General features: G+C 72.6%; 213 protein-coding genes, 3 tRNA genes and 5 pseudogenes (2 of these 221 only partly in view). 86 read left to right on the top strand and 135 right to left on the bottom strand.

Annotated elements, in window-relative coordinates; all coding sequences use genetic code 11:
* On the top strand, positions 1 to 229 hold the 3' portion of the coding sequence (locus ACH4SL_RS20965) for a response regulator (protein ID WP_398447597.1). Its footprint begins 467 nt before the window's first position; only the last 229 of its 696 coding nucleotides appear in the window; its start codon lies beyond the left edge, outside the window; the stop codon is at positions 227 to 229.
* A 205-nt stretch (positions 230 to 434) separates the two neighbouring features.
* Here the strand turns inward: ACH4SL_RS20965 and ACH4SL_RS20960 are convergent, their stop codons facing one another.
* From ACH4SL_RS20960 to ACH4SL_RS20950, 3 genes are all read right to left on the bottom strand, one after another.
* Positions 435 to 878 carry a hypothetical protein gene (locus ACH4SL_RS20960; RefSeq protein WP_398447595.1) on the bottom strand — a complete coding sequence of 148 codons (444 nt, stop codon included), beginning with the start codon at positions 876 to 878 and terminating at the stop codon, positions 435 to 437.
* Positions 869 to 1309, bottom strand: a complete 441-nt coding sequence (locus ACH4SL_RS20955; RefSeq protein WP_398447593.1) for an ATP-binding protein — start codon at positions 1307 to 1309, stop codon at positions 869 to 871. Before ACH4SL_RS20955 ends, ACH4SL_RS20960 begins: the two co-directional genes overlap by 10 nt.
* 120 nt (positions 1310 to 1429) lie before the next feature.
* Positions 1430 to 2644, bottom strand: a complete 1215-nt coding sequence (locus ACH4SL_RS20950) for a helix-turn-helix domain-containing protein (protein WP_398447591.1) — start codon at positions 2642 to 2644, stop codon at positions 1430 to 1432.
* Positions 2645 to 2750: 106 nt separating this feature from the next.
* Between ACH4SL_RS20950 and ACH4SL_RS20945 the strand changes: the two genes are divergently transcribed.
* Complete coding sequence (locus tag ACH4SL_RS20945; protein ID WP_398447589.1) at positions 2751 to 3209, top strand: DUF4279 domain-containing protein; 459 nt, start codon at positions 2751 to 2753, stop codon at positions 3207 to 3209.
* A gap of 7 nt (positions 3210 to 3216) precedes the next feature.
* Here ACH4SL_RS20945 and ACH4SL_RS20940 read toward each other — a convergent pair whose 3' ends face one another.
* Positions 3217 to 4830 carry a B12-binding domain-containing radical SAM protein gene (locus tag ACH4SL_RS20940; RefSeq protein ID WP_398447586.1) on the bottom strand — a complete coding sequence of 538 codons (1614 nt, stop codon included), beginning with the start codon at positions 4828 to 4830 and terminating at the stop codon, positions 3217 to 3219.
* Between the two features lie 600 nt (positions 4831 to 5430).
* Positions 5431 to 5862, bottom strand: a complete 432-nt coding sequence (locus ACH4SL_RS20935) for an ATP-binding protein (RefSeq protein WP_398447584.1) — start codon at positions 5860 to 5862, stop codon at positions 5431 to 5433.
* 299 nt (positions 5863 to 6161) lie between these two features.
* Between ACH4SL_RS20935 and ACH4SL_RS20930 the strand changes: the two genes are divergently transcribed.
* The gene (locus tag ACH4SL_RS20930) at positions 6162 to 7460 is read left to right on the top strand and encodes a helix-turn-helix domain-containing protein (protein ID WP_398447582.1); all 1299 of its coding nucleotides are present in this window, start codon (positions 6162 to 6164) and stop codon (positions 7458 to 7460) included.
* Positions 7461 to 7470: 10 nt separating this feature from the next.
* On the opposite strand, the gene ACH4SL_RS20925 is transcribed toward ACH4SL_RS20930, so the two are convergent.
* Positions 7471 to 8001, bottom strand: a complete 531-nt coding sequence (locus ACH4SL_RS20925) for an NUDIX hydrolase (RefSeq protein ID WP_398447580.1) — start codon at positions 7999 to 8001, stop codon at positions 7471 to 7473.
* Between the two features lie 82 nt (positions 8002 to 8083).
* A complete protein-coding gene (locus ACH4SL_RS20920) occupies positions 8084 to 8956 on the bottom strand; it encodes an aldo/keto reductase (protein ID WP_398447578.1) in 873 nt (290 codons plus the stop codon).
* A 420-nt stretch (positions 8957 to 9376) separates the two neighbouring features.
* Here ACH4SL_RS20920 and ACH4SL_RS20915 point away from each other — a divergent pair, with 420 nt between their 5' ends.
* From ACH4SL_RS20915 to ACH4SL_RS20905, 3 genes are all read left to right on the top strand, one after another.
* A complete protein-coding gene (locus ACH4SL_RS20915) occupies positions 9377 to 10309 on the top strand; it encodes a lysylphosphatidylglycerol synthase domain-containing protein (RefSeq protein WP_398447576.1) in 933 nt (310 codons plus the stop codon).
* A gap of 256 nt (positions 10310 to 10565) precedes the next feature.
* Entirely contained in the window at positions 10566 to 11207 is a 642-nt protein-coding gene (locus ACH4SL_RS20910; protein WP_398447574.1) for a hypothetical protein, read from the top strand.
* Positions 11208 to 11488: 281 nt separating this feature from the next.
* Positions 11489 to 13519 carry an amino acid transporter gene (locus ACH4SL_RS20905; protein WP_398447572.1) on the top strand — a complete coding sequence of 677 codons (2031 nt, stop codon included), beginning with the start codon at positions 11489 to 11491 and terminating at the stop codon, positions 13517 to 13519.
* Positions 13520 to 14353: 834 nt separating this feature from the next.
* Here the strand turns inward: ACH4SL_RS20905 and ACH4SL_RS20900 are convergent.
* From ACH4SL_RS20900 to ACH4SL_RS20875, 6 genes are all read right to left on the bottom strand, one after another.
* Positions 14354 to 14812 (bottom strand): type II toxin-antitoxin system PemK/MazF family toxin, encoded by a 459-nt coding sequence (locus ACH4SL_RS20900; RefSeq protein WP_398447570.1) that lies wholly within the window; start codon positions 14810 to 14812, stop codon positions 14354 to 14356.
* 55 nt (positions 14813 to 14867) lie between these two features.
* The gene (locus ACH4SL_RS20895; RefSeq protein WP_398447568.1) at positions 14868 to 15851 is read right to left on the bottom strand and encodes an aldo/keto reductase; all 984 of its coding nucleotides are present in this window, start codon (positions 15849 to 15851) and stop codon (positions 14868 to 14870) included.
* A gap of 92 nt (positions 15852 to 15943) precedes the next feature.
* Positions 15944 to 16576, bottom strand: a complete 633-nt coding sequence (gene kdpC, locus ACH4SL_RS20890; protein WP_398447566.1) for a potassium-transporting ATPase subunit KdpC — start codon at positions 16574 to 16576, stop codon at positions 15944 to 15946.
* A 33-nt stretch (positions 16577 to 16609) separates the two neighbouring features.
* On the bottom strand, positions 16610 to 18754 hold the full coding sequence (gene kdpB / locus ACH4SL_RS20885) for a potassium-transporting ATPase subunit KdpB (protein ID WP_398447564.1): 2145 nt from the start codon (positions 18752 to 18754) through the stop codon (positions 16610 to 16612).
* Positions 18754 to 20418: a potassium-transporting ATPase subunit KdpA gene (gene kdpA / locus ACH4SL_RS20880; protein WP_398447562.1), complete on the bottom strand. Its 1665-nt coding sequence runs from the start codon at positions 20416 to 20418 to the stop codon at positions 18754 to 18756. The genes kdpB and kdpA overlap by 1 nt, the downstream gene beginning before the upstream one ends.
* Positions 20418 to 20507 carry a potassium-transporting ATPase subunit F gene (locus ACH4SL_RS20875; protein ID WP_398447559.1) on the bottom strand — a complete coding sequence of 30 codons (90 nt, stop codon included), beginning with the start codon at positions 20505 to 20507 and terminating at the stop codon, positions 20418 to 20420. Before ACH4SL_RS20875 ends, kdpA begins: the two co-directional genes overlap by 1 nt.
* 390 nt (positions 20508 to 20897) lie before the next feature.
* Between ACH4SL_RS20875 and ACH4SL_RS20870 the strand changes: the two genes are divergently transcribed.
* On the top strand, positions 20898 to 21341 hold the full coding sequence (locus ACH4SL_RS20870; protein ID WP_398447557.1) for a hypothetical protein: 444 nt from the start codon (positions 20898 to 20900) through the stop codon (positions 21339 to 21341).
* A 16-nt stretch (positions 21342 to 21357) separates the two neighbouring features.
* On the opposite strand, the gene ACH4SL_RS20865 is transcribed toward ACH4SL_RS20870, so the two are convergent.
* Positions 21358 to 22296 carry a GNAT family N-acetyltransferase gene (locus ACH4SL_RS20865; protein ID WP_398447555.1) on the bottom strand — a complete coding sequence of 313 codons (939 nt, stop codon included), beginning with the start codon at positions 22294 to 22296 and terminating at the stop codon, positions 21358 to 21360.
* Between the two features lie 13 nt (positions 22297 to 22309).
* Positions 22310 to 23413 carry a serine hydrolase domain-containing protein gene (locus ACH4SL_RS20860; protein ID WP_398447553.1) on the bottom strand — a complete coding sequence of 368 codons (1104 nt, stop codon included), beginning with the start codon at positions 23411 to 23413 and terminating at the stop codon, positions 22310 to 22312.
* Positions 23414 to 23675: 262 nt separating this feature from the next.
* Between ACH4SL_RS20860 and ACH4SL_RS20855 the strand changes: the two genes are divergently transcribed.
* Entirely contained in the window at positions 23676 to 24017 is a 342-nt protein-coding gene (locus tag ACH4SL_RS20855) for a hypothetical protein (protein ID WP_398447551.1), read from the top strand.
* An 83-nt stretch (positions 24018 to 24100) separates the two neighbouring features.
* Here the strand turns inward: ACH4SL_RS20855 and ACH4SL_RS20850 are convergent, their stop codons facing one another.
* Positions 24101 to 24802, bottom strand: coding sequence for a RibD family protein (locus ACH4SL_RS20850; RefSeq protein WP_398447549.1), 702 nt, complete (start codon positions 24800 to 24802; stop codon positions 24101 to 24103).
* Between the two features lie 29 nt (positions 24803 to 24831).
* Entirely contained in the window at positions 24832 to 26241 is a 1410-nt protein-coding gene (locus tag ACH4SL_RS20845) for a helix-turn-helix transcriptional regulator (protein ID WP_398447547.1), read from the bottom strand.
* Positions 26242 to 26418: 177 nt separating this feature from the next.
* Here ACH4SL_RS20845 and ACH4SL_RS20840 point away from each other — a divergent pair, with 177 nt between their 5' ends.
* From ACH4SL_RS20840 to ACH4SL_RS20820, 5 genes are all read left to right on the top strand, one after another.
* A complete protein-coding gene (locus ACH4SL_RS20840) occupies positions 26419 to 27204 on the top strand; it encodes an ATP-binding protein (protein ID WP_398447545.1) in 786 nt (261 codons plus the stop codon).
* A 30-nt stretch (positions 27205 to 27234) separates the two neighbouring features.
* A complete protein-coding gene (locus ACH4SL_RS20835) occupies positions 27235 to 28116 on the top strand; it encodes a radical SAM/SPASM domain-containing protein (RefSeq protein WP_398447543.1) in 882 nt (293 codons plus the stop codon).
* Positions 28117 to 28121: 5 nt separating this feature from the next.
* Positions 28122 to 28919, top strand: coding sequence for a hypothetical protein (locus tag ACH4SL_RS20830; RefSeq protein WP_398447541.1), 798 nt, complete (start codon positions 28122 to 28124; stop codon positions 28917 to 28919).
* Positions 28920 to 29013: 94 nt separating this feature from the next.
* The gene (locus ACH4SL_RS20825; protein ID WP_398447539.1) at positions 29014 to 29475 is read left to right on the top strand and encodes a deaminase; all 462 of its coding nucleotides are present in this window, start codon (positions 29014 to 29016) and stop codon (positions 29473 to 29475) included.
* A 30-nt stretch (positions 29476 to 29505) separates the two neighbouring features.
* Complete coding sequence (locus tag ACH4SL_RS20820) at positions 29506 to 29907, top strand: cytidine deaminase (RefSeq protein ID WP_398447537.1); 402 nt, start codon at positions 29506 to 29508, stop codon at positions 29905 to 29907.
* 420 nt (positions 29908 to 30327) lie between these two features.
* Here the strand turns inward: ACH4SL_RS20820 and ACH4SL_RS20815 are convergent, their stop codons facing one another.
* Positions 30328 to 31506, bottom strand: a complete 1179-nt coding sequence (locus tag ACH4SL_RS20815; RefSeq protein ID WP_398447535.1) for a helix-turn-helix domain-containing protein — start codon at positions 31504 to 31506, stop codon at positions 30328 to 30330.
* A 212-nt stretch (positions 31507 to 31718) separates the two neighbouring features.
* Here ACH4SL_RS20815 and ACH4SL_RS20810 point away from each other — a divergent pair, with 212 nt between their 5' ends.
* The 9 genes from ACH4SL_RS20810 (at position 31719) to ACH4SL_RS20770 (ending at position 37617) form a co-directional block, all read left to right on the top strand.
* Entirely contained in the window at positions 31719 to 31952 is a 234-nt protein-coding gene (locus ACH4SL_RS20810) for a hypothetical protein (protein ID WP_398447533.1), read from the top strand.
* On the top strand, positions 31933 to 32457 hold the full coding sequence (locus ACH4SL_RS20805) for a DUF6879 family protein (protein ID WP_398447531.1): 525 nt from the start codon (positions 31933 to 31935) through the stop codon (positions 32455 to 32457). Before ACH4SL_RS20810 ends, ACH4SL_RS20805 begins: the two co-directional genes overlap by 20 nt.
* A gap of 21 nt (positions 32458 to 32478) precedes the next feature.
* Positions 32479 to 33327, top strand: coding sequence for a helix-turn-helix domain-containing protein (locus ACH4SL_RS20800; RefSeq protein WP_398447529.1), 849 nt, complete (start codon positions 32479 to 32481; stop codon positions 33325 to 33327).
* A gap of 239 nt (positions 33328 to 33566) precedes the next feature.
* Entirely contained in the window at positions 33567 to 34592 is a 1026-nt protein-coding gene (locus tag ACH4SL_RS20795) for a radical SAM protein (protein ID WP_398447527.1), read from the top strand.
* Positions 34589 to 35224, top strand: coding sequence for a dTMP kinase (locus tag ACH4SL_RS20790; protein WP_398447525.1), 636 nt, complete (start codon positions 34589 to 34591; stop codon positions 35222 to 35224). The genes ACH4SL_RS20795 and ACH4SL_RS20790 overlap by 4 nt, the downstream gene beginning before the upstream one ends.
* Complete coding sequence (locus ACH4SL_RS20785; RefSeq protein WP_398447523.1) at positions 35217 to 35723, top strand: hypothetical protein; 507 nt, start codon at positions 35217 to 35219, stop codon at positions 35721 to 35723. Before ACH4SL_RS20790 ends, ACH4SL_RS20785 begins: the two co-directional genes overlap by 8 nt.
* On the top strand, positions 35720 to 36511 hold the full coding sequence (locus ACH4SL_RS20780; RefSeq protein ID WP_398447521.1) for an STM4013/SEN3800 family hydrolase: 792 nt from the start codon (positions 35720 to 35722) through the stop codon (positions 36509 to 36511). Before ACH4SL_RS20785 ends, ACH4SL_RS20780 begins: the two co-directional genes overlap by 4 nt.
* Positions 36512 to 36532: 21 nt before the next feature.
* The gene (locus ACH4SL_RS20775) at positions 36533 to 36967 is read left to right on the top strand and encodes an NUDIX domain-containing protein (RefSeq protein ID WP_398447519.1); all 435 of its coding nucleotides are present in this window, start codon (positions 36533 to 36535) and stop codon (positions 36965 to 36967) included.
* Positions 36968 to 37107: 140 nt separating this feature from the next.
* Positions 37108 to 37617 carry a protein phosphatase gene (locus ACH4SL_RS20770; protein ID WP_398447517.1) on the top strand — a complete coding sequence of 170 codons (510 nt, stop codon included), beginning with the start codon at positions 37108 to 37110 and terminating at the stop codon, positions 37615 to 37617.
* A gap of 29 nt (positions 37618 to 37646) precedes the next feature.
* Here the strand turns inward: ACH4SL_RS20770 and ACH4SL_RS20765 are convergent, their stop codons facing one another.
* On the bottom strand, positions 37647 to 38123 hold the full coding sequence (locus tag ACH4SL_RS20765) for a hypothetical protein (RefSeq protein ID WP_398447515.1): 477 nt from the start codon (positions 38121 to 38123) through the stop codon (positions 37647 to 37649).
* A gap of 137 nt (positions 38124 to 38260) precedes the next feature.
* On the opposite strand from ACH4SL_RS20765, the gene ACH4SL_RS20760 reads away from it, so the two are divergent.
* Positions 38261 to 39271 (top strand): aldo/keto reductase, encoded by a 1011-nt coding sequence (locus ACH4SL_RS20760; RefSeq protein ID WP_398447513.1) that lies wholly within the window; start codon positions 38261 to 38263, stop codon positions 39269 to 39271.
* Between the two features lie 124 nt (positions 39272 to 39395).
* On the opposite strand, the gene ACH4SL_RS20755 is transcribed toward ACH4SL_RS20760, so the two are convergent.
* The gene (locus ACH4SL_RS20755) at positions 39396 to 39623 is read right to left on the bottom strand and encodes a DUF2277 domain-containing protein (RefSeq protein WP_398174698.1); all 228 of its coding nucleotides are present in this window, start codon (positions 39621 to 39623) and stop codon (positions 39396 to 39398) included.
* Between the two features lie 263 nt (positions 39624 to 39886).
* On the opposite strand from ACH4SL_RS20755, the gene ACH4SL_RS20750 reads away from it, so the two are divergent.
* Together ACH4SL_RS20750 and ACH4SL_RS20745 are read left to right on the top strand one after the other, a co-directional pair.
* Positions 39887 to 40753 carry a chitosanase gene (locus tag ACH4SL_RS20750; protein ID WP_398447511.1) on the top strand — a complete coding sequence of 289 codons (867 nt, stop codon included), beginning with the start codon at positions 39887 to 39889 and terminating at the stop codon, positions 40751 to 40753.
* Between the two features lie 130 nt (positions 40754 to 40883).
* Positions 40884 to 41261: a DUF4259 domain-containing protein gene (locus ACH4SL_RS20745; RefSeq protein ID WP_398447509.1), complete on the top strand. Its 378-nt coding sequence runs from the start codon at positions 40884 to 40886 to the stop codon at positions 41259 to 41261.
* A 27-nt stretch (positions 41262 to 41288) separates the two neighbouring features.
* On the opposite strand, the gene ACH4SL_RS20740 is transcribed toward ACH4SL_RS20745, so the two are convergent.
* Positions 41289 to 41672 (bottom strand): VOC family protein, encoded by a 384-nt coding sequence (locus ACH4SL_RS20740; RefSeq protein ID WP_398447507.1) that lies wholly within the window; start codon positions 41670 to 41672, stop codon positions 41289 to 41291.
* A 156-nt stretch (positions 41673 to 41828) separates the two neighbouring features.
* On the opposite strand from ACH4SL_RS20740, the gene ACH4SL_RS20735 reads away from it, so the two are divergent.
* A complete protein-coding gene (locus tag ACH4SL_RS20735) occupies positions 41829 to 43838 on the top strand; it encodes a TerD family protein (RefSeq protein WP_398447505.1) in 2010 nt (669 codons plus the stop codon).
* 87 nt (positions 43839 to 43925) lie between these two features.
* On the opposite strand, the gene ACH4SL_RS20730 is transcribed toward ACH4SL_RS20735, so the two are convergent.
* The 3 genes from ACH4SL_RS20730 to ACH4SL_RS20720 form a co-directional block, all read right to left on the bottom strand.
* Complete coding sequence (locus ACH4SL_RS20730; protein ID WP_398447503.1) at positions 43926 to 44330, bottom strand: type II toxin-antitoxin system VapC family toxin; 405 nt, start codon at positions 44328 to 44330, stop codon at positions 43926 to 43928.
* Complete coding sequence (locus ACH4SL_RS20725; protein WP_398447501.1) at positions 44323 to 44607, bottom strand: type II toxin-antitoxin system Phd/YefM family antitoxin; 285 nt, start codon at positions 44605 to 44607, stop codon at positions 44323 to 44325. The genes ACH4SL_RS20730 and ACH4SL_RS20725 overlap by 8 nt, the downstream gene beginning before the upstream one ends.
* A gap of 93 nt (positions 44608 to 44700) precedes the next feature.
* Complete coding sequence (locus tag ACH4SL_RS20720; RefSeq protein ID WP_398447499.1) at positions 44701 to 47847, bottom strand: amidohydrolase family protein; 3147 nt, start codon at positions 47845 to 47847, stop codon at positions 44701 to 44703.
* A 244-nt stretch (positions 47848 to 48091) separates the two neighbouring features.
* On the opposite strand from ACH4SL_RS20720, the gene ACH4SL_RS20715 reads away from it, so the two are divergent.
* Positions 48092 to 48514, top strand: a complete 423-nt coding sequence (locus ACH4SL_RS20715; RefSeq protein ID WP_398447497.1) for an RbsD/FucU family protein — start codon at positions 48092 to 48094, stop codon at positions 48512 to 48514.
* Here ACH4SL_RS20715 and ACH4SL_RS20710 read toward each other — a convergent pair.
* The 6 genes from ACH4SL_RS20710 to ACH4SL_RS20685 form a co-directional block, all read right to left on the bottom strand.
* Complete coding sequence (locus ACH4SL_RS20710; RefSeq protein WP_398447495.1) at positions 48489 to 50000, bottom strand: sensor histidine kinase; 1512 nt, start codon at positions 49998 to 50000, stop codon at positions 48489 to 48491. The genes ACH4SL_RS20715 and ACH4SL_RS20710 overlap by 26 nt on opposite strands.
* Before the next feature lies 1 nt (position 50001).
* Complete coding sequence (locus ACH4SL_RS20705) at positions 50002 to 50739, bottom strand: response regulator transcription factor (protein ID WP_398447493.1); 738 nt, start codon at positions 50737 to 50739, stop codon at positions 50002 to 50004.
* Positions 50740 to 50866: 127 nt separating this feature from the next.
* Positions 50867 to 51637, bottom strand: coding sequence for a hypothetical protein (locus ACH4SL_RS20700; protein ID WP_398447491.1), 771 nt, complete (start codon positions 51635 to 51637; stop codon positions 50867 to 50869).
* A 55-nt stretch (positions 51638 to 51692) separates the two neighbouring features.
* Positions 51693 to 52913 (bottom strand): ABC transporter permease, encoded by a 1221-nt coding sequence (locus ACH4SL_RS20695; protein ID WP_398447489.1) that lies wholly within the window; start codon positions 52911 to 52913, stop codon positions 51693 to 51695.
* A complete protein-coding gene (locus ACH4SL_RS20690) occupies positions 52910 to 53818 on the bottom strand; it encodes an ABC transporter ATP-binding protein (protein WP_398447487.1) in 909 nt (302 codons plus the stop codon). Before ACH4SL_RS20690 ends, ACH4SL_RS20695 begins: the two co-directional genes overlap by 4 nt.
* Positions 53818 to 55146: an efflux RND transporter periplasmic adaptor subunit gene (locus ACH4SL_RS20685; RefSeq protein WP_398447485.1), complete on the bottom strand. Its 1329-nt coding sequence runs from the start codon at positions 55144 to 55146 to the stop codon at positions 53818 to 53820. The genes ACH4SL_RS20690 and ACH4SL_RS20685 overlap by 1 nt, the downstream gene beginning before the upstream one ends.
* 285 nt (positions 55147 to 55431) lie before the next feature.
* On the opposite strand from ACH4SL_RS20685, the gene ACH4SL_RS20680 reads away from it, so the two are divergent.
* A complete protein-coding gene (locus ACH4SL_RS20680) occupies positions 55432 to 56049 on the top strand; it encodes a hypothetical protein (protein WP_398447483.1) in 618 nt (205 codons plus the stop codon).
* A gap of 85 nt (positions 56050 to 56134) precedes the next feature.
* On the opposite strand, the gene ACH4SL_RS20675 is transcribed toward ACH4SL_RS20680, so the two are convergent.
* Entirely contained in the window at positions 56135 to 56605 is a 471-nt protein-coding gene (locus tag ACH4SL_RS20675; protein ID WP_398447481.1) for an ATP-binding protein, read from the bottom strand.
* 202 nt (positions 56606 to 56807) lie between these two features.
* Between ACH4SL_RS20675 and ACH4SL_RS20670 the strand changes: the two genes are divergently transcribed.
* The 6 genes and pseudogenes from ACH4SL_RS20670 (at position 56808) to ACH4SL_RS20645 (ending at position 62119) form a co-directional block, all read left to right on the top strand.
* Positions 56808 to 58148, top strand: a complete 1341-nt coding sequence (locus ACH4SL_RS20670) for a hypothetical protein (RefSeq protein WP_398447479.1) — start codon at positions 56808 to 56810, stop codon at positions 58146 to 58148.
* A 170-nt stretch (positions 58149 to 58318) separates the two neighbouring features.
* Positions 58319 to 58571: pseudogene (locus ACH4SL_RS20665) on the top strand (helix-turn-helix domain-containing protein).
* 159 nt (positions 58572 to 58730) lie between these two features.
* Positions 58731 to 59954 (top strand): methyltransferase, FxLD system, encoded by a 1224-nt coding sequence (gene fxlM / locus ACH4SL_RS20660; protein WP_398447477.1) that lies wholly within the window; start codon positions 58731 to 58733, stop codon positions 59952 to 59954.
* 42 nt (positions 59955 to 59996) lie between these two features.
* Positions 59997 to 60284 (top strand): hypothetical protein, encoded by a 288-nt coding sequence (locus tag ACH4SL_RS20655; protein ID WP_398447475.1) that lies wholly within the window; start codon positions 59997 to 59999, stop codon positions 60282 to 60284.
* 107 nt (positions 60285 to 60391) lie between these two features.
* A complete protein-coding gene (locus ACH4SL_RS20650) occupies positions 60392 to 60775 on the top strand; it encodes a hypothetical protein (protein WP_398447473.1) in 384 nt (127 codons plus the stop codon).
* Positions 60776 to 61210: 435 nt separating this feature from the next.
* Positions 61211 to 62119, top strand: coding sequence for a hypothetical protein (locus tag ACH4SL_RS20645; protein ID WP_398447471.1), 909 nt, complete (start codon positions 61211 to 61213; stop codon positions 62117 to 62119).
* A gap of 161 nt (positions 62120 to 62280) precedes the next feature.
* On the opposite strand, the gene ACH4SL_RS20640 is transcribed toward ACH4SL_RS20645, so the two are convergent.
* The 3 genes from ACH4SL_RS20640 to ACH4SL_RS20630 form a co-directional block, all read right to left on the bottom strand.
* Positions 62281 to 63768, bottom strand: a complete 1488-nt coding sequence (locus ACH4SL_RS20640; RefSeq protein WP_398447469.1) for an LCP family protein — start codon at positions 63766 to 63768, stop codon at positions 62281 to 62283.
* A gap of 240 nt (positions 63769 to 64008) precedes the next feature.
* On the bottom strand, positions 64009 to 64371 hold the full coding sequence (locus tag ACH4SL_RS20635) for an anti-sigma factor antagonist (RefSeq protein ID WP_398447467.1): 363 nt from the start codon (positions 64369 to 64371) through the stop codon (positions 64009 to 64011).
* A 192-nt stretch (positions 64372 to 64563) separates the two neighbouring features.
* Complete coding sequence (locus ACH4SL_RS20630; protein ID WP_398447465.1) at positions 64564 to 65430, bottom strand: helix-turn-helix domain-containing protein; 867 nt, start codon at positions 65428 to 65430, stop codon at positions 64564 to 64566.
* Between the two features lie 181 nt (positions 65431 to 65611).
* Here ACH4SL_RS20630 and ACH4SL_RS20625 point away from each other — a divergent pair, with 181 nt between their 5' ends.
* Entirely contained in the window at positions 65612 to 66100 is a 489-nt protein-coding gene (locus ACH4SL_RS20625; protein WP_398447462.1) for an ATP-binding protein, read from the top strand.
* A gap of 11 nt (positions 66101 to 66111) precedes the next feature.
* Here ACH4SL_RS20625 and ACH4SL_RS20620 read toward each other — a convergent pair whose 3' ends face one another.
* The gene (locus ACH4SL_RS20620; protein WP_031522044.1) at positions 66112 to 66354 is read right to left on the bottom strand and encodes a DUF397 domain-containing protein; all 243 of its coding nucleotides are present in this window, start codon (positions 66352 to 66354) and stop codon (positions 66112 to 66114) included.
* A 234-nt stretch (positions 66355 to 66588) separates the two neighbouring features.
* Here ACH4SL_RS20620 and metG point away from each other — a divergent pair, with 234 nt between their 5' ends.
* Entirely contained in the window at positions 66589 to 68313 is a 1725-nt protein-coding gene (gene metG, locus ACH4SL_RS20615; RefSeq protein ID WP_398447460.1) for a methionine--tRNA ligase, read from the top strand.
* 9 nt (positions 68314 to 68322) lie between these two features.
* Here the strand turns inward: metG and ACH4SL_RS20610 are convergent, their stop codons facing one another.
* The 3 genes from ACH4SL_RS20610 to aspS form a co-directional block, all read right to left on the bottom strand.
* On the bottom strand, positions 68323 to 69066 hold the full coding sequence (locus tag ACH4SL_RS20610; RefSeq protein ID WP_398447458.1) for a hypothetical protein: 744 nt from the start codon (positions 69064 to 69066) through the stop codon (positions 68323 to 68325).
* Positions 69063 to 69569, bottom strand: coding sequence for a SigE family RNA polymerase sigma factor (locus tag ACH4SL_RS20605; protein WP_398447456.1), 507 nt, complete (start codon positions 69567 to 69569; stop codon positions 69063 to 69065). Before ACH4SL_RS20605 ends, ACH4SL_RS20610 begins: the two co-directional genes overlap by 4 nt.
* Positions 69570 to 69833: 264 nt before the next feature.
* A complete protein-coding gene (gene aspS / locus ACH4SL_RS20600; protein WP_398447454.1) occupies positions 69834 to 71588 on the bottom strand; it encodes an aspartate--tRNA ligase in 1755 nt (584 codons plus the stop codon).
* Positions 71589 to 71769: 181 nt separating this feature from the next.
* Between aspS and ACH4SL_RS20595 the strand changes: the two genes are divergently transcribed.
* From ACH4SL_RS20595 to ACH4SL_RS20580, 4 genes are all read left to right on the top strand, one after another.
* On the top strand, positions 71770 to 73827 hold the full coding sequence (locus ACH4SL_RS20595) for a SpoIIE family protein phosphatase (protein WP_398447452.1): 2058 nt from the start codon (positions 71770 to 71772) through the stop codon (positions 73825 to 73827).
* 121 nt (positions 73828 to 73948) lie between these two features.
* Positions 73949 to 74206 carry a WXG100 family type VII secretion target gene (locus tag ACH4SL_RS20590; protein WP_398447450.1) on the top strand — a complete coding sequence of 86 codons (258 nt, stop codon included), beginning with the start codon at positions 73949 to 73951 and terminating at the stop codon, positions 74204 to 74206.
* Positions 74207 to 74263: 57 nt separating this feature from the next.
* Positions 74264 to 75115, top strand: a complete 852-nt coding sequence (locus tag ACH4SL_RS20585; protein ID WP_398447448.1) for a hypothetical protein — start codon at positions 74264 to 74266, stop codon at positions 75113 to 75115.
* A gap of 179 nt (positions 75116 to 75294) precedes the next feature.
* The gene (locus ACH4SL_RS20580; protein ID WP_398447446.1) at positions 75295 to 76668 is read left to right on the top strand and encodes a hypothetical protein; all 1374 of its coding nucleotides are present in this window, start codon (positions 75295 to 75297) and stop codon (positions 76666 to 76668) included.
* Between the two features lie 123 nt (positions 76669 to 76791).
* Here the strand turns inward: ACH4SL_RS20580 and ACH4SL_RS20575 are convergent, their stop codons facing one another.
* The 3 genes from ACH4SL_RS20575 to ACH4SL_RS20565 form a co-directional block, all read right to left on the bottom strand.
* Positions 76792 to 77385 carry a hypothetical protein gene (locus tag ACH4SL_RS20575; RefSeq protein WP_398447444.1) on the bottom strand — a complete coding sequence of 198 codons (594 nt, stop codon included), beginning with the start codon at positions 77383 to 77385 and terminating at the stop codon, positions 76792 to 76794.
* 91 nt (positions 77386 to 77476) lie between these two features.
* On the bottom strand, positions 77477 to 78931 hold the full coding sequence (locus ACH4SL_RS20570; RefSeq protein WP_398447442.1) for a PE-PGRS family protein: 1455 nt from the start codon (positions 78929 to 78931) through the stop codon (positions 77477 to 77479).
* Positions 78932 to 79079: 148 nt separating this feature from the next.
* Entirely contained in the window at positions 79080 to 79481 is a 402-nt protein-coding gene (locus tag ACH4SL_RS20565) for an ATP-binding protein (RefSeq protein WP_398447440.1), read from the bottom strand.
* A gap of 255 nt (positions 79482 to 79736) precedes the next feature.
* Here ACH4SL_RS20565 and ACH4SL_RS20560 point away from each other — a divergent pair, with 255 nt between their 5' ends.
* The 3 genes from ACH4SL_RS20560 to ACH4SL_RS20550 are packed head-to-tail and all read left to right on the top strand — an operon-like array spanning position 79737 to position 80993.
* The gene (locus tag ACH4SL_RS20560) at positions 79737 to 80588 is read left to right on the top strand and encodes a helix-turn-helix domain-containing protein (RefSeq protein ID WP_398447438.1); all 852 of its coding nucleotides are present in this window, start codon (positions 79737 to 79739) and stop codon (positions 80586 to 80588) included.
* A 10-nt stretch (positions 80589 to 80598) separates the two neighbouring features.
* Positions 80599 to 80790, top strand: a complete 192-nt coding sequence (locus ACH4SL_RS20555; protein WP_398447436.1) for a hypothetical protein — start codon at positions 80599 to 80601, stop codon at positions 80788 to 80790.
* An 11-nt stretch (positions 80791 to 80801) separates the two neighbouring features.
* Positions 80802 to 80993: a hypothetical protein gene (locus ACH4SL_RS20550; protein WP_398447434.1), complete on the top strand. Its 192-nt coding sequence runs from the start codon at positions 80802 to 80804 to the stop codon at positions 80991 to 80993.
* A gap of 35 nt (positions 80994 to 81028) precedes the next feature.
* Here ACH4SL_RS20550 and ACH4SL_RS20545 read toward each other — a convergent pair whose 3' ends face one another.
* From ACH4SL_RS20545 to ACH4SL_RS20520, 6 genes and pseudogenes are all read right to left on the bottom strand, one after another.
* Positions 81029 to 81283 carry a hypothetical protein gene (locus ACH4SL_RS20545; RefSeq protein ID WP_398447432.1) on the bottom strand — a complete coding sequence of 85 codons (255 nt, stop codon included), beginning with the start codon at positions 81281 to 81283 and terminating at the stop codon, positions 81029 to 81031.
* A 103-nt stretch (positions 81284 to 81386) separates the two neighbouring features.
* Positions 81387 to 81917, bottom strand: a complete 531-nt coding sequence (locus ACH4SL_RS20540) for a DUF6879 family protein (RefSeq protein WP_398447430.1) — start codon at positions 81915 to 81917, stop codon at positions 81387 to 81389.
* 56 nt (positions 81918 to 81973) lie between these two features.
* Positions 81974 to 82573, bottom strand: a pseudogene (locus ACH4SL_RS20535) (DUF5753 domain-containing protein); the annotation flags it as partial.
* Between the two features lie 125 nt (positions 82574 to 82698).
* Entirely contained in the window at positions 82699 to 83550 is an 852-nt protein-coding gene (locus tag ACH4SL_RS20530) for a DUF5753 domain-containing protein (protein WP_398447428.1), read from the bottom strand.
* A gap of 18 nt (positions 83551 to 83568) precedes the next feature.
* Positions 83569 to 84099, bottom strand: coding sequence for a DUF6879 family protein (locus ACH4SL_RS20525; RefSeq protein ID WP_398447426.1), 531 nt, complete (start codon positions 84097 to 84099; stop codon positions 83569 to 83571).
* On the bottom strand, positions 84077 to 84334 hold the full coding sequence (locus ACH4SL_RS20520) for a hypothetical protein (protein WP_398447424.1): 258 nt from the start codon (positions 84332 to 84334) through the stop codon (positions 84077 to 84079). The genes ACH4SL_RS20525 and ACH4SL_RS20520 overlap by 23 nt, the downstream gene beginning before the upstream one ends.
* A 372-nt stretch (positions 84335 to 84706) precedes the next feature.
* Here ACH4SL_RS20520 and ACH4SL_RS20515 point away from each other — a divergent pair, with 372 nt between their 5' ends.
* The 4 genes from ACH4SL_RS20515 (at position 84707) to ACH4SL_RS20500 (ending at position 85837) form a co-directional block, all read left to right on the top strand.
* Positions 84707 to 84832 (top strand): hypothetical protein, encoded by a 126-nt coding sequence (locus tag ACH4SL_RS20515; RefSeq protein WP_398447422.1) that lies wholly within the window; start codon positions 84707 to 84709, stop codon positions 84830 to 84832.
* Positions 84829 to 84984, top strand: a complete 156-nt coding sequence (locus ACH4SL_RS20510; RefSeq protein WP_398447420.1) for a hypothetical protein — start codon at positions 84829 to 84831, stop codon at positions 84982 to 84984. Before ACH4SL_RS20515 ends, ACH4SL_RS20510 begins: the two co-directional genes overlap by 4 nt.
* Positions 84985 to 85225: 241 nt before the next feature.
* A complete protein-coding gene (locus tag ACH4SL_RS20505; RefSeq protein ID WP_398447418.1) occupies positions 85226 to 85591 on the top strand; it encodes a hypothetical protein in 366 nt (121 codons plus the stop codon).
* Between the two features lie 24 nt (positions 85592 to 85615).
* A complete protein-coding gene (locus ACH4SL_RS20500; RefSeq protein ID WP_398447416.1) occupies positions 85616 to 85837 on the top strand; it encodes a hypothetical protein in 222 nt (73 codons plus the stop codon).
* 6 nt (positions 85838 to 85843) lie between these two features.
* Here the strand turns inward: ACH4SL_RS20500 and ACH4SL_RS20495 are convergent, their stop codons facing one another.
* From ACH4SL_RS20495 to ACH4SL_RS20400, 20 genes are all read right to left on the bottom strand, one after another.
* Positions 85844 to 86440, bottom strand: coding sequence for a hypothetical protein (locus ACH4SL_RS20495; protein ID WP_398447414.1), 597 nt, complete (start codon positions 86438 to 86440; stop codon positions 85844 to 85846).
* Between the two features lie 60 nt (positions 86441 to 86500).
* A complete protein-coding gene (locus tag ACH4SL_RS20490; protein WP_398447412.1) occupies positions 86501 to 87097 on the bottom strand; it encodes a hypothetical protein in 597 nt (198 codons plus the stop codon).
* A gap of 134 nt (positions 87098 to 87231) precedes the next feature.
* A complete protein-coding gene (locus tag ACH4SL_RS20485) occupies positions 87232 to 88689 on the bottom strand; it encodes a PE-PGRS family protein (RefSeq protein ID WP_398447410.1) in 1458 nt (485 codons plus the stop codon).
* A gap of 151 nt (positions 88690 to 88840) precedes the next feature.
* Positions 88841 to 90064 (bottom strand): NADase-type glycan-binding domain-containing protein, encoded by a 1224-nt coding sequence (locus tag ACH4SL_RS20480; RefSeq protein WP_398447408.1) that lies wholly within the window; start codon positions 90062 to 90064, stop codon positions 88841 to 88843.
* 584 nt (positions 90065 to 90648) lie between these two features.
* A complete protein-coding gene (locus ACH4SL_RS20475; RefSeq protein ID WP_398447406.1) occupies positions 90649 to 91209 on the bottom strand; it encodes a phage tail protein in 561 nt (186 codons plus the stop codon).
* A gap of 355 nt (positions 91210 to 91564) precedes the next feature.
* Positions 91565 to 93532, bottom strand: a complete 1968-nt coding sequence (locus ACH4SL_RS20470; protein WP_398447404.1) for a putative baseplate assembly protein — start codon at positions 93530 to 93532, stop codon at positions 91565 to 91567.
* Complete coding sequence (locus tag ACH4SL_RS20465; RefSeq protein WP_398447402.1) at positions 93532 to 93990, bottom strand: GPW/gp25 family protein; 459 nt, start codon at positions 93988 to 93990, stop codon at positions 93532 to 93534. Before ACH4SL_RS20465 ends, ACH4SL_RS20470 begins: the two co-directional genes overlap by 1 nt.
* Positions 93990 to 94304, bottom strand: coding sequence for a PAAR domain-containing protein (locus tag ACH4SL_RS20460; RefSeq protein ID WP_398174868.1), 315 nt, complete (start codon positions 94302 to 94304; stop codon positions 93990 to 93992). The genes ACH4SL_RS20465 and ACH4SL_RS20460 overlap by 1 nt, the downstream gene beginning before the upstream one ends.
* A gap of 165 nt (positions 94305 to 94469) precedes the next feature.
* On the bottom strand, positions 94470 to 96284 hold the full coding sequence (locus ACH4SL_RS20455; RefSeq protein WP_398447400.1) for a VgrG-related protein: 1815 nt from the start codon (positions 96282 to 96284) through the stop codon (positions 94470 to 94472).
* Between the two features lie 91 nt (positions 96285 to 96375).
* Complete coding sequence (locus ACH4SL_RS20450) at positions 96376 to 97092, bottom strand: LysM peptidoglycan-binding domain-containing protein (protein ID WP_398447398.1); 717 nt, start codon at positions 97090 to 97092, stop codon at positions 96376 to 96378.
* 83 nt (positions 97093 to 97175) lie between these two features.
* Positions 97176 to 97601: a phage tail protein gene (locus ACH4SL_RS20445; RefSeq protein WP_031522107.1), complete on the bottom strand. Its 426-nt coding sequence runs from the start codon at positions 97599 to 97601 to the stop codon at positions 97176 to 97178.
* A 29-nt stretch (positions 97602 to 97630) separates the two neighbouring features.
* Positions 97631 to 100948 carry a hypothetical protein gene (locus tag ACH4SL_RS20440; protein ID WP_398447396.1) on the bottom strand — a complete coding sequence of 1106 codons (3318 nt, stop codon included), beginning with the start codon at positions 100946 to 100948 and terminating at the stop codon, positions 97631 to 97633.
* Positions 100949 to 101141: 193 nt separating this feature from the next.
* The gene (locus tag ACH4SL_RS20435) at positions 101142 to 101300 is read right to left on the bottom strand and encodes a DUF6760 family protein (protein WP_199923323.1); all 159 of its coding nucleotides are present in this window, start codon (positions 101298 to 101300) and stop codon (positions 101142 to 101144) included.
* Positions 101297 to 101812, bottom strand: coding sequence for a hypothetical protein (locus ACH4SL_RS20430; protein ID WP_398447394.1), 516 nt, complete (start codon positions 101810 to 101812; stop codon positions 101297 to 101299). Before ACH4SL_RS20430 ends, ACH4SL_RS20435 begins: the two co-directional genes overlap by 4 nt.
* Positions 101809 to 102249: a phage tail protein gene (locus ACH4SL_RS20425; protein WP_031512817.1), complete on the bottom strand. Its 441-nt coding sequence runs from the start codon at positions 102247 to 102249 to the stop codon at positions 101809 to 101811. The genes ACH4SL_RS20430 and ACH4SL_RS20425 overlap by 4 nt, the downstream gene beginning before the upstream one ends.
* A gap of 71 nt (positions 102250 to 102320) precedes the next feature.
* The gene (locus tag ACH4SL_RS20420) at positions 102321 to 103865 is read right to left on the bottom strand and encodes a phage tail sheath family protein (RefSeq protein ID WP_398447392.1); all 1545 of its coding nucleotides are present in this window, start codon (positions 103863 to 103865) and stop codon (positions 102321 to 102323) included.
* A gap of 168 nt (positions 103866 to 104033) precedes the next feature.
* Positions 104034 to 106244: an ATP-binding protein gene (locus ACH4SL_RS20415; protein WP_398447815.1), complete on the bottom strand. Its 2211-nt coding sequence runs from the start codon at positions 106242 to 106244 to the stop codon at positions 104034 to 104036.
* Positions 106245 to 106330: 86 nt separating this feature from the next.
* Positions 106331 to 107038 carry a DUF4255 domain-containing protein gene (locus tag ACH4SL_RS20410; protein WP_398447390.1) on the bottom strand — a complete coding sequence of 236 codons (708 nt, stop codon included), beginning with the start codon at positions 107036 to 107038 and terminating at the stop codon, positions 106331 to 106333.
* Positions 107035 to 110271: a hypothetical protein gene (locus ACH4SL_RS20405; RefSeq protein ID WP_398447388.1), complete on the bottom strand. Its 3237-nt coding sequence runs from the start codon at positions 110269 to 110271 to the stop codon at positions 107035 to 107037. The genes ACH4SL_RS20410 and ACH4SL_RS20405 overlap by 4 nt, the downstream gene beginning before the upstream one ends.
* Positions 110272 to 110493: 222 nt before the next feature.
* Positions 110494 to 111192 (bottom strand): response regulator transcription factor, encoded by a 699-nt coding sequence (locus ACH4SL_RS20400; protein WP_398447386.1) that lies wholly within the window; start codon positions 111190 to 111192, stop codon positions 110494 to 110496.
* 296 nt (positions 111193 to 111488) lie between these two features.
* Between ACH4SL_RS20400 and ACH4SL_RS20395 the strand changes: the two genes are divergently transcribed.
* Positions 111489 to 112829: a hydrolytic protein gene (locus ACH4SL_RS20395; protein ID WP_398447384.1), complete on the top strand. Its 1341-nt coding sequence runs from the start codon at positions 111489 to 111491 to the stop codon at positions 112827 to 112829.
* Between the two features lie 132 nt (positions 112830 to 112961).
* Positions 112962 to 113069, top strand: a pseudogene (locus ACH4SL_RS20390) (prevent-host-death family protein); the annotation flags it as partial.
* A gap of 249 nt (positions 113070 to 113318) precedes the next feature.
* Here ACH4SL_RS20390 and ACH4SL_RS20385 read toward each other — a convergent pair.
* A complete protein-coding gene (locus ACH4SL_RS20385; RefSeq protein ID WP_398447813.1) occupies positions 113319 to 113909 on the bottom strand; it encodes a Uma2 family endonuclease in 591 nt (196 codons plus the stop codon).
* A gap of 187 nt (positions 113910 to 114096) precedes the next feature.
* Positions 114097 to 114504 carry an ATP-binding protein gene (locus ACH4SL_RS20380; protein ID WP_398447382.1) on the bottom strand — a complete coding sequence of 136 codons (408 nt, stop codon included), beginning with the start codon at positions 114502 to 114504 and terminating at the stop codon, positions 114097 to 114099.
* Positions 114505 to 114762: 258 nt separating this feature from the next.
* On the opposite strand from ACH4SL_RS20380, the gene ACH4SL_RS20375 reads away from it, so the two are divergent.
* Together ACH4SL_RS20375 and ACH4SL_RS20370 are read left to right on the top strand one after the other, a co-directional pair.
* The gene (locus ACH4SL_RS20375) at positions 114763 to 115611 is read left to right on the top strand and encodes a helix-turn-helix domain-containing protein (RefSeq protein ID WP_398447380.1); all 849 of its coding nucleotides are present in this window, start codon (positions 114763 to 114765) and stop codon (positions 115609 to 115611) included.
* Positions 115612 to 115621: 10 nt separating this feature from the next.
* Positions 115622 to 115813: a hypothetical protein gene (locus ACH4SL_RS20370; RefSeq protein ID WP_398447378.1), complete on the top strand. Its 192-nt coding sequence runs from the start codon at positions 115622 to 115624 to the stop codon at positions 115811 to 115813.
* Between the two features lie 40 nt (positions 115814 to 115853).
* Here ACH4SL_RS20370 and ACH4SL_RS20365 read toward each other — a convergent pair whose 3' ends face one another.
* From ACH4SL_RS20365 to ACH4SL_RS20350, 4 genes are all read right to left on the bottom strand, one after another.
* Positions 115854 to 116387, bottom strand: a complete 534-nt coding sequence (locus ACH4SL_RS20365) for a class IV adenylate cyclase (protein WP_398447376.1) — start codon at positions 116385 to 116387, stop codon at positions 115854 to 115856.
* A gap of 183 nt (positions 116388 to 116570) precedes the next feature.
* On the bottom strand, positions 116571 to 117770 hold the full coding sequence (locus ACH4SL_RS20360) for a tetratricopeptide repeat protein (RefSeq protein ID WP_398447374.1): 1200 nt from the start codon (positions 117768 to 117770) through the stop codon (positions 116571 to 116573).
* 70 nt (positions 117771 to 117840) lie between these two features.
* A complete protein-coding gene (locus ACH4SL_RS20355; RefSeq protein ID WP_398447372.1) occupies positions 117841 to 118767 on the bottom strand; it encodes a hypothetical protein in 927 nt (308 codons plus the stop codon).
* A 122-nt stretch (positions 118768 to 118889) separates the two neighbouring features.
* Positions 118890 to 119054, bottom strand: a complete 165-nt coding sequence (locus ACH4SL_RS20350) for a hypothetical protein (protein ID WP_398447370.1) — start codon at positions 119052 to 119054, stop codon at positions 118890 to 118892.
* A gap of 177 nt (positions 119055 to 119231) precedes the next feature.
* Here ACH4SL_RS20350 and ACH4SL_RS20345 point away from each other — a divergent pair, with 177 nt between their 5' ends.
* Genes ACH4SL_RS20345 through ACH4SL_RS20335 form a run of 3 tightly spaced genes read left to right on the top strand, consistent with a single transcriptional unit; the run spans position 119232 to position 121756 of the window.
* Positions 119232 to 120302 (top strand): helix-turn-helix domain-containing protein, encoded by a 1071-nt coding sequence (locus tag ACH4SL_RS20345; protein WP_398447368.1) that lies wholly within the window; start codon positions 119232 to 119234, stop codon positions 120300 to 120302.
* Positions 120299 to 120964, top strand: a complete 666-nt coding sequence (locus ACH4SL_RS20340) for a YdcF family protein (protein ID WP_398447366.1) — start codon at positions 120299 to 120301, stop codon at positions 120962 to 120964. Before ACH4SL_RS20345 ends, ACH4SL_RS20340 begins: the two co-directional genes overlap by 4 nt.
* A gap of 15 nt (positions 120965 to 120979) precedes the next feature.
* Positions 120980 to 121756, top strand: a complete 777-nt coding sequence (locus ACH4SL_RS20335; protein WP_398447364.1) for a WbqC family protein — start codon at positions 120980 to 120982, stop codon at positions 121754 to 121756.
* 9 nt (positions 121757 to 121765) lie between these two features.
* Here ACH4SL_RS20335 and ACH4SL_RS20330 read toward each other — a convergent pair whose 3' ends face one another.
* Both ACH4SL_RS20330 and ACH4SL_RS20325 read right to left on the bottom strand, forming a co-directional pair.
* Positions 121766 to 122728, bottom strand: a complete 963-nt coding sequence (locus ACH4SL_RS20330; RefSeq protein WP_398447362.1) for a pirin family protein — start codon at positions 122726 to 122728, stop codon at positions 121766 to 121768.
* A 161-nt stretch (positions 122729 to 122889) separates the two neighbouring features.
* Positions 122890 to 123405, bottom strand: a complete 516-nt coding sequence (locus ACH4SL_RS20325; RefSeq protein ID WP_398447360.1) for an SseB family protein — start codon at positions 123403 to 123405, stop codon at positions 122890 to 122892.
* 179 nt (positions 123406 to 123584) lie between these two features.
* Between ACH4SL_RS20325 and ACH4SL_RS20320 the strand changes: the two genes are divergently transcribed.
* The 3 genes from ACH4SL_RS20320 (at position 123585) to ACH4SL_RS20310 (ending at position 127601) form a co-directional block, all read left to right on the top strand.
* Positions 123585 to 125411 (top strand): acyl-CoA dehydrogenase, encoded by a 1827-nt coding sequence (locus tag ACH4SL_RS20320; protein WP_398447358.1) that lies wholly within the window; start codon positions 123585 to 123587, stop codon positions 125409 to 125411.
* Positions 125412 to 125574: 163 nt separating this feature from the next.
* Complete coding sequence (locus tag ACH4SL_RS20315; RefSeq protein ID WP_398447356.1) at positions 125575 to 126237, top strand: Uma2 family endonuclease; 663 nt, start codon at positions 125575 to 125577, stop codon at positions 126235 to 126237.
* A 68-nt stretch (positions 126238 to 126305) separates the two neighbouring features.
* Positions 126306 to 127601 carry a M18 family aminopeptidase gene (locus ACH4SL_RS20310; RefSeq protein ID WP_398447354.1) on the top strand — a complete coding sequence of 432 codons (1296 nt, stop codon included), beginning with the start codon at positions 126306 to 126308 and terminating at the stop codon, positions 127599 to 127601.
* 66 nt (positions 127602 to 127667) lie between these two features.
* On the opposite strand, the gene ACH4SL_RS20305 is transcribed toward ACH4SL_RS20310, so the two are convergent.
* Positions 127668 to 128915 carry a hypothetical protein gene (locus ACH4SL_RS20305; RefSeq protein ID WP_398447352.1) on the bottom strand — a complete coding sequence of 416 codons (1248 nt, stop codon included), beginning with the start codon at positions 128913 to 128915 and terminating at the stop codon, positions 127668 to 127670.
* 100 nt (positions 128916 to 129015) lie between these two features.
* A complete protein-coding gene (locus tag ACH4SL_RS20300) occupies positions 129016 to 130272 on the bottom strand; it encodes a hypothetical protein (RefSeq protein ID WP_398447350.1) in 1257 nt (418 codons plus the stop codon).
* Between the two features lie 207 nt (positions 130273 to 130479).
* Between ACH4SL_RS20300 and ACH4SL_RS20295 the strand changes: the two genes are divergently transcribed.
* Positions 130480 to 130728 (top strand): hypothetical protein, encoded by a 249-nt coding sequence (locus ACH4SL_RS20295; RefSeq protein ID WP_398447348.1) that lies wholly within the window; start codon positions 130480 to 130482, stop codon positions 130726 to 130728.
* Positions 130729 to 130770: 42 nt separating this feature from the next.
* Here ACH4SL_RS20295 and ACH4SL_RS20290 read toward each other — a convergent pair whose 3' ends face one another.
* Positions 130771 to 132603 (bottom strand): NHL domain-containing thioredoxin family protein, encoded by a 1833-nt coding sequence (locus ACH4SL_RS20290; RefSeq protein ID WP_398447346.1) that lies wholly within the window; start codon positions 132601 to 132603, stop codon positions 130771 to 130773.
* 119 nt (positions 132604 to 132722) lie between these two features.
* Positions 132723 to 133523, bottom strand: a complete 801-nt coding sequence (locus ACH4SL_RS20285; RefSeq protein WP_398447344.1) for a carbon-nitrogen family hydrolase — start codon at positions 133521 to 133523, stop codon at positions 132723 to 132725.
* Positions 133524 to 133657: 134 nt separating this feature from the next.
* On the opposite strand from ACH4SL_RS20285, the gene ACH4SL_RS20280 reads away from it, so the two are divergent.
* Positions 133658 to 134482 carry a maleylpyruvate isomerase family mycothiol-dependent enzyme gene (locus ACH4SL_RS20280; protein WP_398447342.1) on the top strand — a complete coding sequence of 275 codons (825 nt, stop codon included), beginning with the start codon at positions 133658 to 133660 and terminating at the stop codon, positions 134480 to 134482.
* A 97-nt stretch (positions 134483 to 134579) separates the two neighbouring features.
* Here ACH4SL_RS20280 and ACH4SL_RS20275 read toward each other — a convergent pair whose 3' ends face one another.
* From ACH4SL_RS20275 to pdhA (ACH4SL_RS20235), 9 genes are all read right to left on the bottom strand, one after another.
* Entirely contained in the window at positions 134580 to 135920 is a 1341-nt protein-coding gene (locus ACH4SL_RS20275) for a nitrate/nitrite transporter (RefSeq protein ID WP_398447340.1), read from the bottom strand.
* Positions 135917 to 136591: a GntR family transcriptional regulator gene (locus ACH4SL_RS20270; protein ID WP_398447338.1), complete on the bottom strand. Its 675-nt coding sequence runs from the start codon at positions 136589 to 136591 to the stop codon at positions 135917 to 135919. Before ACH4SL_RS20270 ends, ACH4SL_RS20275 begins: the two co-directional genes overlap by 4 nt.
* A gap of 81 nt (positions 136592 to 136672) precedes the next feature.
* Positions 136673 to 136819, bottom strand: coding sequence for a hypothetical protein (locus ACH4SL_RS20265; protein ID WP_398447336.1), 147 nt, complete (start codon positions 136817 to 136819; stop codon positions 136673 to 136675).
* 94 nt (positions 136820 to 136913) lie between these two features.
* A complete protein-coding gene (locus tag ACH4SL_RS20260) occupies positions 136914 to 137453 on the bottom strand; it encodes a hypothetical protein (RefSeq protein WP_398447334.1) in 540 nt (179 codons plus the stop codon).
* A gap of 85 nt (positions 137454 to 137538) precedes the next feature.
* Positions 137539 to 138129 (bottom strand): GNAT family N-acetyltransferase, encoded by a 591-nt coding sequence (locus ACH4SL_RS20255; protein ID WP_398447332.1) that lies wholly within the window; start codon positions 138127 to 138129, stop codon positions 137539 to 137541.
* Between the two features lie 40 nt (positions 138130 to 138169).
* Entirely contained in the window at positions 138170 to 138364 is a 195-nt protein-coding gene (locus ACH4SL_RS20250; protein WP_398447331.1) for a hypothetical protein, read from the bottom strand.
* A 112-nt stretch (positions 138365 to 138476) separates the two neighbouring features.
* Positions 138477 to 139898, bottom strand: coding sequence for a dihydrolipoamide acetyltransferase family protein (locus tag ACH4SL_RS20245; RefSeq protein ID WP_398447330.1), 1422 nt, complete (start codon positions 139896 to 139898; stop codon positions 138477 to 138479).
* An 11-nt stretch (positions 139899 to 139909) separates the two neighbouring features.
* Positions 139910 to 140887: an alpha-ketoacid dehydrogenase subunit beta gene (locus tag ACH4SL_RS20240; RefSeq protein WP_398447329.1), complete on the bottom strand. Its 978-nt coding sequence runs from the start codon at positions 140885 to 140887 to the stop codon at positions 139910 to 139912.
* Between the two features lie 2 nt (positions 140888 to 140889).
* Positions 140890 to 142062, bottom strand: coding sequence for a pyruvate dehydrogenase (acetyl-transferring) E1 component subunit alpha (gene pdhA / locus ACH4SL_RS20235; RefSeq protein WP_398447328.1), 1173 nt, complete (start codon positions 142060 to 142062; stop codon positions 140890 to 140892).
* Between the two features lie 393 nt (positions 142063 to 142455).
* On the opposite strand from pdhA (ACH4SL_RS20235), the gene ACH4SL_RS20230 reads away from it, so the two are divergent.
* Both ACH4SL_RS20230 and ACH4SL_RS20225 read left to right on the top strand, forming a co-directional pair.
* Positions 142456 to 143112, top strand: a complete 657-nt coding sequence (locus ACH4SL_RS20230) for a response regulator (protein ID WP_398447326.1) — start codon at positions 142456 to 142458, stop codon at positions 143110 to 143112.
* Positions 143113 to 143199: 87 nt separating this feature from the next.
* Positions 143200 to 144255, top strand: coding sequence for a phosphotransferase (locus ACH4SL_RS20225; protein ID WP_398447811.1), 1056 nt, complete (start codon positions 143200 to 143202; stop codon positions 144253 to 144255).
* A gap of 6 nt (positions 144256 to 144261) precedes the next feature.
* Here ACH4SL_RS20225 and ACH4SL_RS20220 read toward each other — a convergent pair whose 3' ends face one another.
* Positions 144262 to 145809 carry a protein kinase gene (locus tag ACH4SL_RS20220; protein ID WP_398447324.1) on the bottom strand — a complete coding sequence of 516 codons (1548 nt, stop codon included), beginning with the start codon at positions 145807 to 145809 and terminating at the stop codon, positions 144262 to 144264.
* A 336-nt stretch (positions 145810 to 146145) separates the two neighbouring features.
* Between ACH4SL_RS20220 and ACH4SL_RS20215 the strand changes: the two genes are divergently transcribed.
* Positions 146146 to 147858 carry a protein kinase gene (locus ACH4SL_RS20215; RefSeq protein ID WP_398447321.1) on the top strand — a complete coding sequence of 571 codons (1713 nt, stop codon included), beginning with the start codon at positions 146146 to 146148 and terminating at the stop codon, positions 147856 to 147858.
* Positions 147859 to 148007: 149 nt separating this feature from the next.
* On the opposite strand, the gene ACH4SL_RS20210 is transcribed toward ACH4SL_RS20215, so the two are convergent.
* The 13 genes and pseudogenes from ACH4SL_RS20210 to pdhA (ACH4SL_RS20150) all read right to left on the bottom strand — a co-directional run bounded on the left by ACH4SL_RS20210 (position 148008) and on the right by pdhA (ACH4SL_RS20150) (position 162710).
* Positions 148008 to 148568, bottom strand: a complete 561-nt coding sequence (locus ACH4SL_RS20210; protein ID WP_398447319.1) for a bacterial proteasome activator family protein — start codon at positions 148566 to 148568, stop codon at positions 148008 to 148010.
* A 144-nt stretch (positions 148569 to 148712) separates the two neighbouring features.
* A complete protein-coding gene (locus tag ACH4SL_RS20205) occupies positions 148713 to 151592 on the bottom strand; it encodes an FtsX-like permease family protein (protein WP_398447317.1) in 2880 nt (959 codons plus the stop codon).
* Positions 151589 to 152422: an ABC transporter ATP-binding protein gene (locus tag ACH4SL_RS20200; RefSeq protein ID WP_398447314.1), complete on the bottom strand. Its 834-nt coding sequence runs from the start codon at positions 152420 to 152422 to the stop codon at positions 151589 to 151591. Before ACH4SL_RS20200 ends, ACH4SL_RS20205 begins: the two co-directional genes overlap by 4 nt.
* 180 nt (positions 152423 to 152602) lie before the next feature.
* The gene (locus ACH4SL_RS20195; protein WP_398447312.1) at positions 152603 to 153292 is read right to left on the bottom strand and encodes a PadR family transcriptional regulator; all 690 of its coding nucleotides are present in this window, start codon (positions 153290 to 153292) and stop codon (positions 152603 to 152605) included.
* A gap of 289 nt (positions 153293 to 153581) precedes the next feature.
* Positions 153582 to 153782: a hypothetical protein gene (locus tag ACH4SL_RS20190; RefSeq protein WP_398447310.1), complete on the bottom strand. Its 201-nt coding sequence runs from the start codon at positions 153780 to 153782 to the stop codon at positions 153582 to 153584.
* Positions 153783 to 154605: 823 nt separating this feature from the next.
* On the bottom strand, positions 154606 to 155571 hold the full coding sequence (locus tag ACH4SL_RS20185) for an NAD(P)H-quinone oxidoreductase (protein WP_398447308.1): 966 nt from the start codon (positions 155569 to 155571) through the stop codon (positions 154606 to 154608).
* Between the two features lie 66 nt (positions 155572 to 155637).
* On the bottom strand, positions 155638 to 156723 hold the full coding sequence (locus ACH4SL_RS20180) for a potassium channel family protein (RefSeq protein ID WP_398447306.1): 1086 nt from the start codon (positions 156721 to 156723) through the stop codon (positions 155638 to 155640).
* The gene (locus tag ACH4SL_RS20175; RefSeq protein ID WP_398447304.1) at positions 156720 to 158123 is read right to left on the bottom strand and encodes a molybdopterin molybdotransferase MoeA; all 1404 of its coding nucleotides are present in this window, start codon (positions 158121 to 158123) and stop codon (positions 156720 to 156722) included. Before ACH4SL_RS20175 ends, ACH4SL_RS20180 begins: the two co-directional genes overlap by 4 nt.
* Before the next feature lie 5 nt (positions 158124 to 158128).
* Positions 158129 to 158392, bottom strand: a pseudogene (locus tag ACH4SL_RS20170) (DUF6457 domain-containing protein); the annotation flags it as partial.
* Positions 158393 to 158509: 117 nt separating this feature from the next.
* Positions 158510 to 159094 (bottom strand): annotated as a pseudogene (locus tag ACH4SL_RS20165) (molybdenum cofactor guanylyltransferase); the annotation flags it as partial.
* A 57-nt stretch (positions 159095 to 159151) separates the two neighbouring features.
* Positions 159152 to 160534: a dihydrolipoamide acetyltransferase family protein gene (locus tag ACH4SL_RS20160; protein WP_398447302.1), complete on the bottom strand. Its 1383-nt coding sequence runs from the start codon at positions 160532 to 160534 to the stop codon at positions 159152 to 159154.
* Complete coding sequence (locus ACH4SL_RS20155) at positions 160534 to 161565, bottom strand: alpha-ketoacid dehydrogenase subunit beta (RefSeq protein ID WP_398447300.1); 1032 nt, start codon at positions 161563 to 161565, stop codon at positions 160534 to 160536. Before ACH4SL_RS20155 ends, ACH4SL_RS20160 begins: the two co-directional genes overlap by 1 nt.
* The gene (gene pdhA / locus ACH4SL_RS20150; protein ID WP_398447298.1) at positions 161562 to 162710 is read right to left on the bottom strand and encodes a pyruvate dehydrogenase (acetyl-transferring) E1 component subunit alpha; all 1149 of its coding nucleotides are present in this window, start codon (positions 162708 to 162710) and stop codon (positions 161562 to 161564) included. The genes ACH4SL_RS20155 and pdhA (ACH4SL_RS20150) overlap by 4 nt, the downstream gene beginning before the upstream one ends.
* 182 nt (positions 162711 to 162892) lie before the next feature.
* Between pdhA (ACH4SL_RS20150) and ACH4SL_RS20145 the strand changes: the two genes are divergently transcribed.
* Positions 162893 to 163375 (top strand): Lrp/AsnC family transcriptional regulator, encoded by a 483-nt coding sequence (locus ACH4SL_RS20145; RefSeq protein ID WP_398447296.1) that lies wholly within the window; start codon positions 162893 to 162895, stop codon positions 163373 to 163375.
* Between the two features lie 112 nt (positions 163376 to 163487).
* Here ACH4SL_RS20145 and ACH4SL_RS20140 read toward each other — a convergent pair whose 3' ends face one another.
* Together ACH4SL_RS20140 and ACH4SL_RS20135 are read right to left on the bottom strand one after the other, a co-directional pair.
* Complete coding sequence (locus ACH4SL_RS20140; protein WP_398447294.1) at positions 163488 to 164075, bottom strand: TetR/AcrR family transcriptional regulator; 588 nt, start codon at positions 164073 to 164075, stop codon at positions 163488 to 163490.
* Positions 164072 to 165598 carry a 3-hydroxyacyl-CoA dehydrogenase gene (locus ACH4SL_RS20135; RefSeq protein WP_398447292.1) on the bottom strand — a complete coding sequence of 509 codons (1527 nt, stop codon included), beginning with the start codon at positions 165596 to 165598 and terminating at the stop codon, positions 164072 to 164074. The genes ACH4SL_RS20140 and ACH4SL_RS20135 overlap by 4 nt, the downstream gene beginning before the upstream one ends.
* Before the next feature lie 238 nt (positions 165599 to 165836).
* On the opposite strand from ACH4SL_RS20135, the gene paaN reads away from it, so the two are divergent.
* Positions 165837 to 167519, top strand: coding sequence for a phenylacetic acid degradation protein PaaN (gene paaN / locus ACH4SL_RS20130; protein WP_398447290.1), 1683 nt, complete (start codon positions 165837 to 165839; stop codon positions 167517 to 167519).
* Positions 167520 to 167541: 22 nt separating this feature from the next.
* Here the strand turns inward: paaN and ACH4SL_RS20125 are convergent, their stop codons facing one another.
* The 3 genes from ACH4SL_RS20125 to ACH4SL_RS20115 all read right to left on the bottom strand — a co-directional run bounded on the left by ACH4SL_RS20125 (position 167542) and on the right by ACH4SL_RS20115 (position 170479).
* Positions 167542 to 168342, bottom strand: a complete 801-nt coding sequence (locus ACH4SL_RS20125) for a TrmH family RNA methyltransferase (RefSeq protein WP_398447285.1) — start codon at positions 168340 to 168342, stop codon at positions 167542 to 167544.
* An 83-nt stretch (positions 168343 to 168425) separates the two neighbouring features.
* Positions 168426 to 169817 carry an HTTM domain-containing protein gene (locus ACH4SL_RS20120; RefSeq protein ID WP_398447283.1) on the bottom strand — a complete coding sequence of 464 codons (1392 nt, stop codon included), beginning with the start codon at positions 169815 to 169817 and terminating at the stop codon, positions 168426 to 168428.
* Positions 169814 to 170479, bottom strand: coding sequence for a DUF5819 family protein (locus tag ACH4SL_RS20115; RefSeq protein ID WP_398447281.1), 666 nt, complete (start codon positions 170477 to 170479; stop codon positions 169814 to 169816). Before ACH4SL_RS20115 ends, ACH4SL_RS20120 begins: the two co-directional genes overlap by 4 nt.
* 221 nt (positions 170480 to 170700) lie before the next feature.
* On the opposite strand from ACH4SL_RS20115, the gene paaA reads away from it, so the two are divergent.
* Genes paaA through ACH4SL_RS20090 form a run of 5 tightly spaced genes read left to right on the top strand, consistent with a single transcriptional unit; the run spans position 170701 to position 174315 of the window.
* Positions 170701 to 171723: a 1,2-phenylacetyl-CoA epoxidase subunit PaaA gene (gene paaA, locus ACH4SL_RS20110; protein ID WP_398447279.1), complete on the top strand. Its 1023-nt coding sequence runs from the start codon at positions 170701 to 170703 to the stop codon at positions 171721 to 171723.
* Positions 171720 to 172022: a 1,2-phenylacetyl-CoA epoxidase subunit PaaB gene (gene paaB, locus ACH4SL_RS20105; RefSeq protein WP_398175032.1), complete on the top strand. Its 303-nt coding sequence runs from the start codon at positions 171720 to 171722 to the stop codon at positions 172020 to 172022. The genes paaA and paaB overlap by 4 nt, the downstream gene beginning before the upstream one ends.
* Positions 172019 to 172744 (top strand): 1,2-phenylacetyl-CoA epoxidase subunit PaaC, encoded by a 726-nt coding sequence (paaC, locus tag ACH4SL_RS20100; RefSeq protein WP_398447277.1) that lies wholly within the window; start codon positions 172019 to 172021, stop codon positions 172742 to 172744. The genes paaB and paaC overlap by 4 nt, the downstream gene beginning before the upstream one ends.
* Positions 172738 to 173256 (top strand): 1,2-phenylacetyl-CoA epoxidase subunit PaaD, encoded by a 519-nt coding sequence (paaD, locus tag ACH4SL_RS20095; protein WP_398447274.1) that lies wholly within the window; start codon positions 172738 to 172740, stop codon positions 173254 to 173256. The genes paaC and paaD overlap by 7 nt, the downstream gene beginning before the upstream one ends.
* Positions 173257 to 174315 carry a 2Fe-2S iron-sulfur cluster-binding protein gene (locus tag ACH4SL_RS20090; RefSeq protein WP_398447272.1) on the top strand — a complete coding sequence of 353 codons (1059 nt, stop codon included), beginning with the start codon at positions 173257 to 173259 and terminating at the stop codon, positions 174313 to 174315.
* A gap of 55 nt (positions 174316 to 174370) precedes the next feature.
* Here ACH4SL_RS20090 and ACH4SL_RS20085 read toward each other — a convergent pair whose 3' ends face one another.
* From ACH4SL_RS20085 to ACH4SL_RS20075, 3 genes are all read right to left on the bottom strand, one after another.
* The gene (locus tag ACH4SL_RS20085; protein ID WP_398447270.1) at positions 174371 to 174703 is read right to left on the bottom strand and encodes a rhodanese-like domain-containing protein; all 333 of its coding nucleotides are present in this window, start codon (positions 174701 to 174703) and stop codon (positions 174371 to 174373) included.
* 67 nt (positions 174704 to 174770) lie between these two features.
* Complete coding sequence (locus ACH4SL_RS20080; RefSeq protein ID WP_398447268.1) at positions 174771 to 175613, bottom strand: hypothetical protein; 843 nt, start codon at positions 175611 to 175613, stop codon at positions 174771 to 174773.
* Between the two features lie 166 nt (positions 175614 to 175779).
* Positions 175780 to 177183: a DUF2252 domain-containing protein gene (locus ACH4SL_RS20075; RefSeq protein WP_398447266.1), complete on the bottom strand. Its 1404-nt coding sequence runs from the start codon at positions 177181 to 177183 to the stop codon at positions 175780 to 175782.
* 396 nt (positions 177184 to 177579) lie between these two features.
* Between ACH4SL_RS20075 and ACH4SL_RS20070 the strand changes: the two genes are divergently transcribed.
* Both ACH4SL_RS20070 and ACH4SL_RS20065 read left to right on the top strand, forming a co-directional pair.
* Entirely contained in the window at positions 177580 to 180171 is a 2592-nt protein-coding gene (locus tag ACH4SL_RS20070; RefSeq protein ID WP_398447263.1) for a SpoIIE family protein phosphatase, read from the top strand.
* An 89-nt stretch (positions 180172 to 180260) separates the two neighbouring features.
* On the top strand, positions 180261 to 180701 hold the full coding sequence (locus tag ACH4SL_RS20065; protein WP_398447261.1) for a MarR family winged helix-turn-helix transcriptional regulator: 441 nt from the start codon (positions 180261 to 180263) through the stop codon (positions 180699 to 180701).
* A gap of 80 nt (positions 180702 to 180781) precedes the next feature.
* Here the strand turns inward: ACH4SL_RS20065 and ACH4SL_RS20060 are convergent, their stop codons facing one another.
* Both ACH4SL_RS20060 and ACH4SL_RS20055 read right to left on the bottom strand, forming a co-directional pair.
* Positions 180782 to 181357, bottom strand: coding sequence for a TerD family protein (locus ACH4SL_RS20060; RefSeq protein ID WP_398447259.1), 576 nt, complete (start codon positions 181355 to 181357; stop codon positions 180782 to 180784).
* Between the two features lie 231 nt (positions 181358 to 181588).
* Positions 181589 to 181672, bottom strand: a tRNA-Leu gene (locus ACH4SL_RS20055).
* A 437-nt stretch (positions 181673 to 182109) separates the two neighbouring features.
* Here ACH4SL_RS20055 and ACH4SL_RS20050 point away from each other — a divergent pair.
* The 6 genes from ACH4SL_RS20050 (at position 182110) to pknB (ending at position 190316) form a co-directional block, all read left to right on the top strand.
* The gene (locus tag ACH4SL_RS20050; RefSeq protein WP_398447257.1) at positions 182110 to 183054 is read left to right on the top strand and encodes an FhaA domain-containing protein; all 945 of its coding nucleotides are present in this window, start codon (positions 182110 to 182112) and stop codon (positions 183052 to 183054) included.
* Between the two features lie 10 nt (positions 183055 to 183064).
* Entirely contained in the window at positions 183065 to 183586 is a 522-nt protein-coding gene (locus tag ACH4SL_RS20045) for an FHA domain-containing protein (RefSeq protein ID WP_398447255.1), read from the top strand.
* Positions 183587 to 183643: 57 nt separating this feature from the next.
* Positions 183644 to 185302, top strand: a complete 1659-nt coding sequence (locus tag ACH4SL_RS20040; RefSeq protein ID WP_398447809.1) for a Stp1/IreP family PP2C-type Ser/Thr phosphatase — start codon at positions 183644 to 183646, stop codon at positions 185300 to 185302.
* 22 nt (positions 185303 to 185324) lie between these two features.
* Positions 185325 to 186710: an FtsW/RodA/SpoVE family cell cycle protein gene (locus ACH4SL_RS20035; protein ID WP_398447253.1), complete on the top strand. Its 1386-nt coding sequence runs from the start codon at positions 185325 to 185327 to the stop codon at positions 186708 to 186710.
* Complete coding sequence (locus tag ACH4SL_RS20030) at positions 186707 to 188161, top strand: peptidoglycan D,D-transpeptidase FtsI family protein (RefSeq protein WP_398447251.1); 1455 nt, start codon at positions 186707 to 186709, stop codon at positions 188159 to 188161. Before ACH4SL_RS20035 ends, ACH4SL_RS20030 begins: the two co-directional genes overlap by 4 nt.
* Before the next feature lie 175 nt (positions 188162 to 188336).
* Positions 188337 to 190316, top strand: a complete 1980-nt coding sequence (gene pknB / locus ACH4SL_RS20025; RefSeq protein WP_398447249.1) for a Stk1 family PASTA domain-containing Ser/Thr kinase — start codon at positions 188337 to 188339, stop codon at positions 190314 to 190316.
* 60 nt (positions 190317 to 190376) lie between these two features.
* Here the strand turns inward: pknB and ACH4SL_RS20020 are convergent, their stop codons facing one another.
* The 5 genes from ACH4SL_RS20020 to ACH4SL_RS20000 form a co-directional block, all read right to left on the bottom strand.
* Positions 190377 to 191147 (bottom strand): class E sortase, encoded by a 771-nt coding sequence (locus ACH4SL_RS20020; RefSeq protein WP_398447247.1) that lies wholly within the window; start codon positions 191145 to 191147, stop codon positions 190377 to 190379.
* Positions 191148 to 191213: 66 nt separating this feature from the next.
* On the bottom strand, positions 191214 to 192644 hold the full coding sequence (locus ACH4SL_RS20015) for a class E sortase (RefSeq protein ID WP_398447245.1): 1431 nt from the start codon (positions 192642 to 192644) through the stop codon (positions 191214 to 191216).
* Positions 192641 to 193279, bottom strand: a complete 639-nt coding sequence (locus ACH4SL_RS20010; protein WP_398447243.1) for an aminodeoxychorismate/anthranilate synthase component II — start codon at positions 193277 to 193279, stop codon at positions 192641 to 192643. Before ACH4SL_RS20010 ends, ACH4SL_RS20015 begins: the two co-directional genes overlap by 4 nt.
* Complete coding sequence (locus tag ACH4SL_RS20005; RefSeq protein WP_398447241.1) at positions 193276 to 193452, bottom strand: hypothetical protein; 177 nt, start codon at positions 193450 to 193452, stop codon at positions 193276 to 193278. Before ACH4SL_RS20005 ends, ACH4SL_RS20010 begins: the two co-directional genes overlap by 4 nt.
* Before the next feature lie 132 nt (positions 193453 to 193584).
* A complete protein-coding gene (locus ACH4SL_RS20000; protein WP_398447807.1) occupies positions 193585 to 194253 on the bottom strand; it encodes a DUF881 domain-containing protein in 669 nt (222 codons plus the stop codon).
* Between the two features lie 289 nt (positions 194254 to 194542).
* Here ACH4SL_RS20000 and crgA point away from each other — a divergent pair, with 289 nt between their 5' ends.
* Positions 194543 to 194797: a cell division protein CrgA gene (crgA, locus tag ACH4SL_RS19995; protein ID WP_398175097.1), complete on the top strand. Its 255-nt coding sequence runs from the start codon at positions 194543 to 194545 to the stop codon at positions 194795 to 194797.
* 313 nt (positions 194798 to 195110) lie between these two features.
* Here the strand turns inward: crgA and ACH4SL_RS19990 are convergent, their stop codons facing one another.
* Complete coding sequence (locus ACH4SL_RS19990; RefSeq protein ID WP_398447239.1) at positions 195111 to 195962, bottom strand: rhomboid family intramembrane serine protease; 852 nt, start codon at positions 195960 to 195962, stop codon at positions 195111 to 195113.
* A gap of 124 nt (positions 195963 to 196086) precedes the next feature.
* Complete coding sequence (locus ACH4SL_RS19985) at positions 196087 to 196617, bottom strand: peptidylprolyl isomerase (protein WP_398447237.1); 531 nt, start codon at positions 196615 to 196617, stop codon at positions 196087 to 196089.
* A 215-nt stretch (positions 196618 to 196832) separates the two neighbouring features.
* Here ACH4SL_RS19985 and ACH4SL_RS19980 point away from each other — a divergent pair, with 215 nt between their 5' ends.
* The gene (locus tag ACH4SL_RS19980; protein ID WP_398447235.1) at positions 196833 to 197615 is read left to right on the top strand and encodes a DUF5324 family protein; all 783 of its coding nucleotides are present in this window, start codon (positions 196833 to 196835) and stop codon (positions 197613 to 197615) included.
* 116 nt (positions 197616 to 197731) lie between these two features.
* Here the strand turns inward: ACH4SL_RS19980 and ACH4SL_RS19975 are convergent, their stop codons facing one another.
* From ACH4SL_RS19975 to ACH4SL_RS19965, 3 genes are all read right to left on the bottom strand, one after another.
* A complete protein-coding gene (locus ACH4SL_RS19975; RefSeq protein WP_398447233.1) occupies positions 197732 to 199300 on the bottom strand; it encodes an MFS transporter in 1569 nt (522 codons plus the stop codon).
* Positions 199301 to 199399: 99 nt separating this feature from the next.
* Positions 199400 to 202864 (bottom strand): AfsR/SARP family transcriptional regulator, encoded by a 3465-nt coding sequence (locus tag ACH4SL_RS19970; protein ID WP_398447805.1) that lies wholly within the window; start codon positions 202862 to 202864, stop codon positions 199400 to 199402.
* 46 nt (positions 202865 to 202910) lie between these two features.
* Positions 202911 to 203441 (bottom strand): MarR family winged helix-turn-helix transcriptional regulator, encoded by a 531-nt coding sequence (locus tag ACH4SL_RS19965; protein ID WP_398447231.1) that lies wholly within the window; start codon positions 203439 to 203441, stop codon positions 202911 to 202913.
* 85 nt (positions 203442 to 203526) lie between these two features.
* Here ACH4SL_RS19965 and ACH4SL_RS19960 point away from each other — a divergent pair, with 85 nt between their 5' ends.
* Positions 203527 to 204171, top strand: coding sequence for an FMN-dependent NADH-azoreductase (locus ACH4SL_RS19960; protein ID WP_398447229.1), 645 nt, complete (start codon positions 203527 to 203529; stop codon positions 204169 to 204171).
* 168 nt (positions 204172 to 204339) lie between these two features.
* On the opposite strand, the gene ACH4SL_RS19955 is transcribed toward ACH4SL_RS19960, so the two are convergent.
* A tRNA-Ala gene (locus ACH4SL_RS19955) sits at positions 204340 to 204412 on the bottom strand.
* Between the two features lie 100 nt (positions 204413 to 204512).
* Between ACH4SL_RS19955 and ACH4SL_RS19950 the strand changes: the two genes are divergently transcribed.
* Together ACH4SL_RS19950 and ACH4SL_RS19945 are read left to right on the top strand one after the other, a co-directional pair.
* Entirely contained in the window at positions 204513 to 205091 is a 579-nt protein-coding gene (locus ACH4SL_RS19950) for a DNA-binding protein (RefSeq protein ID WP_398447227.1), read from the top strand.
* Between the two features lie 30 nt (positions 205092 to 205121).
* Positions 205122 to 206510: a serine/threonine-protein kinase gene (locus ACH4SL_RS19945; protein ID WP_398447225.1), complete on the top strand. Its 1389-nt coding sequence runs from the start codon at positions 205122 to 205124 to the stop codon at positions 206508 to 206510.
* Between the two features lie 28 nt (positions 206511 to 206538).
* Here ACH4SL_RS19945 and ACH4SL_RS19940 read toward each other — a convergent pair whose 3' ends face one another.
* From ACH4SL_RS19940 to dnaA, 12 genes are all read right to left on the bottom strand, one after another.
* A complete protein-coding gene (locus tag ACH4SL_RS19940; RefSeq protein ID WP_398447223.1) occupies positions 206539 to 207876 on the bottom strand; it encodes a hypothetical protein in 1338 nt (445 codons plus the stop codon).
* A 236-nt stretch (positions 207877 to 208112) separates the two neighbouring features.
* Positions 208113 to 210047, bottom strand: a complete 1935-nt coding sequence (locus ACH4SL_RS19935) for a VWA domain-containing protein (RefSeq protein ID WP_398447221.1) — start codon at positions 210045 to 210047, stop codon at positions 208113 to 208115.
* Positions 210048 to 210230: 183 nt separating this feature from the next.
* The gene (locus ACH4SL_RS19930; RefSeq protein WP_398447219.1) at positions 210231 to 210371 is read right to left on the bottom strand and encodes a DLW-39 family protein; all 141 of its coding nucleotides are present in this window, start codon (positions 210369 to 210371) and stop codon (positions 210231 to 210233) included.
* Positions 210372 to 210546: 175 nt separating this feature from the next.
* Positions 210547 to 210620: transfer RNA gene (locus tag ACH4SL_RS19925), tRNA-Ile, on the bottom strand.
* A gap of 60 nt (positions 210621 to 210680) precedes the next feature.
* Positions 210681 to 211361: a DUF3566 domain-containing protein gene (locus ACH4SL_RS19920; protein ID WP_398447217.1), complete on the bottom strand. Its 681-nt coding sequence runs from the start codon at positions 211359 to 211361 to the stop codon at positions 210681 to 210683.
* A gap of 3 nt (positions 211362 to 211364) precedes the next feature.
* A complete protein-coding gene (gene gyrA, locus ACH4SL_RS19915; RefSeq protein ID WP_398447215.1) occupies positions 211365 to 214064 on the bottom strand; it encodes a DNA gyrase subunit A in 2700 nt (899 codons plus the stop codon).
* Positions 214065 to 214107: 43 nt separating this feature from the next.
* Positions 214108 to 216108, bottom strand: a complete 2001-nt coding sequence (gyrB, locus tag ACH4SL_RS19910) for a DNA topoisomerase (ATP-hydrolyzing) subunit B (protein WP_398447803.1) — start codon at positions 216106 to 216108, stop codon at positions 214108 to 214110.
* 460 nt (positions 216109 to 216568) lie between these two features.
* Complete coding sequence (locus ACH4SL_RS19905) at positions 216569 to 217057, bottom strand: DUF721 domain-containing protein (protein ID WP_398447801.1); 489 nt, start codon at positions 217055 to 217057, stop codon at positions 216569 to 216571.
* Between the two features lie 101 nt (positions 217058 to 217158).
* Positions 217159 to 218316, bottom strand: coding sequence for a DNA replication/repair protein RecF (gene recF, locus ACH4SL_RS19900; RefSeq protein ID WP_398447213.1), 1158 nt, complete (start codon positions 218314 to 218316; stop codon positions 217159 to 217161).
* Positions 218317 to 218395: 79 nt separating this feature from the next.
* Positions 218396 to 219277, bottom strand: a complete 882-nt coding sequence (gene gnd, locus ACH4SL_RS19895; RefSeq protein WP_398447211.1) for a phosphogluconate dehydrogenase (NAD(+)-dependent, decarboxylating) — start codon at positions 219275 to 219277, stop codon at positions 218396 to 218398.
* Between the two features lie 125 nt (positions 219278 to 219402).
* Positions 219403 to 220533: a DNA polymerase III subunit beta gene (gene dnaN / locus ACH4SL_RS19890; protein WP_398447209.1), complete on the bottom strand. Its 1131-nt coding sequence runs from the start codon at positions 220531 to 220533 to the stop codon at positions 219403 to 219405.
* Between the two features lie 746 nt (positions 220534 to 221279).
* A complete protein-coding gene (gene dnaA, locus ACH4SL_RS19885) occupies positions 221280 to 223094 on the bottom strand; it encodes a chromosomal replication initiator protein DnaA (protein ID WP_398447207.1) in 1815 nt (604 codons plus the stop codon).
* 389 nt (positions 223095 to 223483) lie between these two features.
* Here dnaA and rpmH point away from each other — a divergent pair, with 389 nt between their 5' ends.
* The 4 genes in view from rpmH to yidC are tightly spaced (at most 19 nt apart) and all read left to right on the top strand, a layout consistent with a single transcriptional unit that may run on beyond the window.
* Positions 223484 to 223621: a 50S ribosomal protein L34 gene (rpmH, locus tag ACH4SL_RS19880; protein WP_398447205.1), complete on the top strand. Its 138-nt coding sequence runs from the start codon at positions 223484 to 223486 to the stop codon at positions 223619 to 223621.
* A 19-nt stretch (positions 223622 to 223640) separates the two neighbouring features.
* On the top strand, positions 223641 to 224039 hold the full coding sequence (gene rnpA, locus ACH4SL_RS19875; protein WP_398447203.1) for a ribonuclease P protein component: 399 nt from the start codon (positions 223641 to 223643) through the stop codon (positions 224037 to 224039).
* Positions 224036 to 224353 (top strand): membrane protein insertion efficiency factor YidD, encoded by a 318-nt coding sequence (gene yidD, locus ACH4SL_RS19870; protein WP_031512713.1) that lies wholly within the window; start codon positions 224036 to 224038, stop codon positions 224351 to 224353. The genes rnpA and yidD overlap by 4 nt, the downstream gene beginning before the upstream one ends.
* Before the next feature lie 2 nt (positions 224354 to 224355).
* On the top strand, positions 224356 to 224796 hold the start of the coding sequence (gene yidC / locus ACH4SL_RS19865; protein ID WP_398447200.1) for a membrane protein insertase YidC. 795 nt of this gene lie beyond the right edge of the window; 441 of the gene's 1236 nt are visible here — the first part of the coding sequence; the start codon lies at positions 224356 to 224358; its stop codon lies off the right edge, out of view.

Genomic DNA, 224796 nt, shown 5'->3' with positions numbered 1-224796 from the left:
CGACCTCGCCGCGCTGACCCCCCGCGAATCCGAGGTCCTCCGCCACCTCGCAGGCGGCCTCAGCAACGCGGAGCTGGCTGCCGCGCTGGGCGTGAGCGAGGCGACCGTCAAGACGCATGTGACGCGAATCCTCTCAAAGCTCGGCTTGCGCGACCGCGCGCAGGCGGTGGTGGCCGCGTACGAGTCCGGCCTCGTCACGCCGGGCTCCGCGCAAGCCCCACCGGGGTGAGGGTAGTCACCGGCCCGGAGGGGCAGTTGCTGTCGTTTCCGGACCACCGGCCGGTGGGTGGTTGCTCGCTCCGTTCTCCCCCAGAGCTTCGCCTGGGGGTACCCCCACGCAGCCCCCGGTGTACCCGGCGGGGCATCGCGCGCCTGCGCGGTGGGTGGGGTCGGGGGCCACTCCGGGGGTACCTCCTCGGAATGCGCGTTCGCCCTCATGCGTAGCCGTGAAGGGACTGGCAAGCGCATTCCTGCGGGGGCACCCCCGGATCGTCCCCCTCCCGGGTCTCGTCGGCGGCTGTCCCGCCGGTGGGGGTGAAGGGGGCGCGCGGGAACTGCCAGGTGTGGGCGCCGGGGTGTCCGGCGTACTCGCAGCAGGGCTCGTCGGCCGGGCAGTCGGGGAGGACGAGCACGATCGCGGGGGTGTGGCCGCGGGTCCACCTGGTCCACACCGCGCCGGTGCCGGGGCCGGGGAGTTCGAGGACGAAGGCGTGGTGGTCGCCGAGGGTGTGCGCCTCCAGCGTGCAGCGCAGGGCGCGTTCGACGTCCTCGGGGTAGGTGGTGCCCGGGGGTGCGAACCGCTGTGCGGCGTCGGCGAGGTCGGCGGGGAGTGTGGCGCGTTCCCCGCAGACCTGGGGGTGGTGCGGTGTTACGGACATACGGGCGTCTCCGTTCCTGTGGGGAGGGGCAGTTGGGCCCACACTGACTTGCCCGAGGTGGGCGCGGGGTAGGTGTAGCCCCAGTCGCGGCTGAGTCCCGCGACCAGTTGGAGCCCGCGCCCGCCGGGCTCGTCCTCGGCGGGGTGCCGCAGGACGGGCGGGTGGCGGTCGTCGTCGTAGACGCACACCAGCACGTGGTCCGGCAGTCGCCGCAGGCTCAGCAGGCACCCCGCCCTGGCGGGCGAACCGCCGGCGTGCCGCAGGCAGTTGGTGACCAGCTCCGAGATGACGAGCAACGCGTCCTCGGCAGTCTCCTTCGGCACCTCCCACCCCTTGAACACGTCCTGCGCCTGCGCCCGCGCCCACTGCACGGCGGACGCCTCGCAGGGCAGTTCCAGGTGTCGGGTCGTGGTGCTGATCGCTTCGCTCATATCGGGCCTTGCGCTGGGGGGCGGCCGGGTCCCGGGACGAGAAGACGCCGGGACCTTGCTGTTCAGCCTCGCGTAGCGCTCGGGGCACCGACAGTGACGTAGCGTCCTACTTTTGCGACGCTAATCGGCGACGCCGAGGAATTCGGCCAGCGGCCGAAGGCCCGGGGGGTGGTTGGGGAGGGACCAGAGGTCGCGGACGATCGCGACGGCCAGGGTGTGGTGCTGCATCCACGCGGGGGCCACGCGGCGCAGGGACTCCAGGGTTTTGACGGCTCCGGCCGCGTCGCCGACGTCCGCGTGGGCGCGGGAGACGTCGAGGAGGAGCCAGGTGCGCCAGGAGGGTGGGGTGTCCTTCGACAGGCGCATGCCCTTCGCGAGGGCCAGGGCGTCGGCGGGGTGGCCGTACTGGACGGCGAGGCGGACGCGTTCGATGCGGACGGAGGACGGGCTGAAGACGCTGACCATGCGGTTGTCGCCGCCCTCGGGGAGCTTGGTGACGCGGGCAGCCTCCTTCTCGGCGGCCGCCATCATGGCCGCCGCCCGCTCGTAGTCGCCGCTGCGCGCGGCGGACGTGGCCGCGCTCATCGTGAGCCCGCCCCATACCTTGAGGCCGTCCGCCGTAACGGTGAGGTCCGCGGCCTTCATCGCGTCGGCCGCGTACAGGGCGACGGCGAGCGCGTCCTCCAGGCGGCCCTGCCGCTGGTAGGTCCAGGCAATCGAGTTGACGAGCATCGGCAGGAGCAGCGGATCGGCGGACCGCTGCGCCGCTTCCACCGCACGTTCCAGGCCCGCGAGCGCCAGGTCCGTCTTGCCCATGCGGACCGCGACATGCCCGGCGAGCTGGAGCGCCTTGCCCAACGCGGAGCAGCCGGCGGCGCGTTCGTCATCGTCACCCGACGCCGAGGCGGACCGCGACTCGGCGATCAGATCGGGGAGCACCTTCATCACGGCGTCGAATTCCGCGTCGTGGTACTGCGTCCAGGCCTCCGCGATACGGCTCCGCAGGGCGTCCAGCGAGAAGTCCGGCCCCACCGGGGCGGGTTGCGGCCCCCAGAGCGCGGGCATGACCGCCCGCCGCACAGCCACGAACCGCGGCCCGTCGCTCTCCCCCGAAGCGGTGACGCCCGGCGGATCCCCGAGCAGCGTGGTCAACTCCACGCCGAGCCCGTTCGCCAGCGCATGCAGCGTCGGCAACCGCGCCGAATGCTTCCGCCGCTGCTCCAACTGCCGGACGACGTCCACGGACACACCCGACCGCTCCGCCAACTCCTCCTGCGTGAGGTCCGCCAGCCGCCGCAGCCGCCGCAGGGTCCTTCCCAGGTGCTCACTCGCCACGCCGAAACCGTACCTCCGGCGCACGGTCGTACGCGGGCGTCGTACGCACAATGGCGGGGAGACCGTCCAGGCACCCTCGGCGCGGTGCGCGGCTACTCTTCGCGGGATGCCACTTCACCAGTACGCCTACTTCGCGCTGTTCAGCCGGCACATCTCGGCAGACGACATGACGTCGCAGCTGGGGGTTGCTCCCGATGAGGTGTCCGTGCGCGGCAGTCGGCTCACCGAACCGGCGGTCGTCCCGGTCGACCACTCGTGGAGGGTCGTCTGCCGGGACCCGGGCCTGCGTGTCGACGAGCAGATCACCCGCCTTCTCGCCAGGCTCCAGCCCCACGCCGACCGTATCTCCGACCTCGCCGAGCGCCTGGCCGGCACCGGCGGCGGAGCGGTGCTTCAGGTCGTGCGCTACTTCGACGACATCGACGATGCCGAGTCGGGCACTGATGACGCCCCCAACCTCTTCGGTTGGCACCTGGACCGCAAAGTCCTGGACTTCCTCAGCGCCACCGGCGCGGAGCTCGACGTCGACGAGTACGACATGGCCGAAGGCGACGGCGTCAGGTGACTGCGGCTCAGGCGGCTGCGGCCTCCAGGGACTGGAACTGCTCGTCGGTCAGGTGGATGGCCGCCGCCGCGGTGTTCTCCTCGACCGGCAGACCGGGCGACGGGTCCAACAGCAGGTCGGTACGACCCTGGTAGGCGTACGTAGCTTTGAGCTCGTCGAAGGTCATCAAGTGGTCGAAGGTGATGTAAGTGAACCGCGTCGGAACGCCCAGCGCGGACAGTGTGCGGATCGCCAGCGCGTTCTGCTCGCCGCCGGTCTCTTTCGCGAAGCGCCGCAGCACCGTGTCCACCCCCGATTCGACACCGAAGAGGCAGCGTCGTAGTCCCCTGTCCACGAGCGTGTGCCACATCCGGGCGCGCTCGGTGTGCCACGCCAGATCCATGCCCGGATGGGTGACCTGGTCGATGCGGCAACTCGTCTCCCACTGAAACCCTGCGTCGTGCAGGACCTCGGCCATCTCCAAGGCACGTGGTACGGCGTCCGGGCCACGGCCGATGAACTCCTCGTCCACCAGGTACAGCGTTCGCGAGATGTCCGGGTACCGGTCGAAGACCTGGCCCATTGCGCCGAGCATCCAGCCGAAGTCACCCGGGGTGCCACCCGACCACTGGCCCTTGTGCCCACGCGGGCAGAAGGAGCAGAAGTTCGTGCAGCCGCGCGACGCCTCCAGCTGCGCGACGCCATGGTGATCGAAGGTGGCCGGCAGCAGGTCGAGTTCGGGCAGGAAGTCGCTCTGCTCGCGGCTTACCGGTTTGGCGGTACGGCGACGCCCGATGGTGAATGTGCCCTCTCCGCGGGCGGACCCGTTGTAGCCGATGCCGTGGATCTGGCCCAAGGCGAGGTCGCCGTGCCAGTGCGCGAGCAGATCCCGCATCGTCAGCTCACCAGGGCCGCGCGCGATCAGCATCTTCGGGTAGCGGTCGAGCAGCAGGCCCTCGTTGCGAGCGGTCAGGCTGCCACCGGCGATGACCAGTGGCGGGCTGGGCAGCGCGTACGCGGCGTCCAGCAGTTCGATCATGAGGTCGTGCTGACCGAAGGTGGCACTGACGCCGAGGATGTCGGGGGCGTCCTCGGCCACGAGTTCGACCAGTGCGGGCAACGTGACGCCGAGCTGCATGTCCGCCAGGCGCACGGAACCCATGAGAGTGGCGCGGGCGGCGCGAGCGACGTCGGAGATGCCCAGCGGAAACCGCGGTAACGGAAAATGCTCCGGGTGGTACAAGGCAGCGAGCAGAACGACGGGACGGCTCAGGCGACGGACGGCGTGCTCGTCCAGCCGGGCCTCCGACAGCCAGGAGTCGGTGTCCTGCACGTGAACGTGCCCCGCTGTCCAAGCCGGCCAGTCACGGGTGTCGTGCGGCTTGCCGGACAGGTCGGCCAGCGTCCATCGGCCGTCCAGTCGTTCGATACCGACCAGACGGCGGTCGAGAGTGCCGGTGACCCGTATGCGGCCGGTCCGGCCGGCGAGCGCCGACTCCAGGTAGCGATGAAGCCGCTGCGGCTCCAGGAACACCGCGTCATCGACCTCATCGAGGTCCAGACCTGCCGTGTACCGCACGGCTTCGGCAAGCCGTCGTGCCGTGGCGTGCACTCGCGGACGGCTCGTGTCTCGCTGCTGCACAGTGCCTCCTCTATGGGTGACGATCTGAGCGAAGGGGCTTCCCCTGGGCCTGTTCGACACCAATGCCGGGCGCGCACGGCATTGGCGTGGGAATCCCTCGCTGCGCCTCCGGGCCGGGGGCGAAGGGGTCGAGCAGGTGGAAGGTGTGCGCCCCCGGGTGTCCGGCGAACTCGCAGCAGGGCTCGTAGGCCGGCGCAGGACCGGTGGCGTCGCAGTCGGCCAGGGTGAGGACGACGGAGGGCTTGTGGCCTCGGGTCCAGTGGGTCCACACGGCGGTGTCACGGGTGCCCCGGTCCAGGACGAGGGCGTAATGGTCACCGGTGATGTGCTCCTGAAGGGTGCACCGCAGGTGGTGCTGAACGTCGTACGGGCTGGCGGCGCCGAAAGCAGCACGCGCCAGGGCCGCTTCACCGAGGTGATCGGGAAGGTGGACGCGTTCCCCGCAGACGTGAAGACGCGGGGTCGCAGACGGGGCTGAGGCGAAGGCAGTCATCTGTGCGTGTGGTTCCCAGGACGGTGGTGGGGTGGGTTACGGCTGACTCGGGCAGTGGGCGGTACGGGGCGCTGCGCAGGTGGTCGAAACGAGTTCGAGAACGGTCACTACGGCCTCGCGGCAGCGTCCGGCGTCGGCACCGTGAGGGCACACCAGGTCCTCGTGCCGTCGTCGCTGACACCCCAGGCGGCCGCGAGCGCGCTGACGAGGACCAGGCCGCGGCCGCTCACCGCTTCCGGTCCGGCGTCGCGCACCTCCGGCCGACCCGACGAGCCGTCATCGACCTCCATCACCACCACGCCCGTACCGATCACGAGTCGGAACCGGACGTGCGGGGCCGTACCGTGCTTGAAGCCGTTCGTGACGAGTTCGCTGATCAAGAGCCGCGCGTCGTCGGCCAGGGCCGACAGGCCCCACGCGTTCAGCGTCGCCGCTGCGATGTGACGGAGCCGACCCACCCAGAACGCGGTGGCGGCCGGAACCTCGCCACTGGGCGTCAGGTCCGCGCGCTCCAGGGCGAAGGAGAGGTCGTCGAGCACCTTGAGCTCGGCCGTACTCGAGTCTCGGACAAGGACTTCCCACGGAAGCTCGGCCTGGTGGCCGGAGTCGTGCAGTCGGGTCCGTGTCACGGTGCTTTTTCTGGGCGCAGCGGGCATGGTGCTCCCCACTCGGGGCTACCGCCCCCATCGAGGTTTCAGAGGTCACACCGTTGCGACGGCGTGTGCGGGAAGCGTCTCGCCTTGGGTGTCCGCGATTAAGGCCCACGTGATTACCCAACCTGGGTATCCTTGCAAGGAGTTAGGCTTGCATCACGGTCCGTCGCGGACAGGAGCGTCAGATGCCCACAGCTCATGAGCCCTCCGAGCTACCGGCTGCGCTGCTCGCGGATCCCGAGATGATCCGCGCCTGCCGCACACGCGACTTCGCTACGGTCTTCACGCTCGTCCGCCGTCGGGCCGGGGTCTACGGCTCTCGCATCGCCGCCTTATGTGGCATGACGCCCAGCCGCGTCGGCGAGATCATGAGCGGGCAGCGCCGCCTCGCACACATCGACGTCATAGAACGGGTCGCGGACGGGCTGCGTATCCCCGGCGCGATGCTGGGCCTGGCCCACAGGCCGTGGGAGATCCCCGCCCTCGCATCCCCGGCGGAGCCCAAGCCCGATTCCGGGAGCGCGCGCGCCTCCGCCCTCACGACAACCGAACTCGACGGCGTTCTGCACGGAGCAACCGGCGCCAACGTCTCGCACTCCACCGTGGCTGCCTTGCGATCCTCCATCGAGGACTACTGGCGGCGTGACGACCAGCATGGGGGCGCAGCCCTGCGTCCCGCTGTCGTCGGACACCTGCGCTACGCCCAGCAGCTGATCGACAGCGGCGGCGGAGGCCTCCTGCGTCGCAGCCTGACATCGCTGGCCGCCGAACTGGCCCGGCTCGCCGGATGGTCGTACTTCGACGCGCGTCAGTACAGCATCGCCCGTTCATACTTCAGCCAGGCCCTCCACCTCGCCGAAGGAATCGGGGACCGCCAGTTCATCGCCAACGTCCTGTCGTGCATGAGCTTGCAGGCCACATACGAAGGCGATGCCCGCGAAGCGGCCACGCTCGCGGCTGCGGCTCAGGACACCGCCCGCGACACCGAGGCCCCCGACCTGGTCATGGCAATGCTGCACATGCGCGAGGCGTTCGCCCACGCCACACTCCGCGACAGCCACAACTGCAACCGGTCGATTTCCAAGGCCCACCAGCATTTCGGACACGCCGACCCGAACGCGGCTCCCCAGTGGGTGCGGTACTTCGACGAGACGAAACTGATCGTGGACACCGGCATCGCTCTCGCCCAACTCGGTGAGCACCGCAAGGCCGAACCCCTGATCGCCGAGGGCCTACGCCGGGAGAACCACGACCAGGCGCGTGGCCGCGCCTTCCACGCCTTCTGGCTCGCCTCCACCCAACTACGCAACGGGTCCCTGGACCAGTCATGCGCCACTGCAAGCGTGGCGCTCGACTTGGCCACCAACGTCGACTCCCCGCGCGTGGTCGGCCATGCGCGGGAATTCCACGCACGACTGGCCGTGCATGCCCGTGAGGCCCCTGTGCTGGCCCTCGAAGCAAAGATGCGCGAGGCGTTCGGATAGTCCGTGCACGTCAGACGGGCTCGTCGAGCAGCAGGTACAGCAGGCCGATCAGCGATCCGCTGGATACGACCTCGCGGCGGTCGATCATGCCCCGGATCTCCGACAGCGGGATCCATTCGATCCGGTCGGCCTCGTTGACCTCCGCCGGAGGACCCACGTACGTCCCGCCCTCTGCCCGGAAGACGAAATGCTCGGAGTCGGTGATGCCGTTCGCCGGCTGGCCGTATATCAGCGGTTTCACCGCCCCGACCCGCCAGCCGGTCTCCTCCTCCAGCTCCCTCACCGCAGCCTGCTCCGGCGTCTCGCCGTCCTCGATCAGCCCCATGGGCAGTTCCCATGCCCACGTGTCCGTGATGAAACGGTGCCGCCACAGCATCAGCACCCGCTTCTGGTCGTCGACCAGAGCCACGACCGCCAAGTGCCGCAGTTTGACGACATGGTGCTCCCACCGGCGCCCGTCAGGCTGCTGGACGTCGACCAGCCACAGGTTCACCCACGAGTTCTCGTAGACGGGCCGCTCTCCGTGAACCTGCCACCGCATCCCGTGTCGCCCCTCTCCCGCACTGGTTGACCGCTCCCAGCATGACAGCCGCACGCGGGTGCCCGGGCAGGCAAGGGCAGGGTCAGGCGGCCGCGGCCTCCAGGGACTGGAACTGCTCGTCGGTCAGGTGGATGGCCGCCGCCGCGGTGTTCTCCTCCAGGTGGGCCACCGAGGAGGTGCCGGGGATGGGGAGCATGGACGGGGAGCGGCGCAGCAGCCAGGCGAGGGCCAGTTGGGAGGGGGCGGCGTCGTGTTCGATCGCGATGCGGGTCAGGGGGCTGTCCGTGCCTGCCAGGGCGCCCGTCGCCAGGGGGAACCAGGGGATGAAGCCCAGGCCGCGGGCCTCGCAGTAGTCGAGGACGGCCTCGGACGCGCGGTCGGCCAGGTTGAAGCGGTTCTGCACCGACACGATCGTCGCCGTACGGCTCGCCTCCTCGATCTCCGCGACCGTCACCTCGCTCAGGCCGATGTGCCGGATCTTGCCCTCCGACTGGAGCGCCGCCAGCTCCCCCACCTGCTCCGCGACCGGCAACTTCGGGTCGATCCGGTGCAGCTGGAGCAGGTCGATGCGCTCCACGCCCAGATGCCGCAGGCTCAGCTCGACCTGCTGCCGCAGATACTCCGGCCGCCCCACCGGCACCCACACCCCAGGCGCCGGCCGCGTGAAGCCCGCCTTCGTCGCAATGACCAGGTCGTCCGCGTAAGGGTGCAGCGCCTTGCGCAGCAGCAGGTCCGCCGTGAAGGGCCCGTACGCGTCCGCGGTGTCGATGAAGTTGACCCCCAGCTCCGCCGTCCGCCGCAGCACCCGCACCGCCTCGTCCGGATCCGCCGGGTCCCCCCACACCCCGGGGCCGGTCAGCTGCATCGTCCCGTACCCCAGACGCGTAACGGGCAGATCCCCGCCCAGCAGAAAACTCCCGGACGCAAGCGCCACCGGTGTGGTCGGCTCGGACATTGACGTTCTCCCTTCGCTGACCTGACCTTATGCGCCGCCTGTGACGACGGCACGCCCGCCCTCCCTCGCCCCCACCGGCAGGCGGCCGCCACTCCGGCCGGGAGGGGGACGATCCGGGGGTGCCCCCGCAGGAATGCGCTTCCCAGTCCCTTCACGGCTACGAAAGAGGGCGAACGCGCATTCCGAGGAGGTACCCCCGGAGTGGCCCCCGACCCCACCCACCGCGCGGGCGCGCGATGCCACGCCGGGTGACAACAGGGGCGCGAGGAACTGCGCGAGCAACCACCCACCGGCCGGTGGTCCGGAAACGACCGCAACCGCCCCACCGAGCCGGTGAGGCCCCCGCCCCGCAGGGGATCGTCACCTCCGGGCCGCCCCGCCGACGCCCCCGCGTCGCCCGCGCACACGAGGGTGAGCCCCGTGGGAAAGGGTTGGCGGGCTGCCGCCGCACTCGTACCGGGGGCCGCCCTCACCGGCTGGGCCCTCGCGCACCGCGCCCTGCTCGCCGCCGGGTGGCGGGACCTGGTCGCGGCGGACCGTACCTGGCTGTGCGCGGCGCTCGCGGCGACCGCGCTGGGCTGGGTGGCGGTCGCGCTCGCCCGGCAGGGGGCGGTGATGGAGCCGCTGCCCGCAGGGCGCCTGCTCGCGGCGCAGTTCGCCGCGCAGGCCGCGAACCAGCTCACCCCCGCCGGCATCGGCGCAGGAGCGGTGAACCTGCGCTTCCTGCGCGGCTGCGGCCTGCCGCTGGGCCGTACCTCCGCCGCGCTCGCGCTGTACTCGCTCGCGGAGTCCGTCGCCCGGGTGGCGCTGCTCGCGACGCTGCTGCTGGCCTTCCCGCACGCGCTGCGGGTGCACGGGCTGGTGCCGGCGGGCGGCACGGTCGTGGTGGTCGCGGCGGGCACCGCGGCCGCCGCCGTACTCGCGGGGGCCACCGCCGTGGCCGTACGGCCGCTGCGGCGGCTGCTGCGCGGCTTCCTGGCCACCGCGCTGGCCGACGCGCGCTCGCTGCACCTGCGGCCCGCGCGGGCCCTCGCGCTGTGGGGCGGGTCGCTCGCCTTCCCGGCGCTCCAGGCGGCCGCGCTGGTCGCGGTGGCGCACGCCCTCGCGCTGCCGGTGCCGGCCGCGCACGTGGCCATCGCGTACCTGGCCGCGACGTGCCTGGCGGCGGGTGTGCCGACGCCCGGCGGCATGGGCTCGGTGGACGCGGCGCTCGGCGTGGCGCTGGTCGCCGCGGGGGCGCCCGCCGCGACGGCGACCTCGGCGGTGCTGGGCTACCGGATCATCACCGCGTGGCTCCCGGCGCTGCCCGCCGCGGTCGTGCTGGGCGCGCTGGTGCGGCGGAGGGTCGTATAAAAGCGTATGGCGCCCGCGCGCGCGTCCCCTGAAAGCGTGCCCGACTGTTGACAGCACAGGTTTATCGGCAATACTGCCCGCCGTGGAGCAGCGCACAGGTTCGATCACACCGGCGATACACCCCGCAGGGACCGATCCGGCATTCGTGCCAGGTCTCCTGCCCCCGCGTTCCGACGCGGCCGAGGATTCGGCCCCGGAAGCGGCCGACACGGACGCGGCGGAGGGCACCGCGGCGCCGGCGGCGGAGGACGCCTCCGTGAGCGCCGAAGCCGCCGCGCCCGAAGCAGAGGCGGCGGCGCCCGAGGAGGCGGCCGAGGCCGTCGCCGACGGCGAGGAGGAGGACGAGGAGCCGGAGCGCGGGGAGCCGCTGTTCGAGGTCTCGGACCGCCGCGCGACGATCCTCGCCGACAAGGTCGGCATCATCTTCCGCCTCGACGAGGAGGAGGCGGACTTCACCTGGGACGAGATCGGCGCCGTCGAGATCGACACGCCGCGCTTCGGCAAGCGGTTCAAGGTGACCGTCTACACCGGCCCGCGCCGGTGGTTCGAGGCGCACGTCGAGGCGAAGTCCCGGAGCCTGCTCAAGACGTGGACGGCCGAGCTGGACGCCGTCCTCGACGAGCACTTCGAGGACCCGGACGCCAAGCCCGAGGCCCCGGAGGACGAGGCCGAGGAGACGGCGGAGGCCACAGAGGTCGAAGCGGAAGCCACGGACGAGGCCGAGGCCGACGAGACCCCCGCCGCGGACGAAGCCCCCGAGCCCGAACCCGAGCCCGCCTCCGCCCTCACGGCGGACAAGGCCGACAAGCCCCTCAAGCCGGCCAAGCCCGAGGCCAAGGCCCCCGCCAAGGCCGCCCCCGCCAAGTCCCCCAAGCCCCGCGGCAAGCGCAACGCATGAACCACCGCCGTCCGGCAAGCCCGTACGGCGTCAAGACCCCTCCCGTACGCGTTAAGAAGGCGTATGGAAAGCCCGCGCGGCTCCCCACGAGCCGCGCGGGCACCGCACTCTGACCGAGGCTTCCGTACGCGCCGCGGCCCCACGGGTCCGCGGCGCGCGCGGTGGCGCGCACGGTCGACGGCGACCAGACTGCGTAAATGACCAGGTCATCCCAGCGATGACCCGCCTCACCACGCCCTGTCGCCCCACGACGGCGCTGCACCTCTAGGAGCCCGGTCACCATGTCCACCACCGTCGGGGCGAAGGACCAGGACGCGCACCCGCACCGGACGCGCCTGCGCGCCTGGATGCTCGAAGGCCTGTCCGACATGGCCAAGGACGAGCAGCACCCGGCCAGGAGGAACGGCGGCCAGGACCGCGGGCCCGAGCCCGAAAAAGAGCCCGCGGAGAAGCCCGCGGAGAAGCCCGAGGCAGCCCACGGCCAGCGCTGGTGGCGCGTCATGTGCCTCACCGGCGTGGACTACTTCTCCACCCTCGGCTACCAGCCGGGCATCGCCGCCCTCGCGGCCGGGCTGCTCTCGCCCGTCGCGACCGTCGTCCTCGTCATCGTGACGCTCGCGGGCGCGCTGCCCGTCTACCGCCGGGTGGCGGAGGAGAGCCCGCACGGCGCGGGCTCGATCGCGATGCTGGAGCGGCTGCTGTCGTTCTGGAAGGGCAAGCTCTTCGTGCTCGCCCTGCTCGGCTTCGCGGCGACGGACTTCCTGATCACCATCACCCTCTCGGCGGCCGACGCCTCGACGCACCTGGTGGAGAACCCGCACTTCTCCTCTGCGCTGCACAGCCACCAGATGCTCATCACGCTCGTCCTGGTCGCGCTGCTGGGCGCGGTCTTCCTCAAGGGCTTCCTGGAGGCGGTCAGCGTCGCGTTCGTCCTGGTCGGCGTCTACCTGGCGCTGAACGTCGTCGTGGTCGTGAACGGCCTGTGGCGCGTGGTGACGGCCGGGCATCTGGTCACGGACTGGACGAGCGGGCTGACGGCCGAGCGCGGCAACGTCTTCGTCATGATCGGCGTCTCGCTGCTGATCTTCCCCAAGCTCGCGCTCGGCCTGTCCGGCTTCGAGACGGGCGTGGCGGTCATGCCGCACGTGCAGGGCGACCCGGACGACACCGAGGACCGCCCGGCCGGGCGGATCCGGGACACCAAGAAGCTGCTGACGACGGCGGCGCTGATCATGAGCGCGTTCCTGATCACGACGAGCTTCATCACCACCGTCCTGATCCCGAAGGACGACTTCAAGGCGGGCGGCCCGGCGAACGGCCGCGCCCTGGCGTATCTCGCGCACGAGAACCTGGGCTCCGGCTTCGGCACCGTCTACGACTTCTCGACGATCGCGATCCTGTGGTTCGCGGGCGCCTCGGCGATGGCGGGCCTGCTCAACCTCATGCCGCGCTTCCTGCCCCGCTACGGCATGGCGCCGCACTGGGCGCGCGCGGTGCGGCCGATGGTGCTGGTCTTCACGCTGGTCGCCTTCCTGGTCACGTGGATCTTCGACGCGAACGTCGACAAGCAGGGCGGCGCGTACGCGACGGGCGTGCTGGTGCTCATCAGCTCCGCGGCCATCGCGGTGACGATCGCGGCCCGGCGGGCGGGGCAGCGGCGCTGGACGGTGGCCTTCGGGGTCATCGCGGTGGTCTTCCTCTACACGACGGTCGTCAACGTCACCGAGCGGCCGGACGGTGTGAAGATCGGTGCGTGCTTCATCGCCGGGATCATGCTGGTGTCGTTCCTCTCCCGGCTCGCGCGGGCCTTCGAGCTGCGCGTCACCAGCGTGGCGCTGGACCCGCTCGCCGAGCGCTTCGTCCGCGACATCGCGACCCGCAAGGTGCGCTTCGTCGCGAACGAGCCGGGGCTGCGGGACGCCACCGAATACCGCGAGAAGCTGCAGCAGATCCGGCTGGACAACGACATCCCCGCCGAGGACGACCTGGTGCTGGTGGAGGTGACGGTGAAGGACGCGTCGGAGTTCGAGTCGGCGCTGAGCGTGCACGGGCAGGTGCTGCACGGCCGCTACCGGGTGCTGTCGCTGGAGAGCGCGTCGGTGGCGAACGCGCTGGCCGCGCTGCTGCTGCACGTACGGGACCTGACCGGCTGCAAGCCGCACATCTACTTCGAGTGGACGGAGGGCAGCCCGTTCGCGAACTTCCTGCGCTTCTTCCTCTTCGGCCACGGCGAGGTCGCGCCCGTCACCCGCGAGGTGCTGCGCGAGGCGGAGCCGGACCGTTCCCGCCGCCCGCGCGTCCACGTCGGGTAGGCGGCGACGTCCGCGGCGTCCGCGGCCGCCAGCAGGTCCCGTACGGCGCCCGCGTCGGCGGCGGGCAGCAGCCCTGCGGCGTACGAGCGGCACACCCCCGCGTCCAGCGCGTGGCGCAGCAGCGGGCACTCGGCGGGCAGGTAGGCGTCCAGCTCGACGCGCCGCCCGGCGGTGTCCCGCAGCAGCACCCGGCGCGCGGTGTGCCCTTCGACGCGGGCGGCGGCCAGCTCGTCCAGCCGCACCCGGCGCGTCCGCAGCGGGGTGCGTACGGTCAGCACGCCGCCGTCCGCGGTGATCCGCGGCGGGGCCAGTACGGCGAGGAGCGCGGCCGCGGCCACCGCCCACAGCACCGCGGCGGGCGCGGTGAGGCCGCCGGTGACGGCGCCGAGGGCGAGGGCCGCGGCGAGCATGCCGCCGGAGACGGCCGCCGCGAGCCGCAGCCGGGCGGGCCGGTCGCGGTCGAGACCGCGCACCGGTCCCGCGCCGCGCCCGGGGGAGGAGGGGCGGCGGACCGTCGGGGGAAGCTGTCCGCGCTGCACACCTCCGACGCTAGGCACTGCGTGGCGCGCCCGGCTGCCCGTTGACACCCCCCTGACGGCGCCGGGAGCCGTCCTGACGCTTCCCTTACGGCCCCGGGCCCGCCCCCGTCAGGGGCTCGCGTATACCGCGCAGGCCAGCAACCCAGGGGCGCGGGGAACTGCGCGGCCAGCCCCCCGCGGCGGGAAGATCGCGACCCCCACCGCAAGGGGCACCCCGGGGCGCACGCGCCCGCCCTCACGGCGGGAAGATCGCGCCCTCCAGCGCAAGAGGCACCCCGCGGCGCCCCCGCGAGGCTCAGCGCCAGCCGTACAGCTCCTTGAGCCGGTTCACGACCAGGTTGAAGCGGCCGCGGTCCAGTGCGCAGGCCTCGCGGCGCATGCCCTGCTCGTGGAGGCGCAGGACGCGGTCGACGTCGACCCAGGAGTCGCGGCCCTCGCGGTCCCAGGGGCCGGCGCCTATCGCGATCCACTCGCGGTCGCGGTCGTGGCGCTTGCTGGAGAGCCGGACGGCGAGCAGCGTGCCGGCCGCCTCGCGGGCCACGACGAGGACGGGCCGGTCCTTGCCGCGGCCGTCGTTCTCCTCATACGGCACCCAGGTCCAGACGATCTCGCCCGGGTCGGGGTCGCCGTCGTGGACCGGGGCGTATTCGGTACGCACCCGGCCCACGTCCTTCGGGTCCGCCTGCGTGGTGCGGTAGGGGCCGCTCGCCCCGGGGGATTCGGCGTTGCTGTCACTGTGGGTAAAGGTCGTCACCCGGATGACCGTATCCGCCGGGCCCCGGCCCCGTCACCGTCCTGCGGTCAGGCGCTCACCAGCGCCCGTGCACCTGCTCCCGGATGCGCCGGTCGTACAGCTCGCGCACCCCGTCCAGGACGGGCTGCGGGAGCGCGGGCAGCTCGGCGGCGGCGGCGTTCGCGCGGGCCTGCTCGACGTTGCGGGCGCCGGGGATGACGGACGTGACGCCGGGCTGCTGGATGATCCAGCGCAGCGCGGTCTGCGCGGGGGTGGCGCCCTCGGGGGCGAGCGCGGCGAATTCGACGGCGGCCTCCAGGCCCGTCCCGTAGTCGACGCCCGAGAAGGTCTCGCCCTGGTCGAAGGCCTCGCCGTGCCGGTTGTAGGCGCGGTGGTCGTTCGCGGCGAAGACGGTCTCGCGGGTGTACTTGCCGCTGAGCAGGCCGGAGGCGAGCGGGACGCGCGCGATGATGCCGACGCCCGCGGCGGCCGCGGCGGGCAGCACCTTCTCCAGCGGCTTGAGCCGGAAGGGGTTGAAGATGATCTGCACGCTGGCCACGCCCGGCCGGGCGATCGCGGCGAGCGCCTCGTCGCACGTCTCGACGCTGACCGCGTACGCGGCGACGCGCTGCTCCTCGACGAGCGTGTCGAGCGCGTCGTAGAGGGCGTCGGAGGTGTAGACGGCGGTGGGCGGGCAGTGCAGCTGCACGAGGTCGAGGGTGTCGACGCCGAGGTTGGCGCGCGAGCGGTCGTTCCAGGCGCGGAAGTTGGCGAGGCTGTAGTTCTCCGGGAGCTGGTCGGCGCGGCGGCCCATCTTCGTCGCGACGAAGATCCCGGCGTCCGGGCGCTCCTTGAGGTAGCGGCCGATGAGCTGCTCGCTGCGGCCGTCGCCGTAGACGTCGGCGGTGTCGAAGAAGGTCACGCCCGACTCGACGGCGGCGTCCAGCACCGCCAGGGCGTCGGCCTCCTCGACGTCGCCCCAGTCGGAGCCGAGCTGCCACGTCCCGAGGCCGACGACGGAGACGGGTCGGCCGGTCCTGCCCAGTACACGCTGTTCCATGGCAGCGATGCTACGTCGCCGCCCGCGCCGGAGCCCCCGGCCCCGCCCGTACCGGGAGCGGAGCCGGGAGCGGGGTCGGGGACGTCGCCGCCTCAGCGCGGGAGCGAGGCCAGCGCCCTGTTCAGGTCCAGGACGTTGACGCGCGGCTCGCCGAGGAAGCCCAGGTCGCGGCCGTGCACATGGTCGGCGACCAGGTCGTGGACGGCCGCCGGGGCCAGGCCGCGGGCCTTGGCGACCCGGTCGGCCTGCTCGTACGCGTACGCGGGCGAGATGTCCGGGTCGAGGCCGGAGCCGGAGGCGGTCAGGGCGTCGGCGGGGACGTCCTTCGGGTCGACCCCGTCGAAGGCGGCGACGTCCTTGCGGCGCTGCTCGATCGCCTTGACCAGGTCCGGGTCGTTGGGCCCGAGGTTCGACGCGCCGGAGGCCAGCGGGTCGTACGAGCCGGCCGAGGGGCGCGGCTGGAAGAACTTCGGGTCGGGGCGCGGGGCCTCGTCCGGGTCGTCCGGGTTCTTCTTCGGCAGGTCGAAGGTCTGGCCCAGCAGGCTGGAGCCGACCGTCTTCCCCTCCTGCTTCACGACCGAGCCGTTGGCCTGGTGGTGGAAGGCGGCCTGCGCGACGCCGGTGACGGCGAGCGGGTAGAGCACGCCGGTGATCACGGTGAGCACCAGCAGCATCCGCAGCGCCGCGAGGTGCCGGCGGACGGGGGCGGGGAGGTGGGTGGCCATGGGGGTGTCTCCTTTCGGTGCGGGGTCCGCCGGTCAGCGCAGGCCGGGGATGAACTGGACGACCAGGTCGATGACCTTGATGCCGAGGAAGGGCAGGACGAGCCCGCCGAGCCCGTAGATCCGGATGTTGCGGCCCAGCAGCGCCCCCGCCGACGACGGGCGGTAGCGCACACCGCGCAGCGCGAGCGGGATCAGCGCGATGATGATCAGCGCGTTGAAGATGATCGCGGAGGCGATCGCCGACGTCGGGCTGTGCAACCGCATGATGTTGAGCGTGTCCAGGCCCGGGTAGGCGATCGCGAACATCGCGGGGATGATCGCGAAGTATTTGGCCACGTCGTTGGCGATGGAGAAGGTCGTCAGGGCCCCGCGGGTGATGAGGAGCTGCTTGCCGATCTCGACGATCTCGATCAGCTTGGTGGGGTTGGAGTCCAGGTCCACCATGTTCCCGGCCTCCTTGGCGGCCGAGGTGCCGGTGTTCATGGCCACGCCCACGTCGGCCTGCGCGAGCGCGGGCGCGTCGTTCGTACCGTCGCCGGTCATCGCGACGAGCTTGCCGCCCGCCTGCTCGCGCTTGATGAGCGCCATCTTGTCCTCGGGCGTGGCCTCGGCGAGGAAGTCGTCGACGCCCGCCTCCTCGGCGATGGCCTTGGCCGTCAGCGGGTTGTCGCCGGTGATCATCACCGTGCGGATGCCCATCGCCCGCAGCTCGTCGAAGCGCTCGCGCATGCCCGCCTTGACGACGTCCTTGAGGTGGACGACGCCGAGCACGGTGGCGGTGGTCCCGCCGGCGCGGTGCACGACCTCGCCGACGACCAGCGGGGTGCCGCCGCTCGCGGAGATCGCGTCCGTCATCGGGCCGACCTCGTCGACCAGGTGGCCGCCGTTCTCCCGGATCCAGTGCATGACGGCGCCGGCCGCGCCCTTGCGCAGTTCGCGCCGGTCGCCGTCCTCGGTGAGGTCGACGCCGCTCATCCGGCTCTGCGCGGTGAAGGGCACGAACGCGGCCTGGGTGCCCAGCTCGCGGCCGCGCAGCCCGTGCTTGTCCTTGGCCAGCACGACGATGGAGCGGCCCTCGGGCGTCTCGTCCGACAGCGAGGCGAGCTGCGCGGCGTCGGCGAGTTCGTCGGCGGAGACCCCGCCGACCGGTAGGAACTCCGCCGCCTGGCGGTTGCCGAGGGTGATGGTGCCGGTCTTGTCGAGCAGCAGGGTGTTGACGTCGCCGGCCGCCTCGACCGCGCGCCCCGACATCGCGAGGACGTTGCGCTGCACGAGGCGGTCCATCCCCGCGATGCCGATCGCGGACAGCAGCGCGCCGATCGTCGTCGGGATGAGCGCCACGACCAGCGCGACGAGCACGACGAGCGACTGCTCGGCCCCGGCGTAGATCGCCATCGGCTGGAGGGTGACGACGGCGAGCAGGAAGACGACGGTGAGCGAGGCGAGCAGGATGTTCAGCGCGATCTCGTTCGGCGTCTTCTGCCGGGCGGCGCCTTCGACCAGGGCGATCATCCGGTCGATGAACGTCTCGCCGGGCTTGGAGGTGATCTTGACGACGATCCGGTCGGAGAGCACCTTCGTCCCGCCGGTGACAGCGCTGCGGTCGCCGCCGGACTCCCGGATGACGGGCGCGGACTCGCCGGTGATCGCCGACTCGTCGACCGAGGCGATGCCCTCGACGACGTCGCCGTCCCCGGGGACGACCTGCCCGGCCTCGACGACCACGTGGTCGCCCAGCCGCAGGTTCGCCGCCGGGACGCTCTCCTCCTGCGGCGAGGCGGCGCCGTGCCGCCAGCCGGTCAGCCGGCGGGCGACCGTCTCGGTCCTGGTCCTGCGCAGCGTCTCGGCCTGCGCCTTGCCGCGGCCCTCGGCGACGGCCTCGGCAAGGTTGGCGAAGACGACGGTCAGCCACAGCCACACGGTGATCACCCAGGCGAAGACGCCCGGGTCCTTGATCGCCGAGTAGGTGGTCAGCACGGCGCCGACCTCGACGACGAACATGACGGGGTTCTTCACCATGACCCGCGGGTCGAGCTTGCGGGCCGCGTCGGGCAGCGACACCAGCAGCTGCCTGGGGTCCAGCAGCCCGCCCGATATCCGGTGCGGCTCCTGCGCGGCGGACGGCTTCGGCGAGCCGCCGGACGGGACCGGCTGCTGCCGGTCGGTGGACAGGGACATCAGTGCAGACCTTCCGCGAGCGGACCCAGCGCGAGCGCGGGGAAGTAGGTGAGGCCCACGACGATCACGATGACGCCGGTGAGCAGGCCGACGAACTGCGGCCGGTGGGTGGGCAGCGTGCCCGCGGTGACGGGGACGGGCTGCTGCCTGGCCAGCGAGCCGGCCAGCGCCAGGACGAAGACCATCGGCAGGAAGCGGCCGAAGAGCATGGCCAGGCCCAGCGCGGTGTTGTACCAGTGGGTGTTCACGCCCAGGCCCGCGAAGGCCGAGCCGTTGTTGTTGGCGGCGGAGGTGAAGGCGTACAGCACCTCGGAGAAGCCGTGCGGGCCGGTGTTGAGCATCCCGGCGCGCTCGCCCTTGAGCGACATGGCCGCGCCGGTGCCGATGAGCACCACGGCGGGGGTCGCCAGGATGTAGAGGGAGGCGAATTTCATCTCCCGCGCCCCGAGCTTCTTGCCCAGGTACTCCGGGGTCCGGCCGACCATCAGCCCGGCCACGAAGACCGCGACGATCGCCAGGATGAGGATGCCGTAGAGGCCCGAGCCCGTACCGCCGGGCGCGATCTCGCCCAGCATCATGTTGAAGATCGTCATCCCGCCGCCGCCGGGCGAGTACGAGTCGTGGAAGGAGTTCACCGCGCCCGTCGACGTCAGCGTGGTGGAGGCGGCGAAGAGCGCCGAGGCCCAGATCCCGAACCGCTGCTCCTTGCCCTCCAGCATCCCGCCCGCCGTGTGGCCCGCGGTGCTGCTGACGCTGTGCAGCTCGTTGACGGTGATGAGGGTGACGGAGGCGGCCCAGATCAGGCCCATGACGGCGAGGACGGCGTAGCCCTGCCGGTTGTCGCCGACCATCCGGCCGAAGGTGCGCGGCAGCGAGAAGGAGATCACCAGCAGCAGGTAGATCTCGATGAGGTTGCTGGTGCCGTTCGGGTTCTCGAAGGGGTGGGAGGAGTTGGCGTTGTAGAAGCCGCCGCCGTTGGTGCCCAGCTCCTTGATGACCTCCTGCGAGGCCACCGGGCCGCCGGTGAGCGACTGCTTGTCGCCGATCAGCGTGCCGATCTCGTGGATGCCGTGGAAGTTCTGCACCGCGCCCAGCGCGACCAGCACGATCGCGAAGACGAACGCCATCGGCACCAGCAGCCGTACGACGATCCGGGTGAGGTCCACCCAGAAGTTGCCGATCCGGTCGGTGCGCTTGCGCGTGAAGCCGCGGATGAGCGCGGCCACGACGGCGATGCCGACGGCCGCGGACACGAAGTTCTGCACCGCGAGGCCGGCCATCTGGACCAGGTGGCCCATCGTGACCTCACCGCTGTACGACTGCCAGTTGGTGTTGGTGACGAAGGAGGCGGCGGTGTTGAACGCCTGGTCGGCCTTGACCGGCGGGAAGCCCAGCGACAGCAGCAGGTGGTTCTGGAGGCGCTGCATCCCGTAGAGGAGCAGCAGCGAGACAGCCGAGAAGGCCAGCACACTGCGCAGGTACGCACCCCACTGCTGGTCCGCCTCCGGGTCCACGCCGCCGAGGCGGTAGAGGCCCTTCTCGACCGCGAGGTGCTTGCCCGTGGTGAGGATGCGGGCCATGTAGTCGCCCAGCGGGCGGTAGGTCAGGGCGAGGGCCGCGATCAGTGCGGTGATCTGGAGCCAGCCCGCGAGCGTGTCGTTCACTAGAACTTCTCCGGAAGGACCAGGGCCAGCACGAGGTAGCCGAGCACGGCGCAGGCGACGACGAGCCCGACGATGTTGTCTGCGCTCACAGCCGCCCGACCCCCTTGGCGACAAGCGCGAGCACGGCGAAGACCGCGATCGTCACGGCGATGAATACGAGATCGGACATTTTCCGCGGCACCCCAGGTGGTGACAGTCGTGATGACCGCCGAGGACGGCACAGGGGCCCCGGTCGGGGCCCCGCCCATACCGTCACCCCGGCGCAGGGCGGGAGCGCCGCCGTTGACGCTTCCCTTGCGCGCGCGGCGGCGCCATTGACGTGCTCTTGACGCATCACGGCGCTTCGCGGCGCTTCACGGCGCTTTCGCGCGCCCGGTGGGGCTCACGGCGGGGTTTGCGGGTCCTCGGGCCCGGCGTACCCTCGTAGTGCGGTCGAACTATCACCAATCGGGCATATGTGTACGGGCGGAGGTGCGGCGATGAGGCCATTCGGAGGCCGGCGCGGACCGGTGCGGGATCCGCTGGACGCGGGGTACGCGGACCCGGCGGGGGAAGGTGCGGCCGGGGACGCGGGCTCCGGCGGCGCGGGCGCGGGGGCCGCGGATCCGGGGGCCGCGGATCCCGGTACGGACCCGGAGGCCGCGCACCGGCAGGCGCTGGTGCTCAGCGAGGTCTCCGCCGAGGGGGCGGTGGGGCTCTTCCGCGTACTACGCCGGGCCGCCGCCGGTGACGAGGACGCCGCGGCCGTACCCGTCTCGGCGCTGCTGCGGGCGATCCCGGGGATGACGCTGCTCGACGCGCACGACTTCCTGCTGCGCGCCCACATCCCGCCGCCCGCGGTGGCGGGCGCGCTCACGCCGGGCCAGCGGGTGGCCCTGGTCTACGTGGTGGACGGGGCGCACGTGGTGCCGCAGAGCGTGTAGGGCTCCGCCCGGCGACTCAGGCCCAGGTCATGTCGATCTGGCGTTCGAAATTGACGTATCCGGCGCGCTCGAAGGCCTGCGCCATGGGGACGTTGCCGAGGTCGGTGGACGCGCGGATCCGCGGGACGTCCGCCGCGTCCTGCGCGGCCAGGACGCGGGTGCCCTCGGCGAGGATGTCGTCGACGTAGCCCTTGCCGCGGTGGGCGGGCAGCACCGCGATGTACGCGATGATCGGGTTGTACGCGTTGCGGGCCGGGATGACGAACCCGACCGGCTCGCCGCCGTCCGGCAGCGTCGCGACCCGCCACCACTCGCGCGGGGAGGTGTAGCGCGCCAGCTCCTCCTCGTACTGCTGCTCGGCGGCCCGCTCCGCCGGCATCCGGGTGAGGTCGTCGCGGCTGTGCGCGTCCAGCGTCCCGTCGAGCACCTGCGTCATGAGGCCGACGAGATCCGCCCGGTCCCGTACTCCGCGGAATGCGAGGCGGCCGGACGGCTCCGGTACGGCCGTCCCGCGCCGCCACTCCAGCCGCAGCCGCTCGACGAACAGCCGGCCGCCGGTCCGCTCGACCATCCGCATCCGGTCCTCGACGCCCCGCCGGACGTCCGCGTCCTCCCGCCAGCCCGGCGGCACGAAGCGCATGTACTCCGGGGGCCGCTCCCCCCGCGGCAGCACGGCCGCCATCGCGGCCTCCAGCAGCCGCACCCCGGTGTCCGCGCTCTCGCCCTCGGCGACGTCCAGGAAGTCCATGACCAGCGGCCCGTCCCCCGCCGTCCGCGTCCACCAGGCCACCCGCGCGACCAGCTCCTCCCCGCGCAGGGCGACCCACACCCACTCCGGCCGCCGCCGCCCGGCGGCGAGGTCGCCGGCCAGCTCGGCGTTGAGGACGTAGGGGAGCCGGGAGAAGAGGCCGAGTTCGCCGGCCCCGCTGATCGGGCGCAGGGTGAGATCGTTCACCCCCCGTTGACGTTCAGCGGCCCGCGCACAGTTCCCGGTCCACGAGGTTGCCCATGGCCGCCTGGGTGTCCGGACCGCCGTCGCTCGTCACGTACACCACCGCGCTGCGCGTCCCGTCCTGGGTGACGCCGCCCCATGTGTGGTAGCCGAGCAGCTCGCCCGGGTGCCCGTAGTAACTCCCGCCGCACGACAGCGGTATCCGGCCGAGGCCGAGCCCGTAGTCCACCCCGAGGTCGGGCGCGGGCACGGTCGACGTCATCTCCGCGAGCTGCGCGGGCGCGAGCAGACGGCCGCCGAGCAGGGCGGTGTAGAAGCGGGCGAGGTCGTGCGTGCTGCTGATCAGCGCCCCCGAGCCGACGGCCATGCTCGGGTCGAGCACGGTGACGTCGGTGGGCGCGCTGGTGCCGTTGAAGGTGGCGTAGCTGTGCGCGTGCGGCCCGGTGACGAAGGGGAAGGCCCCCGGCGCGCTGGTGTCCTCCAGCCCCAGCGGCCGGATGACCCGGCCGGTGACCTCCTGCGCCCAACTGCGCCCGGTGACACGGGCGATGATCATCGCGGCGAGCGTGTAGTTGGTGTTGGAGTACGTCCACCCGTCGCCGGGCACGCGCGGCTCCGCCATCGCCAGCGCGACCAACTGCGCGGGCGTATACGCCCGGTAGCGCTCGGCGGCGTACCCCTGCGCGGTGTTCAGCGCCGGTATCTCCGGTGCGTCGTCCGGCACATGACTGGTGTGCTGCAGCAACTGCCGTACGGTGATGCCCCGTCCGTCGTTCCCGTTGCCCCGCACGACGCCCGGCAGCCACGCGTCGACGGTGTCGTCGAGGGAGAGCTTCCCCTCCCCGACGAGCTGCAGCACCACGGTGGCGGTGAACGTCTTGCTGGCGCTCCCGATCCTGAACCGCCCGTCCGCGGGCATGCCTTCCCGCGCCCCTGCCCTGGCCGTCCCCGCCCGCGCGGTGACATCCCCCTGCGCGGAGAGCACTTCGGCCCCGACCCCGACAACTCCCGTCCCCCGCAAGGCGTCCACTTCCCGCTGCAGCTCCGTCGGCGTCCGCGCAGCCGCCTCCCCCGGCGCGGCGGCGACCAGCACCATGACGGCGCCCCCCGCCACGGCCATCCCCCGTACCCACTTCCCGCCGACCCGCATGCGCTTCCCCGTCCCGTCGCCCTTTCCCCCATCCGACCAGCCCCCGCCCTCCCGTCCCACCCGGCCTGCCCCCGGCCCCGGGTGGGGGTATCCCCCGGGGCAATTCGCTTGCTGCGGGGGCGCGTTGCGCGCTCATACTCGACGGGCGCCGCTCATCGAGACCGCGCCGACCGTCCTCCCGCCCGAACGCCAGGCCTCGCGCCCCGCGGTGACGACCAGGAGTTTTCCGCACGTGTCCCTGACCGATCTCCGCACCGGCTTTCGCGACGACGAGCAGCGGAGCTGCGTCCAGAGCGTCATCCACGACCGCCTCGCAGACGACCGCGAGCAGCCGGAATGCCGCTACCTGATGCGCTTGTGGTGGCAGCTGCTCATGCCGTACGCAGAGGTGTCGACCGACGAGCTCAGCCGCAATGTCAGCGGCCCGAAGCTGGCGGCGGTCGAGGCGCTGCTACGCGCCGTCCGGTCCTCCCACGCCGAGATCGACGCCTGGATCGTCGCCACCGAGCGGGATTTCCCGGTGGCCGAGGACCGCGGTCACGCGGCCGCCCGCGAACGGGCGGGCGAGCTGTGACAGGGCGGTGGCCGGCCCAGGCGTAGGCCGCGGCTGCCGTCGCCTTGAGCCGGCCGGCGTCGGGTCCGCCGCGTGGGCGCACGTCAGGCGCGGGTCTCCCCGGTCCCCGTGCGCGGCCCGGGCGCGTACCGGAGGAGCACCACGTCCCCGATCGTGCGGGTGCCGAGCAGGGTGAGGCGGTGGGTGGGGCCGCCGGGGAAGTCGGCCGCGCCGAGGAAGCGGGGTGCTGCGGGCCGGCCGACGAGCAGCGGCGCCACGGCCAGGTGGACCTCGTCGGCGAGGCCCTGCGCCAGGAACTGCGTGTGGATCGTGCCGCCGCCCTCCACCATGAGCTGCCGCACACCGCGCTCTGCAAGGTCGTCGAGCAGGGCGCCGAAATCGACGGCGGGGCCGGTGCTCACGACGTCCGCGAGGCCGTCGAGGGTCTCGCGCAGCTTCGGCGCGGCGGTGTCCGTGGTGTAGACGACCTTGCCGCCGCCGTAGTGCCAGAACTTCAGCTCACGGGAGAGGTCGCCGCTGCCGGTGAGCGTCACCTTGAGCGGGTACTCCGGCTTGCCGGCCGCGATCCGGGCGGCGCGCCGCTCGGGGCTCTTCACCAGGAGGCGGGGGTTGTCGCGGCGTAGCGTGGTCCCGCCGATGAGGATGGCGTCCGACTCCGCACGGACCTGGTCGACGCGGTCGAAGTCGTCGGCGTTCGACAGCATGAGCCGGTCGGGGGACGTGTCGTCGATGTAGCCGTCGATGGAAGCTGCGACGCTCAGGACGACGTACGGGCGCTCGGCCATGTGTCCATCCGTTTCGGAGGGGTGGGGTTTCAGATCTCGTGGAGCACGACGCCGTCGAAGGCAGTGCGGAATCCCGTGACGGCGGGCACGGAACCCCATTGGCTCAACTCGACGTCCAGTGCGGCCAATTCCCCGAAGATGCGGGCCGACTGCGTCTCGGTCGCAAGGGGCAGTGCTTGGCTGCCCGTCGTCGCGGCGAGTTCAGGCTCGCCCGAACGGGCCTGCGCCACGGCCGCCCGGGCGAGGTAGACCCCGCGGTCACGGCGGAAAGCGGGCGGCAGCGTGCCGATGGCTGCGGCGAAGCCGTCGGCCGCGGCCCTGTGGTCGCCCAGCGCGGAAAGCGAGTGCGCCCGCTGGGCCTGCACATACGCCGGAGCCAGCCAACTGCCGCGTTTGCGGACGGAGTCGTCGCGAAGGTCGGACACCAGGTCCAGCGCGGTACCGTACGCGCGGTCGCACGCCGTACGGTCGCCGTTCAGCGCGTGCCCGTGGGCACCGTACATAGCACCCATCGCGGCGAGCCTGCTGCGTGGCGGCGCCAGCGAGCGCGCCGCCTCGGCGAGGTCCACGGCCTCGACGGGATCGTGCATGTCGCCCGCGAGTTGGGCCTTGCGTGCCATGACGTACGCGGTCAGCTCCGGGTTGTCGACGGCGTGGGACCAGGTGAGTGCCCGGTCGGTCCAGTACTCGGCCGTACGGTGGTCCCCCGCGTCCTGGAAGAGCCAGCCGCAGAACTCGGCGTATTCCGCCTGGACCTGCAGCAGCGCCAGCCGGTCGGCGCCACTCGTGTTCCCGCGCAGGCGCTGGATCAGGCGGATGTGGTCGAGGACCGTGGACACGACGCCGGTCGGCCCGAGGACGTTGTCGCATTCGACGAGTGACCGCCGCAGCGTCTGCAGGTGCGCCACCGGATGGATGTCCGGCAGGAACGCCGTGCTGCGGCCCGCTGGAACGTCCGGCCGCCCCGCGGCCAGCGAAACGGCTCCGGCGGCGCTGCCCCGCAGCAGAGCGCGTCGCGGCATCGTCACGAAGATGATCCTTCCCTCGGCGGTACGGCACGGCACCCGCAGGCCCTCCGTGGAGGTCGTGCCCTCTGCGGCAAGGATCGCGGGCGGCGCGGCGGGCGCGGGGCCGGAATGCGTGCCCGGCGGCGAGCTGTCCGCATCGGACGGGGAGTTGTCCGCATCGGACGCCGTACGGGGCAGCGCGCGGGTCAGGGCACCGCCGGTGCCCAGCGCCTCCTCCAAGGCCCGCGCCAGCTCCGGCGTACACGTCCGTACCGCCTTCTCGATCTTGCCGATCAGGTCGCCGCTGACGTGCACCTTCGCGCCCAATTGCGGCTGCGACAGCCGCCGCTCCAGCCGCCAGTGGCGCAACTCGGCCCCGAACCAGTGACGGTCGGACTTCTCCGGCTCCAACTGCTTCGGTCGCTGCGGCACATGACCTCCCTCCGCACGTCGATGCGGACGAAGCGGACGATGCGGACGGGCGCCGCTGTCCGCTTGGCGGGCTTCCGGCGGCGCATCGGCGCGGGGCTGAATGGTTGCACGACGTTCCGTACCCAGTACACACCGCAACGACCGGTGACCGGCTGGGTTTCCCGCAGGAGATCTCCGATGCCGACCGAAGACACCGTCCGCCGGGCGCCGCAGGCCCGGACGTGGCGCCGGGACTTCGACCCGTACGAGCGCTGCGTGCCGCTCGCCCGCCGCCAGGTCGAGCAGGTCATGGCCGGGTGGGGCTGCGGCGACGAGGAGGTGGGCGCGGCGGCGCTCGTCACGGCCGAGCTGGCGGCGAACGCGGTGCGGCACGCGCATGTGCCGGGGCGCCCGTTCACCGTCGCGGTGACCTCGGGGGGCGGCGGGTGCGTGGTCGAGGTGACGGACCCGGTGGACGCGCCGCCGCGCGCCGCGGCCCCGGGCCCGGACGACGAGCGGGGCCGCGGGCTGCTGCTCGTCGAGGCACTGAGCGCGGCCTTCGGCCACCGCCCGCGCGCCGGTGGCGGCAAGACCGTGTGGGCCGCGCTTCCCGCGCCGGTCCGCCCGGTGTGCGGCGAGCGTTCGTACCTGCCCGCGCACCTCGTCCCCACCGCGCTCGCCCAGCAGCCCGGATCCGCGGAACTCCCGGACGTGGAGCGCCATTTGCGCTGCTCCCTCGAAGCGCACGCCACCGGCGACCACCACGCCTTCGTCCGCGACCTCGCCGGCCCCGACACCGGCGCTCTCTGGACCCACTGGACCCGCGGCCACCTCCCGGCGGCCCTCGTCGTCCTCCCCGACTGCCCCGCGACCCGCACGTACGACAACTCCCACGAGCCGTGCGCGGAGTTCGCCGACCACCCGGGGGCGCACACCTGGCAGCTCGCGGACGTATGGCGCGCGGTCGGGCTCTGCCCCTCATGACCCGGTGACACCGAACCCGAACGGAGGAACATGACCAGCACGTACCGGCTGCTCTGGCTGGACCTGACCCGGAGCTGCCAACTCCACTGCGACCACTGCTACAACGACTCGGGCTCCGACGGGACCCACGGCGCCATGAGCCGTGAGCAGTGGCTCGGCGTGCTCGACCAGGCCGCCGAACACGGCCTCACACACGTGCAGTTCATCGGCGGCGAGCCGACCATGCACCCCGACTTCCCCGAGTTCGTCGACCACGCCCTCGGCCTCGGGCTCGACGTCGAGGTCTTCAGCAACCTGGTCCACGTCTCCGAACGCTGCTGGGAGCTCTTCCGCCGCGAGCGGCTCAGCCTGGCCACGTCCTACTACTCCCACCGCCCCGACGAGCACGACGCCGTGACCCGCCGCGCCTCGCACCGCAGGACCCGCGCCAACATCGCCCGCGCGGTCAGCCTGGGCGTCCCCCTCCGGGTCGGTGTCATCGGCGCCGACGCGCAACGTGTCGAGGCGGCACGCGAGGACCTGAGGACCCTCGGCGTGACACGCATCGGCACCGACCGCGTACGTCCCTTCGGCCGCGCCGCCGCCGGCCACGCCCCCGACCCCTCGGGCCTGTGCGGGGACTGCGGGAACGGCAAGGCCGCGATCGGGCCGGACGGCACGGTGTCGCCGTGCGTCTTCTCGACGTTCATGGACGTGGGCAACGTCATGGTGAGCCGCCTCGCCGATATCCTCAGCGGGGTGCCGATGGCCGAGGCCCGCGCGGCCGTTCAGGGCGCTGCGGCCCGCGGGCGGGGGTGCTACCCGGACCAGGCGCCCTGCGGCCCCGACAGTGCTCCGCCGCAGCCGTGCGCCCCCGACGACCATGAGTGCACTCCCGGGCACCCGGGCACCGAGTGCAGCCCGAGGAGCTAGCCACCATGACGAACGACAACCTCCCGGGACCGAAATTCCAGTCGCTGGTCCGCCCGTTCACGGGCGACTGGACGGGCGTACGGCCCACGGCGCGAGGCTTCAGCTCCGACGTCACGGTGCTGGTCGACGGCGAGAAGGGCACCTTCTTCGTCAAGGCCATGCGTAACCGCCCCGGCGGCAGGCGGGATTCCCTCGTCCGCGAGGGGCTGGTCAACCCGTTCGTGCGCTCCGTGGCTCCCGCGCTGGTGTGGGAGACCAGGAGCGAGGAGTGGCTCGTGCTCGGCTTCGAAGCGGTCGAGGCGCGGTCCTCGGACTTCCTTCCCGGATCGCCCGATCTCCCGGAGGTCGTCGCAACCGTGGAGCGGATCGGGGAGATCGGCCTGCCCGACGTCGCGCGGGAGTGGGCGGAGACCCGGTGGGACCGGTTTGCCGCCGACAGCCGGGAAGCCGCGCTGTTTCGCGGGGACACGCTCCTCTACACGGACATCAACCCGAGCAACCTGATGATCGGGGACGGCACGACATGGGCCGTCGACTGGGCCTGGCCCACCCGGGGCGCGGCCTTCATCGACCCCGCCTGCCTCGTCCTCCAGCTCGTCGCGGCCGGGCACGACCCCGCCGAGGCCGAGGCGTGGGCGTCCCGCTGCCCGGCCTGGACGCAGGCCGACCCCCGGGCGGTCGACGCCTTCGTGCGAGCGGACGTCCGCATGCACGAGGCCTTCGCGGCCCGCAAGCCCGAGGCCGACTGGCTGAAGGCGATGGCGGCGAGCGCACGCGAATGGGCCGCGCACCGCGGCCTCTGACACGGCAGGCGCCGCGCCTTTCCCGGTGGCGTACCGACCGGCGCCCCGCAGGTCCGACCACTCATGCACGTAACGTCCCCGAGGAGATCCGCTCATGACGCACACCCCCGACACCGACCACCGCTGGATGACCCGCGCCATCGAGCTGTCCCGGTCATGCCCGCCGGTGGCGAACCGCTTCAACGTCGGCGCGGTCGTCGTCGATGCCGAAGGCCACGAGATCAGCACCGGCTACAGCCGCGAGGGCGGCGACCCGCACGTGCACGCCGAGGAGTCCGCCCTCGCCAAGCTCGCACCGGACGACCCCCGCCTGCTGTCCGCGACGATCTACAGCACCCTCGAACCCTGCTCCGAGCGCGCCTCCCACCCCGTCCCGTGCGCGAGCCTGATCGTCAACGCCCGCATCCCGCGCGTCGTCATCGCCTGGCGCGAGCCGTCGCTCCTGGTCGCCGACTGCCAGGGCGTCGAGCAGATGGCGGCCGCCGGGATCGAGGTCGTCGAACTCCCCGACCTGGCGGCGGCGGCCCGCGCGGTCAACGCCCACCTGGACGTCTAGCGTGGTGATCCACGGACGGAGGCGCGGCGCATGGGTGAGGTCGACAGGGAGCTGGTCGAGGCGGCGATGCGCGTCGCGCGGGAGCGGTGCCGGGGTGACAACCACACCGTCGCGGCCGCCGGGCGCGCCCCGGACGGCCGGGTCGTCACCGCCGTGAACGCCTACCACTTCACCGGCGGCCCCTGCGCAGAGCTGGTGCTCATCGGAGCGGCGGCCACGCAGGGGGTGTACGAGCTGGAGACGGTCGTCGCCGTGGGGGACCGCGAGCGCGGGGTCATCCCGCCGTGCGGGCGCTGCCGCCAGGTGATGCTGGACTACTTCCCGGGCGTCCGCGTCATCGTCGGGAGCGGCGAGGCGCTGCGGGCGGTCGCGATCGCCGAGCTGCTGCCGGAGACGTACGTCTGGGCCGATCACCAGCTCGACGCGGAATAGCGTTCCGCCCGCCCGCCGAGGTAGGGCGGGCGGGCGGAACAACGCGTCACCCGGGCAGATCCGCGGAGCCTTCGGGGGCGCACTCGGCCCAGACCACCTTGCCGACTCCCGCGCGGTCACCGACGCCCCACCGCCCACCGGTGAGCGCGTCCACCAGCGCGAGCCCGCGGCCGGAATCGGCGTCGGCGTCGGGTACGCGAGGCTCGGGTTCGGCGGGATCGGCGTCGTGGACCTCGATACGGAGCGAGCCGTCCGGGAGCCACGTGAGCCGGGTCTCGGACCCTGGCGAAGTTGCGCTCGACGACCCGGCGGTAGATGCCCAAGCCGATGCCGTGCCGGGTGTCGCGGCGGGCGATGGCGGGCACGATGTGGCGGGGCACCTATGTCGAGCCGTTCTGCAACCCGACAAGGCACAGTCGGCTATGCCGTGAGTCCGGCCCGTTCCGCCATCGCCACGAGGTCGGGGCGGGCGCGTTGGTGGAGGATGAAGAGGACGCGGAGGACCTCGCGGCTCATCGGGTGGATCTCGGCCATCTGCGGCGACACCTTGAAGGCGGCCTTCAGCGCCTCCTCGGCTCCTGCTGCGTCCTTCAGGGCGAGGCGGGCGCGGGCGACGTCGATGTAGAGGCGGCCGAGGCGGTTGGGCTTGAGACCGGTCGGGGGCTGGTCGATCAGAGGGGTCGACATCGTCACGGCCTTGTCGGGCTGGTCCAGTTCCACGTGCGCGGCCAGCTCGTAGAGGGCGGTGTTTCCCGCGCCGAAGGTGAGGTTGTGGAGCAGTACGTCCCCGTCGAGCTGGGCGCCCAGGTCCTTGGCGTGGCGCAGGTGGGCCTCGGTGGCGTTGCGGTCGCGGTTGCGGGAGGCGAGGACGACTCCGCGCAGGTGGAGCGAGCCGAGGATGACGACGGACTCCGGGCCTTCGGCGCGGGCGCTCTCGTACTGGCTGATCGCGCGCTCGACGATCGCCATGCCGTCGCCGTAGGCGCCTGCGCTCTGGTACGTGCCGGCCTCGTTCCAGGCCGCGGTCGCTTCCGCGGCCGGGTTCCAGGTTCGCTGGGCGGCCCACTGCTGGCGGGCGACGATGATGTCGGCCAGGTCGGGCTGCACGAAGCGGTGCGTGACGCTGTAGGCGCAGCCGTAGAGGTCGGCGAGCTGTCCCCAGGCCGAGGAGTCGCCGCCGGCGTCGAGCGCTGTCGCCGTCGCCTGGCCGAGGAGGGTCGGCAGCTCCCGGAGCAGTTCGAGATACCGCGTCTCGGACCGAAGCCGGGCCGCGAGCTGCAGTCGCTCGGCCAGCACCTCGGGAGGGGGCGTGTCCTCCCTGGGGAGGGTGTGGCGGCGTACGGCGTCCCGTAGGTCGTTGAGCAGGTCGGCCTGCTCGGTGAGGCCGAGGAAGGGCTGACCGTAGATCCGTGCGGTGGAGACGCGTAAGGGCCTGGCGACAGCGGCGACCACGGGAGGCGTGACCGGGCGGTCGCCGGTCTCGATCTTGCTCAGGTAGGAGACGGAGATGCCGGACAGGCGGGCCAGTTTCGCCTGGCCCATCCCGCGGGCCTTGCGCAGTACCGCGATGTTCTCCCCGGCGGCCGGTGTGCTGTCCATGAACCCACTGTTCCAGGCCGGGGCCTCCCACTGCCGGGTTGTGCGCGCCTTGTGCGAACTGATCTTGCGACAGAAGGAGTTCACTGAATGTCAAAGGACTGTGACGCCAGGTGAAGGAGTGTTGCAGAGGTGACGCCCAGGGCCGCCGCACCGGCCGGTCCTCGGTACGTCTTCTGCAACCGACTGCAACTGGCTCGGCATCGGAGGTCAGCATGGCACTACGGTTCGTCGGGAAGGACCCGGAGTCGGGGGACCACGGCTCCCCGGCCGTCTGGGTGGACGAGGACGTCAAGGATCTGCTGTTCCAGGGCGTCAAGGCCGACCCCCAGACGGAGGCGACCTGCAACCGGGATGTCGCGATGCCCTCCTACGAGGGGATCGTGCGAGTACCGAAGCGGATGATCCCGCTTCTCAGGGAGGCGCTCGATGTCGCAGAGCTTGAGTAGCTTCGCGGACCTGCTCCGTGCCGTCGAGCGGTCAGCGGTCCACTTGGAGCTTCGCGACGTCTACGACATGGGGAACGAGGCCGCGGGCTTCGAAGCGTGGAAGCGGGGTCACCGTCTCGACCCCACCGACCGCGCGTCGTGGTGGCGCCCCTGGCTCGACCTCGTGCAGGAGGTGACCTCGAAGGGCGTGCAGGTCCAGCGCGCCCGCGTGGTCACGGAGCCTCCCAGCGAGTACATCCGCTACGAGCACTCGTTCACCTTCACCAACGTGGCCGCGGGCGAGGAGGTGCGCTGGCTGCCCAGGAGCAGCGCGGCGGGAATCGCCCTCCCGGAGCACGACTTCTGGCTCTTCGACGGACGGCTCGTCCAGTTCAACATCTTCGACGAGGCCGGCCGCTGGGTCCGAACCGACCAGACCGAGGAGCCGGCGGTGGTCGCCGGCTGCGTCAAAGCCTTCGACGAGGTGTGGGACCGCGCCATCCCGCACGAGAAGTACGGCGTCTGACCGCGGACGATCAGTCGGCTCATGGGCACATCACCTCTCTCCTCTGCTCGGGCGGCCCGCGCGAAGATCGCCGAGCGCCTGAAGCAGGCGATGCTCGATGCCGGCCTGACGGGCCTGGAGCTGGCTGGTCGCTGCGGTTGGCACAAGTCGAAGTCGTCGCGTATCGCCCGCGGCATCACGCCGCCCTCCGACGACGACATCCGCTCCTGGTGCAGCGCGTGCGGCGTCCCCGAGCTGGCCGCCGACCTCATCGCGGCGTCGAGGACCGCCGATTCGATGTACGTCGAGTGGCGCCAGCTCCACCGGGACGGTCTGCGGCAGGTCCACGCGAAGACCACACCGCTGTACCAACGGACCCGCACCTTCCGCGTCTACGCCTCCAACGTGGTGCCCGGCATGCTCCAGACCGCCGGGTACGCCACGGGGTTGCTGCGCTCCATCACGACCTTCCAGGGCACACCCGATGACGTCGAGCGCGCGGTGGAGGCGCGACGTGCCCGCTCCCGCGTCGTCTTCGAAGGCGATCACGGCTTCGCGCTGCTGCTCGAAGAGGCGGTGCTCTATTACCGGGTCTGCGACGACGAGGCCATGGCCAACCAGCTCCGAGCGCTGCTCTCGCTCATGGCCAGGCCCAACGTCTCCCTCGGCATCATCCCGTTCGAGGCACGGCGGACGGTGTGGCCGCTGGAGGCGTTCTACGCCTTCGACGAGGACCTGGTGGCAGTCGAGACCCTCACGGCCGAGATCAACGTGAGCAGTCCGGGCGAGATCCGGACGTACCTTCGGGCCTTCCACCAGCTTTCCCAGCATGCCCTGCGCGGGGCCGCTGCCCGCAGCCGCATCACGCGCGCCCTCGACACACTCGGCTGAAATCGTGCAACCGCGTGCAACCGCGTGGACCCCCAACTGCTGATTTTCCTAGCGTCGTTGGCGTCCACCGGATCGCTCGCGGCCCAGTTGTCGGTGCGATCCGACTGCCCGGCCCGGAGGGCGGACGAGGCCTGCTGCTCCTTCGCGCACCACCCGGGAGCCACACCTACGACATCACCGATCCGTCGAGCCCGTCCGCCGGCTCTGATTCCCGCGCCCCCCTGAGAGGAAGTCCGCCCATGGCCGCTCCCCCCGTCTCCTTACCGGCGTCCGGTGTCGACTGGACCGCGCTGCACAACTTCGCCACCCTGCGCGGCCAGCTCCGCGTGTCCTTCACCCCGCGCTGCAACATCGCGTGCTGGTTCTGCCACAACGAGGGCGACGTGCCGCCGCCGCTGACCCGACAGGACCGTTCCCGGCAGCCGCGGCTTCGGCAGCTCGACGCCGACGCGTACCTCGCTGTCATCGGCTCCCTCATGAACGCCGGCCTGAAGCGTGTCTACTTCACCGGCGGTGAGCCGCTGACCTCGCCGATCGCCCGGCCGGTACTGGAGGGCCTGGCCGAGCCGGCCCCGGACGCCTCCTACACGTTGATCACGAACGGGACGCTGATCCGTGCGCACCGCTCCTGGCTGGCCAGGACGCACCTGGACAAGGTGAAGGTGTCCCTGCACTACTTCTCGGACGCTTCGCTGCGGACCATCGCCGGAACGCGTATCGGGATCGGCAAAGTGCTGGACGGCATCGAGGTCGCCCGCGAGATCTTCGAGCGGGTCGAGCTGAACACCCTGTTGCAGAAGGAGAACGCCCACGAGGTCCGGCACATCCTCGACTTCGCCCTGGAACGGCGGCTTCCCGTGCAGTTCATCGAGCTGGTCGGCACCGACTTCAACGAGGGTCGCGCCAACTCCGCGGTGCCGGCCGACGAGATCATCGCGCACCTGCGCACCCTCACCAGCGACGAGCACATCGAGGTCGCCGGGGTCGGGCAGGGGCGCAGGGTCTTCCGTATCGACGGCATCGAGATCGACGTCATCCACCGCGACCTCGGCCGCCACCACGTCGGACAGTGCGGCGCCTGCCCCGTGCGGTCGCGGTGCGTCGAGGGCTTCTGGGCGCTGCGGGTCGACCACGGCGGCGGCATACAGCCCTGCCTGCTCCGCGACGACCTTCGCGTGGACGTGAACGACCTGGTCACGGACCCCTCCCGGCTCGCCCGGGCGGTTGCCGGGCACGTGGCCGCCTTCACGGAGGGGACCCTGTGAGCCTGCCCACTCCGTACCGGCCGCTGTATCCCGACGGGCCGCAGCGCCCGTTCATCGTCCTCGAAGGCGTCTCCGGCATAGGAAAGTCCACCCTCGCCCGGGTCTTGTCCGAGCGGCTGGGCGCGACATCGCTGCACACCCTCCCGACGCCCCACACCGACTGGTCGGCGCTCATCAACACGCGGCTGCGTGCGCTGCCGCAGTTCGCCTTCTATCTGTCCGGGCTGCTGCACGCCGCCGACTCGGTCCGGCTCGCGAGGGCGGTCGGCCCTGTCGTCGCCGACCGTTACGCCTCCTCGGTGGTGGCCTGCCACGCCGCCGTTCACGAGGTCGCCGTCGAGGAGGTCGCCCACCTTCTCGAACCCTTCCGCCCCTACCTGGAGACGCCGACCCGCACCTTCTACCTGGGCTGCTCCGAAGCAGCTCTGCGGGAGCGTCTCGCGGTCAAGCGCGACACCAAGCAGGACGACCTCGACCTGTTCGCCGTGCCCGGCCGACTCGCGCGCCTCCTGACCAACTTCCGGACGGTTCAAGCCGCCGACTCCAGAGCCGTCGCTCTCGACACGGACGGCAAGTCCCCGGACGACCTGGCCGACCAGATCATCGCCGAGTTGGGGGCCCAGGGTGCTTAAGCCCATCGACACCGACGCCGTGATCAGGGACGGCGGCGCGGTCGGCCGCTTCCCCGGCGAGATCCACGAGGGCGTCGCATGGTGGCTCGGGGCCGCCTTCGTCGCCCTCACCGCGGCTGCGCAGTTGGCCGTGGGGAGCGATGGCGGTCCGGTCACGGCCGAGTTCTTCCGCCGACTGTGCCGCGGGGCCGTCAATTCCCGGCATCACGCCTGCCGGGTCACCGCCATCGGCGGCATCACTGAGGACGCTTTTCTCGCCTACACCCGCCACCACCGGCCGCTCGCCGGCGCTTACCTGGCAGCAGCCGACAGCCCGGACGGTACACACGTCATCCGGATCCGGCTCTACGACGCCGACGGCCTGCTGCTCCGGGAGGACACCGGACTCGCTGCCATCCGCCGGATGATCTCCGAGGACCGCGTACCGATCCCCGTCAGCGACAGCGCCCGCGGAACCATCGAGCACATCGCCCCCACGGCCGCGGAGGTGGCTGAATGATCGACGCAGCCGAGATCATCCGCACGCAGACCAGCATCCTGTTCGTCACTCTGGACTCCCTGCGCTACGACACCGCCTGCATCGCCTACGACAACGGCCTGACCCCGCACCTCGCCTCCCTGCTCCCCGAGGGAGGCTGGGAACGCCGCCAGACCCCCGGCACCTTCACCCTCCCCGCGCACATCGCCTTCTTCTCCGGTTTCCTGCCCAAGCTGCCCCAGCCCGAGCAGCCGCCGCGGCTGTGGGAGTGCCGACCGCCCGCGTTCAAGACCGTTCCGCCGCAGACCTTCGTCTTCGACGCCCCCAACCTCCTGACCGGCCTCGCCCAGCACGGCTACCGCAGCATCTGCGTCGGCGGCGTCACGTACTTCTCCCGCGAGACGCCACTCGGCTCTGTCCTGCCCGACCTGTTCGACGAGGACCACTGGCGCCCCGAGTTCTGCTCCCCCGAACCCGACTCCACCCGCCACCAGGTCGACCACGCCCTGGAGATCGCCGGCCGCCACGCCGGCCGCCCCGTCTACCTGTTCGTCAACGTCTCGGCCACCCATGTCCCCCACGGCCACTACCTCGGCGACAGCCGCGACAGCGCCGCCTCCCAGCGGGCCGCCCTCGCCTACGCCGACGCCCACCTCGCCCGCCTGATCACCACCCTCACCGCGACGAAGCGCTGGCTGATCATCCTGTGCGCCGACCACGGCGACGCCTACGGCGAGGACGGCTACCACGGCCGCGGCATCGCCCGCCCGGTCGTCGTGAACGTGCCGTTCGCCGCGATGGTGCGCTGACGGCCGCTAGCCTCGGCCGGTATGAGCGATGCCCCAGCCGTCCGAGACGCGGCCGTCGTCGTAGCGCGGGACGACAACGGCCTCGTAGCTCTCCTCAGCGCCCACTTCCCCGCCCACCAGGGCGACTTCCTCTTCCTGCCCGGCGGCCGGAGGGAAGCAGGCGAGACGCCCGAGGAATGCGCGCGCCGCGAGTTGCGCGAGGAGTCCGGGATCACCGCCACGACGTGGCGACCACTCGGCTCGTACGCCCTCACCGTCTCCTCACCCGCCCGGGTCCACCTCTACGAAGCCCGCGACCTCACCTGCGGACCGCAAGAACTCACGCCCACCGAACAGGACTTCACACTCACCTGGTGGCCCATGCCCGACGCCCTGCACGCAGCCGAGCAGGGTCGGTTCCTGCTCCCCGCAGGCCCGCTGGCCCTCTTCCTGGCAGCCAGGGCCGCGCCCAACTGAGCAGGGCGGAGTGTTCAAAGATCGGCGGATCCGCTGGTCATTGAACGCTCCCCCTTCGCGCGGTGTGCCGTGTCCCGTGGGTACTCGCCGGGAACGGACCGGCCGGGGACCGCGTTTCCCCTCCTGGGGGAGGAGGCCGCGTGAAGAGGACGCGACAGCGCGACCGTGACATGCCGGGCCCGCAGGCGCCCTGGGACGAGATCGTGCCGGGGCTGTGGATGGGGGGACACTACTGGACCGATCCGGCCGGTGAGCTCCAGGCGGTGGTCGTCGACGGGGAGTTCGACCTCGTCGTCAGTCTCTTCACTCGCTCCGGACACGGGCCCCGGGCCGGTGTCGAGCACCTTGTCGCGGAGATCCCGGACGGTCCGCTCGCGCCCCACGACATCGCGGCGGTGCAGCGGCTGGCGCACGCTGCCGTGCGGGCCCTCGAAGGGAGCCGCACCGTACTCGTCCGCTGCCACTCCGGCTACAACCGCTCGGGCCTCGTCGTCGCCCAGGCCCTCGTCCACCTCGGGCACGACCCGGCCGCGGCGATCCGCCTCGTCCGGCGGAAGCGCTCCCCGTGGGCCCTGAACAACACGACCTTCACCGACTACCTGGCCACGGGCCTCGACGTCGCCTACCTCCTGACGGGGCTCCAGGAGTGAACCCCCGGCGCGAGAGGGCGCGCTCGGCCCTACTCCACCATGCGTTCGGCGTCGGCCGGGACCCAGGGGAAGGGCACGTCGGGCCAGCGCGCGGCGGCCCACGCGCCGACGTCGACGGCGAGAACGGCATCGACGAAGGCCTGCGGCGGCCGGTAGCCGTGTGCGGTGACGTAGTGCGTGACCAGGAACGGCGCGGCGTAGGCGATGCCGGGCGCTCCGGGGATCCGGATCTCCCCGTTCCCCCGCGGCGCTTCGTCCTCGGGACACAGTTCGCACTCGTGGAAGCCGAGGCACTCGTTCATCCGCTGGACCTCGTGAACCGCCGTCAGCTTCTCCACGAACGCTGCGGTGACCGCTCCTGTCGGGTACGGCCTGCCGGCGCTCAGCCAGCCGATGTTCAGGCGGGTGTACGCCGGGCGGTACCAGAGCGCGTAGAAGCCCGACGCCCAGTCCGTGAACTCGTCCCTGTCGTGGTAGTCGTACGCGCTGAGATCCTCGTAGTACACCCGCGCATCATCGCCGCCTCGCTCCTTCGCCGTCCAGGGCAGCTACGACCCGTCGGACACGACCTGGTCCCGTGAAGGGTTCCGGGGGCGGGGAAGGGCTTGCCCTCAAGTGCGCTCCAAGGTGTTGGCTGAGGTGCATGAGATATACGCAGCTGGGGCGGACGGGGCTACGGGTCGGGCGGCTCGTGCTGGGGACCATGAACTTCGGGGGGCTGACGGACGAGGCGACCTCGCACGCGCTCATGGACACCGCTCTCGACGCGGGGGTGAACTTCTTCGACACCGCGAACATCTACGGGGTCGACGAGCGCAAGGGGCTCACCGAGGAGGTCCTCGGGCGGTGGTTCGCGCAGGGCGGCGCGCGGCGGGACAAGGTCGTGCTGGCCACCAAGCTGTACGGGAACATGACCAACGACGGCACGCCGTGGAACGTGCAGTCGTGGCCCAACCACGACCGGCTCTCCGCGCTGAACATCCGCCGCGCGGTGGACGCGAGCCTCGCGCGGCTCGGCACGGACCACATCGACGTCTACCAGATCCACCACGTCGACCGGGCCACGCCGTGGGAGGAGATCTGGCAGGCCATGGACGTGCTGGTGGCGCAGGGGAAGATCCTCTACGTCGGCTCCAGCAACGTCGCCGGGTGGCACATCGCGCAGGCCAACGAGACCGCGCGGGCCCGGGGGTCGTACGGGCTGGTCAGCGAGCAGTGCTTCTACAACCTCGCGCAGCGCACCGCCGAGATGGACGTCATCCCGGCGGCGCAGGCGTACGGGCTCGGGGTCATCCCGTGGTCGCCGCTCAACCAGGGGCTGCTGGGCGGCGCGCTGCGCAAGGAGCGGGAGGGCGGCGGCTCGCGGACGTCGGGCGGCCGGTCCGCGGCGGGCCTCGCCGATCCGGCCGTACGGGAGCGGGTCCGCCGCTACGAGGAGCTGTGCGCGCGGGACGGGCTGGAGCCCGGCGAGGTCGCCCTCGCGTGGCTGCTCACCCGGCCGGGCGTCACCGGTCCGATCGTCGGCCCGCGCACCGCTGAGCAGCTCGACTCTGCCCTGCGGGCGCTGGACCTCGACCTCGGCGCCGAATTCCTCGCCGAGCTGGACGCGATCTTCCCGGGCCCGGGGCCCGCGCCGGAGGCTTTCGCCTGGTAGGCGCAGCGGTACGGGAGGTGCGGGGCCGCCGGGCGGAAAACCGGCGGCCCCGCGGCGTACGCATGCCGCATGCCGCATGCCGCATGCCGCAGGTTGCCCCGCCGGGCGCCCCCGCCCGGAACCGTCAGCTCGCCGCCTTCGCGGCGGACCCCCGTATCTCCAGCTCGTCCAGCAGCGTCGCCGTGGCCGCCGCCACCGCCTCGACCGCGGCGTCGAACGCCTCGCGGTTGTGCTTCGCGGGCGCGCGGAAGCCGGAGATCTTGCGGACGTACTGGAGCGCGGCGGCCCGGATGTCCTCGTCGTGGACCTCGGGCGTCATCGGGGGACGCAGGGTCTTGATGCTTCGGCACATGTCTCCAGTGTGCCGCGGGGGTACGACAACGGGGCCGCGCGGCGAAGGGAAGGGGCAACCACGCCCCGCCCCGCAAACGGTTTCGCCCGGCCCCTTGGCGCGCACGCGCCCCAGTGCTTCAATGCCATGCAGTGGTTAGGAAGCTTTCCTAACCATCCGCACAGCCGCGCGCCCTCGCGCGCACCCCGCACGCACCACCCCCCGCCCGAGGCCGCCCCCACCGCACCCTCGCGGTGCCACGGCGGCCGGAAACGGAGACACACGTGCACACGTCCCCCCACCGGAGCCGCCCGACCCGCCGGGTCGCCCTGCTCGCCGCGACCGCGCTCCTCGCGGCCGGCGGCACCTCCCTCGCGCTGGCCGGCACCGGTGCCGCGGCGACCCCCGCCGTCACCGCCCCGCACGCGGCCGGCGCCGGGCTCGCCGACCCGCACAAGAAGGAGATGGCGATGGAGCTGGTCTCCTCCGCCGAGAACTCCACCCTGGACTGGAAGTCCCAGTACAAGTACATCGAGGACATCGGCGACGGCCGCGGCTACACCGCCGGCATCATCGGCTTCTGCTCCGGCACCGGCGACATGCTCGAACTCGTCCAGCACTACACGGACCTGGAGCCCAACAACGGCCTGGCCAAGTACCTGCCCGCGCTGGAGGACGTCAACGGCTCGGACTCCCACGCGGGTCTCGGCTCGGCCTTCGTGAGCGCGTGGAAGACCGCCGCCAAGGACACCGTCTTCCAGCAGGCCCAGAACGACGAGCGCGACGACGTCTACTTCAACCCGGCCGTCAGCCAGGGCAAGGCGGACGGCATCGGCACACTCGGCCAGTTCATCTACTACGACGCGATCGTGATGCACGGCCCCGGCAACGACCCCGTCAGCTTCGGCGGCATCCGCAAGACCGCGATGAAGAAGGCCAAGACCCCGGCGCAGGGCGGCGACGAGACCGCCTACCTCAACGCCTTCCTCGACGCCCGCAAGGCGGCGATGAAAACGGAGGACGCGCACGACGACACCAGCCGCGTCGACACCGAGCAGCGCCCCTTCCTCCAGGCCGGCAACCTCAACCTCGACCCGCCGCTGCACTGGAAGACCTACGGCGACTCCTACCAGATCCTGACCCTCCCCTGACCCCGTAAGCCCCCTCGACGCGCGGCCCGGACGCTCCCGCCATCCAGCACCCGGGCCGCGCCACGACTGTCAGTGCCCTCTGCTCTCATGGTGAGCAGCAACAGCGGACGCACCGGGCGGAGGCGGGAACGTGGGGACGTGGGGCGCGGGGAATTTCGACAGTGACACGGCGGCGGACCACCTCGGGGAGCTGGTCGGGCGGCTCGTGGCCGAGGTCGAGGAGGCGATGGGCGGGGATCCGGTGGAGTTGGAGCCGGACGAATACTGGGGGGTTGCCGTGCCCTGCAATCTGGAGCTGCTGCTCCTGCTGAAGCGGCAGGACTGGCTGGTCGTGACGCTGCCGGCCGCGGAGACGATACGGGGCTGGCAGGAGAGGTTCCTGGCGGTGTGGGAGGGGTCGATCGACGGGCTCGGGCCGAAGCCCGCGTACAAGGACGAGCGCCGGGCAGTGCTCAACGCGACGTTCGACCGCCTGGCCGAGGCGTCGGCCGTGGACGCGGCGGAGTAGCGCGGCCCTGGGGGCGTGCGCCGCGCCTCACGAACCCGCCGCCGCCCGGTCCGAGGCGCTGCGCAGTACGCAGAATTCATTGCCCTCCGGGTCCGCCAGGACCGCCCAGCCCGTGCCGTCGGGCTTGCGGCGGTCCGCGACCAGCGTGGCGCCGAGGGCGAGGAGGCGGGTGACCTCGGCCTCGCGAGTGGTCTCGGGGCGCAGGCACAGGTGGAGGCGGTTCTTGACGGTCTTGGGCTCGGGAACCTGGTTGAAGTAGAGCGTCGGGCCGTCGGCCAGCTCCACCCACGTCTCCTCGTCTCCGGGCCGGCATTCCGGGTCCAGCGGGCGGCCCGTCACCTCGCTCCAGAAGCGCGCCAGCGCGTACGCGTCCGCGCAGTCGATCGCCACGTTCTGCACCACGGAAACCATGCGCGTCAGCCTCCCCGAAAGCGGGCCCGTACGCCAGCGCGGCGAGGCCGCAAAAGATGGGTCATACGGGCGCGAAGGGTGTACGGGGAGGGCTAAGGTGCGGTCGCACGGGGTGCAGGAAGTGCGGGGAGAACGTGGGGAAAGTGTGGGGGTCGCATGCGTGAGATGAGCAAGGGCGCCAACGTCGGGCTCGCGGAGCTGAGTGCCGACTGCGGGGCCGTGGTCGTGGGGCTGGGGTGGAGCAGCGCGACCGGGGACGGGGACGCGGACGTGTCCGTGCTGCTGCTGGACGGGGACGGGAAGGTCCGCGGGGACGGGGATTTCTACTTCTACAACCACCCTGCCGCCGACGACGGCAGCGTGCAGCTGCTGGGGAAGACGCCCACCGCGAACGGCAGCGAGGACCGGATCTCGCTCGACCTCACCGCGGTGCCGGACGGCGTGGAGCGGATCGTGGTCGCGGCGAGCCGGTACGGGGGGCAGGGGTTCGGGGATCTGGAGGACCTGCGGCTGACGCTCGCCGACCGCGGCGGCGACGAACTGCTGGGCTTCTCCGCGCACGGGCTCGACGAGATGCGGGCGGTCATCTTCGGGGAGCTGTACCGGCGCGACGGCGGGTGGAAATTCCGCGCCGTCGGGCAGGGGTACGCCACCGGGCTCGCCGGGCTCGCCACCGACTTCGGCATCGACGTGGACGACGACGGGGAGGAGGCGGCGGAGACGGCGGAAGGGACCGCGGAGGCCGCCGACGCCCCGGAGCCGCACACGCCGGAGGCCCCGCAAGCGTCGGAAGCCCAGAAAGACCCGCAAGCCCCGCAAGCAGAAGCCCCCAAGCGGCCCCGCACCGCGCGCAAGAAGGTCACGCTGCCCGCCGTCGCCCGCAAGTCCCTCGCCGAGAACGACTCCTGGCACGCGGCCCGGCTCTTCCCGTGCGGCGCGCTCAAGAGCGACCGGGAGCGGGAGACACGGGCGACGTCCGTGCTGCTCGCGGTCATGGCGCAGGTGCCGGAGTACGGGCGGCGGCTCACCGCGGGGTTCGGCGCGCCCGCGGGGCGGATGGAGACGTACACCGAGGTGACGCTGCCGCACGGCGAGGCCCCGCGGCGGCCGGACGGCGTCATCCGGGTGGAGCGCGCGGGCAAGCTGTGGACGGCGCTGGTCGAGACGAAGACCAACGGCAACGCGCTGCGCGCCGCCCAGGTGCAGGAGTACATGGACATCGCCGCGCGGCGCGGCTACGAGGCGGTCATCACCGTCTCCAACGACGTGGCGCTGGACGGCCGTCCGGCGGTCGAGGTGAAGACGGACGGCCGCCGCAAGCACAAGGTCGCGCTGTGGCACCTGTCGTGGGCGGAGGCGGCGCACCAGGCGCAGATGCTGATCCGGCACGAGGGTGTCGGCAACGCCGCGCACGCGTGGCTGCTCCAGGAGCTGCTGCACTACCTCCAGCACGACAGCTCCGGCTGCCACGGCTTCCAGAACATGGGCCCGGCGTGGGTGCCCGTACGCAGGGGCATCGACGAGGAGACGCTGTGCGAGGGCGACCCGCGCGCGGTCGAGGTCGTGGCGAGCTGGGAGCAGCTCGTCCGGCAGGTGTGCCTGCGGCTCGGCGGTGAGCTGGGCCAGAAGGTGCTGCCCGTGCAGCGGGTGAAGCGGGGGACGGACCCGCAGACCCGGCGGGTCGCGCAGGCCGACACGCTGTGCAGGGAGGGGCGGCTGTTCGCCGAGCTGCGGATCCAGGACGTCCCCGGTGTGCTGGGGCTCACGGCGGATCTGCGCACGGGGCGGCTGCGGACGTCCATCGAGGTGGACGCACCGGAGCAGGGCCAGCCGCTGACGTGGGCGAAGCGGCTGATGCGGCAGCTGGGCGAGGCGCCCGCCGACGTCCACGTGGAGACGCTGACGGACGGCCAGGCCACGGGCCCGCGCGGCACGCTGGAGAAGCTGCGCCCCGAACCGGCCGACCTGCTCCCGCGCGACGGCGCCCGCGTCACCGGTTTCCGTATCTCCCTGCTCAAGGGCATGGGCAGCACCCGGGGCAGCGCCGAATCCAGCTTCATCCGCAGCGTCGACACCGCCGTGGACCGCTTCCACGGCAGCGTCGTGACAGTCCTGGAACGACGGCTCCCCACCCCGCGCAAGTCCCCCGACCCGGCGGCCGGCTGAGGGGTGCCCCGCACGGCCGGGGGCGGGCGGGCCCGGACGCCCCCGGCCGCCACCGGGCGGTTCGCCGGGCGCGGGCGCACCGGAGGGTCAGAGCGCCACGACGTCCAGCGCCTGTTCCAGGCCCTTGAAGTCGTCGGCGTTGCGGGTGAAGAGGGGAAGTCCTCGTACGGAGGCGATGGCAGCGATCATCAGGTCCATCCTGCGGGGCCGGGGGTCGCGGCCGGACGCGAGGGTGAGCGTGACGAGGGTCCCGTAGCGGGCGGCCGCGTCGGCATCGAAGGGCAGCGCGTCGAAATCCGCGACGGCCGCGCCGAGCTTCTCCATACGGGCGGCGCGGGTCGCGGGCTCCTTCGCCATTGCCACGCCCTGGTGGAGCTCTGCCAGCGTGACGGCTGTCAGCTCGGGCGCGCGGGGGAGGTCCGAGGCGTCGAGAAGGCCCAGATCGATGTAGGTGCAGGTGTCCAGGACACCCGACTGATGGCGCTCAGCCACGAGCACGCTCCCAGGGGTCCTGGTCGTCGTCGCCCACGCGGTCGGCACCGCCGAAGAACTCTTCCGCTTCCTGACGCATCTGCGCGTAGTCGACCTGCGGTAGCCCCCGGTGCCGTGCCACCAGGTCCTCGGCACTGGGTCGGCGTCGCCGGGTCAGTGGACGCAACTCGGCGACCTCGGTCCCGTTACGCGTGATGTGGTACGTCTCCCCGGCCTCGACCGCATCCATGACCGCCGCGGAGTTGTTGCGGAACTCGCGCTGACTGATGGTCTTCATCCCCCCACTGTAGCGCCGCGTGTCCCGTGGGGCTACAGGGAAGAAGGGGAGCCCCCGGCCGGTGGCCCGCCGAGGGCTCCGGGTCCGGAGAATTCAGCAGCACCCGTCGTGATGGTGCTCCGGCCGGTGCCACCAGTACGCCTCGCGGGCCGGGGTCTGGGGGACGTCCTCGGCCCGGAGGGGGGAAGTGGCCGCCGGGCGGGGTGGGGTTGCGGTCAGGGTGGCGACGGAGTGGAGGACGCCCGCGGTCATGACGTGGTGGACGGCGGCGGCGGCCTGGATGTCGGTCAGGGGGTTGCCTGCGACGAGGGAGAGGTCGGCAAGTTTGCCGGGGGTGACCGTGCCGAGGTGGGGGGTCATGCCGAGGGTGCGGGCGGCGGTGGTGGTGGCGGCGCGGAGGGCCTGGTAGGGGGTGGCGCCGTAGCGGACCATCGTCTGGAGGTTGAGGTGGTAGTAGATGGCCGCGGGGACGAGGGGGCTGTCGGTGCCGACGCCGACCTGGGCGCCGCGGGCCAGCAGGGCGGCGACGGTGGCGCCGTGGTGGGAGGTGAAGGCGATTTCGTCGACGGGCTCGGTGGCCTGCGCGGCGGCGACGGCGCCGCTGAAGTCGGCGTATTCGAGGGTGTTCATGAGCGAGGTGAGGCGCGGGTCGCCGACGGCCCACTCGGCGTAGCGGAAGAGGCCCGCACGGGTGGTGGCCAGGCCCGCGCCGGACAGGCCCATCGTCGGGGTGAAGGACATGCCGGAGGCGACGAGCGGTTCGGTGACGTCCTCGTGGGTGTGGCCGAGGAAGGTCTCCTTCTGGCGGCGGCCGTAGCGGCTGGTGCCGCCGAGGTGCTCGGCGCCGTCCGCGCCGAAGGTGAGCGGGCCGAAGAGGTAGTGCGAGGTGGCGGGCAGGCCGAGGCGGTGGACGGAGCGGACGGCGGCGCGGTGCAGCGCGTACGGCAGCCGGACGTACGCCTTGAGCAGGTCGTGGCCGAGGGCCTCGGCCTTGGCGACCTCGCGCTCGACCTCCTCCTCGCTGGTGGTGGGGCGGCCGACGCCGTAGTAGAGGCGGTTGCCCTCCAGGGCGTCGCCCGCGGCGAACAGGCGCGGGCCGACGCGGCGGCCGGAGTCGACGGCCTCCTTCGTCTCGACGGAGACGTAGTGCGCGCCGCCGGGGGAGCGCAGCGTCGTGACGCCGAAGGCCAGCCACAGCTTGAGGGTCTCGGCGCGCTGCCAGGGCGCGTGCTCGTGCAGCGCGACGAGGCCGGGCATCGCGGTCAGCTCACGCGCGTCGACCGTACGGTGGCCGGTGACGGCGCCGCGCCGGACGACCTCGGCGATGCGGTTGCCGTCCACGACCACGTCCACGTCGTGCCGCAGCGACTGCGACGTGCCGTCCCACAGCGCCCCGACCTGCACGACCGTGCGGCCCGAGGGGCGGGCCTGCCGCCACGTCAGCTTCGTGGGGACGGTCGTGGCGCGGCCGGTGCGCGCGTCGGCGAGGCGGATCGCGCCGTCGCGGAGGTAGACCAGGGAGCGGGAGTCGGCGCTCCAGCCGGGCGCGTCCGCGGTCTCGCCGTTCAGCTCGCGCGCGGGGCCGGTCGGGCGCCCGGCGGCGTCGAGTGCGCTGACGTGCAGGGTGCCGCCGACGACGTAGGCCGTACGGGTGCCGTCCGGGGAGTGGACGGGGCCGGCGTCGATCCGGTTGGACAGGCACTTGCCCGGCACCGGGTCGTCGTAGACGACCTCGCCGCTCGCGAGGTCGACGGTCAGGACGCGGTTGGCGCCCTCGCGGTAGCGCGCGGTCGCGGGTACGAGCGAGACGACCGACAGCTTGCGGCCGTCCGCCGTGTACGTGGGCTTGCCGAATCCGCTGAGCGGGCCGGTGACGTTGCGGACGGCGCCGGTCGCGATGTCGACCGTCATCAGGATGCTCGACCAGTAGAGGAAGGCGACCGTGGCGCCGTCCGGGCTGAAGACGGGGGCGGACAGATAGCCCTGGAGGTCGGTGAGCTGCCGGTTCTCGCCGGTGGTCAGGTCGTGCAGCCACAGGTCGGCCGCGTTGCCGCCGCGGTCGCTGACGTGGACGAGGAGGGTGCCGTCCGGGTGCCAGGCGGGGTCGGTGTTGACCGCGCCGTCCGAGACGACGGCCCGGGGCGCCGAGCCGATCCGGCCGACCCAGATGTCGCCGAGCGCGGCGAAGGCGATACGGCCGCCGTCCGGCGACAGGCACGGGCCGATGACGCCCTTGACCGGGCGCGCGGCCGTCGAGTCGAAGTCCCGGGGCGAGGGCCGCTCGGGCACGCGCGGCACGGTGAGGTGGGCGGCGAAGGGCACCTCGCGGAAGGCGGCGGCCCCGAGCCTGCGGCGGCGGATCTTGCCGTCCGCGGTGTAGAGGAGGTCCTTCGGACCCGTCCAGCGCGCGGCGAACGGGAAGACCTCCTCCCCCTCGGCGGAGACCGGGGCGCCGTCCACGACGAGCCGGGCGGCGGAGGAGGTGAGGTGGACGTACGCGAGCTTCGTGCCGTCCGGGGAGTAGGACGGGCCCGCGACCTGGCCCTCGGTGACGGTGACGAGCGTCGTACGGGTGCCGGACGCGTCGACCTCGACGACGGACTGCGGGGTGTCGGCGGTGCCCGCGGTGAAGACCAGGGCCTGGCCGTCCGGGCGCCAGGAGGGCTGCGCCTCCTGGACGGTGACGTCGGTGCCGGTGGTCCAGCGGCGCGCCTCGCCGGTGTGCAGGTCGAGGACGTGGACGACGTAGTGGCCGTCCGTCTCGGCGGTGTACGCGACGCGGGTGCCCTCCGGGGAGAAGCGCGGCTCGCGGTGGTCGAGGGCGCCCTCGGTCAGGCGGCGGGCACCGGTGCCGTCGACGCGGGCCAGCCACAGCTGGAAGTTGGCTTCGGCGTAGGACTGGTAGACCAGGTGGCGGCCGTCCGGGGAGACGTCGGGCTCGCTGGCCTCGGTGTCGATGCCGGTCAGGCGGGTGGCCTCGCCGCCGGACGCGGGGAGCGTCCACAGCATGTTGAGCAGGTCGAGGACGACCGTGCGGCCGTCGGGGGTGAGCACCGCGGAGGCGTTGGTGGCGGACGTGACGGTGACCGGGCGCGGGGAGCCCTCGGCTAACGCCGGGGAGTTGTCGGAAGCCGCCGCGTCGGGGGCGAGCCCGGCCAGCGGGCCGCCCAGCCAGACCGCACCGGCCCCGGCCGCGGCCGTGCCGCCCTGCCGGATGAGTGATCTCCGGGAAATCTCCACGGATGTGCCCCCTGTTCGTCGGGTGGTGCGCGCCGGAATGCGGCCCGGCCCGTCGCGACGACACCCGTCAGGGCGCGCGCGCCGGACCGCTGCGCGCCGCTGGAGGGTGGCACACACCTCTTGAGGGGGTCTTGCTGATCGTTTTCCCGCGCGGTTAGGGTCGCCGTGACGACGGGAGAGATCCGATGTCTCCCGCGCGCCAGCGCCCTGAACACGCCCCGCATCTCACCACGAAAGTCCCCGCATGCTGCGCTACCAGCTCACCCACCCGACGATTCTGGCCGCCCTGGCGTCCGCGGGCCACGGCTCCCGGATCCTGGTCAGCGACGGCCACTACCCGCACACCACCGGCGCCCACCCCGCCGCCGAGCGCGTCTACCTCAACCTCGCGCCCGGCCGGATGCTGGTCACCGAGGTGCTGGCCGCCCTCGCCGACGCCGCCCCGATCGAGGCCGCGACCGTCATGACGCCGCCCGAGGGCACCCCCGAGCCCGAGGTCTTCGCCGAATTCCGCGCCGCGCTCCCCCACCTCCCGGCGCTCGGCACGCTCGACCGCTTCGCCTTCTACGACGCCGCCCGCGGCCCCGACACGGCCCTCGTCGTCGCCACCGGCGACCGCCGCACGTACGCCAACCTGCTGCTCACCCTGGGCGTCCGCCAGGACTGACCGGCGCGAGCGGCAGCCGGACGCGGAAGGTCGCGCCGCGGCCCGGCGCGGTGTCCAGCTCGACGTGCCCGGAGTGCGCGGCGACGAGCGCGGCAACGATGGACAGGCCGAGGCCCGCGCCGCCGCCGCCCGCCCGCGTACGGGAGGCGTCCGTGCGGTAGAAGCGCTCGAAGACCCGTGCGGCCTGCGCCTGCGTCAGGCCGGGACCGCTGTCGGCGACCTCCAGCATGCCGTGGCCGCCCTGCGTGCCGACGCCGATCCGGACGGGCGTGCCCGGCGGGGTGTGGGCCACCGCGTTGCCGACGAGGTTGGCGACGACCTGCCGCAGCCGGGCCTCGTCGCCGAGTACGGGCGCGGCGGCGGGCGGGCCCTCGCCGCCCGGTCCGGTCAGCGTGACCTTGCGCGTCGGGTCCAGCGCGGTGGTGTCGTGCAGCGCGTCCACCGCGAGGGTGCGCAGGTCCATCGGGGCGAGCTGCACGGGGCGCAGTTCCTCGGTGCGCACGAGCGTGAGCAGGTCCTCGACGAGCCCGCCGAGGCGTACGGCCTCGCTCTCGATACGGGCCATGGTCCGCCGGACGTCCGCCTCGTCGGGCAGCGCGCCCATCCGGTACAGCTCGGCGAAGCCGCGGATGCCCGCGAGCGGGGTGCGCAGCTCGTGGCTGGCGTCGGCGACGAAGCGGCGCATCTGCTCCTCGGACTCCGCGCGCGCGGCGAAGGCCGACTCGATCTGCGCGAGCATGCCGTTGAGGGCGGAGGCGAGGCGGCCCGCCTCGGTGTGCGGGGAGGCCGCGGGCATCCGGTGCGACAGCGGGCGGCCCGCGGCGATCTCCACCGCGGTCGCCTCGATCCGCCGCAGCGGCCGCAGCCCCGCCCGTACCGCGAACCAGGCCGCCGCCCCCAGCAGCGCGGCGACCACCGCGCCGATGAGCCAGAAGGCGGTGCTCAGCCGGGAGGTCGTGGACGACACGTCGTCCAGCGAGGCCGCGACGACGACACCGGCGGGCGGGGTGCGGCCCGACCCGGCCGCGGTGGCCGTGACCGGCATGACGAGCACCCGCCAGCGCCCGCCGCCGTGGTCGCTGGCGACGTCGAAGGGCTTGCCGAAGCGCGCGGCGAGGGCGTCGGCGTCCAGCTCGGGCCACAGCGGGCGCGGGTCGCCCGCGGCGACGGGCAGCCGGAACTGGTCGGAGATCCGCCCGTCCGCGGACGCGAAGGCCACCACGAACTGGCTCGGCAGCCACGGCCGGTTGCCGGGCCGGATGGTGCGCGGCTCCGGGACGCCCTCGGTGCCGAGCCGCTGCGCGAGCGGCCCGCCGTACCGCTCCAGCTGCTGGTCGACGCGCTGCACCAGCCGGGAGCGGACGGAGCCGAGCACCACGGTGTCGCTCACCGCGAGGCCCAGCAGCCCGAGCACGAGCGAGAGCAGCACCAGCCGGGAGCGCAGCGACAGCGCGGAGGGGCGCCATCTCCTGAGGTGGCCGGCCATGTCAGGCTTGCGGCTGCGGCGGACGGCGCAGCACGTAGCCGACCCCGCGCACGGTGTGGATGAGCTTGGCCGCGCCGTCCGCGCCGGAGTCGACCTTGCGCCGCACGTAGGAGATGTACGACTCGACGATGCTGAGGTCGCCGCCGAAGTCGTACGCCCACACGTGGTCCAGGATCTGGATCTTGGAGACGACCCGGTCGGCGTTCGCCATCAGATACGCCAGCAGCTTGAACTCGGTCGGCGACAGCGACACCGGGCGGCCCGCCCGGGTGACCTGGTGGCCGACGGTGTCGAGCTCCAGGTCGCCCGCGACGAGCCGGCCGTCGTCGGTCGGGCCGCCGGTGCGGCGCAGGATGGCGCGGATGCGGGCGATCAGCTCCTCCAGGCTGAAGGGCTTGGTGACGTAGTCGTCGCCGCCCGCCGTCAGGCCGCTGATCTTGTCCTCGACGCCGTCGCGCGCGGTCAGGAAGAGGACGGGTATGTGGTCGTCGGCGGCCGCCCTGCCGTGCCGCCCGGCTTCCTCGCGCAGCCGCCCGACCACGGCGAAACCGTCCATGTCGGGGAGCATCACGTCGAGGACGACGAGGTCGGGCCGCTGCCGCGCGACGGCCGCGAGCGCCTCCGCGCCGGTCGCCGCGGAGTCGACCTGGAAGCCGACGAAGCGCAGCGACGCGGACAGCAGCTCCCGGATGTTCGGCTCGTCGTCGACGACGAGGAGCCGGGCTTCGGGCGTCTCCATGGTGCTGCCTCCTGGACCTTCGGAGTCGGTGTCCTGCCGGTCCGGTCAAACGAAAAGAGGGTCGTACGGTGCCGCGACCTGCTGTCGGCCGCGCCACCGTACGTCCCCGAGCTGTGAACGCCTCCGGTCAGTTGCCGCCCCCCGTGCCTGCGGTGCCGCCGCCCCCGCCGAAGCCGAAGCCGCCGCCGAAGCCGGTCGGTGCGGCCTCGCCCTGGGTCACGGTGGTCGCGGTGACGTCGCCGGAGGAGCCCTTGGTGCCGTTGACGGTCACCGTCTGGCCCGGCTTGAGGTCGGAGACCTTGCCGTCCTTGGACTCGGTGACCTTCGTCGACTTGCTGGTGGTGACCTTGACGGTGTTGCCCTGTGCGTCGGTGACGTAGATCGTGTCGCCGTCGACGAGCTTGACCGTGCCGACGGTCAGCCCGCCGCCCGCGGCCGTGCCCGCGCCCGTACCCGCACCGTCGAAGCCGCGGCCCGTACCCGTACCCGTACCGCCGAAACCGCGGCCCGTGCCGCCGGTCGCTCCGGCGCCCGCGGTCGCGCCGCCGCGGGCGTTGGCGAGGGCCGCGAAGGGGTTGGCGGCGGCGTTGTTGCCGTGGTGCTTCTCGACGTACACGCCGCCGATGAACGCGCCCGCCGCGACGATGCACGCCGACAGGGTGAGCGTCAGCCACGGCAGCTTGCGGCGCGGCGGGGCGGCCAGCTCCGCCGAGATGTCGCGGGCGTCCGGCGGCTCGGCGAGGATGTCCTCGGGCCGTACGGCGGGCAGGCCGCCGCCCTCGATCACCTCGGCGCCGCGCTGGACCACCACGGCACCGGTGTGCTCCTCCGGGACGAGCGGCAGCAGGTCCGTGCCGGAGTCGTCCGCCTTGACCAGCTCGGAGCGGCGTCGCGCCATGGCGGCCCCTTCCTCTCGTTCCTCGTGTCTGATCGTCATGAGTCGTGTCGCCCGCTCACTCGTGCCGCAGGGCCTCGATGGGCCGCAGGCCCGCGGCCCGGTTGGCGGGGTAGCCGCCGAAGAACAGCCCGATGGCGACGGCGATGGCGAAGGCGCCCCACACCGACTCCGGGATGATCACCGGTTTTATGCCGACGATCGTGAAGTGCGAGCCGATCAGCCCGCCCACGACCCCGAGCCCGCCGCCGATCAGCGACAGCAGCGTGGACTCGGCCAGGAACTGCCCGAGGATCACCCCGCGGGGCGCGCCGATCGCCTTGCGGATGCCGATCTCCCGGGTCCGCTCGGTCACCGTCACCAGCATGATGTTGGTGATGCCGATCCCGCCGACCAGCAGCGAGATCGCGGCCACCGCGCCCAGCAGCACCGTGAAGGTCTTGTTGGTGTCGGACTGGGTGTCCAGCAGCGACTGCTGGCTGCTGACCGAGAAGTCGAGCGAGTTGGGGTCCTTCAGGCCGTGCTGGGACATCAGCACGGTCGTGATCTCGCTCTGCGCCTGCGTGGTGGCGCCCGACGAGGTCGCCTCGACCAGGATCTGGTTGACCGAGCCGAAGCCGGTGAAGGCGTTCTGCACGGTCGGCAGCGGTGCGATCACCGTGTCGTCCGGGTCCTGGAAGCCGGTGCCGCCCTTGGTGGCCAGCACACCGACCACGGTGAAGGGGGTACCGCCGATGACGACCTTCTTGCCCACCGGGTTCGCCGTCCCGAACAGGTCGGTGGCCGTCGTCGAGCCGATGACCGCGACCTTGCGGGTGTTGAGGACGTCGTCGGCGGAGAAGTAGTCACCCTTCTCGACCTTGCTGTTGGACGCCTCGAAGTACGCCGGGTAGGTGCCGACGACCTGGCCGACCGTGTGCGACGTGCCGTCGTACACCGCCGTCTGGGACGTGGTGACCTCCGGCGCGACCGACTTCACGTGCGGTACGGCCGTGGTGTCGGCGATCGCCCGGGCGTCGTCCACGGTCAGCGGCTTGGTGCCGGTCGAGGACGACCCGCCGCGGCCGCCGCCGAAGCCCGTGCCGGAGGTGATGGTCAGCGAGTTGGTGCCGAGCTTCTCGATGCTGTCCTTGACGGACTGCGAGGAGCCATTGCCGACCGCCAGCAGGATGATCACGGCGGCCACGCCGATCAGCACGCCCAGCATCGTCAGCGCCGAGCGCACCTTGTTGGCGGCCAGGCCGCCGACCGCGAAGCGCAGCGTCTCCAGGGGGTTCACCGCGAACCCCCCGCCGGTCCGGCGATCGCCTGCGGAGCCGTGTGGGGTGCCTCCTGGGCGAAGAGCGCCGCGTCGCGCAGCGCGGGCGGCGGGCCCTCGACCGGCGCCTGCCGGACGTCGGCGACGATCTGCCCGTCCACCAGCCGCACGACGCGCTTGGCGTGCCGGGCGACCTCGTCCTCGTGGGTGATCAGGACGACGGTGCGCCCCGACGCGTTGAGCCGGTCCACGATCGAGAGCACTTCCTCCGTGCTGTGGCTGTCCAGGTTGCCGGTCGGCTCGTCGGCCAGCAGCATCGCCGGTGCGGTGACCAGCGCGCGGGCCACGGCCACGCGCTGCTGCTGGCCGCCGGACAGCTCGTTGGGGCGGTGGTCCATCCGGTCGGCGAGGCCGACCAGCTCCAGCGCCGCCATCGCCCGGCGGCGCCGCTCGGAGGTCTTCACCCCGGCGTAGGCCAGCGGGAGTTCGACCTGGGCGAGCGCGGGGGTGCGCGGCACCAGGTTGAACGACTGGAAGACGAAGCCGATCTTGCGGTTGCGGACGAGCGAGAGCTGGTGCTCGTCGAGACCGCCGACGTCGATGCCGTCCAGCAGGTAGCGGCCGGAGGTCGGCACGTCCAGGCAGCCCAGGATGTTCATGAGCGTGGACTTGCCGGAGCCGGAGCTGCCCATGACCGCGACCATGTCGCCCTGCTCGACGACCAGGTCGACACCGGACTCCTCGCCGGTCACCGCGTCGGGCGGGCCGCCCAGCGCGCGGACGATCGCGTCACCGGTGCCGTACGTCTTGCGCAGCGACCGCACCTCGATGACGGGAGGCGGGCCCCACGGGCTCTCCTCCACCGCTTCCTCGGGTGGCGCGGCGCCCCCTTTGCGGTGGGCGCCGCCGCCCAGGCCGAACCTCATCAGCGGCCACCCGCGCCCTGCCGGAAGCCGCCGCCCGCGCCGCCGAACCGGTTGCCGCCGCCGAGGTTGCCGATGCCGCCGGGGAAGGCGCCGCTCGGGAAGCCGTTGCTGCCGGACGCGGCGACGCTCGCGATCTGCACCTGCTGGCCCTCGGTCAGGCCGCTGGTGATCTGGTCGGTCGAGTCGCCCTCGACGCCCACGGTGACGTTGGTGCGGGTGGTGGAGCCGTCCTGGTTGACGACCGTCACCGTGCGGTTGCTGCCCGTACCGGACACCGCGGCGGTCGGCACGGTGAGCGTGTCGGTCGCGGTGGCCGTCGTGACCTGGATGCTGGCGCTCAGGCCGGTCCGCAGGTTGGACGTGTCGCTGGTGATCTGGAGCACCGCCGGGTATTGCACGGCGCTGCCGGAGGAGCCCGCGCCCGAACCCGAGCTGCTGCTCGCCGGGAGCGAGCTGATGGACAGCACCTTGGCGTCCAGGACGGTGCCGGACTCCGCGTTGAGGGTGACGGTGGCGGTCTGGCCCGCCTTGATCTTGAGCGAGTCGGCCTCCGAGAAGTTCGCGGTGACCTGCATGCCGGAGGGGTTCGTCAGCACGATGAAGCCGCTGAGCGAGCCCGAGGAGGAACTGCTGGAGCTGGAACCGGAGTTGGAACCGCCGCCGGAGCCGGAGCCGCTGCCGCTGCCGGACGTGCCGGAGACGGTGTCGCCCTTCTCGCCGTCGACCGAGGCGACCGTGCCGGCCACCGGGGCCTTGAGCGTGGTGCCGTCGACCGCGCGCTGGTCGGCGTCGACCTGGTTCTGCGCCTGCGTGACCTGGGCCTGCGCCTGCGCGAGCTGCGCGGCGTCGACGGTCGGGGTGGGCGAGGGGGTCGGCGAGGCCTGCTCGCCGCCGCGGCTGCTGCCGGAGCTGCCGTTGGAGGAGGAGGCGGGGATCTCGCCGGCCTCGACCTTCGTGAGGTTGGCCTCTGCGGCGTCGAGGGACGCCTGGTCCTGCTGGAGGGTCGCCTTCGCGTCCGTCGCGTCGACCTTGGCCAGTACCTGGCCCTTCTTGACCTTGTCGCCCGGCTTGACCTTCACCTCGGTGAGCGTGCCGCCCGTGGTGAAGTTCAGGCCCGCGTCGCTGGGTGAGACCAGGGAGCCGGAGCCGGACACCGTCGCGGAGACCGTTCCCTTGGAGACGGTCGCCACCCGCGCGGTGCTGCTGCCGGTGGACTTGGCGCCGTCGTCGTGGACGGCCGCGTAGGCGCCGCCGGCGCCCGCGAGGACGACCACGCCGAGCACCGAGTTGATCAGGGCGGCCCTGCGCCGCCGTGGAAGCACCTTCATGACCCGCATCCTGGCGGGACACTCCTTTGATGCCCTGGGAGGAGCCTGGGAGTTCCCTGGGAGGACATAAGCCGCTTGTACGACGACAGGCCGCATTGCGTCCTCGGGGGTGTCCGCCTCGTCCCTTCAGGACGGTTCTGCTCCCCGGGAACTCACAGGTGGCGGTCGGGTAGCGCCTACGTGCGTGGGGTTCAGTCATGGGCTGCCGCCCTGCGCACGCTCCTTTCCCCGCGCGCACGTGCAGGGCGGCAGCATCCGTTCCCGCCCCTTGAGGAGACCCCGGCCATGACCTGGACCCCCACCACCGCACTGCGGGCCGGCGCGTCGGTCGCCGTCCTCGCCTCGGGAGCGCTGCTGCTCGCGGCCTGCTCCTCCGGCGGGGGCTCGGGATCCTCCGACGCGAAGTCCTCGACGTCGGCGTCCGCGTCCTCCTCCGCGTCCGGCGCCGCGGACATGGCCGCGTACCGCGACTGCCTCGCGAAGAACGGCGTCCAGCTCCCCAGCTTCTCCCCGGGCCAGGGCCGCCCCTCGGGCCGCCCGTCCGGCATGCCGAGCGGCCGCCCCACCGACGGCAAGGGCTTCCGCGGCGGCTTCCCCGGCTTCGGCGGCGCGTCCGCCGACCCCAAGACCCAGAAGGCGATGCAGGCCTGCGAATCCCTGCGCCCCCAGTTCAACCGCGGCGCCGGCGGCGGGGGCGGCGCCGACTCCAGCGCCTTCGCGGCCTTCACCAGCTGCCTGAAGGACCACGGCGTGACCCTCCCGACCACCTCCGCCTCCCCCGGCGCGACCGGCCGCCGCGGCGGCATGTTCAACGGCCTCAACACGTCCGACCCCAAGATCGCCAAGGCCTACACCACCTGCAAGCCCCTCCTCCCCTCCCGCCCGACGCCTTCGGCGACCTGACCCCGGGCCCGCGGCCGTAAAACGTCTGCCCCCTCCGCAGGGACGGAGGGGGCAGCCCCTTTTCCGGCTCAACGCCCGCCGCGAATCACCCGGGCCCGAGGCCCAGTTCTTCCGCGGGACCGCCCTCGGAACCGTCATCCGTGCACAGAGCCCACACCATCTTCCCGATGCCTTCCCGGTCGCTCACGCCCCACCTGCCGCCGGTGATCGCGTCCACCAGCGCCAGACCGCGTCCCGACTCCTCGTCGCCGGACGCGTCACGCTGCTCCGGCTTGCCGTCACTCGCGTCGTGCACCTCGATGCGCACCGCGCGCCCCAGCCGCTCGAACCGCGTACGGATCACGTGCCCGCGCGGCTCACGCGCATGACGGACGCTGTTCGTGACCAGCTCCGAGACGACGAGCTCGGCGGCACCCGAGAGGTGCGCGAGTCCCCAGGCGGCAAGGGAGCGGACGAGCAGACGTCGTGCCCTGCCCACCGAACAGGGGCCGTGCGGCCACGACTTCACGACGACGAGGGGTGACTCCGCACCGGATCCGGCCGTTTCCGCGGTCACCGCGCGGCCCCCCGGCACATGTTCGAGCGGTGGTTAAGCTCATGCATGTCGACGCTCCTTGGTAAGCGTTGGCCATGCCCCCGGGCCGGTCGCACGGTCGCGGGGGTCTGTCTCGCTCTAGGCAACCGGTGCGCTACGTACAGCGGTACCGTTGAGGCGCAGGCGCCTTTTAAGAGCGTTAAGCCGCGTGGGGAGCGAGCCCATGAGCGACCGTCAGCCGAACGAAGGTCTGACACGGCTGTACCGCGAGACCGGCTGGACGCTGCGCCAACTGGCCCAGGAAGTGAACAAGGTCGGTACCGAACGGGGAACGCCGACCCGCTACCAGCCGCCATCGGTTCACCAGTGGCTGGACGGGCATCTGCCCAAGGAGAGTGCGCGCCCGCTGGTTCTCGAAGCTTTCGCACGTCGGTTGGGGAGGCCTGTCACCCGGGCCGAGGCTGGATTTCCGCCGTTGACGGGCCGGGAGACCGACACCGAACCTGGCATGGTGGAAGACCTCGTCGACATGGGGAGGGAAGACATGGACCCGTCCCGCCGGAAAGTTCTCGCGGCGAGTCTTTACGCCGCTGCGCTGCCCGTACCCGCCTACGCGGAGTTGGTAGGCCGGACGAAGGCCGGCGCCGCCGGGCGGACCGCCAGGATCGGGGCGGGAGAGGTCGGCACCGTGCGGACGATGACCGAGCGGATCGCGGACATTCTCGACGAGTTGGGGGGCGGGCACGCCAGGCCCATGGCCGCGGCCTTCCTCGTCAACACGGTCGGGCCGTACCTGCGGGCGCAGGCCTCGGACGAAGTGCGGAAGGACCTGCTGTCCGCGGTGTCCGACCTGGTCTACCTCACCGGGTGGATGGCCATGTACGAGCGGGCGCACGGGCTGGGGCAGCGGTATTACCTGCACGCGCTGAAGCTCGCGGCCGCCGGGGAGGACCACGTCACGTACTGCCGGACGCTGCGCGGCATGGCGCTCCAGGCAGCCAACCTGAAGCACGCCGGTAAGGCGCTGTCACTCGCGGACGCCGCCGCCGAAGTCGCGCCCAAGGCCGGGCCGCGCCTGCGGGCGTTCCTCGGCGGGCAGCAGGCGCAGGGCGCCGCGATGGTCGGCGACAAGCAGCTCGCGTTCACTCGCCTCGCCGAGACGGAGGCGGCCCTTTCCAAGGCGGACGACCGCCGGGACGCGATCGGCGGCTACGACCGGGCGGCGTACCTCTTCCACGTCTCCGGCGTCCGCCACGCCCTGGGCGACGTCCACGGCGCGATCACCTCGCTGCGGGAGTCCAACCGCGTCCGCCCGCCGGTCGAGAAGCAGGGCCGCGCCCACGCCAACGGCCTGCTCGCCCAGCGCCAACTGGAGGTCGGCCACCTCGAAGCCGCCTGCGCGACATGGCACGCGTTCCTCGACGACTACGAGCACCTGTCCTCGTCCCGCGCCGACGAGCACTTCGACACCCTGCGCACGTCCCTCCGCCCCTACCTCACCCACACCGGCGCCCGCCAGGTGCACGACCGGGCCCGCCAGGTGGCCCGCCTGAAGACGACCTGACGACCGCCCCGCCGCTTAACGCTCTTAAAAGCCACCTCCGCTTCAGCAGTACCGCAGAGCGTGTTCCTCCGGTTGCCTGGAGTGACACAAACGAGGACAGCCGAGGAGGAGATGTGCGGACTCTCGCCGACACGGAGACAACTGCGCCTACCCCGTGGGGATTGCGCCGCATGGTGCCGCTGCGCAACGGTTCCCCGTCGCCTTGGCAGTACGCGGGGATCGACCCCGCGACACAGACGGGCCGGTACACCAGCGGTGTCTCCATATCCACGATCGCCGAGCAGACCAACCGCTCCCTACGGATTCGTCCACCGGCTCCTGAGCGACTGCGGCGTGCCGCTCCGCAGCCGGGGTGGCGCCGCCAGGGGCCGCAAGGCGGCGGCCGCGGAAAAGCCCGGCCGTGGGCGGGGGGAGCGGCAGTGATGAGCCAGGAAACTGCTTTTCAGCCGATCTCCGATGGCCAGTCCGTTCGGCGGCGCGTAGCCGCATGCAAGGGGAGGTGTCTTGGCTGGCGTCGCAGCTGGCAAACGGGCCGAGGCGTCTTCCGACCGCACGATGAACCACCACGAAGGAATCCCCTCTATGACCGATGTGACCGTGGAACCCGACGAGGCCACGAAGCTCCGCAACAAGGTCGTCGATCAACTCAAGGAGGACGGCACAATCGTGTCGCCCGACGTCGAGACCGCCATGCGCAAAGTGCCCCGGCATCTGGCCGTGCCGCAGGCATCGCTCGGCGACGCCTACAGCACCTACAACGCCGTGATCACCCAGGAGGACGAGCACGGCAATCACATCAGCTCGGTGTCTGCTCCGCAGATCCAGGCGATGCAGCTGGAGCAGGCCGGCATCCGTCCGGGTGACAACGTGCTGGAGATCGGGACCAACGGGCCGAACGCCGCCTACCTCGCGGAGCTGGTGGGACCCGCCGGTCAGGTCACCACCGTCGACATCGACCCTGCGCCCGCCGACCGGTCCAGGCGGTTCCTCACCGAGACCGGCTATACCGACGTCAACGTCGTAGTCGCCGACGCCGAGAACGGCCTTCCCGAGCACGCCCCCTACGACGCGCTCGTGGTGACGGTCGGCGCCTGGGACATCCCGCCCGCCTGGATCGACCAGCTCAAGCCCGGCGGCCGGCTCGTCGTGCCGCTCCGCATCAACGGCCTGACCCGCAGTTACGGGTTCATCCGGCAGGGGGGCCGCCTCGTCGCCACCAGCGCCCACGTCTGTGGCTTCGTAGCGGTACAAGGCGCCGGCAGCCACACGCAGCAGGTTATGCAACTCCCCGGAGAAGAGGGCATCACGCTGCGGTTCGACGAGGCACCGCCCGCGAATCCCTCCCTGCTGGACGGCGTCCTGGACACCGCCCGCGCCGAGCTGTGGACGGGGGTGACCGTCGCCAGTCAGGAACCCCTCGGGACCCTCCAGATGTACCTGTCCACGCAGGTCCCGACGTACTGCTTCATGTCCGGCAAACCCGATCAGGCCACCGGCAAGATCGGCCCCACGGGCAGTAGCTGGTCCATGGTCGCCATCGACGGGCCGCACTTCGCCTACACCGTCGTGCGCCGTGACACCGAGAAGAAGACCGCGGAGTACGGCGTCCACGCCTTCGGGCCCGACGCGACCGCATTCGCTGAGCGAATCGCCGGCATCCTCCGCACCTGGGGCGAAAAGATCCGTGGCTCTGACGGCCCGTGTATCGCCGTCCACCCGGCGGGCACGCCCGATGACCGGATCACCGCCGACCGGATCATCACCAAGAGGCACAGCCGGATCTCGATCTCCTGGCCCGCCGCCTGAACCGCCCGAGCCGAAGACCCGCACTTCGCCTACCAGCAGCTCATGAGCGTGCACCGCGCCGTACACGACGGCGGCACGGTGACCGTCCACGGCGCCCCCATCGACCTGACGGACTTCACCAACGACGCAACGCGCGAACACATCCAGCCCTGGCTGAGCACCGTCATTCTCGAAGACGGCACGCGGCTGCTGGCCTCCGCCGGCCAATGGCCCCGAGCAGCCGAGCACGCGACCGCCTACGACCAAGTCCCCGAGCGGCTGCACGAAAGCAGGCAAGCGACCGTCATGGCAACCTTGCACCAGCCGACACGGACGCAGCCGCCTCCCTGATCGACAAGGCCGCGCTCACCGAGCCGTGGGAGAACGCCGTCGCGCAGATCCTCCGCCACTACGCCGATCACCGTGCGGGTCGCGCCGCGGCTGAAGGATTCAGTCCTGTGGAGCGCGCCGTACGAGATGTCTTGGAGCCGGCCCCGCAGAACCTGCGCATGTTCCGCGTGAGACTGGTCCTGGCTGCCATCGAGCTGGCTCCAGAAGATTCCGACGCGCAAGCACAGTTGCTGAGCGCGATCGTCGGCGACACGGTGCACGCCGGCGACGCCTACGCGGCGCGCGAGATCCTGCGCCACCGCGACCTCGCGGCCGCTGAGAAGTCGCGGCGGAGACTGCAAGTGATCGTCCGCGACGGCCATCTCGGTCAGGGGAGCCTGCCGGAATCGGCACTGTCCACCATGACGCAGGCCATCAGCACCGCGGAAGCGAGCCTCGTTCGCTGCCTCGCCGAGGGAAGGGGCGGCACCGCCCCCAAGGACAACGAGTAGCAGACGAGGGCCGCGGCCGAGCGGCCTTCAGCGTCGGGGAAGCAACGGACGTCCTTCCGGAGCTGGCGGATCAGGCTGCTTCTGCCCAGGCCGTGCCCGACAAGGTCGGGTACTCCCTGTTCACCGACGAGGCGGTCGCCCTGATCGACTACGCCGGCTGGACCGATCTCGTGAGGAAGCACCGTGTTTCAGCCTACGTCCCGACCGACGCGTGCCGCGCCCGCGCGGCGGACGCTTCGTCCGTCGGCGTTTTCCCGGTGTGGGAGGACGTCTGCGTCGGCCGACGGGCAGCGCCTGATGTGCGATCAGTTGCCGTCGCGAGCAGGTCGATTGGTTCTGCTTTGCGTGGTACGTTCGGTCGCAGACCAACTCAATAAGGTGACCCCGGCAGCGCGGGAACGCTCCGGGGCCCGGCACAAGGAGATCAAGCTCCTCATGCAGATCCATCGTAGCCGCCATACGCGCGGCTTCACGGTCCTGCCCAACACGTTGCTCCAGGACCGACGGCTTTCGTACACCGCTCGCGGCGTCCTCGTCGACCTCCTCTCCCGCCCGGACGGCTGGTCCGAGGACGGCCGCCGGATGGCTGCCACCAGTCCGCAGGGCCGCCACGCGGTCGCCAAGGCGCTCCGGGAACTGACCGCCTTCGGCTACTACCGCGTCGACCGGGTCCGCCGCACGGACGGCACCTTCGTCAGCGAGGTCCACGTCTTCGATACGCCGCAGGCCGCTCCGGATGCCACCCGTCCGGGACCCGGTGCGGCGGAGTCCGAAAACCGTGGCGCCAACCCCGTAAAGGACCGCAGGAAAGAACCCACCCTCCCCGACCGGCGGCCGAGCGCCGCCACGGGGGAGAAGGGGCGGGCGAAGCCCCCGGCCACGCAGCCCGCTCCAACCGGCCCGGTGGGCGAGGCGGTGGCGACGCTCTTCCGGGTCATCCGCCCCGAGCCGCGCCTGCGCCTCGGCACGGCGGAGGCACTGGCGCTCGCGCCGCTGGTCAGCGCGTGGCTGGAGCGCGGATACGGTCAGCGTGACCTGTCCGCAGCGCTCCTCGGCGGGCTGCCCGAGCCCGTGCACAGCGCCACGGCGCTCCTCCGCGACCGCCTCACCCGCAAGCTCCCGCCCGCGCGGGAAGCAGCCGCTCCTCCCGCGAGGCCGCGCCCGCACGAGTGCGGGCAGTGCGCCCGCCCGATCCCGCACGAGGGGATCTGCCGCACCTGCGCGGGCCTGGCGCACGAGCCCGACGACTCGGCAGTGCGCGCAAGCGTCACTGCCCGAGGCCGCGCCAGGGTGCGCGCCGCCCTCAACGCGGGCCCCGTCCCGTCCCTCGCCGCCAGAGCCTGACCCCGCTCACCACGGCCGACACGGCCGCCCTCCACGCCAACTGTCTACGAGGCCGTCGTGGTCCCGGGCTACGACGACGGCGGCGTGGCAGGCAACCACCGGGCCCGCCAGGTGGCCCGGCTCAAGGCGGCCTGACCGCCCCCGCGCGGGGACGGGGCCCGTCAGCCGTAGGAGAGCTTGCTGCAGGGGTCCGCGTCCGCGGAGCGGGCTGCCTTGCTGATGCTGGTGGGGAGGGGGGTCGGGGTGGAGGAGGGGGAGGTCTTGGACGCCACCGCGGCGTAGTCGGAGCCGAGGACGACGTTGATGCCGGTCGTGTTGAGGGGGACGAGCTGGGCGCCGGGGAAGAGCTTGGCGACGGTCTTGGCCTGGGGCGCGTCCGCCGTGCCGTATTCGATGCGGGTGACGGCGTGGTCGCGGGATTTGGCGTTGGTCGTGTCGAGGACCGTGAAGCCGTGGGACTTCAGCAGGTCGCCGCCCTTGCCGGCCAGGCCGGTGGTGAGGGTGCCGTTGTAGACGGAGACGTCGATGCCGCTGCCGTCGACCGTGGCGCTGGGGCTCGGGGTCGCGGACGCGCTGGGGGTGGTCTTGCCGGAGGCGTTGACGCCGTCGAGGGTCTGGTCGGCGCGCAGGGCGGCGAAGAGGTCGTCGACGTCCGGGTGAACGAGGTCGATCCGCGCGCCGGCGTACTTCCACGGGGCGGTGATGAACTGGATGTTGTTCAGGTCGATGCTCTTGAGCGACAGCCCGAAGGACACCAGCTTGGCGGCGCTGCCGAGGCCGGGGTCGACGGTGAGGGACTTGGTCGCGGCGTTGGCCAGCGGCAGCAGCGTCGTGGGGTTCATGCCCTGGCCCTTGACCTTCTTGATCAGGGCGGAGAGGAAGGCCTGCTGCCGCAGCATGCGGCCGACGTCGGAGTTGTCACCGACACCGTGCCGGACGCGGACGTAGTCCAGGGCGTCCTGGCCGGAGAGGTTCTGCATGCCGGCCTTGAGGACGACCTTGCCCTTGCTGCCGCGCTTGGGGTTGAGATCCCCCTGGTAGATGTCGTTCGGGACGCACACCTCGACGCCGTGGATGGCGGAGGTCATGGACGCGAAACCGGCGAAGTCGACGACCATGGTGTGGTCGACCCGCATCCCGGACAGCTTCTCGATGGTGTTCTGGGTGCACGCGGGGTTGCCCTTGGCCGTGCCGCCCATGGAGAAGGCGGAGTTGAACATCGCGGACGGCTGGTCCTTGGACCACTTGCCGTTCGGGAGCAGGCAGGGCGGTATCTCGACGAGTGAGTCGCGGGGTATGGATATGCCGACCGCATGTTTGTGGTCGGGGTAGACGTGCAGCAGGATCGTGGTGTCGGAGCGGCCTATGTCGCCGGACGAGGAGCCGCCGAGTTCGCCGTTCTCACCGGAGCGGGTGTCGGAGCCTATGAGCAGGATGTTGACGGCCTTGTCGCCGTTGGCGTCCGCTTTCGTCTCCGCCGGGCGGTCCTTGCTGATGCCCGCGGAGTCGAAGGTGTCGATGTTCGCGTTGAGTTTGAGATAGATCGCACCCGCGCCGCCGACGAGCAGCACCACGAACGACACCACTATCGCGATGATCCAGCGTTTGCGGTTGTGCTTCCGTTCCCGCTTGCGCCCACGAACGCCCATCTGCCTTTACACCTTCGGTCCGGTGGCACCCGCACACATCACGACGAAGCCCCCACTCTTACCAGTCGATCCGGCTCGGCCGTATGACCCGGGTCACACTCGGCCGGGAGGGCGTTTGCCCAGCGAGACACTGTACGGCGTCAACATTTGGGTGACGTGCGAAAAGCGTGGAGTAACGGGGCGGGCTTGCGGCGGGCACTCAGGAAGCGCGGGCGCACGCGCAGGAAACGCCGGCGGGCCTCAGGGCAGCAGCGCCTCGTCGAGGGTGCGGACGGGGTGGAAGACGGCGTCGAGTCCGGTGAGCGCGAGCAGCCGCAGGGTCTGCCGGTGGGCGCAGACCATGGCGGTGCGGCCGCCGCGGTCGAGCACCCGGCGGCGGGCGCGGACGAGCAGCGTGAGCCCGTAGCAGTCGATGAATTCGAGCGGCCCGAGGTCGAAGACGACGAGCGGCGGGCTGCCCGTGAAGGCGGCCGCGTCCAGGTGCGGGTGCACCCCGTAGGCGCTGCCGAGGTCGATCTCCCCGGCCAGCTCCACGACGGTGGCCCGCGCGAGCCGGTACGAGCGCGCGTACGCGGTGGGCGGCGGCAGCCCCTCTTCGTTCACCCGAGTCCCCCGTCCCCCTGGCGTGACTCGCGCCACCGTAACGGCGCGGCGGCACGGCTGGGGAGGGCGCACGGGGCGCGCGCGCCCGTTGTTCACCCGGAAGGATGAACAACGGGCAAAACGACCGAATCCTGACCCGAGGTCACGGCCTGCAGAACGGCCTGCAGAACGACCTGCGCGACGGCCCCGGCGTCACAGCTCCCGCTGGAGTTCGGCGAGCCAGTCCAGCGAGTCCGCGGGGCTGAGCGCGATACGCCCCAGCGTGGTCATCGCCTTGTCGTACTCCACGACCTCGTCGTGCTTGTCGATGTAGAGCGCGCCCGTGAGCTGCTCCAGATACACCAGGTCCGGAAGGTCGGACTCGGGGAAGCTCAGCAGCGTGAAGGCGCCGCCGCCCGCGGCGTGCCCGCCGATGGCGAACGGCAGGACGCGCACCTCGACGTTGGGCGCGTCCGCGGCCTCCAGGATGTGCGCGATCTGGTCGCGCATGCCCTGCCGGGTGCCGAACGGGCGGCGCAGCGCGCCCTCGTCCATCACCGCGACGAAATGCGGGGCCCGCTCGGAGACGAGCAGCTTCTGCCGCTCCAGGCGCAGGCCGACTCGCCTCTCCACCCAGGGGTCGGCTGCGTCAGGGTGACCAAGTCGGATCACCTGCCTTATGTAGTCCTCCGTCTGCAGAAGACCGTGCACGAACTGCACCTCGAAGGTGCGGATCAGCGCGGCGGACTCCTCCAGGCCTACGTACGTCTGGAACCACGTCGGCATCACCTCGCCGTAGCCGTGCCACCAGCCGGCCGCGTTCGCCTCCCTCACGAGTCCCAGCATGGCGAGCCGCTCATCCTCCTCGGTGACGCCGTACAGCGTCAGCAGATCGGCGACATCCCGCTCCTTGAAGCTGACTCTTCCCAGCTCCATGCGGCTGATCTTCGACTCCGAGGCCCTGATCGAGTACCCGGCGTCCTCCCTGGTGATCCCCCGCGACTCACGCAGCCTCCGCAGCTGCGCTCCGAGCAGCATTCGTCGCACGATGGACCCGCCTCCCGGCTGCCCTGCGCTCATAGGTCACGCTCCGCCCTTGGTTCATCAGCAGTCTGCCACTAATGGCTTGCGGGCAGTACCCGTCTCGTCACTCTCCAACGACACGTGCATCAATTCCTTGCAGATGCACGTGCAGACGCCCTTGCATCCTCGGGTGCCGATCCATGAGCATGGTGACCGTGCAGATACCCCGGGGGCAGGTATGAACGCGGAGACCGCACCCGCGCTGTATCCGTTATGGCAAGGCGTGCTCGCGCCCGAGCGGCTTGCCGCGGGTGACGGCGCCACGTGCGAACTTCCCGCCACCCCGGAATCGGTGCGCGAGGCGCGCCGCTTCACCCGTACGACACTTCAGCGCTGGGATCTCGCCGCGCTGCGCGACTCCATGGAACTGGTCGCCTCCGAGCTGGTGACCAACGCGCTGCGCTACGCGGTGCCGCCGGACACCCCGGGCACCCCGGTGCGGCTGAGCCTGGCCCGCTGGACGAGCCGGGTGGTCTGCGCGGTGCGCGATCCCAGCGAGGTGGCGCCGACACCCAAGGAAGCGGATTTCGTGGCCGAGACGGGCCGCGGGCTGCACCTGGTCGACTCGTTCAGCGAGAAATGGGGATGGCACCCGCTGGGCGGTACGGGAAAGGTCGTCTGGGCGCTGTTCCTGGCCGCCCCGGCCGTCCCGATTCTGCGGCCCTGAGAGACGCGCCCTCAGGGTCCCGGCATGAGGTGATCGAACTCACCCGCCTTGACCCCGATGATCATCGACTCGATCTCGGCGCGGGTGTAAATCAGCGCGGGCCCGTCCGGAAAGCGCGAATTGCGAACGGCCACGTCGCCGTCGGGCAGTGCGGCGAACTCCACACACGTGCCATTGGCATTGCTGTGCCTACTCTTCTGCCAGACCACACCCGCGAGGTCATCAGCGGGCATTCCATTGTGCGTCCGGCGCATCAGCCACTCTCCAATAGTGCCGTGTGGTACAGGAGATGATAACTCGGAGCGAGCGCACGTGCATCTGCACGTGCAAGTGCACGTGCAGTCACGCCGCGTGACGTACATACCCGCTCTGACCCGAACCTGCCCGGTATGAGAAACGCAGTGGCGGTCCCCCCGCTACGGTCCGATACGATTGACGGTCCGTAGATGAATTCCTCACTCCACGCTACGAATTGGGAGCAGCCTGCAATGGCTCGTCACCTCATCACCTCAGCCCTGCCCTATATCAACGGGATCAAGCACCTGGGCAACATGGTGGGGTCCATGCTCCCCGCGGACGTCTACGCCCGCTATCTGCGCCAGCGCGGCCACGACGTCCTCTACATCTGCGCCACCGACGAGCACGGCACCCCGGCGGAACTCGCCGCGAAGGAGGCCGGGCTCCCGGTCGACGCCTTCTGCGCGCAGGCCCACGACGCCCAGAAGGCCATCTACGACGGCTTCGCGCTCTCCTTCGACTACTTCGGCCGCAGCTCCTCGTCGCAGAACGTCGAGATCACCCAGCGTTTCGCGCGCCGCCTGCACGAGAACGGCTTCATCGAGGAGCGCGCCATCCGGCAGGTCTACTCGCTGGCCGACGAGCGCTTCCTGCCCGACCGCTACATCGTCGGCACCTGCCCGTACTGCGGCTACGACAAGGCCCGCGGCGACCAGTGCGAGAACTGCACCCGCGTCCTGGACCCCACCGACCTCATCGAGCCGCGCTCGGCGATCAGCGGGAGCACCGCGCTGGAGGTCAGGGAGACCAAGCATCTCTTCCTCCTCCAGTCCGAGCTCGCCGCCGAGGTCGAGTCCTGGCTCGACGCGAACAGCGCCGACTGGCCCACCCTCTCGTCCTCGATCGCCCGCAAGTGGCTCACCGAGGGCCTGCACGACCGCGCCATCACCCGCGACCTCGACTGGGGCGTGCCCGTCCCCGCCGACACCTGGCCGGAGCTCGCCGCCGAGGGCAAAGTCTTCTATGTCTGGTTCGACGCGCCGATCGAGTACATCGGTTCCACCAAGGAATGGTCGGACGCGGCCCCCGAGGGTGAGACGCGTGACTGGCAGTCCTGGTGGTACGAAGCCGCGGATGTCCGCTACACGCAGTTCATGGCCAAGGACAACGTCCCCTTCCACACGGTCATGTTCCCCGCAACCCAGATCGGAACCAGGGAACCCTGGAAGCGGGTGGACTATGTCAAGTCGTTCAACTGGCTGACGTACTACGGCGGAAAGTTCTCCACCTCGCAGCGCCGCGGTGTCTTCACCGATGCCGCACTCGACGTACTCCCGGCGGACTACTGGCGCTACTTCCTGATGGCGAACGCGCCGGAGTCCGACGACTCCTCCTTCACGTGGGAGCTGTTCACCGCGGGCGTCAACAAGGATCTCGCCGACACCCTCGGCAATTTCGTCAACCGTGTGCTCTCCTTCTCCCGCAAGCGCTTCGGCGGCGAGGTCCCGGCGGGCGCCGCCGCGGGCGAGGCCGAGGCGAAGCTCGGCGAGCAGATCGCGGCCCTGCTCGCGGAGTACGAGGGCCACCTCGACACGCTCCAGTTCCGCAAGGCGGCGCAGTCGCTGCGCGCGCTGTGGAGCGCGGGCAACTCCTACCTGGAGGACAAGGCCCCCTGGACGGCGATCAAGACCGACCCCGACGCCGCCGCCCTCACCCTGCGCACCGCGATGAACCTCATCCACCTCTACGCGGTGGTCTCCGAGCCCTTCATCCCCACCTCCGCGGCCGCGATGCGCGCGGCCTTCACCCTCCCCGCGGACGACGCCCGCTGGATCACCCCGGCCGAGGCCCGCACCCTCGACGCGGTTCCGTCCGGCACGCCGTTCACGGTCCCGCCGGTGCTCTTCGCGAAGATCACCGAGGACGACCTCGCGTCGTACGTGACCCGCTTCGGCGGCGACCCCGACGCTGCCTGACGCCCGGCGTCAGCCGAAGACCGCCGAGTCCAGGAGGTAGCGCGCCTCCTGGACCCGGGTCTGGGAGGGATCGGCCAGGCAGGCCACCGCCCAGACGATCGTGCCGTCGGGGCCGACCGCCGTGCGGGTCAGCTGGCGGGTGCCGCCGACCGTGCGGCAGGCCTGGTACGGGGTGTCCTCGGTGAGCGGGACCTCGTAGTCGTGGGCCTTGCCGAGGGGCATCTTGGACGGCTGGCGGCGGAACATCACCAGCGCCCCGTCCTTCTTCAGCGCCAGCGCCAGCGGGGTGCAGAAGCCGTCGAGGGCGTGCGCGCAGCCGCCCTCGGGCAGCACCATGCGCTGCGTGCCGAGGAAGAGGCTCGCCGTCTTGGGGTCGGCGAAGGTCTGCCAGCTCTTGTCCGCGGGCAGCTGGAGCACCAGGCCGCCCATGCCGGCGGGCCGGTAGCCGGACGGCGGCGTGGTCTGCGACGCGCTGGGCCGCGGGGTCGCGCTGCCCACCACCGCGGGGGCCGCGCGGCCCCCGCCGTGCGGCCGTACCAGACCGGGCACCGCCACCAGGCCCGCCGCGAGGGCGAGTACGGCGCCGCCGGTCACCGCGGCCGTACGCCTGCGGCGGCGCCGCCGGATCCCCTCCCGTACCCGCTCCAGCCGCTGTGCGGGCGCGGGCAGTTGCGGCACCGCGCGCTCCAGCAGCGCGCGCAACTCCCGCTCCGCGCGCTCCAGTTCCGGCGTCGGCTCCGTGCCCTCACTCATCCGCGCTCACCGCCGTCCGCCAAGGCCGCCTCGGGCAGCAGCCCGCGCAGCGTCCGCAGCGCCTTGGACGCCTGGCTCTTGACCGTGCCCTCCGAACACCCCAGCGCCTCCGCGGTCTCGGTCACGCTCAGGTCCTCGAAATACCGCAGCACCACGACCGCGCGCTGCCGCAGCGGCAGCGCCCGTACGGCCGCGGCGAGCGCCTGCTCCAGATCCACCCCGGCGTACGCGTCCGGGGCGGGCGCCCGGTCCGGCACATCGCCGTGCGGCACCTCCCCGCGCCAGCGGCGCCGCCACCACGAGGCGTGCGTGTGCACGAGGGCCTGGCGGACGTACGCCTCGGGGTTCTCGTCGGCGATACGTTGCCACTTGGGCCAGACCTTCGCCAGGACGGTCTGCAGCAGGTCCTCTGCGAGGTGCGCGTCCCCGGTGAGCAGCCACGCGACACGCAGCAGTCGTTGGCCGCGTGCCGCGACGAACTGCTCGAACCCGCCTTCGCCCACGCCGCTTCCTCTCCACACCCCCCTAACGCGCGACCCCCGCGCCCGGGTTGCCGCGCGGGGCACGCGTTTTGCGCTGCCGCGCCGGGCGAGCGTTTCCGGACTGCGCCGGGCGAGCGTTTTTGGGGGCGCGGGGAACTGCGCGAGCAACCACCCACCGGCCGGTGGTCCGGTACGGACCGTACTGCCCCTTCGGGCCGGTGACGACCCGCGCCCCGGTGGGGGCTGAGCGCGCAGTTCCCCGCGCCCCTGCGGGGCGCCCCGCGCCTACTTCCGGCGGAGCTGGATGTGGAGTTCGCGGAGGCGGGTCTCCGAGACCTCCGACGGCGCCCCCATCAGAAGATCCTGCGCGTGCTGGTTGAGCGGGAAGGCGATCGTCTCGCGGATGTTCGGCTCGTCCGCGAGCAGCATGACCATGCGGTCGACGCCCGGGGCGATGCCGCCGTGCGGCGGGGCGCCGAAGTGGAAGGCGCGGAGCATGCCGCCGAACTCCGCTTCGACCGTCTCGCGGTCGTACCCGGCGATCTCGAAGGCCTTGTACATGACCGCGGGCTCGTGGTTGCGGATCGCGCCGGAGGACAGCTCGATGCCGTTGCAGACGATGTCGTACTGCCACGCCAGGATGTCGAGCGGGTCCTTGGTCTCCAGGGCCTCCAGGCCGCCCTGCGGCATGGAGAACGGGTTGTGGGAGAACTCGATCGCGCCGGTGTCCTCGTTGCGCTCGAACATCGGGAAGTCGACGATCCAGCAGAAGCGGAAGACGTCCTCCTCGAACTGCCCGGTGCGCTTGGCGGCCTCGACCCGGACCGGGCCCATGATCTTGGAGACCTCGTCGAACTCGCCCGCGCCGAAGAAGACCGCGGTGCCGGGCTTGGCGCCGACCGCGTCGACCAGCGCGGTGACGTCGTCCTCGGTGAGGAACTTCGCGATGGGGCCGGTCAGCGCGTTGCCCTCGCCGACGCGCACCCAGGCCAGGCCCTGCGCGCCGAGCGAGACGGCGTATTCGCCGAGCTGGTCGAAGAACTTGCGGGGCTGGTCGGCGGTGTCGGGCACGGCCAGGGCGCGGACGTGCTTGCCGGCGAAGGCCTTGAAGCCGGAGCCGGCGAAGACGTGGGAGACGTCGACGAGTTCCAGCGCGGTGCGCAGATCCGGCTTGTCGTTGCCGTACTTGAGCATCGACTCGCGGAAGGGGATGCGCGGGAAGGGCGAGGTGACGCGGCGGCCGCCGCCCAGCTCGGTGAAGAGGTCGGTCATGACCTTCTCGATGACGCCGAAGACGTCCTCCTGCTCGACGAAGCTCATCTCGACGTCGAGCTGGTAGAACTCGCCGGGCGAGCGGTCGGCGCGCGAGTCCTCGTCGCGGAAGCAGGGCGCGATCTGGAAGTAGCGGTCGAAGCCGGAGATCATCAGCAGCTGCTTGAACTGCTGCGGCGCCTGCGGCAGGGCGTAGAACTTGCCGGCGTGCACACGCGAGGGCACCAGGAAGTCGCGCGCGCCCTCGGGGGAGGTGGCGGACAGGATCGGGGTGGCCATCTCGTTGAAGCCCAGCGCCGTCATCTCGCGGCGCAGGAAGGAGATGACCTGGGTGCGCAGCATGATGTTGCGGTGCATGCGCTGGCGGCGCAGGTCGAGGAAGCGGTTGGTGAGCCGCATCTCCTCGTTGGCGCTGTCCTCCGGGAAGACCGGGAAGGGCAGCGGGTCGGCGGCGCCGAGCACCTCCAGGGACGCGACCTCGACCTCGACCTCGCCGGTGGGCAGCTCCGGGTTGACGTTCTCCGCCGAGCGGGCGACGACCCGGCCGTCCACCCGCAGCACGGACTCCTTGGACTGGCTGCTCAGCGCCTCGTACGCGGGCGACCCCGGGCGGGCGACCAGCTGCGTGAAGCCGTAGTGGTCGCGCAGGTCGACGAAGAGGATGCCGCCCAGGTCACGGCGATTGTGCAGCCAGCCGGACAGGCGGACGTCGGTGTCGACGTCGGTGGCGCGCAGCTCTCCGCAGGTGTGTGACCGGTACCGGTGCATCGTGGGTTCGTCCAAGTCGTCAGGTCGTCGCGATGGTGGGGGAACGCCCACAGCCTACCGGCGGCGGGCCCCGCTCCTCATCCCCGTATCCCCCCTCCGGGGACCTCCGGGACGCCCTGCGGACCGGGCCCAGAGGGCCACACACTCGCCCATGTCATCCCATTCCTCATAAAATGGCCCAATGCACACCGAGGACGTGCTCGCGGCCGTGGGGTCGGGGGTGTGGCAGTGGGAGGCGGCGACCGAGGAGATCGCGGTGGACGCCCAGGCCGCACACCTGCTCGGGCTGCCGGACGGCGCCGGGACGTACCGTACGGCCGCGGTGCGCGCCTGCCTGCACGCCGCGGACTACGTGTCGGTGTCCGCCGAGGTGGAGCTGGCCGCGGCCGAGGGCACGGTCGCCGAGCAGCTGGTGCGGGTCGTCGGGGCGGACGGGGCGGTGCGGCGCACGCTGCGGGCCCGGGTGGCGCCGCGCCCGGAGGGGCAGATCAGCGGCACGCTGCACGAGGTGCCCGTCGGCGGCAGCGGGTCGGGCCGCCCGCCGCGGGACTGGCGGCGGGCCCGGGAGGCCTTCCTGCTGGACGCCGGGCGGGCGCTCGCCGAGGCGGATTCCACGGAGGAGGTGCTGCGGGTCGCGGCGACGCTGTCCATGCCCGGTTTCTCGCCGGACGGCCTGGCGGTCTTCGGCGCCGACAGCGACCGGCTGTCGGTCATCGGCCACCACGGGCAGGAGGTGATCGACCCGAGCATCCTGGACATGCCCCTGTCCGCGGACTACCCGGCCGCGGTCGTCGCCCGCACCGGCCAGGCGGTCTACCTGCCCACGCCCCGGTCGTACGCCGAGCGCTTCCCCTCCACCTGGCCCCTGGTGCGGCCGTACGGGCGCGTGTCGTGGGCGTACCTGCCGCTGACCGTGGCCGGGACGACGATCGGGGCATGGATGGCGGCCTTCCGCGACCCGGTGGAATTCACCCCCGACGAGCGCGCGGTGCTCACCACAGTCGCCCGGATGCTGGGCCAGGCGCTCGCCCGCGCCGGCCAGCACGAGTCGGAGCGGGCGCTGACCGACGGCCTCCAGCGCACGATGCTGCCCGCCCGCAAGCCCGACGTCACCGGAATGGCGGTGGCCGCCCGCTACGTCCCCACCGGCGGCGGGCTCCAGGTCGGCGGCGACTGGTACGACGTGATCGACCTGCCCTCGGGGCGCACCGCGATCGTCATCGGCGACGTCCAGGGCCACGACGTGCGGGCCGCGGGCATCATGGGCCAGCTGCGGATCGCGCTGCGCGCCTACGCGGCCGAGGGGCACGGACCCGACGCCGTCCTCAGCCGCACCTCGCGCTTCCTCGCCGGGCTCGGCCGCACCTCCGCCGACGCGCGCTTCGCGACCTGCCTGTACGCCGAGGTCGACCCGCTCACGGGCACCCTGGAGATGGTGCGCGCCGGGCACCCGGAGCCCGCGGTACGGCTCGGCGACGGCACCACGATCCTGCGCCGCAGCGAGGGGGGCCTGCCGCTGGGCATCGAGCCCGACGCGGACTACCCGACCACCCGGATGGTCCTGGAGCCCGGCGAGGTGCTGCTGCTGTGCACGGACGGCCTCATCGAGACCGGCGGGCACGACCTCGACACCGGCTGGAACCGGCTGTCCAAGGCCCTCGCGGGCGGCCCGCCGGGCGATCTGGAGGTCCTCGCCGACTCCCTCGTCGACGCCGTCCACGGCCCCGCCTCGCACCAGACGACCGGCCCGCTCATCGACCGCCGCGAGGACGACATCGCGCTCGTGCTGCTGCGCCGCGACCCCGACGGCCCCACCTGCGCGGTCCCGGTGCGCCGCACGGTGCTGGCGATCCCGCAGGACGACCCGGGCCGCATCCGCGCCGCCCGCGCCGACATCCGCGCCCTGCTGCACGACTGGTCCTCCCCCGACCAGGTCGAGTCGGCCGTCCTGCTGGTCTCCGAGGCCGTCACCAACGTCCTCGTCCACACCGACGGCGACGCCGCCCTCCTCGCCCAGGTCACCGGTATGCCGGGCACCCGCCGCCTCCACGTCGACGTCGGCGACCGCTCCGACGAGATGCCCCACCGCCGCTCCCCCGGCGAAATGGCCTCCTCCGGCCGCGGCCTCCTCCTCATGGAGGAACTGGCCGACGCCTGGGGCGTCGACCCGCGAGGCGACGGCAAGGCGACGTGGTTCGAGCTGTACGAGACGCTGCCGCCGGCCGCGGTCGCGGGGTGAGCGGAGTCGGCGGGGCGAGCGGAATCAGCGCGATGAGCGGGTGTATCGCCGGGAAGGGGATGGGCGGGCGGGTTATCGTATGGGCTGAGGGATTCCGGGCGTCAGGGGAGGGGGAGCCGGGATGGGCTCACCGGATGCGCAGGAACTGAACACGCGGGCCGCGCAGTTGCGGGGGCTGGCCGCCGACATCGAGGCGCTGCCCGACAAGGCGCGGACGTTCGCGACGCAGACGATGACGCAGTGGGAAGGGCCGCACGCGGACCGTACCCGCGGCGAGATGGGCACCTGGCGGACCACGTGCCGTACCGTCGCCGAGCATCTGCGCACCGAGGCGAACACCTGCGAGCAGAACGCCAAGGACCTCAACAAGCAGCGCTAGGGCGTACGCGCGCAGCACGGCAGCACACCGACCGACCGCGACAGGGAGCACCCGACCATGCCGTCCTACGACAGTTCCCGTGCCCGGCTCCGGCTGGCGGACCGGCATGTGGCCGTCCTCGGCCACCTCGCGGACGGGGAGACTCCGCCCGCCGAACTCGTCGAGGCACTCGGGGAGTTGCAGCAGATCGGCCTCGTCGGGGAGGAAGGCGAGTTGTCCCCGCTGCTGAAGGACCTGGTCGTCACCTTCGCCGACCCGATGGTCATGGTCCAGGTGGAGGTGACCGGCGAGCACGGGGCAGTCAGCCACGGCATCGTCATCGGGCAGGACGCCGTCGTCGTGCACGACGGGTGGCCCGGCCAGGAGGAGTCGGAGTACGTCTCCGCCGAGCCGAGCATGCTGCTGTGGGAGCTGGCGCGGCTGGTCAACCTGCGCACCGGCGAGACCGTCGAGCCGCCCGTGGAGCGCGTCGAGACCACGATGGGCGTGCTGGACGCCGCCTTCGTCGCGCTCGGCGAGGCGCCGGGCGTCGAGATCGCGGAGGGCGCCGAGCTGGCCCGTAAGGCGGTCGCCGAGGCGGGCGGGCCCGCGGAGCCCGCGCTGTCGCTCTTCGCCGACCTCGTCGCGGCCCTCAACTGCACCTGGCGCGTCACCACCGTGTGGGGCGGCCGGCAGGACGGCGAGCCCGCCACCAGCCTGCGCGCACTGGCCGTCTGGGACTGCGGGCCGCTCGGCTACTGGGTGCGCGAGCAGCCCGAGGAGCCGATCCTGCCGGGCCAGGTCACGCCGGACAGCGCGCTGCACCTGGTGCGCGTGACCGCCGCCGAGGTGTGGGAGCGGCTCACCGACCTGCTCCCCGACAGCGAGGACCTGCTGGACGCGCCGGGCGGATTCACGCCCGCGTCCTAGTCCTCCGAGTCGGCAGTTCAGCGTCACCGGCGAGCAGGTCGCCGGCTCGGAAGGTTGAGGCGGCGGCTCGGCGGTGGCGGGGACGCCGGGTCAGGGCACTGTTTGTCAGTGCCGGTCCCTAGCGTGTGTCGCGTACGTCCTGTGAACACTCTGTGGGAAAACCCAGTGGGGGGAACCGTATGAAACACAGCTCGAAGCGCCGTGCCCTGGCGCTCGTTGCCGCCGTCGGTGCGGCGGCGGGGCTGGCGCTCACCGGCGTCGGCCCGGCGCAGGCCGCCGACCAGCCGGTGATCGCGCTCCAGCCCGTCGGACCGCTCGCGGTGTCGCCGGCGACCCTGGCCGGTGTCTCGAAGAAGGCGACGTCGTACCTGTCGTTCACGACGACGGCGAACAGCCTGAGCACAGGGGCCACGCTGACGATCGACGTGACGCAGCTCGCCCGGATCGCGAACGTGAGCTTCTCGGACAACTGCACGGTGGTCCAGCACGTCGCCAGTTGCTGGGAGTCGTTCTCCTACGACGACCTGAGCGGCGTGGGGTCGATCGGCGCGTTGACGCAGATGAGCGTCACGGCGAAGGCCGACGCGCCCGCCGGGGCGTCCGCGTCCTACACGGTCAGCGGTACGGCGGACAGCGCGACGATCGTCGGCGGCCAGGGGACGGTGGAGATCGGCGGCCCGGCCTACGACGAGACCCAGCCGAAGAACCTGACGGACGTGCCGGTCGGGACGACGCTCAACGAGGCGGTGCGCTTCACCAACCGCGGCGACCGCTCGGCGGACGGCACGCAGGTGCTGCTGTGGGCCTCGCCCGGGATCGGCTTCGCCCGGCACTTCGCCAACTGCCAGTACAGCGGCGGGAACCAGCCCATGGTGGCGGAGATGGCACTGTGCACCATCCCCGGACTGGTGCTGCCGGGAGAGACGGCCGCGCTGTCGCCGGCGGTCCGGCTGAACGTCGAGTCGACGGCCTACTACACCTACATGGACACGATGATCGCACCTGCGGGCGACACGAACATCCAGCAGTCCGCCGCGGGACAGCAGTGGACGCAGGGCACGGGCGGCCAACTGACGCTGAAGGTGATCACGCCGGGAACGGCGAACGACGCGCCGTCCGGCACGGTGTCACTGACGGAGCGCGGCGTGCACGGCAATTACCGGATCGCCTCCCTCCAGGCCGCGAACACCGCGGACTTCTCGGTGAGCGGGGCGAGTGCGACGGCGGCCGAGGGCGACACGGTGACGCTGCACCTCAGCATGACCAACAACGGTCCCGCCACGATCTTCTACCGCAGCGGCGACATCGTGGCTGCCGCCAACATCCAACTGCCGCCGGGCACCTCTCTCGTCAGCTCCGCCAACGGGACCCACTGCTCGGACCGCACCATCGTCTCGCCGGCCGGCGAGGTCACGGACTGCACCGTCACCGTCCACGTCGACCAGGTGATCCCGGGTGCCCAGGGCTCCATCACGATGAGTTGGGGCCAGGCCGGCCACCCGGCGTTCGACACGGACGCGTCGGACGACACGGCCCCCATCACCCTCAACTGACTCCGTCCCCCACCCCCGCAGGGCCGGATCCCGCCAACGGGAGCCGGCCCTGCGGCTGTCCCCCGACCTGGACGAGGGCGTGCGTCCCGCCCGTACGCCAGGCGGTGCCGGCGCCTGCGGGGGCTACTCGCCCCCGCCGTCGCCGGGGTTCATGAGCGCGCGGAAGGGCGCGCTCATCAGGGCCCCGCCGACGGACAGCGACGAGGTGCCGGTCTCCTCCAGCACCAGCGCGACCGCGAGGTCCGTGGCGTCCACGCCGCCGCGCACCTCGCCCTTGCGCCGCCGCCGCGAGCCCGCGCCGCCGACCGCCTTGCCGTCGGTGACGGTCACCCGGTCCTCGCCGCGCCGCAGTTCGAGCCCGCCGGAGCGGCCGGTGCGCGCGTACGTGTACTCGCGGCCGCCGAGCCTGATGCGCAGCGCCCGCGAGGAGCGGCTGACGCCCAGGCAGTTGGCGCCGATCTCGGCGGTGACGCCGCCGACCGTGAGGACGGCCTTCTTGCTCAGGTGCGGCTCGCCGCCCATGCCGGTCGCGGTGACGGACGCGGGCGGCAGGTGCTCGCCGACCAGGTCGGTGCGGAAGACGTCGCCGGACTGCCAGGAGGCGGGCTTGGTGTAGGAGATCCGCACCAGGCCGTAGGCGCCGATGGTGCCGCTCAGGCCGTGCTGGGTGTCGTCCTCGAAGGGTTCGAGTTCGAAGCCGAAGTCGTTGTCGCTCATGCGCTTTCCGTGGTGGGGGTCGTCTCAGGTGGGGCGGGCTCTCTCGGTGCGCGGCGCGGGCTCTCTCGGTCGGCGGCGCGGCCGGAGAGCCCTACCAATGGAATGGGTTGAGTTTCTTCGCGACGTTCTTCGCCCCGTTGGCGACGCTCTTCGCGCCGCTCGCGATCTTGTGCCCGGCGTCGCTCGCCGTCTTCCCCGCCCAGTCGATCGCCTTGCCCGTGCCCTTGGTGATGTCGCCCCAGTGCTGCACGATCTTCGCGCCGCCGTAGACGATGCCGGTGCCGACGACGAGCCCGAAGGTGACGGGGTTGGGCGCGATCATCGCGGCGGTGAGCGAGGCGTTGAAGCCGACCTCGGCGACGTCCGCGACGTACCCGGCGCCGTTGCGCTTGAACGCGTCGACCGGGTTGCCCTGCGAGATGACGTTGGCGGCGCTGAAGACCGTACCGGCGGCGCTGCCCGCGATGCCGAGGCCGCGCAGGGCGCCCGACGTCTTGCTCGCCACGCTGAGGCCCTCGAGCAGCGAGGCGCCGCGGGTGGCCGCGGGGACCGCCTCGCTGCCGGCGCGGGCGGCGGTGAAGGCGTTCTTGCCGACGGTGAACAGGTTGGCGTTGCCGGCCCGGGCGACGGCGAGGCCCGCGTGCGTCGTCCCGCCGTAGAGCTTGGCGAGTTCGTCGGAGCCGACGACGAAGTCGATGACGCCGTTCGCGGTCACCCCGGCCAGCGGGCGGCTCATGAAGCTCAGGCCGCGGAAGGAGTTGTAGGCGCTGCCCGTCCAGTCGCCGATGAAGCCGCTGGTGCCGGGTATTCGCTGCAGGCCCGCGCTGATCTTGCCGGGCAGCCACGAGCCGGGCGCGCTCAGCGAGCGCAGCTTGGGCGACCACGTCTCCAGGGCCCGGCCCCACCCCTGGATCCTGGAGCTGGGGATCTTCTGGATGCCGCGGGCCGCCCAGTTCTTCCAGGTCTTGCCCCAGCCCTGCTTGAACGAATTGCCGAGCAGCACCTTCGTCATGGCGGTGCCCTGCACGACGACGTGCCCGGTCGCGTCCGTCACCGACTTCCAGTCCCCGTACGCCCCGAGCAGGTACTGCACCGCGGGCTCGAACGGCTGGAGCCCCGGAATGCTCGTGAGGGCCGTCGCCTTGAGCCGGTCGAGCCAGTCGTTGAGCGACTCGTCCGGCTTGCGCTGGAAGGTGGACGCCTTCGGATCCTTGCTGTTCGCCACGGAGTTGGCGATGAGGAGGGCCTCGGGGCTCAGGGCGTCGCCCTTGTAGTTCTTCAGCTCGTCCGGGGTGAACCCGGCCCACAGCAGGCCGCCCGACAGATCCCCGTTGTCCATCCGTACGTGCGCGGCGCGCTTGCGCAGGTCGGGCGCGGTCTCGCTGACCCACGCGACCATGGGCCGCAGCCCGGCCAGCTTCGACGTCACCCCGAGCGTGGCCGCCCTGCGGAAGGCGGAGTCCGTGGCGTTCTTCAGGCTCGTCGGCGCCGCTCCGTCGAGCAGGGTGGCCAGTTGCTCCAGGTCTTCCGGTTTCACACTGCGCACGTGACGTTTCCCCGTTTCCCCCGTGTCGGACGCGGACGGCTGCGGACGGCTGCGCACGCCGGCGCACGCGTGCGGCGCACTTGGCGACACCTTGATGGTAGCCAACGACACTTTTGACGCTCAGGGGTGTTGCGGAGGTTCCCGCCGATCAGGGCAGGGCCAGCCCGGCGACCACGGACTTGCCCCGGTACGGCCGCGGCCGCACCCCCCACGCGGCGGCGAGCGCGTCCACGAGCAGCAGCCCGCGCCCGGACTCCCTGTGCACGTCGGGCGGTTGACGCATGACGGGCCGCCCGTCCCCCGGGTCCGACACGGCGAGCCAGTAGTGCCCGTCGGCGGCCCACACCACGAGCTCCACCCGGTCCTCGACCCCGCCCCCGTACCGTACGGCGTTGGTGACCAACTCACTGGTCAGGAGGGTGAGGTCGGCGTGGAGCGCGTCCGGTACGTCCTTCGGCAGCCAGTCGCTGAGCGCGCGCCGAGCGCGCCCGACGGAAGCGGGTCGGGCGGGGAACCGCCAGAGGGCGGGCACGACGGGAATCTCGGGCATAGCGAACTCCGTTGCGAGGGTGAGGGTTTGGTGCGTGCAGTGGATTCACCGGTGGCATGCCGCCCTGGTCGCGAGCGCACCTGTCCCAGGGCGGACGGGCATGCTCGCGCGGTGCGCTTCCGGCGTCACTACGCGTAGCAGCGTGTTCCCCACACTAGGGCGACGGGGCCCAATTTGCCAGACGTACCGTCAGATTGGCCACGGACGAGTGCCTATGCTCGTACCCAGCACCACGGCGACGGCGGAGGGAACGGCATGGTCCAGCGGACGGTCCTCACCGAACGGCAGAAACGCCTGGGCAGCGAGGTGCGTCGCATCCGCACAGCGGCGGGCATGTCCGCCGAGCACGCGGCGGGCCTGCTCGGCGTCGACCGCAGCCGCCTGTCCAACATGGAGTCCGGCACCCGCGCGATCAGCGCGGAGCGGCTGCGCACGCTGGCGTGCAACTGCGACTGCACGGACGAGACATACGTGGACGCGCTGGCGGAGATGGCGGAGCCGAGGGAGGTGGGGTGGTGGGAGCGGTACCGGGGCAGCTTGCCGCAGGGCATGCTCGACGTCTCCGAGATGGAAGCCCATGCGGCCCGCCTTCGCGGATGGAACGTCGTACACGTGCCCGGCATGCTCCAGACCTCGGAGCAGGCCATGGCCATCTTCCGCGCCGCTGTCCCCGCCCTGCCGGAACACGAGGTCGCCCTGCGCCTGGCACACCGCGCGGAGCGCCAACGGGTCATCGACGGCGACGACCCGACCCCCTACGTGGCCCTGATCCACGAGGCGGCCCTGCACATGCAGTTCGGCGGCGAGGCGGTGGCCCGCAGCCAACTCGACCACCTGCTCGACGTCTCCGAACGCGACAACGTCACCCTCCTCGTCCTGCCCTTCTCGCACGGCTCGTTCCCCGGCGCGGGCCAGACCCTCGTCTACCTCGAAGGGCAGGTCCCCCAGCTGGACACCGTCCAGGTGGACAGCTCCCACGGCCCCGACTTCCTCCACGCCGAGGCCCAGCTCGCGAAATACCGCGCCCAGCTCGACCTGTTGGAACAGTCGGCCCTGTCCGCGGAACGATCCCGCGACCTCATCCGCACGATCGCCCACAACCTCTGAGGAGCCACCGATGGCAGACATCACCTGGGAAGCCCCCTTCTGCGCGGAGGGCAGCTCCTGCTTCCGCCTCGGCACCGACGCGGACGGCAACGCCTACATCGCCGTCGCCGGAGCGGAAGATCACTACCTCACCGACACCCACGACGCCCTCCGCGCGCTCATCGCAGAGATCAAGTCCGGCAAGGCCGACCACCTGCTCTAGGAGAGAGCACCATGCCCGACATCACCTGGGAAGCCCCCTTCTGCCAGGACGGGAGCAATTGCTTCCGCCTCGGCACCGACACGGATGGCAACGCCTACATCGCCGTGGCGGGAGCGGAAGACCGCTACCTCACCGACACCCACGACGCGCTCCGCGCGCTCATCGCAGAGATCAAGTCCGGCAAGGCGGACCACCTGCTGTAGGCGCGCGCGTAAGGGGTGGGGGCGTCGACCAGGTCTCAGGGCTCGGCGGGGCCGAACCACGACGACACGAAGGCCATGAGTTCCCCGTCGGTGACCCCGCCCTCGGTCCAGCTCAGGAGTTCGAGCTTCTGCCGGACCAACCAGCCGTGGTGGCTGCCGAAGGCGGCGGCTGCGTTGATCTTCCGCCCGCCACTCTCGCCGTAGGCACGGAGCGCACGGGCGATGTCGACGATCGAGCCTCCGCCCGCGCGGATCCGGTGAGCCTCGGCGGCCCACTCGTCAGGCGACACGCCGCACCCCCTTCGTCGCCCGGCACGGGCCCCGCGCAGAGCAGCCAGGGTCCCACGCCCCCGCGCCGGGCCCGGCAGCAGCGGCGTACCGCTCGGCTCCGCCCTAGATGATCACGTACGCGTCGTGCGGGATCGCCCGCGACCAGACGGCTTCGAAGGCGTCCCCGCACAGTCGGGCGGCGGCGGGGTCCTCGGTCATCTCGCGCGGTGCCGAGCCGCCCTCGCCGGTGAAGTGGTTCCACCGGACCGTCCGGCCGTCGAAGAGCCAGAAGTCGTTACCGGGGAGCGCGATGTCGCTGGCCCGGCGGCGCGGGAGCCATCGCACCTGTTCCCCGGCCTCGACGTTGACGACGGTGAGAGCGTGCTCGTACCGGATGTACGCGCTCACCGGCTCCGACACGATCCGCGCCCGGCGTACGACGACACCACGGGCGACCGTACGCCGGATCAGCTCCACCCATTGGCGCCAGTAGTCCGACTCCGGGTCCACGTTCAGCTCTCCGGCGGCCTGCCAGCGCGCATAGCTCTGTACGTCGGAGCCGACGCCGTACGCGTCGCGCATCTCCAGGTGCACGGCGGAGTGCCTGGTCCCGTCGAGGACTTGCTCGAAGCTGGGCATACTGCTCGATGACATCTGAACCTCCGCTACGTCGTAACTGTTCACGGGCAGCTGCGCGCCCAGCATTTCCCTCACCGCAGGGCGTCGATGGCACGGCCGACCAGGGCCTGCGCCTCCGTCCCGGACACGGCCATCTGGCGCAACTCCTCGAACGCGGCAACGTACAGGCCGACTTCGGACGGCTGGTTGACCTGCACCTGCGCGCTGACCAACTCGACGGACGCGAGCCGGTCGTCGTACACATGGAAGGTCTCGCGCGGCCACTGGATCCGGTCCGGGACCGTCTTGGGGATGATCCCCAGCGATATTGCGGGCAGTTCACCAGCCGTGAGCAGGAAGCGCAGCTGCGCAGCCATGACGTCGGTGGCGCCCATCTGGTGATAAAGCACGCCTTCTTCCATCAGGAGAGCGAAGCGGCGGTCCGGCTCGTAGATGATGCGTGACCGCTCGACCCGCGCACGAGCGGCGGCATCACTGTCGTCCACAGGCAGTTGGCGGAATCGGGCCGCCGAACGAAGGATCGCGGCCGCGTATCCCTCGGTCTGGAGCAAGCCGGGCACCAGGGAGGACGAGTAGACCCGGAAAAAATCCGTGTCGCGGAACAGCTTTGTCGAGCTCGTCTGGAGCTGCCGCAGACCGCCGCGCAGCTTGTGTCGCCATTCGGTGTACAGCAGAGCTTTCGGTGACATCGTCGCCTCCGGTGACGGTCGGCTACCACTGTCGTGCCTGACCACGGCGTGGTTGAGGAAGGGTGGCGCCCATCGCCTTGCCGCGGGCGGCGGCCGCCGAAGCGCCGTCACTGCAAAGCGTCGATGGCGCGGACGATCAGGGCCCGCGCCTCCGCGCCGTACACGGCCATGGTGCGAAGTTGCTCGAACGCGCGGAGATAGAGGCCGATTTCGGTGGGCTGGGTGATGTTGACCTCTGCGGAAAGGAGCTCGACCGCGACGAGGGAGTGGTCGAATACCGAGAAGGTCTCGGCTGCCCAGAGGGGACGCTCGCGGGTGTTCATCGGGATGATGCCGAGAGATACCGCGGGCAACGCGCCCGCGGTCAGGAGGAAGCCGAGTTGGCCGGCCATGGCGTCCGCGTCGCCGAGTTGGTACCGCAACGCCGCCTCTTCGACGATCAGGATGAATCGGCGCCCGGCCTCGTGGATGACCCGGGAGCGGTCGACACGCGCCGCTGCGGCTTCCTCGGCGTCGTCCGGGATGCCGAGGAAGCGCGCGTTCGTGCTCAGCAGCGCCCGGGCGTATCCCTCGGTCTGGAGCAGGCCGGGGACCAAGGTGCTGGTGTAGACCCGAAAGGTCTCGGTGGAGCGGTAGAGGGCGAGGTAGCTGATCTGGAGCTGCCGCAAACCCTCGCGGGCCTTTCGCCGCCACTCGGTGTAGAGCGACTCGGCGTGGAGTGAGGCCGCGATGAGGTCCGCTGCCTGCTCCCCGGCGTCGGTGGCTCTGCACCACAGCCGGATGTCCGTAGGAGACGCGGGTGTACGGGCGTTCTCGATCCTGCTCGTCTTGGAGTGGTGCCACTGGCACCGGGAGGCCAGCTCCGAAACGGTCAGTCCAGCGGCGCGCCGCAGGCTGCGGAGGCGTCGCGCGACGTCTTCGCGGGCATCCTGGGCGGCCGAGGACGGGGAGACAGGCATGGCCTTCCGGTGGTCTGGTCAGCGGATCTCGTACTGGTCGTGCGGGATGCCTCGGTTCCACACGGCATCGAAGGCGTCGACGCACTGCTTCACGACGGCCGGGTCGGTGGTCAGTTCGATGTCCGGGTCCGCCCAATCGCCGACGCCGGTGAAGTGGTTGAAGAGCACGGCCTCACCGTCGAAGACCCAGAGGTCGCAGCCCGGCAGCAGTAGATCCGCGGCCTGCCGACGCGGCAGCCACCGTACCTCTTCACCCGCGAGGACGTTGACGGCGGTCCCGGCGTGCTCGTACCGGATGTACGAAGTGACCGGCTCCGAGATGACGCGTGCCCGGTGCACGGCAACACCGCGGGCGCACACTCCGGCGATGAGGTCCACCCAAGGTGCCCAGTACGCCGACGCCGGGTCCGCGTCGCGCTCACCGGTGCGGAGCCAGTGGTCGTAGTCGGCTGCCTCGTCGCCGACGGCGTACTGGTCGCGCATCTCCAGGTGGAAGGCCGAGGTGCGCGCGGAGGTGAGCAGGGACCTAAAATCCACGCTCGGCGGCATCGCAAGCCTCCCTCAGCAGCGGGATCAGGTGGGCCGGGATACGGATGACCGTCTCACCGGCAGGGATGCCCAGAGCGTGGCCGGGCGCGGGGTTGTCCGCGCACTCCTGGCGCGTTTCCTCATCGGCGATGTAGCTCTGGAAAAGGATGTCGCGGGTGACGGTGTGCACCCAGGCGGTGGGCGATCCGCTGTGCCCGGTCTCGGGGTCGACTCCGATGAACTTTAAGGCGGCCATGGGCTGGTCCCTCCTCGGTTTGGTGCAGGGTTGTGCGTAACCATGGCCGCGCCGGGGCTCTTTGAGCAAGACCATATTCGGCCTTACGCCCTGACGAGTTACCTGGGTGCACATCGCTGCACATCGCTCGCCCACAAGCACACATCGCTCGTAGCGTCGAAGTGCTCGCCTCTCGCGCCTCGTCCGGCGGGGGCGGCGGCACAAGGCCCCGCGGCGACAACGACCGGGGCGCGGTCACGCCGGAAGGGGCGCGAACATGAGGACCCCGACGTCTTGCGAAGACGTGAGCCCTACGCACCCGCGCGGCGGATCCCGGCGCGTCCTGGGGGTCGGGGCGTGATGCGGTATTGCGTGCGGCATCGGGGGTGGGTCATGGGTACGGACGCCGTGGTCATCTCCCGGCCGGAGGGCGGAGGCGCCGTCTATGCCTGCAACCCGTGCGTGCGGCGCGACGGCATCGTGCCGCCGCCCCGCCAGGACAGCGGGGGCACCGCGTGAGCGCCGCGCGGACGTGCGGGTGGTGCGGGCGGGTCACCGCGGAATTCATCGTGCACGACATCGACGCGGACCACGGGCCCACCGAGGTCGTGTGGTGCCGGGACTGGCGGGCCTGCCACACCGCCCGCAGCGCAGCCTCCCGGGAATCCTGAGCCCCTCCCCGGGCCGAGCTTGGCGGCAGACCCGGGGAGGTTGACGGCACCACCACCCCGACAGGCGAGGGGAGGTGACTCCCATGAGCGTAACGGCCGCCGACCCCGGCGACGACGAACCGACCCCGCCCGCCGACGAACCCGACTGCGGCGGGGGCGACGGCTGCGGCAGGCGGTAGCGCATCACCCGTTCGGGGCCGGCCACCGCCTGGTTGTCGGCCCCTCCTGGTAGAGGAAGGACATGACGCCGCACTGGCACGCGTACACCTACACCGGCCCCTCCCGGCCGCGGGACTCCGACGCGCGCAACCCCGCCACCGTGGCCCCGCCCCTGGTCATCGCCGAGTGGCCCGGCAAGCCCCGCAGCATGCTCGCGGGCACCTTCACCACCCCCGAGGCCGCCCTCGACTGGCTGGCCGGCCAGCTCGCCGAGACCCCGCCCCTGCCCACCGCGCTGCCGCCCGCGGCGATCCTGGAGCACGCCCGCGCCCGGCTGGCCGCGCACCCCGCCGACGAGGTGACGCGCTACTACACCGCAGGCTCGTACGTCGCCCGCGACCTCCTACGATGCACGGGCCGCTGCCCGGCGCCGCCGGCGTCAGACTGAGCGGAAACGAGGAGGGCGGACGTCGTGAGCGGGCCGACCGTGGGGCTGTGGCTGCCGCAGGAGCGCAGCGCGTTCGATGCCGTGCCGTGGCTGGAGGGCTTCTGCGCCCTGGTCGACTTCGGCAGCCTCCTCGGCTACCGCCGCACCGCGCGCGACCTCACCCGGGAGGAGGAGGCTGCGCGGCTGGCCGAGTCCCGCGCCCTCGTCGCCCATCTGCCCCACCCGGACTTCCGGCTGATCACGTAGCCCGCCTCAGTACGACGCGCCCTCGCCGTCCTTCTGCGGGGTGAGTATCCGGAAGGGCGCGGTCGCGAGCATCCCGCCCGTGGACAGCCAGGCGACATCGACCCGTTCGAAGACCAGGGCGATTGCCATGTCCATCGCGTCGACCGGCCCGTGCGCGGTCCCGAACCGCCGGTGGCCGCTGGTCTTCCGGACATGCGGCCCGTCCACGAACCCCACCCGGACGTCGTCCCCGCGCAGCAACTCCACGGCATGCCCCTCACCCGTCGAGGCGTACCCGTACTCGCGCCCCGCAAGGCCGATGAACAGCGCACGAGCGGAGCGACGCAGCCCCAACGGGTTGTAGGAGAGGGCTGCAAGAATGCCGCCGACGCTCAAGGTCGCCTTCTTGCTGAGATACGGTGTGCCGCCCATACCGATGCCGGACAGATACGTGTCCGGCAGCCGCTCGCTCACCACTTCCGTGCGAAGAATCTCTCCGGGCCGGGTCCTGCGGCTCAAGGTGTGGAAAACCTTCACATCGCCGAACGCACCCACCGTGCCCGTCACACCCCGCTCGGTCTTGGTGTCGTAGGGCTCCAGGACGAATTCGAAGCTGTCGGTCACGAAACTCTCCCTGCCGAGCTCTTCAGTCGGTGTTCATGATCTGCGGCGAACAGGCGGGGCCTAACGCGCCCTCCCGTCACCGTCGTTCTGCGACGAGATCATCCGGAAGGGCGCGGTCGCGAGCATCCCCCCCGTGGACAGCCAGGCGACGTCGACCCGTTCGAAGACCAGGGCGATTGCCATGTCCATCGCGTCGACCGGGCCGTGCGCGGTCCCGAACCGCCGGTGGCCACTGGTCTTCCGGACATGCGGCCCGTCCACGAACCCCACCCGGACATCACCCCCACGCCGCAACTCCACGGCATGCCCCTCACCCGTCGAGGCGTACCCGTACTCGCGCCCCGCAAGGCCGATGAACAACGCACGGGCAGAGCGACGCAGCCCCAACGGGTTGTAGGCGAGCCCGGCAAGAATGCCGCCGACGCTCAAGGTCGCCTTCTTGCTGAGATACGGCTCACCCGCCATTCCGATGTTGGTCAGGTACGTGTCCGGCAGCCGCTCGCTCACCACCTCCGTCCGCAGGATGTCCCCGGGCCTGATGTGGCGGCCCCGCGTGTGGAAGACCCTCACCTCGCCGAACGCACCCACCGTGCCCGTCACGCCCCGCTCGGTCTTGGTGTCGTAGGGCTCCAGAACGAACTCGAAGCTGTCGGTCACGTGTGCGTCTTCCACTCTGGTGCGGTCGGAAAGGATGGCCTGAAAGGTTCCTCAGTCGCCAGCCCCGCCTCCGGTGTCGTCCGGACATGGGGATGCTGGCGATCGGCTCCCGTGTCCACGGTGTCAGCAAGCCTCTACCACTTCATCGGATTGAGCGCCTTGCCCACCTTCTTCGCCCCGCTCGCCACCTCGTGACCAGCTTTCTTCGCTCCGCTGGCCACTTCGTGGCCCGCCTTCTGTGCCGTGTCCGCCGTCCAGTCGACGGCCTTGCCGGTGCCCTTGGTGATGTCGTCCCAGTGCTCGACGATCTTCGCACCGCCGTAGACGGACCCGAAGACGACGACGGCGCCCAGCGAGAAGGGCGAGGGGGATACCAAGGCTGCTGTCAGTGATGCGTTGAAGCCGAATTCCGCCACGTCCGCGACGTAACCCGCGCCTTGGCGCTTGAAGGCCGTGACCGGGTTGAGGCCGTCCGAGATGACGTTGGCACCGCTGAAGACCGTTGCGGCAGCGCTGGTGCCGATGCCCAGTCCGCGCAGCACGCCCGAGGTCCTGGCCGCGATGCTGATCCCGCGCACCAGGGACGTCACGCGGGGCGCGGCAGCCACGAGTCGGGTCTCGCCGTAGGCGTTGGTGAGGACGCTCAGGAGACGGGCGTTCGCGGCCCGGGTAACGGCCTGCCCGGCGTGGGTCGCCCGCGAATACTGGCTGGCCAGTTTGTCGCTGCCGATGAAGAAGTTGACGGCCTTGTTGACCGACACCCCTCGGAAGGAGTCGGTGAAGAACGGCAGGGCGCGTAGTTGGTCGTAACGGGTGTTGGCGAGGTCTGCGACGCGGTCCCCCACCTGCGGAAGGCGCGTAAGCGGCCCGAGAACTTTGGTGGGCAGCCATGTGCCCGGGGCGGACAGCGACCTCACCCTCGGTGCGAAATCCTCGATCGCCTTGCCCACAGCCTTGACGACCGGGTTGCCACTCGACTGAATGCGAAGACCCAGCCAGGTCGTGAATGATTTGCCCAAGCCGTTCGCGAACGAGTTGTTCACCAGCACTTTGGCCAGCGCGGTCCCCTGCGCGACCACGTGCCCGCCCGACTCCGCGACCGACTTCCAGTCGCCGTACGCGCCGAGCAGGTACTCCACCGCCGGTTCGAAGGGCTGGAGGCCCGGGATGCTGGTCAGGGCCGTGGCGCGGAGGCGGTCGAGGTAGGTTTCGAGGTTTTCGTTGGGTTTGCGGTGGAAGAGGGAGGCGTTGGGGTCGTCGCTGTTGGCCACGGAGTCGGCGATCAGGACGGTTTCGGGGTCGAGGGTGTTGCCCCGGTAGGCCTTGAGGTCGTCGGGGGTGAAGCCGGCCCAGAGGAGGCCGCCGGAGAGGTCGCCGTTGGAGAGGCGGGTGCGGGCGGCGCGGCGGCGGAGGTCGGGGGCGGTTTCGGTGGCCCAGGTCATCATGGGGTGCAGGGTGGCGAGTTTCGAGGTGACGTTGAGGGTGGCTGCTCTGCGGAAGACGGAATCCGTGGCGTTCTTCAGGCTCGTCGGATCCGCGCCGTCCAGCAGCGTGGCTAACTGCTCCAGGTCTTCCGGGTTCACGCTGCGCATGTGACTCCCCCCCGGGGTCAGGTGCATTGGGTGTTGCTCCCGTCGCACAGGGTACGGACGGGGCGGGGGAGCAGCGGGCGTTCTCGGCCAGTGCCGGAGGGCACGGCTCCGCCGCCGGGTCACGGTTGGACCCGGCGGCGGGGCGGGAGGGTCAGCCGCGGCGGAAGAACTCGACTTCGGCCAGGGCTAGATGGTGGCCCTTCGTCAGGCCCGCGGGGGCGCGGAGGGTGAGGCGGGCGGTGGTGACGTCGCTGACGCCGGTGGTGAAGGTCTGGTCGCCGGGGCGGTCGTCGAGGGTCAACTCCTGGTGGTGGGTGGTGCCGTTGCTGGAGGTGGTGTCCAGGTCGATCGTGAGGGCGCGGCCCTCGGCCTGGTATTGCTTGAGGGTCGTGGAGGCGCCGTTGGTGATGATGACGTCGACCAGGCGGATGGGCTTCGCGAAGGTGTAGGTGATCGTCGCGCCCGCCGAAGGGGCGGCCCAGTACCGGTTATTAAGGCCGTCCAGGGTGTTCGCGGCCGGGTGGCCGGGGATTTGCGCGCTCGCGGTGGCGTGGGTCGGGCGGATCGACTTCGCGCCGTCCAGCTTGTCCTTCGTGTCCTCGAACAGGCCGCGCCCGGCGGGCAGCGCGAAGAAGACGCCGACCGCGAGGACGGCCACCACCAGCAGGATCACCAGCAGCCGCTTGAAGCGGCCCGAACCCGCCCGCACCCGGCGGCGGAAGGGCCAGATCGTCCGCCACCAGGGCAGGGCCGCGCGCGCGGGCGCGGGGTTCAGCGGGGCGGCGCAGCGGCGGCAGAAGCGGCGGTCGGGCGGGTTGAGCGTCCCGCAGTTGGGGCAGGGCTCCCCCTCGGCCTCCTCCGGCTCCGGCAGCGGCCGCACCACGGGCCGCGGCGCGACCGGCCGTCCGGGCAGCACGGGGCGTACGGGGGCGGGGTCCGCCTCGGGCGCCTCCTCGGCGGGCGCGCCGGGCCGCCGGGGCGGTACGGACCCCTGCGGGACGGCGGGCGGTACGGGCGCGGGCGCCTGCGCGGCGGGCGGCGTGGTGGGGGAACTCGCCTGCGCCGCAGGGGGGTTGGGCGGCGCCGATACGACCGGCGGGGCGGGCTCCTGGGCGGGAGCGGGTGGCGCGGCGGGAGGCGCCGACTCGGATCCGTGGGAGCCGGACCCCGACAGGCCGTCGCGCACGGCACGCCGCAGGCGCCCGGCCCACGCGTCGGGGCCCTCGGTCACCGCGTCGGCCGCGCGCCGTACGCGTCCCTCCGCCCGGTCGGGGGCGTCCGCCGCACGCCGGACGCGACCTTCCGCGCGCTCGGGAGCGTCCGCCGCGCGCGCCACGTCGCCGCCCGGCGCCACCGCGTCGGAGGCCCCGCGCACCGCCCGCCGCAGGCGCCCGCCACGGGGCTCGGGGGCGGCGGGCTGCTCCTCCGGCCCGGCGGGGGTGGGGCCGGGGTCGGCCGAAGTGCCGGGCGCGGCGGGGGCGTTGGCTGCGCCGGACGCACCGGACGCGCCGGACGCGCCAGCGGGCGAGGCTGCGGGCGCGCCTGCGGGCAGGACAGCTCCGGCTCCGGCTCCGGAGGAAGCCGAACCCTCGGGCGTGGCAGGAGCGTTGGCTCCACCCGGCGAGGCAGAGGTGTTGGGCGCGGCAGACCCGGTCCCACCCCCGGACGGCGCAGGGGCATCGGGCGCGGCAGACCCGGCCCCGGATGAAGCCGAACCGCTCGACGCGCCAGCGGGCGCCCCGGCCCCGCTCCCGGACGGCGCCGAACCGCCGGACGCGGCAGGGGCGTCGGACGCCCCGCCCTCCGCGGGGGCCGAACCGCCGGAGGCGTTCGCGGGCGGTGACCCCGCCGACGACGGCGCCGGGCTCTGCGACCAGCCCAGATACGTACCGCAGGTGCCGCAGAAGTCCTCGGTGGGGCCGTTGGACGCCCCGCACGCGGGACACGCACGCATGAACGTCACCTCCCTTCGCTCGGCGGGCCGGGCAGGATCTCCACCCGGCAGGCGGTGTGCGCCGGGCACATCGCGCGGACGGTCTCCCGGACGCGCTCGGCGTCCACGTGCTGCTCGCGGCCCGGCCACACCCGCACGAGCGGTCCCGCCGGGTCCTGCGGCGGGAGGTCGGAGCCGGGGGTACGGGACCAGGTCGCGCCGCCGTCGCCGCTGACGTCGGCGTGCACGCCGAGCACCAGCCACAGCGCCTCGACCAGGCCCTTGCGGGTGCCGCGCAGCCGGTGCAGCTCCAGGGCGCGGACGACCGCCTCGCGGCGCAGCTCCAGCGGGCACCGCGGGTCGTCCACGACCCCGACCCACGAGCCCAGCCACGCCAGGAAGTCCGGCGGCGCGAGGCGCGGGTCGAGGTACGCGGGCAGGTTGTCGAGTGTCGCGAACACGGGTGCGAGGACGACGTCGAGCCCGGCGGTGAATCTCTGAGCGAGGTCGTCGTCGGCGTACAGCGCGGGAAGCTGCTCCCCAATGGGGTGCCTGCTCCGCAGGCCGGGTACGGCTGCGCGGCTCATCGCATGACCTCCCCGTCCGCGCTCCCGCGCAGGCTCGCGCTGCCGCGCAGGGCGCCCCGCAGGGGCGCGTGGGGGTACCTCCCAGGCGTAGCTCTGGGGGAGAACGGCGCGAGCAACCCACCACCGGCCGGTGGTCCGGAAACGACAGCAACTGCCCCTTCGGGCCGGTGACTACCCGCGCCCCGGTGGGGGCTGAGCGCGCAGTTCCCCGCGCCCCTAAAAACGCTCGCCCCGCGCCGCAGGCGCACCCTCGCCCCACCGCCCCCGGCGGGGAAAACGGTCGCTCCGCGCCGCAGGCGCGCCCGCGCCGCACCGCCCTGCGCAGCAGAAGCGCGCGCCCCGCGCCGGCGGGGGCTCACGCCGGAGTCCCCTCTGCCCGAGCGGCAGCGACCTGGTGCTGGTGGGAGAAGACGAGCGCGTCGGAGGTGACGTCGATGCGGTCGGTCGGGGCGCCGCGGCGGCCGGTGAGGGGGTCGGCGGGGAAGAGGCGGATCTCTTCGACGACCGCGTCGCCCGTCGCGCGCTGGAGGACGCCGAAGATCTCGCCGTACTGGACGGGGCGGCCGAAGGGCCAGCCGGTGCCGTCGGGGCCGCCGGTCAGGGGGTTGAGGTAGTGGTAGAGGGCGTCGAGGGCGGCCTCGCGGACGGCGTCCGGGTCGCCGCCGGGCGCGGTGGTGAGGCGGGCGACGACGGTGACGCCCTGGTAGGCGGGGGGCTCGACGGCGACGCTCGCGCCGATGAGGCGGCGCTCGTCGAGGGCCTCGGTGATCGCGGCGAGCACCTGGTCGGAGGGGATGAGCTGCTCGAAGCGCAGCCGGTCGTCGCCCTCGTCGGCGACCGCGTCGGGCACCACCAGGACGCGTACCGCGCCCGCGGCACCCGCGGGGACGCAGCGGACACGGGCGGCGGAGGGCGCGGCCTGGCGGGCGATGATCTCGTGGTCCTCCGCGGTGACGGCGCGCTCCTGCATGCGCAGCGCGTCCGGCGCGCGCATCTTGGCGTTGTCGACGGTCTCCCCGGCGACCCCGCCGCGCGCGGCCTCGCGGTTGGCGACGCGGGCGACGTACGGGACGGAGCTGCGCAGCACGGAGATCGCCCCGCGGGCGACGTTCCCGGCGGGGCCGCCGCCGGTGCGGTAGCGGGCCACCCGGATCTGCGCGCCCTTCGGCGGCACCGCGCCGTAGTGCCGCAGGGTGCCGTCCGCCTCGCGCACCGCGGGCGGGAAGGCGAATTCGCCCGTGGTCGCGTCCAGCGTGACGTGCGGGTCGTCCGGCGTGGAGCGGCTGAAGCCCTCGACGATCTGCCAGCGCTGCCAGCCTGCCGCGTCGGTGACGGAGGAGACCTCGACGACGGGCGGTTCGCCGTCGAGCAGCACCGGCGGGCGGGCGAGCCGGAAGACCTGCCCGGGGACGCCCTCGGAGGTGCCGAGGGGGACGTCGGTGAGGGTCTGCGCATGCTCGGCGGGCATCGTGCCGCCGACGGTGAAGACGGAGGCCTCGCGCACGGTGGGCGACTCGGAGTAGAAGGGCTGGCCGGGCTCGGGCTCGGTGACGCGGCAGCGCAGCCACCCGGCGCGGGTGCCGCCGCTGGTGGAAGCGGTGTGGCCCGCGGGCACGTACAGCACGATCTCGCCGGGGCGGTTGAGGCCGCCGGTGGAGTCCTCGCCGGTCTCGCAGATCTGCCAGGCCGCGCCGTCCCACGCCTCCCACACCAGCGGGGGCTGCCGCGGGTCGACGCCGATGCCCTCGACGCGGCTGTCGAGGCGGATCGCGACGATGCACCGCGGTACGGCGGTGGGCAGGCCGAACAGCAGCGCGTCGCCGGGCTGCGGCGCGCTCTGGAAGCACGGGACGTCGCGCCCCTCGGTGAGGGTGCGGGTGCGGTCGGTCTGCTCGCCGCCCCGCGGCGCGGCGACGAGCCGCTCCAACGACGAGGGCAGGATGCGCAGTTCACCGGTCGTGGCGAAGACCACCGCCTCCTCGGTCTCGCCGCGCAGGGTCGTGACCTCGGTGCCCGCGGGCAGCACGAGCGTGTCGTCCTGCGGCGCGGAGAGCCAGAAGTCGACGTCGGCGCGGGCGGCGGCGGGAGGGAAGAGCCGGATGCCGAGCAGGTCGAGGAAGGCCAGGTAGTTCTTCTCCGGGACCCGGTTGAGCCGGTAGAGCAGCTGGTCGACGAGGTAGGCGAAGGTCTCGATGAGCGTGACGCCCGGGTCGGAGACGTTGTGGTCGGTCCATTCCGGGGCGCGCTGCTGGACGTAGCGCTTGGCCTCGTCGACGAGCTGCTGGAAGCGGCGGTCGTCCAGGTTGGGTGCGGGCAGGGGCATCAGCCGGCCCTCCGCTCACCGGTCGCGACGACGTCCGGGAGGGCCGCGAAGGGGTCCTCGGCGGAGTCGGACGGGATCGTGTAGAAGGGGAAGACGAGGTTGCGCCGGTCGTTGGTGGAGCGGACGGTGTAGTGGACGTCGATGTAGAGCGTCCCGGCGTCGATCTGGTCGAAGGCGACCACGACGTCGTCCACCTGGATCCGCGGCTCCCACCGCTCCAGCGCCTCGCGCACCTGCTGCGCGATCCGCCCGGCGGTCGCGCCGTCGCCCGGCGCGAAGACGTAGTCGTGGATGCCGCAGCCGAATTCGGGGCGCATCGGGCGCTCGCCGGGCGCGGTGCCGAGCACCAGCCGGATCGCCTCCTCGATCTCCCGCTCGCGCTCGACCATGGCGATGCCGCCGGTCGGCCCGACCCGCAGCGGGAAGGCCCAGCCGCGGCCGATGAAGCGCTCGCTCATCACACCCCTCCGATCTGCACGTTGACCGCCCCGAGGATGATCTGCGCGCCGCACACGGTGCGGTCGCCCATCCGCGCGGCGGGCAGCCCGCCGATGAGGACGGGGCGGGCGAGCGCGGTGGGGCTGGGCAGGATGACGTCGGCCGGGCCGAGCGCGGCGTGCGGCGGCACGACGCACACGTGCAGGCTGCCCACGACGGCGGCGGGCTTGCCGCCGATCAGCACGCGGGCCACCGTCGCGGCGGCGGGCGGCGGCGGGGTGGTGATCGCCCCGCCGTGGTCGGTGGGGTCACCGGTTCGGGCTGCGGCCGGCATACGTCGCTCCTCGCGGAAGTCCTGGAGTGCTGCAAGTCCTGCACGTGCTGCAAGTGCTTTGGCCCGGGGGCCGGTTGGGACGGTGGCGCCGGTGAGGGTCTGCGGGCCGGAGCGGGTCGGCGGCCGGCACCTGTCAGCGTACGAGCAAGTAACCACCGGCGGGCCTCAGTTGATCCGGACGAGCGCGGCCCGGAGGACGCCGAGTGCGCCGCCGTCCACGGTGACGTCCGCCGTGCCCTTGACGCTGACGGACGCGCCGCTCACCCGCGCGCCCGCCGTCCCGTCGACGTTGACCTGCCGCCCGCGCACGTTGACCGTGCCCTGCCGGGCGTCCAGCGTGATGCCGTTCCGGTCCATGACCAGGGAGCTGAGCGCGGCGCCGCCCGCCGACGCGGACACCGTCACCTCGATGCGGTTGTTGCGGTCGTCGAGGAAGACCTCCAGACGGCCGTCGCCGGTCTGGAGGCGCACCCCGTTCAGTCCGGTCGGCGAGTCCAGCAGCTCCACCCGGTGACCCGAACGCGACACCACCGAGCGGCGGTTGAGCTTGCCGCTGGTGGGGTCGACGAGCGGGACGTCGTGCTTGGAGGGCTTGTCCCGGCCGTTGTAGAGGCCGCCGATGACGAACGGGTGGTCCAGCAGGCCCTGTTCGAAGCCGACCAGCACCTCGTCGTTGACCTCGGGGCTCACCACACCGCCGCCGCCCTTGCCGCCCCACTGGACGGTGCGCACCCAGTCGGTGACGTAGGTGTCGTCGAGCCACGGGAAGGTGAGCCGCACCGCGCCGTTCTGCCCGCCCTCCGGCTCGCGCACGTCCGTGACGACACCGGTGGCGAGGCCCGGGACACGCGCGCCGCGCCCGGGGGCGTTGGCGCCGGTGACCAGGCCGGTCAGCGAGCGGTCCGGGCTCGCGCCGACCCACACGGTGGTGCGGTAGCCGCGGTCGGGCTCCAGGACGTGCTGGACCGCGGTCGCGGTGTAGCGGCCGGAGAAGGCCTCGCCGACGTTGCCGAGCGCGACCGGTACGCCCGCGCGCAGCATCGGGTTGCCCTCGGCGACCGCCTCCAGCTCGGCGAAGCCCGCCGCGACCTGGTCGGCGGCCGCCCCGGCGGCGGCGGTGGTCTCGGCGAGCGTGGCGTACGGGGTGTCGGTGACGGTCAGCTTGGCCGTGCCGAAGACGGACGCGGCGCGCGACGGGCTCAGCCCCGGCTGGACGCTGTCGCTCACGATGGACGGCTCCCGCGAGACCAGCGGCTTCTTCGTCCGCACGTCCCAGCCGCGCACCTCGACCTGCGCGGCGCCGTCCGCAGCCGTGAGCGCGGCCCGCAGCGCGAGCAGGTTGCGGCCGTATTCGAGGACGAGCGGGTTGCGCGCGGCGGACGTCGAGGGCGCGGGCGCGCCGGACGCGTTCTTCGGCTTCGTGAACTGCAGCAGGCCCTTGTCGTCCACCCGCACCAGCGCGCCGCTCTCGTGCGCGAGGAACTGCAGGAAGTCCCAGTCCGAGACGTTCGCCTGGGACAGCTGCTTGTACGTGACCGGGGCCGCCTCGACCTTGCCGACCGCGAGGCCCGCGCGCGTCGCGACCTGCCGCACGATCGCCGACGCCGACATGTTGCGGTACGCCGCCACCCGGCGGCCCCGCTGCAGGCGGTGCGCCCGCGAGTAGGCGCGCACGACGGTGAAGCTGCCCGTACGGTCGCGGTCCAGCTCCAGCGCGGTGACCTCGCCGTTGAACAGCAGCTCACGGCCCTGCCCGGAGGCCGTCATGACCGACACCTTCAGCGGGGTGCCGATCGTGATGCCGGTCTTGCCGAGGAATTCGTGGTCGGGGTCGCGGAAGGTCAGCACGGCGGCGTCCGGCAGCCCCACGTTCTCGTCTACGACGCAGCTCACCAGCTGCGCCGCCCAGATCTTGGGGAGTTCGCCGGGCGCCTCCACGATCGGATCCGCGGCGAAGGACCGCCCGCCCTGCTCGCTCATGCCTCTTCCTCCGCTCTTGTGGTCGGTCTTCCTGCTCACTCCCTCCGCGGGCGGCCTCGTCCCTCGGCCGACCACTGCGGGAGCTCGGGCGTCAGCCCTCAAGTCCGGACCCGCGCAGCGCGGGCACCACGAGTTCCGTGCCGGGCGCGAGCGCCATCGGGTCGTCGATGCCGTTGGCCTCCGCGATCTCCCGCCAGGCCGACGCGTCGCCGTACTCCCGCCACGCCAGCATCGCCAGCGTGTCGCCCGCCACCACGGTGTGCGTGCTGCGGGCGGTACGCGCGCCGGACGTCGGGTTCTGGCCCGGCACGTCGACGCTCGCCTCCTCGATCGACAGCGCGCACGTCGCCCGCAGCGGCTTGCCGTCCACGTCGAAGAGCGTGTACGTCGCCGCGACGCTCATGACCACGCCGTAGAACGAGGTCGTGCGGGCCGTGCCCCACTCGAACCGCACCCACGGGCTCGCGGGCTTCTTGCGGCCCAGGCTCGCCGGGGTCGGCACGCACGCCTTGAGCAGCTTCTCCACCGCCTGCTCCACCGAGTTGTCGTGCGTGGCGGTGGCGTCGAGGAAGACCTCCAGGCTCAGGGTGCGCGGCCCGCTGCCCACGAATTCCGGCAGCGCCGACTCCTCCGCCATCCGCGACGGCGTCCGCCGCCACTCGTTGGTCTTCTGCAACTGGAGGGTGTTGGGGTTGAACTGCAGCTTGAGCTGCGCGATCTGCCCGCCCGGCTTCGCGCCCACGGTCGCGGGCGGTTCCATGAGGACGAGCTGGGCCGAGGTCCGGCCGGAGGGGAGCGCAGGGGACATGCGGGGGGTTCCTTTCCGGACGGGTGTCTCTCACGGGCGTTGTGGCGGCGGGCGGTTGGGCTGGTGGTCGGACGTCGCGGGGATCAGCCCGGGCGCAGACCCTCGTGGGCGATCTCCAACGTCTCCACCGCGGCCTGGGAGTTGGACGGGTCGAAGGACGGGCCCTCCCAGCGCACCGGGACGATGCCGAAGACCTGCCAGCTGATGATCGGCGTCAAGTCGGGCCGCAGCGCGACGATTTCGCCGTCCTTGGGCTCCACCCGGCGCAGCGTCTCGTCCAGCCAGCGGGCGATCTTCGCGGTGTCGGCGGTGACGGGGCGGGTGAGCGTGATGTTCGACCACGTCACGCGTCCGGGCAGCTGGTGCGTGAAGCCGTTGTTGCCGCCCTCGGCGTAACTCTCCATCTCCACCTGGGCGCCCATGCCGGAGCACGTGTGGAAGGCGCCCAGGTCGTTGCCGCCGATCGCGAGCCGGAAGAACACGCTCGTGGCGAAGATGCTGTCCGTCATTGGTGACTCCCTCTTCCCTCTCCCCGCCCTCAGCGGCGGCCGTCGTGCGGACGGCCGATACGGTCCCGGCCGCGGCGCAGCTCGGTGCGCAGCAGCCGGGAGACGGGTTCGAGCAACCGCCGGGCCAGATCGTCGAGTTCGGCGGGATCGGTGCCGTGTGCCTGCGGCTGCGGTTGCGGTTGCGGTTGCGGCTGCGGTTGCGCGCCGGATGCGGTGAGGCCCGCGGTACGGCGCTGGACCTGCGGCTGCGGCTGCGGCTGCTGCGGCTTCGGGACGGCCGTGACCGGGACGCCCGGGGGGAGGCCGAAGTCGGGGCCGTTCAGGGCGGAGCGCTGGACGACGGGGACGACGGGGGCGGGCGAGGGGCTGCCGTTTCCGCTTCCGCTTCCGCCGGGTGCGGTGGGGCGGGGCTGGAGCAGGGGCACGACGGGGGGCGCGCTTGCGGAGGCGAGCGCGCCGGGGACTGCGGAGGGTGCGGGGGCGGGCGGCGCCACAGGCCGGACGAGCGGCGGCGCCGAGCCCGTTTCCGCCCGCTGGACCTGCGGTACGCCCGGGGCGCCGGGCCACCGCGGGGCCACCACGGGCGGGGCCGCGGCCGCTGCGGGGGGCGGGGCGGCGGCCTCGGCGGAGCCGGTGCTGAGGGTGAGGCCGCGGGCGGTGAGCAGCGGGAGGGCGCGGCGGGCGGCTCGGGGCTTCGCCGGGAAGAGGGTGAGCGGGTGGGCGCCGCCGCCGTTGCCGCCGCCGCTCGCGAGGGCGCGCGCGATGACGACGGGGGGCGGGCCGGTGGGCGCCGGGCGGCGGACGAGGGGGGCGGCGGGGGCCGCACCGGCTGCCGGGTGCGCCGGGGCGGCGGGGGACGCGGGTGTACGGGGCCGCAGGTCGTTCGGGCCGAGCACGGGGGTGGCCGGGGCCCGCCGGGCGGTTCGGGGCGCGCCGGGGATCTCCGCGCTCGCGGGCATGCCGGGGAGGGGGGCGCCCAGACCGCTGCGGGGGCGCTGCGCGCCGGGCGCCTCGGACGTACCCTCCGCACGCTGGACGACGGGCAGCCCGCTGCCGGGAGCCGCTCCCATCGGCTGTGCAATGTCAGGGAGTTGGGCCGTCGGGGCCCCGAGCGGGCTCCGTTCGCCGAGCGGCGGCACGGCCCGCTGCACGGAGCGGGTGGCGTCACCGCCGGGTGCCTCACCGGCGCGAGAGGCCGCACCCGGCTGCGCCCCCGTACCGCTCCCGGCTGCCGCCTGGCCACGACCGCCGGGCGCGTCACCGCCGCGCGGGCCCGTACCGGACGCGCCGGACGCCGAGGCCGCGCCGTCCGCAGCACCTTCCGCACGCTGGACGACGGGCATGCCGCCGCCGGGCGCTCCGGTGGGGCCCACGGGCTGTGCGCTGTCCGGGAGTTGGGTCATCGGCGCCCCGAGGGCGCTGCGTCCGCCGAGCGGCGGCACGGCCCGCTGCACGGAGCGGGTGGCGTCACCGCCGGGTGCGTCACCGGCGCGAGAGGCCGCACCCGGCTGCGCCCCCGTACCGCTCCCTGCCGCCGCCTGGCCACGACCGGCGGGCACGTCACCGCCGCGCGGGCCCGTACCGGACGCGCCGCCTGCCGGGGCCGCGCCCTCCGCACGCTGCACGACCGGCAGTCCCCCAGCTGTCGCGTCCCCGGGCGCGGGCGCCACCGGCGCCGCCGCGTCGGGCAGTTCGCCCAGCGGGGTCCTGCCGCCGAGCGACGGCACCGACCGCTGCACGGGCCCTGCGTGGACCGCGTCCGCACCCGGCGCCGTACCGGACGCGTCGTCGGCGCCCGCCGTATCGCGGCTCGCGGAACCGGACGGCCGCCCGTCCCGTGCGCCACCGCCGGACGCCGTGCCGGACCCGTCGCCTGCCGGACCACCCCCGCCGGGAGCTGCCTCCGCACGCTGGACGACCGGCAGCCCGCCGCCGGAGCTGGAGGCCACTGGCGCTGCTGTGTCGGGGAGTTGGGCCGTGGGAGGCCCGAGCGGGCTGCGTCCGCCCAGCGGCGGCACGGCCCGCTGCACGGCGCCCCCCGGTGCCCCACCGGTCGTACCCGAGGCGGCACCGGCTGCCCCACCGCCTTGCGAGCCCGCGGCCGAGCCACCCGTCGTCCCGGCCGCCCCCGAGCCCCCGCCCCGCCCGGAGCCGCCACCCGCGGAATGCGCGCCCGCGGCCGAGCCGCCCCGCGCCCCGGCCGCCCCCGAGGCCTCACCGCTCCCGGTGTGCGGCCCGGAGCCGCCCCCCGCGGCGTGCGCGCCCGCGGCCGAGCCGCCCCGCCCGTCGCCGCTCCCGGCACCCCGTGCGGAGCCGCCACCTGCGGAATGCGCGCCCGCGCCGCCGTCCGACGCACCTTCCGCACGCTGCACGACCGGCAGTCCCCCAGCGGTCACGCCCCCGGACGCGGGCGCCACCGGCGCTGCCACATCCGGCACCCCGCCCAGCGGATCGCGCCCTCCGAGCGACGGCACCGACCGCTGTACGGACGCGGCGCCGCCCTGCGCACCGGCGTGCGGCCCGGCACCCGTACCGTCAGTAGCCCCCTCCGCCCGCTGCACCACCGGCATTCCGCCTGCCGCCGGGGACGCGGCACCCGCCCCGGCGCCCGGCGAGGCCGCCGCGTGCGGAGCCGCACCCGCGGGCGCGCCCAGCGGATCCCGGCCGCCCAGCGCCGGTGCGGACGGGGCTCCGGAAGCCTCTTCCGCCCGCTGCACGGGAGCCGCGACCGGCGGAAGCAGCGCGCTCAGCCGCCGTGCCGCCGGACGGGCCGGGCGGCGGGCGACCACCGGCGAGGGCCCCACCGGGCGGGGCCGCACGACCGGGACGGCCCCGGCGGCGAAGTCGCGACCGCCCGCGGCGGGCGGGGCCTCGCCCGTGCCCGGCACGACGGCGACCCGCCGTACGAGCGGTATCGGCACCGCGGCCGCGGAGGAGGCGGAGGTATCTGCGGCCCGCTGCACCACGGGCCCCGAACCGGCAAGCGTCGCAGGGGAGTCGGCGGCATGCGCGAGCGGCCGCGAGGCGGTGGCGCCCGCCGCGCCCTCGCGGGCCGACGCCCCGCCCTGCGTACGGTCCGGCACCGCACTGAGCAGCAGCGGGCCCCCGCGCCCGGCGGAGGAGGAAGAGGCGGGCCGTCCGGCCGACGGGCGCGCGACACCGCGGGCCACGCCCGCGGGCGCGCTCGACGACACGGCGTGGCCGAGGCCGTTGTCGAACATCGGGTTCTGCCACGACGCGAGGCGCCCCCGGAAGACCAGCCCGTCGCTCACGCCCAACGCGGAGCGCTGGACCGTCAGTTCGGGCGGCGACGTCCGCCGCCACCCACCGTCCCACCCGGCGGGCATGGAACGCCCCGCACCGCCCGGCCCCGTACCGCCCCCACCCCCGGCGGAACCGCCCGCACCACCCGGCGCGTCAGCGCCTCCGGCAGCACCCGCACCCCGCGCGGAAGCACCCGACCCACCCTCGGCCCCGGCGGAGCCCTTCGCGGAGCCGTTCGCGGGGCGGCGGTGCAGCCTGTCCCGCCATGCCATGTGCTCAACCGCCTTCGTTCATACGGGTGTTGATACGGGCGATCTCGTTCACCCACTGGCGGCGCTCGTCGTGCGTGAGGTCGAGGATCTCCTCGCGCGCCCAGTGGAAGTGGTAGGCGATGTACGCGATCTCCTCCCGCAGCCGGGGGAGGGCGTACGTCACGATTCCCCCAGGCGCCCGCCCGAGAGGTCGACCTCGAAGCCGCCGTCGCAGTGCGGGCAGGTCACGGCCGCGCGGGTGTGGCCCTCGCTGTTGACCCGCCGGTAGAAGTCCTGGAGGAAGGCGACGTCGGTCGCGTACATCCGCTCCACGATCCCGGCGTGCACATCGGTGATCGTGCCGAGCCGGGTGATCACCTGGCTGAGCAGGACCACGCTCAGATACGCCGGGTTCTCCTTCACCCGCAGGTCGATCTGCGGGCGCAGCTCGTCGCGGGCCGTGGCCAGCCGCATGGCGCCGTGCCGGTGCACGACGCCCTCGTCGTCCACGTAGCCGCGGGGCAGCTCGAAGTCGAACTCGTCGCGCAGCACCTGCTGCCGCCGGGCGGCGGCCGCCGGAGCCGCGGGGGCCGCGGCGCCCGCGGCCTCGCCCGGCTGCTCCGCCGCGCGGGCGAGCGGTGCCGTCGCCTCGAGGATCTCCTCCAGGCTGCCCGCGCTGACCGTACGGCGCCTCATTCGACGACGATCTCCTCGAACACGATGGTCACGGACTCGGTGGCCGCGGACGACTGGCCCGCGTTGAGGGACGGGCCCTCCCACTTGGACGCCCAGCCCTGCATCAGCTGGATGCGGCGGACGGTGCTGCCCTCGGAGTCCTTGATCTCGATCGTGAGGTTCTGCCGAGCGGTGTTGACGGCGCCCTTGTTGAGCGTCTCCTTGATCCACTTGGTGAATTCGCTGCTCTTGTCGATGCCGCGGGTGATGGTGATCTCACCGGCCAGCCGGGCACCGGGCTGCTTGCGGATGATCTGCTTGCCGTCCGAGCTGACCTGCCGGACCTCGACGACCTCCTCCTCGACGGTCAGCCCGCTGATCTCCTGGACCGACTCCACCAGGTAGCCGCCGAGCTGCACACCGAAGATGTGGGTGGAAAGCGCGTCGCCCTCTGCCATGACTGTCCGTCACCTTTCCTTGCTGCGTCGCTGGTTCGCCGTCACGTTCGCCGTCGCGTTCGCGTGCACGGTCACTCGTCGATGAGGCTGGTGCTGTCGGAGAACTGGGCCAGCCGGAAGACCACGAATTCGGCGGGCTTGACCGGGCAGACGCCGATCTCACACACGACCCGGCCCTGGTCGATCGACTCCGGCGGGTTGTTGTCGCGGTCGCACTTGACGTAGAAGGCCTCGTCGGCGGTGCGGCCGAACAGCGCGCCGCGCCGCCACTCCTCGGTGAGGAAGGCCGTGACGTTGCGCCGGATGCTGGACCACAGCCGGTCGTCGTTCGGCTCGAAGACCACCCACTGGGTGCCCAGCAGGATGGACTCCTCCAGGTAGTTGAACAGCCTGCGCACGTTCAGGTAGCGCCAGGCCGGGTCGGAGGAGAGGGTGCGGGCACCCCACACGCGGATGCCGCGGCCGGGGAAGGAGCGCACGCAGTTGACGCCGATGGGGTTGAGCAGGTCCTGCTCGCCCTTGCTGAGCTTGAGCTCCAGGTCCACCGCGCCGCGGATGACCTCGTTCGCGGGCGCCTTGTGCACACCGCGCTCGGTGTCGCTGCGCGCCCACACACCGGCGATGTGGCCGCTCGGCGGGACGGTCGTGTTGTGGCCCAGCGCCGGGTCGAAGACCCGCACCCACGGGTAGTAGAGGGTCGCGTAGCGGGAGTCGTAGCCCGCCTCGTCGTTGCGCCAGGTGCGCACCTGCTGCGCCGACAGCCCGGGAGGGGCGTCCAGCACGGCGACCCGGTCGCCCATCTGCTCGCAGTGCGCGATGACGGCGAGCTGCACGGTGCGGACGCCCTCGGCGTCGATCGCGCCGCGCTGGTAGGCGCTCATCAGGTCGGGGACGGCGACCATGGTGATCTCGTCGATCGTCTCCAGGCCGCCGAAGCCGGTACGGGCCGCGGTGTCGCCGACGTACTCGGACGCGCTGAGCCGCTGCACCTCGCCGGAGCCGCCGCGTCCCGCCGGGGCGGGGCCGTCGGCCAGCGCGGTCACGCCGTTGGCCGGGCGGGTCTGCGCGCCGCCGCGCTTCTCGGCGACCTCGACGTACTCGGAGCCGCGCGCCTGCGTGACGAGGTAGGCGCGGACGTTCTTGCGGGTCGAGGCGTCGAAGGTCTCCACGACCTTGTCGCCCTGCTTGACCAGCAGCTTGAAGCGGTCCTCCGCGGGGCTTTCGCCCTCCGCGTCCGCGACCTCGACCGTCAGACCGGACGCACCGGGCTTGGCCACGACCGTGAAGCCGCCCAGTTCGACGGGCTGCGCCGAACCGACCGCCTTCTGCGAGCTGTCCGCGCCCGTGCCCGCGGCCCCGCCGATGCGCACGATGTACGCGGCGCCGCCGCCGTTGGCGAAGTAGCCGTAGACCGCGTGCGCCAGGTAGGTGCCCTCGGTGAAGCCGCCGAAGGACTGGCTGTACTGGTCCCAGCTGGTCACCAGGGTCGGTGCGTGGAAGGGTCCGGTCTCGGCGAAGCCGACGAAAGCGGCGACCGCGGTGCCGACCCCCTCGATCGGCCGTGCCCCGGACTGCACCTCCTCCATGTACACACCCGGGGTGAGGTACGTCGCCATACTCGCTCCTTCGCGTCCAAACCGGCTGCGGATCCGGCTGCGGATCACCTGTCTCCGCTCCGAGTCTGCGGAGCAGACGCCCGGGGCGGCCAGAGACGGGCGGACCTGCCGGGGGGCAGGCCCGCTGCCCTTTGCGGCTGTCCCTCGCGGCCCCTTGCTACCGGCCGGTCACGTCTCGGTGATCTCCGCGAGCCAGGGGCCGAACTCGCCCGCCAGGACCAGGCGGCCGAGCTTGCGGTACTCCTGCGCGACGGCCGTCACCGCCTGCCGCATGGTCAACGGTCCCTCCGCCTCCGCCGCGAGGTAGGCGGCGGTCACCGCGCAGGCGCGGATGGAGCCGCCGGCCAGCTCGAAGCGCTCGGCGCAGAAGGCGAGGTCCAGGTCGGCGGCGCGCGGCAGCCGGTCGCCGAGGCAGCGCTCCCACAGATCCCGGCGGCGGCCCGCGTCGGGCACGGGGAAGTCGGCGACGACGTCGATCCGGCGGGTGAAGGCCGGGTCGAGGTTGGCCCGCAGGTTGGTGGTCAGGACGGCGATGCCGTCGAAGGACTCCATGCGCTGGAGCAGGTACGCCGACTCGATGTTGGCGTGCCGGTCGCTCGCGTCCTTCACCTCCGAGCGCTTGCCGAAGATCGCGTCGGCCTCGTCGAAGAGCAGCACCGCGTTGACGGCGGAGGCCTCGGTGAAGATGCGCTCCAGGTTCTTCTCGGTCTCCCCCACGTATTTGTCGACGACCGTGGAGAGGTCCACGACGTAGAGGTCCATGCCCAGGTCCGCGGCGACGACCTCGGCGGACATCGTCTTGCCCGTGCCGGACTCGCCGGAGAAGAGCGCGATGACGCCGCGCCCGCGGCCGCCGCCCGGCCGCATCCCCCACTGCCCGAGCACCTGGTCGCGGCGCCGGGCGCGCAGGGCGAGTTCGCGTAGCCTGCGGTGGGTGGGCGGCGGCAGGACCAGGTCGTCCCACCCGACGCCGGGCTCCACCCGGCGGGCCAGCCGCTCCAGCCCCGCGCCGTTCTGCGCGCGTACGGCGGTACGCAGGTCGTCCGCCGCGACCGGGCGGGCGGCGAGCGCGGCGGTGCGTACGGCGACGTCGGCGGCCCGCCGCAACTGCCGGGCGTCCAGCCGGTGCGCCCCGACGGCGGCGGCGAGCGCCGCGGCGTCCTGGGCGGGAGGTACGGCGGGGGGTACGTGTGCGGCGCCGGGTTCGCCTGGAGGTGCGGCGGGGGGCTCCTCGGACGGTACGGCGCCGGACCCTTCCTGTGGTACGGCGGCGGCCTGCGGACCTGCGTCCACCGTGCCGGGAACCTCCGGGCGTACGGCCCGCGCCGCCTCGTCCAGGGCGTGCCGCCAGCGGGCGGTCTGGCGTTCGGGGGAGGGCGCGGCCACGGTCAGGACGACGGGGCTGTCCGCCGCCCACGCCGGATCCCACGCGGAGCCGCCGTGCGTGAAGAGCGGGATGCCGCGCAGGGCCGCGCACAGCTCGCCCAGCACGCGGGCGCGTTCCGCGGGCCGGTCGGGCAGCGCCTCCAGCGGGCCGAGCACCGCCCCGGCGCCGGTCAGCCGGGCCTCGCGGGCGGCCGCGCGGGCGATGTCCGGCACGTCGGCCGCACGCGGGGCGAGCGCCGCCGCGTCCAGGACGAGCGGGCGCAGCCCGGACGCGCGCAGCGCGGCGACGGCGAGGCCTTCGGCGTCGCCGCCCTTGCTGCGCAGGTGGACCAGGCCCGTACCGGTGGCCGCCGCGCCGGCAGCCGCCCGTACGTGCTCGGGGTCGGCCGCCGGGTCCTGGACCGCCTCGCCGAGGACGGCGGTGAGCCGGACATCGGGGCGGGAGCTGCCCAGCAGATGCGCGGTCACCCGGTCGGGCACCGCCAACGTCCGGGAGAGCGGGGGCCGTTCGGGCTCGGTGACCTCCAGCAGGCCGCCCTCGACGAGCGGCGCCCCGGGGGTGAGCCGGAAGCGGGCGGCCGACGTCCCCGTGCGGCCGCACAGTTCGAGCGCGAGCCCGACCGTGGGGCGGCGGCGCGTCAGGTCGTCGTTGAGGTAGCCGTAGAGCGCCTCGAAGCGGGCGTCCAGGTCGGGCGCGAGGGCGACGAGCAGCAGGTCGAGGTCGAGCGGGGTGAGCCCGAAGCGGGCGGCGAGCCCGTCGAGCACGGTCCCCGGCGCGGGGCGCCAGCTCCCGGTGGCGGGCAGGCCGAGCCCGCCGGGCCCGTCGAGGACGCGCTGCGCGGCCTCGGGCGTGAGGTACTGCCCCCGGTACGGGTCGTCCGGGTCCGGGTCCTCCCCCCGCCGCGCCTCGACCGCGGCCCGTACCCGTACCTCGACGTGCGCCAGCCGCTCCCAGAGATCGAAGTCCGGCTCCCCGCCGGACGCCCCGGCCACCGCGCCCGGCTCGGCCGCCTCGCCCGGCTCCCCGGGGGCCGCATCGCCCGGCTGCGCCTCCTCCGCCACGCTCGTGGCAACCGTGCTCACGGCTGGCGCTCCCCGCGGCGGCGGCGGGCGGGCGGGGCGCCGCGGTCGCGCGGGCCCGCGAAGCCGTCCCCGCCCGGGTCGCTGACCTCGCGGTAGCGCAGTCGGCGGCCGGGGTCGGGCTCCTCCGCCCCGTGGACGGGGTCGGTCGTGCGCAGCACCAGGCCCTCCGTGACGGGCGGCGCGGTCTGCCGGGTGACGCCCGCGAGCGGGGCGCGGACCCGTACCGACACCGAGGCCTTGAGCTCGCCGCCGAAGGCGGACCAGACGTCGGCGGCGGCGGGCGCGTCCATCGCGGTGCCTGCGGTGTCCAGGCCGATCTGGAGGCCGAGTTCGGCCAGTGAGCCGCCGAGCAGCCGCGCGGGCAGCGTCTCGGTGGAGGTCAGCGTCGTCAGAACCTGCGAGAGCAGCATGTGCTCGTCCTGCGGACGGGTCGCCCACGCCGTGACGAGGTAGGTCAGCTCGAACCAGCGCGGCGGGGTGCGCCGCCCCACCACGTGCCCGTCCTCGTCGTAGATCTCCCCCGCGCCGTTGCCGCGGCGGCTGACGTCCTCGCGGATGTCGTAGAGGAAGACGCACACCGTGGGGCCGCCGCGCCGCGCGGCCCATTCCTTCGTCGGGGCGTCGAAGACCACTTCGACGCCCGACGCCTCCAGGCCGGATTCGGTGATGAGCCGCCCGAGGGCGTCGTCGACTTCGTGGATCACCGGCGGGTCACCTCGTCGGGCGGCTGGATGCTGCCGCTGACCACCAGGAAGTCGATGGGCTCGCAGGTGAAGCCGGGGCCGGTGGCGGTGATGGTGCGCGGGCCGGTCTGGTCCTTGGTGAGGATGAGCAGCTGCCCGATGAAGGTGCGGTCCTTGCCGGGGAAGGTCGGCGCGGCGGCCGCGGTGATGCCGGGGTTCCACGTGAAACGTACCGGGGCGCCGGGCGGGAAGTCCTTGCCGCGGACGGAGGTGACGAAGCCGGGCTTGCCGATCGGCGGCACCGCGATGATCACCGGCTGGAGGATCCGCAGCTTCTGCCGGGCGGTGTTGTCGCCGAGGTCCGCGTCCGTGCCGGTCGTGGTGAGGCGGCCGGTCACGGTGCCGGTGAGCGCCTTGTCGGGGCTGAGCACGACCGTGACGACGACGCTCTTCCCGGGCCTGAGGTCCGGCAGCGCGCACACCCAGGAGCTGTCGCAGCCGGGCGGCGGACCGGAGTTGGGCAGGCCCGCGGGCAGCCCGATGTGCAGCTGGAGACCGGTCGCGAGGGCGTTGCGCCCGTTGCGCACGGTGTACGTCACGACGACCTTGCCGCCGACGTAGCCCGGGTTGGGCTGCGCGGTGACATGCACCCCGGGCCCGGCCTCGGGCGCGGGCGGGGCGGGCGGCTGCGTGGGCGGGGGCGTGGTCGGCGGGGTGGTCGTGGGCGGCGGGGTGGTCGGCGGCGAGGTGGGCGGGGCCTCCTGCACGGGGACGACGGTGTCGCCGTCGTTGTCGTCGGGCAGCGGGTCGACGACGGAGCCGGTGACGTGCCAGCCGATGGAGCCGTTGCCGGGCACGTCGCCGATCACCGTGACGGTCACCGGCACGCTCTCGCCGGGCGGCACGATGCCCACGTCGCACTGGAGCGACGCGGCCTCGCACGTGTGGCCGGGCCAGGTGATGCCGGTGACCCGGACACCCGTGGGCGGCGCGATCGTCAGGACGGTGCCGGGCGAGGCGGCGGGGCCGTGGTTCACCACGTTCACGGTGACGGTGGCGGGCTTGCCGACGGTGGCCGCGGGCACGGTGCCGGGCGCGTCGACCGCGAGGTCCACGGACTGCTGGACGGACGGCTCCTTCTGCCTCCCGTCGAGCCCGGAAGTGAGCGCCGTGACGGTGCCGGTCGCGGGGTCCAGCAGCCGTAGATGCTCGGGGCTGTTGGGGGCGTCGGTCTCGCGCGAGGTGAAGACGATGCTCTTGCCGTCCGCCGTCCAGGCCGCGTCGCGCGGCTGGAAGGGCCCGGTCTGCGAGGTGTCGGGCAGCTCCGTGGTGCAGGCGTTGCCGCGGGCGGCCTGCGGGAGCAGCACCTTGCAGCCGCTGCCGTCCGCGGCGACCTGGAGCAGGCCGTCGTACTCGCCCTCGCGGCAGTCGCAGTTCTTGCGGTTGAAGACGATGCCGCGGCCGTCCGGGGAGAAGGCCGGGCTGTCGTCGATGACCGCGCAGCCGTCCGGGCAGTTGTCCTTGGTCACGTCGTGCTGGTCGGCGAGGTTCGCGACGGGCGCGGTCCAGATGTGCTTCTGGCCGCCCTCGTTCGTCGTGTCCCGCGTGAAGGCGAGCATCGTGCCGTCCGGCGACCAGGTGGGCTGCGCGTCCCGTCCCTGCGCCGCGTCCGCCGGCGGGGTGATCTTCCCGGTGATCTCGCCGGTCTTGGCGTCGGCGATCAGCACGGTGCTGGGCCCGGCCGCGTCCAGGACGCCGCCGGGGGAGGTGCGGGTGAAGGCGATGTGCGTGCCGTCGGGGGAGAACGTCGGGTCGGTGTCCCAGTCGGTGTCGCTCCGCCCGGCCAGCGGCATGGGCTCGCCGTGCGTGCCGTCCGCGTCCACCTGCCAGATCCGCTCCGTGCGCGCGGTGTCGGCGTTGCCGGGGTCGACGTCCTCGAAGCGGGTCACGACGATCCGGCGGCCGTCCGGCGTGTAGTTCTGCCGCTCGCTCCACGGGTCGTAGCCGGCCGCGGGCACGAACAGCGGGTTCTTCGACGGGTCGGTGTTCGTCCAGGCCGCCGGGTCCTCCTCCAGGATCGTCACCCCGAGGTCGCGCGGGTCGGAGCCGTCCATCCGGACGTCCTGGAGGGTCACGATGCAGGGGTTGGCCGCGGTGTCGCGCTCGACGATCGCGCCGCCGCCGTCGACCGGGCCGACCCAGGTGGGCGAGGTGACCTCGCGGTCCTCGGTGAGCACGAGCGAGGGCTCGCCGTCCGAGTGCAGCGAGGTGCGGAAGACATGGTCGAAGTCGCCCTCGCAACTGCACGTCACCTCGGGGCTGAGGAAGACCACCTCGTCCCCGTCGGGCAGCCACGATGCCCCGTGGGCCCGCCAGGAGGCGTAGTCGCCCGCCATGAACGGCTGGTCGGTCGTGCCGTCCGTCACCCGCAGGCGGGGGCTGCCGTTCGCGACCGCCGCCGCGACGGCCTTGGCCCCAGTCAGGCGCGGGCCGCTGTCGGGCGGGATCGTGGCGGTGTAGGCGACGAGGTCGCGGTGCGCGTCGTCGTCGACCGGATTCCACACCGGCTCGGTGGCCGGGCCGTTGGCCGGGTCGCTGATCCGGGTGAGCGGGCCGCTGTAGAGGTCCCGGACGTAGATCTGCGGGCCGGTGGCCGGGTCGTTGTCGCAGGAGAACGCGATCCGCTTCCCGTCCGGGGAGACGGTGGGGTTCTCCTCGTTGTCCGGCGTGTCGGTGAGCCGGGTGAGCCCCTTGCCGTCGGTGTGCACCAGCCACAGGTCGCGCTGGGTGCCGCCGCCCGCGGCCGGTTCCACGGCGTCGAAGACGACCGAGTCGCCGTCCGGGGTGAGCCGCGGGTGCGCGGCGTCCATGCCCTCCGTGAGCTTGAGCACCGAGCCGTCCGCCGCCCGCAGGTAGATCTGCGGCTTCTGCTCGTCGCGGCGGCTGGCGAAGACCAGCTGGTCGCCGAGCGCGGCCGGCTGCGTGTCGTAGTGCGTGGGGCCGTCGCCGAACAGCGGGGTGCTGTTCTTGGTGTCCGCCGCTGTGACCTCGCCGAGGCTGCGGTGCTTGGTGCCGGCGTACGTGATCCGGTCGTCGGCGCCGGTCGCGGCGGCGGCCGCGCGCGGCGTGGCGGAGCTGCCGCCGCTGTTTCCCGCGGCGGCCGCGGTGGCCCCGAGCAGCGGGACCATCAGCAGCAGCGACACCCCGAGTCTTCCCAGGCGGAAACGCCTGCGGGGGTCGGCAGGTCCGGTCACGGTCCCCTCCCAGGGTGCTGCGGCGTGCGGGTGCGCGTACGTGTGCGCGTACGGATCGGCGTACAGGTACGCGTACGGGTGCGACCGTGCCAGCCTGCCGCGCGGCGCGGCGGAAGGGCAGGGCGCGGGGGCCGTACCCGGGGGAAGCGGCGATGTGCTTTCGGGTAGTCGCGGCTCCCCCCGCGTACGTCCCGCGTACGTCTCGCGTACGTCTTGCTGCGGTCAGATCAGCCCGTTGCGCAGCGCGTAACCGACCGCGTGGGCCCGGTTGCGCAGTTGCAGCCGCGTGGTGACCTCGTGCAGCACGTTCTTGACGGTGCGTTCGGAGTACGCGGTCTTGCGGGCTATCTCCGCGGTGTCCATGCCCTCCGAGACCAGCCGCAGCATGTCCGCCTCCCGCGTGGTCAGGCTGGACAGGGACAGGCCCTGCGGCTCCAGCTCCGAGCGGTGCAGGCTCGCGACATGGGTGAGCAGCTTGCCGAGCATGTCGCCGGGGAGCACGCCCTCGCCGTTGGCGATCGCCTTGACCAGGTGCAGCAGCCGGTCCTGGTCGGCCTCCGCGCGGCGCAGCACGGCCGCCACGCCGGACTCGATGACGCGCTGGAGGGCGCCGGGGCCGAGGCTGCCGGCGATCAGCCCGGTGCGGGTGGCGTTGTTGTGCCGCAGCCGGTGCAGCAGCGCGGCGACCTCGTCGTCCACACCGTCCACGACCACGAGCGTGACCTGGGCCTGATCCGCGTCCGGGCCGTCCACGAGTTCGACCTCGGGGCGCTGGCGGAGCTGCTGGACGATGCCGACGCGCAGGACGAGGTCGGCGGCATGGACGGCCACGGTCACCCGGGCCGGACGGCTGTTCAGTAAAGCCCGGGGCGCGGAGTCCGCCTGGGCAGTGGCGGGTTCTGATGACACGGCTACGGACATGGTTCAGGCTCTCCTCTGCGCATGACACGAGTGTCATGCGTTCCGCAAGTTCTGAGGGCGTTCGGTGACGGGGTTTCGGGGGCATCGGGTGCACGCAGGGGCGGTCAGTGGCGTCGGAGGAGTACGTCGGGCGAGGGTCGCACGGGCCGTTGACCGACTGCGTGTCAGTCGTATTAATGGAACAACTCTGTTCAACAACAACATAGTTGACCTGACTTCCCGGGCATTAGGTCTGCCCCTGTATTGCCCTCGTCACACCTCGTGGCAATCCCGGGTGCGGACATACGCTCGCGTGCGTGACGCCTTCTGCAGCCTCTTCCGGTACCGGTGCGCCCGGTCTCGACATTCCGGAAGTGGCGGTCGCCCCCGGCGGCACCGCCACGACCACACTCACCGTCCGCAACGACAGCGACATCGTCGAGGCGTACGCCCTGGAGGTCGTCGGGGACTGCGCGCCCTGGACGACCGTGGAGCCCGCGCGGGTCTCCCTCTACCCCGGCACCTCCGAGACGGTGACGATCCGCCTGGATCCGCCACGTTCCCCGGAGGTGCGGGCAGGCGCGGTGCCCCTCGCGGTGCGCGTGCTGCCCGCCGAGCACCCCGAAGCCGTACGGGTGCCCGAGACCACGGTGCACATCGGCGAATTCCACGAGCTGCGCACCGAGCTGCTGCCGCGCCGGCGCCGCGGCTGGCTGCGCGGCCGCTACCGGCTCGCGGTGCGCAACCAGGGCAACACCCCGGTGCGGGTGGGCTTCACGCCGGGGCAGGCGGGCGACGAACTGAAGTTCGCGCTCACACCGGCGCGGGTGCCGCTGGAGCCCGGCGAGTCGGCGGAGCTGCGGCTGCTGGTGCGCACGGGCCGGCCGATCTGGTTCGGCAGGGCGGTCACCCGGCCGTTCACCCTGACGGCGACCGAGTACGCCATGGAGCCGGTCACCCCGGAGATCCCGGTCACCGACGAGAGCGCGGCCCTGCGGCCGCCGCTGGACGGCGAGTTCGTCCAGATCCCGATCTTCCCGCGGTGGCTGCTCGCGGTGCTGGCGGCGATCATCGCGCTGCTGCTCGCGTGGTTCGCGCTGGTCCGCCCGACGGTGCGCAGCACCGCGAAGGCGGCGGCCAACAAGGTCGTCCACCCGCAGCCCAGCACCAGCGCCCAGAACGCCCCCGCTCCCGGCGACGCGGGCGCCGCCCCGACCCCGAGCCAGGGCAGCGGCGCCCAGGCGAGCACCGGCGGCGCCGGCGGCTCGGGCGGCTCCGGCGGCACCGGGGTCACGGGCAACCAGCAGGCCTCCCAGACCATCGACGTCAAGGCGTCCGGCGGCCAGACCAAGACCGGCGTCTACCAGGTCCCCGCGGGCCAGGTCTTCCGCGTCACCGACCTCGTCGTCGCCAACTTCCAGGGCGACGAGGGCGTCCTGACCATCACCTTCGGCGACCGCAAGATCACCACGATCGCCCTGGAGACCTTCCGCAACCAGGACTACCACTGGGTCACCCCCATCGAGGTCGCCCAGAACGAGACCGTCTCCGTCGAGGTCACCTGCCAGAAGCCCGGCACCCCGGCCACCGGCAAGCAGTCCGCCGGCTGCCACGAACTCCTGAACGTCAGCGGCCTGGTGGGCACGATCACCAACTGACCCGCGCCGACGAGGAGGGCCCCGACCACGAAGGTGGCCGGGGCTCTCTTTTGCGGTCGGGGCCCTTCCCTCTTGCGCATCTGCTACATCTGCGGCATGAGCGAACCGGCGATCGATCCCACGGCAGCCGCCGAAGAGGCGTGGCTGATCCGGCTGGCCGACGAGGCCGAGGCCGAGGGCACGGAAGGGTGGGTCTCACTCGAAGAGATGACTGCCCTGCTACGCGTCACCCGCGGCTGAGCGGGTCACCCTCCGCGGACGGCCCGCCGAGTGCGAGGCCGTCGCCTCCTCGCCGCGCAGTACCCGGCGCCCTCCTCGGCGAGATCGCAGAGCCGGCCGGCGAACTCGCGGTACGTCTCGGGGTCGCCGTAGCCGCCGCCGGGCGATCCCTCGGCCCATCGCTGCCAGAGACCGTCCGGTACGAGGAACCGGTCCGCGCCACCGGCCGGCGATCCGGCCGCTCCAGCGACTCGGCCGAGGGCCCGAGGCTCAGAAGGCGAGGTCGTCCCAGGTGACGTCCACGCTGAAGGGCTCGGGGAAGACGATCCCCGGGCCCCCGGGCTCCCACTCCCCCACGGGGACGTAGCGGGCCGGACGCAGCGGCTTGACGACGAGGTCGGCGACGGGGGACGTGGTGCGTTCGTACGCGCGCACTGCCGCGATGTCCCACGTGTCGGCGGCGTCGAGTTCCACCTCCCAGTACCAGGGGATCCCGGCCTCGGCGTACCGGTCCGCCTTCCAGGCGCGGCGCTTGGGCGTGTCGGAGCCCGACAGCACCTCGCCCGCGAGGACCACGTCGTCGGCGAAGGTGTCGGCGCCGCGGGGCAGGCAGCGGCGAACGAGGAAGTCGGGGGTGAGGAAGCTGGACTTGTCGGGGGCGAAGAAGACGTTGGTCTCAACCTCGACCTGCCAGCAGCGCCCCTCCGCTCGGCGGGCGGCGGCTTCGAGCGCGTTGCGCATCCGTACGGCGAAGCGCTGGTGCTCCAGCGGTCCGGGCTCGCTCCGGATCACCTTGCGGTCCCACAGTTCAACGTGGGCCGCGACATCCCCCGGCAGCTTCCCAAGCTCGTCCCAGCTCAGCGCTCGGGCGCCCAGCGCTTCGCGGCGTCGGCCCCGTCCGCAGACACGGCACCTCCCACACCCGGACCCCTGAGGCTCACGACAGCCGTCCCTTTCGCATCGCCCCCGGGCCGCGCCCGAAAGCTCTCGGCGGTGGAGCACTGAACGTAATCACCCGCACTCCGAGCGTACAAGTCACCCGTTCGGGTCAGCCCGGGAGCCGGAGTCCGGCGATGACGGAGGTGCCGCGGGTGGGGCGGGGGCGGACGGTCCAGGTGGTGGCGAGGTGGTCGACGAGGAGGAGGCCGCGGCCGGTTTCGGCGTCGGGGACGGGGTGGGTGAGGTGGGGTGTGCCGTTGCCGGGGTCGGAGACGGCGAGCCAGTAGTGGCCGTCGGCGGGCCACAGGACGAGCTCGACCAGCTCGTCCTCCTCGGGCCGGGCGCCGTGGCGGATGGCGTTGGTGAGCAGTTCGCTGGTGAGCACGCCGAGGTCGTCCCCGAGGCGGGGCCGCAGGCGCTGGGGGAGGGTTTCGGCGACGGCTTGCCGGGCGCGGGCGACGGAGGCGGGGTGTGCGGGGAAGCGCCACAGGGAGGGCACGAGGGGGATGTCGGGCATGGCGAACTCCGTGGTGAGGGTGGGGTGTTCGGTCCCGCCGGTGGCATGCCGCCCTGGTCGCGGGCACACCCGTCCCAGGGCGGACGGGCACGCTCGCGCGGCGCGCTTCCGGCGTCGCGGTGTGTAGCGGTGCGCTGTACTGACCGTAGGGCATCACGGGTGCAACTGTCTCCAGTTTGATTGCAACTACCCCCTGACGGGTTTGAACTGAGGCGGGATCAAGGGGCAGACTGGCCCCAGACGAGCCGAGGGGACTGCATGTCGACGCGACGCACGCCAACTGAGCGCCAGAAGCGCCTCGGTGCCGAACTGCGCAAGCTCCGCACCTCCGCGGACATCTCCACGGAATTCGCAGCCGGCCTCCTGGGGATGGACCGCACCCGCATCGCCAACATGGAATCCGGCATCCGCACCATCAACGCCGAGCGCGTGCGCACCCTGGCGACCAACTACGCGTGCGGCGACGATGCCTACATCGAAGCGCTGGTGGCGATGGCCCGGTCGGATGTCGGCTGGTGGGAGCGCTATCGGGGCAGCCTGCCGCCCGGCATGCTCGACATCGCGGAAATGGAAGCCCACTCGGTACGCATGCGCGGCGCGAACACGGCGCACATTCCCGGCGTCCTGCAGACCGCAGACCACGCGACGGCCGTCTTCCGCGTCGTCGTGCCCAAGCTCCCGGACCACGAGGTGGCCCTCCGGCTGGCACACCGCTCCGAGCGGCAACAGGTGATCACCGGCGACAACGCGATCCCCTACGTCGCCATCGTCCACGAGGCGGCCCTGCGAATGCAGTTCGGCGGCCGCGACGTGGCCCGGGCCCAACTGGACCACATCCTGGACCTCTCCGAGCGCGACAACGTGACGATCCTGGCCCTGCCCTTCACACGCGGCGCCTTCCCCGGCGCCGGGCAGAACGCCGTCTACGCCGAGGGTCGTGTGCCCCAACTCGATACGGTGCAGGTGGACAGCCTGCACGGACCGGCCTTCCTCCACACCGAGGCCCAACTCGCGAAATACCGGGCACAGCTGGACTGGTTGGAAGAGTTGGCCCTGTCACCGGACGAGTCCCGCGACTTCATCCGCGACATCGCACACGACCTGTGAGGAGCACCTGATGGCCGACATCACCTGGGAAGCCCCCTTCTGCGGCGAGGGCAACTCCTGCTTCCGCCTCGGCACCGACACCGAAGGCAACGCCTACATAGCCGTCAACGGCCAGGAGGACCACTACCTCACCGACTCCGCCGAAGCGCTGCGCACCCTCATCGCCGACATCAAGGCCGGCAAGGCCGACCACCTGCTCTGAGGAGTGCGGGCGCGGGGGCGCATGCGGGGACCCGCACGGTTCACCCGAGCGTGAGCCGGGGAATCGCCTCGATGTCGATCCCGTACCGGCGGTAGACCTTGGTCGTGTTCTCGCTCGTCAACTCGGCCGACGAGAGGCCTAGCGCGCGCACCGTCGCGTGAACGTGATCGGCGCTGTTCCCCTCGATCTCCACGTACGGGGGGATCAGCGGCCATTCGTCGATCTCGACGGCCGCACCGCCCAGTGACCAGGAGGACCGGCGGTTCTCCTGGTATGCCTTCGGCCGGTAACCGAGCTTGCCGAGCAGGGCGTTCATGACGTCGAAGTCGCCGACCGTCGTCTCCGTCTCGAAGACGCCGTCGATCGCGTCGGAGTGGATCTCCTTGACGCACAGCGTGATCTCGCTGCCGGTGTCGCGCAGCCGGACCCACGTACCTGACCGGCCGGGGATGTCGTAGACGTAGCGCCGCTGGAAGTGGTCGCCCCGGTGCTCGGCCCCGGCCTCGGCCAGCAACGCGCGGACCTTCTCCTGCGCGACGTCGAGGACCTTCGCTTCGAACTCGGTAACGGTCATGGCGCGCTGCCCTTTCGGCCGGGTTCGGGGCACGTAGGAACGAAGTGTCGAGAGGTCCGCCAGCCCGCCGCGCTGTCTACGAACAGCCAAACCACCGCCGAGCCGTGCACCCAGCGTACGGAGGCGACTGCGGGGCGTCCACGCGCCGCCGCAAGGTGGGCCCCGAGGCGTAAGCAGGACTCGTTACGCCGGAGTCGGAGCCGGAGGAAGGTCCGCGAGGACGCGTTTGTCCTGATCCCGCGCACGGAAGCCGAGGCTGATGAGCGTGATGCTCTCTCCGGCACCGAGCGGGGTCCGACCGTGCGGGGTGAGTGCGCCGTCGAAGACGACTCCGCAGCCCACGCCAAGGTCGTACGTGAGGTAGCCGCCGGCGCTGATGAAGACGGTGGTACTGGCCTGGGCTGCCTCCGGACCGCGAGTGTGCCCGAGGCAGATGATCAGGTTCGCATCGCCGAACCCGGCCTCATCCACGTGGAAGTCGAGGAACTGCCCTTCCGTGTAGCCGATGTAGACGCCGGTGTGCGGTTGCTCGACATCCAGGCCGGTGGACCGTGCCATCAGCGCCGCCAGGTCGACCTGGGCGGCGAAGTGGTTCGCTGCCTCGCCGACGGCCGCGTTCCGCTTGCCGTTGTGCCGGTACCCGTCGGAGAGGAGGGCCTTGTCGGCTTCCGACGCCATGGCGGCGACCAACTCGGCGGCAAACGGCTGGTCCTGCAGGTGCCGAGGCTGCACCCGCTGGTGCACGGCGAGGCTCCGCACTGCCTTCTGGATGGACGAGGCCCCCTCGTGCCACCGCGCCGGGTCGGCAACGGTGGTGTGGGCCTGGAACCACGCTGTCCATTGGCGGCTCCACCCACCCGGTGCCACGATGGCCGACCCCGATGCGGCAGCGTTGCCGATCGACGCATCGACCCTGTCGAGCGCAGCTTGCGTGGAATCGACCAGTTCGGTGTTCCCCTTGGCGATCCGGAGCTGGAGCGCCTCCTCCAGGTACACGCGGGCACCGGTGAGGTCGCCGCGCTCCATGAGGTGCTTGCCGAAGTGCTGGAGCGCGAAGTCGAGGAGTTCCGGGCACCTACTCCGCGCGGTGTGCAGGGCGCTGCGGTAGAACCTCTCCGCGGCCCCGGCGTCGTTGGCGTAGCGGTGGGCATCACCGAGGTTGAGTTCCGTGGCGACGACGGCCCGGACGTTCCCGCTGGTGATGGCCAGTCCGAGCGACTGGCGGAGGAACGCGCGTGCCTGGCCGTAATCCCCCAGGCTCATCTGTGCGATGCCGATCCACCGGGTCAGGTCACGGACGCGGTCGGGCGCGGGCCCGGTGGACACCTCCTCGCGGAGCCGGTCCACCGCAGCGGTCAACTCGGCTCGGTCGGTGGGCACCATGCGAAGGTTGGCGTCTTGTGTGATGAGGTGCTGGAGCACGGGACCCTGCCTCTCTCGGTTCGGCGTGGTGCTACAGCTCGTCGATCTGCCGGCGCAGGCCGGTCAGCAGTTCCACTCCGTGCGGGGTGAAGTGCTGGTTCGAGGTTTCGAGTTCACGCATGAGGTAGCGGGCGGCCGGCAGCCCCTCGTCGTAGGCGTTCTGGAAGCTCGCACGCTCGTCGGCGGTCAGGTCGTCGCGGTCCAGCTCGGACCGGCGGAAGTCCAGCAACTGGACGTAGACGCAGGTCGCGTGGAAGGCACGATCGATCTCCCAGAACTGGTTGCGGGCAACCCCCTGACCGGCCCGCCAAGCGATCTCGATCTTCGGGGAAGCCTCGGACGAGTACCCGTCGGCGAAGACCTGGTGCTGGTGGATGTGGAGGGCGACCGACTGGTGCGTTCCCTCGTGCAGCAGGTTCTCCGCGAGGAAACGGGGAGACGGCTTCGCGCTGACCGTGTTCGGAGGGATGTGGTGCCGGGCCTTGTCGGTGAACATGATGACGTACGGGAGCGCTGGGTCGCTGGAGCTGGTCAGCGACGAGGCGTGGGCACCGGGCTTGAGGCCCACCCACAGCATGCCGCGAACAAATTCACGCATGCGGTCGAAGCCCTTCGGGTGGACCACCGACAGACGGTCCAGCGCGGCGGTCAGCTCCGCTCGCCGCTCGCCGGTGTGCTCCACGATCCGGTAGTTCGCCAGGTTCACGTCGGCGGCGATCTCGCGGGGCAGCTCGGCGTCGTACCAGTCGAAGGTCGCCCCGGCTGCCGTCAGACGCTCGCTGCGCAGAGCACGGGCGTGCTCCGCGTAAGGGGTGCCCGAGTGCAGGATGCGGCCCATCAGCGCGAAAGGAAGGGCCCACGCGGCCTCGGATTCGCGGAGCTGAGCCAGTTCCGGGTCACTGCGGGTGAGGTCGAAGAAGGAGCCGGGCGGTACGCGGGTGGCGATCGTGGTCGACACGGTGGACTCTCCTTGGGCGGAACGTGCAGATGGCGGGTCGAGAGGGGATCGGGCCGACTCGGCTGTTCACGCCGAGCCGACCCGCCGTGCCGTCACCAGGCGGCGTCGCTTCAGGGCCGAGATCAGCTCTCGGCTCCCACGGGCGCGAAGTCGCCGTCCGGCACCATGTGGTCCAGGGCCCGGGTGAGGCCGGTGACCGTCGGCGCGAAGTCGCCGTCCGGGACAGAGTGGTCCAGCCGCCGCGTCAGGGCGGTGATCTTCGGGGCCTGCTCGATGTCGGTGCTCATGTGCTTCTCCCATCGGGGCGGCTGCGCCAGGGCGAGTGACGGCCCAGGCGTACGGAGTGAAGCCAGCGTGGCTCACGCCCGGTCAGCCGGGAATGAACGGGCGTTGCACCTTCGTGGCACTTCCGTGGTCCCTCGGTCGCCGTCCGTGATTTCCTGTCGGCAGGAAGGAGGCGCCCCGTGGCAACCGTGAGGCGATGGACCGGCCGCGAGGCGGGCTTACTCCGCCAGGCACTGCGCATGAGCGTGCGGGTCTACGCGGCACACCTCGGTGTCGGGGTCCGGACCGTCTCCAAGTGGGAGCAATTCGGCGCGTCCACCTGCCCCTGGCCGGACACCCAGGCCATCCTCGACGAGGCTCTCGCCCGCTCGGACGCCACCGCCCAGGCGCGCTTCGAAGAACTCCTCACGGAAGGCTCACCGCGGCGCCGACCGACCGGTACGCCCTCCCTCGCCATCGCCGACCACGAGACGTGGACGGAGGATCTGGAGCGGATCGCCATCTGCCTGGATCGTCAGGACTTCGCCTTCGCCGCCACCTTGCTGAAGCGCTGGCTCAGCCACGCCGAGCCCCACGCCCTCGACGATCGGGGTCTGTACCTGTACGGGCGTTCGTTGGTCCTGTCCGGGGACCTGCGCCGCCTCCAGGGCACCTTCCAGGACCTGCTGACCGCCAAGAGGCTCTATTCCCAGGCACATGACGTGTTCACCGAACTCGGCATCCCCCGACGAGCCGCACAGGTCGAACTCTCTCTCACCGTGGTCGCGGAGATGGCCGGACGTCTCAACCTGGCAGCCACTCGCTACCAGCAGCTCACCGCCGACGAGAGGCTCGGCCCGGCCGACCGCGCCCGCGCTCTCCTGTGGATCGGCACCGCCCTGGCCAAGGACGGCCGCAACGAGTTCGCCCTCCATGTCATGGGGCAGGCGGCGCGGCGGTTCGAGGAGTTGGGAGAACCGGAGGACTGGGCGACCGCCCAGCAGAAGCTCGCCTTGGCCCATCGCGGCATCGGCGATCTCACCCGGGCCCTGGCCTGTATCGACACCGCCCGCCGCAACGGCCGCTTCGAGACCCCGCTCCAACGCGTCCAGATCGAAACGGCACACGGCCACATCCTGCTCACCGACCCGGACACGCGTAGCGCGGGGCAGGTCGTACTCGACCGGGCCTCGGGCACCGCCATTCGGTACGGCCTGAAACACCAGCTGCGCAGCATCGAAAAATTCCGTAACGACCTGGAGTACACGTGACCGACCAGGCCTCGATCAGCAACGCGGACCGCGCCGATGCCCGTACCCTCTGGGACTTCCACCAGATGGGTCACGAGCTGCGGTCCTGCTCCGCCGCAATCGCGCTCGGCAGCCTCGATCTCGGCGTCGCCAGCGCCACCGCGGAGCTGTACCACGCGGGCATGTTCCCGGTCGTGGTCTTCACCGGCGACACCAGCGACGCGACCAAGGAGCGGTTCCCACGGGGGGAGGCCGTCCACTACCGCGAGCACGCGCTGTCGCTCGGAGTGCCGAACGGGGCGATTCTGCTGGAGCCCAAGGCCACCAACACCGGGCAGAACATCGCCTACTCGCGCGAGGCGCTGGAGAACGCGGGCGTCCCAATGACCACCGTGCTGCTGATCTCCATGCCTTACATGCAGCGCCGCGCGTACGCGACCTGCCGCAAGCTGTGGCCCGAGGTCGAGCCGGTCTGCGTCTCCCAGGCGTTGTCGTTCGACGAGTACGTCATGACCCACGACGACGAGAAGCAGCTCATCGACATGCTCATGGGCGACATGGAACGGGTGATGAAGTACCCCAAGCACGGCTTCGCCATCGAGCAGCATGTCCCGGGAGAGGTCCGTGACGCCTTCGAACGGCTCCGCACCCGCGGTTACGACACCTGGCTCCTGCCCGCCTGAGCAAGCCGCGCCAGCATGCACACGCAACCGCCGCGCTTATGCGCGATCCATCAGCCCAACCTTCTGCCCCGCCTTTCCACTCTGGCCAAGTTGTACGCGGCTGATATCTGGGTGGTTCTTGACGACGTCCAATTCGCCCGCCGCGACTACCAGCACAGGGCCCGCCTCGCAGCGCTCGACGACCCGCAGCGGCAGCGATGGCTGTCTGTGGAAACCCGTCTCCCCGACGGCCGGTCCACGTTGGTCCGCGATGCTCTACTCGCGGATCCGCGGCGTGCAGCCCGCCGTCTGAGCTATCTGCCTGCCCAGCACTACCGCACCAGTCGCCACTGGCAATTGCTGCATGCCGTGCTCGAACCCGTTGTCGACACCGTCTCGGAAGCCGTCGGCACTGCGGCTGTTGCCGAGGCCACGACCCGCGCCCTGCTGAAGCTTCTTGGCTGGCGTGGCACCATCGTCCGCAGCAGCGATCTCGCCGCTTCTTCGGACCGCTCGCTACGTCTGGCCGACCTCACGACCGCGGTCGGCGCCGATACCTACCTCTGTGGCACGGGCGGCTGGCGCTACCTCGATCGCCGCCCGTTCGTCGAGCGGCAGCTCACCGTGCACGCGTTCCGTCCACCAGCAGTGGTCGGGGATCTGTGGACCGAAGCCACGACGATTTCTGCTCTGTGGGCGTTGGCCGCGTACGGACCTTCCGCCGTTGGGGCCGCCTTCGACGGCCTGCGCACGGCCGTGGGTACATCGCGGGAGGGCCCGCCCCCCGGACGGGGAGCGGGCCCTCCCGCGTGAAGGAGGCGGCTACTTGCCGAGGGGGGAGTCCGCCGGGATCGTGCCGAGGCGGCCCGCCTGGTAGTCGTCGAAGGCCTGGGCCAGCTCCGCGTGGGAGTTCATGACGAAGGGGCCGTACTGCATCATCGGCTCGCGGATGGGGCGGCCGCCGAGGAGGACGAACTCGAAGTTCGCCGAGCGCGAGTCCTGGGTCTCGGACGCGCGGAGGGTGAGGGCGTCGCCGGTGCCGAAGACGACGGCCTGGCCCATCGCGAAGGGGCGGGCCTCGGGGCCCGCGAAGCCGGAGCCGGCCAGGCCGTAGGCGAGGGCGTTGAAGTCCGCGCGCCAGGGGAGGGTCAGTTCGGCGCCGGGGGTGAGGGAGATGTGCGCCATCGTGATCGGGGTGTGGGTGGCGCCGGGGCCGGTGTGGCCGCCGAGGTCGCCGGCGATGAGGCGGATGAGGGCACCGCCGTCGCCGGAGGTGAGCAGCTTCAGGCCGGAGGCGCGCAGGTCCTGGTACTTGGGCGGCATCATCTTGTCGGCCTTCGGCAGGTTCACCCACAGCTGGAGGCCGTGGAAGAGGCCGCCGCTCAGCACGAGCGACTCCGGCGGGGTCTCGATGTGCAGCAGGCCGGAGCCCGCGGTCATCCACTGGGTGTCGCCGTTGGTGATGGTGCCGCCACCGCCGTGCGAGTCCTGGTGGATGAAGGTGCCGTCCATGATGTACGTGACGGTCTCGAAGCCGCGGTGCGGGTGCCAGGGGGTGCCCTTGGGCTCGCCCGCGGCGTAGTCCACCTCACCCATCTGGTCCATCATGATGAACGGGTCGAGGTGCCGGTAGTCGATCCCGGCGAAGGCGCGGCGGACGGGGAATCCCTCGCCCTCCAGGCCGCTCGGGGCGGTGGAGACGGCAAGGGCGGAACGGGAGTGGGCCTCGGCGGGTGCGGTGACCCGCGGCAGGGCCAGCGGGTTCTCGACGGTCACGGCAGGCATGGGGGGACCTCCTCGGGGACGGTGCGCTTCCAATGTAGTTGAACACTGAACATCTCGCAACGCGTGACCATTCCCTCACCCGATCGGGCGCGACAGCCCAAGGGGCGCAAGGGGCGTAACGGACTCAAGAAGCGGCGGACCTCAGCCGTACATCCGGCACATCAGCCGTACATCCGGCGCATCGTGAAATCGACCATCTGTTCGACGGCCTTCGCGTCGAAGACCATCCGGTGCTGCCCGTCGATGTCGAGGACGAAGCCGTAGCCGGTCGGCAGCAGGTCCAGCACCTCGGCGCCGGTGATGACGAAGTACTTCGACTCCTTGCCGGCGTAGCGGCGCAGCTCCTTGAGCGAGCTGAACATCGGGATGACCGGCTGCTGCGTGTCGTGCAGCGCCAGGAAGCCGGGGTTCTCGCCGCGCGGGCAGTAGACCCGGGAGGTGGCGAAGATCGCCTGGAAGTCCTCGGCCGCCATCGAGCCGGTCGTGAAGGCGCGTACGGCGTCGGTGAGCGACGGCGGCGAGGGCTCGGGGTAGCCGCCGCCCATGGGCGGCGCGGCGTTCGGGTCGGCGTAGCCGTTCATCGGCGTACCGCCGGCGTCCGGGTAGCCCGGCATGGGCGCGGGCCCGCCGGGGCCCGGCCCCTGACCCGGATTCGCGCTCTGGTCGTAGCCGTACACGGGCCCTAGCGTAACGGCGCCCCGGCCCGGCCGGGGACGGATCCCGGCGCGGACCCCGGCCCGCACCCCACCCGATCGATCCCGTCACATCCGGGGAGCGGGGCTTGCGCGTTATTACTGACGGGTAGCATCATGGGTGAGACGTTTTGTGACACCAGCAGCGATACGGAGCCGACGTCATGGGCCACTACAAGTCGAACCTCCGCGACATCGAGTTCAACCTCTTCGAGGTGCTCGGCCGCGACCAGCTGTACGGCACGGGTCCGTTCGCCGACATGGATGCCGACACCGCGCGCGACATCCTCGCCGAGCTGGCGCGCCTCGCCGAGAACGAGCTGGCGGAGTCCTTCGCCGACGCCGACCGCAACCCCCCGGTCTTCGACCCCGACACGAACACCGCCCCCGTACCGGACACGTTCAAGAAGAGCTACCAGGCCTTCATGGACGCCGAGTACTGGCGGCTCGGCCTGCCCGAGGAGATCGGCGGCACCACCGCGCCGCGCTCCCTGATCTGGTCCTACGCCGAGCTGGTCCTGGGCTCCAACCCGGCGATCTGGATGTATTCCTCCGGCCCCGCCTTCGCGGGCATCCTCTACGAGGAGGGCACGGAGCAGCAGAAGAAGATCGCCGCGCTCGCGGTGGAGAAGCAGTGGGGCTCCACGATGGTGCTCACCGAGCCGGACGCGGGCTCCGACGTCGGCGCGGGCCGTACCAAGGCGATCCCGCAGGACGACGGCAGCTGGCACATCGAGGGCGTCAAGCGCTTCATCACCTCGGGCGAGCACGACATGGCCGAGAACATCATCCACTACGTGCTGGCCCGCCCCGAGGGCGCGGGACCCGGCACCAAGGGCCTGTCGCTGTTCATGGTGCCGAAGTTCGACTTCGACCCCGAGACGGGCGAGCTGGGCGAGCGCAACGGCGTCTACGCGACCAACGTCGAGCACAAGATGGGCCTGAAGGCGTCCAACACGTGCGAGATGACCTTCGGCGACCGGCACCCCGCCAAGGGCTGGCTGATCGGCGAGAAGCACGACGGCATCCGGCAGATGTTCCGGATCATCGAGTTCGCCCGCATGATGGTCGGCACCAAGGCGATCGCGACGCTGTCCACCGGCTACCTGAACGCGCTGGAGTACGCCAAGGAGCGCGTCCAGGGCCCGGACCTGGCGCAGTTCACCGACAAGGCCGCGCCCAAGGTCACCATCACCCACCACCCCGACGTGCGCCGCTCGCTCATGACGCAGAAGGCCTACGCCGAGGGCATGCGCGCGCTCGTCCTCTACACCGCCTCCGTCCAGGACGCGATCCAGGCCGCCGAGGCGACCGGCGAGGACGCCCGCCGCCTGCACGGGCTGAACGACCTGCTGCTGCCCATCGTCAAGGGCTACGGCTCGGAGAAGTCCTACGAGCAGCTCGCGCAGTCCCTCCAGACCTTCGGCGGCTCCGGCTACCTGCAGGAATACCCGCTGGAGCAGTACATCCGGGACGCCAAGATCGACACCCTCTACGAGGGCACCACCGCGATCCAGGGCCAGGACTACTTCTTCCGCAAGATCGTCCGCGACCAGGGCCAGGCGCTCACCGCCCTCAGCGAGGAGATCAAGAAGTTCCTGGCCGACGCGGCGGGCGGCGAGGAGCTGGCCGACGCGCGCGACCAGCTCGCCAAGGCCGCGGCCGACCTGGAGGGCATCGTCGGCACGATGCTGACCGACCTCGCGGCCACCGAGCAGGACGTCCGCAACATCTACAAGGTCGGCCTCAACACCACCCGGCTGCTGCTCGCCTCCGGCGACGTGGTCGTGGCCTACCTGCTGCTGCGCGGCGCGGGCGTGGCCCTCGACAAGCTCCCGGGCGCCTCGGCGAAGGACGTGCCCTTCTACCAGGGCAAGGTCGCGGCGGCGAAGTTCTTCGCGACGAACGTCCTGCCGCAGGTCGCCGTCCAGCGCGCGATGGCCGACACCGTCACCCTCGACGTGATGGACCTCCCGGAGGAGGCGTTCTGACGCCCGCGAGACGTCCGCCTGACGGAAGGCCCCGGCTGCTCGACGAAAGGCCCCCGGCCTTCTGACCTGCTGAAACTGCTGAAACGTCCCGCCTTCACCTTTTGGGGTGAGGGCGGGACGTTTGCGTGCGGGCGCGGGGGGTGGCACGGCCAGAATCCGGAAGGTGACCAGGAGTACGACCCCCCGCCCCCGGGCCGCCGCCGACGGGCCGACGCAGCCGGACGGTTCGCCGTGGCCGGTGCCCCCGCCGGGCGGCTACCGCCTCGACGACCTCCTCCGGCTGGACCTGCCCGCCCGCGCCGAGCTGATCGACGGCAGCCTCGTGCTGCCCTTCCCGCAGCAGGAATTCCACGCGGTGACCACCGATCTGCTGCTGTACGCGCTGCGCGAGGCGGCTCCCGGCGGTCTGCGGGCGCGCCGGCAGACCGCCGTGGTGCTCAGCGAGCACACCGCACCCGTACCCGATGTGATCGTCGTCAGAACCGACGGCACCGGCGACGACGGCGACACCGACAGCACCGGCGGCACCGACGGGGCGGAGCGGCGCAGCTACCCGGCGGACGGCGTCGCCCTCGCCGTCGAGGTGGTCTCCCCCGACTCCCGGGAGCGCGACCGCGAGACCAAGCCGTTCAAGTACGCCCGCGCCCGCATCCCGCACTACTGGCGGGTCGAGATGTCCGGCCCCGACAACCTGCCGGTGGTCCACACGTACGTGCTCGACGTGCTGACCTTCGGCTACGTCCCCACCGGCGTCCACCGCGACCGGCTCCGGGTCGACGTCCCCTTCCCGGTCACCGTCGACCTCACCGAGATCGAGCGCATGTGACCCTTCCCGGCCGTGCCACCCGTCACCGTCCCGGGTGACTGTCGGCCGGGTTTTCTAGACTGGCCGGTATGAGTTCCGCACCGCGTGTTTTCGACCGCTCGCACACCGACGACCTGGCCGCCTTCGTCAAGGCGGCGCCCACGCCGTACCACGCCGTCGCCGAGGTGGCGCAGCGGCTGGAGGCCGCGGGCTTCCGGCGGGTCGCGGAGACGGACGCGTGGGACGGCGAGCCGGGCGGGAAGTACGTGGCCCGCGGCGGGGCGATCGTCGCGTGGTACGTGCCCGCGGGGGCGCGGCCCGAGACGCCGTACCGGATCGTCGGGGCGCACACCGACTCGCCGAACCTGCGGGTCAAGCCGCGCCCCGACATGGGGGCGGCGGGCTGGCGGCAGGTCTCCGTCGAGCTGTACGGCGGGCCGCTGCTCAACAGCTGGCTGGACCGCGACCTGGGCCTGGCCGGGCGGCTCGCGCTGCGCGACGGCTCGACGGTGCTGGTGGACGCCGGCCGGCCGCTGCTGCGGGTCGCCCAGCTCGCCGTCCACCTCGACCGCGGGGTCAACGACAACGGGCTGACCCTCGACAAGCAGCGCCACCTCCAGCCGGTGTGGGGCCTGGGCGAGGCGCACGACGGCGACCTGATCGCCTTCCTGGCCGCCGAGGCAGGCCTGGACGCCGACGACGTCACCGGCTGGGATCTGATGGCGTACGACACGCAGCCGCCCGCCTACCTCGGCCGGGACCGCGAGCTGCTCGCGTCCGGGCGGCTGGACAACCTGCTGTCCACCCACGCCTGCACCGCCGCGCTGCTGGCCGCCGTCGAGGCGGGCGACCTCACGCACATCCCGGTGCTCGCCGCCTTCGACCACGAGGAGAACGGCAGCCAGGCCGACACCGGCGCCATGGGCCCGCTGCTCGGCAACGTCCTGGAGCGCTCCGTGCACGCGCGCGGCGGCGGCTACGAGGACCGGGCGCGGGCGCTGGCCGGTTCGGTGTGCGTGTCCTCCGACGTCGGCCACGCCGTCCACCCCAACTACCCCGAGCGGCACGACCCGACGCACCACCCGCGGGCCAACGGCGGGCCGATCCTGAAGTCCAACGTCAACCAGCGCTACGCCACCGACGGCGTCGGCCGCGCCCTCTTCGCCGCCGCGTGCGAGAGCGCGGGCGTGCCCTTCCAGCACTTCGTGTCCAACAACGCCATGCCGTGCGGTACGACGATCGGCCCGATCACCGCCGCCCGGCACGGCATCGCCACCGTCGACGTCGGTGTGCCGATGCTCTCCATGCACTCCGCGCGCGAGCTGTGCGGCGCCGACGACCCGGCCTACCTGGCGGGGGCGCTCACGGCCTTCCTCAGGGCGTAAGGGCGTAGGGACGAGAAGCGGGCCCGCACCCGGGGGAGGGTGCGGGCCCGCCGTTCAGGGGGAGGCTCAGCTCCGGCCGAGCACCAGCGGCACCGCGCTCTCGGCGAACGGCCCGTCCGGGCCCTCCTGGTGGCCGACGACCGTCAGGCCCTGCCGCGGGCTGTACGACACGCCGTCCGCGGCGATCAGGCCGTCCGCGGGCGCCGCGGGCAGCGCGACGCGGTGCCAGCCGCGCGCGTCGGACCGCGCGACGTAGGCGTCCCGGCCGCCGACGGTGCTGCCGACGACGGTGACGCCGCCCGGGGTGAAGGCGAGGTCGGTGAGCTGCCCCGCGTCCGCGGGCACCGCGACCTTGCGCCACACACCGCCGGTCTTGCGCAGCAGCAGGGCGTGGCCCGGGTCGTCCTCGGTCAGCAGCGTCCGGCCGACCGCCCACAGCGAGCCGGAGCCGTCCACGCCGAGGCCGTAGACCTCGCCGCCGAAGGCCGGGTCGGGGAGCTTCTCGGTGGTCCACCTGTGGCCGTTCCAGTGCTGGACCACCGGCACGTCGTCGCCGCCCCACCCGGCGGTGTACACGTCGTGCCCGGACACCGCGACCGCGTTCGGCAGGTAGGTCAGCTGGTCGGGGACGGTCACCCGCTTCCAGGCGTGGCCGTCCCAGTGGACGACCAGCGCCTCCATGTGGTCCACGACGGTCCAGCCGCCGGGCTTGCCGGGAGTCGGCGACGCGCTGTCGAAGATCTGGAGCCAGCCGGTCGCCCACACGTCGGAGGGCCCGGCCGCGACCACCTGGGTGAGGCCGCCGCCCTCGGAATTCGCCGGTGTCGGCACCGGTTCGGCCTTCCAGGAGATGCCGTCGAAGTGGTCGGCGACTATCGGCCCGCACACCTCGTAGCCGGGCGGGAAGCCGCAGTTCGTGCTGCTGCGCCCCTCCAGGCCGACCGCCCACGCCTCGCCCGCGGTGCCGGGCACCGCGGTGACCGAGTTGATCTCGTTGTCGCTGACGCCGACCCCCTCGGACGGCAGCGGCACCGCCTGCCAGCCCTTGCCGTTCCGGTCGTCCTTGCGGAGCAGCAGCGGGCTCTGCCGGGTGAACCCGTCGTCGGTGGCCTGCTGGCTGAGGCCGCCCGCGAGGGTGACGTGGGCGCCGACCTGGGTGACGTCGAACAGCCATCCGCTGCCGGGCGGCACGGGCTGGGCGGTGAGCCCACCGGCACCGCCACCGCCACCGGCGGCCGAGGCGGTGCCGGTGAGACTGCCGGTGGCGATGAGGGCGGCGGCGGCCACCAGGGCGGCGGAGGCTGAAGTCCGCATGCGCATACGCGAGTTCTCCGATCCGAGCTGTGACGGAAGGTTCCGTCCGCTCCTCTCACGCCTGGCACCGCCCTGATGTGACACCCCGAAACCCGCCGGTTCAGCGCTGGTCGAGCACCACCGGCAGCACGTCCGCGCCCAACGGGCCGTCCGCGCCCTCCTGGTGGCCGACGACCGTCAGGCCGTGCTGCGGGCTGTACGTCATGCCCTCCGTGGCGAGCAGCCCGCCCTCGGGGGCCGCGGGCAGCGCGATCTGGTGCCAGCCCGTCGCGTCGGACTGCGCGACGTAGCCGCTGCGGCCGTCCGAGGCGTCGGACCCGGCGACGGCCACCCCGCTCGGCGTGAAGGCCAGCTTGGTGAGCAGCCCCGCGTCCGCGGGCACCGCGACCTTGCGCCACACGCCGCCGGTCTTGTGCAGCAGCAGGCCGTGGCCCTGCACGTCGTCCTCCCCCAGCCAGGTGCGGCCGACCGCCCAGGGCGAACCGGCGGCGTCCACGCCGACCTTGTACAGCTCGGCGCCGTCGGCGAAAGCCGGGAGCTTCTCGGTGGTCCACGTGCGGCCGTTCCAGTGCTGGACCTCCGGCGCCGGCCCGTCGCTGATGCCGGCCACGTAGACGTCGCGCCCGGACACCGCGACCGACGTCGGCGTGAGGGTCAGCTCGTCGGGCACCGCCACCCGGGTCCAGGCGTGGCCGTCCCAGTGGACGAGCAGCGCCTCCAGGTGCTCCACGGTGTGCCAGCCGCCGGGCTTCGGCGGGGGGTTGGGCTCCGCGTGGTCGAGGATGTACGCCCAGCCGACCGCCCACACGTCGGAGGGCCCGTTCGCGACCACCTGGCTGAGGCCGGCGCCCGCCGTGTTCTCCGGCACCGGCACCGGCGCGGCCGTCCAGGACGTGCCGTCGAAGCGGTAGGCGAGTATCGGCGGGCACGCCTCGTGGCCGGGCATGGCGCAGTCCGGCGTGTGCGGCTCCAGGCCCACCGCCCACGCCTGGCCCGCGGTGCCGGGGACGGCAGCAACCGAGTTGATCTCGGTGAAGGAGTCGCCGAGGTCCTGCTGCGGCAGCTGCACCGTCTGCCAGCCCTTGCCGTCCCGGTCGTCCTTGCGGAGCAGCAGCGGCGTCCCCGCGAGGTCGCCGTCCGCTTCGACCCCCTGGGCGATGCCGCCCGCGAGGGTGACGTGGGCGCCGACCTGGGTGACGTCGTAGAGCCTCCCGTTGACGTCCGGGAGGGGCTGGGCGGTGAGCGGGCCGCCACCGGCGGCCGCGGGCCGCGGGGCGGCCGAGGCGGTGCCGGTGAGCATTCCGGTGGCGATCAGGGCGGTGGTCGCCACCATCGCGGCTGCGGCAGAAGTCCGCATGCGCATGAGCAAGTTCTCCGATCCGGACGGCCTACGGGTCGTGCCGTCCGTTCCTCTCACGCGCCGGCCCGCCCCGAGGTGACACCCCAACACGCCTTTTCCGTAAGGGAGTTAGCGGGCGGGCATGCAACTGCCCGCACCGGGAAGGCGATCCACCAGGACAGCAGGCAGGAATCCGAACGCAATCCATCTCTGGAGGCGGACACCGTGGGTATCGGAGGCTGCATCATCCTGATCGCCGCGGGCGGCATCCTCACCTTCGCGACGGACTGGCACACCAAGGGCGTCAACCTGGACCTGGTCGGCCTGATCATGATGGCCGTGGGCGTCATCGGGCTCGCCGCGTACGTGAGCATCTTCAAGCGCCGCGCGCTGCCGCCGACGAGCCAGGGCGACGTACCGCCCGTCGTCGAGGAGCGCTACTACTCCGACGAGCGGTACGGCCCGCGCTACTGAGAGGCCCGCGTTACCGAGGGCCCGCGTTAGTGAGGGCCAGCGTTACTGAGGGCCCTCGTCCATTCCGGCGAGCACCAGGGCCAGCCGCGAGTCGCCGGTGTCGGCGAGCCGGACGGGGACGCCCCAGTCCTGCTGGTGGACGTGGCACGCGGGGTATTCGTTGGCCGGGTCGTCGTCGCAGGACGCCGCCATCGCCGAGACGTGCAGCACGCCCTCCGGCACGGAGGGGTCGAGGACCAGGTCGCGGAAGAGGTCGGTGCCCTTACCGGCGCCTTCCGTGAGCAGCTCCGGCGGGGTCGCGCTGACCAGCAGCCGGGTCGAGGGACCGTACCGCTCGTCGAGCTTCTGCCCGGCGGGCGCCGAGAAGACGACGTCCAGCCGGAAGAGCCCGGGCGCCACGTCGGTCGCGGCCCGCTGCGTGCGGTGGGCGACGCCCTCGACGCGTACGGCCTCCTCCGGCAGGCGCAGCCGGGTCAGCCGGTGCCGGGCGGATTCCACGACGACGATGTCCCCGGCGACGACCGCCGCGTCGGACGGCTCCCGCAGGTCGGTCGCGAGCGTGCTGACCTCGCCGGTGACGGGGTCGTAGCGGCGCAACGCGTTGTTGTACGTGTCGCTCACCGCGACCGAGCCGTCCGGCAGCCCGGTCACGCCCAGCGGGTGCTGGAGCAGCGCCTGGCCCGCGGGGCCGTCGCGGTGGCCGAAGTCGAACAGCCCGGTGCCCACCGCCGTACGGATGACGTACCCCGTGTCCTCCGCGGTGCGCTCGGCCCAGCGCAGGGCGGAGGTCTCCGAGTCGGCGATCCACAGCCTCTCCCCGGAGACCGTGAGCCCGGACGGCTGGGCGAACCACGCCTCCCGCGCCGGGCCGTCGACCAGGCCCTCGTTGGTGGTGCCCGCGGCGACCTCGACGCGGCCGGTCGCCGGGTCGTACGTCCACAGCTGGTGCACGCCCGCCATCGCGATCCACACCCGGTCCTCGAACCACGCCACGTCCCACGGCGACGACAGGTCCACCTGGAGCGCCTGCCCCGCGGTGGGTGAGCCCTGCCACCACTGGCGGCCCGTCCCGGCGACCGTCGTCACCACACCGGACTCCAGGTCGAGGCGGCGCAGCGCGTGGTTGACGGTGTCCGCAACGATCACACCGCCGTCCGGCAGCATCGCGAGCCCCTGCGGCTCGCTGAAGCGCGCGGTCGCCGCGTCCCCGTCCGCGAGGCCGCGCACACCGCTGCCGATCCGCCGCACGACGCTCTCGCCGTCCGCCGCCAGCTCCACCAGGGCGTGCCGCGTCGAGTCCGACACCAGGTAGTGGCCCGAGCCCGGCAGCGCCAGCATCTTGCCGGGGAAGCGCAGGTCCGTCGCCACCGGCTCCGGCGGCACGTACGGGCCGTCGCCGCGGCGCAGCGTGCCCTTCGCGGCGTGCTCGGCCTCCAGCTCCGTGACCAGCCGCTCCAGCGCGTGCGCGTGCCCCTCGCCGGCGTGCTGCGCGACGACGTAGCCCTCCGGGTCGATCACCACGAGCGTCGGCCACGCCCGTACGGCGTACTGCTTCCAGGTGGCCAGGGCCGGGTCGTCCAGCACCGGGTGGTGCACCTCGTACCGCTCCACCGCGTCCACGACGGCGTCGTGCTCGGCCTCGTGCACGAACTTCGGCGAGTGCACGCCGACGATCACCACGGTGTCCCGGTGCCGCTCCTCCAGCTCCCGCAGCTCGTCCAGGACGTGCAGGCAGTTCACACAGCAGAAGGTCCAGAAGTCCAGGATCACGATCGACCCGCGGAGGTCGGCGAGGGAGAGGGTGGCCCCGCCGGTGTTCAGCCAGCCGCCCCTGCCGGTCAGCTCGGGCGCCCGGACGCGTGCACGTGCAGTCATGTCCCCATCCAACAACATTTCCGGGTGCGGACATTTCCCCGCGCCCGTCGGGGGCGCGGAAAACCGCGCGGCCGGCCCACCACCGGGGGAAGGTCGCGGCGCCCCCCGCAAGGGGCAGGTCAGAGCGTGCCCGGCGGGGGAAGGGGGAGCACGCGGTCGCGCAGGACGGGGAAGTCGAGGCGGGTGGCCGCCACCCGCGAAGGGTCCAGCTCGCAGGTGAGGAGCTGCTCGGCGGGGCCGGCCTCGGCGAGGACCGTGCCCCAGGGGTCGACGACCATGCTGTGGCCGGCCTGCTCCACGCCGGCGTGCGACCCCGCGGTCCCGCACGCCAGGACGTACGCCTGCGACTCCACCGCCCGCGCCCGCACGAGCACCCGCCAGTGGTCCAGGCGGCGCGCCGGCCATCCCGCGCACAGCACCAAGAGCTCGGCCCCGCCGTCCACGAGCAGCCGGAACTGCTCGGGGAAGCGCAGGTCGTAGCAGGTCGCGAGCCCGACGACACCGAAGGGCAGACGCTCCGTCACCACGGCCCGCCCCGCGTCGAGCACCGCGGCCTCGCCGCTGTCGAAGCCGAAGCGGTGGATCTTGCGGTAGGAGGTGACCAGTTCGCCGTCCGGCGAGAAGAGCAGCGCCGTGTTGTAGAGGGCGCCCTCGGGGGCGCGCTCGACGATCGACCCGGCGTGCAGCCACACCCCGGCGTCCCGCGCGGCGGCGCTCATCGCCGCGGCGGTGGGCCCGCCGTCCACCGGCTCCGCCTCCGCGGCGAAGTCGTCGGAGGCGAACGCTCCGACGGGCCACAATTCGGGCAGGACGACGAGATCCGCACCCGCCTGCGCGCGGACGAGCGCGGCCGCGCGCTCCCGCCGCCGCGCGGGTGTCTCCGCCGGGTCGACATCGATCTGGACTAGCGTTGCGCGCACCTGGACACCGCCCATACGTTGGGTCGTCAAGCCGGGCCTACCATCGTCACTCGAAAGCACTGCGTGGGCGCCCGCGCGCAGCGTAACTTAGGCGCCAACCACCACGACCGCGCACCGATCCGTCGAGGGGTCCCGTGACCGTCCACAGCAAGCTCCAGCCGTACATAGACGCCTGGACCCACTCCATCGAATCCGTCAACGAGCTGGTGTCGCCCCTTGCCGAGGGGGAATGGAACCGCCCCACCGAGTGCCCGTACTGGTCGGTGCGCGACATCGTCTCCCACCTCATCGGCTTCGAGTGCGAACTCCTCGGCGATCCGCGCCCGATCCACACCCTTCCCAGCGACCTGCGGCACATCACCTCCGAGTCGGCCCGTTACACCGAGGTGCCGGTGGACATCCGGCGGCACCACACCGCCCCGGAGATGACGTCGGAGCTGGAGTACACGATCATCCGCAGGTCGCGGCAGCTGCGCAACGAGTCGCGGCAGCCGGACGCGCAGGTGCGGGCGATCGGCGGCGGCGAGACGACGCTGGAGGAGCAGCTGTGGGGCCGCGTCTTCGACGTCTGGGTGCACGAGCAGGATCTGCGGCGGGCGCTCGACAAGCCGGGCAACCTGGCGTCGGCGGGTGCGGTGCTGGCGCGCGACTACGTGCTGCGGGCGCTGCCCAAGCTGGTCGCGCACGACGCGGGCGCCAAGCCGGGCTCGGCGGTGGTCTTCGACGTCCACGGCCCGCTGGAGTTCATGCGCACCGTACGGGTGAACGCCGAGGGCCGCGGCTCGATCGACTCCGCGGTGTCGCTGGGCCCCGCGGTGACCTTCGTCCTGGACTGGGAGACCTTCCTGCGGCTGCTGACCGGCCGGGTCCGCCCGGCCGCGGTGGCCGGCCAGGTGAAGATCGAGGGCGACGCCGATCTCGCCGACGCGATCCTGCGCCACATCTCCGTGACGCGTTGACCGGTGCGGCCGCACCGCCGCGATCAGCCGAACGGGTGCGGGTCCCTCGTGGACCCGCACCCGTTCGGCTTACGCAGGGGGCTGCACGGCTACGGGGCTATTCGCCGCGGACGGCCGCGGGCGTGCGGTGGACGCTCTCGACGCGGCTGACCGCGATCCGCTCGCGCTCCAGCCGCTCGCTGGCCCGGCGCAGCCGCAGGATCTGCGTGAGGCCGACCGCCTCCATCACGAAGACGCTGCACCAGGCGACGCGGTAGTTGTCGCCGGTGGAGTCCAGCAGCACGCCGATCGCGAGCAGCGTGAGCATCGAGGCGGCGAAGCCGCCGATGTTGACGATGCCGGAGGCGGTGCCGAAGCGCTCGGGCGGGTTGGCGGGGCGGGCGAAGTCGAAGCCGATCATCGAGGCGGGCCCGTTCGCGCCCAGCACCACGCACAGCACCACCAGCAGCCACATCGGGTCGTGGCCGCCGGGCCAGGCCAGCACCACGGCCCACGACACCGCGGTCGCCGCGACCACGCCGAGCGTCAGCGGCAGCCGCGCCCCGTGCTGACGGGCGATCACCTGGCCGAAGACCAGGCCGAATCCCATGTTGGCCAGCACCACCAGGGTGAGCAGCCCGCCCGCGGCCCCGCGCGAGAGGTCCTGCGCCTCGACGAGGAAGGGCATGCCCCACAGCAGCAGGAAGACCATGCCGGGGAACTGCGTCGTGAAGTGCGTCCACATGCCGAGCCGGGTGCCGGGCTCGGCCCAGGCCGCGGCGATCTGCCGCTTCACGTACGCGGCCCCGGCGTGCTCGGCGGGCGCGGGCTCGTATCCCTCGGGGTGGTCCTTGAGGAGGAGCGCCATGAGCAGCAGCACGAACGCGCCCGCGACCGCGGAGCCGAGGAAGGTCGGGGTCCAGCCCGCGGAGTGCAGCAGCCGGGCCAGCAGGACGGTCGAGACGAGGTTGCCGGCCACCCCGAAGAGCGCCGCCGTCTGCGCGATGACCGGGCCGCGGCGGGCCGGGAACCAGCGCGAGCCGAGCCGCAGCACGCTCACGAAGGTCATCGCGTCGCCGCAGCCGAGCACCGCGCGGGCGGCGAGCGCCATGCCGTAGGAGTGCGACAGGCCGAAGGCGAGCTGGCCCGCGGTGTAGAGCAGCGCGCCGAGCGTGAGCACCTTCTTCGTACCGAGCCGGTCCACCATCAGGCCGACGGGTATCTGCATCCCCGCGTAGACCAGCACCTGGAGGATCGAGAAGGAGGAGAGGGCGGAGGCGCCGATGTGGAAGCGGTCGGCGGCGTCGATGCCCGCGACGCCGAGGCTCGTGCGGTGCACCACCGCGACGAGGTAGACCAGGGTGCCGACGCTCCACACCAGCACCGCCTGCCGGCCGCCCGGCGGATCGCCGGGCAGCGCCCGTATCCCGCCCCCGGAGCAGTCACCGCCCGCCGTCACGACTCGCCCCGCGCGAGCGTGTTGACGCGGACGAGGTGCCGGGAGACCGCCGCCTTCGCCTCGCGGACGCCCGCGCCGCGCAGCGCGTCCAGGATCTCGGCGTGCTCCTCGATGTTCTTGGCGACCCGGCTCGGCTCGGCGTGCATCGTGGCCACGCCCATCCGCAGCTGCCGGTCGCGGAGCTGGTCGTAGAGCTGGGCGAGGATGCGGTTGCCGGCCGCGCGGACGATCTCGGCGTGGAAGCAGCGGTCGGCGACCGCGAAGGCCGCGAGATCCCCGGCGGCGGCGTGCAGCCGCTGCTCGGCCAGCAGCTCCTCCAGCCGCGCCGCGAGCGGGTCGGGCAGCGCGCCCGCGAGCTTGGCCACCGCGTGCTGCTCCACCAGCAGCCGGGTCTCGACGACGTCGGCGATCTCCTGCGCGGAGACCGGCAGCACGAGCGCGCCCTTCTTCGGGTAGAGCTTGAGCAGCCCCTCCGCCTCCAGCCGCAGCAGCGCCTCGCGCACGGGCGTGCGCGACACCCCGACGGCCTCGGCGAGATCCCCTTCCGTGAGCAGCGTCCCGCCCTCGTAACTGCGGTCCAGCACCCCGGCCTTGACGTGCAGGTAGACCCGCTCGGCGGCGGGCGGCGACTTGACGGCGGTGCTGCCGGGGGGCGCGGTGACGGTATCCATGATGCGCACATCATAGATACAACAGCGGGGCGGACGGTACGGCGGTCCGTCATGCGGACGTACGCCCCCGGGGGGAGGCGGTCACTCGAAGACGGGCACGCTCCCGCTGTAGCGGCGCACCGCCGCGACGACGTCGGTGCGCCGCACCCCGTACAGGCGCGTCGGCACCACCATCACCGAGCCGAAGCGCTTCGCCAGCCGCCTGCGGTGGCGCCGCTCCGTCGCCATCCGTCCCCCCGGACACGGCCCCGCCCCGCAGGCGGGGATCCGGACGCATCGTCCCACCGCGCCCGCCGCCCGGCCAGGGCGGGGTGACGTGACGTCAGTCGCCGTCGAAGACGGGCAGGCCGGGGCTGTAGCGGCGCACGGCGGCGACGAGGTCCTCCACCCGCCGGCCGTAGAGCCGCGGGGAGACGACGAGCTGGGTGCCGAACCGGCGGTCGAGCTGTCTGCGGATCCGCGCGGAGCGGGGCCGGCCGGCTCCGACCGGGGCCAGCGGCAGTTGCCGGTCGGGCTGCCGGGCGTGGAAGGCCACCACCCGGCCGCGGACGACCACCGCCCGGTCCAGGTCGCGCCACGGCACCGTCTGCTCGCCGTGCACGGTGATCCCCGACGGATCGACGCGGATCAGGCAGCCCGCCTTCCGCATCCGGTACAGCGCCCGCTGGACCACCGCAGCCAACACCAGCGACAGACCACCGAGCACCAGCGAGAGCGGCTTCACCCGTGTGTTGTACGGGTAGAGGATGTACGCCGCGACGACGAGCGGCAGGATCAGCGACTGCATCACCCGCAGCACGCCCCAGCGCAGTCTTACCTCGTAGCCTCCGGGCGCGGCCGCCCCCGGTACCAGCGCTTCCATCGCGAATCCCCCCACAGGACGCATCGCCCCCGCAGACCGGGGGCAGCGCATCTTCGCACCCCGGGCGACCCCCGCACCAGAGGGGTCAGGACGCGGGCGGGAGATCGTCGCGGAGGATCGCGTAGAGGACGTTGTCGCGCCAGCGGCCCTCGCGGAAGTGGCTCGCGCGCATGACGCCCTCGCGGGTGAACCCGGCCTTCTCCAGGGCGCGTTGCTCGGCGATGTTCTCGATGTCGGTGTCCGCCTCGACGCGGAAGGCGAGGGTGTTGTCGAAGAGGTAGCGCACCAGGAGGCGCTGGGCCTCGGTGCCGGCGCCGCGGCCGCGCGCGTGCGGCCAGAGCAGGATGCCCATGCTCCAGTGGGAGGAGATGCCGCGGGGGATCTTCCGCCAGGAGACGAAGCCGAGCGATTCGGTGCCGCGGACGACGAGGAGGCGGCCGCCGTCCGGGCCGAGGATGCCGTTCTGCTCCCAGTCGCGCCGCCAGCGGTGGGGGTCGGGGAAGCCGAACCACTGGTAGGGGCCGGAGGCGGCGGGATCGGAGAGGTGGCCGTTGATCACGGGGAGGTCGTCCTCGGTGATCGGGCGCAGGGCGACGGAGTCGCGGGCGGCGTTGCGCTCAGCGTCGTTGCCCTCGGTGTCACTGCCCTCGGCGTCGATGCCCTCGATGTCGGTCATCCGTTCATCGTATGACCGGGTGATCCGAAGTGGCGGCGCCTCAGGGGCGGATGGTGCTGACCAGGTCCGCGGTGGAGGCGACGGTCGACTGGATCGTGGGCGCGATGCTGGAACTCGCCAGGCAGAAGCCCAGCAGGCCGGCCACGATCGCATGGCTGACCTTGAGGCTCTTGTTGTGCATGAGCATCCCCACGATGACGAGGAGCAGCACGATGACGGACACGTGGACGACCATGGGGCGATAGCAGCACAATTCGTCCGTCGGGTGGCGGAAACACGCAGAAGGGGCGGGTCCGGACGTCAGTACGTCCGCACCCGCCCCACTCTTTCGCGGGACGTCCCGGGCCTCAGGCCCAGGTGATGAGCCGCTTGGGCTGCTCCAGGATCGCCGCCACGTCCGCGAGCACCTTCGAGCCCAGCTCGCCGTCGACCAGCCGGTGGTCGAAGGACAGCGCGAGCGTGGTGACGTGCCGCGGCTTGACCTTGCCCTTGTGCACCCACGGCTGGAGCTTCACCGCGCCGAAGGCGAGGATCGCGGACTCGCCGGGGTTGAGGATCGGCGTGCCGGTGTCGACGCCGAAGACGCCGACGTTGGTGATCGTGACCGTGCCGCCCTGCATGTCGGCGGGCGCGGTCTTCCCCTCGCGGGCCGTCGCCACCAGCTCGCCGAGCGCGGCGGCCAGCTCCGGCAGCGTCCTGTCCTGCGCGTCCTTGATGTTGGGGACGATCAGGCCGCGCGGGGTGGCCGCGGCGATGCCGAGGTTGACGTAGGACTTCTGCACGATCTCCTGCGCGCCCTCGTCCCACGTCGCGTTGACCGCGGGGTTGCGCCGGATCGCGACCAGCAGCGCCCGCGCCACCAGCAGCAGCGGGCTGACCTTGAGGCCCGTGAAGGCCCGGTCCTCCTTCAGCTCCTGGACCAGCTTCATGGTGCGGGTGATGTCGAAGGTCACGAACTCGGTGACGTGCGGGGCGGTGAACGCGCTGGCCACCATGGCCTGCGCGGTGGCCTTGCGCACGCCCTTGATCGGCGTACGGGTCTCGCGCGCGCCCGTCGCCGCCGGTGCCGTCAGCGGTGCGGCGGGGAGCGGCGCGGGGGGCGCGGCCGCGGCGCGGATGTCCTCGCGCGTGACGACGCCGTTCGGGCCGGTCGGGACGACGGTGGCCAGGTCGATGCCCAGCTCCTTGGCGAGCTTGCGCACCGGGGGCTTGGCCAGCGGGCGTTCGGCGGGAGCGGCGGGCGCGGCCGGGACCTCTGCCGCGGGAGCTTCCGCGGCGGGGGCCGCCTCGTAGCCGTTGAGCGGCGCGGACTCAGGCGCGGACGCGGGCGCGGCCGGGGGCTGCTGCTTGCGCGGGCGGCGGGTCGTGGCGGACGGCGCGACGCCGTACCCGACCAGTACCGCCTCGCGCTTGGCGGCCGGCTCCGCGGCGGGCGCGGGCTCGGGCTGCGCCGGTACGCTCTCGGGGGCCGGGGCCTGCGCCGTACCCTCGCCGCCGTCGGCACCCCCGGCGTCCACCACGATGATCGGCGTGCCGACGTCCACCGTCGTGCCCTCGTCGAAGCGGATCTCGCTGACCACCCCGTCGTAGGGGATGGGCAGTTCGACGGCCGCCTTCGCCGTCTCCACCTCGCAGATCACCATGCCGTCGTGCACGGTGTCGCCCACCGCCACGTACCACTTGAGGATCTCCGCCTCGGTCAGGCCCTCGCCGACGTCCGGCATCCGGAACTCACGGAAGCGCTGTGCCTGTGCGGTCACGGTAGTCACAACCCTCTCCCTCAGTACGCCAGCGAGCGGTCGACGGCGTCCAGCACACGGTCCAGACCGGGGAGGTACTCGTCCTCCAGGCGGGCCGGCGGGTAGGGCGCGTGGAAGCCGCCGACCCGCAGCACCGGGGCCTCCAGGTGGTAGAAGCAGCGCTCCGTGATCCGCGCGGCGATCTCCGCGCCCGAGCCGTAGAAGACGGGCGCCTCGTGCACCACGACCAGCCGCCGGGTCTTCTCCACCGATGCCTGCACGGTGTCGAAGTCGATCGGGGAGAGCGAGCGGAGATCCACGACCTCCAGGCTACGGCCCTCGTTCGCCGCCGCTGCCGCGGCCTCCAGGCACACCTTCACCATCGGCCCGTACGCGACGAGCGTGACGTCGGCGCCCTGCTGCGCGACGACCGCCGTGTGCAGCCCGGTCGGGACCGCCTCGGTGTTCACCTCGCCCTTGTCCCAGTAGCGCCGCTTGGGCTCGAAGAAGATCACCGGGTCGTCGCACTCGATGGCCTGCTGGAGCATCCAGTACGCGTCCGAGGCGTTCGAGGGCGAGACCACCTTCAGGCCCGCCACGTGCGCGAAGAGCGTCTCCGGCGACTCGCTGTGGTGCTCGACCGCGCCGATGCCGCCGCCGTACGGGATGCGGATGACGACCGGCAGCTTGATCTTGCCGAGCGCGCGGGCGTGCATCTTGGCCAGCTGGGTGACGATCTGGTCGTAGGCGGGGAAGACGAAGCCGTCGAACTGGATCTCCACCACCGGCCGGTAGCCGCGCAGCGCCAGGCCGATCGCGGTGCCGACGATGCCCGACTCGGCGAGCGGGGTGTCGATGATCCGGCCCTCGCCGAAGTCCTTGTACAGGCCGTCGGTGATGCGGAAGACGCCGCCGAGGCGGCCGACGTCCTCGCCCATGACGAGGACCTTCGGGTCGTTGTCCAGCGCCTTGCGCAGGGACTCGTTCAGGGCCTTCGCCACTGCCATCGTCTGCGTCATGATCAGTGCCCCTGTCCTGCGGTCGCGCCGTCTTCCTCGAAGGACGCGAGGTAGTCCGCGAACTGCGCGCGCTCCTCGTCGACGAGCGAGCTGCCGTCCGCGTAGACGTTGTCGAAGATGGCCATCGGGCCCGGGTTCGGCATGGTCCGCACGCCCTCGCGGACGCGCTTGGCCAGTGCGTCGCTCTCCGCGTCGATCCTGGTGTAGAAGTCCTCGTCGGCCAGGCCCTCGTGGTCGAGGTAGGCGCGCAGCCGGGCGATGGGGTCCTTCGACGCCCACTCCTCGTGCTCCTCCTCGCTGCGGTAGCGGGTCGGGTCGTCGGTCGTGGTGTGCGCGCCCATCCGGTAGGTGAACGCCTCCACCAGCATCGGGCCCTGCCCGCTGCGCGCGTGCTCCAGGGCCGCCCGGGTGACGGCGAGCACCGCCAGCACGTCGTTGCCGTCCACCCGCACACCGGGGAAGCCGTAGCCCGCGGCGCGCTGGTAGATCGGCACGCGGGACTGCTTCTCGGTCGGCTCGGAGATCGCCCACTGGTTGTTCTGGCAGAAGAAGACCACGGGCGCGTTGTAGACGGCGGCGAAGGTGAAGGCCTCGGCCACGTCGCCCTGGCTGGAGGCGCCGTCGCCGAAGTAGGCCAGCACCGCGGAGTCGGCGCCGTCCTTGGCCACGCCCATCGCGTAACCGGCGGCGTGCAGGGTCTGCGAGCCGATCACGATCGTGTAGAGGTGGAAGTTGTTCTCGTTGGGATCCCAGCCGCCGTTGTTCACGCCGCGGAACATTCCCAGCAGATTGAGCGGGTCGACGTCACGCGTCCAGGCCACGCCGTGCTCGCGGTAGGTCGGGAAGACGTAGTCGTCGGGGCGGGTCGCCCGGCCGGAGCCGATCTGCGCGGCCTCCTGGCCCAGCAGCGACGCCCACAGGCCCAGCTCGCCCTGCCGCTGCAGGGTGATCGCCTCGCCGTCGAAGCGGCGGGTCATGACCATGTCGCGGTACAGGCCGCGCAGCTCTTCCGGCGTCAGGTCGATCGCGTAGTCGTCGTGCTCGACACGCTCGCCCTGCGGGGTCAGCAGCTGTACGAGCCCGGGCTCGCCGCTGCGGCGCTTCGCGGCGGCTGCACGGGTCGTCCGCCCCCTCTTCGCGGGGGCACCACCGTCGGCAGTGCTCTTCACGCTCACGTTCGCTCCTCCGTCTGTCCGGCCCCCGGGATCTGCCGGGGAGCAGGATGGAGCCGCTTTCCCGCGTCCACGGGAGGCGGCACACCTGGTCCGGCGGGACGCACGGGGTGTGTGCGGCATGACCGAGCCCAGGGCTGACAGCGTCCCGGCGAATGGCCTGCAACTACAGACGTTACCCACAAGTCCAGCATTCGCGCTAAGCCGTCCGACCTGCGGTTTTGCTTGGATTTCCTAGTAACTGCGCGAGCTTCGCGCATTCGGGCCGGGCAATCGTTTATCACCGCAGGCCACCGGGACAATCGCACCGTATCTCGAATGGCGGACAACCGTAAGGGGCGGCAGGGAGCGCACCGGCGGGAGGCGGCGGCCGCCGAGGGGTGCGACGCTGGGGGCGTGAGCGAAAAAGGGCATGACGGTCATATACGCGTTTTCGTGGTGGACGACCACGACGTCGTCCGGCGCGGGGTGAACCGGCTGCTGTCCGGTGACCCGTCGATCGAGATCGTCGGCGAGGCCTCCGACACCGCCGAGGCCGTCGACCGGGTGCCGGACGCCCATCCGGACGTCGCCGTCCTGGACGTACGGCTGCCGGACGGCAGCGGCGTCGAGGCCTGCCGGGAGATCCGCTCGCACGACGAGTCCGTGAAGTGCCTGATGCTCACGTCCTTCGCCGACGACGAGGCCCTCTTCGACGCCGTCATGGGCGGCGCGGCCGGCTACGTCCCCAAGGTCATCACGGGCGACGACCTGATCGGCGCGGTGCGCGAGGTCGCCGCCGGCCACTCCCTCATCGACCCGGCCGCCACCGCGGAGGTGCTGGAGCGCCTGCGCGAGGGCGGCGCGCGCGGCGGCGAACCCGGCGAGCGGCCGGGGCGGCTGTCGACGGACGAGCGGGAATTCCTCGACCTCATCGGCGAGGGCCTCACCAACCGCGAGATCGCCGAGCGCGCCGGCCTCGACGAGCGGACGGTACGGCGGCAGGTCTCGCAGCTCCTGCACAAGCTGGGGATGGCGCGCGACGGAGCGCAGGGCGCGGGGGCGGGGGCGTAAGGCGGCGCAAAAGACGTAAGCCTGCCCTTAGCAGGTCGAGGTGGGGTGGCGCCACCTCGCCGGGAGGGCCGCGCCCGTTGATCTACGCTGACACTCGTGACGGGCACGGCAACGGAGCCGCACACGCGGGCTGCGCTGTCCGCGCTGCTGCACCGGTACGAGGACGCGGGCGAACCGCTGACCTGCGAAGCCGTCCCCCGGGGGCTGCTCAACCGCGGCTGGCGCGTGACCACCACCCGGGGCCGCTACTTCCTCAAGCAGTACATCTCCGCGGACACCGCCGCCCCCGCGACCATCGTGCGCCAGCACCGCGCCACCCGGCGCCTGGCCCGCCTGGGCCTGCCCGCCGCCGCGCCCCTGCGCGCCACCGACGGCCACACCGTCACCCTGCACGGCGGCGTCGGCTACGCCCTCTTCCCGTGGATCGACGGCACCCACCGCGAGGGCACCGAGCTGGACGCCGACCAGTGCCGCCGGCTCGGCATCCTGCTCGGCCTCGTCCACACCGGGCTGGCCCGGGTCCAGCCGCCGCCCGCCGCGGGCCCGCGCCCCAGCGCCGACCCCGACGCCACCTACGCCGACATCGAGCGGCTGCTCGCCCTCGCCCGCGCGCACCGCCCGCACGACACCTTCGACCGGCTCGCCGAGCACCGGCTGGTGGAGCGGCGCGAACTCCTGCGGCGGCACGCCCACCGCCGCCCGCCCGACCCCACGCCCGCCCCCGCGCCCGAGGGCGGCGTCCAGGGCTGGGTGCACGGCGACTTCCACCCGCTCAACCTGCTCTACCGGGGTGACGAGCCCGCCGCGATCGTCGACTGGGACCGGCTCGGCGTCCAGCCGCGCGCCGAGGAGGCCGTCCGGGCCGCCGCGATCTTCTTCGTCCACCCCGTCGACGGCCGTCTCGACCTGCGCAAGGTCCGCGCGTACGCCCGCGCGTACCGGCTCGCCTCCGGCGCGGGCGAGGACGAGGTCGCGGCCGCCGTCCACCGGGTGTGGTGGGAGCGGCTCAACGACTTCTGGATGCTCCAGTGGCGCTACGAGCAGCGCGACCTGCGCTCCGACCCGCTCTTCCCCGCGACCTCGGCGCTGGCCGTGTGGTGGACGGGGAAGTACGAGGCGGTGCTGGACGCTTTCGCGGGGTAGCGGAGGTCAGTTCCCGCCGTTGCTGTCGTCCGTGGGGGAGGGGTCGGTCGGCGTGCCGCTGGGCGTGTCCGACTGCGTGGGCTTGCTCGACGTCGTCGGCGTGTCGTCCGTCGGCTTCGAGCTCGGCGTGTCCTCGGTCGGCGGCGTCTTCGTCGGGGCCGAGGGCGGGGCGCTCGTGGACGGCGTCCAGCTCGGCTTCGTCGGGTCGTCCGTCGGCCCGCCGGTGTCGGTCGGCTCGTCCGTCGGCTGGTCCGTGGGCTGGTCCTCGGTCGGCGGGTCGGCCGGTGCGCTCGTGGACGACGAGGGCTGCTGGTTGTCGGCCGGGTTGTCGCCGTTGCCGTTGCCGCGCGTGGCGAGGACGACGCCGATGACCACGGCCAGCACCGCGGCCACCGTGAAGAGCACGGGCTTGAGCCAGCGGTTGCCGCTGCCGCCGGGGTCGTCGTCGTAGCCGCTCCCGCTGCCGCCGGAGCCCGTACCCGCGCCCGTACCGCCGACGACGCCGGGGACGAGGGGGGCGCTGAGCTCGGCGGTGCTGCCGCTGCGGCCGTCCGGGCGGTAGCCGCCGGGGGCGTGGCCCTGGCCCTCGGGGAGGACGGCGGTGATCGCGCCGGTGTCCCACATGCCGCCGGTCCAGCCGCCCTGCTGGGTGAGGGCCTGGTGGGCGTAGCCGACGACGCCGCGCATCTCCTCGGCGCTCTGGAAGCGCTCCTCCGGCTGCTTGGCCAGCGAGCGCAGCACCAGGCCGTCCAGCTCGGGCGGCACCCGGTCGCTGATCTGCGACGGGAGCCGCGGCTCGTCCTGGACGTGCTGGTAGACCACGGACAGCGGGGTCTCGCCGACGAAGGGCGGGCGCAGCGCGAGCAGCTCGTAGAGCAGGCAGCCGGTGGCGTAGAGGTCGCTGCGGTGGTCGACGGGCTTGCCGAGCGCCTGCTCCGGGGAGAGGTACTGCGGGGTGCCCATGACCATGCCGGTCTGCGTCATGGTGCTCGCGGCGCCGTGCAGGGCGCGGGCGATGCCGAAATCCATGACCTTGACCGCGCCGCCGGTGGTGATGATCACGTTGGCGGGTTTGATGTCCCGGTGCACGATGCCGTGCTGGTGGCTGTACGCGAGGGCGTCCAGCACGCCGGAGACGATCAGCAGCGCCTGGTCGACGGGCGGCGGGGTGGCGCTGGTGAGCAGGTCCTTGATCGTGTGGCCCTCGACCAGCTCCATCACGATGTAGGGGGCCGTACCGCTGGGCGTGCGGTCCTCGCCGGAGTCGTAGACGGCCACGACGGCGTGGTGGTTCAGGCCCGCGACGGCCTGCGCCTCGCGCGTGAAGCGGGCCTTGGAGACCGGGTCCTCGGCGAGGTCGCCGCGCAGCAGCTTGACGGCGACGATCCGGCCAAGCCGTACGTCCTCGGCCGCGAAGACCTCGGCCATGCCGCCGCGGCCGAGCCGCCGGGTGAGCCGGTAGCGGCCCTCGCCGACGACGGAGCCCGTGCCCCACTGCTGGAGGGAGGTCTCCGACGCTCCGGTGCCCGCGGCCGTCTCGTTCGGGTCGACCATCAGTCCTCGCCGTCGTTCGCCTTCGCTGGGTCTGGTGCGCCACCGTACCGCTTTTCCACCGGCGGCCACGGCCCGTGTCCGAGAGACGGGCGCACCCGTGCCCCGGCGCCGCACGGCCGTACGGGCTCGCGCCGCGCCGCCTGCTCCGGCCGTCTACCCCCCGGGGGCCGTCCGACCCCTGTACGCGGGAAAGTTCCGCGTTCTGTATGCGAGCGATGCGTATCAGGTGACGACATGGTCAACGAACTTGACGTGCCCGTGCGATCGGCCAGACTGAGCGGGCAAGCTCGGGGACGTGTGTCATCCCGTCGGACCTTCATGGGGGTAGCGGTACTGATGAGCGGGGACGCCACGCAGGGCGGCGGTTACACGGGGCGCTCGGTGGGCGGTGGGCGCTACGTACTGCGCAACCTGCTCGGCCAGGGTGGCATGGCCTCCGTGCATCTGGCACATGACACCGTGCTCGACCGGCCGGTGGCGGTCAAGACCCTCCACACCAACCTCGGGCACGAGCAGTCCTTCCGCGAGCGCTTCCGCCGCGAGGCGCAGTCCGTCGCGAAGCTCAACCACACCAACATCGTCTCGGTCTTCGACTCCGGCGAGGACACGATCGACGGTCAGGTCGTCCCCTATATCGTCATGGAGTACGTCGAGGGCCGACCGCTCGGCGACGTCCTCGCCGCGGATGTCGCGCAGTACGGTGCGATGCCCGCCGACAAGGCGCTGAAGATCGTCGGCGACGTGCTCGCCGCGCTCGCCGTGAGCCATGAAATGGGCCTGGTCCACCGGGACATCAAGCCCGGCAACGTGATGATCACGCGGCGCGGCGTCGTCAAGGTCATGGACTTCGGCATCGCGCGGGCCATGCAGTCCGGCGTCACCTCGATGACGCAGACCGGCATGGTCGTCGGCACCCCGCAGTACCTCTCGCCGGAGCAGGCCCTCGGGCGCGGCGTCGACGAGCGCTCCGACCTCTACTCGGTCGGCTGCATGCTCTTCGAACTCCTCACCGGGCGGCTCCCGTTCGACGCCGACTCGCCGCTGGCGATGGCGTACCAGCACGTCCAGGAGACACCGCCCGCGCCGTCCGGCTTCAACCGCGCGCTGGGCCCGGCCGTCGACGCGCTCGTGGCCCGCGCGCTGCGCAAGAACCCGGCGGAGCGCTTCCCGACCGCCGACGCCATGCACGACGAGACCGACCGCGTCCTCGCCGCCACCGGGCAGAACGCGATACCGCAGCTCTCCGGCGAGGCCGGGACGGGCAGCCGGGGCGAGGGTGTCGCCAACTCCGTCTTCCCGTCGGCGCAGGGGCCGGTGCAGACCCCGCCGCCGCAGCTCCAGACGCCGTACGCGCCGACGCCGCCCGTCCCGCAGTCCGGCTACGCGCCGCACACCCCGCCGCCCTCCGCCTACGGCTACCCGCAGCAGGCCGCCGCGCAGACCCCGCCGCCGAGCACCGCGTACGGCATGGGCGCGCCGCCCTCCATGCAGGGCATACCCCAGCAGCACATGGGCGGCGGCCCCATGGGCGGCGGCATGGGCCCGGGGGCGGGCGGCCCGGGCGGCGGCCGCAAGCGCAACACCCCGCTGATCGTGGGCGCCGCGGTGGTGGGCGTCGCGATCGTCGTCATCATTGCCGTCGTCCTCGCGACGCAGGGCGGCGGCAAGCCGGACCCCAACCCCACGGCCGCCCCCAACCCCACCGCGACCACCGCGACCGCGGAGCCCACCGCCAGCGGCGACGGCGTCGTCATGGGCGACCAGACCCGCACCATCGAGCTGTCCGAGTGCACCGAGGCGCACAACGAGCTGATCAACCCGGGCAAGCCCCACCTCATGACGATGCCCGACTTCACCTCGATCTACGTCGACTCCGCCGTCGCCTGCATGAAGGCCGCCAACTGGCCTTACGAGATCAAGGACATGGACGAGCAGCAGTGGGGCAAGGGCACGGTCACGCGCCAGAGCCCGCAGGCACTCGACGACTTCGACCCCACCTCGGGCGCCAAGATCACGATCTGGGTCTCCACCGGCAAGGGCTCCAACTAGCCGCCGCCCCTTCCCTTCACCGCACGGGCCCGGCCTCTCGGAAGAGAGGCCGGGCCCGCGGTGGTCTTCCCGCCGGTACGGGCCCGCGGCGCTCTTCCGGCCGGTACGGGCCTGTGGCGCTCGTCCCGCCCGTACGGGCGTGGTGCCGTCTAGAGATACGGGCCCGAGCGCGAGCCCGGGTGCCCCGGGTCCAGCTCCTCCTCGTGGCCGAGCGCCCCCGGCGGCAACGCCCGCCGCATCTGCTCCAGCTGCGCGCGGGCCGCCATCTGCTGGGCGAACAGCGCGGTCTGGATGCCGTGGAAGAGGCCCTCCAGCCAGCCGACCAGCTGCGCCTGGGCGATCCGCAGCTCGGCCTCGCTCGGCACGCTGTCGTCGGTGAAGGGCAGCGACAGCCGCTCCAACTCCTGCACCAGCTCCGGCGCGAGCCCGGCCTCCAGCTCCTTGACCGAACTGGCGTGGATCTCCTTCAGCCGCACCCGGCTCGCCTCGTCCAGCGGAGCCGCCCGCACCTCCTCCAGGAGCTGCTTGATCATGCTGCCGATCCGCATCACCTTGGCAGGCTGCTCGACCATCTCCGTGACCGGGATCTCCCGCCCCTCCTCGCCGTCGGCGCCCCCGGCACCGCCCAGGGCCATGCCGTCCGGCCCGACGACCAGGACCTGCGGATTGTGCGAGCTCTCCGGCGAGCGTTCGTTCATCGGCATCTCCATGTCGCCATTGTCCCGCACCTCCGTCCGCGCGGGCCGTGTGGCCCCCTCCTGCTCCCACACGGCCCGCACATCATCGGGCACCCCCCGGCCCGTCCCCCGCACTCGCCCCGGCCGGTCCCGGCCCGTCCCCTGCTCAGCCCCCGCTCAGCCGTCGGCCCGCCTGCCGAGCTGCGGACGGGACCGGGTGACCAGGGCCGCCAGCAGCCCCGCCCCCAGCGGCACCGCCACCACCAGCAGCGTCAGCGTCCCCCAGGGGATCGCCACCGGCACATGGGGCACGCTGCTCCCATCCGTCCAGCCGTGGAGCAGGTCGCGCCGGAACTGCGCCCACTGGTGGCGCCGCTCGACCCGCCGCAGCGCCACCGCGGGCAGCACCCCGGCGATCGAGCCCAGCACCACACCCATCACGGCGACGACCCCGCACTGGAAACCCGACAGCGATCGCCGGATGCCCCCGCTCGCGCCTATCGCCGCCAGCGTCCTGAGGTCCGGCCCGGCGTCCGCCTGCGCGAGCCCCGTCGTTATCCCGGACGCACCGACCGTGATCAGCCCCGCGAATATCGCCAGCGCCAGCAGCAGCACCCCGTCGTGCCGGGAGTAGCCGTCCTCGACGTACACGTCCGCCTGCGTGCCGATCTTGGCCACGTCCAGGCGGAGCGTCTGCTGCTCCTTCCCGCTCGGCATCCTCGCCGTCGTGTAGTAGGAGCCCAGTGCCACGGTCCGGAAGCCCGCCGCCTCCGCCGCCCGCGGCGGCACGAGCGCCGTCAGCCCGTACGGCACGTCCTCGGCGGCCAGATGCGCGGAAAGCACCTTCACTGTGCCCGCGGGCTCCGAACCCTCCCCCACGTCGGTCTTCGTGATGTCCGCGATCACCTTGACCCGGAGCTTGCCGTGGTCGGCGTAGGCCCGGTCGAACAGCACCGTCTCGCCGCGCTCCAGCGCCTGCTCCGCCGCGGGGTCGCGGATGTCCAGCGCGTGCAGCACATCGGCCCCGCCGACCATGATCCCGCCGTAGCTCGGCATCGCGGTCGGGCTGTTCGGCCTCGTGCAGCGCCAGTCCGCGAGCAGCGCCTCGACCGACGTGGGCTGCACGGCCGGTCCGCCCTCACGCGGCGCCGAGGGGCACCGGTTGGCGTCCGGCATCTCCGCCTGCACCGCTCCGCAGCCCTCCTTCTCGTCCACCGCGCAGGACGGCGCCCCGACGTAGACCCGCGACACGTCCACCCGCCCGGTGACCGGGTAGTCCTTCTCCACCGCGGCCCGCACCCGCGCGAGGTCGCGGGACGCGCTCCCGTATCCCGACACCGCCACCGACCCGTACGGGAGCATCGCGTGGTGGGCCTGCCGGTCCTCCTGCCCCTTGCTCGCCATGTAGGTCGCGACCGCCACCGACCCGGCCACCGCCGCCAGCACCGCGGCCACCGCGGGCGCCGTGCGGCCCCGGTTGCGGACCGTGTCCCGCAGCGCCAGCCGCGGCACCGTCGGCAGCCACCGCCCGAACCGGCCGAACAGCCCGATCAGCGCCGGGGTCGTCATCGCCAGCCCGATCTCCGCGAGGCTCGCGCCGAGCACCGCCGAATAGATGCTGTCGGTGCGTGTCGTCGCGTAGACGGTGGTCGCCACCCCGATGACCATCACGCCCGCCCCCATCAACGGCAGCACACGGCTCGCGTGCCGCACCCCCCGCCGGCCGGTGAGCGAGGCGAGCACGCTCTGCCGCGCCGCCGACACCGCCGGCACCACCGCCGCCAGCACCCCGGTGAGCACCGCCAGCCCACCGATGGCCACCAGCTCCAGCGGCCGCACCGTCAGCCCGCCGAACCGCGCGCCGCCGCGCTCCTCCAGGGGCCCGCGCAGCAGCTGGGTGAGCGCGACCCCCAGGACCGTCCCGACCACGGCCGCCCCCACGCCGATCACCAGGCCGCTGGAGATCACTATGGCCCTGATGTGCCTGCGGTCACCGCCGTTGGCACCCACCAGCCCCAGCTGGCGCCGCGAGCGGCGCGCCCCGACGGCGAAGGCCGGGCCGGCCAGCAGGCAGATCTCCACGACGCTGAGCCCGACGATCGTCACGATCACGGCGACCGCCTCGGCCCGCGTGTCGCTGCTGTCGGACAGCAGCCGCGCGCTCTCGGGCCTCGCCTGGTAGAGCGGCACCTCGGCCGCCGGCGGCTGGTGCTCGCGCACCTGCCGTGAATCGACGACCACGCCCAGCGTGTTGGCGTGCTTGACCATCTCCCAGGTGAAATCCCCCGGGAAGGACACCAGATAGCTGGCACGTCCCGAGGAGAACCTGTCCTTCATCGTGTCCGCGGCCGCCTGGTAGGGCGCGACGAAAGCACCGGGCAGCACGTTGAGCTGCGCGTCGTGCAGATCGCTCGGCAGTTCGTAGACGCCCACGATCGTGTAGGACCGGCTCAGACCGCGCACCTTCACCCGCGACCCGATGTCCAACCCGCTGTCCTTGAGGAACTGGCCGGTGGCGGCCGCCTCGTCCGGCGTCCTCGGATAGCGGCCCCGGCTCAGCCGGGTGATGCCCTTGGTCATCGGGTCACCGGCCTTCAGCTCCCTGACCTCGGTGTCCAGCAGCCCGTACTTGCCCATGACCGGTGCGTAGGCGTGGACGTCGCTCAGCCAGCGCGCCCCGGCCGGCAGCGCGGTCAGCGGGTCGACCACGGGGTCGGCCGCGGGGCCTTCCCCGTCGGCCGGATCCTGGTGCTTCAGGGGCATCCCGACGCTGTCCGCCGGATCCTCGTACACCGGCTGCGGTCCGTACCCCGGGTCGGTCAGCCGCGCGTCGGCGGCTCCCAGCTCCCGCGTCGTCTTCTCCGCGACCGACAGCTGCGAGCTGCGGACGGTGATGTCGGCCGCGCTCACGCCCATGATGGGCACCGCGATCATGGCCAGCACCAGCAGGCTGCGGCCCTTGTACCGCACGGCGTCCCTGCGGGCGATCCGCACCGCCACCCGCCAGGCGTGCAGCCGCCCGGCGCCCGGCACCCCCGCCCACCGCCGCCCGCTCACTGCGCCGCTCCGCCCGTGAGCAGCGACTCCGCGCTGGAGCGCAGCGTCGACTCGACCATCGAACCGTCCCGCAGGAAGACCACCCGGTCCGCCCATGCCGCGAAGCGCGGCTCGTGCGTCACGAGGATGCCGGCCGCCCCCGCGTCGCACCGCGACCGCAGCAGCGCGAGCACTGCGTCACCGGTCTCCGAGTCCAGCGCGCCGGTGGGCTCGTCGGCGAGCACCAGCCGCCGGTCGCCCACCAGCGCGCGGGCGATGGCCACCCGCTGCTGCTGCCCGCCCGACATCTCGTCGGGGAAGCGGTCGGCGAGGTCGGCCAGACCGATCTCGCCGAGCGCCACGAGCGCCTCCCGGCGGGCCTTGCGGCTGCCGAGCCCGTCCAGCTCGCGGGGCAGCGCGACGTTCTCCGCCGCGGTCAGCGCCGGGATCAGGTTGTAGTCCTGGAAGACGTAGCCGATGCTCCGCCGCCGCAGCGCCGCCAGCTCCTTCCGGCTCGCCGTGGTCAGGTCGGTGCCCTCGACCAGGACCCGGCCGGACGTCGGCAGGTCGAGCCCGCCGGCCAGCGTGAGCAGGGTGGACTTCCCCGAGCCCGAAGGCCCCATGACCGCGACCAGCTCCCCCGCGTGGACGTCGAGATCGATCCCGCGCAGCGCGTGCACCTCGGCCGCTCCGGTGCCGTGCACCCGGGTCACCTCCTCGATGCTGAGCACGGGCTCGACCTCGCGCTCCTCCCCTCGCTCGTCCCCGGGGGCGGCGCCGCTCGGGGCAGCCGGGCCATACGTGCCGGACGGCCTCTCCGGCTCGGCCGGTGGTGTGGACTGACTGGACATCGGACTCTTCCCCCTGCTTCCGGTCCGGGCCGTCCAGGCCCGGACTGTCGGTCGTGCTCCTCGCGTACGTCGTCCCGTGATCCCGTGGCACACCGCTCCTGCGGCGCGGCCGGGTGCGCGGCCCGTCTCCCACCCGGGCCCCGGCGGGCGCCCCGGTCAGCGGCCCGGTCAGCGCCCTGGTCAGCGGCGGGGCCGGCGCAGCGCGCCGCGCAGCCCGCCGACGCGCGCCGGGCTCCGCTGCGGTGCGCCGTCCGCCTGCTCGGCGGTGCCGTCCCCGTCCGAAGGCGGGTTGTCCGCTCCTTCCCGCCGGTCGGCCACGGCCTGCGGGGCGAGCCGGACGAGCCGGGTCTCGCAGTGGTCCAGCCAGCGGGCCTCCGCCTCGGCCTGGAAGATCATCTGGTCCAGGACCAGCTGCCAGGCCACGTCGTCCGGGTCGAAGACCCCCGGACGGGCGGCCGCCGCCTCCAGCGCCTGCGCCTTCAGGCGCGTGTAGTCCTGCATCGCCTGGATCGTGTGGGCGCGCTGGGCCTGGATGACGGCGCGGACGTCCACATCGGGCGTCCCCACCGCCATCGCGAGCTTTATCGCGAGCTCGTCGCGCGGCGGGCTCGCGCGGTCCACCGGCGTGGTGAACCAGCGCCTCAGCTCGTCGCGGCCGTCCTCGGTGATGGCGTAGAGGGCGTGCCCCGCCTCGTCCTCGCCCGCGGGCACGACCAGGCCGTCGCGCTCCAGCCGGGCGACGGTCGTGTACACCTGCCCGACGTTGAGCGGCCAGGTGGAACCGGTGCGCGACTCGAACTCGGTGCGTAGCTGGTAGCCGTAGCGCGGCCCTCGTTCGAGGAGGGCCAGCAGGCCGTGACGGATCGACATACTGAGTATGTATACCGAGTAAGGCCGCCCGCGACAAGGCCGATCGGCGCGCCGGACCCTCTCTTCACTCGAACGAATGAACGAAGGGCGTTCGATGTTCGAGAGGCCGCTCCGCAGGCAATCATGATCGGGAACGGTCACCCGCAGTCACGGGAGGCCGGGACGGAAGGTCTCGCGTGCGGGTGCGCGCGTTCGCGCGGGCGCGGGTACGCGGGCGTGCGGGTGCGGGCGGGCGGGTGCGGGCGTGCGGGCGCGGGCGCGGGGAGAAGACGGGGGCGGCGCCGGGCGGTCAGCTCCGGCGCAGACGGAGACCGAGGAAGCCGAGACCGAGCCCGACCAGCACCATCCCCGCACCGAGCGGCAGCACCCGGCGCACCCGGCGCACCCGGGGCTCGCGGGCGGCGACGGAAGCGGAGCCGCCTCGCACCACGGTCGGCGCGGGGAGCGTGGTCGCGGTGGGTGCCGGGCCCGCGGAGCCCGCGTCGGGCACGAGCGAGGGCGCCTGCTCACGGAAGCCGTGGTCGTAGCGGTGCTGCCGGGGCCGGTCCTCGTACGCGCGGTGCCGCGCGTGACCGTCCCGACCGGATCCGCCGGCGGGGAGCCCGGCGGGCGGCCGCAGCGGCGCACCGCCGGAGGCGGAGGGCTCGGGCGGCCGAGCGGAATCGGAGCGGGCGGGCCTTCCGGCAGGACGGGACGGAACGGACGGACCGGCGGAAGCCGGCGGAAAGGGACGAGGAGGTGACGGCATGGCAGGCGTGCCGGAGGTGGCGGGTGGACGCGGCGAGCCGGAATGCGGGCCGCTCGCGGGCAGTTCGGGCGACGCGGGCCGCTCGGTCCGCGCAGGCGGTCCGGGCCGTTCGGACGGCGCGGGACGTGCGGGACGCGCGGGCTTCGACGGCGGTGCGGGCCGGTTGGGGCTGGCGGGTCCGGGCGGCCGGACGTCCGCGGTCCCGCCGGGCTGCGGGCCGCCGGGCCGGGGGTCGCGCCCCGGAAGGGGCGGACGGGCCGCGTCGGGAGCTGCGGCCTGCGGCGATCCACGCTGTGCGGAGACGGAGGCGGGCGCCGCCGGTGCGGCGGCCCGCCCGGTGGCGGCCGGGGCGAGCAGAGCCGCGACGGCCAGAGCGGGCGCCGCCGCCCGGAGGACCGTGGCGACCGGGCGGGCCGAGTGGGCCCAGTGGGCGGCATCGGGCGGTGACCCGCTCCTGCCGGATGCCCACCGCACATCCCTCGCCTCTCCGCCGGACTCTCGGTGGAATCAGCGTCACACGAAGCGACGATCCCGGCATCCCGGGTGCCCGGCGGGGCGTTGGCGGTCAGACGGTGAGCAGGATCTTGCCGACGTGCTCGCTGCTCTCCATCAGCCGGTGCGCGGCTGCGGCATCGGCCAGGGGGAAGGCGCGGTCGACGACCGGGCGGACGGTGCCCGCCTCGACCAGCGGCCAGACGTGCTCGCGGACGGCCGCGACGATCGCCGCCTTCTCCTCCGCGGGCCGGGCCCGCAGGCTCGTCGCGATCACGGCCGCACGCTTGGCGAGCAGCTTCGCAAGGTTCAGTTCCGCCTTCACGCCGCCCTGCATCCCGATGACGACGAGGCGCCCGTTCACGGCCAGGGCGTCGAGGTTGCGGTCCAGGTATTTCGCCCCGACCACGTCCAGGACGACATCGGCGCCCCGGTCGCCCAGCTGCTCGACGAAGTCCTGCTCCCGGTAGTTGACCAGGATGTCGGCGCCCAGCTCCGCGCAGAAGGCCAGCTTCTCCGCGGTGCCCGCGGTGGTCGCGACCGTCGCGCCGACCGCTTTGCCGAGCTGGATCGCCATGGTGCCGATGCCGCTGGAGCCGCCGTGCACGAGCAGCGTCTCGCCCGGTCGCAGGTGCGCGATCTGGAAGACGTTGGACCAGACCGTCGCGGTGACCTCGGGCAGCCCCGCCGCCGTGACGGGGTCGACGCCCTCGGGGAGCGGCAGCAGCTGGCCGGCGGGCACAGCGACCAGCTCGGCGTAGCCGCCGCCGGACAGCAGCGCGCACACCTCGTCCCCGACCGTCCAGCCGGCCACGCCCGCACCGAGCGCCACGATCCGCCCGGAGCATTCGAGGCCGGGGTAGGGGGAGGCACCGGGCGGCGGGTCGTAGAAGCCCTGCCGCTGCAGGACGTCGGCGCGGTTCACGGCCGAGGCCGCGACCTCGACGAGCACTTCGCCCGGCCCCGGCTCGGGATCGGGGACCTCGGCGAGGACAAGCGCGTCGGGCCCGCCGGGCTGGGCAATGGTGATCGCACGCATGCCACGACCATACGGGAAGCGGCCCCGGCGGTCGGCCGCGCCGTGCTGCGGTGCGGGAGCGCGGAGTCAGTCCAGCGGCGCGGTCTCCGAACTTCCGGTCGCCCGGTGGATGGTGATCAGCCGGTCGGTCGGGCGCAGGGGCGACGCGTCCGGGTCGTCGTGGCCGAGCAGGAGCGAGCCGCGCTTGACCGACACCACCAGATCCGTGCATTCGCGCGGCGACTTGCCCGCCTCGGACGCCGCCACCGGCCGCTCGATGAGGTCGAGCCCGCTGCCGTAGGTGATCAGGTCGTCCATCACCCGCCCGACGCTGGGGCTGAGCACCCCGAGCCCCAGCAGCCGCCCCGCGTAGCCGGAGCTGGTGATGACGGAGTCGGCGCCCGACTGCCGCAGCAGCGGCCCGTTCTCGTCCTCGCGGACCGACGCGACGATGTGCGCGGTCGGGTTGAGCTGGCGGGCGGTCAGCGTGACCAGGACGGCGGTGTCGTCGCGCTGCGCGGCGACGACGATCTGCCGCGCCCGCTGCGCCTCGGCCCGCCGCAGGACCTCGCTGTGGGTCGCGTCACCGGCGACCGCGACCAGCCCCTCCTCCGTCGCGCCGTGCACCGCCTTGTGGTTCGGGTCGACGACCACGATCTGCTCCTTCGGCACCCCGCGCCCCAGCAGCGTCCGCGCCGCCGCCCGGCCCTTGGTGCCGTATCCCACGATGACGACGTGATCGCGCACCGTTCGCCTCCAACGGGTGATCCGGAATTGCTCCCTGGTCCGCTCGGTCAGCACCTCGAGCGTCGTGCCGACCAGGATGATCAGGAAGAGCACGCGCAGTGGCGTCACGAGAAACGTGGTCGTCAGGCGCGCACTGGTGCTGTACGGGACGATGTCGCCGTAGCCGGTCGTCGACAGGGTGACCGTCGAGTAGTACAGCGCGTCGAGGAAGCCCACCGAGGTGTCGGCGGCGTCGTGGTAGCCGTGGCGGTCGAAGTAGACGAGGGCCACGGTGACGGCGAGCACCAGCAGCGCGAGCAGCAGGCGCCTGCTCACCTGCAGCAGCGGCCCCGCGGGCTGGTGCGGAAAGGCCACCACGTGGCCGCCCGGCGTGGCGTCGGGCGGCGGCGTCCCGTCGGCGCCGCCCGAGCCCTCCTGCGGGGTCATGTCCCGCTCCCCCACGCGGGTGCGAGCACCCCGGTGTCCAGGACCGCCGTCTCCTCCCCGGCCCTCCCGCCGCCCGGCGGGATCACCGCCATACCGTCCGCGGCGGCCAGCCCGCGCAGCATCGCGGGACCGGTGAAATGCAGCGGCCGCGCGGCCGACTCGTCGTCGAAGACGACGGGCACGAGCCGGGTGTCCGCCGGGTGGCCGGGCACGTCCGAGGTCAGCGGCGCCGCGTACGGGGCCGGCAGCGGCCGTCCGGCGAGCGTGCGCAGCACGGGCGCGACCAGGGTGAGCACGCCGGAGACAGCCGCGAGCGGATTGCCGGGCAGCCCGGCCAGCAGGCCCCCGGCGGGCAGCCGGGCGAGCAGCATGGGGTGCCCCGGCCGTACCGCCACCCCGTCGACCAGCAGTGCGGCGCCGAGCCGGGCCAGTACGGGATGCACATGGTCGACCGGGCCGCCCGCCGTCCCCCCGGTGGTCACCACCAGGTCGGCGGTGCTCGCGGCCAGCGCGGCGTGCAGCACGTCGGCGTCGTCCGCGAGCCGCCGCACCCCGGTCACGTCCGCGCCGAGCCCGCGCAGCCAGGACGGCAGCATCGGGCCGAGCGCGTCGCGCACCCTCCCGGCCCGCGGCGGGCCCTGGTCCAGCAGCTCGTCGCCGAGCACCAGGATCTCGACCCGGGGCCGCATGACGACGACCAGCTCGTCGTATCCGGCGGCCGCGGCCAGTCCGAGCACCGCCGGGGTGACCAGCGCCCCCGTGGGCAGCAGCTCGTCGCCGCTGCGGCATTCCTGGCCCCTGCGCCGTATCTCCTGGCCGGGAGCGGGCGGGGAGTGCGGCGCCAGCACGTGCAGCCACTCGCCGTCGGTCCGCTGCCGCACGCTGCCGTGCTCGCTGCGCAGGACGGCGGTGGCGCCCGGCGGCAGCACCGCGCCGGTGGCGATACGCGCCGCGTGGCCGCCCAGCAGGGGTTCGGAGGGGCGCCGCTGCCCGGCGAGCACCTGCCCCTTGAGCCGCCACGGGCCCGGGCCCGCGACCGCCCAGCCGTCCATCGCGGAGGAGTCGAAGGAGGGCAGGTCCGTCAGCGCGGCGAGCGGCCGCGCCAGCGCCATGCCGAGGATGTCCTCGCCGAGCGGCAGCGCCCGCACGTCGAGCCGGCGCCCGGCCCGGCGGGCGATACGCCGCGCCTCCGGCCAGGAGACGGCGGCCGCCGGGGGCGGGGCGGGGTCCGGGGCGCGCAGCGGCTCGTGGCCGAGCGCGACCGCGAGCGGATCGTTGGCGGGTGTCCGGGCGCCGCGGCCGGCCCTGCCCCGGGGGCCGTTGGCCAGTGCGAGGGCGTCGTCGAGGGCGCGGTCGGCGGCGTCCTCGCCGCTCCGGCCGCGGTCACGGGGGCCGTTCATCCGCCTTATTCCTCCGGTTCCGGCCACTGCACGGCCAGGTCCGCGGCCTTGCGCGCCGCCTCGCGTACGGCCTGCGGCCCGCCGCCGGCCTGCGCGGCCGCGTAGCCCACCAGGAAGGTGGTCAGCGGCGCCGCCGGGCGCGCGACACCGTGCGCGGCGTCACGGGCCAGGTCGAGCAGGACACCGGTGTCCACGTCGAGGTCGATACCCAGTTCGGTCTTGACTGCTGCGATCCATTCGTCCACCACACGCCCATGGTCCCCGATCCGCCCGCGCAAGCCACCCAGGCTCACCCCGTGGACACCCCGCCCGGCCCACCGGCGGGCGGTGGCACCGGGTCTGGTGGGGCGTCAGGCGCCGGGCGGGCCGCCCTGCGGGTCCAGCCGGGAGCGCGCGACGGCGACGTCCTCCCAGGTGTCGCAGTCGAAGCTCGCGCGGCCGGTCGGGTCGGGGATCCGGCGGAGCCGCAGTCCCGCGGTGAGCAGGCGCAGCGGCAGGCCGGACAGGGTGCCGTACTCCGCCCGGAGCAGGGCGGCCTCGCGGCGCAGCGGCTCCGCCGAGTAGGCGGCCGCGAGCGGCTGGTCGCGGCCGTCGGCGTCGGTGAGCAGAGCGCCCTCCCACGCACCGGTGAGGCTCCCGGTGAGCGCCGCGACCGTGTCCACCGTCAGGAAGGGCAGGTCGGCCGCGAGGACGAGCACGACCGGCGGGCGGTCCGGGCCGCCGAGTGCGGCGAGCCCGGCGGCCAGCGCGGGCAGCGGGCCGCCGCCCGCGGGCTCCTCCCGGGTCCAGCACACCGGCCGGGCGGTGGGCCTGCGGGGGCCGACGACGACGGTGCGGTCCGCGTCCGCGCACACCGCGAGGACCCGGTCGAGCAGCGTCCGGCCGCCCACCGCGAGCGCGGGCTTGTCGGTGCCGCCCAGCCGCCGGGCCGCCCCGCCGGCCGGCACCACCGCGTCGTAGCTCGTCGTCATGCCGCCGAGTATCCCCCGGCCGACGCGCGGCGCGGCCGGGGGAGCGGGCGGCGCCGGTCAGACGGCGGCCAGCAGCAGGGCGGGCTGCTCCACGCAGTCGGCCACCATCCGCAGGAAGCCGCCCGCGACGCCGCCGTCGCACACCCGGTGGTCGAAGGTGAAGGAGAGCTGCACCACCTGGCGCACCGCCAGCTCGCCGTCGTGCACCCAGGGCTTGGCGGCGATCCGCCCCACACCGAGCATCCCGGCCTCGGGGTGGTTGATGATCGGCGTGGAGCCGTCGACACCGAAGACGCCGTAGTTGTTCAGCGTGAACGTGCCCCCGGTCAGCTCGGCGGGGGACAGCGTGCCCGCGCGGGCCGAGTCGGTGAGCCGGGCGATCGCGTCCGACAGCTCCGCGGTGGTCATCGTGTGCGCGTCGCGCAGCACGGGCACCACCAGGCCGCGGTCGGTCTGGGCGGCGAAGCCGAGGTGCACGCCGGGCAGCCGCAGGATCTCCGCGCGCTCGGTGTCCACCGTGGCGTTGAGCTCCGGGTAGCGGGCCAGCGCGGCCGTGACCACCCTGGCCAGCAGCGCGAGCACGGAGATCCGGGGCCGGCCGGGGGCGTTCATCGCCGCCCGGGCCGCGAGCAGTTCGGTGGCGTCGGCGTCCACCCAGCAGGTGGCGTCCGGCACTTCGCGGCGGCTGCGGGCCAGCTTCTCGGCCGCCGCTCGCCGTATCCCGCGCAGCGGCACCCGCTCGGCGCCCTCCGGCACGGGCGCGGGGGCAGGGGCGGCGGGCGCGGGGGCAGGGGCCGGAGCTGTGATCGCGCGCTCGACGTCGGAGCGCAGGATCAGCCCCTCGGGTCCGCTTCCGGCCAGGGTCCGCAGATCCAGCCCGTGCTCGCGCGCGATCCGCCGCACCAGCGGTGAGATGACGGCCACCGGCCCACCGTCCACCCCGTCCGGTGCGGGCACCGGCGGAGGAGCGGGAGGCGGCGGGGAAGCCACCGGCGGGACAGCGGCCGGTACGGGCCCTCGTCCGCCCGCCCGCACCCGCGCCCGGCGGCGGCCCGCGGCCGCGCCGGTGCCGTAGCCGACCAGCACATTGCCCGAGCCCTGGCCACCGTCCGCCGACTCCCCGGAGACGCCGTCCCCGTCGCCGGCGTGGCCCGCGCCGCCCGATCCCGGACTCAGCATCCCCGCCGCGTCGGCGGACCCGACCGCGACGGTCACCAGCGGCCGCCCCACGGCCAGCGACTCGCCCTCCTCGCCGAACCGCGCGGTGACCACCCCGCCGTAGGGGCAGGGCACCTCGACCACGGCCTTGGCCGTCTCCATCTCGACCACCGGCTGGTCGACCGCGACGACCTCGCCGACCTGCACCAGCCAGCGGACGATCTCCGCCTCCGTCAGGCCCTCCCCGAGGTCGGGGAGGGTGAACTCGCGCACCACGGCCATCAGTCGTCCTCCCACTGGAGCCGGCCGACCGCGTCGAGGATGCGGTCCACGCCCGGAAGGTGGTGCCGCTCCAGCATCGGCGGCGGGTAGGGGATGTCGAAGCCGGTGACCCGCAGCACGGGCGCCTCCAGGTGGTGGAAGCAGCGCTCGGTGAGGCGCGCGGCGATCTCCGCGCCCGCCCCGGCGAAGCCCGCCGCCTCGTGGACCACGACGGCCCGCCCGGTGGCCCGCACGGCCGCGGCCACGGTCTCCTCGTCGAAGGGCACCAGGCTGCGCAGATCCACCACACCCAGATCCCAGCCCTCTTCCTTCGCCGCCTCCGCGGCCTCCAGGCACACCGGCAGCGACGGCCCGTACGTCACCAGCGTCGCCGTGCGCCCGGCCCGTCGCACCACGGCCCGCCCGGGCGGCGGCACCACGGCCGGCTCCTGCGCCGACCAGTCGGCCTTCGACCAGTACAGCCGCTTCGGCTCCAGGAAGACGACCGGGTCGTCGGAGGCGATCGCCGCCCGCAGCATCCCGTACGCGTCCTCCACCGTGGCCGGGGTGAAGACGTGCAGACCCGGTGTGTGGACGTAGTAGGCCTCCGAGGAGTCGCTGTGGTGCTCCACGCCGCCGATGCCGCCGCCGTACGGGATCCGCACGGTGATGGGCATCGGCAGCGCGCCCCGTGTGCGGTTGCGCATCCGGGCGACGTGGCTGACGAGCTGCTCGAAGGCCGGGTAGGCGAAGGCGTCGAACTGCATCTCCACGACCGGCCGCAGCCCGTACATCGCCATGCCGACGGCCGCGCCGAGGATGCCGGCCTCGGCAAGCGGTGTGTCGGTGCAGCGGTCCTCGCCGAAATCCCTGGTCAGGCCGTCGGTGATGCGGAAGACCCCGCCCAGCGCGCCGACGTCCTCCCCCATGACGTGCACGGCGGGATCCGCCACGAGGGCGTCCCGCAGCGCCTGGTTGAGCGCCTGCGCCATGGTGGTCTGCTTGCGGGCGGGCGGTGCCTCGCGGCCCGCGTCGGTCGTGGCAGTGGTCATGACCGGCGCTCCGCCGCCGGCGCCTGCTCCGAGACGGCCGCCGCTGATTCCGCCGCCTCCGCCGCCATCTCCGCCCGCAGCAGCGCGGCCTGCTCGCGCAGTTGCGGCGTGGGCTCGGCGTAGATGTGCGCGAAGAGCTCCGCCGGGTCGAGCGGGGGCTCGTCGTGCATCCGGGCGCGCAGGTCGGCGGCGAGCGTCTCGGCCTCGTCCGCCACCTGCTGCCGCCCCGCCTCGTCGAGCAGCCCGCGCCCGGTCAGTTCCCTTTCCAGCAGCTCCACCGGGTCGTACGCGCGCCACGCGGCGACCTCGGCCTCCTCGCGGTAGCGGCCCGCGTCGTCGGCGTTGGTGTGCGCGTCGATCCGGTAGGTGACCGCCTCGACCAGGGTGGGTCCGCCGCCGTCCCGCGCACGGTCCAGCGCCTCGGTGAGGACCTGGTGGACGGCCGGTGCGTCGTTGCCGTCCACCAGCCTTCCCGGCATCCCGTAGCCGACGGCCTTGTGCGCGAAGGTGGGCGCCGCGGTCTGCTTGGCCAAGGGCACGGAGATGGCGAAGCCGTTGTTCTGCACGAGGAAGACCACCGGCGCGTGCCAGACGGCCGCGAAGTTGAGCGCCTCGTGGAAGTCGCCCTCGCTCGTGCCGCCGTCGCCGACCATGGCGAGCGCGGCCACCGGGTCGCCGCTGAGCCGCGCGGCGTGCGCGAGGCCCACGGCGTGCGGCAGCTGGGTGGCGAGGGGGGTGCTGAGCGGGGCGACGCGGTGGACGCGCGGGTCGTACCCGGTGTGCCAGTCGCCGCGCAGCAGCGTCAGCGCCTCGACCGGGTCGACCCCGCGGGCCACCACGGCGAGGGTGTCGCGGTAGCTGGGGAAGAGCCAGTCGGCGGGCGCGAGTGCGAGAGCGGCGGCGATCTCGCAGGCCTCCTGACCGGTGCTGGACGGGTAGACGGCGAGCCGGCCCTGCTTGGTCAGGGCGGTCGCCTGCCGGTTGTAGCGGCGGCCGCGGACGAGCTGCGCGTACAGCGCACGCAGCAGCGCGGGGTCCAGACGCGTGGCGGCGGGGGTGCCGAGCAGCCGGTAGGGCTCCGGGTCGGGCAGCAGCGGCGCGGCGTCGGTGCGAGGCCGCCAGGCGGGGGTGTCCAGCACGGTCATCGCGAGCACCTCCTTGTGGTCGGTGACCGTCAGCAGTCGGTAGCGCGAGCGGGTTCCGCTCTCCCTACCGATTGTTCGGTCGCCGGAGGCATTTTGGCTACGGGGTGGTTCCGCCTGTGGACAAACGGTTCTGCACAGCCTGAGATGGAGCCAGTACGTCCATGGTAGGGAGCTTCCGGGGGATGGCGAGAGAACAGATGGCCGACCAGGAGCCGCCGGCGCGGCCGCTGGACCCGATAGACCGCACGATCCTCCGGCTGCTCCAGGAGGACGGCAGGGCCTCGGTACGGTCGGTGGCCGAGCGGGTGCACGTGTCCCGGGCGAACGCGTACGCCCGGATCAACCGGCTCATCGAGGACGGGGTGATACGCGGCTTCACGGCCCGGGTGGACCACGAGCGGGCGGGGCACGCCGCCTCCGCCTACGTCACCCTCAAGATCGTCCAGAATTCCTGGCGGACGGTGCGGGAAAAGCTCGTGACGCTTCCGGGCGTCGTCCACATCGCCCTGGTCAGCGGTGATTTCGACGTCCTGCTGCTGGTGCACACGGTCGACAACCGCAGCCTGCGGGAGCTGGTGCTCACCCGGCTGCAGTCGATCGAGGAGGTGCTCAGCAGCAGGACGCTGCTGGTCTTCGAGGAGACGGACCTGGTGGTCGGGGACTGACCCGGCCCCGGCACGCGACCGGGAGTCCTCGGCCGCCCCCGGTGCCGCGCGGCCCGCCTTGGCCCGTCCGGGTGAAAGGCGCCGATCAAGCCGTGGCCCCGGCGGCGGCCGGCTACGCGCGCAGTCCGTCGAAGGCCAGCCGCACCACGGCGTCGGCGACCTGCTCCCGGTCCAGCGCGCCCTTCGCGGCCGGCCGGTACCACTCGGCTATGGAATTGATCATCCCGAACAGCAGCCTGGTCGCCAGCCGGGCCTCCACGTCCGTCCGCAGGTCCCCCTCCGCCACCGCGGCCTTGAGCAGCTCCGCGACCCGCTGGTCGAACTCCCGGCGGCGCTTCATGGCCCAGCGCTCGGTCGTGGTGTTGCCGCGCACCCGCAGCAGCAGCGTCACATAGGGGAGTTCGTCCATCAGGACCACGGCCGTGCGCCGGATGACGTACTCCAGCTGCCGCACGGCGGAACCCTCCGCCGCCGCGGGCTCCCCCAGGATGCCGAAGAGCGCGTCGAGAGCGCGTCCCACCGCCCGGTGGAGCAGCTCCTCCTTGCCGCGCACATGGTGGTAGATGGACGACTTGGAGATCCCGGCCACGCGGGAGAGGTCCTCCATGGACGTGCCGTCGTAACCGCGCTCGTTGAAGACCTCCACGGCCACGGCGAGCAGCGAGTCCGGCGTATAGGTGTCGCGCTTCGGCATGGTCATGAGGAGATCACATCCTGCTCCGCCCACGCGCGCCGCCTCAGCCCCTGGCTGGGGGCGTAGCGCCCGGTGGGGTACATGTCGTGCATCCCCTCCAGCACATCCACCACGTATTGCGCCGAGATCCGGTCGCACCACTCCAGCGGGCCCAGCGGGTAGTTGACCCCCAGCCGCATCGCGGTGTCGACGTCCTCGGCGGAGGCCACCTGGCGCGCGACCGCGTCGGCCGCGAGGTCGGCCAGCATGGCGACGGTCCGCGCCACGATCAGGCCGGGAGCGGTGTTGACGACGCTGACCTCCTTGCCGAGCGCCTGGAAGAGGCCGACGGCGTGCGCCACCGCGTCCGCGTGCACCCCCGGTTCGGGTGCCAGCGCGATCCGGGTGGCGGCCCGGTAGTCGGCCGAGAGGTCGAAGCAGATCTCCGGTTCGTCGCTCTCCCGGCCCGCGGCCAGGCGGAGCAGCGTCCCGTCGGGCAGCACGAGCGCCCCGTCACCGCCCACGGGGTCCTCGGCGACCTCGACACCGGCCTCCCGCAGCATCGGTACCACCTCCTGCGCCGGCCCCAGGCCGCCGCGCACCAGCACCCTGGTCGGCGCCAGGGCGGGTTCGGCGGTGTGCGGCCGGTGGTCGGGGTCCGCGGTGCCGCCGGGGCGGCCGTCCGCCGGGTACGGATACCAGCCGCGGCCGGACTTCCTGCCGAGCCGGCCCGACTCCACCAGGCGGCGCTGGGCCAGCGACGGGGTGAACTTCGGGTCGTGGAAGAAGGCCTCCCAGACCGTACGGGTCACCGCCTCGTTGACGTCCTGGCCGATCAGGTCCATCAGCTCGAAGGGCCCCATGGCGAAGCCGCCGCATTCGCGCAGGACGGCGTCGATGGTCGCCGGGTCCGCGACCCGCTCCTCGTAGAGCCGCAGGGCCTCGGCGTAGAAGGGGCGCGCGATGCGGTTGACGACGAAGCCGGGGGTGTCCGTGCAGCGCACCGGTGTCTTGCCCCACGCGGTCGCCGTGTCCGCGGCGCGGGAGACGGCCGCCGGGGAGCTCTCCGCACCCGCGACCACCTCGACCAGCGGCAGCAGCGGGGCCGGGTTGAAGAAGTGCATCCCGACCAGCCGGCCCGGCAGCCGCAGCGCGCCGCCGATGGCGGTCACCGGCAGCGAGGAGGTGTTGGTCGCCAGCAGGCAGCCGTCCGCGACGACGTCCTCCAGGCCCGCGAAGAGCGCCTGCTTGGCGGTCAGGTCCTCGACGGCGGCCTCCACCACGAGCGCGGCGTCCGCCAGCTCGGCCGTGCTCTCCACGGGCACGAGCCGCGCCAGCGCCTCCTTGTGCTCGCTCGGGCCGAGCCGTCCCTTGGCGACCAGCCGGTCGAGGCGGCCCGCCACGCCGTCGGCGGCGGCCCGGGCACGGCCCGGAAGGGCGTCGTGCAGCAGCACCCGGTGGCCGGCGAGCAGCGCGACCTGCGCGATGCCCTGGCCCATGGTGCCGGTGCCGACGACGGCCACGGTGCTGGTGCGGTCGATCCCGGTCACGCTGTCCCCTGTTCCCTCTCACGGCGTCCTGCCCGTGCCTGCCCGTCCACGGTCGCCCCTCCCTGTCCGTCCCCGTCCCGGCCCGTCGCGGCGCTCCCGCTGCCCGGCGGCACGGCGGCCGCGACGGGCCCGGAGAGTTTTCCACAGGCCGGGTCGGCCGCCCTTGTCCCGACCGACCATTCGGTTAATCTAGCTGTGTCGCCCTCACTCCGCGCAGCTCGACGAGGAGTTGGTCCCATTGTCCGCCGGTCTCTCCCCCCAGTCCCTGGCAGAACGCCACCGCGCCACCCTCGACACGGCGCTGGACACGATCAGGACGCGCGGCTTCTGGTCGCCCTACCCCGAGCATCCGAAGGCGTACGCGGACGCGGAGGAGGGCAAGGCCGCCTTCGACGCGCTGCTCGGCCGGCGCTTCGCGTTCACCGCCGAGCAGCCGGGCACGGACGAGTGGACGGGCGGCGAGCGCTCGCCGTACGGCGTGGAGCTGGGCGTGCAGTATCCGCACCCCGACCCCGACGTCCTGCTGCCCGCGATGCGCGCGGCGATGCCCGCCTGGCGGGAGGCCGGGCCCGAGACCCGGGCGCTGGTGTGCCTGGAGATCCTGGCGAGGATCAACGCGCGGACGCACGAGATGGCCCACGCGGTCATGCACACCTCGGGCCAGGCGTTCACCATGGCTTTCCAGGCCGGCGGGCCGCACGCCCAGGACCGCGGCCTGGAGGCGGTGGCGTACGCGTACGCCGAGCAGGTGCGCGTGCCCGGCACCGCCGAGTGGGTGAAGCCGCAGGGCAAGCGGGATCCGCTGGAGCTGCGGAAGTCCTTCACGGCGGTGCCGCGCGGCATCGGCCTGGTGATCGGCTGCAACACCTTCCCGACCTGGAACGGCTACCCGGGCCTCTTCGCCTCGCTGGCCACCGGCAACGCGGTGCTGGTCAAGCCCCATCCGCGGGCCGTGCTGCCGCTGGCGCTGACGGTGTCCGCCGCCCGTGACGTACTGGCCGAGGCCGGCTTCTCCCCCGACCTGGTGTGCCTGGCCGTGGAGCGCCCCGGCGAGGGCCTGGCCAAGACGCTGGCGGTACGCCCCGAGGTCCGCATCGTCGACTACACCGGCTCGACCGCCTTCGGCGACTGGCTGGAGGCGAACGCCCGCCAGGCACTGGTCTTCACCGAGAAGGCGGGCGTCAACACGGTGGTCGTCGACTCCACCGACGACTACCGCGGCATGCTCGCCAACCTGGCCTTCTCGCTGTCCCTCTACAGCGGCCAGATGTGCACGACCCCGCAGAATCTGCTGATCCCGAGGCAGGGCATCGGCACCGAGGCGGGCCTGCGGACGTACGACGAGGTCGTCGCCGACCTCGCCGCCGCGGTGGAGAAGCTGCTCGGCGACGACGCGCGGGCCAACGCGCTGCTCGGCGCCCTGGTCAACCCGGAGGTGAAGGCCCGGCTGGAGGCCGCCCCCGGCATGGGCGAGGTGGCACTCGCCTCCCGGGAGGTCGTCCACCCCGACTTCCCCGGCGCGGTGGTCCGCACCCCGGCGCTGATCCGGCTGGACGCGGCGAAGCCGGACAGCGAGGCGCTCTTCACCGCCGAGTGCTTCGGTCCCGTCGCGTTCGCCGTCGCCGTCGACTCCACCGACGAGGCGCTGCGGCTGCTGCGCCGTACCATCCACGACCACGGCGCCATGACGGTCGCCGGCTACACGACCTCGCCCGAGGTCGAACGGCAGCTGGAGGAGGTGTGCTTCGAGGAGTGCGCCCAGCTGTCGCTCAACCTGACCGGCGGGGTGTACGTGAACCAGACGGCCGCCTTCTCCGACCTGCACGGTTCCGGTGGCAATCCCGCGGCCAACGCGGCGCTGTGCGACGCGGCCTTCGTCGCCGGCCGCTTCCGGACGGTGGAGGTGCGCAGGCCCGCCTGAGCCGCCCGCCGCCGGTCCGTGTTCAGGAGCGGCCCGGTACCAGCGGGGAGCGCGAGGTGGCGGCCCAGTGGTAGAGGGCCATGCCGACGCTGGTGGCGAGGTTGTAGCTGGACACCTGCGGGCGCATCGGCAGCGCCACCAGGGCGGTGGCACGCTTCCGCAGGTCGTCGGACACACCGTGGCGCTCCGAGCCGAAGACGATCAGCGCGTCGTCCGGCAGCGCGGTGGCGCGGATGTCCTCGCCTTCCGGGTCGAGGACGTGCAGCGGGCCCGGCGGCAGCCCGTCGGGGCCGGTACGGGCCACCGCGGTCGCGTAGTGCAGCCCGGCCCCGGCGCGTACGGCGTTGGGGTGCCAGGGGTCCAGGTCCCCGGTGGTGACCACGCCGGTCACGCCGAAACCGGCGGCGAGCCGGACGACGGCGCCGACGTTGCCGAGGTTGCGGGGCTGGTCGAGGACGACCACGGGGGCGCGCCGGGGCAGCGCGGTCAGCGCCGCCGTGCGGAGCGCGGGGTCGGGGGCGGCGGCAAGGGCGGCCACCGCGGTGGGATGGACCCTGGCCACCAGGCCGCGCAGCTCGGCGGCCGGGATCTCGGTCACGCACGCCCCGAGGGCGGCCGCCAGATCGGGCGCGAGATCGGCGGCGAGCCGGAGGACGGCCTCCTTGTCGCTGCTGACCGCGACATGGACACCGGCGCCGAAGCGCAGCGCGTGCTTGAGGGCGTGGAAGCCGTCGAGCAGCACCGCGTCCGCGGCGTGCTCGTGCCAGCGGGTCACGGCGGACCGCACCCCGGACAGCCGGAATGCGGCCTGCTCGTCGCTCATGGCGCCAGCCTACGGCCGGATGCGCGGCCGTCCGGCCGTCGCGGGGACCGCGGACCGCGCACCGCACGGCCGGACGGCCCGGGTCAGGCCAGGTCGGTCACCGGCTCGGCGGTCGGAGTGCCGCCCGCGGGGGCGTCGTCGCCGGCCTGCCGGCTGCCCGGGATCTCGGCCGTCTCCCGCGGCCCGGGGGAAAGGTGCAGCAGCCGGGCCACCTGCTGGCCGAGCCAGCGCAGGAAGTTGGTGGGCAGGAAGACGGAGTCGGCGGCGATCATCGCCAGCGAGAAGATGGGCAGCCCGAGCACGATCGCGATCGACGCGTGCTCCAGCATCATCGCCCCCAGCAGCACGTTCTTCACCTTGCGGTTGAAGAGGGTGAAGGGGAAGGCGACCTGCACGATGACCGTGCCGTAGGTGATCAGCATGACCATCAGCGAATTGCCCGCCAGGGCGTGCGAGAGCGAGGGCCACGGGGTGAAGTCGTCCAGGTGGAGCGGGTAGTAGAGCGCGGTGCCGTCCTCCCACCGGCTGCCCTGGATCTTGTACCAGCCGGCCGTGGAGTAGATCAGGCAGACCTCCACGACGATCACCAGCATGGCGCCGTTGTGGATGACGTTGGCCATGATGTCGAGCACCGAGCGCGGCTCACCGGGCGCGTAGCGGCGCACCGCCCACCACAGCGCCTGGAGCAGCAGCCCCGCCCACAGGGCCACCTTCCACTCGGTGGAGAGCTTGCCCATCGACGTGGCGAGGACCAGGCCGGCGGCCAGCAGCACCCACAGGCCGACGCCCAGCGGATCGCTCCCGGTGCGCGCCGGCGCCAGGTCGGCGGAGATCTCCGGATCCGCCGCCGCCCGCGCCCCGGCCTTGGCCGCGGCCCGGTCGGCGAGCCTGCGGTCGACCGACCAGACCTGGCCGCAGCGGGTGAAGACCAGGTAGATGGCCATGAGGTGGACGACGTTGTCGCCGCCGTCGCCCATGAAGACGCTGCGGTTCTGCAGCGACAGCACGCCGATCATGAAGAGCACCGACGCGGTCCTGGTGCGCCAGCCCACCAGCAGCATGGCGCTGCTGACGATGGCCACCGCGTAGACCAGCTCGAACCAGCCGCGGCTGTCGCTCCATATCAGCGCGGTGAAGGCGTGGTTGCCGGTGATCAGCCGCTTGGCGAGGTCGAAGCTCCACGGGCTGTCGGGGCCGTAGAGCTCCGAGCGGTGCGGGAATTCGCGCAGCAGGAAGAGCAGCCAGGTCAGCGCGAAGCCGATCCGGACGATCGCGACCTGGTAGGGGCCGAGGGCGGAACCGGTGACCTTGGCCAGGCCCTGGGCGATAGCGCGGTCGACAGCGGCGCCGAGCCCGGCGAAGGGCGAGGGCACCGGGCCGTCGTCCTTGCCGAGGGCGTCGGCCGCGGCGTGGCTGCCTCCGGTGGCGGGGGCGTCGGCGGCCGCGGGTCCGGCGGGGGTGCGGGGGTCGCTCACGAGGCCTTCTCCTGCCCGGCAGGGGCCGCGGGGAGGACCCACCACGGCAGCTCACGGTAAGTGGTCGTGGTGTCGGGGGCCTGGCCGCTCCAGCCGGGCTTGGCGACCGGGGTCACCGCCCCCCGGGCCTGGATGCGGACGACGGTCCCGCCGTTGAGGTGCGAGCCGAGGCGCTGGGCGATGATGTTGCGCAGGTAGGTGTCGCTCAGGTCGCTGCCGTTGCCCGAGGTCGGCTGGTTCTGGTCGTTGTGGGTGTCGGTGTAGTAGCCCCAGGCGCGGCGCAGCTCGTTCTGGTCGGTGTGGCTGGGGATCGGGTTGTGGCGCATGGCCGCCACGTCCAGCGCCGTCAGGTCCACCCATCCGGTGGTCTGCGTGCTGCCGTCCGGCTTGCGGACCTCCGCCCTGGCCTGCACATGATTGTTCTGCTGGACCGGGTCGGGCGCGAAGAGCTTCCAGTTCTGCTCGAACTCGGGATAGATGTAGTCGCTCACCGCCGCGGCGTGCTGGGTGTTGAGCGTGTTCGACGGCGAGACGTGCAGGAACACCATGCCGAGGTGGAAGAGCGCTCCCACGGCGACGACGCCGACGGTCACCGCCACCGTTATTCGTGCGGGCAGCGACAACGTCGCCACCTGGGGCGTCGACCCCTCCGCTGACTGCATCGTCTCTCCGCTCTCGTGTCGTCGCACCAGGCGCGCTCGTACCGGGCAGCACGCTACCCATCCGGGGGTCCGGCGGTGACCATACCGAGTTATCCACAGGTGACGGAATGCCTTGACACCCCCACGACCGGCCCCCGACCATTGAATAGACCGAACGATCGGTCGGCTCACCGGCAAGGCAGGCAGGACAAGGCAGGGATCCGCGCGAAGGAGGCGTCCGCATGACGACCACGGCGACCACGACGACGGGCAGGGCGGCGGGCGCGGCGGCCGCCGGGCAGGACGTCGGCGCGCTCACGGCGGCCTTCGACGCGGCGGTGGCCGACGAGGTCAGGATCGAGCCGCGGGACTGGATGCCGGACGCCTACCGGGACACCCTGGTCCGCCAGATGGCGCAGCACGCCCACTCGGAAATCATCGGCATGCAGCCCGAGGCCAACTGGATCACCCGCGCGCCCTCGCTGCGCCGCAAGGCGATACTGATGGCCAAGGTCCAGGACGAGGCGGGCCACGGCCTCTACCTCTACAGCGCCACCGAGACCCTGGGCGTCAGCCGCGACGACCTGCTGGACAAGCTGCACGCCGGCCGCCAGCGCTATTCCTCGATCTTCAACTACCCCACCCTCACCTGGGCGGACGTCGGAGCCATCGGCTGGCTGGTGGACGGCGCCGCGATCACCAACCAGGTGCCGCTGTGCCGCTGCTCCTACGGCCCGTACGCGCGGGCGATGGTGCGCGTCTGCAAGGAGGAGTCCTTCCACCAGCGGCAGGGGTACGAGCTGCTGCTCGCCCTCAGCCGGGGCACCCCCGAGCAGCACGCCATGGCGCAGGACGCGGTGGACCGCTGGTGGTGGCCCTCGCTGATGATGTTCGGCCCGCCCGACGACGAGTCGGCGCACTCCGCCCAGTCGATGGCCTGGCGGATCAAGCGCCATTCCAACGACGAGCTGCGGCGCCGCTTCGTGGACATATGCGTCCCGCAGGCGGAGATCCTCGGCCTGACCCTCCCCGACCCGGATCTGCGGTGGAACGAGGAACGCGGCGGTTACGACCACGGGCCGATCGACTGGACGGAGTTCCGCGAGGTGCTGCGGGGCAACGGGCCGTGCAACCGCGAGCGGCTGGAGCGCCGCCGCGCGGCGCACGAGAACGGCGCCTGGGTGAGGGAGGCGGCGGCCGCCTACGCCGCCAAGCACAGCACCCGGCGGGCGGAGCAGCACGAACGGCAGGAGGAGAGCGCATGAGCGGGCAGCAGCAGCCGGGCGGCGAGTGGCCGCTGTGGGAGGTCTTCGTCCGCAGCCGGCGCGGGCTGAGCCACACCCACGCGGGCAGCCTGCACGCCCCGGACGCCGAGATGGCCCTGCGCAACGCGCGGGATCTCTACACGCGCCGCGCGGAGGGGGTGTCGATCTGGGTGGTGCCGTCCGCCGCGGTCACCGCCTCCTCCCCCGACGAGAAGGACGCGTTCTTCGAGCCCGCCGCCGACAAGCCGTACCGCCACCCGACGTTCTACGCGATCCCCGAGGGGGTGAAGCACCTGTGACCCCGCCCGCCACCACCACCGCGGCCGCCGCCCTCGCGCTGGGCGACGACGCCCTCGTGCTGGCCCAGCGGCTGGGGGAGTGGGCCGGGAACGCCCCGGTGCTGGAGGAGGACGTAGCCCTCACCAACATCGCCCTCGACCTCCTCGGCCAGGCCCGCACCCTGCTCTCCCTGGTCGGGGACGAGGACGAGCTGGCCTTCCGCCGCGAGGCCCACCAGTTCCGCAACGTCCAGCTGGTGGAGCGGGCCAACGGCGACTTCGCCGACACGATCGCCCGCCAGCTGTACTTCTCGGTCTACCAGGAGCTGCTGTACGGGGCGCTGGCCGGCGGCGGCAGCGAGCTGGCGCCGCTGGCCGCCAAGGCGGTCAAGGAGGTCGCCTACCACCGCGACCACGCCGAGCAGTGGACACTGCGGCTCGGTGACGGGACGGAGGAGAGCCACCGCAGGATGCAGCGCGCCCTGGACGAGCAGTGGAGTTGCACCGGGGAGCTGTTCGACCCGCTGGACGGCCTCGCGGTGGAGCTGCCCGCGCTGCGCGGGGCGTGGCTGGAGCGGATCGGGGCGGTCCTCGACCGGGCGACCCTCACCCTGCCCCAGGGCAGCAACCGTACGGCGTGGTCGGCGGGCGGCGGCCGGCAGGGCGTCCACACCGAGGCCTTCGGGCGGCTGCTGGCCGAGATGCAGTATCTGCACCGCGCCCACCCGGGGGCGGCATGGTGAGCGACAGCCCGCTGGAGCGGGAGCTGCTGCGGCTGGTCGGCGAGGTCCCGGACCCGGAGCTGCCGGTGGTGTCGCTGGCCGATCTGGGAGTGCTGCGCGGCCTGGAGGTCACCGGACCGGGCCGGGTGGAGGTCGAGCTGACCCCGACATGGACCGGCTGCCCGGCGCTGGACACGATGGCGGCCGACATCACCCGGGTGCTCACCGAGCGCGGCATGTCCGACGTGGAGGTCCGCACGGTGCTGGCGCCGGCCTGGACGACGGACGCGATCAGCGCCGAAGGCCGCCGCAAGCTCGCCGAGCACGGCGTCGCGCCGCCCCGGCCCGGGGCGGGTCCGGTCGCCGCCGCGGCCGGCCGGGGAGCGCCGGTCGCCGTGGACCTGGCGGTGCGCTGCCCGCACTGCGGCTCCACCGAGACCGTGCTGCTGAGCCGCTTCTCGTCCACGGCGTGCAAGGCGCTGCGCCGCTGCGAGTCGTGCGGCGAGCCGTTCGACCACTTCAAGGAGGTGTGAATGTTCCATCCGCTGCGGGTGGCCGAGGTCAGCCCGCTCACCGACGACTCGGTGACCCTCACGTTCGAGGTCCCCGATGAGCTGCGCGCGGCATATCGCTACGCGCCCGGCCAGCACATCGCGATCCGCCGCAGGGTGGGCGGCGCGGAGATCCGCCGCACGTACTCGCTGTGCGACCCGGTGGCCGCGGGCGCCGGTCCCGGACCGCGGCGGCTGCGGGTGGGGGTGCGGCTGGTGGAGACGGGCGAGTTCTCGACGTACGCCCTCAAGGAGCTGGCGCCCGGTGACGTGCTGGACGTCATGACGCCCGCGGGCAGGTTCGTGCTGGAGCCGCGGCCCGGCCGCTTCGCCGCGGTCGTCGGCGGCAGCGGCATCACCCCGGTGCTGTCGCAGGCCGCGACGCTGCTGGCGCGGGAGCCGCGGGCGCGGTTCTGCCTGATCCGCAGCGACCGTACGGCGGCCTCCACGATGTTCCTGGACGAGGTGGCCGAGCTCAAGGACCGCTGGCCCGACCGCTTCCAGCTGGTCTCCGCGCTCTCCCAGGAGGAGCAGCAGACGGGGCTGCCGTCCGGGCGGCTGGACACCGGACGGCTGGAGGCGCTGCTTCCCGCGCTGCTGCCGGTCGCGGCGGTGGACGGCTGGTATCTGTGCGGTCCGCTGGGCCTCGTCGGCGCCGCCGAGCGGGCGCTGCGCAAGCTCGGTGTGCCGCGGTCGCGGGTCCACCAGGAGATCTTCCATGTGGACGAGCCGCCCGCGCCCGGCCCCGCGGCGGCGATACCCGGTGGCGGTACGGTCCGGGCGACGCTCGACGGCCGGGCGGGCAGCTGGCGCGCGCAGGCCGGCGAGACGGTGCTGGAGACGGTGCTGCGCAACCGGCCGGACGCCCCGTTCGCCTGCAAGGGCGGGGTGTGCGGGACGTGCCGGAGTCGACTGGTGTCGGGCGAGGTGCGGATGGACCGCAACTTCGCCTTGGAGCCCGAGGAGACGGACGCCGGCTACGTCCTGGCCTGCCAGTCGCACCCGCTCACACCCGAGGTCGAGGTCGACTTCGACGCCTGACCGTCCGGCGGGATCGGCGGGTCCCGCCGACGGACCGGCGGAGCGAGGGTCGCTGTCAGACCACGAAGCCCGCGGCGCCGTCGCCGGTGACGACCGGGCGGCCCGCGGCCTCCCAGTCGAGCATGCCACCGCTGACGTTCACCGCCTCCCGCCCCTGGGCGATCAGGTACTGGGTGACCTGGGCGGAGCGGCCTCCGACCCGGCAGACCACATGGAGCGGGGCGCCGTCCGGCACCTCGTCGATCCGGGCGACGACCTCGGCCATGGGGATGTGGACGGCACCTGCGGCATGGCCGGCCGCCCATTCGTCGTCCTCGCGGACGTCGAGCAGGACGGCGTCGGCCGGTACGGCGGCGGCGTCCACCGAGGGCAGCTGGGAACGGAACATCGGGCTCGGCCTCCTGGGGCGCGGGAGAGCGCGGTGACGCGTGGGCAAGGACTCTCGCAAAGCTACCTCAGCCGTCGGCCGGGTCCCGGACGAGTTCGGCGAGCCTGGCCTCGCGCTGGGCGACCTGGCCGAGGAGCTGCTCGGCGATCTCGTTGAGCAGCGCGTCCGGGTCGTCGGGGGAGAGCCGCATCATCTGGCCGATGGCGCTCTCGTCCAGCTCGGTGGCCATCGCCGACAGCATCTCCTTGCGCTCGGCCAGCCACTCCAGCCGGGCGTAGAGCACCTCCGCCTCGCCGGGCAGGTCCGCGAGCGGTACGGGCCCGGCCTCCCACTCGGCGGCCAGGGCCTGGAGCGCGTCCTCGTCGGCGTAGGCGTAGGCCTCGTTGACGCGGGCGATGAAGGCGCTGCGCCGCTCCTTCTCCTCCTCGTCGTCCTGCGCGAGGTCGGGGTGGGCCTTGCGGACCAGTTCGCGGTAGAGCCGCTGGGCCTCCTTGCCGGGCCGGACCCGGCGCGGGGGGTTGGGGTCCTCCACCGGGCGCACCCCGTCCGAGCCGAGCAGCCCGCCGAACAGCTCCTCCACGCCGGGCATGGGCATGACGAGGGCGCGGGCCTCCCACGCCCGTTCGATGTCCGCGCGGTCCCCGCTGTGGGCCGCGACCGCCTCCGCGATCAGCGCGTCCAGCTCGTCGAGGCGCGCGTACATCGGGCCGAGCCGCTGGTGGTGCAGCCGCGAGAAGTTCTCCACCTCGACCCGGAAGGTCTCCACGGCGATCTCGAACTCGATCAGTGCCTGCTCGGCCGCGCGCACCGCCTTCGCCAGCCGCTCCTGCCCGGCTGACGCGGGCGCGGCACCGGGCACGGCGGCAGGGCCGGTCGCGGCGGCGGACTCGGTTCCGAAGGTGTTCGTCACCCGGACAGCCTAGGCCCTGTCCCGGTGGCCGCGCCGAACGCGCCGGACGCGCGCGAGGCGACGGCGCACCCGAGGCCCGGTCCCGGGCGGGGGGGCGCTCAGTCCTCCTGCCTCGGCGGCCAGCAGGGCGCGCTCAGCCCCCGTCCCGGCAAACGGCAGTGCCGCCTCAGTCCTCCGTCTCGGCGGCCAGCCGCCCGCTGCGGACCGCCGCCAGGAGGTCGGCGTGGTCGGCCTCGGTCCGGTCGGCGTAGGCCACCGCGAAGGCGGCCACCGCGTCGTCCAGCTCCTCGTTCTTGCCGCAGTAGCCGGCCACCGCGCGCGGGTCCGCGCTGTGCGCGTGCGCCCTGGCCAGCAGCGCGCCGGTCATCCGGGCGTAGTCGTCCAGCAGTCCCGGCGGCAGGGTCGCGGGGTCCACGCTGCCCTTGCGGTTCCGGAACTGCCGCACCTGGTACGGCACACCGGCCACGTCGGTCCAGCCGAGCAGGAGGTCGCTGACGACCTGCATCCGCTTCTGGCCGAGCACGACCCGGCGCCCCTCGTGCGCCACGGGCTCCGGGTCGAAACCGGCCTTCGCGAGGTGGGGCAGCAGCGCCGAGGCGCGGGCCTCCTTGACCTGGAGCACCAGCGGCTCCCCCAGATGGTCCAGCAGCAGCACCACGTACGACCTCGTCCCCACGCTGCCGGTGCCGACCACCCGGAAGGCGACGTCGTGCACGGCGTAGCGCCCGAGCAGCGGCAGCCGGTCCTCACCGACCGTGCGCAGGTAGCCGTCCAGCGCGCCCGCGACGGCCGCGGCCTCCGCGTCCGGTATCCGCCGCAGCACCGGCGGAGCGTCGGTGAAGCGCCGCGCGCCCCCTTCCAGCGCCTCGGTGGAGCGCGCCGCGAATTTCGCGCTGGTGTTGCGCCGGGCCTTGGCGGAGACCTGCTCCAGCGTCCCGGCCAGGTCGTGGGCGCCGGCGTGCGCGACCAGCCGCTCGTCGGCGATGGCGTTCCACGCCTCGTGCACCGGGAGCTTGGCGAGCAGCCGCATCGTCCGCCGGTAGGCGCCCACCGCGTCGTACGCCGCCGCCCGGCAGACGTCCTCGGCGGCGCCCGCCTCCCGCCCGGCCAGCACCAGCGACACCGCCAGCCGCAGCACGTCCCACTCCCAGGGGCCGCGCGCGGTCTCGTCGAAGTCGTTGATGTCCATCACGAGGCCGCCGCGGGCGTCGCCGTAGAGGCCGAAGTTCGCCGCGTGCGCGTCCCCGCATATCTGGGCGGCGAGACCGGTCACCGGGCGGTCGGCGAGGTCGGCGGCCATGAGCCCGGCGGAACCGCGCAGGAAGGCGAACGGGCTCGCGGCCATCCGCCCGACGCGCAGCGGCACCAGCTCGGGTATCCGCCCCGCGTTCGACTCCTCGACGGCGGCGACCGCCGCGCTCCCCGCGCCGCGCTCCCGCCACGTCCACAGCTCCGGCCGCCCGAAGACGGACCGCGGTACGTCCTCGCGCAGCGCCTTGCCCTGCTGCTTCGCCGACCGCTCGTGCGGCCAGCGCGCGAACCCCGCCACATGCGGCACCCGTGCGTGCACCGGACAACTCCCCCCAGCCGTCCGCGTCAGCGGACATCCCGTGATGTAACCCACAGCGGGGGTCAATCCGGCTGTTCGTCCGCCCCCGCCGCCCGATCCGTGCTTGCCTTGAATCCCAGAGGACCCTACTCAGCGGCGAACCGCAGGTGCACGACGTTGGACGACATCAACCGGCATCCCGCAGCCACCGATGCAGATGATCACACGGAACGTCCCACACCCCAAGACCCGCACGACGGTCAGGCACACCCCGCCACCCGCCCGGCCCCGGAGCTCCCGCGGCCTGCCGGTCACCGGTTAACCGGAGCGCCCCCCGCGGCCGCCACCGCGCCGGGACAGGCCGCCGCCGAGCCGTTCGGCAGCGTCCCCGGGCAGGCACCGGGGGCCCTCCCGGGCATGACCGCGCTGCTGCGCCTCGCCGTGCTGTGCGTCGACCCGGACGGCCGGATCTCGTACTGGAACCGCGGCGCGGAGGAGCTGTTCGGCCACCGCTGGGAGCACGTCTTCGGCCATCGCGCCTCGGGCCTGCTCACTCCCACCCGCACCGCCGCCGGCGCGCCGCACACCTCGTCGGGCACCTCCCGCCAGGACACCCTCGACCTCCTCGACGACCTCACCACCTCGGCCTGGTCCGGCGCACTGGCCGCCACCGACCGGGACGGCACCGTCAAGGACGTGCTGTGGTGGACGTACCGCATCACCGAACCCGGCGGGCGCAGCCTGCTCGCCATCGCCACGCACGGCAGGCCGCTGCGGACGGGTGGGCTGCGGATCGCGGTGGGCGGCCGGCTGCTGCCCTACACCGCGGAAGGCCCGCAGCGGCAGGACATCGCTGTCGCCGCCGTCCTGTCCCCCGCGCCCGACCCCGCGCAGGGGCATGCGCTGACCGCCCGGCTCGGGACCGTACTGCCCGGCGTCGGCCCCGGCCGGCTGGACCGCATCGTCCGGCAGATCGCCCCGCTCGGGCACCCCGCGATCGAGATCGAGGGCAGCGTCCGGCTGCCGGTCACCCCGCAGGACTACGCCCAGGTCGCCGCGGCCGCCCGCGCCGACCGCTCGGCCCGCCGCGAGCTGCTGCCCGGCCCCCGCCCGGACCGGGCCACCACTCCCGGCACCACGACTCCCCGACACCATGTGACTACCCACGGTGGCGACCCTTCAAGCGCGTCGGCCCTCACCGCCGTACCGCCACCCGCCTCCGGCTCCCCCACCTTCCCCGTTCCGAAAACTGCGCAAGCCCGGGGAGCCCAGGACGCCCAGGACACCCCGGGAACCCCGCGCCCCACCCGCGCCGCGCGGCGCGGCAATTCGCCCGGCAGCGCGCTCGACGAGCAGCTGTCGCTGCTGCGCGAGACCGGCTCCGTCGTCGGCTCCACGCTGGACCTGCGGCTGACCGCGCGCGAGCTGTGCTCGGTCACCGTCCCCCGCTTCGCGGACCTGGCCAGCGTGCTCGTCGTCGACCAGCTCTTCTCCGACACCGAACCGCTCAAGGACGACCGCGCGGCCGACAGCGTCGTGGTCCGCCGGATCGCCCTCGCCCACCAGCCCGAGCCCGCCGTGGCCTGGCCCACGGCCTGGGAGTCGGCGCTTCCGGAGGGCGAGCTGCTCACGCTGCCCGCGCAGGACGCGATGCCGCGGCTCGGCGACCCGGTCCTCGTACCCGTCGTCGATCCCTCGCTCGCCCCGGACATCGCCGCCGACCTGGGTGTCCCGGCGCTCGGCGGCCTGCTGGCGGGCCATTCGCTGATCCTCGCGCCGCTCACCGCCCGCGGTACGGTCCTGGGCCGGATCTGCTTCGTGCGCGGTCCGGGACGCCGTCCCTTCGACGCGCGGGACGCCGCCACCGCCGCCGAGGTCGCCGCCCGCGGGGCCGTGCACCTCGACAACGCGCGGCTGCACCGGCTGGAGTCGCGCGCGGCCGCGACGCTCCAGCGCTCGATGATGCCGACCAGGCCGCCCCGCATCCCCGGCGTGCGCATCGCGCACCACTACATGCCGGGCGACCGGCAGGCCCAGGTCGGCGGCGACTGGTTCGACGCGATCCAGCTGCCGGGCGGCCGGGTCGCGCTGATCGTCGGGGACGTGATGGGCCACGGCCTGCAGGCGGCGGCCGTGATGGGCCAGTTCCGTACCGCGGTGATCACCATGGCCGCCCTCGACCTGCCGCCCGCCCAGCTGCTGCGGCACCTGGACAACCTGGCCCACCGCCTGGGCACCGACCACCTGGCGACCTGCGTCTACGCCGTCTACGACCCCATCAACCGCACTCTCACGCTCGCCAACGCCGGGCACATCCCGCCGGTCCTGGCCGGTCACGACGGGCGCAGCGAGCTGCTGGCGATCCCCGGCGGCGCGCCGATCGGGGTGGGCGGGGTGCCGTTCGAGACGGTGGAGATCCCGGTGCCGGACGGCAGCTGGCTGGTGCTGTGCACCGACGGCCTGGTGGAGGTGCGCGGCCAGGGTATAGACGCCGGACTCGCCGCGCTGTGCGCGCATGCGATCGAGCCTCAGCAGACCCCCGAGGACGTCTGCGCGCAGATCCTGCAACGGGTGCACTCCGAGGACCGGCGCGACGACGTGGCGCTGCTGGTCGCCAGGTTCGAGGGCATCGCGCCGCGGGACGTCGTGCAGTGGCGGCTGCGGGTGGACGAGTCCGATGTCGCGCGGGCCCGCGACCTGACCCGGCGCCAGCTCGACCGCTGGGGCCTGCAACGGCTGAGCGACACCACCGAACTGCTGGTCAGTGAGCTGGTCACCAACGCGATCCGGGCGGCGTCCTACGAGGTGGAGCTGCGGCTGATGCGGGTCGGCAAGCTGCTGGTCGAGGTCAGCGACGACAACCACAACCTGCCGCAGCTGCAGCGTGCCGAGGCGGACGATGTCCGGGGGCGCGGGCTGGCGCTGGTGTCGCACATGTCGCGGCGCTGGGGGACGAGCCGCAAGGCGGTCGGCAAGGTCGTGTGGTTCGAACTTCCACTACCCAGCTGATATTGTTGCACTCTACAACACTTTGTCCCGGCAGACGGTCACCGGATCCCGGACGGCCGGCGGGAGTGCCGGTGTGAGGAGTCGCAGCCATGAACGCCCGGGAGTCCTCGTCGTCCCTGGACATCGTCCAGCGCGAGCTGACCGCGTTCGCCCGCCGCGCGCGGGCCACCGCGGCGCGCATGCACCCCGAGCTCTCGCTCGTGTCGTACACGATCCTGGCACATCTGGAGGAGCAGCAGGGCTGCCGGGCCACCGACCTGGCCACCCACTACATGCTGGACAAGTCCACGGTCAGCCGGCAGGTCGCCGCGCTGGAGAAGCTGGGCTTCATCGAGCGCCGGGTGGACGAGAAGGACCACCGGGTGCAGGTGCTGCACCTGGCGCCCGGCGGGCGGGAGGTCCTCACCTCCGCGCGCCGCAGCCGCCAGGAGTCCATCCAGGCGCGGCTGGCGGCGTGGGACCCGGAGGACCTGGAGCGCTTCGCCCGCTACCTCGTCCGCTACAACGCGGACGCCGCGGCACACCCGTGAGCCCCGCCCGCCACCCGTGAGGGGCGGCGGACGGGGCTGTCACGCCTGCGACCGGCGTACGCCGGCCGTCCGCGCGTACGTCAGAGGTTGACGCCGAAGTCCTGCGCGATGCCGCGCAGGCCGGAGGCATAGCCCTGGCCGACGGCGCGGAATTTCCACTCCGCCCCGTTGCGGTACAGCTCGCCGAAGACCATCGCGGTCTCGGTCGAGGCGTCCTCGGTCAGGTCGTAGCGCGCGATCTCGGCGCCGCCGGCCTGGTTGAGGACCCGGATGAACGCGTTGCGCACCTGGCCGAAGCTCTGCTGCCGGGTCTCGCCGTCGTAGATCGAGACCGGGAAGACGATCTTGTCGACCTCGGCCGGCACGGCGGCCAGGTTGACGTTGATGGTCTCGTCGTCGCCCTCGCCCTCGCCGGTGAGGTTGTCACCGGTGTGCTCGACCGAGCCGTCAGGGCTCTTGAGGTTGTTGAAGAAGACGAAGTGCTTGTCCGAGACGACCTTGCCCGTGGCGTCGAGCAGCAGCGCGCTCGCGTCGAGGTCGAAGTCCGTACCGGTGGTCGTGCGGACGTCCCAGCCCAGGCCGACGGCGACCGCCGTGAGTCCCGGGGCCTCCTTCGTCAGTGAGACATTGCCGCCCTTGGAAAGGCTGACACCCATGGTGGATCTCCCTGCTCAATCCGGCGCGGGCCGCGCCACTTGACGATCTCTTTGCCCAATGGCTCCAACGGACACCACCCTGCCCCGGTTCCCGGCGGGCTGCCACCGTAAGCACTCGGTCGAGCCGGGCCCGGCCCGGCCGCCCGGCACGAAAAACCCCCGCTCCGGAACGAATCCGGAGCGGGGGTCCTGAGATCCCGGTCACATGCGTGACCGAGCGCTCACATATTGTGCGCGAGGGGGGAGTTGAACCCCCACGCCCTTTCGGGCACTGGAACCTGAATCCAGCGCGTCTGCCTATTCCGCCACCCGCGCATGGGTGCTGCCGTTCGATTCTCACACATCCGGTGGACTGTTCGGTCCGGTGGCGGTGAGCGCCTTCCGACATGCAGAAGATTAGCACGGGGGCAGGTGTGGAATCACATCCGTTTGGCCTGGGCCGGACGGGGGTGGGGGGTGGTGGCGGAAAGGGTGGCGGGAACGGAGCGACAGGTTGCGGGAGTCGGCACGGGGGTACCCGGTCGTGCGGGAGACTGGGGACACTGGGCACGGAGCCGGATCTACCATCGCTGTGGAGACGAGTGAGGGCAGGTGAAGGGGGACACGGGGAACGAGGGGAAGTGCGGGCGTGTGAGGGTTGACACTGCCCTGTCCAGGGTGTTCGGGGAACCGCAGGTTTTTCCCGCGCGTGGATACGATCAGTAAGCAGTATCGGATTCGACTCGGAGGAAGACCGAGGAGGGAGGTGCCCCGTGGGCGTGCTGAAGCGCTTTGAGCAGCGCCTGGAAGGACTGGTGAACGGCACCTTCGCCAAGGTGTTCAAGAGCGAGGTGCAGCCCGTCGAGATCGCGGGCGCGCTCCAGCGCGAGTGCGACAACAACGCCACGATCTGGAACCGCGACCGCACGGTCGTGCCCAACGACTTCATCGTGGAGCTGAGCGGCACCGACTTCGAGCGGCTGAGCCCGTACGCGATCCAGCTGGGCGACGAGCTGGCCGGGATGGTCCGCGACTACGCCAAGCAGCAGCGCTACACGTTCATGGGGTCCATCAAGGTCCACCTGGAGCGGGCCGCCGATCTGGACACCGGGCTCTACCGGGTACGCAGCCGTACCTTGGCGTCCAGCGAATCCCAGCACCCCCAGCAGGCGCCGCACCCCCAGCAGCCCCCGCCGGAGCGGCAGTACCCGCGGCCGGCCGCGTACCAGGCGGCCCCGCAGACACCGCAGGCCCCGCAGGGGTATCCCCCGAAGCACGCCCCCTACCCGCCGACCGGCGGCCCGCCTGCCCTCCCCGCCGCCGGCCCGCGCCCCGCGGCCCCGCCCCCCATGCCCGCCGCCCCGCCTCCCGGTGGCGGCGCCCGGCCCGTCACCCGCCTCCCGGGCACGGGTGTCCCGGCCGGCGCCCCCGGCGCGTCCATGCGGCGCTGGATCGAGATCAACGGGACACGGCACCAGATCACCAGGCAGTCCCTGGTGCTGGGCCGCTCCACGGAGGCCGACGTCCGGGTGGACGACCCGGGCGTATCACGCAAACACTGCGAGATCCGGGTCGGCATGCCCTCACTCGTGCAGGACCTCGGGTCGACAAACGGCATTGTGGTGGACGGGCAGCACACCCAGCGCGCTACGCTCCGCGACGGCTCCCGCATCGTCGTGGGGAGCACGACCATCGTCTACCGGCAAGCCGAAGGGTGAAGCGGGGCCAATGTCAGAGCTGACCCTGACGGTCATGCGGCTGGGTTTCCTCGCCGTGCTGTGGCTGTTCGTGATCGTCGCGGTGCAGGTCATCCGCAGTGACCTCTTCGGGACCCGGGTGACCCAGCGCGCGGGGCGCCGCGACGCCGGGACGCGCCCGCCGCAGCAGCGCCAGCAGGCCGCGCCGCAGGCGCAGCGCGCGCAGGCGCCGCAGCAGAGCCCGCGCCAGCGGCGCGGCGCCCCCACCAAGCTGGTCGTGTCCGAGGGGTCGCTCGCCGGGACGACGGTGGCGCTCCAGGGCCAGACGATCACGCTCGGACGGGCGCACGATTCGACGATCGTCCTCGACGACGACTACGCGTCCAGCCGGCATGCCAGGATCTACCCGGACCGCGACGGCCAGTGGATCGTGGAGGACCTCGGGTCCACGAACGGCACCTATCTCGACCGGAATCGGCTCACCACGCCGACCCCGGTCCCGCTGGGTGCACCGATCCGCATCGGCAAGACCGTCATCGAGCTGCGGAAGTAGTCGCACAATGAGCGAGCGGAGCCACGACGCGCGAGCGAGAGGGTGGGCAGCGTGCGGATGTACCCGGAGCCGACGGGGGAGGTACGCATGTCTCTGAGCCTGCGTTTCGCCGCCGGTTCGCACAAGGGCATGATCCGCGAGGGGAACGAGGACTCCGGCTACGCCGGTCCCCGTCTGCTCGCGATCGCCGACGGCATGGGCGGGCAGGCCGCCGGTGAGGTCGCCTCGTCCGAGGTGATCTCCACCATTGTCTCGCTCGACGACGACATTCCCGGTTCCGACATCCTGACGTCGCTCGGTTCCGCGGTGCAGCGCGCCAACGACCAGCTGCTGCAGATGGTCCAGGAGGACCCGCAGCTGGAGGGCATGGGCACCACGCTCACCGCCCTGCTGTGGACGGGCCAGCGGCTCGGCCTGGTCCACGTCGGCGACTCGCGCGCGTACCTGCTGCGCGACGGCGTCCTGACCCAGATCACCCAGGACCACACCTGGGTGCAGCGGCTGGTGGACGAGGGGCGGATCACCGAGGAGGAGGCCACCACGCATCCGCAGCGCTCGCTGCTGATGCGCGCGCTGGGCAGCGGCGAGCGGGTCGAACCCGACCTGTCCATCCGCGAGGTGCGGGTCGGCGACCGCTATCTGATCTGCTCCGACGGCCTGTCCGGCGTCGTCAGCCACCAGACCCTCGAAGACACCCTGGCCGGCTACCAGGCGCCGCACGAGACGGTGCAGGAGCTGATCCAGCTCGCGCTGCGCGGCGGCGGCCCCGACAACATCACCTGCATCGTCGCCGACGTCCTGGACACCGACGACGGCGACACCGTGGCCGGCCGGCTCAACGACACCCCCGTGGTGGTCGGCGCGGTCGCCGACACCCAGCTGCCGCTCAGCGACGCCCGCCACCTGCAGACCCCGGCCGGCCGCGCCGCGGAGCTGGGCCGCGCCCCGCAGCAGTCGGGCCCGGCCGGCGCGTTCGGCCCCCCCGGCAGCGGCGGGCCCGTCCCGGGCGCCCCGCTCGGCACGTTCGGCGAGCACGAGGACACGGAGCCGGACAAGCCCCGCAAGAAGTCGTGGGTCAAGCGCACGGTGATCGGCACGACCGTACTCGCCGTACTCGCCGGCGGCACCCTCTACGGCTTCTACACCTGGGCGCAGACGCGGTATTACGTCGGCACCAAGGGCGACCACGTCGCCGTCTACCAGGGCATCGACCAGAAGCTGATCTGGGTCAGCATGTCGAAGCTCCACAAGGAGCACCCCGAGATCAAGCTCGCCTACCTGCCGGACTACCTGCGCAGCCAGGTCACCGACACCATCGCGATGAGCAGCCTGAGCCAGGCCGAGAACAAGGCCAAGGAGCTCGGCGACCAGGCGAAGGTCTGCGAGAAGGCCGAGCGGATCAAGGCGCAGAACCCCGCCGGGACGCCGAAGGGCGACACCGGAGCCGCCGGGGGCAGCGCGTCGGAGAAGGACGACCGGGCCGCGAGCCCGCTCGACAAGGCGAAGTCCGCACTGCCGACCAGCACCGGTGCCGCCGGCGCGGCCGGCCCCGAGGTGGGCAAGCCGACGAGCACCTCGACCCCCGGCAAGAACAGCCCGGACGCGTCGGGCCCCGACAAGGCCGACACCGGCAAGGCCACGACCCCGCCCACTGCCGAGGCCCTGACGCCGGAAGAGCAGGCGAAGGCCCGGAACTGCCCGTCGGGGCAGTCGTAAGTCCAGGAGGGCTCGGCTCGTCATGAGCGCCAGCAACACCACCACCATCACGTCGATCGGCGCTCCCAACCGCCGCAACACCGAGCTGGCCCTGCTCCTCTTCGCCGTCCTCATCCCGGTCTTCGCCTACGCGAACGTCGGGCTGGCCATGGACGGTTCGGTCCCGGCGGGCCTGCTCGGCTACGGCGTGGGCCTCGGTCTGCTCGCCGGGGTGGCCCATCTGCTGGTGCGCAAGTTCGCGCCGTACTCCGACCCGCTGATGCTGCCGATCGCGACGCTGCTCAACGGCCTCGGCCTGGTGCTGATCTGGCGGCTCGACCAGGAGCCGAGCCTGGGCGCCCCGATGGCGTCCAAGCAGCTGATGTGGTCGACGTTCGGCGTGGCGCTCTTCATCGCGGTGCTGGTCTTCCTCAAGGACCACCGCATCCTGCAGCGCTACACCTACATCTCGATGGCGCTGGCGCTGTTCCTGCTGGTCCTGCCGGTGTTCTTCCCGCCCGTCTACGGCGCCCGGATCTGGGTGACGCTGCCCGGCATCGGCTCGCTGCAGCCCGGTGAGTTCGCCAAGATCGTCATCACCATCTTCTTCGCCGGCTACCTCATGGTGAAGCGCGACGCGCTGGCGCTGGCCAGCCGCCGGGTGATGGGCCTGTACCTGCCGCGCGGGCGCGACCTCGGCCCGATCCTGGTGATCTGGGCCCTGAGCCTGCTCATCCTGATCTTCGAGACCGACCTCGGCACCTCGCTGCTCTTCTTCGGCCTCTTCGTGATCATGCTGTACGTGGCCACCGAGCGCACCAGCTGGATCGTCTTCGGCCTGCTGCTCAGCTCGGCCGGCGCGGTCGCGGTCGCCTCGACCGAGTCGCACGTGAAGATGCGCGTCCAGGACTGGCTGCACCCGCTCGCGCTGGCCTCCAACGGCGGCGTGACCGAGACCGCGCAGGCCCGCTACGCCTTCGGGGCCGGCGGGCTGTTCGGCTCCGGGCTCGGCCAGGGGTACTCCCGGCTGATCCTCGGCATCGCGCCCAAGAGCGACTACATCCTCGCCACCGTCGGCGAGGAGATGGGCCTCGCCGGTGTGATGGCCGTACTGCTGCTCTACGGGCTGCTGATCGAGCGCGGCATCCGCACCGCGCTGGCCGCCCGCGACCCGTTCGGCAAGCTGCTGGCCATCGGCCTGTCCGGCGCCTTCGCGCTGCAGGTCTTCGTGGTGGCGGGCGGCGTGACCGGGCTCATCCCGCTCACGGGTATGACGATGCCGTTCATGGCGCAGGGAGGTTCCTCGGTGATCGCCAACTGGGCCCTGGTGGCGATCCTGCTGCGGATCAGCGACACCGCGCGCCGGCCCGCCCCGACCCCCGCAGGATCCCCCGACGCCGAAGCGACCCAGGTGGTGAAGAGCCAGTGAACAAGCCACTGCGACGGGTTGCGATCTTCTGCGGTCTGCTCGTCCTCGCCCTGCTGGTGCGGGTGAACTACGTGCAGTTCGTCCAGGCCGACCAGCTCAACAACGACAAGCACAACCGGCGGCTGGCGATCAACCAGTTCGCCCAGCCGCGCGGCGACATCATCGTCGACGGCAAGGCGGTCACCGGCCACACCGAGACCACCGGCAGCGACTTCAAGTACAAGCGCACCTACACCGACGGCAAGATGTGGGCGCCGGTGACCGGCTACGCCTCGCAGGTCTACGGGACGACCATGCTGGAGGGCGTCGAGGACAGCTTCCTCACCGGCGACGACGACCGGCTGTTCTTCAACCGCACCATCGACCTGCTCACCGGCAAGCAGCGCCAGGGCGGCAACGTGGTGACGACGCTCAACGCCAAGGCGCAGAAGGCCGCGTACGACGGGCTCGGCGACAAGAAGGGCGCGGTCGTCGCGCTCGACCCGCGCACCGGCGCGATCCTGGCGATGGCGAGCACCCCGTCGTACGACCCCTCGACGATCGCCGGCAGCAACGACGGCGACGCGTGGGCGGCGCTCGACAAGAAGAACGACCCGGACGACCCCACGCAGAACCGCGCGCTGCGCATCACCTACCCGCCGGGCTCGACGTTCAAGCTGGTCACCGCCGCCGCCGCGCTGGAGAACGGCCAGGTCACCGACATCGACGACCCGACCACGTCGCCCGACCCGTACATCCCCGAGGGCACCACCAAGCCGCTGGTGAACGAGGGCAGCATCAAGTGCAAGAACGCCACCCTGCGCGAAGCGCTGCGGCAGTCCTGCAACACCGTCTTCGGCAAGCTCGGCACCGACGTCGGCCTGAAGGACATGGTGGCCGAGGCCGAGAAGTTCGGCTTCAACAAGGAGCAGTTCGTCCCGGTGCGCGCCAACGCGAGCAACTTCGACACCGAGATGAGCACCGACCACGTCGCCCAGTCGTCCATCGGCCAGTTCGACACGGCCGCGACGCCGCTGCAGATGGCCATGGTCGCCTCCGCGATCGCCAACAACGGTGTGCTGATGCAGCCGTACGAGGTGGACAAGCTGGAGGCGCCCAACACGAGCACCGTCTCGCAGACCACCCCGAAGCAGCTGAGCACCCCGCTCTCGCCGAAGAACGCCCAGGCGCTCCAGTCGATGATGGAGACCGTCGTCACCTCCGGCACGGGCAAGAACGCGAAGATCCCCGGGGTGCGTGTCGGCGGCAAGACCGGTACCGCGCAGCACGGCGTCAACAACGACAAGGCGCCGTACGCGTGGTTCGTCTCCTACGCCATGACCGACCACGGCTCGCCGGTGGCGGTCGCGGTCGTCGTCGAGGACGGCGCCGCCAACCGCGACGACATCAGCGGCGGCGGCCTCGCGGCCCCCATCGCCAAGAGCGTCATGGAAGCGGTGCTGGGCAAGTGAGACCAACGTCACGCACGGTGTCGCCCCTGTTCACATACCGGTCAGGTATCGGCGGAGGGCGAGGGCACGGATCCGCGGGAAATGCCCGGTACCGTAGCTGCGTGCAGCGCAGGGCAGGGATTAACGGATTCGGGTCGTGAACGTCAAGATACGGGTTTGAGGAGAGGGTAGAGCTATGGAAGAGCCGCGTCGCCTCGGCGGCCGGTACGAGCTGGGCTCGGTGCTCGGCCGCGGTGGCATGGCGGAGGTGTACCTCGCGCATGACACCCGTCTCGGCCGTACCGTGGCGGTGAAGACGCTGCGGGCGGACCTCGCCCGCGACCCGTCGTTCCAGGCCCGGTTCCGCCGGGAGGCCCAGTCGGCCGCCTCGCTCAACCACCCCTCGATCGTCGCCGTGTACGACACCGGCGAGGACTACGTCGACGGCGTCTCGATCCCGTACATCGTGATGGAGTACGTCGACGGCTCGACGCTGCGCGAGCTGCTCCACTCCGGGCGCAAGCTGCTGCCGGAGCGGGCGCTGGAGATGACCGTCGGCATCCTCCAGGCGCTGGAGTACAGCCACCGCGCGGGCATCGTCCACCGGGACATCAAGCCGGCCAACGTGATGCTGACCCGTACGGGCCAGGTCAAGGTCATGGACTTCGGCATCGCCCGTGCGATGGGCGACGCGGGCATGACGATGACGCAGACCGCCGCCGTCATCGGCACCGCGCAGTACCTGTCGCCGGAGCAGGCCAAGGGCGAGCAGGTCGACGCCCGCTCGGACCTCTACTCGACCGGCTGCCTGCTCTACGAGCTGCTGACCGTGCGGCCGCCCTTCGTGGGCGACTCCCCCGTGGCGGTGGCCTACCAGCACGTCCGCGAGGACCCGCAGCCGCCGTCGGTCTTCGACCCCGAGGTCAGCCCGGCGATGGACGCGATCGTCCTCAAGGCGCTGACCAAGGACCCCGACTACCGCTACCAGAGCGCCGACGAGATGCGCGCCGACGTCGAGAGCGCGCTCGACGGCCAGCCGGTCGCGGCGGCCGTCGCGATGGGCGCGGCCGGCTACGGCTACCCGCCGTCGTACGGCGACGGGGCCGCCACCACCGCCCTGCCGCAGCAGGCCGACCCGCGCACCTCGATGCTGCCGCCGGCCCGCGACGACGACGGCGGCTACGGCTACGAGGAGCGCCCCGACCGGCGCCGGCAGAAGAAGAGCGGCGGCAACGCGTCCACCGTCCTGCTGGTGCTGGCCGGCGTCCTGGTGCTGGTCGGCGCGATCTTCCTGGGCAAGGCGCTCTTCGGCGGCGGCAGCGCGGGCAGCGACGAGAAGGTGCCCAACTTCGTCGGCAAGTCCATGGACGAGGCGACGACGACGGGCGGCAACATCAACCTGAAGATCGTCGCGGGCACCCCCGCCTTCTGCGACGCGGTCGAGAAGGACCTGATCTGCTCGCAGACCCCGGCGGCCGACGCCGCGATCCCCTCCGACAAGACGGTCACCGTCGTCCTGTCGAAGGGCGTGGCGCCCAAGGAGGTGCCGGATGTCGTCAACGACAAGTTCGAGGACGCGCAGACCCAGCTGACGAGCCAGGGATTCCAGGTCAAGCGGGTGGACCAGGAGTCCACCACGGTTGACGAGGACACCGTCATCAGCCAGGACCCCAAGCCGGGCACCAAGCAGCCCAAGGACACGATCATCACGCTGAAGGTCGCGGTCAAGCCGGCGGAGAAGGAGATCCCGGATGTCGCCGGCTACAACGAGGCCGGTGCGAAGAAGCAGCTCCAGGACATGGGCTTCACCAACATCCACACCCAGAACCAGCCGTCGGACGACCCGCAGTATCCGAACGGCACGGTCATGGGCACCAACCCGCAGGCGGGCTCCTCGGCGAAGCTGGACGACTCGATCACCGTGATCATCTCCTCCGGCCCCGCGCAGCAGACGCAGGACCCGACGCAGGGCGCGGTCATGCCGGACGTCACCGGCCACCGGCTGGGCGAGGTCAAGCAGCAGCTCCAGCAGATGGGCATGAACGTCCAGGTCATCGGCGGCGGCCCGCAGGGCGACAACGCCCGGGTGATCAGCAGCACCACGCCGCAGGGCACACCGCTCCAGCCGGGCCAGACGGTCCAGCTGGTGACGATGGGCGGCGGCGGGGGCGGCTGATCCCGCGGGGCCCGGGGCGGACCCGGGCCCACCGCAGCACCAGGGGCGCCGCCGTCCGGACTAGCGCAGTTCGGGCGGCGGCGTCCTTTGCGCGTCGACCTTCTGGGTGCGCACCAGCTCGCCCCACACGATGTAGCGGTAGCGCGAGGTGTAGACCGGGGTGCAGGTCGTGAGGGTGATGTACCGGCCCGGCTTGGTGCGGCCGGACTCCTTGGGCACCTGGGCGGTCACCCCGACGTTGTACTTCGACGTCTGGTCGAGGATCTTGTAGACCTTGTAGACGTACCAGGTGTCCTTGGTCTCGAAGACGATCGCGTCGCCCTCGTCGATCTTGTTGATGTTGTGGAACTTCGCACCGTGGCCGTCGCGGTGCGCGGCGAGCGTGAAATTGCCGGTCTTCGCCCAGGGCATGGCCGCCGGGGTGGGCTTGGTGTAGTAGCCGGCGACGCCCTCGTTGAGCACCTTGGTCGAGGTGCCCTTCTTGACCAGCACCTCGTAGTTCTTGCCCATCGCGGGGACGTGCAGGAAACCTATGCCGTCGCCGGTGTCCAGACCCCGGGTCCCGGCCCCGGGTGCGCCGGGCGGCGCCTGGGACCACTGTTGGCGGACCTTCTCGGCCTCCTTGGCCTCGTGCCGGTCGGCCAGCACGTTCGTCCACCACAGGGAGTAGACGACGAAGAGGGCCAGGACCAGCCCGGCCGTGATGAGCAGCTCGCCGACGACGCTCACGACGGAGGCGAGGGGGCTCCTGCCTCTCGGGGGGCCGCCCTGGCCGTCGCCACTCTGCGGAGCGCCGGGGTCGCCCGTCTCGCTGGTCGTGGTGGTCGTCACGCTGTTCAGCTCTCCGTCCGATGGCACTGCGGCACTGCCGGCGAGGGGGCGGGCTCCGCGGAACCGTCAGTCGCCGGAGACAAGCGCGTCCGGCTTGCCCTTGCTGCGCGGACGCTCCTCGACCAGTTTGCCCCACACGATCAGCCGGTTGGTGCTCTGGAATTCCGGGGTGCAGGTGGTGAGGGTGAGGTAGCGGCCGGGCGCGGTGAAGCCCGATCCGTCCGGGATCGGCTTGAGCACGCTGATGTTGGACGGCGGGGTGCTGGCCAGCGAGCTGGTGATCACATAGGTGTAGTAGTCGCTCTCCGTCTCGACCACCACCTTGTCGCCGGCCTTGAGGTGGTTGATGTAGCGGAAGGGCTCGCCGTGGGTGTTGCGGTGCGCGGCGACGGCGAAGTTGCCGGTCTTGTCCCAGGGCATCGCGGTGTTCAGGGCGCCGTCGTAGTGGCCGACCATGCCCTTGTCGAGCACGTTGTGCTTGGAGACGCCCTGCGCGATGGGCGCCTTGACGTCCAGCTTGGGGATGTACATGATCGCGAAGCCCTGGCCGGGCGAGAAGGTGCCGGGCACCCGGTTGGGGTCGGCGGACTCGTTGTCCCACTTCTGCTGGAGGTTGTTCGCGGCGCCGGCGGCCTCGCGGTGGGCCCGGACGTTGGTCCACCACAGCTGGTAGGTCACGAAGAGCAGCATCAGCACGCCGGCGGTGATGAACAGCTCGCCGACGACCCGGCTGGCGATGACCGCGGGGCTGTCCTTGGCGGCCTTCGCGGCCCGCCTGGCCTCCACGCGGCTCAGCGGCGCCGCGGAGGCCGCGTTCTGCGCCTGCGCGGGCTGCGCGGCCTGTCCTGCGCCGTTCTGGCCGCCGCCGCGGGCCCGGTGCCCGCCGCCGCCCTGCCGCGCGGCCTTGCGCCGCGCCGCCCGCCCGCCGTCCGCCGGGGGCGGCGTGACGACGGGGGCCTCGGCCGCGGCTTCGGGTTCCGGCGCCGCGACCGGGAGCACGGCGGTGTCCCCGCCCCCGTCCTCCCGCGGCTCGTCGTGCGGCGCCGGTGCGGCGGGCTCGTCGTACGGGGCCGGTGCGGCAGGCTCGTCGTACGGCGCGGGTCCGGGGGGCTGCTCGTACGGGAGGGCGGCTGGGGCGGGTGGGGCCGGCTCCGGGTACGGCGAAACGGCGGGCGGTACGGCAGCGGGTGGGGACGGCTCCAGGGGCTGCGCGGGGCTGAACCACGGGGAGGCGGACGAGGGCCCGGCGAAGGCCTGCGGCGCGGGGGCGTACACCTGCTCCGGCTCGGGGCCCTGCTCCGCGTACAGCTCCGGGACGCCCTGCGGGCCCTCGCCGCCCGGGGCCTCCTGCGGCTCCTCCGGGACCGCCGCGGGGCGGCCGGGCAGCGGGTCGTTCAGCGGATCGTGGAGCTGCTCCACGACAGCTCTGAACTGCCCGGTGTTCTCGTACGACATCGGGCCGTCGTCGGCGGGGCGCTCCGGGCGGAGCGTGGTCACGCCCCCGCCCTCCCGACAACGGGCGCGAGCCCCTCCGAGCGGTCCCTCGCGCCCGCGTCGCCGCATTCGGCGAGCCAGTTCGCGAGCATCCGGTGCCCCCATTCGGTGAGCACCGACTCGGGGTGGAACTGCACGCCCTCCACGGCGGCCTCCCGGTGTCTGAGCCCCATGATGATCCCGCTGTCCGTCCACGCGGTGACCTGGAGCTGGTCCGGGAGGGTCGGGCCCTCGACCGCGAGCGAGTGGTAGCGCGTGGCGGTGAAGGGCGACGGCAGTCCGGCGAAGACGCCCGCCCCTTCGTGCGTCACCAGCGAGGTCTTGCCGTGCAGCAGCTCGGGGGCCCGGTCGACGACGCCGCCGTAGGCGACCGCGATGGACTGCACACCGAGGCAGACGCCGAAGACCGGCACCCCGGTCTCCGCGCAGTGCCGCACCATGTCGACGCACACCCCGGCCTCCTCGGGGGTGCCGGGGCCGGGGGAGAGCAGCACGCCGTCGAAGCCGTCCTGCGCGTGGGCCGGCCGCACCTCGTCGTTGCGCAGCACCTCGCACTCGGCGCCGAGCTGGTAGAGGTACTGGACCAGGTTGAAGACGAAGCTGTCGTAGTTGTCGACCACGAGGATGCGTGTGCTCATCGGACGGCGGCCATCCCGTTGTCGACGGTGACGTCATTGAAGGGCAGCAGCGGCTCCGCCCAGGGGAAGACGTACTGGAAGAGGAGGTAGACGACCGCCAGCATCAGCACCAGGCAGGTCAGCGCCCTTATCCACGCGTTGCCCGGCAGATGCCGCCAGATCCAGCCGTACATGCGGTCCCTTCCTTCCGGCTCCCCGGAACAGAGTAAGGGGAGATCGCCCGGAGTGGGTTGGTAGCCGGACAAAGCTTCGTCCTGGCTTCACCTGCGCGTCCGGCGGCCAAGAGCCCGTTGTCCGGGGGTTTTTCAGGGCTGCTCCACAGGCTGCGCATAGTGAAGGGACGTCGAGCCGGTGTAGCCCGGCAGGGTGGTGCTGCGTGCGGTGCCGACCTTCCAGCCGAGGCCGTACGCGGCCACGTACTGGAGGTAGTTCTGGATCGCGGGGCTGCGGTCGAGAGCCTGGCGGAGTTTCGCCTGGTCGCCGACCGCGGTGATGCGGTAAGGCGGGGAGTAGACGCGGCCCTGGAGGATCAGGGTGTTGCCGACGCAGCGGACGGCGCTGGTGGAGATCAGCCGCTGGTCCATGACGCGGATGCCGCGGGCGCCGCCCTGCCAGAGCGCGTTCACCACGGCCTGGAGGTCCTGCTGGTGGATGACCAGGTCGTTGGGCTGCGGGTCGGGGACACCGGGGATGAGCGGGGTCGCGCCCTGCGGGGCGTCGTTCAGGGTGACCTCGACGGACGGGCCGGTGAGCGGGGCGGTGCCGGCGTCCTTGCGGAGGGCGTCGATCCTGGCCTGCTCGGCGGCGCTCAGCCCGCTGCCCTGCCGGGTGAGCGTGTCCACGTCGTCGCGGACACCGGTGAGCTGGTCCTCCAGCTGCTCGTTGTGGGCGTTCTTGCTGCGGATGGTGTCGGAGAGCTTCGGCAGCGGGTCGTCGCTGCGGATGTCGACGCCCTTGGCGGTGTCGAAGCTCATCCAGAAGATCAGCCCCGCGAGCGCGAAGACTCCCGCACTGGCCAGCCGCAGCGCCACCGTGCGCGAGGCGGGGCGAGAGGAGGGGGCGGGTGCGCTTCCGCCAGGATCCGTCGCCACCGTACGCTGTCTCCTTAACAAGCAGATGAAGCACTACGCTAACGGACGCCCGGCGGCGGCACCGCCCCCGTCCTTTCCGTATCCGCCCACATCCGCCTACATCCGCCCATACCCGCCAGGACCGCCCAGCACCTTCGCGCGGTTACGCAGCGCATCGACAGGAGAGTCCCTCGTGCCGAAGTCACGGATCCGCAAGAAGGCCGACTTCACCCCGCCCCCGGTGAAGGCAGCAACCGCCATAAAGCTGGGCAACCGCGGCTGGGTCGCCCCGCTGATGCTGGCGTTCTTCGTCGTCGGGCTGGCCTGGATCGTGCTCTTCTACGTCACGCAGGGCGATCTGCCGGTGGACGCGTTCGGCAACTGGAACATCGTCGTGGGCTTCGGCTTCATCGCCGGGGGCTTCGTCGTCTCCACTCAGTGGAAGTAGCGGGCACTGCCGGCCGCAGTGCCGGAACGGTTGTCCACACAGTTATCCACAGCCCTTTCCACAGTGGGGAAAAGGTCGGAAGATCTGTGGATAACCTCTACGAGGTTGACGCCGGTACGACCGGTGGCCGCGGCTGACGGCCACCGGTCGTTTGCTGTCCCGACATCGAACCGCAGTGATCTTGCCGGAAAAATCGGGGCAATCCGAACGCCCGGCCGGTTGCCCACATCCCCTTCCGCGGGGTGTGCACAACATGCACAGACTTCCCTACCCGCTGTGGATAACGTCTGATCAACGGCTGTGGTTACGGCCCTCAGGACGTGACCTGGGCCACAGCGACCACGCTGATCACCAGTGAGAGCACCAGCACTCCGACGGTGGTCCCCCACTGCACCGCGTTCCGCCGCTCCCGTGGGGCGTAGAACATCCCCACGGCGACCGCGGTGCCGCCCACCAGCCCGCCCAGGTGCGCCTGCCAGCTCACATGGGGCCAGGTGAAGGTGAAGACGATGTTGAGCGCGAGCAGGATCAGGATCGGGCGCATGTCGTAGTTGAGCCGCTTCGCGAAGACCGCGGTCGCGCCGAAGAGCCCGTAGAGCGCCCCGGAGGCGCCGAAGGTGAGCGCGTGCGGATCCAGCAGCAGCACCGAAGCGCTGGCCGCCAGCGCCGAGACCAGGTAGAGCGCGAGATAGCGGCTGCGGCCGAGGATGCGCTCCATCGGCCCGCCGATCCACCACAGCGTGAGCATGTTGAAGAGGATGTGCGTGAAATTGGGCGGCAGGTCGTGCACGAAAGCCGAGGTGATGATCCGGTACCACTGGCCGTCGGCGACGCTGCCGCACCACTGGCCCGTCCCCGGGTAACAGGCGGCCTGCAGGCCGAGGTCGTCGGCGATCCTTCTGCCGACCGTCAGCTCCAGCACGTAGACGGCGACGTTGAGCGCGACGAGGATCTTGGTGACCAGGAAGGGGTCCCGGGCGACCACGCCGCCCGCGACCGTCCGGTGCCGGGTGTGGGCCGAGGCCCCCTGCCGTACGCAGTCCGGGCACTGGAAGCCGACGGAGGCGCTGATCATGCACTCCGGGCAGATCGGCCGCTCGCACCGGGTGCAGCGTATGCCGGTCTCCCGGTCCGGATGCCGATAGCAGCAGACCGGCTGGTCCATGAGTCCACTCCCCTGTCGCGGCGCTCCCGCGCGCCGAACGCCCCACCCGCTCTTCCGACGTGCGGGCGGGGCGCGGTGTTCCCGTCGTTGTCGTGTCGCGGCGGCCTGGGCCCCGCAGCCTACGTCAGCCGCGCTTCTCGACGACGACCGACTGGATCACGACGTCCTCCAGCGGACGGTCGGTGCGCGGGTTGGTGGGGCTGCCCACGATCGCGTCCACGACCTTGCGGCTCGCGTCGTCGGCGACCTCACCGAAGATGGTGTGCTTGCCCGTCAGCCACGCGGTCGCGGACACGGTGATGAAGAACTGCGAGCCGTTGGTCCCCGGGCCCGCGTTGGCCATCGCCAGCAGGTAGGGCTTGGTGAAGGCCAGGTCGGGGTGGAATTCGTCGGCGAACTTGTAGCCGGGTCCGCCGGTGCCGTTCCCCAGCGGGTCGCCGCCCTGGATCATGAAACCGGAGATCACCCGGTGGAAGACCGTGCCGTCGTAGAGGCGGTCGTGCGACGCCTGGCCGGTGTTCGGGTCGGTCCACTCCCGGGTGCCCTCGGCGAGGCCGACGAAATTGGCCACGGTCTTGGGGGCATGGTTCGGCAGAAGCCGGATCACGATGTCGCCCTGGTTGGTCTTCAAGGTGGCGTAGAGCTCCTCGGCCACGGTCTACCTTCCATAGTCGTCGCTGACAGGGGTCGATCCTCGCACGGCGCGAACCGCCGCGCGGCCTTCCCCCGCACTCCGCGCCCGCCGACTCCGCAGCAACCGGGCCGACTGACCCGGATGCCCGTCCGCACATGCCGTACGCGGTGTAGGAGGGCATGATTTCAAACCGGATGGAAAGGCGAAAACCGTACGCCACCGAGGAGGAGGTTCCTGTGACCCGCATCGACAGCGTGCGCAACGCGGCCGACATGACCAAGGACAGCGTGCGGCACGCCGCGGAGGTGGCTGCGCCGTACGCGAACACCGCGAAGGACGAGGCCGCGCGGTACGCACAGCAGGCCGGCGTCTACGCCCAGCAGGCGGGCTCGTACGCCCGCCGGGCCTACGACGCCAAGCTCGCCGCCCAAGTGAAGCAGGCGCGCGAGCAGGCCTGGGCGGCGGTGCCGCCGAAGGCCGCGGAAGCGGTCGAGACCGCCGCACGGCGCACCGCGCAGGGCGCGCGGACAGCCGCCGACTACACCGTGCCGCGGGTCAACTCCGCGGTCGCGGCAACCCGGGCGGTGGCCGTACCGGTCACCGCCGAGGCGCTGGTGCGCGGCTCCGCGGCCCTGCACGCGCTGCGCGGCCAGGTGACCGCGGCCGAGATCGACCGGCTGGTCCGCAAGCGGATCCGGCGTCAGAAGACCGCGCGGGCCTTCGGCACACTGCTGCTGGCCGGGGTCGCGGGCGGCGCGGTCTTCGCCGCCTGGCGCTGGTGGAGCGCGCAGGCCGACCCGGAATGGCTGGTGGAGCCGGGCGAGGCCACCGAGGCGCCGGCTCCCGAGGAGACGATCAGCGGCACCAGCACCCTGACCGTCGTCGACCCGCTGGACGCGCCGCCGTCGTCGGTCAACGGCCAGAGCGGCGCGCACGTGGACCTCGTCGACGGCTCCGCGGATGCGGACGCCGACGCCGACTTCCCGTCGTCCGAGGACGACAAGCCCGAGGGCGCGTAAGGCGCGGGGTCCGCCCCGCCACAGCGCGCGCACGCACCGGAGCCCTGGCCCCGCGCCCCCTGCCGAGGGGGCGCGGGGCCAGGGCTCCGCGGGGTCGTACGGGGTCGTACGGGGTGTCAGGCGGTCGCGGGCTCCGGGTCGAGCAGGACCGCGGGCACCTTGCGGAGGGTGATGAGCGCGACGACCGCGCCGGCGAGCATCAGGCCGCCGCCGATCAGGGTCGTGACGTGCAGGCTGTCGGTGAAGGCGCTCCGGGCCGCCTCGACGACCTGGTGCCCGAGCCCGCCGGCCAGCTCCTTGCCGGTCGCGACACCGCCGCTCACCGACTCGCGGGCCGCGCCGGTCTGGCCGGCCGTCAGCCCGGAGGGCAGGGTCAGGTCGCTGCGGTAGTAGGCGTTGAGCACCGACCCGAGGATGGCGATGCCGAGAGCGCCGCCCAGCTCCATGGCGGTCTCCGAGGTGGCCGCCGCGGCGCCGGTGCGGGTCGCCGGGGCGCTGGCGAGGATGGTGTCGGCCGTCACCGCGAAGGTGAGCATCAGGCCCGCGCCGTTGACGATCACCACGGGCAGCAGCTCCCAGTACGCGCTGTGCTCGGTGGCCAGGCCCAGGCCCGCCGTGCTGAGGCCCATCAGCACCAGCCCGGCGGCCACCGTACGGGCCCGGCCGATGAGCGGGATCAGCGCGGCGGCGGCGGGGGCGACCACCGCGGCGGCCAGCGGACCGGGCAGTACGGCGAGGCCCGCGGTCAGCGGCGACCAGCCGCGCACCTCCTGGAAGTACAGCGAGAAGCCGAGGGAGAGCACGGTCGAGGCGAACATCGTCACGACGTTGGCGCCGATCGCGCCGGAGAAGGCCGGGTTGCGGAAGAGGCGCAGGTCCAGCAGCGGTTCGGCGAGCCTGTTCTGGCGGCGCAGGAAGGTGAGCAGCAGCGCGGCGCCCAGGCCGCCGGCGATCCACACCGCGGGCTCGGCGACACCGTCGCGGGCCGCGGTCTTGATCGCGTAGATCACGCCGAACATGCCCGCCACCGACAGCGGCACGCTGATCCAGTCCAGCCGCCCGGGCTTCGGGTTGCGGCTCTCCGGCAGCACGACCGCGCCCAGGGCCAGCACCAGCGCCATCACCGGCACGTTGACCAGGAAGACCGAGCCCCACCAGAAGTGGTCCAGCAGCAGGCCGCCGACGACCGGGCCGAGCGCGAAGCTGGCCGCGGCCACCCCGCCGCTGATGCCGACCGCGGCGGTGCGCTCCTTGGGATCGGTGAAGACCGCCCGCACCAGGGAGAGCGTGGAGGGCATGATCGTGGCGCCGAAGAGGCCCAGCAGCGCGCGGGCGGCGATGAGCATCTCCGGGCTGCCGGCGTAGGCGGTGAGCGCGGAGGCGGCGCCGAAGCCGGTCACCCCGATCAGCAGCAGCTTCTTGCGGCCTATCCGGTCGCCGATGTTGCCCATCACGATGAGCAGGCCGCCGAGCACGAAGCCGTAGACGTCCACGATCCACAGCAGCTGGGTGGCGGACGGCGCGAGCTGCGCGCTGAGCGAGGGCACGGCGTAGTTGAGGACGCTGGTGTCGATACCGAGCAGCGCGGAGGCGACGCTGCAGATGGCCAGGACGGCCCAGCGCCGTCCGTCGCGGTCGGCGGCGCCCGTCGCGCCGGTGGTGTCCTGCGTCGATGTCTTCGTCATGCACGGCAGCCTGCGGGGCGCCGCTGACCGGCGGCTGACCGTCCGCGCACCGCTCACGCACCGCTCACGCACCGGACGCGGTGCGCGCTGTGCGCGGGGTCAGTCGCGGCAGACGTACGAGGTCAGCAGCTCGACGGCGGCGGTCCGGTCGGACGGCGTGTCCTGCGGGAGGTCCGTGCCGCCCAGCGCCGCCCGGACGTCCCGCAGGACGCCGGTGCTGTCCGGCCCGGTGCCGGAGCCGCCGCGCAGCGCCTCGGCGGCCGCGAGGAGCGTGGCGGCCTGCCGGGGTTCGCCGTCCAGCAGCGCGAGGGCGGCGGCGGCCTCGGCGGCGGTCGCGGCGGTCTCCGCGGCCATCCGCAGCACGTCGGGGTCGAAGGTCACCGCGTCCCGCAGCGGCGCCCGCGCACCGTCCGCGTCACCCGCGGCCACCGCGATCCGGGCGCGGGCCACCTGTATCCCGGTGCGGGTCGCGTTGCCGGAGAACCAGCCGGTGGGGCATTCGGCGAGGGCCTGCTCGGCCAGCGCCCGGGCACCCGGCAGATCACCGCGCAGCCGCGCGACATCCGCGAGGCCCTTGTGCGCGAGGGCCAGGCCCTCGGGGGCGCCGGCCCGCCGGGAGAGCACGACGGCCCGTTCGCAGTCGGCCTCGGCGCCCGCGAGGTCCCCCGCCCGCAGCCGGTAGGCGGCGCGGTTGGTGAGCAGCTCTGAGACGTCGAGGGCGCTGTCCAGCTCCTCGGCGAGCACCAGCGCCTCCTCGTGCAGCGCCACGGCCTTGTGCAGGTCCCCCGCGTGGTCGGCGACATCAGCGAGCAGATGCAGGCTGGTGATCATGCCCCAGCGGTCGCCCTGCTCCCGGAAGCCCGCGAGGGATTCCTCGCAGGCCTCGCGGGCGGCGACCGGATCCCGGTGGGTCAGCCACGCCTGGAAGCCGTTCCCGAGCCGCCCCAGCGCGTCGTACCAAGGGTCGTGGCGGGAGGCGAGCCTCGCCTCGGCCTTTGCCAGCTCCGCCGAGTCGGCTGTGGGCGCCCCGGCGAAGGGCGCCCACAGCAGCGTCAGGACGGGGAAGCGGCTGGCCACCCGGAAGAAGCCCTCGACGATCCGGGTCGACTCGGCCACGTGCGCGGTGTAGTCGGAAGGGTCGGTCAGCGCGCTGACGACGGCGAGCACGCACAGCACGTACTCCTCCTCCAGGCCCTCGGGCGCGTGCGGCCCGAGCGCGGCCAGCACCTGCCGGGCGGGGCCGACGCCTTCGTACCGGACCCCGCGCAGCAGCCAGTAGGAGGAGAGCGCGGCGATCAGCCGCATGGCGCCGGGGATGTCGCCGGCGTCGAGGGTGCGGTGCAGGGCGGCCTGGTGGTTGTCGCGCTCGTCGGAGAGCAGCCGCAGCCAGTCCAGCTGCTCGGAGCCGCGCAGACGGGAGTCGGCGGCGAGGGCGAAGCCGAGGAAGTACGCGGCGTGCGCGCGGTGGGTCCGCTCCGTCTCGCCCGCCTCGGCGAGCCGCTCGGCGCCGTAGGCGCGGATGGACTCCAGCATCCGGTAGCGGACGCCGCCGGGCCCGTCCGTGTGCTGGGCCACCACCAGCGACTTCTCGACGAGCGCGGCCATCAGGTCGAGCATGTCCTCGGGGTCGATGCCCTCCGCGGCGCCAGCGCTGTCCTCGGGGTCGGCGCCGTCCGCGCACACCGCCTCGGCGGCGGCCGGCGTCCACCCGCCCGCGAAGACCGAGGCGCGGCGCAGCACGGCCCGCTCGTCCTCCGGCAGCAGCTCCCAGCTCCAGTCGACGACCCCGCGCAGCGTGCGCTGCCGCGGCTGGGCGGTCCGGCTGCCGCGCGACAGCAGCCGGAAGAGGACGTCGGGCCGCGGCCCGATGCTGTACGAAGCCGTGTCCGCGGGCAGCGCGCCGAGCCGGGCCGCGATCTCGGTGACGGGCAGCGTGCGCAGCCGGGCGGCGGCCAGCTCGATGGCCAGCGGCAGCCCGTCCAGGGCGGTGCACAGCCGCAGCACGGTGTCGGCGGTGGCCGGGTCCGCGCTCAGGTCGAAGCCCGGGCTGACGGCGGCCGCGCGTTCGGCGAAGAGCCGCACCGCGGGGGAGGCGAGCACCTGGTCGCGGTCGCTGCCGGGCCGCGGCAGGGCGAGCGTGGGCACCGGGCACAGCGTCTCGGCCGTGATGCCGAGGGCCTCCCGGCTGGTGGCCAGGATCCGCAGATGGGGGGATGCGGCGAGCAGCCGCTCGGCGAGCGCGGCCGCCTCGGCGACCACGTGCTCGCAGTTGTCCAGCACCAGCAGCAGCGGCCGGTCGGCGAGGGCGGCGGCGATCCGGGCCACGAGGTCGGCGGCGCCCGTCCCGGGGGCGGCGCCCGCGGGGCCGGTGTGGCCCGCTGTCGGAAGCAGGCCTCCGTCGCGCAGGCCGAGGGCGCCGAGGACGGCCTGGGAGACCTCTGACCCGTCGGTCACGCCGGTCAGGTCCACGAAGCAGGCGTCGTGCGGATGGCGGCCGGCCGCCTGCACCGCGAGGCGGGTCTTGCCCGCGCCGCCCGGGCCGATGAGGGTCACCAGCCGCCGTCGGGCCAGCTGGTCGTCGAGCGCCGACAGCTCCTCGCCACGGCCGACGAAGCTGGTGAGCTGGGTCGGCAGATCGTGCTGGGCGGCGGGCGGGGAGGACGCGTCCGGTACGGACACGGGCGCGGGTGCGGTGACGTGCAGGGCTGCGGGCGGTGTCCGCACCGCCGGCCGGGCCGGCGTCATGGAGTGGGTGCCCGGCGGTGTTTCACGTGGAACATCCCGACTGGAGGCGTTTTCCGGTGTTTCACGTGGAACACCGTCCGCCGGGACGTCGAGCGGTTCACCGCGGAGGATCGCCAGGTGCACGGCGGCCAGTTCGGGTCCGGGGTCCGCCCCGAGGGATTCGGCCAGCTCACGGCGGGCGTCCTCGTACGCCTCCAGCGCCTCGCTCTGCCGCCCGCTGCCGTACAGCGCCCGCATCAGCTGGCCGCGCAGCCGTTCCCGCAGCGGGTGTGCCGCGACCGCCGCGCCCAACTCGGCGACCAGCGAGCGGTGTCGGCCCAGCGCGAGATCGGCCTCGGCCCGGTCCTCGACCGCGCCGGTGCGCAGCTCCTCCAGCCGGACGACCTGCGCGGCCGCGAAGGGCGCGTCACCGACGTCGGCGAGCGCCGGGCCGCGCCACAGCGCGAGGGCGTCCCGCAGCAGCTCGGCGGCCAGGGCGGGCCGGCCGGCGAGCAGCGCATCCCGGCCCTGCGCGCTGAGCTGCTGGAAGCGGTGCGCGTCCACCTGGTCGGGCGCGACGGCGAGCCGGTAGCCCGCGGGGTGGCCCTCGACCGGGACGGGCAGCACCTGCCGCAGCCGGGAGACCTGCGATTGCAGCGCGTTGGCCGCGCCGGACGGCGGCTCCTCCCCGTACAGCGCGTCGATCAGGCGCTCGGTGCCGACGAGCCGCCCGGCGTCGAGCAGCAGCACCGCGAGCAGCGCGCGCCGCCGCGGGCCGCCCAGCGCCAGTTCGGCGCCGTCCGCGCCCAGGGCCCGTGTCGTACCGAGGATGCCGAACATCACGCCCCGATTGTGTCGCACCGGCGGCACGGGGCACCGGGTGCGTTCAGCAGCCCGCCGCCGGGGCGCAGCCGCCGTCGTCCTCCGCCGGGGTGCAGCCGTCGCCCGCCGGCCCGTGCGCCGCGGCGTCGCAGGCGGGCAGCGATCCGGACGCGGCGAGCAGCAGCAGTTCGTAGAGAGTGTCCCGCTGTTCGGCGTCCAGCGCCCCCAGCACCTCGTCCTCGACCCCGGCGAGCGAGAACTCGGCCTTGACCAGCACCCGCTCCCCCTGTTCGGTCAGCCGCACGATGTGACGCCTGCGGTCCTCGGGGGAGCGCCGCCGCTCGACCAGCCCGTCGCTCTCCAGCTCGTTGAGCAGGCCGACCACCGTGGCGCGATCCATCATCAGCGTCGTCGCAAGGGCCTGCTGGGTGCTGCCGCCCTGGTCGCGCAGCACCGTGAGCGCCACCAGATGCCGCGGCCGCAGCCCGAGCGGCCCGAGCACGCCCTCCGCGTGCAGCCGCATGCGCCGTGCGACGTGGTCGAGCAGCGCGCCCGACCGCCGCGGCGGCTGGTTCAGCACGGGCAGGGAGGCCATTCACGAAGTCTATCCCGGCATGCGGGAATCGTGTCGTGCTATAAATCGTTGGCGTAAGGCAAATCAATGAGAGAGGACCAACGAAATGCCCCATCTGCTGCACATCGACTCCAGCGTCCAGGGCGAGAACTCCACCAGCCGGCGGCTGACCGCCCGCGCCGCGGCCGCGTGGCGTGCCGCGCACCCCGAGGGCACGGTCACCTACCGCGACCTGGGCAACCACCCGCTGCCGCACCTGACCCCCGCGACCGTGCACGCCGGGATGGTCCCGGAGGCCGACCGCACCCCCGAGCAGGCGGCGGCCTGGGCGCTGAGCCAGGAGGTCGTCGGCGAGGTCCTCGCGGCCGACGCCGTGGTGCTCGGCCTGCCCGTCTACAACTGGGGAGCGCCCAGCAGCGTCAAGTCCTGGGTCGACCACCTGATCGCCGTCGGCCTGTCCGTCCACCCCGAGACGCAGGAGGGCCTGCTCGGCGACCGCGACTTCATCGTCGTGGAGTCCCGCGGCGGCGGTTACGCCCCCGGCACCCCGCGCGAGGGCTGGGACCACGCCCAGCAGTGGCTTCCGCACGGCGTCTCGCTGACCGGCCTCGTCCCGCGCTTCATCACCGCCGAGCTGACGCTCTCCCGGGTCAACCCGGCGATGGCCGAGCTGGTCCCGCTGGCCGACAAGAGCCTCGCCGAGGCCGAGCAGGCCATCGACGCCCTCTGGCCGGCCGCCGTCGCCGCCTGAGCCCGTCCCACGACGTCCGCTGTTCCACGTGAAACGTCGTCAACCGGACTGCCTCGTCCGCCTGAGGGGCCCGCGCGCCCGCCCCGCGCGGGCCCCGGCGGACTCTGGGTGGACTCCAGGCATGCGAAAGCCCCTTCCGCGGTCCGCGAAAGGGGCGTTGAGCTGCGGTGGAGCCTAGGGGAGTCGAACCCCTGACATCTGCCATGCAAAGACAGCGCTCTACCAACTGAGCTAAGGCCCCGCAACGGAGTCAGCCTACCCGCTGTCGCGGCATCGGCCGAACGGCATTTCCGGGACCTAGGATGGTTTGCGGGATTCGCACGCGCAAACAGGGAGTGGCCATGGACGGCTCGGGCCGGACCGGCGGGGGCCAGGACACCGGTGCGCGGGCGCCGGCGGCCCGGGAGTTGCAGCGCGGGTGGTACGGGGAGCCGCTGGGGGAGCTGTTCCAGCGGCTCATCGCGGATCTGGGGCTCAACCAGGCGCGGCTCGCGGCGGTGCTGGGGCTGTCGGCGCCCATGCTGTCGCAGCTCAAGAGCGGGCAGCGGGCCAAGATCGGCAACCCGGCGGTGGTGCAGCGGCTGCAGGCGCTCCAGGAACTGGCCGCGCAGGTCGTGGAGGGGCGCACGGGCGCGCTGGAGGCGGCGGCCCGGATGGACGAGATCCGCGACGCGGCGGCCACCTCCGTCCTCAGCACGACGACGCACTCCGCGGTCCCGGCCGAGGCCCCGGTCGCCGCGCCCCGCGAGGTGGTGCGCGGCATCCAGGAGGTGCTGCGCTCGCTGGCCTCGGCCGCGGAGGTCGAGGAGGCGGCCCGCTCCCTCGCGCCGCTCCATCCGCACCTGGCAGAGTTCCTCCGTGTGTACGGCGCCGGGCGGACCAGCGAGGCCGTGGCCCACTACGAGGCGCACCGGGACTGACGGACGGCCACAGGGGGAGAGCAGGACGCCATGGGTGAGGTCTTCGCCGGTCGCTACGAGCTGGTGGACCCGGTCGGACGCGGCGGCACCGGCGCGGTCTGGCGGGCCTGGGACCAGCGGCGGCGCCGCTACGTGGCGGCGAAGGTGCTGCAGCAGCGGGACGCCCACGCCCTGCTGCGCTTCGTCCGCGAGCAGGCCATGCGCATCGACCACCCGCACGTCCTGGCACCGGCGAGCTGGGCGGCCGACGACGACAAGGTGCTCTTCACCATGGACCTGGTGCGCGGCGGCTCGCTGTCGCACCTGGTCGGCGACTACGGCCCGCTGCCGCCGCACTATGTGTGCGTGCTGCTCGACCAGTTGCTCGCCGGGCTGCACGCGGTCCACACCGAGGGCATCATCCACCGCGACATCAAGCCCGCGAACATCCTGCTGGAAGCGACCGGCACCGCCTCCCCGCACGTGCGGCTGTCGGACTTCGGCATCGCCATGCGGCAGGGCGAACCGCGGCTCACCGACGCCCACTTCGTGGTCGGCACCCCGGGGTATTTCGCGCCCGAGCAGCTCCAGGGGGCGGAACCGGCCGTCGCCGCCGACCTCTACGCGGTGGGCCTCGTCGCCCTCTACCTGTTGAGCGGGCTGCGCCCGGACGCCGAGGCCGTCAACGCCCGCTTCCTCGCCGACGGTGCGCCGCCGGCGCCCCGGGAGGTGCCGCGGCCGCTGTGGCAGGTGCTGGTGGCGCTGCTCCAGCCCGATCCGCAGGCCCGCTTCCGCACCGCCCTCGGGGCGCGCAAGGCGCTGGCCGGCGCCGTCGAGCTGCTGCCCGAGCCGCCGGCGGGGGAGGAGCCGGTCGAGATCTTCGACCAGGTGGGGCCGCTGCCCGAGGGTTTCGGCCCGGAGGGCCCGGTGCGGGCGGCGACCGGCGGCAGCACGTATGTCCTGGGGCCGGCCGCCGCGAAGGCCGGACCGGAGCCGGGGCCGGAGGTCGCGGAGGTGAGCCCCCAGGGTGCCGCGCAGGCGCTGGGTCACCCGCTCCCGGCCACCGCGGAGCCCTCCGTCACGCATCCGCCCACCCGGGCCGACGTCCCCGCACCGGCCGCCGTACCGCCCCCGCCGGGCCCGCCGCCCAGCCCCGCCGCCCAGCCCGCCGTACCGCCACCGCCCGGGCCGCTCCCTGCCCCCGCCCCCGTACCGGCTCCCGTGCCGGGCCCCGAGGCCTCCACCGGCACCCCGTCGCCGCCCGCCCAGCCGCAGCCCCTGCCGGCGCGCGCGGACACCGCGACCGCCGGGGCCCGGCGGGGCGCGCACCGGACGACCCCGCGGCGCAGACCGGGACCACCACGCTCGGTGGTGATCCCGGTCCTGGTCGTCGCCGTCCTCTGCTTCGCCGTCGGCATCGTGGCGCTGGCCACGGGCTGAGCCCGCGGCGGAGGCGTTCAGCCCGCCGTCACCACTGCTGCGGCGGCCCGTAGCCGGGCTGCGGTGGCAGTTGCTGCGTCACGGTGTCGTCGGCAGCCGGCCGCCGACGCGCCGCGAGCGTCCACACGCCCAGCGCCAGCACCAGCACTGTCCCGGCGCCGAGGGCGGCGAAGCCCACGAAGCGGCGCGCGGAGGTGCCACCGCCTCCGGCCGCCGAGGACCGCGCGGTGCCGTCCGCCGAGGACACGTCGTGCGCGCCGACCCCGATCCCGGCGCCCTTCGGGTCGCTCCTGTAGGCGGGGGTGGCCTGCGCGGTGCCCGAGACCTCGATCCGCAGCGTCACCGGCACGGCGCCCCGCACGAAGGTGGCAACCTTCGGGTGCACGGTGACGGCGAAGTAGTACCAGCCCGCGAAGCGCACCGCCGAGACCGCCGAGTCGTCGGCGGCACGGTTGGCGTACGAGACGGGCGCGAGCTGCTCGTGCAGCGAGGTCGGGCTGCCGTCGTAGGAGTGGTCGGCGTCGTCGACCAGCCCCCGCACCGGGTTGAAGGCGGCCAGCCGCACACCGCCGCTGGTGTAGCCGGAGTCGTCGGTGACCTGGGCGTTGGAGAAGTCGGCGAAGACGGTGGCCTGCTGGCCCCAGTCGACGGGGACCTTGTAGAAGCGGGTCTCGCCCGGCAGCACCTTGTCCTTCCAGATGCCGGTCTTGACGGCAGCCGCGGTCTCCGGGGAGGTGCCGCCCGCCGCCTGCCGCGGGGTTCCGCCGGTCAGCGGGGTGGGGGTCGCGCTGTCGGGGTCGACGTCGGGCGCGTGCCCCGCGGAGGTACCGGCCGTGAGCGGCGGCTCCAGGACGTATCGCAGCTCCAGCGGCCAGGGCGCCGGGTCGGAGGCGCCGTCGCTGCTGCGGTGCACGGACAGGGTGTACTGGTTGGCCCCCTGGCAGGAGTCGTCGCCCGCGACCGTGCGCGAGACCGCGGTGCCCACCGGGCGCGCCCCGTCGTCGGTCCCGAAGTGGACGCTCGCGGCGTCGCAGCGGTCGCCGTCCGCGCTGAGCAGGGTCAGTTCGATGCCGTCGTCGAAGGCGACCCGCCCGCCGGGTGCGGGGAGTGCGAAGGCCGAGGCGTAGGCGGAGGAGGTGGCGTCGAGCGCGATGCCGTAGAAGCGGGTCTCGCCGGGCCTGATCGTGTCGCGGTAGGTGGCGCCGGGCTCCATCGCGGGGGCGTCCGCCGTCGTGGCCGCACCGGCGAGCGTCGCGCCCTGCGGCTGCCAGGTGGCGGGCGCGCCGGGCGCGGCCGCGGGGGTGCCGTCGGCGTACGCGGGCCCGGCTCCCAGCGCCAGCAGCGCCCCGGCCGCGAGGACCCCCACCGCGCGCCGGACGCCTTTCCTGCGGGCACGGTCCGCGCCTCCCCCGGCATATATGCCGGGTTCTTCGTTTTCCGTGGCATATATACCGAGCCGTTCGGCCACCGCCGTACATATACCGCGCCGTCCGCCCCGCGCCCGTACCGCATGAGCGCCGGGCCGTCCCGTCGCCCCGGCCCGTACACCGCGCCCCGCGGCCGCTGCCGCCCGTATGCCGCCGCGCGGCACCCTGCGCCCTGTCATGCCCCACCCCTTGTCGTACGGCTCCGCAGACGGCGCACCAGGCCCGCCACTCCGAGTCCGGCGAGGGCCACGGCGCCGCCCGTGCCCGCCGCCACCAGGTCCATGCCCCGCAGGCCGCCCCCGCCGGAGGAGGCCGCGGCGGCGGCCTCGGGCGCGGCCGCGTCCTTGCCGTGGTCAGCGGCGTTCTTGCCGTCGTCCGCCGCGGCCTCGCCGTGCGCGGCCAGCGGCGGGGCCTGGTACTGCGGGCCCGACAGCTCGGTGCCGGTGACGTTCACCCGGAGCACGACACCGACCGCGGCGTTCCTGGCCAGTTGGGCGGCGTCCGGGCCGAGGCCGACCGCGATCCAGTAGTCGCCCGCGCTGTGCACGGGGGTCACGTCGCCGCCGTCCACCCACCGGTTGGTCCAGCTCACCGGCACGGTGCCGAGGCCGACCGAGGTCGGCCTGCCGTCGTAGGAGCGGGTCGCGTGGCTGTCGGAGGCGTCCGCCACCGGGAGCCGGCCCGGCGCGTACGCGGTGGTGGCGACGAAGGTCGAAGCCGCCGAACCCCCGGACGCGTCGCCGTCCACGACGGGCTCGTTGGCGAAGTCGGCGGCGTAGGTGAGCTGCTGCCCCCAACCGACGTGCACCTTGTAGTAGCGGGTCTGCCCGGGCAGCAGCCGGTCCCGCCACACACCCTTGGCCAGCGCGGTGGCGTCGTTGAAGCCCGTACCGCCGGTGACGTCCTTCGGGGCGCCGGTGAGCGCCGCGGGGGCCTGCCCGTAATCGCTGCGCGCGGCCGCGGCGACCGTGCCCGGCGGCAGCGGCGCCTCGTTGCCGAAGCGCAGCTCGACGGGCCAGCGCCCGCGGTCGGAGTCCGCGGCGGCCGTGCGGTGCACGGACAGCAGGTAGCGGCCCGCCTTGTCGCAGTCGTCGTGGTGCTGCTCGGTCGGGATCCTGCTGACGGCGCCGGTGAGCGTCATGGCGCCCTCGTCCTGGCCGAAGTGGGCGGTGTCGGAGTCGCAGGTGAAGGCGTAGGAGCCCGTTCCGGTGAGCTTGAGTTCGAGGCCGTCGCCGTAGTCGACCGGCACTCCCGGCTGCGGGGCGGCGGTCGCGGAGAGGTCCGCGGTGCTCGCCGCGTCGAGCGTGACGGCGTACCAGCGGGTCTCGCCGGGCCCGATGGTGTCCGTGTACTGCCCGGGGGCGAGGGCGGCCGCCTTCGCCGCGGTGGCCCCGCCGGTGACCGGGTCGCCGGCCATCCGGTAGCCGTCGGCGCTCAGCTGCGAGGCGCGGACGAGCTGGCGGGCGAGCGCGGCGGCGTCGGGGGCGTCGTAGTAGGAACCGTGCCCGGCCCTGGCGACGCACTCCAGCTCCTTCTTGGCGGCGCCCTCGACCTGGAAGCCGACGGTGTCGATCCGCAGCGAGAGACCGTCGCCCGCGAGCCCGGCGGCCACGTCGCAGGGCTTGGGCGCACCGCAGTTGGACTCGCCGTCCGAGATCAGCAGGATCGTGCGGGTCCCGTGCGCCGGCAGATCGGCCGCGGCCCTGGTGAGCGCGAGCGCGGTGGGCGTGTCCCCCTTGGGGCTGACGGCGGCCACCGCGCGCTTGACGGCGGCGCGGTCGAGCGCGGTCACGGGGTGGGCGAGCGTGGTGTCGTCGCAGCCGTGCGTCTTGCCGGCGCCGTAGACCCGCAGACCGGTCGGATAACCGTCGGGCAGGCCGTCCACGACGGAGCCGACGGCGGTACGGGCGGACTCGATCCGGGTGTGGCCCGAGCCGTCGGGCCCGGCCATGGACCCGGAGGAGTCCAGCACCATCACGAGGCTGCCGTCCGGGCCCGCGGCGGCGGGCGGGGCGGCCTCGGCGGCGGGGGCGGTGAGCAGGCCCACCGCCAGGCACAGCAGGGCGGTGGCCGGCAGCAGGAACCTGCCGGGCGGTGGTCGTCGTCTCATGGCGCCGCATCCCCCTCGTCAACCGCGGTCGCATCCGCTATTTGCTCTAGCAAACTAATATCTTTGCTGTCGCAAATGCATCAGCGGGCGGTCACGGTCCCGCAACAACGAAGGTCCCGGCCGCAGTCGCTGCGGCCGGGACCTGGGGCGGTGGTGCCTGCCTCTGGGCGGCCCACCGCGGCGTCACACGTTGGCGCCGGAACCCGCCGGGACCGAGTCAGTGGCTTCCGTCCACAGGTCCTGCTCGGCGCGGTCCGCCTGGATCTGTCGGTAGACGAACAGACCGGCGACGGCGGCCAGTGCAACCAGGAGAATCTTCTTCATCGCCCGACCTCCTCCTTCATGCATGGTGGAAACAGCTCCTGACGCGCCCGACTATACACAGCAGCCGATACCGAACGGTGACCTGCGCCCCCGAAGCGCCGCACCCCCGCGCGGACCTGCACACATACGCCGAAGGCCACCTGCTCGACCGAGCAGGTGGCCTTCGAAGCGTCGGTGGGGCTACCAGGACTTGAACCTGGGGCCTCTTCCTTATCAGGGAAGCGCTCTAACCGTCTGAGCTATAGCCCCGCGCTGCAACGAAAGATTAGCGCACGCCTGGCCATGTCCCAAAATCGGTATCGCCCGGCGCTACTCGTCCTCGGCGAGCGTCAGCTCCACACCGCCCACGAATCCCGCGGACAGGTTGTAGATGAAGGAGCCCAGCGTGGCCAGCGCGGTGGCCAGCACCACGTCGATGACCGCGATCACCGTGGTGAAGAGCATCACGCGGGAGAGCGACAGGAAGGACACCAGGTCGAAGCCGCCCTTGCCGCCCTGCTCGGACGTGGTGGCGTCGGAGATGGTCGAGCCGACCGTGCTGAAGACGCCGATCGCGTCGAGCACCATCCACAGCACCGCCACGGCGACGATCGTGCAGACGCCCAGCGCGATGGACAGCAGGAAGCTGACCTTCATCACCGACCACGGATCGGCCTTGGCGATCCGCAGCCGCGCCTTGCGGGTGCGCGGCACCGTACGCGCCGCGGGGCGCGGGCGGCGCACCCCGGCGGAGGCCGCCGAGCCGCGCCCCCCGGAGCGGCCCTGCGTACCCCGCCCGCCGTGGCCGCCGCCCGTGCCGGGCGCGTTGCCCGGCGGGGCCGGCGGCGCACCCGGCGGCGGAGGCGCATAGGCCTGCGGCGGCTGGTGCGGCTGGGCCGGCTGCTGACGCGTGCCCGTCACTGAGTATCCCCCCTGGTCAGGGCCGCCAGCCGAGCCACGGGCACCTCCGGTCGTCCCGGCCCCGCCTGCGGCGCCCGTGGCTCCACTCACGGCTTACTCCTCCGGCTCACCGGCCGCGGGCGCTGCGCCCTCGGCCGTAACGTCCTGTCCGGCGTCCTGCCCGGTGCCGGCCACGACATGTTCGATTCCGTGTCCGGACCCATCCTCGCCCATAACGGCGGGTCCGGCCGCATCCGGATCATCCTCTGCTTCGGCGTTACGCGCGATACCGACCACCGCGTCGCGCTTTCCGAGGTTGATGAGCTGGACGCCCATGGTGTCACGGCCGGTTTCCCGGACCTCGTCGACCCGGGTCCGGATGACCCCGCCGCTCAGCGTGATCGCCAGGATCTGGTCACCGGCCTCGACCACCAGCGCGCCGACCAGCGAACCCCGGTCCTCCACGATCTTGGCGGCCTTGATGCCCAGGCCGCCGCGGCCCTGGACCCGGTATTCGTCGACCGAGGTGCGCTTGGCGTAGCCGCCGTCGGTGGCGGTGAAGACGTACGTCCCGGCCCGCACCACGTTCATGGACAGCAGCTCGTCGCCCTCGCGGAAGCTCATGCCCTTGACCCCGGACGTCGCCCGGCCCATCGGCCGCAGCGCGTCGTCCGACGCGGTGAACCGGATGCACTGCGCCTTCCGGCTGACCAGCAGCAGATCGTCCTCCGCCGAGACCAGCTCGGCGCCGATCAGCTCGTCGGGGGTGCCGCCGTCGGCGCCCTCCGCCCCGTCGGCGGCCTCGCGCAGGTTGATGGCGATGACACCGCCCGCGCGCGGCGAGTCGTAGTCCTTGAGCGCGGTCTTCTTCACCAGGCCGGACTTGGTGGCGAGCACCAGGTACGGCGCCGCCTCGTAGTCCTTGATCGCCAGGATCTGCGCGATGCGCTCGTCGGGCTGGAAGGCCAGCAGGTTGGCGACGTGCTGGCCGCGCGCGTCCCGCCCGGCGTCCGGCAGCTCGTAGGCCTTGGCGCGGTAGACCCGGCCCTTGTTGGTGAAGAACAGCAGCCACTGGTGGGTGGTGGTGACGAAGAAGTGGTCGACGATGTCGTCCTGCTTGAGCTTCGTGCCGCGCACACCCTTGCCGCCGCGCTTCTGCGAGCGGTAGTCCTCGGTCTTGGTGCGCTTGACGTAGCCGCCGCGGGTGATCGTGACGACGATGTCCTCCTCGGCGATCAGGTCCTCGATGGACATGTCACCGTCGAAGGGCACGAGCTTGCTGCGCCGGTCGTCGCCGTACTTGTCGACGATGGCCTGCAGCTCCTCGCTGATGATCTGCCGCTGCTTCTGCGGCGAGGCGAGGATCGCGTTGTATTCGTTGATCTTCGCCTGGAGCTCGTCGTGCTCGGCGATGATCTTCTGCCGCTCCAGCGCGGCCAGCCGCCGCAGCTGCATCTCCAGGATCGCGTTGGCCTGGATGTCGTCGATGTCGAGCAGGCCCATCAGGCCCTCGCGCGCGACCTCGACCGTGTCGCTGCGCCGGATGAGCGCGATGACCTCGTCGATCGCGTCCAGCGCCTTGAGCAGACCGCGCAGGATGTGGGCGCGCTCCTCGGCCTTGCGCAGCCGGAAGCGGGTGCGCCGGACGATGACCTCGACCTGGTGGGTGACCCAGTGCCGGATGAAGGCGTCCAGCGACAGGGTGCGCGGCACCCCGTCGACCAGGGCCAGCATGTTGGCGCCGAAGTTGGTCTGCAGGTCGGTGTGCTTGTAGAGGTTGTTCAGCACGACCTTGGCGACCGCGTCCCGCTTCAGGACGATGACCAGCCGCTGGCCGGTGCGCGACGACGTCTCGTCGCGGACGTCGGCGATGCCGCCGATCCGGCCGTCCTTGACGAGGTCGGCGATCTTCTGCGCCAGGTTGTCCGGGTTGACCTGGTACGGCAGCTCGGTGACGACCAGGCACTGCCGGTTCTGGATCTCCTCGACCTCGACGACCGCCCGCATGGTGATCGAGCCGCGGCCGGTGCGGTAGGCGTCCTCGATGCCCTTGCGGCCGACGACCAGCGCGCCGGTCGGGAAGTCGGGGCCCTTGATGCGCTCCATGAGCGCGTCCAGCAGCTCCTCCGGGCTCGCCTCCGGGTGGGCCAGGCACCACTGGGCGCCGTCCGCGACCTCGCGCAGGTTGTGCGGCGGGATGTTGGTGGCCATGCCGACCGCGATGCCCGCCGAGCCGTTGATCAGCAGGTTCGGGAAGCGGGACGGCAGGACCGTCGGCTCCTGGTTGCGGCCGTCGTAGTTGTCCTGGAGGTCGACGGTCTCCTCGTCGATGTCCCGGACCATCTCCATGGACAGCGGCATCATGCGGCACTCGGTGTACCGCATGGCGGCGGCCGGGTCGTTGCCGGGCGAGCCGAAGTTGCCGTTGGAGTCGACCAGCGGCATCCGCATCGACCACGGCTGCGCGAGGCGCACCAGCGCGTCGTAGATCGAGGAGTCGCCGTGCGGGTGGTAGGTGCCCATGACGTCGCCGACGACGCGGGCGCACTTGTAGAAGCCCTTCTCCGGCCGGTAGCCGCCGTCGTACATCGCGTACAGCACCCGGCGGTGCACCGGCTTGAGGCCGTCCCGTACGTCCGGCAGCGCACGCGAGACGATGACGGACATCGCGTAGTCGAGGTAGCTGCGCTGCATCTCGGTCTCGAGCCCGACGGGCTCGACGCGCAGGCCGCCGGCCTCGTTGCGCAGCTCCCGCTCGGAGTCGGGGACGTCGGGCACGGGGGGGATGCTCGGGGGGGTCTGGTCGTCGGCCATCGCTGTCAGATAGTCCTTTCACACGGCCAATGAGGGGGCCGACTCAGATGTCCAGGAACCGGACGTCCTTGGCGTTGCGCTGGATGAAGGAGCGGCGGGCCTCCACGTCCTCGCCCATCAGGACCGAGAACAGGTCGTCGGCCTGCGCCGCGTCGTCCAGCGTGACCTGGCCGAGCACACGGTGGTCGATGTCCATCGTGGTGACGCGCAGCTCCTCCGCGTTCATCTCGCCCAGGCCCTTGAACCGCTGGATCGAGTCCTCGCGGACGCGCTTGCCGTTCTGCTTGCCCAGCACCACCAGCGCGTCGCGCTCGCGGTCGGAGTAGGCGTACTCGAAGTCGTCCCGGCCCCACTTGATCTTGTACAGCGGCGGGCGGGACAGGTAGACGTGTCCGGCCTCCACCAGCGGGCGCATGAAGCGGAAGAGGAAGGTCAGCAGCAGGGTGTTGATGTGCTGGCCGTCGACGTCGGCGTCCGCCATCAGGATGATCTTGTGATACCGCAGCTTGGCGATGTCGAAGTCCTCGTGCACGCCGGTGCCGAAGGCGGAGATCAGCGCCTGGATCTCCTGGTTCTGCAGGATCTTGTCGATCCTGGCCTTCTCGACGTTGAGGATCTTGCCGCGGATCGGCAGGATCGCCTGGTACTGCGGGTTGCGGCCGGACTTCGCGGAGCCGCCGGCCGAGTCGCCCTCGACGATGAAGATCTCGCACTTCGTCGGGTCGTTGGACTGGCAGTCGCTCAGCTTGCCGGGCAGCGACGCGGACTCCAGCAGGCCCTTGCGGCGGGTCAGGTCGCGCGCCTTGCGGGCCGCCACCCGGGCCGTCGCCGCCTGGATCGCCTTGCGGACGATGTCCGCGGCCTCCACCGGGTTGCGGTCCAGCCAGTCGTTGAGGTGCTCGTGGACGACCTTCTGCACGAAGGTCTTCGCCTCGGTGTTGCCGAGCTTGGTCTTCGTCTGGCCCTCGAACTGCGGCTCACCGAGCTTGACCGAGATGATCGCGGTCAGACCCTCGCGGATGTCCTCGCCGTTGAGGTTGTCGTCCTTCTCGCGGAGCAGCTTCTTCTCCCGCGCGTACTTGTTGACCAGGCTGGTCAGCGCCGCGCGGAAGCCCTCCTCGTGGGTGCCGCCCTCATGCGTGTGGATGGTGTTGGCGAAGCTGTAGACGCCCTCGCTGTACTGGCTGTTCCACTGCATCGCCACCTCGACGGACAGCAGCCGCTCCTTGTCCTCCGCCTCGATGTCGATGACGGTGGGGTGGATCAGCTCGCCCTTGCGCGAGTTGAGGTACGTCACGTAGTCGACGAGGCCGCCCTCGTAGAAGTACGTGACGCTGAGCGGTTTGCCCTCCTCGTCGACGTGGTCGGCGCGCTCGTCGGTCAGCGAGATGCGCAGGCCCTTGTTGAGGAAGGCCATCTCCTGGAAGCGGCGCGACAGCGTCTCGAAGGAGTAGTCGGTGGTCTCGAAGATGTCCGGGTCGGCCCAGAAGGTCACCGACGTGCCGGTCTCCTCGACGGCCTCGTTGCGTGCCAGCGGCGCCGTCGGCACCCCGAGCTTGTAGTCCTGCGTCCAGCGGTAGCCGTCCGTGCGCACCTCGACCGCGACGCGCGTCGACAGCGCGTTGACCACGGAGACGCCGACGCCGTGCAGACCGCCGGAGACCGCGTAGCCGCCGCCGCCGAACTTGCCGCCCGCGTGCAGCACGGTGAGCACGACCTCGACGGCCGGCTTGCCCTCGGAGGCGACCATGCCGACCGGGATACCGCGCCCGTTGTCCACCACGCGCACCCCGCCGTCGGCGAGGACCGTGACGTCGATGGTGTCCGCGTGCCCGGCCATCGCCTCGTCGACCGAGTTGTCCACCACCTCCTGCACGAGGTGATGCAGGCCGCGCTCACCGGTCGACCCGATGTACATGCCCGGACGCTTGCGCACCGCGTCCAGGCCTTCGAGCACGGTGATCGCGCTGGCGTCGTAGGACTTGCTGGAATTCTCGTTGGGGTTGCCGGAATCGGCCACGAAGCGCCCTTTCTGGCACAGCACGAGCCGGGTCCCGCCGCGCGGGATCGGCTGCGTCTTCGACATGTTCCGCTGGGGTACCCCTGCCGCGTGGCCAGGGGAGGGCGGTGTTGGAGCCAGTCTACCGGTAGCGCCGACCCTCATGGGGCTTTGCCGGTACCTCGCTTCCCATGTGCCGCCCAAAACCGCTGCCGTGAGACTCCCTCCACGCGGCCAGGGCCCCAAAACCGCTCACACGGGCGTCCAGGGCTTCCGGCTGTCAGGGCCCGGCTACGCACAGCAGGGTCGTCCCCCGACTTCCCCCCGGACCTGCGACCAGGCTCGCACGCAGGTCCGACACAGCCCGCTGACCTGCACTTTCATCGCGGTACGTGCAGGGTCCGCGGCTCCGCCCGGGTCGTACGGGCGTACGGCGGTGGTACGGGGGCGCGAGACGGGGCACGAGATGGGCGCGCTCTTCCCGCGGCCCCCGGCGGACGGCGGCTCAGCCGTACGTGTCGCCGGGGCCGCGGCTGCCCGGCGCGCGCAGCCGCCCGCCGTAACCGCGCGGCGGACCGGCGGGCCCCTGGACCTTCAGCAGCTTGACCGTGCCGTGCCCGAGGTCGGTGTTGAGCCGGGCCACCAGCATCGGGGCCAGCAGCCGCAGCTGCGTCGCCCAGGCCGTGGAGTCGCACACCACGGTGAGGACGCGCGCCTCCTCGTCGTAGCGCTCGGGCGCGCAGTGCTGGGCCACGTCCGGGCCGACGAGCTGCGGCCAGCGGCCCATCACGCCGCCGACCGCGGCCGGCGCCTCCCAGCCGCGCTCGGTGATGAGCCGGTTGATGGCCGCGCCCAGCGGCAGCGGGTCGCGCCCGTCGGCGTGCGCGCCGCTGCGCAGGCCGCCGCGCCTGGCCTGCTTCTTCTGCACGGCCGCCGCGCCCCTGGCCCTGGCCTGCTCCTTCGCGGCGCGCAGCGCGACCCGCGCCAGGTCCACACCGGAGGGCTGCTGGCCCGGGACGGCGGGCGTGCCGGAGGGTCCCGACGTACCAGGTGTGCTCGGCGTACCGGGGGCGCCGGGCGTGCTCGGGGTGTCGCTCACTGGCGCGTCACCGTCCCGTTCTCCACCGCGAACCGCGCGCCGTGCAGCGCCCCGGGCACATCGTCGTCCACCGCCGCGGTGACCAGCACCTGCTCGCCGCCCGCGACCAGCTCCGCGAGCCGCTCCCGGCGGCGGACGTCCAGCTCGGCGAAGACGTCGTCGAGGACGAGCACCGGCTCGTCGCCGTCCGCGCACAGCAGCTCGTAGGAGGCCAGCCGCAGCGCGAGCGCGTACGACCAGGACTCGCCGTGGCTCGCGTAGCCCTTCGCGGGCATCGGGCCGAGCTTGAGCAGCAGGTCGTCGCGGTGCGGGCCGACCAGCGTCACGCCGCGCTCGATCTCCTGCCGCCGGGCCTGCGTCAGCGCCTCCAGCAACCGCTCGCGCAGCTCCTCGCGGCCGCTCGCACCCGCCATCGCCTCGTCGCCGATCGAGCCGCGGTATTCCAGGCCCACCGGCCCGCCGCCCGGCGCGAGCTGCTCGTACGCCTTGTCCACCAGCGGCTGCATGGCCGCGACCAGGTCCAGCCGGTGCGCCAGCAGCTCCGCGCCCGCGGCGGCCAGGTGCTGGTCCCACACGTCGAGGGTCGAGAGATCCGCGCCCTTGCCCCCGTGCCGACGGGCCAGCGCGGCCGTCTTCAGCAGCGTGTTGCGCTGCTTGAGCACCCGGTCGAAGTCGCTGCGAACCCCCGCCAGGCGCGGCGCGCGAGCGGTGATCAGCTCGTCGAGGAAGCGCCGCCGCTCCCCCGGATCGCCCTTGACCAGCGCCAGGTCCTCGGGCGCGAAGAGCACGCTGCGCACGATGCCCAGCAGATCGCGCGGGCGGACCTGCGAGGAGCGGTTGATCCGGGCGCGGTTGGCGCGGCCGGGGTTGATCTCCAGTTCGAGCAGCTGGCGGCGCTCGCTCTCGGGGCTGCCGGATCCGCCGCCGTGCACGACCTGGGCACGCACCACCGCGCGTTCGGCGCCCATGCGCACCAGCGGGGCGTCGGAGGCGACCCGGTGGCTGCCCAGCGTCGCCAGATAGCCGACCGCCTCGACCAGGTTGGTCTTGCCCTGCCCGTTGGGGCCCACGAAAGCCGTGACGCCCGGGTCGAGAGGGACCTCGGCCCGGGCGTAGGAGCGGAAGTCGGCGAGCGACAGGTGCGCTACGTGCATCGCGTGCTTGGCGCGCGGCCGCGCCGACCTCCCTGCTGTGCTGTGCGGTGCGGACCGCCGGGCGGCCCGCACACGCGGCTTACTCCGCGGCGGTGACCGCGTGGCCGCCGAACTCGTTGCGGAGCGCGGCGATCATCTTCATCTGCGGCGAGTCGTCCTGGCGGGAGGCGAAACGCGCGAAGAGCGCGGCGGTGATCGCCGGCAGCGGCACCGCGTTGTCGATCGCGGCCTCCACCGTCCAGCGTCCCTCACCGGAGTCGTCGGCGTGGCCGCGCAGCTTGTTCAGGTGCTCGTCCTTGTCGAGGGCGTCCACGGCCAGGTCCAGCAGCCACGAGCGGATGACCGTACCGGACTTCCAGGAGCGGAAGACCTCGCGGACGTCGGTGACCGAGTCCACGGCCTCCAGCAGCTCCCAGCCCTCGGCGTAGGCCTGCATCATCGCGTACTCGATGCCGTTGTGGACCATCTTCGCGAAATGCCCCGCGCCGACCTTGCCGGCGTGCACCGCGCCGCTGTCGCCCTCGGGCTTGAGCGCGTCGAAGATCGGCTGCGCCTTGGCGATGTCCTCGGCCTTGCCGCCGTACATCAGCGCGTAGCCGTTCGCCAGGCCCCACACGCCGCCGGAGACGCCGCAGTCGACGAAGCCGATGCCCTTGGCGGCGAGCTGCTCGGCGTGCTTCTCGTCGTCCGTCCAGCGCGAGTTGCCGCCGTCGACGACCAGGTCGCCGGGGGAGAGCAGCTCGCCCAGCTCGTCGATGGTCGCCTGGGTCGCGGCGCCGGCCGGCACCATGACCCACACCACGCGCGGCCCCGGCAGGCTGTCCACAAGCTCCTTGAGGCTGTGGACATCGGCGAGATCGGGGTTGCGGTCGTAGCCGATGACGGTGTGGCCTGCGCGGCGGATGCGCTCGCGCATGTTGCCGCCCATCTTGCCGAGACCGATGAGACCGAGCTCCATCACACTTCCTTCGTTTCGAAGCCTCGCGGACACCCGTGACGCGCACCGGCGCCGTCCGCAGCCGTAAAGAGCCTGAACCTGACCTGAGGACGAGCCTACGTCGGTCCGTATGCCCCCTGCGGGCGGGCTCAGCCGGACAGCCGCACCGGCATGATCAGGTACTTGTACGCCTCGTCGGCCTCGGCGTCGACGGCCGGGCGGCCGCTGAGCAGCGCCGGCTTGGTGGAGGTGGTGAAGGACAGCTGGGCGGCCGGGGAGTCGATCGCGCTCAGGCCGTCGAGCAGGAAGGTCGGGTTGAAGGCGATCGAGATGTCGTCGCCCTCCAGCTTGGCGTCGACCCTTTCCACAGCCTGTGCATCCTCGCTGGAGCCGGCCTCCAGGGTCAGCACGCCCTGCTCGAAGCTCAGCCGCACCGGGGTGTTGCGCTCGGCGACCAGGGCGACGCGCTTGACGGCCTCGACGAAGGGCGCGGTCTCGATGACCGCGACGGAGGCGAACTCGGTGGGGAAGAGCGTCCGGTACTTGGGCAGGTCGCCCTCCAGCAGCCGGGTCGTCGTCCGGCGCCCGGCGCCCTCGAAGCCGATCAGGCCCTCACCGGCGCCGGAGCCGGCCAGCGCGATCGACACGGTGTCGCCGCTGGTGAGCGACTTGGCGATGTCCTGCAGCGTCTTGGCGGGCACCAGGGCGACGGCGGAGATGTCGGCCTGCTCCGGCTTCCACAGGAACTCGCGGACGGCGAAGCGGTAGCGGTCGGTGGCGGCCAGCGTCACCGTGTCGCCCTCGATCTCGATCCGCACACCGGTCAGCACCGGCAGCGTGTCGTCGCGCCCCGCGGCGATGGCGGCCTGGCTGGCGGCGGCGGCGAAGACCTCGCCGGGCACCGTGCCGGACGCCGTCGGCATCGCGGGCAGCGCCGGGTACTCCTCCACAGGCAGGGTGTGGAGGGTGAAGCGGGAGCTGCCGCACACCACGGTGACGCGGACGCCGTCGGTCGAGATCTCCACCGGGCGGTTGGGCAGCGCCCGGGAGATGTCGGCGAGCAGCCGGCCGGACACCAGGACGGTGCCCTCCTCGTCCACCTCGGCCTCGACGGCGACCCGGGCCGAGACCTCGTAGTCGAAGCCGGACAGGCTCAGCTGCCCGTCCTCGGCCTTGAGCAGCAGGCCGGCGAGAACCGGCACCGGGGGACGGGCCGGGAGGCTGCGGGCCGCCCAAGCCACTGCCTCGGCGAGTACGTCGCGCTCCACCCGGATCTTCACCGGAACCGCCTCCTGCTTGTTGCCGACTGTCGGGGAACAGTCTGCCGCAGGGGACTGTCACTCGTTGCTGCTTGCCGTCAAGCGGCGACACGGGCGGGCGGACGACGACGGGCGAGTTGTGCACAGGACCCGCTTCGAAACGCTTTCCCCCCTCTCTACGTGTAGTCGTAGTAGTAGGGGTTGTGGATACCGTGGATAACCGGTTCCTGTGCAGGTCAGGCCGCGTTTTTTATCCCCAGAGCCTGTGGGTGGAGCCTGTGGGCAACATGGGCCCGCTGTGGACGGCGGAAAGTTGTGCACACCTCGTACACAGGCCGAGGGGGGTTGTCCCCAGCTGCGTCCCCAGGAATACCCAGGTTCTCCCCAGGCGAACCCACCACGTCGGTGTGACGGCTTTCACTCTTCCGGGGGACAGAGCGGATTTCGTTGCCGAACAGTGGACAGAGGTGTGGAGAAGTGGCCTCCGGCTGTGCACAACCGGCCGCATCCTGTGGGCGAGCGGTGGACAACCGGTCGGGGGGGTGCTGTGGACGGCCGCGTCGTCCACAGTCTGTGGATGACGGTTACCCACATTTCCCCAACCGGCTGAGCTGCCCGGACACCGGCGCGGCGGCCGGACCTGTGGAGAGTATCGGGACAACTCCGGTGTCCCCAGGGTGTGGACGACAAAAAAGCCGCGATCCTGTGGACAACAGGACCGCGGCGCCGGGGATTCGAACAGGGCGCGGGAGCGCGCGCCGGCCCGCTCAGCTCTTGATGCGGTTGGTGAGCTCGGTCACCTGGTTGTAGATGGACCGCCGCTCGGCCATCAGCGAGCGGATCTTGCGGTCCGCGTGCATCACCGTGGTGTGGTCGCGGCCGCCGAAGAGCGCGCCGATCTTCGGCAGCGACAGGTCCGTCAGCTCCCGGCACAGGTACATGGCGATCTGCCGCGCGGTGACCAGGACCCGGCTGCGCGAGGAGCCGGACAGGTCGTCCACCGCGAGCCCGAAGTAGGCCGCGGTCTCCGCCATGATCGCGTTGCCGCTGATCTCCGGCACCGAGTCCTCGCCGCCCGGGATCAGGTCCTTGAGCACGATCTCGGTGAGCTGGAGGTCCACCGGCTGCCGGTTGAGGCTCGCGAAGGCGGTGACGCGGATCAGCGCGCCCTCCAGTTCGCGGATGTTGCGGGAGATCCGCGAGGCGATGAACTCCAGCACCTCCGGCGGCGCGTTCAGCTGCTCCTGCACCGCCTTCTTGCGCAGGATCGCGATCCGCGTCTCCAGCTCCGGCGGCTGGACGTCGGTGATCAGGCCCCACTCGAAGCGGTTGCGCAGCCGGTCCTCCAGGGTGACCAGCTGCTTGGGCGGCCGGTCCGAGGACAGCACGATCTGCTTGTTGGCGTTGTGCAGGGTGTTGAAGGTGTGGAAGAACTCCTCCTGCGTCGACTCCTTCTGCGCCAGGAACTGGATGTCGTCGACGAGCAGGATGTCCATGTCCCGGTATCTCTTGCGGAACGCGTCCGCCTTGCCGTCCCGGATGGAGTTGATGAACTCGTTGGTGAACTCCTCCGAGCTGACGTATCTGACCCGGGTGCCGGGGTAGAGGCTCCGCGCGTAGTGTCCGATCGCGTGCAGCAGGTGCGTCTTGCCCAGGCCCGACTCGCCGTAGATGAACAGCGGGTTGTACGCCTTGGCCGGCGCCTCGGCCACCGCGACGGCGGCCGCGTGCGCGAAGCGGTTGGAGGCGCCGATCACGAAGGTGTCGAAGAGGTACTTCGGGTTCAGCCGTGCGGTCGGCTCCACCGCCCCGCCGCTCGCACCGCCCGATCCGGGTCCACCGCCGTGGCCGCCGCCCGGACCGCCGCCGTGGCCGGCCCCGGGGCGGTCGCCGCGGGACTCGGGGGCCTGGGGCTGCTGCGGCGGGTAGCCGCCGCCGGACGCCGGAGGGTAGGGGCCCCGCTCCGGCGGCATCGCCTGGTGCGGCACGGAGGGGTAGCCGTCGGAGCGCTCGGGGCGGTAGGGCCCGGAGGGGTCGGGGCGCGGGTCGCGGTGCCCGGAGTAGTCGTCGGACCTGCGGTCCTGGAAGCCGCCGGAGGACGTGCCCCAGTTGCCGAGACCGGGCTGCTGCCAGCTCTCGGCGGCGGGGGCCCGCGGCGTCCAGTCGTCGCTGCCGCCGCCGGGCGGGTCCTGGTAGGAGTGCCGCGGGCGGGGCACCTCGTCGTACGGGTCCTCCGCCGGACGCTGCCGCTCCCGCTCCCGCTCCCGCTCCGAGGACGGGGCGGACGGGGGGGCCGGCTGCTCCTGCTCGCCGCCGGACGCGACCGCGATGGCGATCCCCACGGTGTGACCGAACTCATGGCTGAGCACATCGGTGATGAGCTGCTTGAGCTGCTGCCCCTCGAGGATCTTCTTGGCGTACTCGTTCGGAGCAGAGAGCACCGCCGTCCCCGCCACCAGCGCCAGCGGCTGGATCCGGCGCAGCCACTCGGCGTGCACCGGCTTGAGGTCCTCCCCGCTCACCAGCAGTTTCTGCAGGACCCGGGGCCACACTGCGGCAAGATCGGCGCTTACGTCAGCCACAGGGCACGCTCTCTCGGGTTGCTGTACTAACTGGGGGGTGCGTGGACTCCCGCGGACGTGTGGATCGCGACAGGGGCGGGAAGAGTACGGAGTTCAGCCACGGTAAACAGGGCGGCGTGCACGGTTCAAGTCGTTGTCCACAGGGTGTGTACAAATGGCGGGTGCGCACTGCCGGGTTTGACCGGATGGCCTAGCCGCACGTACCGTATCGAGGTCGAGTTGTCGATGGCTGCTGCCGCCTGCCTACCGATGGGCGAGGATCCTCCGGAATGTTCGTCATGCCGGGCGGTCGTCAAGCGGTGACCCGTTTGGTCCGCGAGCTTTTCGTGGGCGCACGGTGACAGCCACGCGACGCCCCGCCGGATCCGAGACTCTCCTGGAGCCCCTGAGTGAGCAAGCGCACTTTCCAGCCGAACAACCGCCGTCGTGCCAAGACCCACGGCTTCCGCCTGCGGATGCGTACGCGCGCCGGTCGCGCGATCCTCGCGACCCGTCGCGCCAAGGGCCGCGGCCGCCTGTCCGCCTGATTGCCCCAGGCCTGATGTCGTGCTGCCCACCGAGAATCGGCTGAGGCGGCGCCAGGATTTCGCTGCGGCCGTACGCCGTGGACGCCGGGCGGGCCGCCCGCTTCTGGTCGTCCATCTGCGTCGCGACGCCACCCACCCGCACGTGCCGGGGGAGAGCACTCCCCCGGCACGTGCGGGTTTCGTCGTAAGCAAGGCGGTCGGCGACGCCGTACAGCGGAATCGGGTCAAGCGCAAGCTCAGGCATCTCGTACGGGAACGCCTGTCTCTGCTCCCCCCCGGTAGCCTGGTAGTGGTACGCGCGCTTCCCGACGCGGGGAACGCGGACCATGCACAGCTGGCCCTCGACCTGGACGCCGCACTGACGCGGCTGCTGGGCCGTGACACCCATGGCGACGCCGAGGGGAGGGTGGCTCGATGAAATACCCGCTGCTGGCACTGATCAAGCTGTACCAGTGGACGATCAGTCCGCTGCTCGGCCCGGTGTGCCGGTACTACCCGTCGTGCTCGCACTACGGGTACACCGCGATCGACCGGCATGGCGCGATCAAGGGCACCGCCCTGACCGCGTGGCGCATCCTCCGGTGCAACCCCTGGTCGCCCGGCGGTGTGGATCATGTACCGCCGCGCAAGCGGCCGCCATGGCACCAACTGCTGCGCCGCGCACTGCGGGGCGGCTCCGACGGGCCCGTCACGCCCGAGCCCACCGGACCCTCTCACGCCCAAGGAGCCTGACCGTGGGGATCCTGAACCCCCTATACGACGCAGTGTCGTGGATCATCGTCCAGTTCCACTCGTTCTACAGCCTGATCTTCGACAAGGACAGCGGCTGGGCGTGGGGTCTGTCCATCGTCTCGCTGGTGGTCCTGATCCGCATCTGCCTGATCCCGCTCTTCGTGAAGCAGATCAAGTCGACGCGGAACATGCAGGCGCTCCAGCCGAAGATGAAGGCGATCCAGGAGCGCTACAAGAACGACCGCCAGAAGCAGTCCGAAGAGATGATGAAGCTGTACAAGGAGACGGGCACCAACCCGCTCTCCTCGTGCCTGCCGATTCTGGCGCAGTCACCGTTCTTCTTCGCGCTTTACCACGTGCTGAGCAACATCGCCAAGGGCAACGAGGTCGGTGTGATCCACCACGGCCTCGTCGAGAGCGCGAAGAACGCCCACATCTTCGGT

The organism is Streptomyces sp. NPDC021020, from assembly GCF_044333285.1.
Taxonomy (GTDB): Bacteria; Actinomycetota; Actinomycetes; order Streptomycetales; family Streptomycetaceae; genus Actinacidiphila.
The sequence above is the reverse complement of the archived record's forward strand: the minus strand, read 5'-3'. Positions and strand labels throughout refer to the sequence as shown.

Bases quoted from the DNA above. Each gene is read 5' to 3' on its own strand.
- ACH4SL_RS20960 (WP_398447595.1), bottom strand. From the start codon at position 878: ATGTCCGTAACACCGCACCACCCCCAGGTCTGCGGGGAACGCGCCACA.
- ACH4SL_RS20955 (WP_398447593.1), bottom strand. From the start codon at position 1,309: ATGAGCGAAGCGATCAGCACCACGACCCGACACCTGGAACTGCCCTGC.
- ACH4SL_RS20945 (WP_398447589.1), top strand. From the start codon at position 2,751: ATGCCACTTCACCAGTACGCCTACTTCGCGCTGTTCAGCCGGCACATC.
- ACH4SL_RS20930 (WP_398447582.1), top strand. From the start codon at position 6,162: ATGCCCACAGCTCATGAGCCCTCCGAGCTACCGGCTGCGCTGCTCGCG.
- ACH4SL_RS20925 (WP_398447580.1), bottom strand. From the start codon at position 8,001: ATGCGGTGGCAGGTTCACGGAGAGCGGCCCGTCTACGAGAACTCGTGG.
- ACH4SL_RS20920 (WP_398447578.1), bottom strand. From the start codon at position 8,956: ATGTCCGAGCCGACCACACCGGTGGCGCTTGCGTCCGGGAGTTTTCTG.
- ACH4SL_RS20905 (WP_398447572.1), top strand. From the start codon at position 11,489: ATGTCCACCACCGTCGGGGCGAAGGACCAGGACGCGCACCCGCACCGG.
- ACH4SL_RS20895 (WP_398447568.1), bottom strand. From the start codon at position 15,851: ATGGAACAGCGTGTACTGGGCAGGACCGGCCGACCCGTCTCCGTCGTC.
- kdpC (WP_398447566.1), bottom strand. From the start codon at position 16,576: ATGGCCACCCACCTCCCCGCCCCCGTCCGCCGGCACCTCGCGGCGCTG.
- kdpB (WP_398447564.1), bottom strand. From the start codon at position 18,754: ATGTCCCTGTCCACCGACCGGCAGCAGCCGGTCCCGTCCGGCGGCTCG.
- ACH4SL_RS20870 (WP_398447557.1), top strand. From the start codon at position 20,898: ATGAGGCCATTCGGAGGCCGGCGCGGACCGGTGCGGGATCCGCTGGAC.
- ACH4SL_RS20860 (WP_398447553.1), bottom strand. From the start codon at position 23,413: ATGGCCGTGGCGGGGGGCGCCGTCATGGTGCTGGTCGCCGCCGCGCCG.
- ACH4SL_RS20850 (WP_398447549.1), bottom strand. From the start codon at position 24,802: ATGGCCGAGCGCCCGTACGTCGTCCTGAGCGTCGCAGCTTCCATCGAC.
- ACH4SL_RS20840 (WP_398447545.1), top strand. From the start codon at position 26,419: ATGCCGACCGAAGACACCGTCCGCCGGGCGCCGCAGGCCCGGACGTGG.
- ACH4SL_RS20835 (WP_398447543.1), top strand. From the start codon at position 27,235: ATGACCAGCACGTACCGGCTGCTCTGGCTGGACCTGACCCGGAGCTGC.
- ACH4SL_RS20830 (WP_398447541.1), top strand. From the start codon at position 28,122: ATGACGAACGACAACCTCCCGGGACCGAAATTCCAGTCGCTGGTCCGC.
- ACH4SL_RS20825 (WP_398447539.1), top strand. From the start codon at position 29,014: ATGACGCACACCCCCGACACCGACCACCGCTGGATGACCCGCGCCATC.
- ACH4SL_RS20820 (WP_398447537.1), top strand. From the start codon at position 29,506: ATGGGTGAGGTCGACAGGGAGCTGGTCGAGGCGGCGATGCGCGTCGCG.
- ACH4SL_RS20815 (WP_398447535.1), bottom strand. From the start codon at position 31,506: ATGGACAGCACACCGGCCGCCGGGGAGAACATCGCGGTACTGCGCAAG.
- ACH4SL_RS20810 (WP_398447533.1), top strand. From the start codon at position 31,719: ATGGCACTACGGTTCGTCGGGAAGGACCCGGAGTCGGGGGACCACGGC.
- ACH4SL_RS20805 (WP_398447531.1), top strand. From the start codon at position 31,933: ATGTCGCAGAGCTTGAGTAGCTTCGCGGACCTGCTCCGTGCCGTCGAG.
- ACH4SL_RS20800 (WP_398447529.1), top strand. From the start codon at position 32,479: ATGGGCACATCACCTCTCTCCTCTGCTCGGGCGGCCCGCGCGAAGATC.
- ACH4SL_RS20795 (WP_398447527.1), top strand. From the start codon at position 33,567: ATGGCCGCTCCCCCCGTCTCCTTACCGGCGTCCGGTGTCGACTGGACC.
- ACH4SL_RS20780 (WP_398447521.1), top strand. From the start codon at position 35,720: ATGATCGACGCAGCCGAGATCATCCGCACGCAGACCAGCATCCTGTTC.
- ACH4SL_RS20775 (WP_398447519.1), top strand. From the start codon at position 36,533: ATGAGCGATGCCCCAGCCGTCCGAGACGCGGCCGTCGTCGTAGCGCGG.
- ACH4SL_RS20760 (WP_398447513.1), top strand. From the start codon at position 38,261: ATGAGATATACGCAGCTGGGGCGGACGGGGCTACGGGTCGGGCGGCTC.
- ACH4SL_RS20755 (WP_398174698.1), bottom strand. From the start codon at position 39,623: ATGTGCCGAAGCATCAAGACCCTGCGTCCCCCGATGACGCCCGAGGTC.
- ACH4SL_RS20740 (WP_398447507.1), bottom strand. From the start codon at position 41,672: ATGGTTTCCGTGGTGCAGAACGTGGCGATCGACTGCGCGGACGCGTAC.
- ACH4SL_RS20735 (WP_398447505.1), top strand. From the start codon at position 41,829: ATGCGTGAGATGAGCAAGGGCGCCAACGTCGGGCTCGCGGAGCTGAGT.
- ACH4SL_RS20725 (WP_398447501.1), bottom strand. From the start codon at position 44,607: ATGAAGACCATCAGTCAGCGCGAGTTCCGCAACAACTCCGCGGCGGTC.
- ACH4SL_RS20715 (WP_398447497.1), top strand. From the start codon at position 48,092: ATGCTGCGCTACCAGCTCACCCACCCGACGATTCTGGCCGCCCTGGCG.
- ACH4SL_RS20710 (WP_398447495.1), bottom strand. From the start codon at position 50,000: ATGGCCGGCCACCTCAGGAGATGGCGCCCCTCCGCGCTGTCGCTGCGC.
- ACH4SL_RS20705 (WP_398447493.1), bottom strand. From the start codon at position 50,739: ATGGAGACGCCCGAAGCCCGGCTCCTCGTCGTCGACGACGAGCCGAAC.
- ACH4SL_RS20700 (WP_398447491.1), bottom strand. From the start codon at position 51,637: ATGGCGCGACGCCGCTCCGAGCTGGTCAAGGCGGACGACTCCGGCACG.
- ACH4SL_RS20690 (WP_398447487.1), bottom strand. From the start codon at position 53,818: ATGAGGTTCGGCCTGGGCGGCGGCGCCCACCGCAAAGGGGGCGCCGCG.
- ACH4SL_RS20685 (WP_398447485.1), bottom strand. From the start codon at position 55,146: ATGAAGGTGCTTCCACGGCGGCGCAGGGCCGCCCTGATCAACTCGGTG.
- ACH4SL_RS20680 (WP_398447483.1), top strand. From the start codon at position 55,432: ATGACCTGGACCCCCACCACCGCACTGCGGGCCGGCGCGTCGGTCGCC.
- ACH4SL_RS20670 (WP_398447479.1), top strand. From the start codon at position 56,808: ATGAGCGACCGTCAGCCGAACGAAGGTCTGACACGGCTGTACCGCGAG.
- fxlM (WP_398447477.1), top strand. From the start codon at position 58,731: ATGACCGATGTGACCGTGGAACCCGACGAGGCCACGAAGCTCCGCAAC.
- ACH4SL_RS20655 (WP_398447475.1), top strand. From the start codon at position 59,997: ATGAGCGTGCACCGCGCCGTACACGACGGCGGCACGGTGACCGTCCAC.
- ACH4SL_RS20645 (WP_398447471.1), top strand. From the start codon at position 61,211: ATGCAGATCCATCGTAGCCGCCATACGCGCGGCTTCACGGTCCTGCCC.
- ACH4SL_RS20640 (WP_398447469.1), bottom strand. From the start codon at position 63,768: ATGGGCGTTCGTGGGCGCAAGCGGGAACGGAAGCACAACCGCAAACGC.
- ACH4SL_RS20630 (WP_398447465.1), bottom strand. From the start codon at position 65,430: ATGAGCGCAGGGCAGCCGGGAGGCGGGTCCATCGTGCGACGAATGCTG.
- ACH4SL_RS20625 (WP_398447462.1), top strand. From the start codon at position 65,612: ATGAACGCGGAGACCGCACCCGCGCTGTATCCGTTATGGCAAGGCGTG.
- ACH4SL_RS20620 (WP_031522044.1), bottom strand. From the start codon at position 66,354: ATGCGCCGGACGCACAATGGAATGCCCGCTGATGACCTCGCGGGTGTG.
- metG (WP_398447460.1), top strand. From the start codon at position 66,589: ATGGCTCGTCACCTCATCACCTCAGCCCTGCCCTATATCAACGGGATC.
- ACH4SL_RS20610 (WP_398447458.1), bottom strand. From the start codon at position 69,066: ATGAGTGAGGGCACGGAGCCGACGCCGGAACTGGAGCGCGCGGAGCGG.
- aspS (WP_398447454.1), bottom strand. From the start codon at position 71,588: ATGCACCGGTACCGGTCACACACCTGCGGAGAGCTGCGCGCCACCGAC.
- ACH4SL_RS20595 (WP_398447452.1), top strand. From the start codon at position 71,770: ATGCACACCGAGGACGTGCTCGCGGCCGTGGGGTCGGGGGTGTGGCAG.
- ACH4SL_RS20590 (WP_398447450.1), top strand. From the start codon at position 73,949: ATGGGCTCACCGGATGCGCAGGAACTGAACACGCGGGCCGCGCAGTTG.
- ACH4SL_RS20585 (WP_398447448.1), top strand. From the start codon at position 74,264: ATGCCGTCCTACGACAGTTCCCGTGCCCGGCTCCGGCTGGCGGACCGG.
- ACH4SL_RS20580 (WP_398447446.1), top strand. From the start codon at position 75,295: ATGAAACACAGCTCGAAGCGCCGTGCCCTGGCGCTCGTTGCCGCCGTC.
- ACH4SL_RS20575 (WP_398447444.1), bottom strand. From the start codon at position 77,385: ATGAGCGACAACGACTTCGGCTTCGAACTCGAACCCTTCGAGGACGAC.
- ACH4SL_RS20565 (WP_398447440.1), bottom strand. From the start codon at position 79,481: ATGCCCGAGATTCCCGTCGTGCCCGCCCTCTGGCGGTTCCCCGCCCGA.
- ACH4SL_RS20560 (WP_398447438.1), top strand. From the start codon at position 79,737: ATGGTCCAGCGGACGGTCCTCACCGAACGGCAGAAACGCCTGGGCAGC.
- ACH4SL_RS20555 (WP_398447436.1), top strand. From the start codon at position 80,599: ATGGCAGACATCACCTGGGAAGCCCCCTTCTGCGCGGAGGGCAGCTCC.
- ACH4SL_RS20550 (WP_398447434.1), top strand. From the start codon at position 80,802: ATGCCCGACATCACCTGGGAAGCCCCCTTCTGCCAGGACGGGAGCAAT.
- ACH4SL_RS20540 (WP_398447430.1), bottom strand. From the start codon at position 81,917: ATGTCATCGAGCAGTATGCCCAGCTTCGAGCAAGTCCTCGACGGGACC.
- ACH4SL_RS20530 (WP_398447428.1), bottom strand. From the start codon at position 83,550: ATGCCTGTCTCCCCGTCCTCGGCCGCCCAGGATGCCCGCGAAGACGTC.
- ACH4SL_RS20525 (WP_398447426.1), bottom strand. From the start codon at position 84,099: ATGCCGCCGAGCGTGGATTTTAGGTCCCTGCTCACCTCCGCGCGCACC.
- ACH4SL_RS20520 (WP_398447424.1), bottom strand. From the start codon at position 84,334: ATGGCCGCCTTAAAGTTCATCGGAGTCGACCCCGAGACCGGGCACAGC.
- ACH4SL_RS20515 (WP_398447422.1), top strand. From the start codon at position 84,707: ATGGGTACGGACGCCGTGGTCATCTCCCGGCCGGAGGGCGGAGGCGCC.
- ACH4SL_RS20505 (WP_398447418.1), top strand. From the start codon at position 85,226: ATGACGCCGCACTGGCACGCGTACACCTACACCGGCCCCTCCCGGCCG.
- ACH4SL_RS20485 (WP_398447410.1), bottom strand. From the start codon at position 88,689: ATGCGCAGCGTGAACCCGGAAGACCTGGAGCAGTTAGCCACGCTGCTG.
- ACH4SL_RS20475 (WP_398447406.1), bottom strand. From the start codon at position 91,209: ATGAGCCGCGCAGCCGTACCCGGCCTGCGGAGCAGGCACCCCATTGGG.
- ACH4SL_RS20470 (WP_398447404.1), bottom strand. From the start codon at position 93,532: ATGCCCCTGCCCGCACCCAACCTGGACGACCGCCGCTTCCAGCAGCTC.
- ACH4SL_RS20465 (WP_398447402.1), bottom strand. From the start codon at position 93,990: ATGAGCGAGCGCTTCATCGGCCGCGGCTGGGCCTTCCCGCTGCGGGTC.
- ACH4SL_RS20460 (WP_398174868.1), bottom strand. From the start codon at position 94,304: ATGCCGGCCGCAGCCCGAACCGGTGACCCCACCGACCACGGCGGGGCG.
- ACH4SL_RS20455 (WP_398447400.1), bottom strand. From the start codon at position 96,284: ATGAGCGAGCAGGGCGGGCGGTCCTTCGCCGCGGATCCGATCGTGGAG.
- ACH4SL_RS20450 (WP_398447398.1), bottom strand. From the start codon at position 97,092: ATGTCCCCTGCGCTCCCCTCCGGCCGGACCTCGGCCCAGCTCGTCCTC.
- ACH4SL_RS20445 (WP_031522107.1), bottom strand. From the start codon at position 97,601: ATGACGGACAGCATCTTCGCCACGAGCGTGTTCTTCCGGCTCGCGATC.
- ACH4SL_RS20440 (WP_398447396.1), bottom strand. From the start codon at position 100,948: ATGCCCGCCGGGTGGGACGGTGGGTGGCGGCGGACGTCGCCGCCCGAA.
- ACH4SL_RS20430 (WP_398447394.1), bottom strand. From the start codon at position 101,812: ATGAGGCGCCGTACGGTCAGCGCGGGCAGCCTGGAGGAGATCCTCGAG.
- ACH4SL_RS20425 (WP_031512817.1), bottom strand. From the start codon at position 102,249: ATGGCAGAGGGCGACGCGCTTTCCACCCACATCTTCGGTGTGCAGCTC.
- ACH4SL_RS20420 (WP_398447392.1), bottom strand. From the start codon at position 103,865: ATGGCGACGTACCTCACCCCGGGTGTGTACATGGAGGAGGTGCAGTCC.
- ACH4SL_RS20400 (WP_398447386.1), bottom strand. From the start codon at position 111,192: ATGTCCGTAGCCGTGTCATCAGAACCCGCCACTGCCCAGGCGGACTCC.
- ACH4SL_RS20380 (WP_398447382.1), bottom strand. From the start codon at position 114,504: ATGCCCGACATCCCCCTCGTGCCCTCCCTGTGGCGCTTCCCCGCACAC.
- ACH4SL_RS20375 (WP_398447380.1), top strand. From the start codon at position 114,763: ATGTCGACGCGACGCACGCCAACTGAGCGCCAGAAGCGCCTCGGTGCC.
- ACH4SL_RS20370 (WP_398447378.1), top strand. From the start codon at position 115,622: ATGGCCGACATCACCTGGGAAGCCCCCTTCTGCGGCGAGGGCAACTCC.
- ACH4SL_RS20365 (WP_398447376.1), bottom strand. From the start codon at position 116,387: ATGACCGTTACCGAGTTCGAAGCGAAGGTCCTCGACGTCGCGCAGGAG.
- ACH4SL_RS20360 (WP_398447374.1), bottom strand. From the start codon at position 117,770: ATGGTGCCCACCGACCGAGCCGAGTTGACCGCTGCGGTGGACCGGCTC.
- ACH4SL_RS20350 (WP_398447370.1), bottom strand. From the start codon at position 119,054: ATGAGCACCGACATCGAGCAGGCCCCGAAGATCACCGCCCTGACGCGG.
- ACH4SL_RS20335 (WP_398447364.1), top strand. From the start codon at position 120,980: ATGCACACGCAACCGCCGCGCTTATGCGCGATCCATCAGCCCAACCTT.
- ACH4SL_RS20330 (WP_398447362.1), bottom strand. From the start codon at position 122,728: ATGCCTGCCGTGACCGTCGAGAACCCGCTGGCCCTGCCGCGGGTCACC.
- ACH4SL_RS20320 (WP_398447358.1), top strand. From the start codon at position 123,585: ATGGGCCACTACAAGTCGAACCTCCGCGACATCGAGTTCAACCTCTTC.
- ACH4SL_RS20310 (WP_398447354.1), top strand. From the start codon at position 126,306: ATGAGTTCCGCACCGCGTGTTTTCGACCGCTCGCACACCGACGACCTG.
- ACH4SL_RS20305 (WP_398447352.1), bottom strand. From the start codon at position 128,915: ATGCGGACTTCAGCCTCCGCCGCCCTGGTGGCCGCCGCCGCCCTCATC.
- ACH4SL_RS20300 (WP_398447350.1), bottom strand. From the start codon at position 130,272: ATGCGGACTTCTGCCGCAGCCGCGATGGTGGCGACCACCGCCCTGATC.
- ACH4SL_RS20290 (WP_398447346.1), bottom strand. From the start codon at position 132,603: ATGACTGCACGTGCACGCGTCCGGGCGCCCGAGCTGACCGGCAGGGGC.
- ACH4SL_RS20270 (WP_398447338.1), bottom strand. From the start codon at position 136,591: ATGGATACCGTCACCGCGCCCCCCGGCAGCACCGCCGTCAAGTCGCCG.
- ACH4SL_RS20265 (WP_398447336.1), bottom strand. From the start codon at position 136,819: ATGGCGACGGAGCGGCGCCACCGCAGGCGGCTGGCGAAGCGCTTCGGC.
- ACH4SL_RS20260 (WP_398447334.1), bottom strand. From the start codon at position 137,453: ATGGAAGCGCTGGTACCGGGGGCGGCCGCGCCCGGAGGCTACGAGGTA.
- ACH4SL_RS20255 (WP_398447332.1), bottom strand. From the start codon at position 138,129: ATGACCGACATCGAGGGCATCGACGCCGAGGGCAGTGACACCGAGGGC.
- ACH4SL_RS20250 (WP_398447331.1), bottom strand. From the start codon at position 138,364: ATGGTCGTCCACGTGTCCGTCATCGTGCTGCTCCTCGTCATCGTGGGG.
- ACH4SL_RS20240 (WP_398447329.1), bottom strand. From the start codon at position 140,887: ATGACGCAGACGATGGCAGTGGCGAAGGCCCTGAACGAGTCCCTGCGC.
- ACH4SL_RS20220 (WP_398447324.1), bottom strand. From the start codon at position 145,809: ATGGTCGACCCGAACGAGACGGCCGCGGGCACCGGAGCGTCGGAGACC.
- ACH4SL_RS20215 (WP_398447321.1), top strand. From the start codon at position 146,146: ATGAGCGGGGACGCCACGCAGGGCGGCGGTTACACGGGGCGCTCGGTG.
- ACH4SL_RS20210 (WP_398447319.1), bottom strand. From the start codon at position 148,568: ATGGAGATGCCGATGAACGAACGCTCGCCGGAGAGCTCGCACAATCCG.
- ACH4SL_RS20200 (WP_398447314.1), bottom strand. From the start codon at position 152,422: ATGTCCAGTCAGTCCACACCACCGGCCGAGCCGGAGAGGCCGTCCGGC.
- ACH4SL_RS20195 (WP_398447312.1), bottom strand. From the start codon at position 153,292: ATGTCGATCCGTCACGGCCTGCTGGCCCTCCTCGAACGAGGGCCGCGC.
- ACH4SL_RS20185 (WP_398447308.1), bottom strand. From the start codon at position 155,571: ATGCGTGCGATCACCATTGCCCAGCCCGGCGGGCCCGACGCGCTTGTC.
- ACH4SL_RS20180 (WP_398447306.1), bottom strand. From the start codon at position 156,723: ATGACCCCGCAGGAGGGCTCGGGCGGCGCCGACGGGACGCCGCCGCCC.
- ACH4SL_RS20175 (WP_398447304.1), bottom strand. From the start codon at position 158,123: ATGAACGGCCCCCGTGACCGCGGCCGGAGCGGCGAGGACGCCGCCGAC.
- ACH4SL_RS20160 (WP_398447302.1), bottom strand. From the start codon at position 160,534: ATGGCCGTGGTGCGCGAGTTCACCCTCCCCGACCTCGGGGAGGGCCTG.
- ACH4SL_RS20155 (WP_398447300.1), bottom strand. From the start codon at position 161,565: ATGACCACTGCCACGACCGACGCGGGCCGCGAGGCACCGCCCGCCCGC.
- pdhA (WP_398447298.1), bottom strand. From the start codon at position 162,710: ATGACCGTGCTGGACACCCCCGCCTGGCGGCCTCGCACCGACGCCGCG.
- ACH4SL_RS20145 (WP_398447296.1), top strand. From the start codon at position 162,893: ATGGCGAGAGAACAGATGGCCGACCAGGAGCCGCCGGCGCGGCCGCTG.
- ACH4SL_RS20140 (WP_398447294.1), bottom strand. From the start codon at position 164,075: ATGACCATGCCGAAGCGCGACACCTATACGCCGGACTCGCTGCTCGCC.
- ACH4SL_RS20125 (WP_398447285.1), bottom strand. From the start codon at position 168,342: ATGAGCGACGAGCAGGCCGCATTCCGGCTGTCCGGGGTGCGGTCCGCC.
- ACH4SL_RS20115 (WP_398447281.1), bottom strand. From the start codon at position 170,479: ATGCAGTCAGCGGAGGGGTCGACGCCCCAGGTGGCGACGTTGTCGCTG.
- paaA (WP_398447279.1), top strand. From the start codon at position 170,701: ATGACGACCACGGCGACCACGACGACGGGCAGGGCGGCGGGCGCGGCG.
- paaB (WP_398175032.1), top strand. From the start codon at position 171,720: ATGAGCGGGCAGCAGCAGCCGGGCGGCGAGTGGCCGCTGTGGGAGGTC.
- paaD (WP_398447274.1), top strand. From the start codon at position 172,738: ATGGTGAGCGACAGCCCGCTGGAGCGGGAGCTGCTGCGGCTGGTCGGC.
- ACH4SL_RS20090 (WP_398447272.1), top strand. From the start codon at position 173,257: ATGTTCCATCCGCTGCGGGTGGCCGAGGTCAGCCCGCTCACCGACGAC.
- ACH4SL_RS20085 (WP_398447270.1), bottom strand. From the start codon at position 174,703: ATGTTCCGTTCCCAGCTGCCCTCGGTGGACGCCGCCGCCGTACCGGCC.
- ACH4SL_RS20070 (WP_398447263.1), top strand. From the start codon at position 177,580: ATGACCGCGCTGCTGCGCCTCGCCGTGCTGTGCGTCGACCCGGACGGC.
- ACH4SL_RS20065 (WP_398447261.1), top strand. From the start codon at position 180,261: ATGAACGCCCGGGAGTCCTCGTCGTCCCTGGACATCGTCCAGCGCGAG.
- ACH4SL_RS20060 (WP_398447259.1), bottom strand. From the start codon at position 181,357: ATGGGTGTCAGCCTTTCCAAGGGCGGCAATGTCTCACTGACGAAGGAG.
- ACH4SL_RS20045 (WP_398447255.1), top strand. From the start codon at position 183,065: ATGTCAGAGCTGACCCTGACGGTCATGCGGCTGGGTTTCCTCGCCGTG.
- ACH4SL_RS20040 (WP_398447809.1), top strand. From the start codon at position 183,644: ATGTACCCGGAGCCGACGGGGGAGGTACGCATGTCTCTGAGCCTGCGT.
- ACH4SL_RS20035 (WP_398447253.1), top strand. From the start codon at position 185,325: ATGAGCGCCAGCAACACCACCACCATCACGTCGATCGGCGCTCCCAAC.
- pknB (WP_398447249.1), top strand. From the start codon at position 188,337: ATGGAAGAGCCGCGTCGCCTCGGCGGCCGGTACGAGCTGGGCTCGGTG.
- ACH4SL_RS20010 (WP_398447243.1), bottom strand. From the start codon at position 193,279: ATGAGCACACGCATCCTCGTGGTCGACAACTACGACAGCTTCGTCTTC.
- ACH4SL_RS20005 (WP_398447241.1), bottom strand. From the start codon at position 193,452: ATGTACGGCTGGATCTGGCGGCATCTGCCGGGCAACGCGTGGATAAGG.
- ACH4SL_RS20000 (WP_398447807.1), bottom strand. From the start codon at position 194,253: ATGAGCTTCGACACCGCCAAGGGCGTCGACATCCGCAGCGACGACCCG.
- ACH4SL_RS19990 (WP_398447239.1), bottom strand. From the start codon at position 195,962: ATGGACCAGCCGGTCTGCTGCTATCGGCATCCGGACCGGGAGACCGGC.
- ACH4SL_RS19975 (WP_398447233.1), bottom strand. From the start codon at position 199,300: ATGACGAAGACATCGACGCAGGACACCACCGGCGCGACGGGCGCCGCC.
- ACH4SL_RS19970 (WP_398447805.1), bottom strand. From the start codon at position 202,864: ATGTTCGGCATCCTCGGTACGACACGGGCCCTGGGCGCGGACGGCGCC.
- ACH4SL_RS19965 (WP_398447231.1), bottom strand. From the start codon at position 203,441: ATGGCCTCCCTGCCCGTGCTGAACCAGCCGCCGCGGCGGTCGGGCGCG.
- ACH4SL_RS19960 (WP_398447229.1), top strand. From the start codon at position 203,527: ATGCCCCATCTGCTGCACATCGACTCCAGCGTCCAGGGCGAGAACTCC.
- ACH4SL_RS19950 (WP_398447227.1), top strand. From the start codon at position 204,513: ATGGACGGCTCGGGCCGGACCGGCGGGGGCCAGGACACCGGTGCGCGG.
- ACH4SL_RS19945 (WP_398447225.1), top strand. From the start codon at position 205,122: ATGGGTGAGGTCTTCGCCGGTCGCTACGAGCTGGTGGACCCGGTCGGA.
- ACH4SL_RS19935 (WP_398447221.1), bottom strand. From the start codon at position 210,047: ATGAGACGACGACCACCGCCCGGCAGGTTCCTGCTGCCGGCCACCGCC.
- ACH4SL_RS19930 (WP_398447219.1), bottom strand. From the start codon at position 210,371: ATGAAGAAGATTCTCCTGGTTGCACTGGCCGCCGTCGCCGGTCTGTTC.
- gyrA (WP_398447215.1), bottom strand. From the start codon at position 214,064: ATGGCCGACGACCAGACCCCCCCGAGCATCCCCCCCGTGCCCGACGTC.
- recF (WP_398447213.1), bottom strand. From the start codon at position 218,316: ATGCACGTAGCGCACCTGTCGCTCGCCGACTTCCGCTCCTACGCCCGG.
- yidD (WP_031512713.1), top strand. From the start codon at position 224,036: ATGAAATACCCGCTGCTGGCACTGATCAAGCTGTACCAGTGGACGATC.